At 66.7% G+C, this 227768-nt stretch carries 204 protein-coding genes (2 of these 204 cut by a window edge); 81 read left to right on the top strand and 123 right to left on the bottom strand.

Going from position 1 to position 227768, the window contains the following annotated elements:
- A protein-coding gene (leuB, locus tag R1H25_RS01780; protein WP_317222454.1) for a 3-isopropylmalate dehydrogenase crosses the window boundary here: on the top strand, window positions 1-163 show its end. It extends 899 nt beyond the left edge of the window; 163 of the gene's 1062 nt are visible here — the last part of the coding sequence; its start codon lies beyond the left edge, outside the window; it ends in the stop codon at window positions 161-163.
- An 81-nt stretch (window positions 164-244) separates the two neighbouring features.
- Here leuB and R1H25_RS01775 read toward each other — a convergent pair whose 3' ends face one another.
- Window positions 245-1300 carry a hypothetical protein gene (locus tag R1H25_RS01775; protein WP_317222452.1) on the bottom strand — a complete coding sequence of 352 codons (1056 nt, stop codon included), beginning with the start codon at window positions 1298-1300 and terminating at the stop codon, window positions 245-247.
- Window positions 1301-1441: 141 nt separating this feature from the next.
- Window positions 1442-2215, bottom strand: a complete 774-nt coding sequence (locus R1H25_RS01770) for an SDR family oxidoreductase (RefSeq protein ID WP_317222451.1) — start codon at window positions 2213-2215, stop codon at window positions 1442-1444.
- A gap of 123 nt (window positions 2216-2338) precedes the next feature.
- Here R1H25_RS01770 and R1H25_RS01765 point away from each other — a divergent pair, with 123 nt between their 5' ends.
- Complete coding sequence (locus tag R1H25_RS01765; RefSeq protein ID WP_317222449.1) at window positions 2339-3244, top strand: LysR family transcriptional regulator; 906 nt, start codon at window positions 2339-2341, stop codon at window positions 3242-3244.
- A gap of 266 nt (window positions 3245-3510) precedes the next feature.
- Here R1H25_RS01765 and R1H25_RS01760 read toward each other — a convergent pair whose 3' ends face one another.
- Both R1H25_RS01760 and R1H25_RS01755 read right to left on the bottom strand, forming a co-directional pair.
- Complete coding sequence (locus R1H25_RS01760) at window positions 3511-6672, bottom strand: efflux RND transporter permease subunit (protein ID WP_317222448.1); 3162 nt, start codon at window positions 6670-6672, stop codon at window positions 3511-3513.
- A 4-nt stretch (window positions 6673-6676) separates the two neighbouring features.
- Window positions 6677-7807 carry an efflux RND transporter periplasmic adaptor subunit gene (locus tag R1H25_RS01755; protein ID WP_317222446.1) on the bottom strand — a complete coding sequence of 377 codons (1131 nt, stop codon included), beginning with the start codon at window positions 7805-7807 and terminating at the stop codon, window positions 6677-6679.
- 119 nt (window positions 7808-7926) lie between these two features.
- On the opposite strand from R1H25_RS01755, the gene R1H25_RS01750 reads away from it, so the two are divergent.
- The 3 genes from R1H25_RS01750 to R1H25_RS01740 all read left to right on the top strand — a co-directional run bounded on the left by R1H25_RS01750 (window position 7927) and on the right by R1H25_RS01740 (window position 10766).
- Complete coding sequence (locus R1H25_RS01750) at window positions 7927-8607, top strand: TetR/AcrR family transcriptional regulator (RefSeq protein ID WP_043400176.1); 681 nt, start codon at window positions 7927-7929, stop codon at window positions 8605-8607.
- Window positions 8608-8743: 136 nt separating this feature from the next.
- The gene (locus R1H25_RS01745) at window positions 8744-9391 is read left to right on the top strand and encodes a protein-L-isoaspartate O-methyltransferase (protein WP_057500343.1); all 648 of its coding nucleotides are present in this window, start codon (window positions 8744-8746) and stop codon (window positions 9389-9391) included.
- A gap of 16 nt (window positions 9392-9407) precedes the next feature.
- Complete coding sequence (locus tag R1H25_RS01740) at window positions 9408-10766, top strand: TolC family outer membrane protein (protein WP_317222445.1); 1359 nt, start codon at window positions 9408-9410, stop codon at window positions 10764-10766.
- A gap of 68 nt (window positions 10767-10834) precedes the next feature.
- Here the strand turns inward: R1H25_RS01740 and R1H25_RS01735 are convergent, their stop codons facing one another.
- Window positions 10835-12052 carry an amino acid transporter gene (locus tag R1H25_RS01735; RefSeq protein WP_317222444.1) on the bottom strand — a complete coding sequence of 406 codons (1218 nt, stop codon included), beginning with the start codon at window positions 12050-12052 and terminating at the stop codon, window positions 10835-10837.
- 215 nt (window positions 12053-12267) lie between these two features.
- Window positions 12268-13566 (bottom strand): lipid IV(A) 3-deoxy-D-manno-octulosonic acid transferase, encoded by a 1299-nt coding sequence (waaA, locus tag R1H25_RS01730; protein ID WP_317222443.1) that lies wholly within the window; start codon window positions 13564-13566, stop codon window positions 12268-12270.
- Between the two features lie 60 nt (window positions 13567-13626).
- On the opposite strand from waaA, the gene R1H25_RS01725 reads away from it, so the two are divergent.
- The gene (locus tag R1H25_RS01725; protein ID WP_049444013.1) at window positions 13627-14544 is read left to right on the top strand and encodes an LpxL/LpxP family Kdo(2)-lipid IV(A) lauroyl/palmitoleoyl acyltransferase; all 918 of its coding nucleotides are present in this window, start codon (window positions 13627-13629) and stop codon (window positions 14542-14544) included.
- A gap of 107 nt (window positions 14545-14651) precedes the next feature.
- On the opposite strand, the gene R1H25_RS01720 is transcribed toward R1H25_RS01725, so the two are convergent.
- The 4 genes from R1H25_RS01720 to R1H25_RS01705 all read right to left on the bottom strand — a co-directional run bounded on the left by R1H25_RS01720 (window position 14652) and on the right by R1H25_RS01705 (window position 17891).
- Window positions 14652-15101 (bottom strand): transposase, encoded by a 450-nt coding sequence (locus R1H25_RS01720; protein ID WP_088480519.1) that lies wholly within the window; start codon window positions 15099-15101, stop codon window positions 14652-14654.
- Window positions 15102-15250: 149 nt separating this feature from the next.
- Window positions 15251-16582, bottom strand: a complete 1332-nt coding sequence (locus tag R1H25_RS01715; protein WP_317222442.1) for an O-antigen ligase — start codon at window positions 16580-16582, stop codon at window positions 15251-15253.
- Window positions 16563-17678, bottom strand: coding sequence for a glycosyltransferase (locus tag R1H25_RS01710; RefSeq protein ID WP_088480517.1), 1116 nt, complete (start codon window positions 17676-17678; stop codon window positions 16563-16565). The genes R1H25_RS01715 and R1H25_RS01710 overlap by 20 nt, the downstream gene beginning before the upstream one ends.
- 15 nt (window positions 17679-17693) lie before the next feature.
- Window positions 17694-17891: a zinc-finger domain-containing protein gene (locus R1H25_RS01705; RefSeq protein WP_005410967.1), complete on the bottom strand. Its 198-nt coding sequence runs from the start codon at window positions 17889-17891 to the stop codon at window positions 17694-17696.
- 420 nt (window positions 17892-18311) lie between these two features.
- Here R1H25_RS01705 and R1H25_RS01700 point away from each other — a divergent pair, with 420 nt between their 5' ends.
- Both R1H25_RS01700 and R1H25_RS01695 read left to right on the top strand, forming a co-directional pair.
- A complete protein-coding gene (locus tag R1H25_RS01700) occupies window positions 18312-21656 on the top strand; it encodes a GH92 family glycosyl hydrolase (RefSeq protein WP_317222441.1) in 3345 nt (1114 codons plus the stop codon).
- Entirely contained in the window at window positions 21653-22396 is a 744-nt protein-coding gene (locus R1H25_RS01695) for a basic secretory protein-like protein (protein WP_317222440.1), read from the top strand. Before R1H25_RS01700 ends, R1H25_RS01695 begins: the two co-directional genes overlap by 4 nt.
- Window positions 22397-22918: 522 nt before the next feature.
- Here R1H25_RS01695 and R1H25_RS01690 read toward each other — a convergent pair.
- Window positions 22919-25210, bottom strand: coding sequence for an NADP-dependent malic enzyme (locus tag R1H25_RS01690; RefSeq protein ID WP_317222439.1), 2292 nt, complete (start codon window positions 25208-25210; stop codon window positions 22919-22921).
- 230 nt (window positions 25211-25440) lie between these two features.
- On the bottom strand, window positions 25441-26784 hold the full coding sequence (locus tag R1H25_RS01685; RefSeq protein ID WP_005410972.1) for a dicarboxylate/amino acid:cation symporter: 1344 nt from the start codon (window positions 26782-26784) through the stop codon (window positions 25441-25443).
- 332 nt (window positions 26785-27116) lie between these two features.
- Between R1H25_RS01685 and R1H25_RS01680 the strand changes: the two genes are divergently transcribed.
- Both R1H25_RS01680 and R1H25_RS01675 read left to right on the top strand, forming a co-directional pair.
- Entirely contained in the window at window positions 27117-28286 is a 1170-nt protein-coding gene (locus R1H25_RS01680; RefSeq protein WP_317222437.1) for a porin, read from the top strand.
- A gap of 66 nt (window positions 28287-28352) precedes the next feature.
- Complete coding sequence (locus R1H25_RS01675) at window positions 28353-30995, top strand: PAS-domain containing protein (protein WP_317222436.1); 2643 nt, start codon at window positions 28353-28355, stop codon at window positions 30993-30995.
- A 558-nt stretch (window positions 30996-31553) separates the two neighbouring features.
- Here R1H25_RS01675 and R1H25_RS01670 read toward each other — a convergent pair.
- From R1H25_RS01670 to R1H25_RS01655, 4 genes are read right to left on the bottom strand one after another with little or no spacing between them, the layout of a single operon-like run.
- The gene (locus tag R1H25_RS01670; protein ID WP_317222435.1) at window positions 31554-32204 is read right to left on the bottom strand and encodes a response regulator transcription factor; all 651 of its coding nucleotides are present in this window, start codon (window positions 32202-32204) and stop codon (window positions 31554-31556) included.
- 28 nt (window positions 32205-32232) lie between these two features.
- Window positions 32233-33288 carry an ABC transporter substrate-binding protein gene (locus R1H25_RS01665; protein WP_317222433.1) on the bottom strand — a complete coding sequence of 352 codons (1056 nt, stop codon included), beginning with the start codon at window positions 33286-33288 and terminating at the stop codon, window positions 32233-32235.
- Window positions 33285-34676, bottom strand: coding sequence for a sensor histidine kinase (locus tag R1H25_RS01660; protein WP_317222432.1), 1392 nt, complete (start codon window positions 34674-34676; stop codon window positions 33285-33287). Before R1H25_RS01660 ends, R1H25_RS01665 begins: the two co-directional genes overlap by 4 nt.
- On the bottom strand, window positions 34669-35358 hold the full coding sequence (locus R1H25_RS01655) for a response regulator transcription factor (protein ID WP_317222431.1): 690 nt from the start codon (window positions 35356-35358) through the stop codon (window positions 34669-34671). Before R1H25_RS01655 ends, R1H25_RS01660 begins: the two co-directional genes overlap by 8 nt.
- A 241-nt stretch (window positions 35359-35599) precedes the next feature.
- Between R1H25_RS01655 and R1H25_RS01650 the strand changes: the two genes are divergently transcribed.
- The 5 genes from R1H25_RS01650 to R1H25_RS01630 all read left to right on the top strand — a co-directional run bounded on the left by R1H25_RS01650 (window position 35600) and on the right by R1H25_RS01630 (window position 42097).
- Window positions 35600-36739 (top strand): OprO/OprP family phosphate-selective porin, encoded by a 1140-nt coding sequence (locus tag R1H25_RS01650; protein ID WP_208043015.1) that lies wholly within the window; start codon window positions 35600-35602, stop codon window positions 36737-36739.
- A 75-nt stretch (window positions 36740-36814) separates the two neighbouring features.
- Complete coding sequence (locus R1H25_RS01645; protein WP_057500562.1) at window positions 36815-38143, top strand: CitMHS family transporter; 1329 nt, start codon at window positions 36815-36817, stop codon at window positions 38141-38143.
- Window positions 38144-38167: 24 nt separating this feature from the next.
- On the top strand, window positions 38168-38908 hold the full coding sequence (gene phbB / locus R1H25_RS01640; protein WP_057500557.1) for an acetoacetyl-CoA reductase: 741 nt from the start codon (window positions 38168-38170) through the stop codon (window positions 38906-38908).
- 206 nt (window positions 38909-39114) lie between these two features.
- Entirely contained in the window at window positions 39115-39639 is a 525-nt protein-coding gene (locus tag R1H25_RS01635; protein WP_317222430.1) for a hypothetical protein, read from the top strand.
- 160 nt (window positions 39640-39799) lie between these two features.
- Window positions 39800-42097, top strand: a complete 2298-nt coding sequence (locus tag R1H25_RS01630) for a TonB-dependent receptor domain-containing protein (protein ID WP_317222429.1) — start codon at window positions 39800-39802, stop codon at window positions 42095-42097.
- Between the two features lie 438 nt (window positions 42098-42535).
- Here the strand turns inward: R1H25_RS01630 and R1H25_RS01625 are convergent, their stop codons facing one another.
- Window positions 42536-43789 (bottom strand): flavohemoglobin expression-modulating QEGLA motif protein, encoded by a 1254-nt coding sequence (locus R1H25_RS01625; protein WP_107380401.1) that lies wholly within the window; start codon window positions 43787-43789, stop codon window positions 42536-42538.
- Window positions 43790-43998: 209 nt separating this feature from the next.
- The gene (gene rsgA, locus R1H25_RS01620; RefSeq protein ID WP_049448338.1) at window positions 43999-45108 is read right to left on the bottom strand and encodes a ribosome small subunit-dependent GTPase A; all 1110 of its coding nucleotides are present in this window, start codon (window positions 45106-45108) and stop codon (window positions 43999-44001) included.
- A gap of 114 nt (window positions 45109-45222) precedes the next feature.
- Here rsgA and R1H25_RS01615 point away from each other — a divergent pair, with 114 nt between their 5' ends.
- From R1H25_RS01615 to R1H25_RS01605, 3 genes are read left to right on the top strand one after another with little or no spacing between them, the layout of a single operon-like run.
- The gene (locus R1H25_RS01615) at window positions 45223-46497 is read left to right on the top strand and encodes a pyridoxal phosphate-dependent aminotransferase (RefSeq protein WP_057500553.1); all 1275 of its coding nucleotides are present in this window, start codon (window positions 45223-45225) and stop codon (window positions 46495-46497) included.
- A 3-nt stretch (window positions 46498-46500) separates the two neighbouring features.
- Window positions 46501-47118 carry an SGNH/GDSL hydrolase family protein gene (locus R1H25_RS01610; RefSeq protein WP_241880970.1) on the top strand — a complete coding sequence of 206 codons (618 nt, stop codon included), beginning with the start codon at window positions 46501-46503 and terminating at the stop codon, window positions 47116-47118.
- Between the two features lie 4 nt (window positions 47119-47122).
- The gene (locus tag R1H25_RS01605; RefSeq protein WP_317222428.1) at window positions 47123-47842 is read left to right on the top strand and encodes a class I SAM-dependent methyltransferase; all 720 of its coding nucleotides are present in this window, start codon (window positions 47123-47125) and stop codon (window positions 47840-47842) included.
- A 44-nt stretch (window positions 47843-47886) separates the two neighbouring features.
- Here the strand turns inward: R1H25_RS01605 and R1H25_RS01600 are convergent, their stop codons facing one another.
- Window positions 47887-48666, bottom strand: coding sequence for a polysaccharide deacetylase family protein (locus R1H25_RS01600; RefSeq protein ID WP_317222427.1), 780 nt, complete (start codon window positions 48664-48666; stop codon window positions 47887-47889).
- Window positions 48667-48725: 59 nt separating this feature from the next.
- On the opposite strand from R1H25_RS01600, the gene grxD reads away from it, so the two are divergent.
- On the top strand, window positions 48726-49652 hold the full coding sequence (gene grxD / locus R1H25_RS01595) for a Grx4 family monothiol glutaredoxin (protein ID WP_032956577.1): 927 nt from the start codon (window positions 48726-48728) through the stop codon (window positions 49650-49652).
- Between the two features lie 77 nt (window positions 49653-49729).
- On the opposite strand, the gene R1H25_RS01590 is transcribed toward grxD, so the two are convergent.
- A complete protein-coding gene (locus tag R1H25_RS01590; RefSeq protein WP_049448828.1) occupies window positions 49730-50269 on the bottom strand; it encodes a DUF924 family protein in 540 nt (179 codons plus the stop codon).
- 43 nt (window positions 50270-50312) lie between these two features.
- Window positions 50313-51089, bottom strand: coding sequence for an AMP nucleosidase (locus tag R1H25_RS01585; RefSeq protein WP_049415280.1), 777 nt, complete (start codon window positions 51087-51089; stop codon window positions 50313-50315).
- Window positions 51090-51241: 152 nt separating this feature from the next.
- Here R1H25_RS01585 and R1H25_RS01580 point away from each other — a divergent pair, with 152 nt between their 5' ends.
- The 6 genes from R1H25_RS01580 (at window position 51242) to R1H25_RS01555 (ending at window position 56611) form a co-directional block, all read left to right on the top strand.
- Entirely contained in the window at window positions 51242-52651 is a 1410-nt protein-coding gene (locus tag R1H25_RS01580) for an amidohydrolase (RefSeq protein ID WP_317222425.1), read from the top strand.
- Complete coding sequence (locus tag R1H25_RS01575; RefSeq protein ID WP_317222424.1) at window positions 52651-53934, top strand: amidohydrolase family protein; 1284 nt, start codon at window positions 52651-52653, stop codon at window positions 53932-53934. Before R1H25_RS01580 ends, R1H25_RS01575 begins: the two co-directional genes overlap by 1 nt.
- Window positions 53935-53954: 20 nt before the next feature.
- On the top strand, window positions 53955-54587 hold the full coding sequence (locus R1H25_RS01570; RefSeq protein ID WP_317222423.1) for a 2-hydroxychromene-2-carboxylate isomerase: 633 nt from the start codon (window positions 53955-53957) through the stop codon (window positions 54585-54587).
- Window positions 54588-54682: 95 nt separating this feature from the next.
- Complete coding sequence (locus tag R1H25_RS01565) at window positions 54683-55624, top strand: DegV family protein (RefSeq protein ID WP_057500547.1); 942 nt, start codon at window positions 54683-54685, stop codon at window positions 55622-55624.
- Window positions 55625-55701: 77 nt separating this feature from the next.
- Entirely contained in the window at window positions 55702-56040 is a 339-nt protein-coding gene (locus tag R1H25_RS01560; protein WP_005414449.1) for a hypothetical protein, read from the top strand.
- A gap of 172 nt (window positions 56041-56212) precedes the next feature.
- Window positions 56213-56611, top strand: coding sequence for a hypothetical protein (locus R1H25_RS01555; RefSeq protein WP_049448836.1), 399 nt, complete (start codon window positions 56213-56215; stop codon window positions 56609-56611).
- Between the two features lie 186 nt (window positions 56612-56797).
- Here R1H25_RS01555 and R1H25_RS01550 read toward each other — a convergent pair whose 3' ends face one another.
- From R1H25_RS01550 to frmR, 5 genes are all read right to left on the bottom strand, one after another.
- A complete protein-coding gene (locus tag R1H25_RS01550) occupies window positions 56798-58243 on the bottom strand; it encodes a GGDEF domain-containing protein (RefSeq protein WP_317222422.1) in 1446 nt (481 codons plus the stop codon).
- A 188-nt stretch (window positions 58244-58431) separates the two neighbouring features.
- On the bottom strand, window positions 58432-59262 hold the full coding sequence (gene fghA, locus R1H25_RS01545; protein WP_317222421.1) for an S-formylglutathione hydrolase: 831 nt from the start codon (window positions 59260-59262) through the stop codon (window positions 58432-58434).
- A gap of 63 nt (window positions 59263-59325) precedes the next feature.
- Window positions 59326-59682 carry a YqcC family protein gene (locus tag R1H25_RS01540; RefSeq protein ID WP_088480497.1) on the bottom strand — a complete coding sequence of 119 codons (357 nt, stop codon included), beginning with the start codon at window positions 59680-59682 and terminating at the stop codon, window positions 59326-59328.
- Between the two features lie 8 nt (window positions 59683-59690).
- Window positions 59691-60800: an S-(hydroxymethyl)glutathione dehydrogenase/class III alcohol dehydrogenase gene (locus tag R1H25_RS01535; protein WP_049448843.1), complete on the bottom strand. Its 1110-nt coding sequence runs from the start codon at window positions 60798-60800 to the stop codon at window positions 59691-59693.
- 58 nt (window positions 60801-60858) lie between these two features.
- Window positions 60859-61134 carry a formaldehyde-responsive transcriptional repressor FrmR gene (gene frmR, locus R1H25_RS01530; RefSeq protein WP_005411009.1) on the bottom strand — a complete coding sequence of 92 codons (276 nt, stop codon included), beginning with the start codon at window positions 61132-61134 and terminating at the stop codon, window positions 60859-60861.
- 187 nt (window positions 61135-61321) lie between these two features.
- Here frmR and R1H25_RS01525 point away from each other — a divergent pair, with 187 nt between their 5' ends.
- Window positions 61322-61684 (top strand): Imm70 family immunity protein, encoded by a 363-nt coding sequence (locus tag R1H25_RS01525; RefSeq protein WP_317222420.1) that lies wholly within the window; start codon window positions 61322-61324, stop codon window positions 61682-61684.
- A 68-nt stretch (window positions 61685-61752) separates the two neighbouring features.
- Here the strand turns inward: R1H25_RS01525 and R1H25_RS01520 are convergent, their stop codons facing one another.
- Complete coding sequence (locus R1H25_RS01520) at window positions 61753-62658, bottom strand: LysR family transcriptional regulator (protein WP_317222419.1); 906 nt, start codon at window positions 62656-62658, stop codon at window positions 61753-61755.
- A gap of 129 nt (window positions 62659-62787) precedes the next feature.
- Here R1H25_RS01520 and R1H25_RS01515 point away from each other — a divergent pair, with 129 nt between their 5' ends.
- Window positions 62788-63891: an alkene reductase gene (locus R1H25_RS01515; protein ID WP_317222418.1), complete on the top strand. Its 1104-nt coding sequence runs from the start codon at window positions 62788-62790 to the stop codon at window positions 63889-63891.
- 115 nt (window positions 63892-64006) lie between these two features.
- On the opposite strand, the gene R1H25_RS01510 is transcribed toward R1H25_RS01515, so the two are convergent.
- Window positions 64007-64684 (bottom strand): SMI1/KNR4 family protein, encoded by a 678-nt coding sequence (locus tag R1H25_RS01510; RefSeq protein ID WP_317222417.1) that lies wholly within the window; start codon window positions 64682-64684, stop codon window positions 64007-64009.
- Window positions 64685-64798: 114 nt separating this feature from the next.
- On the opposite strand from R1H25_RS01510, the gene R1H25_RS01505 reads away from it, so the two are divergent.
- The gene (locus R1H25_RS01505) at window positions 64799-65215 is read left to right on the top strand and encodes a VOC family protein (RefSeq protein ID WP_014648391.1); all 417 of its coding nucleotides are present in this window, start codon (window positions 64799-64801) and stop codon (window positions 65213-65215) included.
- Window positions 65216-65227: 12 nt separating this feature from the next.
- Here the strand turns inward: R1H25_RS01505 and R1H25_RS01500 are convergent, their stop codons facing one another.
- Window positions 65228-65923: a DAPG hydrolase family protein gene (locus tag R1H25_RS01500; RefSeq protein ID WP_049440661.1), complete on the bottom strand. Its 696-nt coding sequence runs from the start codon at window positions 65921-65923 to the stop codon at window positions 65228-65230.
- Window positions 65924-65998: 75 nt separating this feature from the next.
- Here R1H25_RS01500 and R1H25_RS01495 point away from each other — a divergent pair, with 75 nt between their 5' ends.
- The gene (locus tag R1H25_RS01495) at window positions 65999-66661 is read left to right on the top strand and encodes a TetR/AcrR family transcriptional regulator (RefSeq protein ID WP_317222416.1); all 663 of its coding nucleotides are present in this window, start codon (window positions 65999-66001) and stop codon (window positions 66659-66661) included.
- Between the two features lie 109 nt (window positions 66662-66770).
- Here the strand turns inward: R1H25_RS01495 and R1H25_RS01490 are convergent, their stop codons facing one another.
- Window positions 66771-67655, bottom strand: coding sequence for a LysR family transcriptional regulator (locus R1H25_RS01490; RefSeq protein ID WP_057500530.1), 885 nt, complete (start codon window positions 67653-67655; stop codon window positions 66771-66773).
- A 107-nt stretch (window positions 67656-67762) separates the two neighbouring features.
- On the opposite strand from R1H25_RS01490, the gene R1H25_RS01485 reads away from it, so the two are divergent.
- Window positions 67763-68821 carry an NAD(P)-dependent alcohol dehydrogenase gene (locus tag R1H25_RS01485; RefSeq protein WP_049448859.1) on the top strand — a complete coding sequence of 353 codons (1059 nt, stop codon included), beginning with the start codon at window positions 67763-67765 and terminating at the stop codon, window positions 68819-68821.
- 122 nt (window positions 68822-68943) lie between these two features.
- Here the strand turns inward: R1H25_RS01485 and R1H25_RS01480 are convergent, their stop codons facing one another.
- Window positions 68944-70308: a glutamate--cysteine ligase gene (locus R1H25_RS01480; RefSeq protein ID WP_107380417.1), complete on the bottom strand. Its 1365-nt coding sequence runs from the start codon at window positions 70306-70308 to the stop codon at window positions 68944-68946.
- Window positions 70309-70460: 152 nt separating this feature from the next.
- On the opposite strand from R1H25_RS01480, the gene R1H25_RS01475 reads away from it, so the two are divergent.
- The 3 genes from R1H25_RS01475 to R1H25_RS01465 all read left to right on the top strand — a co-directional run bounded on the left by R1H25_RS01475 (window position 70461) and on the right by R1H25_RS01465 (window position 73794).
- On the top strand, window positions 70461-71165 hold the full coding sequence (locus R1H25_RS01475) for a VIT family protein (RefSeq protein WP_049448864.1): 705 nt from the start codon (window positions 70461-70463) through the stop codon (window positions 71163-71165).
- Window positions 71162-71986, top strand: coding sequence for a helix-turn-helix transcriptional regulator (locus R1H25_RS01470; protein ID WP_049448867.1), 825 nt, complete (start codon window positions 71162-71164; stop codon window positions 71984-71986). The genes R1H25_RS01475 and R1H25_RS01470 overlap by 4 nt, the downstream gene beginning before the upstream one ends.
- A gap of 833 nt (window positions 71987-72819) precedes the next feature.
- A complete protein-coding gene (locus R1H25_RS01465; RefSeq protein ID WP_317222415.1) occupies window positions 72820-73794 on the top strand; it encodes an MBL fold metallo-hydrolase in 975 nt (324 codons plus the stop codon).
- A 98-nt stretch (window positions 73795-73892) separates the two neighbouring features.
- On the opposite strand, the gene yihA is transcribed toward R1H25_RS01465, so the two are convergent.
- On the bottom strand, window positions 73893-74495 hold the full coding sequence (yihA, locus tag R1H25_RS01460; protein WP_005411022.1) for a ribosome biogenesis GTP-binding protein YihA/YsxC: 603 nt from the start codon (window positions 74493-74495) through the stop codon (window positions 73893-73895).
- Window positions 74496-74651: 156 nt separating this feature from the next.
- On the opposite strand from yihA, the gene R1H25_RS01455 reads away from it, so the two are divergent.
- From R1H25_RS01455 to R1H25_RS01440, 4 genes are all read left to right on the top strand, one after another.
- Window positions 74652-75452, top strand: a complete 801-nt coding sequence (locus R1H25_RS01455; protein ID WP_317222414.1) for a c-type cytochrome — start codon at window positions 74652-74654, stop codon at window positions 75450-75452.
- Window positions 75453-75558: 106 nt separating this feature from the next.
- The gene (locus R1H25_RS01450; RefSeq protein WP_317222413.1) at window positions 75559-76209 is read left to right on the top strand and encodes a thiol:disulfide interchange protein DsbA/DsbL; all 651 of its coding nucleotides are present in this window, start codon (window positions 75559-75561) and stop codon (window positions 76207-76209) included.
- Window positions 76210-76316: 107 nt separating this feature from the next.
- Window positions 76317-77150 (top strand): thiol:disulfide interchange protein DsbA/DsbL, encoded by an 834-nt coding sequence (locus tag R1H25_RS01445; protein WP_014648402.1) that lies wholly within the window; start codon window positions 76317-76319, stop codon window positions 77148-77150.
- A gap of 53 nt (window positions 77151-77203) precedes the next feature.
- Window positions 77204-77941 carry an endonuclease/exonuclease/phosphatase family protein gene (locus R1H25_RS01440; protein ID WP_373695544.1) on the top strand — a complete coding sequence of 246 codons (738 nt, stop codon included), beginning with the start codon at window positions 77204-77206 and terminating at the stop codon, window positions 77939-77941.
- 112 nt (window positions 77942-78053) lie between these two features.
- Here the strand turns inward: R1H25_RS01440 and R1H25_RS01435 are convergent, their stop codons facing one another.
- Window positions 78054-78923 (bottom strand): EamA family transporter, encoded by an 870-nt coding sequence (locus R1H25_RS01435; protein ID WP_317222411.1) that lies wholly within the window; start codon window positions 78921-78923, stop codon window positions 78054-78056.
- Between the two features lie 72 nt (window positions 78924-78995).
- Between R1H25_RS01435 and R1H25_RS01430 the strand changes: the two genes are divergently transcribed.
- From R1H25_RS01430 to fhuE, 3 genes are all read left to right on the top strand, one after another.
- Complete coding sequence (locus R1H25_RS01430) at window positions 78996-79478, top strand: Lrp/AsnC family transcriptional regulator (protein WP_317222410.1); 483 nt, start codon at window positions 78996-78998, stop codon at window positions 79476-79478.
- 77 nt (window positions 79479-79555) lie between these two features.
- Window positions 79556-80107, top strand: a complete 552-nt coding sequence (locus R1H25_RS01425) for a M23 family metallopeptidase (RefSeq protein ID WP_317222409.1) — start codon at window positions 79556-79558, stop codon at window positions 80105-80107.
- A 172-nt stretch (window positions 80108-80279) separates the two neighbouring features.
- Entirely contained in the window at window positions 80280-82442 is a 2163-nt protein-coding gene (fhuE, locus tag R1H25_RS01420) for a ferric-rhodotorulic acid/ferric-coprogen receptor FhuE (RefSeq protein WP_317222408.1), read from the top strand.
- A 130-nt stretch (window positions 82443-82572) separates the two neighbouring features.
- Here fhuE and R1H25_RS01415 read toward each other — a convergent pair whose 3' ends face one another.
- From R1H25_RS01415 to R1H25_RS01405, 3 genes are all read right to left on the bottom strand, one after another.
- Entirely contained in the window at window positions 82573-85434 is a 2862-nt protein-coding gene (locus tag R1H25_RS01415) for a TonB-dependent receptor (RefSeq protein WP_317222407.1), read from the bottom strand.
- Window positions 85435-85703: 269 nt separating this feature from the next.
- The gene (locus tag R1H25_RS01410) at window positions 85704-86078 is read right to left on the bottom strand and encodes a biopolymer transporter ExbD (protein WP_317222406.1); all 375 of its coding nucleotides are present in this window, start codon (window positions 86076-86078) and stop codon (window positions 85704-85706) included.
- Between the two features lie 104 nt (window positions 86079-86182).
- Window positions 86183-86590 (bottom strand): biopolymer transporter ExbD, encoded by a 408-nt coding sequence (locus R1H25_RS01405; protein WP_057499299.1) that lies wholly within the window; start codon window positions 86588-86590, stop codon window positions 86183-86185.
- A gap of 151 nt (window positions 86591-86741) precedes the next feature.
- Between R1H25_RS01405 and R1H25_RS01400 the strand changes: the two genes are divergently transcribed.
- The 3 genes from R1H25_RS01400 (at window position 86742) to R1H25_RS01390 (ending at window position 90365) form a co-directional block, all read left to right on the top strand.
- Entirely contained in the window at window positions 86742-88727 is a 1986-nt protein-coding gene (locus R1H25_RS01400; protein WP_317222405.1) for a transglycosylase SLT domain-containing protein, read from the top strand.
- Window positions 88728-88794: 67 nt separating this feature from the next.
- Window positions 88795-89031 (top strand): hypothetical protein, encoded by a 237-nt coding sequence (locus R1H25_RS01395; protein WP_317222404.1) that lies wholly within the window; start codon window positions 88795-88797, stop codon window positions 89029-89031.
- Window positions 89032-89144: 113 nt separating this feature from the next.
- Window positions 89145-90365, top strand: a complete 1221-nt coding sequence (locus R1H25_RS01390) for a multifunctional CCA addition/repair protein (RefSeq protein ID WP_317222403.1) — start codon at window positions 89145-89147, stop codon at window positions 90363-90365.
- Between the two features lie 47 nt (window positions 90366-90412).
- Here the strand turns inward: R1H25_RS01390 and R1H25_RS01385 are convergent, their stop codons facing one another.
- From R1H25_RS01385 to R1H25_RS01340, 10 genes are all read right to left on the bottom strand, one after another.
- The gene (locus R1H25_RS01385; protein ID WP_317222402.1) at window positions 90413-90610 is read right to left on the bottom strand and encodes a hypothetical protein; all 198 of its coding nucleotides are present in this window, start codon (window positions 90608-90610) and stop codon (window positions 90413-90415) included.
- A gap of 102 nt (window positions 90611-90712) precedes the next feature.
- Entirely contained in the window at window positions 90713-91147 is a 435-nt protein-coding gene (locus R1H25_RS01380; RefSeq protein WP_005419309.1) for an SseB family protein, read from the bottom strand.
- A 49-nt stretch (window positions 91148-91196) separates the two neighbouring features.
- Window positions 91197-91532 (bottom strand): hypothetical protein, encoded by a 336-nt coding sequence (locus R1H25_RS01375; RefSeq protein WP_312558146.1) that lies wholly within the window; start codon window positions 91530-91532, stop codon window positions 91197-91199.
- Between the two features lie 3 nt (window positions 91533-91535).
- Window positions 91536-92672, bottom strand: a complete 1137-nt coding sequence (locus R1H25_RS01370) for a S41 family peptidase (protein ID WP_317222401.1) — start codon at window positions 92670-92672, stop codon at window positions 91536-91538.
- 118 nt (window positions 92673-92790) lie between these two features.
- The gene (locus R1H25_RS01365) at window positions 92791-95817 is read right to left on the bottom strand and encodes an autotransporter outer membrane beta-barrel domain-containing protein (protein ID WP_317222400.1); all 3027 of its coding nucleotides are present in this window, start codon (window positions 95815-95817) and stop codon (window positions 92791-92793) included.
- A 267-nt stretch (window positions 95818-96084) separates the two neighbouring features.
- Window positions 96085-97152, bottom strand: coding sequence for a heparan-alpha-glucosaminide N-acetyltransferase domain-containing protein (locus R1H25_RS01360; protein ID WP_317222399.1), 1068 nt, complete (start codon window positions 97150-97152; stop codon window positions 96085-96087).
- Window positions 97152-98300: an N-acetylglucosamine-6-phosphate deacetylase gene (gene nagA / locus R1H25_RS01355; RefSeq protein ID WP_057499309.1), complete on the bottom strand. Its 1149-nt coding sequence runs from the start codon at window positions 98298-98300 to the stop codon at window positions 97152-97154. The genes R1H25_RS01360 and nagA overlap by 1 nt, the downstream gene beginning before the upstream one ends.
- Window positions 98300-99328 carry an SIS domain-containing protein gene (locus R1H25_RS01350; protein ID WP_317222398.1) on the bottom strand — a complete coding sequence of 343 codons (1029 nt, stop codon included), beginning with the start codon at window positions 99326-99328 and terminating at the stop codon, window positions 98300-98302. Before R1H25_RS01350 ends, nagA begins: the two co-directional genes overlap by 1 nt.
- A 7-nt stretch (window positions 99329-99335) precedes the next feature.
- Window positions 99336-100403, bottom strand: coding sequence for a LacI family DNA-binding transcriptional regulator (locus tag R1H25_RS01345; protein ID WP_005411045.1), 1068 nt, complete (start codon window positions 100401-100403; stop codon window positions 99336-99338).
- Window positions 100404-100442: 39 nt separating this feature from the next.
- The gene (locus R1H25_RS01340) at window positions 100443-101732 is read right to left on the bottom strand and encodes a sugar MFS transporter (protein ID WP_049434251.1); all 1290 of its coding nucleotides are present in this window, start codon (window positions 101730-101732) and stop codon (window positions 100443-100445) included.
- A 375-nt stretch (window positions 101733-102107) separates the two neighbouring features.
- On the opposite strand from R1H25_RS01340, the gene R1H25_RS01335 reads away from it, so the two are divergent.
- From R1H25_RS01335 to R1H25_RS01325, 3 genes are all read left to right on the top strand, one after another.
- Window positions 102108-103127, top strand: coding sequence for a glucokinase family protein (locus R1H25_RS01335; protein WP_317222397.1), 1020 nt, complete (start codon window positions 102108-102110; stop codon window positions 103125-103127).
- A 144-nt stretch (window positions 103128-103271) separates the two neighbouring features.
- Window positions 103272-105935, top strand: coding sequence for a TonB-dependent receptor (locus R1H25_RS01330; protein ID WP_317222396.1), 2664 nt, complete (start codon window positions 103272-103274; stop codon window positions 105933-105935).
- A 111-nt stretch (window positions 105936-106046) separates the two neighbouring features.
- Window positions 106047-108404 carry a family 20 glycosylhydrolase gene (locus tag R1H25_RS01325; protein ID WP_317222395.1) on the top strand — a complete coding sequence of 786 codons (2358 nt, stop codon included), beginning with the start codon at window positions 106047-106049 and terminating at the stop codon, window positions 108402-108404.
- Between the two features lie 117 nt (window positions 108405-108521).
- Here the strand turns inward: R1H25_RS01325 and R1H25_RS01320 are convergent, their stop codons facing one another.
- Together R1H25_RS01320 and R1H25_RS01315 are read right to left on the bottom strand one after the other, a co-directional pair.
- Window positions 108522-108914 (bottom strand): VanZ family protein, encoded by a 393-nt coding sequence (locus R1H25_RS01320; RefSeq protein ID WP_049447818.1) that lies wholly within the window; start codon window positions 108912-108914, stop codon window positions 108522-108524.
- Complete coding sequence (locus R1H25_RS01315; protein WP_049447819.1) at window positions 108911-110095, bottom strand: class I SAM-dependent methyltransferase; 1185 nt, start codon at window positions 110093-110095, stop codon at window positions 108911-108913. The genes R1H25_RS01320 and R1H25_RS01315 overlap by 4 nt, the downstream gene beginning before the upstream one ends.
- Window positions 110096-110154: 59 nt before the next feature.
- Here R1H25_RS01315 and R1H25_RS01310 point away from each other — a divergent pair, with 59 nt between their 5' ends.
- On the top strand, window positions 110155-110892 hold the full coding sequence (locus tag R1H25_RS01310; protein ID WP_008265570.1) for a pteridine reductase: 738 nt from the start codon (window positions 110155-110157) through the stop codon (window positions 110890-110892).
- A gap of 31 nt (window positions 110893-110923) precedes the next feature.
- On the opposite strand, the gene folK is transcribed toward R1H25_RS01310, so the two are convergent.
- A complete protein-coding gene (gene folK, locus R1H25_RS01305) occupies window positions 110924-111409 on the bottom strand; it encodes a 2-amino-4-hydroxy-6-hydroxymethyldihydropteridine diphosphokinase (RefSeq protein WP_049447821.1) in 486 nt (161 codons plus the stop codon).
- Between the two features lie 91 nt (window positions 111410-111500).
- Between folK and R1H25_RS01300 the strand changes: the two genes are divergently transcribed.
- Window positions 111501-112241: a 20S proteasome subunit A/B gene (locus R1H25_RS01300; RefSeq protein WP_164158801.1), complete on the top strand. Its 741-nt coding sequence runs from the start codon at window positions 111501-111503 to the stop codon at window positions 112239-112241.
- An 80-nt stretch (window positions 112242-112321) separates the two neighbouring features.
- Here the strand turns inward: R1H25_RS01300 and R1H25_RS01295 are convergent, their stop codons facing one another.
- From R1H25_RS01295 to R1H25_RS01280, 4 genes are all read right to left on the bottom strand, one after another.
- Window positions 112322-113833: an ATP-binding protein gene (locus tag R1H25_RS01295; RefSeq protein ID WP_057499318.1), complete on the bottom strand. Its 1512-nt coding sequence runs from the start codon at window positions 113831-113833 to the stop codon at window positions 112322-112324.
- Window positions 113834-113837: 4 nt separating this feature from the next.
- Window positions 113838-114278 carry a response regulator gene (locus R1H25_RS01290; RefSeq protein ID WP_005411057.1) on the bottom strand — a complete coding sequence of 147 codons (441 nt, stop codon included), beginning with the start codon at window positions 114276-114278 and terminating at the stop codon, window positions 113838-113840.
- Entirely contained in the window at window positions 114275-116092 is a 1818-nt protein-coding gene (locus R1H25_RS01285) for an ATP-binding protein (RefSeq protein WP_057499319.1), read from the bottom strand. The genes R1H25_RS01290 and R1H25_RS01285 overlap by 4 nt, the downstream gene beginning before the upstream one ends.
- Before the next feature lie 201 nt (window positions 116093-116293).
- A complete protein-coding gene (locus tag R1H25_RS01280) occupies window positions 116294-116677 on the bottom strand; it encodes a BON domain-containing protein (protein ID WP_317222393.1) in 384 nt (127 codons plus the stop codon).
- A gap of 170 nt (window positions 116678-116847) precedes the next feature.
- Here R1H25_RS01280 and R1H25_RS01275 point away from each other — a divergent pair, with 170 nt between their 5' ends.
- Complete coding sequence (locus R1H25_RS01275) at window positions 116848-117891, top strand: oxidoreductase (protein WP_317222391.1); 1044 nt, start codon at window positions 116848-116850, stop codon at window positions 117889-117891.
- Between the two features lie 184 nt (window positions 117892-118075).
- On the opposite strand, the gene gnd is transcribed toward R1H25_RS01275, so the two are convergent.
- From gnd to R1H25_RS01235, 8 genes are all read right to left on the bottom strand, one after another.
- Window positions 118076-118981: a phosphogluconate dehydrogenase (NAD(+)-dependent, decarboxylating) gene (gene gnd, locus R1H25_RS01270; RefSeq protein ID WP_317222390.1), complete on the bottom strand. Its 906-nt coding sequence runs from the start codon at window positions 118979-118981 to the stop codon at window positions 118076-118078.
- Window positions 118982-118991: 10 nt separating this feature from the next.
- Window positions 118992-120230, bottom strand: a complete 1239-nt coding sequence (locus R1H25_RS01265) for a hypothetical protein (protein WP_373695543.1) — start codon at window positions 120228-120230, stop codon at window positions 118992-118994.
- 17 nt (window positions 120231-120247) lie between these two features.
- Window positions 120248-120838 carry a DUF2242 domain-containing protein gene (locus R1H25_RS01260; RefSeq protein ID WP_317222388.1) on the bottom strand — a complete coding sequence of 197 codons (591 nt, stop codon included), beginning with the start codon at window positions 120836-120838 and terminating at the stop codon, window positions 120248-120250.
- Between the two features lie 242 nt (window positions 120839-121080).
- Window positions 121081-123258, bottom strand: a complete 2178-nt coding sequence (locus R1H25_RS01255; RefSeq protein ID WP_049447829.1) for a carboxy terminal-processing peptidase — start codon at window positions 123256-123258, stop codon at window positions 121081-121083.
- 256 nt (window positions 123259-123514) lie between these two features.
- On the bottom strand, window positions 123515-124525 hold the full coding sequence (gene lipA / locus R1H25_RS01250) for a lipoyl synthase (RefSeq protein WP_049447830.1): 1011 nt from the start codon (window positions 124523-124525) through the stop codon (window positions 123515-123517).
- Between the two features lie 18 nt (window positions 124526-124543).
- Complete coding sequence (lipB, locus tag R1H25_RS01245; RefSeq protein WP_049447831.1) at window positions 124544-125254, bottom strand: lipoyl(octanoyl) transferase LipB; 711 nt, start codon at window positions 125252-125254, stop codon at window positions 124544-124546.
- Window positions 125242-125520, bottom strand: a complete 279-nt coding sequence (locus R1H25_RS01240; protein WP_005411067.1) for a YbeD family protein — start codon at window positions 125518-125520, stop codon at window positions 125242-125244. Before R1H25_RS01240 ends, lipB begins: the two co-directional genes overlap by 13 nt.
- Window positions 125521-125689: 169 nt before the next feature.
- Window positions 125690-126682, bottom strand: a complete 993-nt coding sequence (locus R1H25_RS01235) for a CsgG/HfaB family protein (protein WP_049447832.1) — start codon at window positions 126680-126682, stop codon at window positions 125690-125692.
- 341 nt (window positions 126683-127023) lie between these two features.
- Between R1H25_RS01235 and R1H25_RS01230 the strand changes: the two genes are divergently transcribed.
- Window positions 127024-128097, top strand: coding sequence for a lipid A deacylase LpxR family protein (locus tag R1H25_RS01230; RefSeq protein WP_317222386.1), 1074 nt, complete (start codon window positions 127024-127026; stop codon window positions 128095-128097).
- A 124-nt stretch (window positions 128098-128221) separates the two neighbouring features.
- Here R1H25_RS01230 and R1H25_RS01225 read toward each other — a convergent pair whose 3' ends face one another.
- From R1H25_RS01225 to R1H25_RS01185, 9 genes are all read right to left on the bottom strand, one after another.
- Complete coding sequence (locus R1H25_RS01225; RefSeq protein WP_049447834.1) at window positions 128222-129442, bottom strand: D-alanyl-D-alanine carboxypeptidase family protein; 1221 nt, start codon at window positions 129440-129442, stop codon at window positions 128222-128224.
- A gap of 99 nt (window positions 129443-129541) precedes the next feature.
- Window positions 129542-130816 (bottom strand): septal ring lytic transglycosylase RlpA family protein, encoded by a 1275-nt coding sequence (locus R1H25_RS01220; RefSeq protein WP_049447835.1) that lies wholly within the window; start codon window positions 130814-130816, stop codon window positions 129542-129544.
- Window positions 130813-131958 carry a lytic murein transglycosylase B gene (gene mltB, locus R1H25_RS01215; protein ID WP_317222385.1) on the bottom strand — a complete coding sequence of 382 codons (1146 nt, stop codon included), beginning with the start codon at window positions 131956-131958 and terminating at the stop codon, window positions 130813-130815. Before mltB ends, R1H25_RS01220 begins: the two co-directional genes overlap by 4 nt.
- 991 nt (window positions 131959-132949) lie before the next feature.
- Window positions 132950-134029 (bottom strand): rod shape-determining protein RodA, encoded by a 1080-nt coding sequence (gene rodA, locus R1H25_RS01210; RefSeq protein WP_180835994.1) that lies wholly within the window; start codon window positions 134027-134029, stop codon window positions 132950-132952.
- Window positions 134030-134193: 164 nt separating this feature from the next.
- On the bottom strand, window positions 134194-135306 hold the full coding sequence (rodA, locus tag R1H25_RS01205) for a rod shape-determining protein RodA (protein WP_010481418.1): 1113 nt from the start codon (window positions 135304-135306) through the stop codon (window positions 134194-134196).
- Window positions 135303-137375 carry a penicillin-binding protein 2 gene (gene mrdA / locus R1H25_RS01200; RefSeq protein WP_057499478.1) on the bottom strand — a complete coding sequence of 691 codons (2073 nt, stop codon included), beginning with the start codon at window positions 137373-137375 and terminating at the stop codon, window positions 135303-135305. The genes rodA (R1H25_RS01205) and mrdA overlap by 4 nt, the downstream gene beginning before the upstream one ends.
- A gap of 3 nt (window positions 137376-137378) precedes the next feature.
- Entirely contained in the window at window positions 137379-137864 is a 486-nt protein-coding gene (mreD, locus tag R1H25_RS01195; RefSeq protein ID WP_049443989.1) for a rod shape-determining protein MreD, read from the bottom strand.
- Entirely contained in the window at window positions 137861-138943 is a 1083-nt protein-coding gene (mreC, locus tag R1H25_RS01190; RefSeq protein WP_049443987.1) for a rod shape-determining protein MreC, read from the bottom strand. The genes mreD and mreC overlap by 4 nt, the downstream gene beginning before the upstream one ends.
- A gap of 121 nt (window positions 138944-139064) precedes the next feature.
- Window positions 139065-140111 carry a rod shape-determining protein gene (locus R1H25_RS01185; RefSeq protein WP_005419402.1) on the bottom strand — a complete coding sequence of 349 codons (1047 nt, stop codon included), beginning with the start codon at window positions 140109-140111 and terminating at the stop codon, window positions 139065-139067.
- Between the two features lie 283 nt (window positions 140112-140394).
- On the opposite strand from R1H25_RS01185, the gene R1H25_RS01180 reads away from it, so the two are divergent.
- Entirely contained in the window at window positions 140395-141333 is a 939-nt protein-coding gene (locus R1H25_RS01180; RefSeq protein WP_049443985.1) for a carbohydrate kinase family protein, read from the top strand.
- Window positions 141334-141476: 143 nt separating this feature from the next.
- On the opposite strand, the gene R1H25_RS01175 is transcribed toward R1H25_RS01180, so the two are convergent.
- The 4 genes from R1H25_RS01175 to ubiE form a co-directional block, all read right to left on the bottom strand.
- The gene (locus R1H25_RS01175) at window positions 141477-142112 is read right to left on the bottom strand and encodes an HAD family hydrolase (protein ID WP_317222383.1); all 636 of its coding nucleotides are present in this window, start codon (window positions 142110-142112) and stop codon (window positions 141477-141479) included.
- Window positions 142100-142831, bottom strand: a complete 732-nt coding sequence (locus R1H25_RS01170; protein WP_049443981.1) for a hypothetical protein — start codon at window positions 142829-142831, stop codon at window positions 142100-142102. The genes R1H25_RS01175 and R1H25_RS01170 overlap by 13 nt, the downstream gene beginning before the upstream one ends.
- Window positions 142832-142955: 124 nt before the next feature.
- Complete coding sequence (locus R1H25_RS01165) at window positions 142956-144884, bottom strand: M1 family metallopeptidase (protein ID WP_317222381.1); 1929 nt, start codon at window positions 144882-144884, stop codon at window positions 142956-142958.
- 183 nt (window positions 144885-145067) lie between these two features.
- Window positions 145068-145829, bottom strand: a complete 762-nt coding sequence (gene ubiE, locus R1H25_RS01160; RefSeq protein ID WP_005411082.1) for a bifunctional demethylmenaquinone methyltransferase/2-methoxy-6-polyprenyl-1,4-benzoquinol methylase UbiE — start codon at window positions 145827-145829, stop codon at window positions 145068-145070.
- Between the two features lie 80 nt (window positions 145830-145909).
- On the opposite strand from ubiE, the gene R1H25_RS01155 reads away from it, so the two are divergent.
- From R1H25_RS01155 to R1H25_RS01140, 4 genes are all read left to right on the top strand, one after another.
- Complete coding sequence (locus R1H25_RS01155) at window positions 145910-146362, top strand: nucleoside deaminase (RefSeq protein WP_005411083.1); 453 nt, start codon at window positions 145910-145912, stop codon at window positions 146360-146362.
- A gap of 198 nt (window positions 146363-146560) precedes the next feature.
- Complete coding sequence (locus R1H25_RS01150) at window positions 146561-146821, top strand: hypothetical protein (RefSeq protein WP_049443978.1); 261 nt, start codon at window positions 146561-146563, stop codon at window positions 146819-146821.
- Window positions 146822-146896: 75 nt separating this feature from the next.
- On the top strand, window positions 146897-147232 hold the full coding sequence (locus R1H25_RS01145) for a hypothetical protein (RefSeq protein ID WP_005411085.1): 336 nt from the start codon (window positions 146897-146899) through the stop codon (window positions 147230-147232).
- A gap of 67 nt (window positions 147233-147299) precedes the next feature.
- Window positions 147300-147722 (top strand): low affinity iron permease family protein, encoded by a 423-nt coding sequence (locus R1H25_RS01140; RefSeq protein WP_005411086.1) that lies wholly within the window; start codon window positions 147300-147302, stop codon window positions 147720-147722.
- Window positions 147723-147867: 145 nt separating this feature from the next.
- On the opposite strand, the gene smeF is transcribed toward R1H25_RS01140, so the two are convergent.
- The 3 genes from smeF to smeD all read right to left on the bottom strand — a co-directional run bounded on the left by smeF (window position 147868) and on the right by smeD (window position 153698).
- Entirely contained in the window at window positions 147868-149268 is a 1401-nt protein-coding gene (gene smeF / locus R1H25_RS01135; RefSeq protein ID WP_317222379.1) for a multidrug efflux RND transporter outer membrane subunit SmeF, read from the bottom strand.
- A 110-nt stretch (window positions 149269-149378) separates the two neighbouring features.
- Window positions 149379-152501 carry a multidrug efflux RND transporter permease subunit SmeE gene (gene smeE, locus R1H25_RS01130; protein WP_317222377.1) on the bottom strand — a complete coding sequence of 1041 codons (3123 nt, stop codon included), beginning with the start codon at window positions 152499-152501 and terminating at the stop codon, window positions 149379-149381.
- A 12-nt stretch (window positions 152502-152513) separates the two neighbouring features.
- The gene (gene smeD, locus R1H25_RS01125; RefSeq protein ID WP_317222376.1) at window positions 152514-153698 is read right to left on the bottom strand and encodes a multidrug efflux RND transporter periplasmic adaptor subunit SmeD; all 1185 of its coding nucleotides are present in this window, start codon (window positions 153696-153698) and stop codon (window positions 152514-152516) included.
- 208 nt (window positions 153699-153906) lie between these two features.
- Between smeD and smeT the strand changes: the two genes are divergently transcribed.
- Both smeT and R1H25_RS01115 read left to right on the top strand, forming a co-directional pair.
- Window positions 153907-154566 (top strand): efflux transporter SmeDEF transcriptional repressor SmeT, encoded by a 660-nt coding sequence (gene smeT, locus R1H25_RS01120; RefSeq protein WP_005419430.1) that lies wholly within the window; start codon window positions 153907-153909, stop codon window positions 154564-154566.
- A gap of 45 nt (window positions 154567-154611) precedes the next feature.
- The gene (locus R1H25_RS01115) at window positions 154612-155604 is read left to right on the top strand and encodes a Gfo/Idh/MocA family oxidoreductase (RefSeq protein WP_317222375.1); all 993 of its coding nucleotides are present in this window, start codon (window positions 154612-154614) and stop codon (window positions 155602-155604) included.
- Window positions 155605-155699: 95 nt separating this feature from the next.
- Here R1H25_RS01115 and hslU read toward each other — a convergent pair whose 3' ends face one another.
- The 8 genes from hslU to R1H25_RS01075 form a co-directional block, all read right to left on the bottom strand.
- Window positions 155700-157073, bottom strand: a complete 1374-nt coding sequence (gene hslU, locus R1H25_RS01110; protein ID WP_049443969.1) for an ATP-dependent protease ATPase subunit HslU — start codon at window positions 157071-157073, stop codon at window positions 155700-155702.
- Window positions 157074-157167: 94 nt separating this feature from the next.
- The gene (hslV, locus tag R1H25_RS01105) at window positions 157168-157719 is read right to left on the bottom strand and encodes an ATP-dependent protease subunit HslV (RefSeq protein WP_005411093.1); all 552 of its coding nucleotides are present in this window, start codon (window positions 157717-157719) and stop codon (window positions 157168-157170) included.
- An 85-nt stretch (window positions 157720-157804) separates the two neighbouring features.
- Window positions 157805-158701, bottom strand: coding sequence for a tyrosine recombinase XerC (gene xerC, locus R1H25_RS01100; protein WP_317222374.1), 897 nt, complete (start codon window positions 158699-158701; stop codon window positions 157805-157807).
- Window positions 158702-158714: 13 nt separating this feature from the next.
- Window positions 158715-159389 (bottom strand): DUF484 family protein, encoded by a 675-nt coding sequence (locus tag R1H25_RS01095; protein ID WP_049443965.1) that lies wholly within the window; start codon window positions 159387-159389, stop codon window positions 158715-158717.
- Entirely contained in the window at window positions 159386-160237 is an 852-nt protein-coding gene (dapF, locus tag R1H25_RS01090; RefSeq protein ID WP_317222373.1) for a diaminopimelate epimerase, read from the bottom strand. Before dapF ends, R1H25_RS01095 begins: the two co-directional genes overlap by 4 nt.
- Window positions 160230-160502 (bottom strand): lipoprotein, encoded by a 273-nt coding sequence (locus tag R1H25_RS01085; protein WP_317222371.1) that lies wholly within the window; start codon window positions 160500-160502, stop codon window positions 160230-160232. Before R1H25_RS01085 ends, dapF begins: the two co-directional genes overlap by 8 nt.
- A 158-nt stretch (window positions 160503-160660) precedes the next feature.
- Entirely contained in the window at window positions 160661-161086 is a 426-nt protein-coding gene (locus R1H25_RS01080) for a YbaN family protein (protein ID WP_049443960.1), read from the bottom strand.
- 54 nt (window positions 161087-161140) lie between these two features.
- On the bottom strand, window positions 161141-163252 hold the full coding sequence (locus tag R1H25_RS01075) for a S9 family peptidase (RefSeq protein WP_317222367.1): 2112 nt from the start codon (window positions 163250-163252) through the stop codon (window positions 161141-161143).
- A gap of 145 nt (window positions 163253-163397) precedes the next feature.
- Between R1H25_RS01075 and R1H25_RS01070 the strand changes: the two genes are divergently transcribed.
- Complete coding sequence (locus tag R1H25_RS01070; RefSeq protein WP_317222366.1) at window positions 163398-164591, top strand: pyridoxal phosphate-dependent aminotransferase; 1194 nt, start codon at window positions 163398-163400, stop codon at window positions 164589-164591.
- Between the two features lie 118 nt (window positions 164592-164709).
- On the opposite strand, the gene R1H25_RS01065 is transcribed toward R1H25_RS01070, so the two are convergent.
- Both R1H25_RS01065 and R1H25_RS01060 read right to left on the bottom strand, forming a co-directional pair.
- The gene (locus R1H25_RS01065) at window positions 164710-166806 is read right to left on the bottom strand and encodes a prolyl oligopeptidase family serine peptidase (protein WP_317222365.1); all 2097 of its coding nucleotides are present in this window, start codon (window positions 166804-166806) and stop codon (window positions 164710-164712) included.
- A 69-nt stretch (window positions 166807-166875) separates the two neighbouring features.
- Window positions 166876-167202, bottom strand: a complete 327-nt coding sequence (locus tag R1H25_RS01060) for a hypothetical protein (RefSeq protein WP_317222364.1) — start codon at window positions 167200-167202, stop codon at window positions 166876-166878.
- Between the two features lie 128 nt (window positions 167203-167330).
- On the opposite strand from R1H25_RS01060, the gene R1H25_RS01055 reads away from it, so the two are divergent.
- Window positions 167331-167933 carry a lipocalin family protein gene (locus tag R1H25_RS01055; protein ID WP_317222363.1) on the top strand — a complete coding sequence of 201 codons (603 nt, stop codon included), beginning with the start codon at window positions 167331-167333 and terminating at the stop codon, window positions 167931-167933.
- Window positions 167934-167973: 40 nt separating this feature from the next.
- On the opposite strand, the gene R1H25_RS01050 is transcribed toward R1H25_RS01055, so the two are convergent.
- The 5 genes from R1H25_RS01050 to R1H25_RS01030 all read right to left on the bottom strand — a co-directional run bounded on the left by R1H25_RS01050 (window position 167974) and on the right by R1H25_RS01030 (window position 171587).
- Window positions 167974-168273, bottom strand: a complete 300-nt coding sequence (locus R1H25_RS01050) for a HigA family addiction module antitoxin (protein ID WP_049443949.1) — start codon at window positions 168271-168273, stop codon at window positions 167974-167976.
- 9 nt (window positions 168274-168282) lie between these two features.
- Window positions 168283-168561: a type II toxin-antitoxin system RelE/ParE family toxin gene (locus R1H25_RS01045; RefSeq protein WP_317222362.1), complete on the bottom strand. Its 279-nt coding sequence runs from the start codon at window positions 168559-168561 to the stop codon at window positions 168283-168285.
- Window positions 168562-168797: 236 nt separating this feature from the next.
- The gene (locus R1H25_RS01040) at window positions 168798-169487 is read right to left on the bottom strand and encodes a methionine ABC transporter permease (RefSeq protein ID WP_049399224.1); all 690 of its coding nucleotides are present in this window, start codon (window positions 169485-169487) and stop codon (window positions 168798-168800) included.
- Window positions 169484-170491, bottom strand: coding sequence for a methionine ABC transporter ATP-binding protein (locus R1H25_RS01035; protein ID WP_107380450.1), 1008 nt, complete (start codon window positions 170489-170491; stop codon window positions 169484-169486). Before R1H25_RS01035 ends, R1H25_RS01040 begins: the two co-directional genes overlap by 4 nt.
- 199 nt (window positions 170492-170690) lie before the next feature.
- Window positions 170691-171587: a DMT family transporter gene (locus R1H25_RS01030; RefSeq protein ID WP_049443945.1), complete on the bottom strand. Its 897-nt coding sequence runs from the start codon at window positions 171585-171587 to the stop codon at window positions 170691-170693.
- A 218-nt stretch (window positions 171588-171805) separates the two neighbouring features.
- Between R1H25_RS01030 and R1H25_RS01025 the strand changes: the two genes are divergently transcribed.
- Window positions 171806-172288 carry a YajQ family cyclic di-GMP-binding protein gene (locus R1H25_RS01025; protein WP_006471121.1) on the top strand — a complete coding sequence of 161 codons (483 nt, stop codon included), beginning with the start codon at window positions 171806-171808 and terminating at the stop codon, window positions 172286-172288.
- A 36-nt stretch (window positions 172289-172324) separates the two neighbouring features.
- On the opposite strand, the gene R1H25_RS01020 is transcribed toward R1H25_RS01025, so the two are convergent.
- From R1H25_RS01020 to R1H25_RS01010, 3 genes are all read right to left on the bottom strand, one after another.
- Entirely contained in the window at window positions 172325-173419 is a 1095-nt protein-coding gene (locus tag R1H25_RS01020) for a helix-turn-helix domain-containing protein (protein ID WP_317222361.1), read from the bottom strand.
- 163 nt (window positions 173420-173582) lie between these two features.
- Entirely contained in the window at window positions 173583-174710 is a 1128-nt protein-coding gene (locus R1H25_RS01015; protein ID WP_317222360.1) for an NAD(P)-dependent alcohol dehydrogenase, read from the bottom strand.
- Window positions 174711-174727: 17 nt separating this feature from the next.
- Entirely contained in the window at window positions 174728-176194 is a 1467-nt protein-coding gene (locus tag R1H25_RS01010; RefSeq protein ID WP_317222359.1) for a benzaldehyde dehydrogenase, read from the bottom strand.
- Between the two features lie 193 nt (window positions 176195-176387).
- Between R1H25_RS01010 and R1H25_RS01005 the strand changes: the two genes are divergently transcribed.
- Both R1H25_RS01005 and R1H25_RS01000 read left to right on the top strand, forming a co-directional pair.
- Window positions 176388-176954: a DUF1415 domain-containing protein gene (locus R1H25_RS01005; protein WP_049443995.1), complete on the top strand. Its 567-nt coding sequence runs from the start codon at window positions 176388-176390 to the stop codon at window positions 176952-176954.
- The gene (locus tag R1H25_RS01000) at window positions 176951-177754 is read left to right on the top strand and encodes an SDR family oxidoreductase (protein WP_317222358.1); all 804 of its coding nucleotides are present in this window, start codon (window positions 176951-176953) and stop codon (window positions 177752-177754) included. Before R1H25_RS01005 ends, R1H25_RS01000 begins: the two co-directional genes overlap by 4 nt.
- A 155-nt stretch (window positions 177755-177909) precedes the next feature.
- Here the strand turns inward: R1H25_RS01000 and R1H25_RS00995 are convergent, their stop codons facing one another.
- Window positions 177910-179940, bottom strand: a complete 2031-nt coding sequence (locus tag R1H25_RS00995) for a M3 family metallopeptidase (RefSeq protein WP_317222357.1) — start codon at window positions 179938-179940, stop codon at window positions 177910-177912.
- A gap of 170 nt (window positions 179941-180110) precedes the next feature.
- On the opposite strand from R1H25_RS00995, the gene R1H25_RS00990 reads away from it, so the two are divergent.
- Complete coding sequence (locus R1H25_RS00990) at window positions 180111-180515, top strand: hypothetical protein (protein WP_057500519.1); 405 nt, start codon at window positions 180111-180113, stop codon at window positions 180513-180515.
- A gap of 39 nt (window positions 180516-180554) precedes the next feature.
- On the opposite strand, the gene R1H25_RS00985 is transcribed toward R1H25_RS00990, so the two are convergent.
- Window positions 180555-181667 (bottom strand): PLP-dependent cysteine synthase family protein, encoded by a 1113-nt coding sequence (locus tag R1H25_RS00985; RefSeq protein ID WP_097048843.1) that lies wholly within the window; start codon window positions 181665-181667, stop codon window positions 180555-180557.
- 122 nt (window positions 181668-181789) lie between these two features.
- Between R1H25_RS00985 and gloA the strand changes: the two genes are divergently transcribed.
- Both gloA and R1H25_RS00975 read left to right on the top strand, forming a co-directional pair.
- Window positions 181790-182308 (top strand): lactoylglutathione lyase, encoded by a 519-nt coding sequence (gloA, locus tag R1H25_RS00980; protein WP_317222356.1) that lies wholly within the window; start codon window positions 181790-181792, stop codon window positions 182306-182308.
- 124 nt (window positions 182309-182432) lie between these two features.
- Window positions 182433-182861, top strand: coding sequence for a VOC family protein (locus tag R1H25_RS00975; protein WP_049404183.1), 429 nt, complete (start codon window positions 182433-182435; stop codon window positions 182859-182861).
- 67 nt (window positions 182862-182928) lie between these two features.
- On the opposite strand, the gene R1H25_RS00970 is transcribed toward R1H25_RS00975, so the two are convergent.
- Both R1H25_RS00970 and glmS read right to left on the bottom strand, forming a co-directional pair.
- Window positions 182929-183360, bottom strand: coding sequence for a CBS domain-containing protein (locus R1H25_RS00970; protein WP_005411115.1), 432 nt, complete (start codon window positions 183358-183360; stop codon window positions 182929-182931).
- A 449-nt stretch (window positions 183361-183809) separates the two neighbouring features.
- The gene (gene glmS / locus R1H25_RS00965; RefSeq protein WP_107380458.1) at window positions 183810-185648 is read right to left on the bottom strand and encodes a glutamine--fructose-6-phosphate transaminase (isomerizing); all 1839 of its coding nucleotides are present in this window, start codon (window positions 185646-185648) and stop codon (window positions 183810-183812) included.
- 203 nt (window positions 185649-185851) lie between these two features.
- Here glmS and R1H25_RS00960 point away from each other — a divergent pair, with 203 nt between their 5' ends.
- The 7 genes from R1H25_RS00960 to R1H25_RS00930 all read left to right on the top strand — a co-directional run bounded on the left by R1H25_RS00960 (window position 185852) and on the right by R1H25_RS00930 (window position 193624).
- Complete coding sequence (locus tag R1H25_RS00960; protein WP_317222355.1) at window positions 185852-187129, top strand: efflux RND transporter periplasmic adaptor subunit; 1278 nt, start codon at window positions 185852-185854, stop codon at window positions 187127-187129.
- A 35-nt stretch (window positions 187130-187164) separates the two neighbouring features.
- Entirely contained in the window at window positions 187165-187890 is a 726-nt protein-coding gene (locus R1H25_RS00955) for an ABC transporter ATP-binding protein (RefSeq protein ID WP_032129038.1), read from the top strand.
- Between the two features lie 10 nt (window positions 187891-187900).
- A complete protein-coding gene (locus R1H25_RS00950; RefSeq protein WP_049443921.1) occupies window positions 187901-189205 on the top strand; it encodes an ABC transporter permease in 1305 nt (434 codons plus the stop codon).
- A 21-nt stretch (window positions 189206-189226) separates the two neighbouring features.
- Window positions 189227-190429 (top strand): FtsX-like permease family protein, encoded by a 1203-nt coding sequence (locus tag R1H25_RS00945; RefSeq protein ID WP_317222354.1) that lies wholly within the window; start codon window positions 189227-189229, stop codon window positions 190427-190429.
- A 1-nt stretch (window position 190430) separates the two neighbouring features.
- Window positions 190431-190805, top strand: a complete 375-nt coding sequence (locus tag R1H25_RS00940) for a PDZ domain-containing protein (RefSeq protein WP_154349657.1) — start codon at window positions 190431-190433, stop codon at window positions 190803-190805.
- Window positions 190806-190928: 123 nt separating this feature from the next.
- Window positions 190929-192275 (top strand): sigma-54 dependent transcriptional regulator, encoded by a 1347-nt coding sequence (locus tag R1H25_RS00935; RefSeq protein WP_317222353.1) that lies wholly within the window; start codon window positions 190929-190931, stop codon window positions 192273-192275.
- The gene (locus tag R1H25_RS00930) at window positions 192272-193624 is read left to right on the top strand and encodes a PAS domain-containing sensor histidine kinase (RefSeq protein WP_049445065.1); all 1353 of its coding nucleotides are present in this window, start codon (window positions 192272-192274) and stop codon (window positions 193622-193624) included. Before R1H25_RS00935 ends, R1H25_RS00930 begins: the two co-directional genes overlap by 4 nt.
- A 55-nt stretch (window positions 193625-193679) precedes the next feature.
- On the opposite strand, the gene R1H25_RS00925 is transcribed toward R1H25_RS00930, so the two are convergent.
- Both R1H25_RS00925 and glmU read right to left on the bottom strand, forming a co-directional pair.
- On the bottom strand, window positions 193680-194213 hold the full coding sequence (locus tag R1H25_RS00925; RefSeq protein ID WP_317222352.1) for a GNAT family N-acetyltransferase: 534 nt from the start codon (window positions 194211-194213) through the stop codon (window positions 193680-193682).
- The gene (glmU, locus tag R1H25_RS00920; RefSeq protein ID WP_317222351.1) at window positions 194182-195549 is read right to left on the bottom strand and encodes a bifunctional UDP-N-acetylglucosamine diphosphorylase/glucosamine-1-phosphate N-acetyltransferase GlmU; all 1368 of its coding nucleotides are present in this window, start codon (window positions 195547-195549) and stop codon (window positions 194182-194184) included. Before glmU ends, R1H25_RS00925 begins: the two co-directional genes overlap by 32 nt.
- An 83-nt stretch (window positions 195550-195632) precedes the next feature.
- Here glmU and R1H25_RS00915 point away from each other — a divergent pair, with 83 nt between their 5' ends.
- A complete protein-coding gene (locus tag R1H25_RS00915) occupies window positions 195633-196016 on the top strand; it encodes a GtrA family protein (RefSeq protein ID WP_317222350.1) in 384 nt (127 codons plus the stop codon).
- Between the two features lie 211 nt (window positions 196017-196227).
- Here the strand turns inward: R1H25_RS00915 and R1H25_RS00910 are convergent, their stop codons facing one another.
- From R1H25_RS00910 to R1H25_RS00870, 9 genes are all read right to left on the bottom strand, one after another.
- Window positions 196228-196650: a F0F1 ATP synthase subunit epsilon gene (locus R1H25_RS00910; RefSeq protein ID WP_005419509.1), complete on the bottom strand. Its 423-nt coding sequence runs from the start codon at window positions 196648-196650 to the stop codon at window positions 196228-196230.
- 113 nt (window positions 196651-196763) lie between these two features.
- Complete coding sequence (atpD, locus tag R1H25_RS00905) at window positions 196764-198170, bottom strand: F0F1 ATP synthase subunit beta (protein ID WP_010481327.1); 1407 nt, start codon at window positions 198168-198170, stop codon at window positions 196764-196766.
- 38 nt (window positions 198171-198208) lie between these two features.
- Entirely contained in the window at window positions 198209-199072 is an 864-nt protein-coding gene (gene atpG, locus R1H25_RS00900; protein WP_049445058.1) for a F0F1 ATP synthase subunit gamma, read from the bottom strand.
- A gap of 97 nt (window positions 199073-199169) precedes the next feature.
- On the bottom strand, window positions 199170-200717 hold the full coding sequence (gene atpA / locus R1H25_RS00895; protein ID WP_014038567.1) for a F0F1 ATP synthase subunit alpha: 1548 nt from the start codon (window positions 200715-200717) through the stop codon (window positions 199170-199172).
- Between the two features lie 44 nt (window positions 200718-200761).
- On the bottom strand, window positions 200762-201289 hold the full coding sequence (locus R1H25_RS00890; RefSeq protein ID WP_049445057.1) for a F0F1 ATP synthase subunit delta: 528 nt from the start codon (window positions 201287-201289) through the stop codon (window positions 200762-200764).
- A 2-nt stretch (window positions 201290-201291) separates the two neighbouring features.
- Complete coding sequence (locus tag R1H25_RS00885; RefSeq protein ID WP_005419512.1) at window positions 201292-201762, bottom strand: F0F1 ATP synthase subunit B; 471 nt, start codon at window positions 201760-201762, stop codon at window positions 201292-201294.
- A gap of 106 nt (window positions 201763-201868) precedes the next feature.
- A complete protein-coding gene (gene atpE, locus R1H25_RS00880) occupies window positions 201869-202174 on the bottom strand; it encodes a F0F1 ATP synthase subunit C (protein WP_005411133.1) in 306 nt (101 codons plus the stop codon).
- 73 nt (window positions 202175-202247) lie between these two features.
- On the bottom strand, window positions 202248-203048 hold the full coding sequence (gene atpB, locus R1H25_RS00875; RefSeq protein ID WP_057500511.1) for a F0F1 ATP synthase subunit A: 801 nt from the start codon (window positions 203046-203048) through the stop codon (window positions 202248-202250).
- Between the two features lie 30 nt (window positions 203049-203078).
- A complete protein-coding gene (locus R1H25_RS00870) occupies window positions 203079-203444 on the bottom strand; it encodes a hypothetical protein (protein WP_006394654.1) in 366 nt (121 codons plus the stop codon).
- Between the two features lie 458 nt (window positions 203445-203902).
- Between R1H25_RS00870 and R1H25_RS00865 the strand changes: the two genes are divergently transcribed.
- Window positions 203903-204721 (top strand): hypothetical protein, encoded by an 819-nt coding sequence (locus tag R1H25_RS00865; RefSeq protein WP_049445053.1) that lies wholly within the window; start codon window positions 203903-203905, stop codon window positions 204719-204721.
- 81 nt (window positions 204722-204802) lie between these two features.
- Here the strand turns inward: R1H25_RS00865 and R1H25_RS00860 are convergent, their stop codons facing one another.
- The 4 genes from R1H25_RS00860 to R1H25_RS00845 all read right to left on the bottom strand — a co-directional run bounded on the left by R1H25_RS00860 (window position 204803) and on the right by R1H25_RS00845 (window position 210317).
- A complete protein-coding gene (locus R1H25_RS00860; protein ID WP_317222349.1) occupies window positions 204803-205621 on the bottom strand; it encodes a hypothetical protein in 819 nt (272 codons plus the stop codon).
- A 384-nt stretch (window positions 205622-206005) separates the two neighbouring features.
- On the bottom strand, window positions 206006-207814 hold the full coding sequence (gene lpdA / locus R1H25_RS00855) for a dihydrolipoyl dehydrogenase (protein WP_317222348.1): 1809 nt from the start codon (window positions 207812-207814) through the stop codon (window positions 206006-206008).
- A gap of 107 nt (window positions 207815-207921) precedes the next feature.
- Window positions 207922-209634 carry a dihydrolipoyllysine-residue acetyltransferase gene (aceF, locus tag R1H25_RS00850; RefSeq protein WP_317222347.1) on the bottom strand — a complete coding sequence of 571 codons (1713 nt, stop codon included), beginning with the start codon at window positions 209632-209634 and terminating at the stop codon, window positions 207922-207924.
- A gap of 167 nt (window positions 209635-209801) precedes the next feature.
- Entirely contained in the window at window positions 209802-210317 is a 516-nt protein-coding gene (locus tag R1H25_RS00845) for a DNA-deoxyinosine glycosylase (RefSeq protein ID WP_080354816.1), read from the bottom strand.
- A 186-nt stretch (window positions 210318-210503) separates the two neighbouring features.
- Here R1H25_RS00845 and R1H25_RS00840 point away from each other — a divergent pair, with 186 nt between their 5' ends.
- From R1H25_RS00840 to glpK, 3 genes are all read left to right on the top strand, one after another.
- Window positions 210504-211139: an OmpW family protein gene (locus R1H25_RS00840; RefSeq protein WP_057500508.1), complete on the top strand. Its 636-nt coding sequence runs from the start codon at window positions 210504-210506 to the stop codon at window positions 211137-211139.
- A gap of 188 nt (window positions 211140-211327) precedes the next feature.
- Window positions 211328-212809, top strand: coding sequence for a glycerol-3-phosphate dehydrogenase (glpD, locus tag R1H25_RS00835; protein WP_317222346.1), 1482 nt, complete (start codon window positions 211328-211330; stop codon window positions 212807-212809).
- Window positions 212810-212888: 79 nt separating this feature from the next.
- On the top strand, window positions 212889-214388 hold the full coding sequence (glpK, locus tag R1H25_RS00830) for a glycerol kinase GlpK (protein ID WP_049447996.1): 1500 nt from the start codon (window positions 212889-212891) through the stop codon (window positions 214386-214388).
- A gap of 135 nt (window positions 214389-214523) precedes the next feature.
- Here the strand turns inward: glpK and R1H25_RS00825 are convergent, their stop codons facing one another.
- Window positions 214524-215318, bottom strand: coding sequence for a MetQ/NlpA family ABC transporter substrate-binding protein (locus R1H25_RS00825; RefSeq protein WP_049447998.1), 795 nt, complete (start codon window positions 215316-215318; stop codon window positions 214524-214526).
- A gap of 25 nt (window positions 215319-215343) precedes the next feature.
- The gene (locus R1H25_RS00820) at window positions 215344-216315 is read right to left on the bottom strand and encodes a YafY family protein (protein WP_010481302.1); all 972 of its coding nucleotides are present in this window, start codon (window positions 216313-216315) and stop codon (window positions 215344-215346) included.
- Window positions 216316-216396: 81 nt separating this feature from the next.
- On the opposite strand from R1H25_RS00820, the gene R1H25_RS00815 reads away from it, so the two are divergent.
- Together R1H25_RS00815 and R1H25_RS00810 are read left to right on the top strand one after the other, a co-directional pair.
- The gene (locus tag R1H25_RS00815; RefSeq protein WP_317222345.1) at window positions 216397-216999 is read left to right on the top strand and encodes a hypothetical protein; all 603 of its coding nucleotides are present in this window, start codon (window positions 216397-216399) and stop codon (window positions 216997-216999) included.
- 106 nt (window positions 217000-217105) lie between these two features.
- Window positions 217106-217882, top strand: a complete 777-nt coding sequence (locus tag R1H25_RS00810; RefSeq protein ID WP_049448000.1) for a YdiY family protein — start codon at window positions 217106-217108, stop codon at window positions 217880-217882.
- Window positions 217883-218019: 137 nt separating this feature from the next.
- Here R1H25_RS00810 and hemC read toward each other — a convergent pair whose 3' ends face one another.
- From hemC to mdoH, 5 genes are all read right to left on the bottom strand, one after another.
- Window positions 218020-218931 (bottom strand): hydroxymethylbilane synthase, encoded by a 912-nt coding sequence (gene hemC, locus R1H25_RS00805; protein WP_317222344.1) that lies wholly within the window; start codon window positions 218929-218931, stop codon window positions 218020-218022.
- Window positions 218932-219560: 629 nt separating this feature from the next.
- Complete coding sequence (locus R1H25_RS00800; RefSeq protein WP_049449107.1) at window positions 219561-220292, bottom strand: LytTR family DNA-binding domain-containing protein; 732 nt, start codon at window positions 220290-220292, stop codon at window positions 219561-219563.
- A gap of 10 nt (window positions 220293-220302) precedes the next feature.
- The gene (locus R1H25_RS00795; protein ID WP_180839154.1) at window positions 220303-221346 is read right to left on the bottom strand and encodes a sensor histidine kinase; all 1044 of its coding nucleotides are present in this window, start codon (window positions 221344-221346) and stop codon (window positions 220303-220305) included.
- Between the two features lie 3 nt (window positions 221347-221349).
- Window positions 221350-222009, bottom strand: a complete 660-nt coding sequence (locus R1H25_RS00790; protein WP_208043709.1) for an alpha/beta hydrolase — start codon at window positions 222007-222009, stop codon at window positions 221350-221352.
- Window positions 222010-222059: 50 nt separating this feature from the next.
- The gene (gene mdoH, locus R1H25_RS00785) at window positions 222060-223985 is read right to left on the bottom strand and encodes a glucans biosynthesis glucosyltransferase MdoH (RefSeq protein ID WP_057499680.1); all 1926 of its coding nucleotides are present in this window, start codon (window positions 223983-223985) and stop codon (window positions 222060-222062) included.
- A gap of 490 nt (window positions 223986-224475) precedes the next feature.
- Between mdoH and R1H25_RS00780 the strand changes: the two genes are divergently transcribed.
- Entirely contained in the window at window positions 224476-226521 is a 2046-nt protein-coding gene (locus tag R1H25_RS00780; RefSeq protein WP_317222343.1) for a TonB-dependent receptor domain-containing protein, read from the top strand.
- A 60-nt stretch (window positions 226522-226581) separates the two neighbouring features.
- Here R1H25_RS00780 and R1H25_RS00775 read toward each other — a convergent pair whose 3' ends face one another.
- On the bottom strand, window positions 226582-226752 hold the full coding sequence (locus R1H25_RS00775; protein ID WP_162838397.1) for a hypothetical protein: 171 nt from the start codon (window positions 226750-226752) through the stop codon (window positions 226582-226584).
- A 213-nt stretch (window positions 226753-226965) separates the two neighbouring features.
- On the opposite strand from R1H25_RS00775, the gene R1H25_RS00770 reads away from it, so the two are divergent.
- A complete protein-coding gene (locus tag R1H25_RS00770; RefSeq protein WP_049436940.1) occupies window positions 226966-227352 on the top strand; it encodes a DUF2628 domain-containing protein in 387 nt (128 codons plus the stop codon).
- A 78-nt stretch (window positions 227353-227430) separates the two neighbouring features.
- Here the strand turns inward: R1H25_RS00770 and R1H25_RS00765 are convergent, their stop codons facing one another.
- Window positions 227431-227768, bottom strand: partial view of a methyl-accepting chemotaxis protein gene (locus R1H25_RS00765; protein WP_317222342.1) — the 3' portion only. 2194 nt of this gene lie beyond the right edge of the window; 338 of the gene's 2532 nt are visible here — the last part of the coding sequence; its start codon lies beyond the right edge, outside the window — the gene reads right to left on this strand; the stop codon is at window positions 227431-227433.

Below are 227768 nucleotides of genomic sequence, written 5' to 3'. Positions count from 1 at the left end.
GCTGCTGCGCCATTCGCTGGGGTTGGAAGCGGAAGCCGCGGCGGTGGAAGCGGCGGTCCACGCAGTGCTGGATGAAGGCATATTCACTGCCGATCTGGCCGCCAAGGGCTCGGCAGTGAGCACCGCGGTGGCCACCGACGCGGTGCTGACCAAGCTCGGCTGAGGCATGCGGGTGCCGGGCGGCGTCCGGCACCCGCTTTCTGCAGCTCCCGCCCTTTCGGGCTCGGCGCGGGAGCTGCGGGTTTCATGGATCACCCGCGGCGGTATGCATTTGCGAACTGCTGCATCCGCTGAGCACGCTGCCGTCGTCGGTCCGCGCCACCACGCGCTCACGGATGCGGACACTGCCCGACGGCAGAGGGCTGCGCGAGGCTTCGCGCTGCCAGACCTGCGCACCCGCTTGGGCGTCAACGGCCTCCAGGCCGGCGCCGCGCAGTACCGTGGCCACGGCTGTCCGCCCCAGATCCGCGGCGATCAGGCCCTCCGGGGCGGCCAGCAGGCGGTCGGCGGCGATGCCCTGCACCCGCAGCGGCGCCTCCAGCTCGATCTGGAAAACCGGCAGCACCGTGCCATTGATTGCATGCCTGGGCGCGGACACTGCACGCACGTCGGCCGGCCATTCGCTCTGCGGTTGCTCGATCACCTGCTGCAACAGGCGCCCGACACGGCCCAGGGCAGCCTCGTCGGCGTGGCATTGAAGGGCCGCGATGAGATCACGGGCATCGGCACGTGGCGCTCGCTGCGGTGGCGGTGTTGTCTGCGTTACAGCGGACGGTGCGGCGCACCGCAACCGATAGCCCTCGCCATCGCTGCTCACGCTGATGGACGGGGCCGACACGCTTCCACCGACCGGGCGTGCCGACCAGACCTGGAACGGCGCACGCAGTGTGCTGGACTGCAGGTGCAGGCCATGGTCGGCAACAATCAGCTCTCGCTCTGCGGCAACGAGAGGAATCGAGAATCCCTGGGCATCGGCGAACACGCGCTGGGTGGGTACGCCCTGCACGATCAGTGGTACCGGCATGTCGATGACCGTTGTTCCGGCATCGCCACTGTCGCCCGGCTGCTCGAAATGCCAGTCGCGCAGATGCAGCGGGCGGTCGCCGGGATCGCCGTAGCGGGCCGCGCGCAGTGTGCTGACCACGCGCTGGCCGGTGTCTGCACTCGCCCGGCATTCCAGCACGGCCTGTAGATCGCGCTGGAAGCGGGCGCCGTCGGAATCACCGACCGCCGCGCTCGCAGTGGCCGTGCTGGCCAGCGCCAGCAGCAGGAACGATGTGCGAGGGGACACGGGAAACATGGCAGACACTCCGGCACGGGAACAGCCGGTCATTGTGCCTGCATGGCGCAGCGCATATCTGCCCGCCGCTGCGCCGGCATGCGGGCTGATGACGCCGTGACATGCCCGGCCCGCGCATCAACCATCGGTGAGGCCTCGACGCTACTTGGTGGTATAGCCCCCGTTGACCAGAATCGTCTGCCCGGTCATCCACCAGCCATCGGTGACCAGGAAGCGGATCCACGGCACGATGTCGGCGATGTCGGTCAGGCCGGTGCGGGTGAAAGGCGACAGTGCCGCAGCCGTCTTGTGATACGCCTGCGCGTCGGCACTCTCGGCCGGATAGAAGAACGGCGTGTCCATTGGACCGGGGCCGATCGCGGTCACAGAGATGCCGCGCTCACCGAACTCCTTCGACGCCGCACGGGTGAAATGCTCGACCGGGGCCTTGGTGCCGGCGTAGCTGGAGTAGAACGGCGTGAACGCACCCAGCAGCGAGGTGACCAGGGTGCAGATCCGGCCGCCGTCGTTGACGTGACGTCCCGCCTCCTTGAGGAAGAAGAACGCGGCCTTGGCGTTGACTGCGCTCATCTCGTCGTACTCCGCTTCGCTGATGTCCAGCAGCGGCTTCTTCAATACCTTGCCGACCGTATTGATGGCGATGTCGGGACGCCCGACTGCGGCCACGGCATTGGCGAACAAGCGCTCCATCGCTGCGGCCGAGGTCAGGTCGCCCTGCAAGGCCACCGCCTTGCTGCCGGCGGCCTGCACGTCGGCGACGGTCGCCTCTGCATCAGCTTGGGTGGCGGCGCTGTTGTAGTGGATGACGATGGCTTTGGCGCCTTGGCTGGCGAAGTCGCGGGCGATCAGTCCGCCCAGGTTCTTGGCGCCACCGGCGATCAGCACGGTCTTGCCCTTGAGGGAATGGTCGGTCATGGCCTCGATCTCGGTCTCGGAAGGGGGCTGCCCGGGGTGGCAACCCTGCCCTGACGACGATATCGTGCAGAAAATGCGGATAAAGCCCGCCACATTGACTTAACTTTCCAGAGCCAGCGAACAATGGACCGGATCGATCGCTTCCGCATCTTCACCCGGGTCGTGGAGTGCGCCAGCTTCACCCGCGCCGCCGACCAGCTCGGCCTGCCCCGCTCCACCGTCTCGGCAGCCATTGCGGAGCTGGAGCAGCGGCTCGGCACCCGCCTGCTGCAGCGCTCGACCCGACGAGTGTCCACTACCCACGACGGCGACGTGTTCCATGCCCGCTGCCTGCGCCTGATCGCCGAGGTTGAGGACGCCGAAACGCTGTTCCGCCAGGACGACGCGCAGCCGATGGGCCTGCTGAAGATCGACGTGCCCAGCCGCATCGGCCGTCGCATCATCGCTCCGGCGCTGCCCGGGTTCTTCGCGCAGTATCCCCAGGTGGAAGTGGACCTGGGCATGACCGACCGCGCAGTGAACCTGATCGAAGACGGCTGCGATGCCGTGCTGCGGGTCGGCCAGCTGGGTGACTCCAGCCTGGTGGCGCGCACACTGGGCAAGCTCGACTTCGTCAACGTTGCCGCGCCGGCCTACCTGCGCGGGCACGGCGTGCCACAGCATCCCGCCGACCTGCAGCAGCACCGCGCAGTGAACTATGCGTCGCCGACCACGGCGCGGGTGGAACCGTGGGAGTGGCAGGACGGCGGCCAGCTGCGCACGCTGCCGATGCCCGGCTGGGTGCGGGTGAACAGCGCCGAGGCGTCGATCGCGTGCTGCGTGGCGGGGTTGGGGCTGCTGCAGATTCCGCGCTACGACGTGCAGGCCGAACTGCAATCAGGCGCATTGGTGGAGGTGATGCCGCAGTACGTGGCGCAGCCGTTGCCGGTGACCCTGCTGCAGCCGCATCGGCAACACCGCGCGCAACGTGTGCAGGTATTTCTGGAGTGGCTGCTGCCAGTGCTGCGAACGGGCCTGCAATTGCAGTAGATCCACGCCATGCGTGGATGGATGCATCCGTGCCAACCAAGGTTGGCACCCACCACATCGGCAGATCCGCGCCATGCGTGGATGCTTCTGTAGAGTCGAGCCATGCTCGACTCACTCCATCATCGTGCGAAGAGCAGCCGAGCATGGCTCGGCTCTACAGAAAGCAGGTCCCGCGAGCAGATCACTCCGCGCCATGCGTGGATGCAAAGCGCAGTGCCAACCAAGGTTGGCACCTGCCAGAGGCGGTGGCCGTAGAACCCGGGGCGTTATGCCCCGGATTCGTCCGGCTTGACCCGGAACCACGCCGCGTACAGCGCCGGCAGGAACACCAGGGTCAGCACCGTGCCCACGATCAGGCCGCCCATGATCGAGATCGCCATCGAGCCATAGAACGCGCTGCGCGACAGCGGAATCATCGCCAGCACCGCCGCCAGCGCGGTCAGCACGATCGGGCGGAATCGGCGCACCGTGGCATCGATGATCGAATGCCAGCGGTCATGCCCGGCATCGATGTCCTGCTGGATCTGGTCGATCAGGATCACCGAGTTGCGCATGATCATGCCAGCCAGCGCGATCGTACCCAGCAGTGCCACGAAGCCGAACGGCGCGCGGAACAGCAGCAGGAACAACGTCGCACCGATGATGCCCAGCGGCGCGGTCACCAGCACCATCGCCGCACGCGAGAAGCTGCGCAGCTGCAGCATCAGCAGCGTGGCCACCACCACCAGGAACAGCGGCATGCCGGCCTTGATCGAGTTCTGGCCACGGGCCGAATCCTCCACGGTACCGCCGGTTTCCAGCAGATAACCGTTCGGCAGCTCGGCACGGATGCCATCCAGCGTCGGCAGGATCTGATGCACCACGTCCAGCGGCTGCATGCCATCACTGATGTCGGCACGCACGGTCACCGTCGGCAACCGGTTGCGGTGCCAGATGATGCCGTCCTCGAAGCCATACTCCATCGTCGCCACCTGCGACAGCGTGATGCTGCCGCCGTTGGCGGTCGGCATCGACAGGCTGGACAGCAGCTCCAGCTGGTTGCGCTCATCGGCCGGTCCGCGCAGCAGCATCTCGATCTGGCGGTTGCCTTCGCGGTACACGCTCACCGACTGCCCGGCCAGCGAACTGGACAGGAACTGGCTGACCTGGGCACTGCTCACGCCCAGCGCGCGGGCGCGCTCCTGGTCGATCACCAGCCGCACTACCTTGCTCGGCTCGCTCCAGTCCAGGTTGACGTTCATCACGTGCGGGTTCTCGCGCACCTTTGCTTCGACCTGGCGCGCGATCGCCTGCACCTTCTCGATGTGCTCGCCGGAAATACGCATCTGCACCGGATAGCCGACCGGCGGACCGTTCTCCAGGCGGGTCACGCGCATCTGCACGTCCGGGAACTTCGGGATCACCTCGTGCAGCAGCCAGTCACGGGTGCTTTCGCGCGATTTGATGTCCTTGGCCAGCACCACGAACTGGGCGAAGTTGGTGGCCGGCAGCTGCTGGTCCAGCGGCAGGTAGAAGCGTGGAGAGCCGGTGCCCACGTAGGACACGTAGTTGGCGATGCCTTCGCGGCTGGACAACAGCTTTTCCAGCTTTTCGACCTGGGCCTGGGTCGAGCGCAGCGACGCGCCCTCGGCCAGCTCGATGTCCACCATCAGTTCCGGCCGGGTCGAATCCGGGAAGAACTGCTGCGGCACGAAGCGGAACATCACCAGCGAGAACACGAACAGGGCGATGGTCGCGGCGATCACCCACCAGCGGTGGCGCAGGCAGCCATCGAGGAAGCGACGGAAGCTGCGGTAGAACGGGCGCTGGTACGGGTCATGGTCGTGCCCGTGCTGCGGCGGCGCGATCAGGCTGGCCAGCGCCGGATAGCGGTCGGCCCACTGCTGGCGCTTGGCGTGCCAGCGCGCGGACAGGCTGCCCGGCTTCGGCGGCTGCGGATTGAACAGGTCCGGCAGCATCTTGTCGCCCAGGTACGGGATGAACAGCACCGCCGCGATCCATGACACCACCAGCGCGATGGTCACCACCTGGAACAGCGAGCGGGTGTACTCACCGGTGCTCGATGCCGCGGTAGCGATCGGCAGGAAGCCGGCCGCGGTGATCAGCGTACCGGTCAGCATCGGGAACGCGGTCGACTCCCAGGCGAAACTGGCCGCGCGCAGGCGGTCGTAACCCTGCTCCATCTTGGTGGCCATCATCTCCACCGCGATGATCGCATCGTCCACCAACAGGCCCAGCGCCAACACCAGTGCACCCAGCGAGATCTTGTGCAGGCCGATGTCGAAGTAGTGCATGACGAAGAAGGTCATCGCCAGCACCAGCGGGATGGTCACGCCCACCACCAGGCCGGTGCGCAGGCCGAGCGAGAAGAAGCTGACCAGCAGCACGATCACCACCGCTTCGGTCAGCACCTGCACGAACTCGCCGACCGACTCCTCCACCGACTGCGGCTGGTCGGACACTTTGCGCAGCTGCATGCCGGCCGGCAGGGTCTTCTGCAGGCGTTCGAACTCGGCATCGAGGTTGGCGCCGAGCTTGAGGATGTCACCGCCATCCTTCATCGCCACCGCCAGGCCGATTGCCTCTTCGCCCATGAAGCGCATCTTCGGCGACGCCGGATCGGCGAAGCCGCGCTTGACCTCGGCAATGTCGCCCAGGTGCACGGTGCGGTCGCCGGCGCGGATCGGGAACTGGCGGATCGCTTCGATATCGTTGAACTGGCCGGTCACGCGCAGCTGCACGCGGTCGGTGGCGGTTTCAAAGAAGCTGGTGCCGGTGATCGCATTCTGGTCGGCCAGCGCCTGCTGTACCTGCTGCATCGACACACCCAGCGTGGCAAGGCGGGTGTTGGACAGCTCGATCCACACCTTCTCGTCCTGCAGGCCGACCAGGTCGATCTTGCCGACGTCGGGCACGCGCTGCAGTTCCAGCTGGATCCGGTCGGCGTAGTCACGCATCACCGCGTAGTCGAAGCCCTTGCCGGTCAACGCATAGATGTTGCCGTAGGTATCGCCGAACTCGTCATTGAAGAACGGGCCGACGATTTCTCGCGGCAGCGTCGGCCGGATGTCACCCACACGCTTGCGTACCTGATACCAGAGGTCGGGGATCTGCTTGGAACGCAGGCTGTCGCGCGCCATGAAGATGATCTGCGACTCGCCCGGCCGCGAGTACGAGCGGATGAACTCGTACTCGCCGGTGTTCATCAACGCCTTCTCGAGCGGCTCGGTCACCTGCCGCGAGACCTGCTCGGCGGTTGCGCCCGGCCACAGCGTGCGCACCACCATCGCCTTGAAGGTGAACGGCGGGTCCTCGGATTGGCCCAGATGCTTGTACGACCAGGCGCCGATCAGCGCGAAGGCGAGCATCGCGAACAGCACCAGCGGGCGGTTGGACAGCGCCCACTCGGAAAGATTGAAGCGGCGCACCGGCTTACTCCTTGGCCTTGGCGGCAGCCGCCGGCGTGGCCGGCTTCAGCACCGGGCGGTTCTGACGATCCACCGCGATCACCGGCTGGCCGGCGCGCAGCAGGTGTCCGCCGGCAGCAACCACCCAGTCACCCGCGTTCACGCCTGACAGTACCGGTACCGTCTCGCTGCCAAACGCCCCAGTGGTGACCACTGCAGCCTTCAGCGTACTGTTGGCCGGATCGACCACCCACACGCTGGCGGCACCGTTGGCACCGCGCTGCAGCGCGCCGAGCGGCAGCTGCAGGGTGCCGTGGCGGCCGGCGCTGCTGTAGACGCGTGCGCTCTGGCCCAGTTCGACATCGGCTAGCGCATCGGCGGCCAGGCTGACGCGGGTGGCATAGGTGCGTGCCTGCGGATCGGCGGCGGCTGCGATCTCGCGGATCGTGCCCGGCAGGCGCTGGCCCGGGCGGTTCCACAACTCCACCTCGACCGGCTGGCCGACCGCATAGTCGCGGATGGTGGCCTCGGGCAGGTCGATCAGCACTTCGCGGCCACCGTCGGCGGCCAGGTTGAAGATGGTCTGGCCGGCCGACACCACCTGCCCGGCCTCGGCCTCGCGGCTGGCGATCACGCCGTCAGCCGGTGCGCGCAGCTGCGCGTAATCGGCCTGGTTGCGCAGCACATCGAGGTTGGCGCGCGCGGCGTTGGCCTGGCCCTGCGCCGCCTTGAAAGCGGCGGACTGCTGGTCCAGCTGCGAACGGCTGACCAGTTGCTGGTCGGCCAGCACCTGGTAGCGCTTGAGATCGTCGCGGGCGCGCACCAGATCGGCTTCAGCTGCGGCCAGTTGCGCCTGCGAAGCGCGCGCCTGCAATGCGAAGTCGGCTGCATCGAGCTCAGCCAGCACGTCGCCCTTCTTCACCCGCTGCCCGGCATCGACATGGCGCTTGACCAGGTTGCCACCGACACGGAACGACAGCGGGCTTTCCTGCCGGGCACGTACCGTGCCCGGGAACGCAGCCGGGGCCTGCCCGGCCTGTTCGCCTGGGTGAACCACCAGTACCGGCACGGCCGCCTGTGGCGCCTGTTCCTGTCCCGAACAGGCTGCCAGCGCAGCCACCCACACCATACCGCCCATCCAGCGCACGATCTTCATCGGTCAACGTCCTGAAAACGCAGGGTTGCAACTAAGGGGAGAGCCGCGACTGCCGGCCCAATTTAATAAACCGGCCGGTATAGTATAAATATCGAACCGCTTGGTCTAGTATTGTCGCGATGAGTTCTCCCACTTCCCGCAAGCCGTCGGCCAAGCCCGCTGCCAAGGCCGCCGGACCCGGGCGTCCCAAGGACCTCGGCAAGCGCGCGGCGATCCTTGAAGCAGCCAAGGCACTGTTCATCGAACAGGGCTATACCGGCGTGAGCATGGACACCATCGCTGCTCAGGCGGGCGTCTCGAAGCTGACTGTGTACAGCCACTTCGGCGACAAGGAGACCCTGTTCTCCGAGGCCGTGCAGTCAAAGTGCATTGAAATGCTGCCCGATGCCCTGTTCGTGGCCGACGCGGACGGCCCGCTGCGCGACCAGCTGATCGGTATCGGACTGGCCTTCTTCGAACTGATCACCTCCGACGCGGCGATCTCGATCCAGCGCATGATGATGGCGCCGGAGACCGACGAACGCCTGCGCGAGCTGTTCTGGAAGGCAGGCCCGGAGCGCACCTGCGAGGCCCTGGCTGACTTCCTGCGGGCACGCGCCGAGCGCGGCGAACTGGACATCACCGACTATTCGCTGGCTGGCGAGCAGTTCCTGACCCTGGTCAAGGGCGAAGTGCACATGCATATGATGTGCGGCATGCCACTGTCACCGGTGGAGTGCGACCCTCTTGCCCATGTGACCGCCAGCATCGACTTTTTCCTGCGCGCTTATGCGCCGCGAGGGGCCGGGACGGCAGAATAACCAAAACTGAACGAACCGGAGGTCGCGATGACTTCCGGCACTGCGACCCCGGCCACCCGGCAGCTGATGCTCTGGGCGCGCCGCCGGCCTCCGGCACCGGTAAAATGGCCGGCCCACTGCGCTGGATTTGAACCTCATGACGATTGATTACGCCCACGCCCGCGAACTGATGGTGGAACAGCAGATCCGTCCCTGGGACGTGCTGGACATCAAGGTGCTCGACGTCCTGGCCCGCCTGCCGCGCGAGGCCTTTGTCGCCGATGCACACCGGGCACTGGCCTACGCCGATGTCGAACTGCCGATCGGCCATGGCCAGAAGATGATGAAGCCGGTCATCGAGGGCCGTACCCTGCAGGCACTGGATCTGCAGCCTGGTGACGAAGTGCTGGAAGTCGGCACCGGCAGCGGCTTCCTGGCAGCCTGCATCGGCGCGCTGGCGCGCGACGTACTGAGCCTGGAGATCGACCCGGAGCTGGCCGCCGCCGCGCGTGCCCGCCTGGACGCTTCCGGCCTGGGCACCAACGTCCGCGTGGAAGTGGCTGACGCCCTGTCCTGGCAGACCGAACGCCGCTTTGACGTGATCTGTGTCACTGGTGCGGTCGACGTGGTGCCGTCACAGTTTGCCTCGTGGCTGCGTCCGGGTGGACGCCTGTTCGTGATCCACGGCCGCTCGCCGGCGATGGAGGCCCTGCTGATCAAGGCCGACGGCAGCACCGAGTCCCTGTTCGAGACCGATATTGATTACCTGCGCGGTGCCGCCCCGGCACCCCAGTTCCACCTCTGAGTCCAAGGAAGCCGCAATGATCCGCCGATCCCTCGCTGTTGCGCTGGCCACTGCCCTGCTGCCGTTGTCCGCCCATGCCGCCGACCTGCTGCAGGTCTACGAAATGGCCCGCAACGGCGATCCGCAGCTGTCCGCCGCCGAATCGACCCGGCTGGTCGACAAGGAAGGTGCCGTGCAGGCGCGCGCCGCCCTGCTGCCGCAGATCAACGGCCAGGCCACGCTGAACCGCACGCGCAGCGAGCCGAACGCCGAGGCCAACTCCGGCTCGTTCACCAACAAGCGCCGCACGTACACGATCGACGGCAGCCAGACGCTGTTCAACTGGACCCAGATCAACAACCTGCGTTCGCAGCGCGAGCTGAGCAAGGCGGCGGATTTCACCCTCGATTCGGCCAACGACAGCCTGATCGTTCGCACGTCGGCGGCCTACTTCAACGTGCTGGTGGCGATCGAATCGCTGAACGCCGCACAGACCAACGAAGCGGCCGCGAAAAAGCAGTTCGATTTCGCCGACAAGCGCCTGGAAGTGGGCCTGGCGCCGATCACCGACGTGCACGAAGCGCGCGCCCAGTACGACCAGGCGCGCGCCAACACCATCGTTGCGCAGAACACCCTGGCCGATAACTACCAGGCACTGACCGAGCTGACCGGCCAGCCGGTGGTCAACCTGCGCGGCCTGCCGGCCGACTTCCGCCCGGAAGTGCCGGCCAACCGCGGCAACATCGATGAGCTGGTGCACCAGGCCACCACCCAGAATCCGGCACTGAAGGCGCAGGAGCTGAAGGTCAGCGCCGCCGAGGCAGGGGTGCAGGCTGCCCGTGGCGGTCATTACCCGACCCTGTCGCTGGGCGGCAGCTGGGGCAAGAGTGCGACCTGGGGTGACAGCACCGGCGCGGGTTCGCTGTCGCCGGATGCGCGCACCAACAGCATCGGCCTGACCCTGAGCGTGCCGATCTTCGCCGGCGGTGCCACCCAGTCCGGCGTGCGTCAGGCGTTGGCCCAGCGTGACATCGCCCAGGACGGCTACGAGCAGCAGAAGCGTGCCCTGGACCGCAACACCCGCAATGCCTACCAGACCCTGGTGCAGGGCATCAGCGAAGTGGAAGCGCGCCGCCTGGCGGTAGTCTCGGCACAGAGCGCCTACGATGCTTCGCAGGTCGGGCTGGAAGTCGGTACCCGTACCGTGCTGGACGTGATCCAGAACCAGCGCATCCTGTTCTCGGCGCAGCTGGACTACGCCCAGGCCCGTTACACCTTCCTGCAGAACCGCCTGCTGCTGAGCCAGTCGCTGGGTGCGCTGGATGTGGCCGAGCTGCAGGACGTGAACCGCCTGCTGACCCAGGACGCGGGCAACCCGGCAACGACCACGCACTGAGTGGTCGCCGCGCCGGCAACGAAGAAGCCACCCGCGAGGGTGGCTTTTTTGTGGCCGTTGCACGGCGATCAGCCCGGCCAGACACGCATGCGCTCCACTGCGGCCAACACGCACAGTGCCGCAGCCACGGGCGCAAGCACCAACAAGACGCGTGAGGGTGGCGCCTGCACGCGAAGCACGGTCAGGCACAAGGCCGCCATCACCAGCAGGGTTGCCGGACCAGGCAGCACCGGCAGCGTACCAACGGGCAGCAGCAGCGCCAGCACCGCCGCCGACACCACCACCACGCACCACGCCAGTCGCGCCCGCAATCCTGCCACCGCATGGTTGGCCGCAGGCCACAGCTGCGCCGCCAGGCGCGCGGCAACCCTCATCACTACCAGCAGCAGCGCCGCCAGCCCTGCTGCACCGGCCAGTGGCAGCAACGGCATCATCCAGTGCAGCTGCGGGTGCTGCTGCAGCGCCACCGACAACGGTCGCGTACTGGCCAATGCAGGGAACTCCACCAGTCCTGCCTGCAACGCGGCCAGCACGATAAGCAGCAGCATCGCCAGCAGCAGCATCCCTGCCAGCAGCGGCATGGTCCGTGCCCTCTCCTGCCGGCCCATGCCGGGAAATCCCAGCGCAAGGCCAACGCTGGCGAACACACCGAGCAGCGGTACGCTCGCCGCCAGCACTCCACCCAGTCCGAAACGATAAGGCGCCGTTGCTTCCGGCAACCATGGAATCCAATATGCGTAGTGCACGTAACGCGCCGCCAGGGCCAGCAGGAGCAGGCCGATGCCGATCTTCATCGTGAGCAACGCACAGGCAGCCAATACCACACGACGTGGCGGCAGCAACCCGACCACGCCAAGCAGAAGCAGGCCGAAGACCGCCGCCAGCTGATCCGGCATGGCGTTGCCGGCATCGATGCCGCAGCGGAGCAGGAACACGCGCAGATGACTGGCCAGGGATTGCGCCGCGCCGGCACTGGTCGCCACCAGCTCCAGCAGCAACATGCCACCCAGCAGGCCGGCAGATGCCCTGCCCGATCCGGCGCGCAGCAGACCCAGCAGGCCATCAACGGGCAGTAGCGGGTTCAGGACGTGCAGACAGCACAGCAGGGGCAAGGTGCCCAGCGCGGCCAACAACAGGCTCAGCACGATGGCCGGTCCCGCCTGCGCGGCGGTGTGCTGGCCGACCAGAGCGATCACGCTGCCCCCCAGCAGCAGCGTCAGTGCCACCGTGGCGACGTGATCCCTGCCGAGGCGGGCATCCCGGTCGAGGCTGTTGTCGCTGTCCATCGCAAGTCCCCTTGATATCCGCCCAGGTGCGGTCGGCAGCAGGCTGGCAGCCTGCGCCAAGGGGCGGTATCAGAATCTGTACCGGGGGCTCCGCGATGTGATCACAGACACGATCAAAGGCCTATAACCGGTCCTGCTGCGACAGGATTCCGGTCGCTAAGCAGAATTGATGTAGTCGATCACGTCAGCCGACCGGCCTGCTGCCGGTAGGCGTCTCAGCTCCGCGGTGGCGGCAGATACGGCGCGACCAGCGCCAGCGTGCGCTGCAGGGCGCCCCGGCCATTGCTGACCAGCGTGCAGCCAGCGCGCGCCATGTCCTGGCGCGCCTGTACATCGTCGAGCAGGTGCTGCAACAGGTCGCCGACCGCCTGCACGTCCTCGCCGATCAGCAGTGCGCCGGCCTCACGCATGCGGCGCGAGATCTCAGCGAAGTTGTGCAGGTGCGGGCCGGTCACGGCAGCGGTGCCCATCGCCGCCGGCTCCAGCAGATTGTGGCCACCGATCGGCTGCAGGCTGCCGCCGACAAACGCCACCTGCGCGCAGGCATAGAAGGGCATCAGCTCGCCCAGAGTGTCGATGACGAACACGTCGGTGTCGGCCTCGGGCCACTGCTTCGCGCGCCGGGTGGCCACGTTCCAGCCCTGTTCGCGCGTCAGCGTCTCCACCTTCGGGAAGCGCTCGGGATGACGCGGCGCCCACAGCAGCAGCAGGTCGGGATGCTGCTGGCGCAGGCGACGGTGCAGGTCGACCACCGCCTGTTCTTCGCCATCGTGGGTACTGGCGGCGATCCACACCGGACGCCCGGCCGGCACGCGGGCGTGGAACTGCTCGACGAAGCTCTTCACGTCCGGCGTGGCGATGTCGAACTTCAGGTTGCCCAGCGCCTGGACCTGCTCCGGGGCAGCGCCCAGCTGGACGAAGCGGTCCGCGTCGTCCTGCGACTGCGCGGCCACGCAGGTGACCGTTCGCAGGGCGCGCCGGATCAGCGCCGCCAGCAGCCGGTAGCCGCGCAACGAGCGTGCAGACAGGCGCGCATTGAGGATGTAGACCGGAATGCCCCGGTCACGGCAGCCGAACAGCATGTTCGGCCATAGCTCGGTTTCCAGGATCAGCGCCAGGCTGGGCTGGAAGTGACCGAGGAAGCGGTTGACGCTGCCGGGCACGTCGTACGGCAGGTAGACGTGGTCCAGCGCATCGCCCCACAGCGCTCGCACGCGCTCCGAACCGGTCGGGGTGATGGTGGTGATGACCCAGCGGATGTCCGGGCGCTGCTCGCGCAGGGCGTTCACCAGCGGCGCGGCGGCATTGACCTCGCCCACCGACACCGCGTGCAGCCAGACCCGTGGCTGGCCGGTCGGCTGTGGATAGGAGGCGTAGCGCTCGTCCCAGCGCCGGAAGTACTCACGGACCCGGAAACCGCGCCAGACCAGGTGATACACGGTGATCGGCAGCAGGATGTAGAGCACGACCGAATACAGGCCGCGCAGGATCCATTCGACAGGGTCTTTACGCATGCGGCAAGGATACGGGAGCCCCCCGGGAAAGACACGCGGCCGCCTTGGTAGAATGGGGCAATGTCCGATGCCACCACCGCCGTCCGCCCGTCGCTGCGCGATCCGCGCAACTGGCCGATGTTCGCCGCCATGTTCGGCGCCTTCGCCATCGCCCGCCTGCCGTGGATGCTGCAGCGTGCGCTGGGCCGGGGCGTCGGCTGGATCACCTGGCGCCTGCTCGGCAGCCGCCGTCGCGCCGCCGAGGTCAACCTGCAACTGTGCTTCCCCGAAAAGGATGAAGCCTGGCGGCAACGCCTGGTACGCGACAGCTTCGATGCGCTGGGCGTGGGCGTGTTCGAGTGCATCCGTGCCTGGTGGGGCAGTATCGACCGCATCCGCCCTCAGGTGCAGATCGAAGGCCTGGAGCACCTGCGGCAGATGCAGGCCGAAGGCCGTGGCGTGCTGCTGGTTTCCGGCCACTTCATGACCCTGGAGATGTGCGGGCGCCTGCTGTGCGACTACGTCGACCTGTCCGGCATGTACCGCAAGCACAAGAACCCGGTGTACGAATGGGCGGTGAAGTTCGGCCGCCTGCGCTATGCCAAGGCGATGTTCGCCAACGAGGACATCCGCGCCACCGTGCGGCACCTGAAGAAGGGTGGCTTCCTCTGGTATGCACCGGACCAGGACATGCGTGGCAAGGACACCGTGTTCGTGCCGTTCTTCGGCCACACCGCGTCCACCATCACCGCCACCCACCAGCTGGCGCGGATGACCGGTTGTGCGGTGATCCCGTATTTCCACCGTCGCGAAGGCGGCAGGTACTTCCTGAAGATCGGTGCGCCGCTGGAGAATTTCCCCAGCGAGGACGTGGAAGCCGATACCACGCGGGTCAACCAGGCCATCGAAGAGATGGTGCGCGAAGCGCCCGACCAGTACTTGTGGATCCACCGTCGTTTCAAGCGCCAGCCGGGTGGCCGGAGCGATTTCTACAAGTAACGGTGGGAGGGATGGCTTCATCCACGCATGGCGTGGATTCAATGACGTGGGGCATTCTGAAGTAGATCCACGCCATGCGTGGATGCTCTTCGATTCCGTGCCGTGATTCACAACGGCCAGCGGCACCAGGCGTACGGGTACTCCCCCACCACGCACGCCAAGCCCGCGCGGACCGGATTGGCCAGGATGTACATCGCCTTCTCGTGAAGTGATTCGTCGGTCCGCACTGCATGGTCGTGATAGCCGTGCTGCCACAGCACACCCTGCCGCTCCAACCGCCGGTTCAGCAACCTGCTGCTGCGTGACTTCAGAAAGGACATGCACTCGGCCAAGGTTCCACTGCGCAGTTCCATCAGCCAGTGCAGATGGTCAGGCATCACCACCCAGGCGAGACTGTGGCTGAAGCCCCTACGCTCGACGAAGCGCAGGGTGTCGATCAGGATCGCCATGTCCGCCGCATCGGCGAATAACGGTTCACGGCCAAGGGTTGCCGTGGTCAATGAGTACACGTTGCCGGATCGGGAAAATCGACCGCAGCGGAGTCTTGGGCTGGCCATGCCTCGAGCGTGCGGTACGCATGGAAACACCGGTAGTGGTGGGTTACCTGTGTTTGCGTCGGGAAAGCTCCATCCACCCATGGCGTGGATCTACCACAGCAATCTCCGTTCGGTACGTGCAGTAGAGCCACGCCATGCTGGATGGACGATCACACCGCCGTCGGCATGTCGTCCGATTCGCGTGCCAGCAGGCTGCCGGCGAACAGCGCTGCCAACAGCACGGTCAGCCCCCCCCAGAACGCCGAATAGAACGCCAGGTGGGTGTTGAGCGGGAACACCGTGACCGCCAGCGCCAGCATTGCCGGCCGCGCACGCTCACGGGCAACGGCTGGCGCGTAGCGCCATGCCCGCCAGGCCTGGGCCACCGCCGCCAGCCACAGCAGCAGGCCCAGCACACCGGTTTCTGCCAGGATTTCCAGCACGATCTGATGGGCGTGCAACGCAGGGGCATTGCCCCACACCGCCGGCCCCTCATCGGCCACGCAGGCCGGATAGGCATCGCGGAAACCGCGCGCGCCGACCCCGTTGACCGGGTGCGCCTCAATCATGCAGACGGCCGCTTCCCAGATCCGCGCGCGACCGGACAGCGCTTCGTCGACCCCCCGTTCGCCTCCATCCCAGGCCATCGCCGTACGTGCAAAGCGTTCGCGCAGCTGCGGCACGCTGGCGGTCAGCACCCCTGCCCCGAGAACAGCGACCATCGCCAGCACCGCCAGCCGTTTCCAGCCGAACTGGCGTACGCCGCTGTAGCCCAGCACCAGTGCGAAGGTGATCCATGAGGCACGCGAGCCGGCCAGCAGCAGCACGCTGCCCAGCGCTGCCGCAGCCAGCAGCCAGCCCGTATTGCCAAAGCGCCGCGCGGCGGGCAGCAGCAGGAACGGCGACAGGCTGGCCAGCACCTGGCCGAACTTCAGGTTGCACGGCCCCAGTGCGCCACTGAGGCGGTCGGCCACTGCAGCCTGGTCGGCCGGGCACAATGCATGGCCGCTCACCGCCAGCTTCAGCTGCTCCAGTGACCAGAACCACGGGCTGGTACCCGCTAGCGCCTGCACCAGCGCATCCAGCGTCCACGCAGCGGTGATCAAGGCGAGGCCACCGAAGGTCAGCCGCCTCCGCTCCGGCGTGGCCACCGCGATCGCCACCAGCCACATGAAGGGCAGGTAGCGCAGGCCGGCGGCCGCCTTCGTCCACGACGCTGCCGGATCGATCGCATCAAACGCCGAGAATGCCTGCGGCAGCCAATAGCCGAGGAACAGGATCGAGGTCAGCGCCCAGGCTGCCGTGCTCAACAGGTGCGGGCGGCGCTGCAGGCGGCGCATGACCATGCGCGCGGCGGCGTAGACCGCGCCAAGACCGAGCACGGTTTCAGCGATGCCCGGCAACGGCCACAGCGCCACGTACGCCAGCACCCACCAGGGTGCCCAGCGCCCGGCGCGGTCGTCGCGCACGGTGACGGCGGGGTCAGCCGGCGAGGTCGGCATAGAGGCGGAGGGTATCGCGCTGCATGGCCTGCAGGGTAAACGGGATGCGGGTCGGCAAGGACGGCGGCTGCGCCAGCAGGGCCAGCGCACGTTCACCCAGCGCGCGTGCATCGCCCAGCGGCACCGCGCCAGTGGGCTGCAGCTGCCGAAGCAGTTCGCCAACGCCACCATGATCCCAGCCCAGCACCGGACGGCCGACCGACAGCGCCTCGACCACGGTGCGGCCGAATGCTTCGGGCTTGTCCGACAGCTGCAGCACAAGATCGCTGGCTGCATAGGCCTGGGCGATACGCGCGGTCGGCGTGCTGATCTGCACGGCGTCGGTCACGCCGAGCACGGCCGCCTGCCGGCGCAGGTCGGCCACGTAGGCTTCGCGGCCGGGTTCATCGGTGCCCAGCATCCACAGCTGTGCCGGCACACCGGCCGCGCGTACATCCGCCAGCAACTGCAGCGCATGAACATGTCCCTTCAGCCGGGTGCCCCGCCCCGGCAGCAGCAGCAGCGGGCCCTCAACCTGCGCCAGCCACGGGTAATCGGCTGCCAGCGCCAGTCGTGGCCGGCGGTCGGCGCGGGCCACGCGCGGAAACTGTGCGACATCGACGCCGCGCGGAATCACCTGCAGCTTCGCTTCGGGAACCGTCGGATAGTGCCGCTGCACGTAGTCGCGCACGCTGTTGGACACGCAGATCACGCGTTCACCGCTGGTCATCACCGCGCTGTAGCGACTGGGCGAATTCAACCCGTGCACGGTGGTCACCCAGTGCGGCCGCTGTGCGACGGGCATGGCACGGATCGCGTACAGGCCCAGCCAGGCCGGCAGCCGCGAACGGGCATGCACGATATCCGCACCCACTTCTGCGAACAGGCGGCGCAACGTCGGCAGGTGGCGCAGGGTCAGCAGCGACTTGCGGCCGATGTCGAGGGTGAGGTGCTCGGCACCGCTATCGAGCAGCGGCTGCACCAGGCGGCCACCGGCGGAGACCACCAGCGCACGATGGCCGGCGGCGACCAGCGCCGCAGCAATTTCCAGGGTCGAGCGCTCGACGCCGCCGGAGTGCAGCGCCGGCAGCAACTGCACCACGGTCAATCGGCGCATCGAAGGGGCAGCCGCTTAGTCGGCCAGCACGAACACGGAGCCGCAGTACGGGCACTGCGCTTCGCCATTGGGCTCGTCTTCGATCGGCAGGTACACGCGCGGATGCGAGTTCCACAGCGCCATTTCCGGGGTCGGGCAGCTCAGCGGCAGATCGCTGCGGTGCACGGTGTAGCGCTTCTCGGCGTTGGCGGGCGCGGTGGCGGTATGGCTCATGGCGGATGTCGATGAACGGGTTGCGAGGCCTGTGATTCTAGCATCCGGGCCGCCCCGACATTGCGCAACAACAGGCCTTTGCGTGTACCGGGCCGATTCCCTGCGACCTTGCATGCCACCTCGGGATGAGGGGCCGGCGGGAATTCCCGACCGATCCTGCAGGTTAACGGCGTGAAACCACCGACAACGATATTTCCCGCATTTGGATCGAACTAAATGGCACTTGTCAGGTTGCCACGTCTGTTGCAGGATCGGGCCAGGTCGTGAACCGGCCTGCCCAATCCGACCCGATCGCATGGCCCGCCCCCACCGGACCGGCATCGCCTCTTCCACTGCCACCCCGGCGGGCGGAGCGATGCTGTCCGTGGTGTCCGCCGATGCGGGTTCTGCCCGCCGCCTGCCCTTCCGGGAGACCCTTGCATGACCCTGTCCGATCCACGCCGCGCCCTGCTTCCGCTCGCTCTGGCCCTGGCCTGTGCGACTACTGCGATGCCGGTGCTGGCACAGGGACTGCAGACCTCGTTCGAGCCCGGCGAACCTGCCCCGTCGCAGGCCGCGGGTGCACTGCAGATCGCGATCGGCAACGGCCCTGCGGCGCCTTACGCCGCCAAGCGCAATGCGGGCTACAGCGGCCTGCATGCACTGCGCTACAGCAGCGAAGGCGGCAGCGCGCGGCGCGAGCTGTTCAAGACCGACCTGCCGATCGAGGCCGATACCACCCTGTCGTGGCTGGTGCTGCCGGAGATCGTCGGCAAGGACACCGTGGCCTCGACCTATGTGTCACTGGACCTGCTGCTGGACGATGGCAGCCGCGTTTCGGCCGGTGCGGCGCGTGACCAGCATGGGGTGGCGATCGGCGCACGCGCGCAGGGCGAGTCGAAGACGCTGTACCCGCAGCAGTGGGCGCGCAAGGCAGTGCGGCTGGGCGACGTACCCACGCTGAAGGGCCGCCGCGTGGTGGCGATCGAGCTGGAGGTGGCCAGTGCCGAGGGCGCGCCGGTGTCCGGCTGGATCGATGACGTGCGCCTGGACGCAATGCCGCGACAGCTGCCACAGCGCGTCTCCGACTGGGTGCTGACCACCCGTGGCACCCAGGCCAACGGTACCTTCTCGCGCGGCAACAATTTCCCGGCCACTGCGGTGCCACACGGCTTCAACTTCTGGACCCCGGTGACCGATGCCGGCGCACTGAACTGGCTGTACCGCTGGAACGAACAGAACGACGCACAGAACCGTCCGCAGCTGCAGGCGCTTGCGCTGAGCCATCAGCCCAGTCCGTGGATGGGCGACCGCCAGACCTTCCAGGTGATGCCCTCGGCGAGCCGTGGTGTGCCGGACGCCGACCGCCGCAAGCGCGCGCTGTCGTTCGATCGCAGCCATGAAAGCGCGCGCCCGTATCGCTACGACGTGCGCTTCGAAAACGGCATCGCTGCCGCCATCGCGCCGACCGATCATGCTGCGCTGTTCCGCTTCGACTTCCCCGAGGACGGCGACGCCAACCTGCTGTTCGACAACGTCGATGCACGCGGTGGCCTGACTCTGGACGCCGCCACGCAGACGCTGTCCGGCTACACCGACACGCGCAGCGGCCTGTCCAACGGCGCCAGCCGCATGTACGTGGTGGCCCGCTTCGACAAGCCGTGGCGCGGCAGTGGGCGCCTCGACACCGGGCGCCCGACCGGTTACATCAAGTTCGATGCCGGCAGCGACCGGCGGGTGACCATGCGCATCGCGACCTCGCTGATCTCGGTGGAGCAGGCGCGGCACAACCTGGCACTGGAAATCGCTGCGGCCGATACGCTGGAAAGCGTGGCCGGCCGCGCGCAGGATGCGTGGGACGCGCGCCTGGCACGCTTCGACATCGGCGATGCCAGCGACGACCAGAAGACCACGTTGTATTCCAGCCTGTACCGGCTGTTCCTGTACCCGAATTCCGGCCACGAGAACGTGGGCAGCGCCGCCGCACCGGAGTGGCGCTACGCCAACCAGGCCAGCGCCAGCGATGACAACACCGAAGGCAGCGCGACCCGCAGCTACGCCGCCGTGCGCGATGGCAAGGTGTTCGTCAACAACGGCTTCTGGGACACCTTCCGCACCACCTGGCCGGCCTACGCACTGTTCACGCCCGAAGATGCCGGGCAGATGGTGCAGGGCTTCATCGAGCAGTACCGCGCCGGTGGCTGGATCGCGCGCTGGTCGTCGCCGGGCTACGCCGACCTCATGGTCGGTACCAGCTCGGACGTGGCCTTCGCAGATGCGTGGCTGAAGGGCATCGGCGGCTTCGATCCGGCCGAGGCCTACGCCGCCGCGCTGAAGAACGCGACCGTGGTCCCGCCCGACCGCCATGTCGGCCGCAAGGGCATGGACCGCTCGACCTTCCGTGGCTATGCCAGCGCCGACGTGCACGAAGGCATGTCGTGGACGATGGAAGGCGCGCTCAACGATTTCGGCATCGCCAACATGGCCGATGCGCTGGCCAAGCGCGCGGCCACGCCGGCCGCACGCGAGCGCTACAGCACCGAGGCCGACTACTTCCGCCATCGCGCCGCCAGTTACGCGACGATGTTCGATCCGGCGGCCGGCTTCTTCCAGGGCCGCACCGCCGATGGTCGCTGGCGCGTGGACAGCAAGGACTACGACCCGCGCGTGTGGGGCCACGACTACACCGAATCCAATGGCTGGACCTTCGCTTTCACCGCCGCCCACGATGGCGAGGGCCTGGCGGCGCTGTACGGTGGCCGCGAGAAGCTGGCGGCGAAGCTGGATACCTTCTTCGCCACACCGGAGACCGCGGACCCGGCACTGGCCGGTTCCTATGGCGGCACCATCCATGAGATGACCGAAGCACGCGACGTGCGCATGGGCATGTATGCGCACAGCAACCAGCCGGCGCACCACATCCCGTGGATGTACCTGTACACCGGGCAGCCGTGGAAGACCCAGCAGCATGTGCGCGAGATCCTGTCGCGGCTGTACGTCGGCAGCGAGATCGGCCAGGGCTACCCGGGCGATGAGGACAACGGCGAGACCTCGGCATGGTACGTGCTCGCTTCGCTGGGCCTGTACCCGCTGCGCATGGGCGCCCCGGAGTACGTGATCGGCTCGCCGGCATTCGAACATGCGCGCGTGGAACTGCAGGGTGGTGCCGTGCTGACCGTGAACGCGGCCAACAACTCGCGTGAGAACGTCTACGTGCAGTCGCTGAAGATCAACGGCAAGCCGTGGACGAAGACCTGGGTGCCGCACGAGCTGATCGCCAAGGGCGCGACGCTCGACTTCGTGATGGGACCGCAGCCGTCGCGCTGGGGCAGTGGCGTGGATGACGTGCCGCGCTCGTTGACCACACGCGGGCAGCGCCCGCAGCTGCTGCACGACCTGCTGGGCAGTGGCGCGAAGGCGACGTCGGCCGATGGCCGTGCCCTGCCCGCGCTGGTCGATGACGATGTCGGCACGACGGTGGGCCTGGGCGGCGGCGCAACCATCGCGCTGACCGGCCTGGCCGAGGGCACCCCGACCATGTACACGCTGACCAGCGGTGACGGCCGCATCCTGGGCGGTGAGTGGACGCTGGAAGCACGCAACGGCAGCGGCAGCTGGGCAGTGCTCGACCAGCGCAGCGGCGAAGATTTCGAATCCGCCCGCCAGACCCGTCCGTTCCGCATCGCCAGACCCGGTCGCTACAGTGAGTACCGCCTGCGCCTGGCGGCACCGGCACGGCTGCCGCTGGCGGAGATCGAACTGTTGGCGGCCGGCACCGTACAATGAGCGGCATGCGCTTCCGTCTTCTGCCACTGGCCCTTGTTGCCCTGTCCTTCCCAAGTTTCGGCCAGACCCAGGCGTTCGATACGCAGCTGACCCGCGACGGTGTGACGCTGAACTACCAGGATGCCCGTGGCGCGCTGGCCGCGCCGCAGCGCAAGCGGGTGATCGATACGTTCTTCTTCGCCTACCTGCGCGAACGTGCGGACTTCCACCCGGCCGCGCCGTCGATGGTGCGCATCGTGATCGATCCGGCCTACACCGGCATCGCCTTCGTCGGTGACAAGGACCAGGCAGCGACGATCACCATCAATCCAGGCTGGCTGGCGCAACACCCGAACGACATCGACCTGGTCACCCATGAGGCGATGCACATCGTGCAGGGGTATCCCGGCTACGGCGATACACGGGTACCGGGCTGGCTGGTGGAAGGCATCGCCGACTACGCGCGCGACCGCTACGGCATGGACAATGCCGCCGCAGGCTGGGCACTGCCGGGCAAGGTCGAAAAGGGACAGAACTTCGACAGCGGCTACCGGGTGACCGGTGCGTTCCTGAAATGGGCCGACACCGAACACCCGGGCCTGGTGCTCGCACTGGACAAGGCCCTGCGCGACGGCCGCTATACGCCGGCGCTGTGGCAGAAGCACACCGGCAAGGCACTGCCGGCGCTGTGGACGCAGTACGCCAAGCCACGTTCGGATGCACCGCCGCCGGCGCCGGCGCGCCGCGGCAAGCGGCACTGACCGGCTAGAGTCGACTGGGTAGAGTCGACTGTTGGTCGACTGACTTTCGTACAGCCACCGAAAACCCCGCGCTTCGCGCGATAGTCGACCAACGGTCGACTCTACCCCGCTGGCTTCTACGCCTCAGCGCGACTGCACGAAACCGGCATACAGCGCGAACAGCTGCTGGAAGTACCGCCGCGTCACTCGATCGCGCATGACACCCTTGCCCATGGAAAGTTGGTCGGGCCCAGGGTGGGAAGGCCGGTCCGGTCCCTTCCCACGGCCAGGCCGCGTGGGCGTATTGGGCCGCAACGGCGTTGCAGGGAAATGACCGGGCGGCGTAGCGCATGTGGCAGCGATGGAACCGGCATCGGGACCGGTAGAGTCGACTGTTAGTCGACTATCGCGCGATCGCGCGGAATTTTCGGTGGTTGTACGAAAGGCAGTCGACTAACAGTCGACGCTACCCGATTCCGCTTTGCGGAAACAGAAACGCGCCCCGTGGGGCGCGTTTCTGCAGATCGAATCGGAAAGAAGGCCTCAGGCCTTCTTCTCCGCTTCGATCTGCTTGCGGATCTGCGCATCGACTGCGGCGATCGCGGTCATGTTCAGGATCCGGCGCGAGGTCGCGCTGGTGGTCAGGATGTGCACCGGCTTGTTCACGCCCATCAGGATCGGGCCGATCGCCACGCCGTCGGTGAACACACGCACCAGGTTGTAGGCGATGTTGGCCGCTTCCAGGTTCGGCAGCACGAACAGGTTGGCACGGCCCTGCAGGGTCGAGCCCGGCAGCAGCTTCTGGCGCAGCGCTTCATCCCATGCGGTGTCGCCCTGCATTTCGCCATCCACGTTCAGACGCGGGTTGCGCTTGAGCAGCAGCTCACGCACCTGGCGCATCTTCAGCGCGTCCTTCGAATCGTGGCTGCCGAAGTTGGAGTGCGACAGCAGCGCCACCTTCGGCTCGATGCCGAACAGCTTCATGCGGTAGGCCGCCTGCAGGGTCGCTTCGCACAGCTGCTCGGCGGTCGGGTCTTCCTGCACGTGGGTGTCGACGAAGAAGAACACGCCCTGCTGGTTGATCACGCCGGTCATCGCCGAGGTCGAGGTGACCTTCGGCTCCAGCGGCAGCACGCTGCGCACGTAGCCCAGCTTCTTGTGGAAGCGGCCAACGATGCCGGTCAGCATCGCATCGGCTTCGCCACGGGCGACCATTACCGCGGCGATCAGGGTCGGGCGCGAACGCATCAGGTTCTTCGCCGCGGCCACGGTCACGCCACGACGGCCGGTCAGGCCATGGTAGTACTGCCAGTACTCGTTGAAGCGCGGGTCGTCGTTGATGTTGGTGACTTCAACGTTCTCGCCGATCTTCAGGCGCAGGCCCAGGCGCTCGATGCGCGACTCGATCACTTCCGGGCGACCGATCAGGATCGGGTGCGCCAGGCCGTCATCGACCACGTTCTGCACCGCCTGCAGCACCACTTCCTCCTCGCCTTCGGCGTACACCACGCGCTGCTTGTCGCTGCGCGCGCGGTCGTAGACCGGCTTCATCATCAGGCTGGTGCGGTAGACGAACTGGGCCAGCTTGTCGCGGTAGGCGCCCATGTCATCGATCGGGCGCGAGGCCACGCCCGAGTCCATCGCGGCCTGGGCCACGGCGGCCGACAGCTCCACCAGCAGGCGGCGGTCGAACGGACGCGGAATCAGGTATTCACGGCCGAAGCTCGGGGTCTCGCCGCCGTAGGCCGAGCCCATGTCGGTGGCCGCACGACGGGCCAGCGCGGCGATGGCGCGCACGCAGGCGATCTTCATTTCCTCGTTGATCGCGGTCGCGCCCACGTCCAGCGCACCGCGGAACAGGTACGGGAAGCACAGCACGTTGTTGACCTGGTTCGGGTAGTCCGAACGGCCGGTGCCGATGATCGCGTCCGGACGCGCTGCACGCGCCAGTTCCGGCATGATTTCCGGGGTCGGGTTGGCCAGCGCGAAGATCACCGGATCCGGCGCCATGGTCTTGACCATCTCGGCGGTCAGGATGCCCGGAGCCGACAGGCCCAGGAAGATGTCCGCGCCGTCGACGATCTCGGCCAGGGTGCGCTTGTCGGTGTCACGCGCATAGCGCTGCTTTTCCGGGTCCAGGTCGGTACGACCGGTGTGGATCACGCCCTCGCGGTCGAAGGCCAGGATGTTTTCCGGCTTCAGGCCCAGCTGCACCAGCATGTTCACGCAGGAAATGCCGGCTGCGCCCATGCCCGTGGTCGCCAGCTTCACTTCCTCGATCTTCTTGCCGGTGATCGCCATCGCGTTGAGCACCGCCGCACCGACGATGATCGCCGTGCCGTGCTGGTCGTCATGGAACACCGGGATCTTCATGCGCTCGCGCAGCTTGCGCTCGACAACGAAGCATTCCGGCGCCTTGATGTCTTCCAGGTTGATGCCGCCGAAGGTCGGCTCCAGCGAGGCGATGATGTCGACCAGCTTGTCCGGGTCGGTCTCGTCCACTTCGATGTCGAACACATCGATGCCGGCGAACTTCTGGAACAGCACGCCCTTGCCTTCCATCACCGGCTTGCCGGCCAGCGCGCCGATGTTGCCCAGGCCCAGCACCGCGGTGCCGTTGGAGATCACCGCCACCAGGTTGCCGCGGGCGGTCAGCTCGCTGGCCTGCTGCGGGTCGGCCTTGATCGCTTCACAGGCGTACGCCACGCCCGGCGAATACGCCAGCGACAGGTCGCGCTGGGTCAGCATGGGCTTGGTAGCGGAAACCTTGATCTTTCCCGGCGGGGACATCCGGTGGTAATCGAGGGCGGCCTGTTTGAAATCTTCGTTGGACATCGATGTGGGTTACATGAATGGGCAGAAGGGACAGGGGATGATACCCCCGTTGGAGCGTTCGGACCTGTCGCTATCCTGTCGCAAGCATGCTGCGACCGCACAATTCCGTGCCGTATGCGACGGTGCCGCGACACCAGCTTCGGCGCTGCCCATGACAGCCATGGGACGCCATGAAACGCCGCGGGGCCGTACCACTGTCGTGACCGGCCCCGCGGTACCACACACCTGGATCAGCCCTTGGCCGGCAGCGCCTCGGGCAGTGCGTCCACCGGCGGTGGCAGCTCGCTTTCGCGGCCATCCAGCGCCAGCTGCAGGCGGTTGCGGTCCAGCGCGCCTTCCCAGCGCGAGACCACCACGGTGGCCACCGCATTGCCGATGAAGTTGGTCAGCGAGCGGCATTCGCTCATGAAGCGGTCCACGCCCAGGATCAGCGCCATGCCGGCCACCGGCACTTCCGGCACCACCGCCAGCGTCGCGGCCAGGGTGATGAAGCCGGCGCCGGTGACGCCCGCGGCGCCCTTGGAGCTGAGCATGGCGACCAGCAGCAGGGCGATCTGGTGGCCCAGGGTCAGTTCGGTGTTGGTGGCCTGGGCAATGAACAGTGCCGCCAGGGTCATGTAGATGTTGGTGCCGTCCAGGTTGAACGAGTAGCCGGTCGGGACCACCAGGCCCACCACCGACTTGCTGCAGCCGGCACGTTCCATTTTCTCCATCAGCGACGGCAGCGCCGACTCCGACGAGGAAGTGCCCAGCACCAGCAGCAGCTCAGCCTTCAGGTAGCGCGCCAGCTTGAACACCGAGAAGCCGCACAGTCGGCAGACCACACCGAGGATCACCGCCACGAACAGGAACGCGGTGAGGTAGAACGAGCCCACCAGCCACGCCAGGTTGACCAGCGAACCGACGCCGTACTTGCCGATGGTGAAGGCGATCGCGCCGAAGGCACCGATCGGGGCGGCCTTCATCAGGATGTGCACCAGCTTGAACACCGGGGCGACCAGCGCCTCCAGGAAGTTCAGGATCGGCTTGCCCTTCTCGCCCACCGATGCCAGCGCGATGCCGAACAGCACCGCGATGAACAGCACCTGCAGGATGTTGCCGTCGACGAAGGCGCTCACCAGCGTCTTCGGAATGATGTCCATCAGGAAGCCGACCAGGGTCAGGTCGTGCGACTTTTCGACGTAGCTGTGCACCGCGGTCTGGTCCAGCTCGGCCGGGTTGATGTTCATGCCGGCGCCGGGCTGCACCACGTGCGCCACGATCATGCCCACGATCAGTGCCAGCGTGGAGAAGAACAGGAAGTACGCCATCGCCTTGGCGAACACCCGGCCCACCGTACGCAGGTGGGTCATGCTGGCGATGCCGGTGACGATGGTGAGGAAGATCACCGGCGCGATGATCATCTTCACCAGGTTGATGAAGGCATCGCCGAGCGGCTTCATCTTCTCGCCGATCAGCGGTTCGTAGTGGCCGAGGATGGCGCCCAGGACGATCGCCACGATCACCTGGAAATACAGCTGGCGGTAGATCGGCAACGGCTTTGCAGGCGCCGGGGCTGCGGTCGGGATGTGCATGGCGGACTCCGGAAGGGGCGTTTTCAGGCACGTACGGCCCCGGGACAGCACGGGAACCGTTACCGTGGAAACTGATCGCAGGCCCTGTGCTGCACGCGCAGGAGGTGCGACCAATGGACGCCTTTGTACGCGCCGGGCACGCCGGCGCAGATAACCTATTGGTACTAGCCCCCCGGTTCAGGTGGCGGCGATGCCTACACTGGCGCCGCACCGCCCGATCCTGGGGAGGCCGGTGGCCCGTGCTGAACGGCCGGGCGCGTCCTTGCGAAAGTTTCGGCCCCTGCGGCCGTTGTTGTCCTGTCCACACGCAATCTGAGAGAGCCGCACCCAACATGCGCCCGATTCCCACCTTGCTGGCCCTGTCGCTGGCCGCGCTTCCCGCCTTCGCTTCGGCTGCCGATTTCGACAACTGGCCGACCAAGTACGCCTTCGGCGACGGCACCGAGTTGGCCGCTACCGCCAACATCGCCTACGACTACAACGATTTCTCCTCGGGCAGCGGCCTGGAGGACGACGACGCCGTGCGCCGCAAGGAGTTCGGTGCGACGCTGAAGAAGAAGGGCGTCTACGACGCAATGGTCTATTACGACTTCCAGTCCGATACCTGGCTGGACGTGTTCGTGCGCTTTGAAAGCAAGGCCCTCTTCGGCCGCGACATCGGCCGCTTCCGCTTCGGCTACATGAAGACCCCGGTCGGCCTGGATGCGAACACCTCTTCGCGCGCCGGCAGCTTCCTGGAAACCGCGCTGCCCGTGCAGGCCTTCTACGAAGGCCGCCGCACCGGCGTGGAATGGGTGCTGGAGCGCCCGCAGTACCTGCTGCAGGCCGGCGCCTATGGCGGCAAGGACCTGCAGGGTGACAACCCGGGCACCACCCAGGCCGTGCGTGCGGTGTGGACCCCGGTGAAGGCGCCGGGTGACGTAATCCACCTGGGCCTGGCCTACTCGCAGGAGAATCCGCGCGGCTACAGCGATGGCCGCGATGTACACCACGAAGCCAGCGCACGCCTGCGCGCACGCCCGGAAGCCGGCCTGACCGACATCCGCTATGTCGATTCCGGCGCGCTGGTCACCGCCGACCAGATCCGCCGCACCGGACTGGAAGGCATCTGGATCCGCGGCCCGTTCTCGCTGCAGGCCGAAGCCCTGCGCGCCACGGTCACCCGCCATGACGGCAAGCCCGACTACACCGGCAGCGGCCAGTACGCGATGGCCAGCTGGGTGCTGACCGGCGAGTCGCGCCCGTACAACGCAGGTGCCGTGGCCAACATCAAGCCGGCGCACGACTACGGCGCGGTGGAACTGGTGGCCCGTTACAGCCGCATGGACCTGGACGATGGCAGCATCCTTGGTGGCCGCCAGCACGACCTGACCCTGGGCGCGAACTGGTACCTGACCAGCCACTTCAAGTTCCAGGCCAACTACGTGAAGGTCGACGCCAGCCGTCGCGGTGTGCACAGCACGCCGGAGATCTTCGAACTGCGCGCGCAGATGCACTTCTGACCCCTTCCACGTCAGATCCCGGCGGGCGTGCACGGCACGCCCGCCGGCCCTGCGTAGACTGCCGCCATGTACTGGCTCAGCCGCCACCGGATGCTGTTGCTGACCCTCCTGGTGATGGTCGGTGGCACCGTGCTGTGCGCGGTCGCCGCCGGCCACTACGCCTGGCGGCGCGCCCTTGGTGAAGAAAGCAGCCAGGTGCAACGCCAGCTGCAGCTGTATGGCCAGGGCCTGCAGCAGCGCATCGACCGCTTCGGCACATTGCCGCAGGTACTGGCGCTGGATCCGGATCTTCTGCACGCCCTGCGTGTGCCGCCCTCGCCCACCGAACGGCAGCGGCTGAACCTCAAGCTGCAACGCGCCAATGAAGTCACCCGTGCCTCGACCCTGACCCTGGTTGGCTACGACGGCGTGGCAGTGGCGGCCAGCAACTGGGACCAGCCGACCACCAACGTCGGCGAGAACTACAGCTACCGCCCCTACTACCGGCAGGCACTGGCGCAGGGCCGCGGCCGCTTCTACGGCATCGGCATGACTACAGGCGTGCCCGGCTACTACCTGTCGCAGGCCATCGAGGAAGACGGCAAGCGGCTCGGCGTGGTGGTGATCAAGGTCGAGCTGTCGGCGCTGGAGCAGGAATGGTTGAGCAGCCCCGATGTGGTGCTGGCCAGCGACGACCACGACGTGGTGTTCCTGGCCAACCGTGACAGCTGGCGCTACCGCCTGCTGCGTCCGCTGGGCGCCGATGAGCGCCGCGAGATGCTGGACGCCCGCCAGTACGCCGACCGAGCCCTGCAGCCGCTGCGCGCGCGAACCGAAGACGTACTGGCCGATGGTGGCCGCATGGTGCGCCTGCTGGATCCGGCACTGCCGCAACCGATGCTGTGGCAAAGCCTGCCGCTGCCCGCCGAAGGCTGGAACCTGCATCTGCTGCACGATGCGGGTGCGGCCACCGCCGCCGGCCGTGCAGCCGCGCTTACCGGCGGTGCCGCGTGGTTGGCGCTGGGCTTCCTGGTGCTGTTCGTGCAGCAGCGCCGACGCTTGGCCAAACATCGCCTGCGCAGCCGCCGCGAACTGGAAACCCTGCTCAAGCAGCACGCACAGGAACTGCGTACCGCTCAGGACGGCCTGCTGCAGGCGGCCACCGACGCCGACAGCGGACTCAGCCGCAGCCTCGAACACCTGCCGCAGGGCGTGGTGGTGATCGACCGGGAGCTTCGCCTGGTCGCGTGGAATTCGCGCTATCTGGAACTGTTCCGGTTCCCGGCAGACCTGGTGCGCGTCGGTCGTCCGATCGAGGAGCTGTTCCGTTTCAATGCCCGTCGTGGGCTGCTCGGTCCCGGCCCGGTCGACGAGGCCATCGAGCGCCGGCTCAACCACCTGCGCAGTGGACGCCCGCACATGCGCGAGAGCGAGAAGGACGACGGCACGGTGCTGGAGATCCGCGGCAACCCGCTGCCCGACGGCGGCTTCGTCACCAGCTATGCCGACATCACCAGCTACAAGAATGCCGCGCGCGAACTGCGCTCGCTGGCCGATGCGCTGGAACACCGCATCGCCGAACGCACCCATGACCTGGAAGAAGCACGCCGCGAAGCCGAGCAGGCCAACCGCTACAAGACCCGTTTCGTCGCCTCGGCCGTGCACGACCTGCTGCAGCCCCTCAACGCGGCGCGCATGTTCGTCTCGGTGCTGCGCGGCAAGCTGAGTGACCCTGCGCAGCAACAGACCAGCGACCATATCGATGCAGCACTCGCCGCGCAGGACGCGATCCTCAACAGCCTGCTGGATATCGCGCGCCTGGAATCGGGCAGCCTGCCCACGCGCGTGCAGGCGTTCCGGCTCGGCCCGCTGCTGCAGACGCTGGCGCGCGAGTTCGGCATCGCCGCACAGTCGCGTGGACTGGTGGTCAACTGGGTCGATACCGCTGCGGTAGTGGTCAGCGATGAAGCCCTGCTGCGCCGCATCCTGCAGAACTTCCTGTCCAACGCGCTGCGCTACAGCGAACGCGGCCGCGTACTGCTCGGCTGCCGTCGCCGCGAAGGCCTGCTGTGGATCGAAGTGCACGACCAGGGTCCCGGTATTCCCGACGCGTTGCAGGGCGAGATCTTCGAGGAGTTCCGCCGCCTGCACGACGGCCAGCAGCGCGGCGCCGGCCTTGGCCTGGCGATCGTCGACCGCATCGGTCGCCTGCTTGGGCATCCGATCCGGCTGCGCTCGCAGCTGGGCCAGGGCAGCGTGTTCGCGGTGGGCGTGCCGTTCGGCGAGGCCAGCGCGATTCCCGCCGCCGCGCCCGCACCGGTGCTGGCGCAGGAACCGGCTGCGGACAATCCGCTGCGCGGGCGCCGGGTGTGGGTGATCGACGACGATCCGCACGTCTGCGCCGCCAGCCGCGCGCTGCTGGAGCGCTGGGGCTGCGAGGTGGCACTGGCCGATGGCCCACAGGCGGCGCTGCAGCTGGCCAGTACCGTAACGGTACCGGAGCTGGTGCTGCTGGATGTGCGCATGGGCGATCACCACGGGCCGGTGCTGTACGAGACATTGGCCGAACTGTGGCAGGCTCGCCCGCCGGTGGTGCTGGTCACTGCCGAGCGCGACGCGGGATTGCGTGAGATGGCCGCCGAACGCGGCTGGGGAATGATGGCCAAGCCGGTGAAGCCGCCGGCGCTGCGGGCGCTGATGAGTCAGTTGTTGATCCGGCATCGCGGGTAGTTTCCAGCCAACGGCGCAGCCCCTCGTGGGTGGTGTCTGGTTGGTCGTGGAAAGCAAAGGCCGTGGGTGGGCCGGTCGGGTTGGATGCGCGGGGGACGCCGTGAATCCGTCCCTGGAGGCTTGGCAGCCGCATCCATGCGGCTGACACCCCCGCGCACCCAACCCGACCGGCCTCCGACAGATTTCGGTGGCCTGCACCCACGGAGAAGAAAATAAGATCAAAAGCGGGTCGCGCGCTGCGCTTGCTCGTGTAGAGCCGAGCCCATGCTCGGCTTCACGGACCGGCCAGAAAGCAGCCGAGCGTGGGCTCGGCTCTACAAAAAGCGGCCTGTCAGGCTGCCTTTGCTTTTGATCTTCTTTTCTCTTCCGTGGGTGGACGTGCACGGAACCTGTCCGTGGCCGGGCAGGTGGGCTGCGCAGGGGCGTGAGCCGCATGGATGCGGCGACCGAGCTTACAGGGACGTACTTGCAGCGGCCCCTGCGCAGTCCACCTGCCCGGCCTCACCCATGAACTGCTCTACGTGTCCACCCACGAGGGGCGGCGCCGTTGGCTGGAAACTACAGTCCAGCGCCCGCGTCGCCTTCCGGCTCCAGCGCCTTCACCAGCACCGCTGCCTGCGTTCGGCTATGGCACTCGAGCTTTTTCAGGATCGCGGTGACATGCACCTTCACCGTGTTCTCGGCCAACCCCAGCGTATAGGCGATCTGCTTGTTGAGCAGGCCATCGGCCAGGCACAGCAGCACGCGGAACTGCTGCGGGGTCAGCTGCGCCAGTCGGCTGGCCAGCAGCGCGTCGGCCTCGGAGCGTTCGGCGGCCATCGCCGGGAACCACAGGCCACCATCGAGCACTGCCTGCACCGCCTCGCCGATGGTCTCGGCCGGGGCCGACTTCGGGATGAAACCGGCCGCGCCGAACTGCTGGGCACGGCGGATCACCCGCGGATGATCGTTGGACGAGAGGATCACCACCGGGATGTCCGGATGCGAGCCGCGCACGTGCAGCAGCGCGGAGAAACCGTGTGCACCGGGCATGGTCAGGTCGAGCAGCACCAGGTCCACGTCCGGGTGCGCGTCGAGTGCTTCGGCCAATGCCTCGCCGCTGGCGACCTCGCGCACCTGCGCCAGCGGCAGGCTCTGCCGCAATGACTGCACCACCGCCGAACGCAGCAGCGGGTGGTCATCGGCGATCAGGATGGTGTATTCGCTCATGCGGCCATTGTACGGGCAGGCCGGAGCCTCAGCGCCCTGCCGGCTCCACGCTGCTGCGCCAGGCATCGAGGAACTGGCGGCGCTTGAGTGCGTCCAGATACACCAGCAGGCCCGGGCCGAGCTGGATCGGACGGCGGCTGCGGCCGGGCGCATCGTCGCCACGTGCGTTGCCGCTCACGATCGGCATCAGCCGCGCCTCGCGCGACAGGACCTGCTGGCCTCGCGGGGACAGCAGGTAATCGAGGAAGCGTCGCGCTTCTTCCGGGTGTGGGCCGGTGCGCGGGATCACCGCGGTGCGCAGCACCACCAGTGTGTAGTCCTCGGGCTCCACAATCGCCAGCGGCGCACCCGCGTCGATGCGCGCCTGCGCGTAGGAGCCGAGCACGTTGTAGACCAGCGACAGCTGTCCGCTGGCGACCTTGTCCAGCAGAACACCGGTGCGCTCCTCGCGCACCACGTCGTTGTCGCCGAGCGCGCCCAGCAACGCGCCGGCAATGCTGCCGCGCTGCGCATCCTGGGTCGCCAACAGGTAGCCGACGCTGCTGCGCTCAATGTCATAGGTGCCGACCTTGCCGCGCAGGGGCGCCCCCTCCGCGCGCAGCCGGTCCAACAGCTGGCGGCGCGTGTGCGGCACCTTGGCCGAAGGCATCGCGCGGGTGTTGTAGACCATCACCACCGGCTCATAGCTGATGCCGAATGCCTCGTTGCGCCACTGCGCCCAGGCCGGCAGCGCGGCGGTCTGCGCCGAACGGTGTGGCAGCGCGTGACCGTCATTGACCAGTTTGGTCTGCAGGTCCATGCCGCTGGAGATCAGCAGGTCCGGCGATGCCGGTCCGCCGCGGTCGTGCAGGTAACGTGCGTACAGGTCCTGGGTGATGATGTCCTCGTACACCACTTCCGTGCCGGGGTGCAGCCGCTGGTAATCGGCAATCACCACCGCGAACACTTCGATGTCGGTGGTGCCGTGGATGCGCAGCTGCGCAGTGGCCTTTGCCTGGGCCGGGAAGCGGCGTACGTCGCCCGGTGCTGCAAGCACCGGCACGGCCAACAGCAAGGCAACGGCAGCAGCGAACAGGCGGATCATGGACTGCTCCGGGGCAGGTGGATGGTGGCGATCAACCCGCCCTGCGGGCGGTTGCTGAGGTCGATGCGGCCGCCATGGCTGTCGACCACGCGCTTGACGATGGCCAGGCCCAGCCCGGCGCCACCGGACGGCGCGCCTTCGCCACGGGCGAAGCGCTCGAATACGCGCTCGGCATCGGCGGCCGCGATGCCGGCGCCATGGTCGGCGATGGTCAGCACGGCCTGCCCGCCTTCCACGGTCAACGCGATCTGCAACGGGCCGTCACCGCCGTATTTGAGTGCGTTGTCGACCAGGTTCTTGATCGCCTCGCGCAGCAGCAGCGCGTCACCATGCACCTGCACCGGTTCGGCGGTCATCGCCAGTTGTACGCGCGGTGCCGGTCCGGCCTGCGGCAGGGCTTCATGCAGGGCCTGGTGCACGGTCTCGGCCAGGTCCACCGCTGTAAAGCGCTGCAGATGCGAGCGATGGATCACGCTGGCATCGCTGAGCAGCTGGTTCAACAACCGGCTCATATGCGTGGCATTGCGCTCGATCGCCTGCAGGCTGCGCCGCATGTCTTCGGGGTCGTCGTCATCCAGCGCCAGCTGTGCCTGCGCGCGCAGGGCAGCCAACGGCGTACGCATCTGGTGGGCGGCCTCGGCCATGAACGCGCGCAAGGTCTCGTTGCTGCTGGACAGTCGTTCCATGAAGCGGTTCAACGCCGCCACCATCTGGTCCATCTCGCGAGGCACGCGCGCATCCAGCGGTTTCAGATCGGACGGCTCGCGGCGCGACAGCTCGCGTTCCACCCGCACCAATGGCCGGAACGCGCGATGCACGCCAAAGGCCACCAACGCCAGCAGCAGCCCGGACAGCACGCCGATCGCCAGCAATGCACGGTTGACCATGTCCTGCGCGACCGCTTCTCGCGCTCGCCGGGTCTGGCCCACCTGCACCTGTACTTCGCCCTGCGCCGAGGCGGCGGCGAAACTGCGGCCGACCACCACGAAGCGCACGGTCTCGCCGCTGTACGCCGCATCAAACAGCTGCGGTTGCGTGCCGGGCCGGCGCGGCGGCGCCGGCAGGTCGCCATCGCCGGTGATCAGGTTGCCGCGGCTGTCTGCGACCCGATAGAACACACGGTCTTCCGGGGCCATCGCCAGCAGGTCCAGCGCGGCATAGGGCAGATCGACCTGCCACTGGCCATCGACCAAGGCCACCGAATCGGCAATGGACAACGCCGAGGACACCAGCAGGTGATCGTAGGAACGGTTGGCGGCGCGCTGGCCATAGCCGCGCGCGGCAAACAGCAGGGCCACCGCGAACACTGCCAGCAGCGCGCCGAGGTAGAGCAGCAGCGTGCGCCGCAACGAACCCGGTGCGGCGTTCGCAGCGCGTGCGTCAGCCATCGGTGTCGCTGCCGCCATCGCTGGCTTCCAGCAGGTAGCCGACGCCGCGCACTGTGGTGATGCGCAACGGCGCACTGGCCAGTTTTTTTCTCAAGCGACCGACATACAGCTCGATGGCGTTCGGGCCGGCTTCGTCGTCGAAGCCGAACAGGCCATTGCCGATCTCGTCCTTGCCGACCACCTGGCCGAGGCGGCCGACCAGGATCTCCAACAGTCGGTATTCGCGGTTGGGCAGTTCGATCGGTTCGCCGTCGAGGCTCACCCGGTGCGCCGCGTTGTCGAACTGGAAGCCTCCGATCTGCACCACTTCGCTGGCCTGGCCACGTGCACGCCGCAGCAGCACGCGGCAGCGCGCTTCGAACTCGCGGAAATCGAACGGTTTGCCCAGGTAGTCGTCGGCGCCGACATCCAGCGCCTGCACGCGGTCTTCAATGCCATCGCGCGCGGTCAGCATCAGTACCGGTGTGCCGTCGCCGCGCTCGCGCATGCCCGCCAGCACGCGCAGGCCATCGAGCTTGGGCAGGCCGATATCCAGCACCACCAGGTCGAAGCTCTGGTAACGGAGCACGCTGGCCGCCGCCAAGCCATCGGCCTGCCAGTCCACGGCGTGCCCACTGCGGCGCATGCGGCGGATGATCGCATCGGCCAGATCCGGGTTGTCTTCGACCAGCAGCAGGCGCATGGGCACGGGGGTGGGAGGGGAAACGAATGCTACCGCATGCCGCTGCCGCACTCGCCGCGCCCCGCCGGAGGCAGCAGCGGGTCGCTTTACGCTGCACCGCACAATCCGTTGACAGGACGATGACAGCTTGCCCGACCCAGACTGCGGCCGCGCACCGTCCGGTGCCCACGATTGCCGCGCGCCTGGCGCGCACCTGGGAGGGTTTGTGGAATTCACGTTTGCCTGGCGGCGTCCTGCCGCCATGATGGCGCTGGCTGCCCTGTCGGCGCCGGCCTTTGCCGCCGAAGACGACCGTCCGGTCACCGCCACCCTCGGTGGCCGCCTGCACCTGGACTTCGCCACCTTCGACAACGACAACCGCGGCACCCCGAACAAGGACGACACCGAAATCCGCCGTGCGTGGGTTGACGTGTCCGGCAAGTTCTTCGTGGTCGACTACAAGCTGGAAGCCGATTTCTCCGGCGACCGCGTCGAGGCGAAGGACGTGTACCTGGCACGCAGCTTCGGCAAGGCCGGCAAGCTGACCGTGGGCCAGTTCAAGCAGTACTTCTCGCTGGATGACCGCACCAGTTCCAACTACGGCAGCTTCCTGGAGCGCGGCAACGCCGGTACCACGCTGGCGCCGCTGTACCGCCTGGGTGCGTCATGGCAGGCCAACCCCGGTGACTTCACCTGGGCGGCCAGCCTCTACAGCCTGGAAAGCATCGACGCCTGGCAGGTGAAGGGGCGCGCTGCCGGTGGCCGCGTCACCTGGGCACCCTCGCCCAGCGACGGCGACGTGCTGCACCTGGGCCTGTCGCTGGCCCGCGAGGCCTACGACAACCCCGGCGCAAACGGCGTGCCCGGCCTGCGCATCCGCCCGCGCCCGGCCGGCCACCTGTCCGACGAGAGCCGCCTGACCCTGGTCGACTTCTCCGCCGGCCGCGATACCGACGTCAACAAGTGGTCGCTGGAGTACGCGCAGGTGCGCGGCCCGCTGTCGTGGCAGGGCGAGTTCAGTGGCGCCACCTTCGATGACGGCGCCCAGCGTGGCGATGTGATGGCCGCCTACGGCATGCTCAGCTGGTTCGTGACCGGCGAAAGCCGCGCCTACGACCGCAAGACCGGTCGCTTCGCGCGAGTGAAGGACATCCGCCACAAGGCCGGCGCCTTCGAACTGGCGCTGCGCTATGACCAGATGTGGGGCGCGCAGCATCTCGATGGCGCGCCGGACCTGCGCCGCGGCAGCACCGAAGCCTGGACGCTGGGTGGCAACTGGTACCTGCGCGACAACCTGCGCTTCATGCTCAACGTGATCGAAAGCCGCAACCGCGACCGCCTGGCCGGGGTGACGGTGGACCGCACGCGCGCGGTTACCGGACGCCTGCAGTACGACTTCTAAACCCGGATTCCCGGGCATGCCGCCCGGGCGCCTTCCACTCCCCCACGTCCTGTTTTCGCAAGGAGTCCGCAGATGATGCTGAGCATCCTCGGCTTTGGCATGGTCATTACGTTCATGTACTTGATCATGAGCAAGCGCCTGTCGCCGCTCGTCGCCCTGATCACCATCCCCATCCTGTTCGCGCTGATCGGTGGCTTCGGCGCCGGCATCGACGAGATGATGCTGGAGGGCATCAAGAAGATCGCGCCGACCGGCGTGATGCTGATGTTCGCCATCCTCTACTTCGGGGTGATGATCGATGCGGGCCTGTTCGATCCGCTGGTGCGGGTGATCCTGCGCTTCGTCAAGGGCGATCCGATGAAGATCGTGCTCGGCACCGCGGTGCTGGCGATGCTGATCTCGCTTGATGGTGATGGCTCGACCACCTACATGATCACCGTCTCGGCGATGCTGCCGCTGTACCAGCGGCTGGGCATGAACGCGCTGAACATGACCTGCGTGACCATCCTCGCCGGCGGCGTGATGAATCTGACCCCATGGGGTGGCCCGACCGCACGCGCGGCCACCGCGCTGCACGTGGACCCGGCCGACGTGTTCGTGCCGCTGATCCCGTCGATGGTGATCGCCTGTGCCGGCGTGCTGCTGCTGGCCTGGTACCTGGGCCTGAAGGAACGCCGCCGCCTGGGTGTGGTGACCTTGCCGCAGGGTGGCAGCTGGATGGACAACAGCGTGTCCGATGACAACAACGCGCTGCCGTCGGTGGAGGACGCCGAAGACATCAAGCGGCCGAAGCTGCTGTGGGTGAACCTTGCGCTGACCGTAGCGCTGATGACCGCGCTGATCATCGGCGTGCTGCCGATGCCGGTGCTGTTCATGGTCGGCTTCGCCATCGCCCTGGTGATCAACTACCCGAACCTGGCCGAGCAGCGCCGCCGCGTGGTCAACCACGCCGGAAACGTGCTGTCGGTGGTGTCACTGATCTTCGCCGCAGGCATCTTCACCGGCATCCTCAACAACACCGGCATGGTGGAGGCGATGTCGCACAGCTTCCTGGCCGTGATTCCGGAATCGTGGGGCCCGTACCTGGCGGTGATCACCGCCGTGGCATCGATGCCGTTCACCTTCTTCATGTCCAACGACGCGTTCTACTTCGGCGTGCTGCCGATCCTGTCCGAGGCGGCCAGCAACTACGGCATCACCCCGGTGGAGATGGCGCGCGCCTCGCTGGCCGGCCAGCCGGTGCACCTGCTCAGCCCGCTGGTGCCGTCCACCTACCTGCTGGTGGGCCTGGCCAAGGTCGAATTCGCCGACCACCAGAAGTTCACCCTGAAGTGGGCCATCGCCATCTCGATGCTGCTGATGATCGGCAGCCTGCTGTTCGGCCTGTATCCCCTCGCCGCCTGACCCTTTGCCAAGGAGACTTCTGCAATGACGCTTCGAATCGCTTACGTCACCAGTGGAATGGGCAGTGTCGGCACTGCCATCTGCCAGAGCCTGGCCCGCAGCGGCCACACCGTGGTTGCCGGCTGCGCGCCTAACTCGCCGCGCAAGGCCAACTGGCTGCGCGAGCAGCGCGAACAGGGCTTCGACTTCATCGCCTCCGAAGGCAACGCGACCGACTGGGCCTCGACCAGCGCCGCATTCGCCAAGGTCCGCGCTGAAGTCGGCGAGGTGGACGTGCTGGTCAACAACTCCGGTGGCAGCCGCGACCTGCTGTTCCGGCAGATGACGGTGGAGGACTGGAACGCGGTGATCGCCTCCAACCTCAATGCGCTGTTCAACCTGACCAAGCAGGTGGTCGATGGCATGGCCACTCGGGGCTGGGGGCGCATCATCAACATCGGCTCGGTCAGCGCCCACAAGGGTCAGATCGGGCAGGTGAACTACGCCACCGCCAAGGCCGCGATGCATGGCTTCAGCCGTGCGCTGGCGGCGGAAGTAGCCTCGCGCGGGGTCACCGTCAACACGCTGTCGCCGGGCTACATCGCCAGCCAGGCGATCAGCGGCTTCCCGCCGGATGTGCTGGACCGCCTGGCCGCCTCGGTGCCGGTGCGCCGCCTGGGACGCCCCGAGGAAGTGGCCGGCCTGTGCGCCTGGCTGGCCTCGGATGAAGCCTCGTACGTGACCGGCGCCGACTATCCGGTCAACGGTGGCCTGTACATGGGTTGAGCCCGTCTCCACGCAACGCGTGGACCGCCTCCCCCACGGAGTGCGCGGGGCCGGTGAACCTTCGCTTTCGAGGGGGATCCGGCCCCTTTTTGTTTCTGCATTTTCGGGACGTATTGCCCGACACATCGGCAGAACCGGTGCTATACCTCCAACGCTCGCCGAGCCCGATGGATGAACGGCCGGCATCGCGGATCAAGGAGGTTGGCATGCGTGCATTGCTGATTGCGCTTCTTGTGGTCGCCACCCCGCCACTGGCGGCCACCCCACCTGCTGCCACTGCGGATGAGGCGGATGCAACATGGCGGCTCGTGGAACGCTGGTCCTTGCAGCTGGCACGCTCTGACCTTGTCGCGCAGCTATCGCCACTGGCGCCGGCCGGCTCGCATTCGGAAGCAAGAAGGGGCCGGGGCGACAGCGCCACCATCGATCTGGCGCCCTTCGTGGTCGCCGGGAGGATCAAAGGGCCTTCTGGCCAGATCTACACCGATGCGTCGGGGCGAATCATCAAAGGCATTACGCTGCGGCTGGGCGGCGCCTGCATCTCGCGAAAGCAGATGGGTCGTCGCTACCCCGACTTCAACGTCCTTTCCGTCCCGTCAGGGCATAGTCTGGACGAGTCGACGGTGCTCGGCACGGTAGTGAACGGCATCCAGATCGGGTTCTCATTCTCCGAACATGACCGTGACTGCATGGACCATCTCAAATTCAGCTGGCCCGGTGAGCGCTTCTGATTCCCACCCGCATACCGCCATGACGAACATGTTGCAGGACACGCACGGCGGCCCTGCACCGTTCGTTGGTTTTTCGTAAAGAAGGTTTCATGTTCCGTTCGCATAGTGGCCATGCACCGCGCACGCGTGGCGGTGACCACCCCCAATGCAACGGACCACCATGCAGACCCGACACCTGACGATCGCCGTGGCGATCGCGCTCTCCGCCGCCGCCAGCGCCCATGCCGCCACCGCCGCCGATACCGGCGCCAGCACCGATGCCGCGCTGAGCGCGCAGACGCTGGATACCGTCTCCGTGATCGGCCAGGGCGAGACCCGCCAGGTGCAGCGCATCACCGCCGTCGACAAGCAGGTGCTGCCGCCGGGCACCAGCGGCCAGAAGATCCTCGACCGCCTGCCGGGCGTGTCGGTGCAGTCCAATGATGCCTTCGGTGCCAACGAGGAATCGCAGACCATCAGCCTGCGCGGCTTCGACAAGAGCCGCCTCGGTTACACGCTGGACGGCATTCCGCTGGGCGACAACAGCTACGGCAACTACAACGGCCTGAGCATCGCCCGCGCGATCATCGCCGAGAACCTGGCCGGTGCCGAGCTGTCGCAGGGCATCGGTTCGCTGGGCGTGGCCTCGACCAGCAATCTGGGCGGCACCATCCAGTACTTCTCGATGGACCCGTCCACCGAATTCGGTGGCCGCGCCAGCGTCACCGTTGGCGACGACAGCCAGCGCCGTGGCTACCTGCGCGTGGATACCGGCGACATCAACGGCTTCTCGGCCTACGTGTCCGGCGTGCACCAGGACCAGGACATGTGGGCCGCGCCATACCAGAACCAGACCACCCGCCAGTTCAACGCCAAGGCGGTGTGGAATGTCGGCGATCACCGCTTCGGTGCGTTCGTGGCCACCTCGCGCGCCAGCCAGGCCAACTACGCCTATCTGTCCAAGGACATGCTGGCCCGCGGCCTGGGCTGGGATTGGAACATCTACGCGCCGGACTGGGATCGCGCCGTCGCCGCTGCGTACTGCGCGCCGGGTACCTACAACAAGGCACGCTGCGCCTTCAGCGGCGGCGTCAACAGCATCGACGACGCGTACTACCAGAGCCGTGCGCTGCGCGACGACAACCTGTACTCGGTGGATGCGGACCTGCGCCTGGGCGAGCAGGGCCGCCTGAAGCTGCTGGCCTATCACCACGACAACCGTGGCCAGGGCCACTGGTGGGCACCGGGCCAGCCGTCCTACCCGGGCACCGACAAGATGCTGCCGATCTCGATCCGCAGTACCAACTACACGATCAACCGCGATGGCCTGACCGCCGCATTGTCGTGGACGGTCGGTATCCACGAGCTGGAAGCCGGCCTGTGGTACGAGCAGAACGACCATAACGTGTCGCGCAACTTCTACTACATCAGCGGCCCGTTCCTGGACGACCTGTACCTGAAGAACCCGGACCGCCTGCTGTTCAACCAGGACTTCGACATCCGCACGCGCCAGTTCTACGTGCAGGACCGCATGCGCTTCCTGGACCAGCGCCTGACCGTGGATGTGGGCATCAAGAGCCCGAACACCCGCATGCGCGCCGCCGCCCAGCCGGGCGTGGAAACCAGCATCGCCTCGGGCACGTTGACCGCCAAGGAATCGGTGCTGCCGCAGCTGGGCCTGGGCTTCAAGCTCAACGCCAACAACGAGCTGTTCGCTTCGTACGCCGAGAACATCGCCGCCTTCGTCGGCGGTGGCAGCGGCGGCCCGCTGCAGGTGTCGCCGGAATCGTTCGCGGCCAGCGCTGGCCTGGAGCCGGAGAAATCCAAGAGCCTTGAAGCCGGCTTCCGTACCTTCGGCGAGAAATACCAGGCGTCGATCGCGGCCTACAACGTCAAGTTCGACAACCGCCTGCTGTCGCTGAACCCGTGCTCGAGCATCGAGGTCGGCACGCGCCCGGAGTGCGTGACGCGCTTCATCAACGTCGGCTCGGTGAAGAGCCACGGTGCGGAGCTGACCTTCATCCTCAAGCCGATCGACGGCCTGCAGTGGTACAACGCGCTGTCCTGGAACAAGACCACCTACGAGGATGACTACACCTCGGGCGGCGCCATCGTACCGGTGGCCGGCAAGATCACGGTGGATACGCCGCAGCGCATGGCCTCCAGTGAAATCAGCTGGAACCGCGATGGCTTCTTCGCCAGCCTGCGTGCCAAGTACACCGGCAAGCGCTACTACACCTACACCAACGACCAGTCGGTGCCGGGCGTGACCACCTTCGACGCCGGTGCGGGCTACGACTTCGGCCCGGGCCTGGGCCTGCGCAACGTGCGGGTGTCGTTGAACGCGACCAACCTGACCAACAAGCGCTACGCCGGCCAGCTGAGCTCGTTCGCGCCGACCGATCCGAAGGGCACGCGCTATGCGATCCATGCGAGCGCGCCGCGGCAGTTGTTCATGACGGTGGCGGCGGAGTTCTAAGTCAGAAGCGGGCACTGCGGAGCATTGAATGTTCCTGCATGGCGCGGGTAGGCAGGCCCATGCAGGACACGCCGTAAACCCGTCCTTGGGGGCTCGATGGCGCCATCCATGGCGCCAACGGTCCTGCCTCGGCCCGTCCCACCTCGCTCGACAATCCCCTGCGCCGGCGCGGAGGCAATGGAAAGCAAGAGCAAAAGCAAAGAGCCGGGCATTGCCCGGCTCTTTGCTTTTCAAGCTCTTCAAGCGCAATTCCTCTGGTGGATTGCTGGCCGTCTCGCAGGAAATTGTCTGGAGCGGGGGGCTTGCGCTGGCCAGGACCGTCCACGGCATGGATGCCGTGGCCGAGCCTACAGGGACGTACTTGCGGCGTGTCCTGGCCAGCGCAAGCCCCCCGCTCTCTCCGATATCAATCAAGACGCCACAAGCCGCCAACGCATTTCATTCCGGCGCCAGCTGGTCCATTCGTATCCGGTTGGCAAACAGCGAGAACGCCAGCATGCCGGCCAGGCCGTTCGCCCGGCTCATCCAGTGCGGCAGCCAGCGAGGCGGCTTCAGCACCCCCGACTCGAACAGCGGCGCGAACGCGATCGCATCGGTCAGGCTCATCTTGCCCGCGAACAACCAGCGGCAGACCTGCAGGCGGTCCTCGGCCAGCATGTGGCGGAAGAAGGTGTGCACCGATACCAGTCCGCGCAGGTACACCGTGTCCTTGGTGAAGGCGAGGCCGCCACTCGGCGGTACCCCACGGAACACGCGCTGCGCCGAGGCGAAACTCTCTTCCGGGTTCTGTCCGGCATCGCAGAAGTAGCGGAATACCTCGATGAAATCGGCGCCTTCGCGCGCCATGGCGATCGCTTCGGTACGCAGGCTGATGCGCTTCAGGCGCTCGATGTCGATGCTGCCGGTGATCTGTTCGGCGAAGGTGGCCAGCCCTTCCTGGGTGGCCGTTACCCGCGGCGACGACAATGCCAGGCTGGGCAACACGGGTTGTTCGCGGCCATTCAATGCGGTCAGCGAATGTACCAGCGCTTCGTGGTGGAACAGCTGCGCGCGGTCGTAGGCGCTGAAGCGCGCACTGGTGCGCAGCCGGATGCGGGTCGGGCCGGCAGCGGCCTTGGACACCAGTTCCGGGTCGAGCTGCACCTGGATGATGCGCGATTCGAAGAACGCATCCAGATCATTCTGCAGCTGCAGCTGCAGGGCGATGGCCGAGACCGGCACCTGCTCTTCCGGCGCCAGCAGTTCGTGGTCCAGTTCGGCCGCAATCTGGATGAAGTGGCGCGCCGCTTCGCGCGTGCTCGGGCCATTGCCCGGCAGCGGCTGCTCGGGGGCGCCGAACAGCTGCACCGAACAGGTATCAACGGCGGCGGTGCCCAGCCCTTCCAGCAGCTGCGCGGCCAGGTCCCAGCTCTGCGCTGACTGCCGCACGTAGTGGCCCAGCGGATGAGTGTCGTCGCAGTCGGCGGCGATCGAGCCCAGCGCGCGACGTTCTTCGCTGAAGTCCAGCCGTGGGTAATCCACCTTCGGCAGCACCGGCTGGCCACGTGCCACGCTGTCCAGGAACGGTGCCTGCACCGTTGCCGGCCAGCTGGTCAGGCCCAGCAGGCGGATGCCTCCCACGGCCTCGACCAGGCGCGCATCGAGCGCTGCATGGTGGGCCACGTCACGGTCCAGCGTCGCAGTCGGTTCCATGCGCGGACTATAGCGCCCTGCCCTTGCTTTGGTAGGTGCCAACGTTGGTTGGCATCCGCCGACGGCGAGCTTCGGACACACCCGTGCCAACCAAGGTTGGCACCTACCAGGAGCCGGCAGTTGGCACCCGCCCGAAGCAGGCAGAGGCGGGTTCATTGCAGGGGTCAGCGCCCATTGCGGCGCAATGGGATCCGACCCCGCGGTACCGATCAGCGCCTACGCGGCTTGCCTGCCGGGCGGAACTGCTGGCCCTTGCCCTTCTTGCCGCCACGCTCCTGCGCGGTCTCGGCCTGGCGCACCGCCAGCTTGGCGGCGGCGGCGGCCACTTCTTCCTTCAGCTTGAAGTAGTTGAGCAGCCGGCTCTCTTCGATCTCGCCCGCGTCGATCGCTGCGCGTACGGCACAACCCGGTTCCTGCTGGTGCTTGCAGTCGTTGAAACGGCACTGCGCGGCCAGCGCTTCGATATCGGCGAAGCCACCTTCGGACAGCGTCTCTTCACCGGTCGGCTTCAGCTCGCGCATGCCGGGGGTGTCGATCAGGCAGGCGCCCATCGGCAGCGGCATCAGCGCGCGATGGGTGGTGGTGTGGCGGCCGCGCGAATCGTTGGCGCGCACCGCGTTGGTCTTCATCCGCTGCTCGCCGAGCAGGGTGTTGGTCAGCGTGGACTTGCCGGCACCTGAGGAACCGACCAGCACCACCGTGCGGCCCGGGCCCAGCCAAGGTTGCAGCACCGCCACGCTGTCGGCATCCAGGCCGTTGATCGCATGCAGGGCGATACCCTGCATCTCCAGCTCTTCCAGCACTGCCAGTGCGTCCTCGCTGTATTCGGTCTGGTCGGCCTTGGTCAGCACCACCACCGGTTCGGCACCGCCACCGCCGACCAGCAGCAGGTAGCGCTCGATGCGGCGCGGATTGAAGTCGGCATCCAGGCCGCAGACGATGAACACCGTGTCGATGTTGGCCGCGATCACCTGCTGGTGGTAGTGCTCACCTGCGGCGCCTCGCTTGATCGCGGTGCGGCGTGGCAGCAGCGCGACGATGCGGATGCCATCGAGCAGCACCCAGTCGCCCACCGCCGGCCGTTCATGGCTGGGGAAGCGCGGGCGCTGCCATTCCGGCAGCGACTCGGCCTTGATCGACGCATCCGGGCCATCGGCCACCACGTAGTGGGTGCGGTGCTGTTCGATCACCCGCGCCGGGCGGGCCTGCGGATGTGCGGCCATCGCGGCCTGCCAGTCGGCCTGCTGCGCCGGGCCCGGCCAGGGCCAGCCAATGGTCTGCAGGGCGATGAAATCGGGGGTCTGGGTCATCGCCGCCATTCTACCTGTGCCGGCGCCCTGCCAGCCCAGCAATGACGGGCCCGGCGCCCTTGCCATGCATTGCAGCAATTCCGGTAGGATGGAAGCCCCATGCCTTTTGACGGCCCAGCTCCCATGTCCACCAACTCGCCCAAGCCCCTGGCCATCCGCGAGCGCCTTTCCGAAGTGCGCTACGAAATCCGCGGAGAACTGGCGCGGCGAGCCCGGGAGCTGGAGGCGCAGGGCCGCAAGCTGATCAAGCTCAACATCGGCAATCCGGGCGCTTTCGGTTTCCGCGCGCCGGAGCACCTGCAGCGTGCGATCGCCGACGACATGGGCCGCACCGACCCGTACACCCATCAGCAGGGCCTGCCGGTGGCGCGCGAGGCCATCGCCGGTTACTACGCCCGTCGTGGCGCACCGGATGCGCACCCGGACCGCGTGTTCGTCGGCAATGGCGTCAGCGAGCTGATCGACCTGTCGCTGCGCGCGCTGCTCAACCCGGGCGATGAAGTGCTGGTGCCCTCGCCGGACTACCCGCTGTGGTCGGCCTCGACCATCCTCAACGATGGCCGCCCGGTGTACTACCGCTGCGCTGCCGAGAACGGCTTCCAGCCGGACCCGAGCGAAATCGAGACGCTGGTGTCGTCGCGCACCCGCGCCATCGTGCTGATCAATCCGAACAACCCCAGCGGCGCCAGCTACCCGCGCGAACTGCTGGAGCGCGTGGTCGAGATCGCACGACGCCACAACCTGCTGTTGCTGGTCGATGAGATCTACGACCAGATCCTGTACGACGACGCGGTGTTCCAGCCGGTCGCGCCGCTGGCCGGTGATCATCCGTGCCTGACCTTCAGCGGCCTGAGCAAGGTGCACCGCGCCTGCGGCTGGCGCGTGGGCTGGGCCCACCTCAGCGGCGACGACGCGCGCCTGGGCGACTTCCGCGCCGCGCTGGACCTGCTCGGCGCGCTGCGCCTGTGCGCCAACGTGCCGGGCCAGTACGCCATCGAAGCCGCGGTGAACGGCCCGGATACCATTTCCGAACTGTGCACGCCGGGCGGCCGCCTGTATGAAACCCGCCGCGCGGTGATCGAGGCCTGCGAAGCCAGCGAACACCTGTCGCTGGTCGCGCCGGCCGGCGCGCTGTACGCGTTCCCGGCTGTGGTCGGCGCCGCCGCCAAGGGCTTCGACGACCACAACTTCGCGCTGGACCTGATGAACAACGAAGGCGTGCTGGTGGTACCGGGTTCCAGCTTCAACGTGCCCTACCGCCATCATTTCCGCGTGACCCTGCTGCCGGAAGCCTCGGTGATGCGCGATGTGTTCGCGCGCATCGACCGCGTGCTGGCCCGCCGTGCCGAGGACGCAACCAAGGTCGTGCCGCTGAAGCCACGCCGTTCGGTAGCGTGAGCCGTGGCGCTGTCCTATCTGGCGCTGGGTGATTCGTACACCATCGGTGAAGCGGTTGCGGTCGAAGGCCGCTGGCCGCACCAGCTGGCCGCCGCGCTGCGTACGCAGGGCATCGACCTGTCCGACCCGCAGACCATTGCGACCACCGGCTGGACCACCGACGAGCTTGACGCCGGTATCGACGTAGCTGCACCGCAGGGCCCGTTCGACTTCGTCAGTCTGCTGATCGGCGTCAACAACCAGTACCGCGGGCGCCCGCTGGACGAATACCGCAGCCAGTTCCAGGCGCTTCTGCAGCGGGCGATCGGCTTCGCGGGCGGTGATGCTGGCCGCGTGCTGGTGCTGTCCTTCCCCGATTGGGGTGCGACCCCGTTCGGCGCCGGCAGCGGCCGCGACCTGGCCGCGATCGAGATCGAGACCGACGAGTTCAATGCCGCCGCCGAGGTGATCAGTACCCGGCACGGTGTGGCCTTCGTCGACATCACCGACATCAGCCGCGCACAGGGCGAAGACCCGACGATGATCGCCGAGGATGGCCTGCACCCTTCGGCGCGGATGTACGCGCTGTGGAGCAAGCGGGCGTTGCCGGTGGCCGCGCACCTGCTCGGCGCAGCGGACTGAGACGATGGGCGGCTTGCCACGGACTGGCACGCCGCTGCCCTGCACTGCACTGACGAACGCACAGGCGCGTTCCATTGCCGAGGCATTCCGCCCGGTACGGGTCTGGGGCAACCGCAGCGATTACTTCTATACCCGCAGCAAGCTCGGCAGCGATCCCCTGTACGGCGGCGCGCTGCAGCAGCTTCCCGATGACGGGCAGCCGGTATTGGACCTGGGCTGCGGGCTGGGGTTGTTTGCCCACGTGCTGCGCCAGCGCGGCGACACCCGGCGCTACCTCGGTGTGGACCTGGATGCCGCCAAGATCGCACGCGCCCGGCGTGCTGCCACCCAGCTTGACGATGTGCACTTCGATTGTCTGGACCTGCAGGCGCCGCTGCCGGCCCGGGCCGGGCACGTATTGCTGCTGGATGTGCTGCAGTACCTGGAAGCGGGTGCGCAGCAGGCGCTGCTGCGCGCCGCCAGTGCGCGTGTTGCCCGCGGTGGGCGCCTGCTGCTGCGTACGCCCCTCGCCACCGGCGATGGCCGCGACCGCACCACGCGGGTGGCCGACCGGCTGGCCTGGCTGGTCGGCTGGATGGACACGCGACCCTGCCACTACCCCGAGCCGAACGTGCTGCAGGCGACGCTGACCGAAGCCGGATTGCAGGTGACGGCACCGCGCCCTCTGCATGGACGCACGCCGTTCAACAGCTGGTTGCTGGTGGCCGAACGCCCCGCGATGTAGAGCCGAGCCCATGCTCGGCTGCTCCAAGCGACCAGAACCCGGGGCTACAGGGTCGGCAGCTGCGCCTTCAATCCACGCTCGTCCAGCGCCTGCAGCACGCGCTCGATGATCTCCAGGTTGTGGCCGTGTGCGGCCCCCTCATGCAGCAGCACGATGGCGCCCGGACGCAGGTCCGGCAGCAGGCGGTCGAGCACGCCCTGCGTGGTGCAGCCGACCCCGTCGTAGCCGCGCGCGCTCCAGCCCACCCGGACCAGGCCCAACCGCTGCAGCACCGGTGCCACGAACGGGTTGGTCATGCCCACCACCGAGCGGTACCAGCGCACCGGTTGGCCCCCCAAGGCCTGCAGCGCGTGCTGGCAACCTTCGATCTCGGCGCGCATCGCGGCTGGGCCCAGCCGCCAGAAACGCGCCTGCGGGTGGCTGTGGCTGTGGTTGCCCAGGTCGTGGCCGCGGTGCAGGATCTCGGCCACCAGTTCCGGCTGCGCCAGCGCACGTTCCCCCACCAGGAAGAAGGTGGCACGGGCCTGGTGGCGGTCCAACAGGTCGAGCACGGCGCGGGTTTCCGGGCTGGGGCCGTCATCGATGGTCAACCAGACGCTGTTGCCGGCATCCGGCACCCGGCTCAGCACCGGTGCATAGAAACGGCTGTTGGGCAGGAATACCGGCACCACGAACAGCGCATGGCTGGCCACCAGCAGCGGCAGGCCCCACTGCCAGCCGGCCAGCGCCCAGGCCAGGATCACGGCCAGCTGCGACGCCACCAGCCAGGGCAGCCAGCGCCAGGGGCGTGCCGGGATGCGATGCAATGTTCCTGCGCTGCTCATCCCCCATGATGCCATGGGGGTTAGAATTGATGATTCGAATTCCCGGAACCCCGACGTCCATGTCCCTCGATCCCGCCCTGCGTTCGCGCATCGAATCCATCCTCAACGCCAACCGCGTCGTGCTGTTCATGAAGGGCCAGCCGTCGATGCCGCAGTGTGGTTTCTCGGCCAAGGCCGTGGGCGCCCTGCAGGACCTCGGCGTCGAGTTCGCCCACGTCAACGTGCTGGCCGATCAGGAAATCCGTGAAGGCATCAAGGCCTACGGCGACTGGCCGACCATCCCGCAGCTGTACATCGACGGCGAACTGGTCGGCGGCAGCGACATCGTGCTGCAGATGGCGGCCAGCGGCGAGCTGAGCAGCGTGCTGGGCCTGGCCGCACCGGACCGCACCCCGCCGAGCATCACCGTGACCCCGGCCGCCGTGGAAATGCTCAAGGGCGCGCTGGCCGACGCCCCGGGCGCCGCCCTGCAGCTGAGCATCGACGCCGGCTTCCAGCCGAACTTCCAGCTGGCCCCGCACGATGAAGGCGCCATCGCCGCCGAGTCCAACGGCCTGCGCGTGCAGTTCGACCTGGCCAGCGCCCGTCGCGCCAACGGCATCACCATCGACTGGGTGGACGACATCCGCGGCAAGGGCCTGGCCATCGACAACCCGAATGCGCCCAAGCCGGTGCAGGAAATCAGCGTGCGTGATGCCGACGACCTGGTGCGTGCCGGCAACATCACCCTGGTGGACGTGCGCCCGGCCGACGAGCGTGAGATCGCCGCAGTGGGCGTGCCGTTCAAGACCTTCGACGGCAACGGCCGTGCCGCGCTGGAAGCCCTGCCGAAGGACACCGCGCTGGCCTTCATGTGCCATCACGGTGGCCGCAGCGCGCAGGCCGCCGAGCAGTTCCGCGCCCTGGGCTTCACCAAGGTGTTCAACGTCACCGGCGGCATCAATGCCTGGTCGGAAGACGTGGACAACGGCGTGCCGAAGTACTGATCGGCACTGAAAAAGGGGACGGAGGGGATTAAGTCGTTTATGGCACAAACGACTTAATCCCCTCCGTCCCCTTTTTCTTAGCCGGCAAATCCGCCTTCGGCCAGGTAATCGAGTTCTTCCGGCGAGGGAATGCGGCCGAGCACGGCATTGCGATGCGGGAAACGGCCGAAGCGACGGATGATGTCGCGGTGCAGTTCGGCGTACTGCAGGTATTCCTTGTCACCCAGCACATCGAACATCGCCACCGAACGGTCCTGGTCCAGCGGATCCTCGGAGTGCTCAAACGGCAGGTAGATGAAGGCACGCAGCTTCGGTACCAGCTGCAGGTCCAGCCCTTCCTCGATCGCGCGCATGGCGTAATGCCGCGCCAGGCCATCGGTGGCATAGGAGTGGGCGGTACCGCGGAAGCAGTTGCGCGGGAACTGGTCCAGCAGCAGCATCAACGCCAGCGCGCCTTCGGCACTGCCCAGCCAATGCTCGCGCGCGCGCGACGCCGCAGCGTAATGTTCATCCAGGAACAATCCGCGGAACTGCGCGTCGAAGGCATCGTCGCGGGTGAACCACTTCGCAGGGCCCGCTTCCTTCCAGAAATCCACCACTTGCGCGGCAACGTCCATCACCTACTCCCCAGGGCCGGCGCGCCGCGCCAGGCCATCATCATCATTCGTCGAAGCGCAGGTGGCGGACCGACTTGCCGTTGCGCCGGATAAGCTTAAGCGCCTCGATACCGATCTGGATATGGTTTTCCACGAACTGGGAGCTGACCTTGGCGTCGGAGGCCTCGGTCTTGACCCCGTCGGGGATCATCGGCTGGTCCGAGACCAGCAGCAGCGCGCCGCTGGGAATGTGGTTGGCGAAGCCGGCGGCGAACACGGTGGCCGTTTCCATGTCGATGGCCATGCAGCGCATCGCCCGCAGCCGTTCCTTGAAGGCCTCGTCGTGTTCCCAGACCCGGCGGTTGGTGGTGTAGACGGTGCCGGTCCAGTAGTCGTGGCCGAGATCGCGGATCATGGTCGAGACCGCACGCTGCAGTGCGAACGCCGGCAGCGCCGGCACTTCCGGCGGCAGGTAGTCACCCGAGGTGCCCTCGCCCCGGATCGCAGCGATCGGCAGCACCAGGTCGCCCAGCTGGTTCTTGCGCTTGAGGCCACCGCACTTGCCCAGGAACAGCACTGCCTTGGGCATCACTGCCGACAGCAGGTCCATGATGATCGCGGCATTGGGGCTGCCCATGCCGAAGTTGATCATGGTGATGCCATCGATGGTGGCGCTGGCCATCGGCCGGTCCAGGCCGATGATGGGCGCCCCGGTCAGCTCGGAAAAGGTATGCAGGTAGCCGCCGAAGTTGGTCAGCAGGATGTGCTGGCCGAACTGGTCCAGGGGCACGCCTGTGTAGCGCGGCAGCCAGTTGTCGACGATTTCCTGCTTGCTCTTCATGGCCAGTCCGGTACGGCGGGGGACCGGCTATTTTCAGGCACCCGGCCGGTGCCGTCGAGCCACCGTCGGCAGGCCTGTGAAGAAGGTCACTTGGCAAGCCCGCCGCCTCCGGGCTAGCGTCGAAGATTGGACCGGACTGCAAGGGGAACTGCATGGCATCGACGTTGTTGCGCGCCGGGGTAGCCCTGGCACTGCTCTCATTGAGCACGGCTCCGGCGGTGGGCGCCTCGCGCTTCGTCGCCGATCCCTACCCCAGCACCTACCAGGCGCATCCCGATGCGCCGGTACTGATCCAGAACGCCACTGTGCTGACCGGCACCGGCCAGCGCCTGGACAATGCCGACGTGCTGCTGCGCGAGGGCCGTATCGTTGCCGTCGGGCCCCAGCTGCAGGCCGACGACGGCGTCACCCGCATCGATGCACAGGGCAAGTGGGTCACCCCCGGGCTGATCGACGTGCACTCGCACCTGGGCGTGTACCCCAGCCCCGGCGTCGGCGCGCACAGCGACGGCAACGAGATGACCGCGCCGGTCACCGCCAACGTCTGGGCCGAACACTCGGTGTGGCCGCAGGACCCCGGCTTCGCCACCGCACTGGCCGGCGGTGTGACCAGCATGCAGGTGCTGCCCGGCTCGGCCAACCTGGTGGGTGGCCGCGGCGTGACCCTGAAGAACGTCCCGGCCGTCACCTACCAGGCGATGAAGTTCCCCGGGGCACCCTGGGGCCTGAAAATGGCCTGCGGCGAGAACCCCAAGCGGGTCTATGGCGAAGGCAAGGGCGTGACCCCGGCCACGCGCATGGGCAACGTGGCCGGCTATCGTGCCGCCTTCATCGATGCCGCCGACTACATCGCCAAGAACAAGCCGAAGCCGGCCAAGCGCAAGGGCTGGTTCGGCAGCGACAAGGGCGACAGCGCCGGTGATGCCGGCGGCAAGCGCGATCTCAAGCTGGACACGCTGGCCGGCGCGATCGAAGGCGACATCCGCGTGCACATCCACTGCTACCGCGCCGACGAGATGGCCACCATGCTCGATCTGGCCAAGGAATTCGGCTTCAAGGTAGCCGCCTTCCACCACGGCGTGGAGGCCTACAAGCTGGCCGACCGGCTGGCCGCCGACGGCGTCTGCGGTGCGCTGTGGGCTGACTGGTGGGGCTTCAAGATGGAAGCCTTCGATGGCATTCCGGAGAACATCGCGCTGGTCGACCGGCCGAAGAACAGCTGCGCCATCGTCCATTCCGATTCACCCGAAGGCATCCAGCGCCTGAACCAGGAAGCGGCCAAGGTGATGGCGTCCGCGCGACGCGCGCGCATGCCGGAGATCACGCCCGAGCACGCCATCACCTGGATGACCGCCAACGCCGCCAAGGCGCTGGGCATCGAAGGGCAGACCGGCACCCTGGAAGCCGGCAAGATGGCCGATGTGGTGGTCTGGAACGGCAACCCGTTCAGTTCGTATGCACTGGCCGAGCAGGTCTTCATTGATGGCCGCAGGTTGTACGACCGCAGCGCACTGGCGGCGACGCCGCGTTCCGATTTCCAGCTTGGCCAGGAGGTGCGCTGATGGCGGCGCTCAAGCAGTTGGTGCAGTCTGCCGCGAAGGGCAGCCGGGCATGGCTCGGTTCTACGGTCATGGCGTTGTCTTGCATCTGCGCATCCGCGCAGGCGCAGGACCTGCTGGTGCGCAACGCCACGGTGCATACCGCCAGCGCGCGCGGCAGCCTGCAGAACGCCGATGTACTCGTGCAGGGCGGCATCATCCGCGCGGTGGGCAGCGGGCTGTCGGCACCGGCTGGCGCAACCGTGGTGGAGGCCAATGGCCGCCCGCTGACACCGGCGCTGTTCGGTGGCATCACCGAGACCGGGATCGAGGAGGTCCTGGTTGAAACCAGTACCGTCGACAGCTCGCTGAAAATCAGCGATCAGCCATTGCGACCCGAGTTCGACGTGACCCTGGCCTACAACCCGGCCTCGGTACTGATTCCGGTGACGCGCCTGGAAGGCATCGGCTTCACCGCCCTCGGCGCGACCCCGGGCGGTGGCTTCGTCGCCGGCCAGGGCGGTGTGATGCGACTCGATGGCAGCATCGACCCGATCGGCCCGCGCGCCCTGTTCCTGCGCATCGGCGCGGCAGCCTCCGAACTGACCGGGCATTCACGCGCCGCGCAATGGATGCTGTTGCAGCAGATGATCGACGAAGCACGCGGACAGGTGGCTGCGGACTCGCCGCACGCACTGCTGACGCCGGCCGGGCGTCGCGCACTCAGCCGCTACCTGGCCGGCCAGGGCCGCATCGTGGTGGAGGTGGATCGCGCCGCCGACATCCGCCAACTGCTGCGCTGGGCCACCCGCGAAAAGGTGAAGATCGCCATCGCTGGTGCCAGCGAAGCGTGGCAGGTGGCGCCGAAGTTGGCCGCTGCGCACGTGCCGGTGTTCGTCGACGTGCTGGCCAACCTGCCGGCCAGCTTCGACCAGCTCGGTGCCACCCTGGAAAACGCCGCGCGCCTGCAGCGTGCCGGCGTGGCGGTTTCCTTCGTGCAGCGCGGCGACGCCACCCACAACGCGCGCAAGATGCGCCAGCTGGCCGGCAACGCGGTGGCCAACGGTTTGCCGTGGGCCGACGGCCTGGCCGGGCTGACCCGGGTCCCGGCGCAGGCCTTCGGCGTGGCCGACCAGATCGGCAGCATCGAGCCGGGCAAGCGTGCCGACCTGGTGCTGTGGGAAGGCGACCCGCTGGATGTGGCGCACTACGCCGAACAGGTCTGGCTGGGCGGCCGTGCGATGCCGATGCGCTCGCGCCAGACCGAACTGCGCGACCGCTACCTGCAGCGCAACGCGCAGCCCTGACCGCACACGAGGACACACCGATGGCGACATTGCGCTGGTACTTCGACTTCGTCTCGCCCTATTCCTACCTGCACTGGCAGAAGCTGAAGCAGTTGCCACAGTTCGGGCAGATCCAGACCGTGCCGATCGTCTTCGGTGCGGTACTGCATCACCTGGGCAACCTGGGCCCGGCCGAGATTCCGGCCAAGCGTCGTTTCATGTACCGCCAGCTGCTATGGAACGCACAGGCCGAGGGCACGCCGCTGCACTTCCCGCCGGGCCACCCATTCAACCCGCTGTCCGCCCTGCGCCTGTGCCTGGCCGCCGGCGCCGGCACGCAAGCGGTGGACGTGCTGTTCGACTGGATCTGGCGCGAAGGCCACGCGGGCGACAGCCCTGAGGCCCTGCGCGAACCGGCCGCGCGGCTGGGTATCGAGGATGTCGCCAGTGCCACCGCCGACCCGGCGGTGAAGGAGCAGCTGCGGCGCAACACCGAGGCCGCAATTGGCACCGGGGTGTTCGGTGTGCCGACCCTGGCGATCGACGGGGAACTGTTCTGGGGCAACGATGCGCATCCGCTGATGGCCGCGGTACTGGCCGATCCGGGCCTGCTGCAGCAACCTGAATGGCAGCGCCTGGCCAGCCTGCCGGTGGCAGTCCAACGCAGTCGCTGAACGGGGCGTGGCGCGTTTCCCTCGCGCGCCACGGCAGATTTTGAGATAGATTTCACGTTTCCGAACCTACAACCGCCCTGGAGGGGGAGCCGCGGATGCGCATCGGAATCGTCGTCGACTCGGCCTGCGACCTACCGCAGGCCTTCATTGCCGAGCACAACATCGTGCTGCTGCCGATCACCGTACGGATCGGCGAAGCCGTGCTGGCCGATCATCGCGATGAGCAGGCCACCCTGAGTTTCCTGCACGCGCATGTGGCCGAACATGGCGCCGAGGCGGAGACCATCCCCTTCAGCGTCAACCAGATCCGCGACCTGTTCCTGCAGCAGCTGGTGATCGATTACGACCACGTGTTCTGCATGACCATCACCAAGACCCGCAGCCCGATCCACGACAACGCGCTGCAGGCCAGCTTCGCCATCCTCAACGACTACAAACCGGTGCGTCAGGCAGCGGGCTACAACTCGCCGTTCGCGCTGCGCGTGCTCGACACCCAGAACCTGTTCGCTGCCCAGGCGGTAACGGCGGTGGAAGCGGTGCGCCTGCGTGACAGCAACGCCAGCGTGCAGCAGATCCGCGAACGATTGGAGGAACTGGCGGGCAACGTGCATGGCTACATGGTTACCCGCGACCTGTACTACATGCGCGCACGTGCGAGGCACAAGGGTGACCGCAGTGTCGGCCTGCTCAGTGCAGCGCTGGGAAGCGCACTGGACATCAAGCCGGTGCTGCATGGCTACCGCGGCGAGACCGGGCCGGTGGCCAAGATCAAGGGCTTCGACAACGCCGTGCAGAAGCTGTTCGCGGTGGTCGGCCAACGTGTGCGTGCCGGGCTGATGACACCGACGGTGTGCGTCAGCTACGGCGGCGAACTGGACGAGCTGCGCACCCTGCCCGGCTATGCACAGATGAAGGAGGTCTGCGCCGGCCACGGCGTGACCGTGTACGAATCGGTGATGAGCCTGACCGGCATGGTCAACGTCGGCAAGGGCGCGGTCACCGTGGGCTTCGCCGATGGGCCACATCGGTTCGAATGAGCGCCGGCCACGGCCGGATTCTGCACATCGATTCCACCGCGGTTGTGCCAGTCTTGCCGCACTTCAAGGAGAACTCCATGCCTGCGCAGTACCACATCAGCCTGCCCGACCCGTCCAAGGCACGCGGCAACGATCCTGACCTGTCCTTCCATTCGCAGGGCGCCGCCGGTTTCGCCGAAGAGCTGCAGGACGCCCTGCGCAGCGGTACGCTGTTCGAGCGCTGGAAGGCCAAGCAGCCCGACCCGGATGCGGTGGAACCGCAGTGGGGCGTGACCGACCCGGATGCCACCGTGACCGGCGAGCAGAAGGACCTGCGCATCAACCTCGTCGCCACCACCCGCATCGACAGTGACGTGTTCAAGCAGCGCCTGCGCCTGCTGGCCGGCAGCCACTGGGAACTGCGCGACGTGCGTTGAGGCTTGGATCTGGTAGTTGCCAACCTTGGTTGGCGCTTCTCGTTCGGCGCTACCGCGATCCATGCAACATCCGGTGGCGCCGGGCCATGCCCGGGGGCCGTCGCACAAGCTCGACGGTACCTGGCACACGCTGCTATCGTGCCGCCGCCAACAGCGGATGCACGGATTGCACATGGACCCCAAGCTGAAAGCCCTCATCGGGCAGACCAACCTGTCCGACCTGCTGCCTCAGGCACCGCAGGAAGTGGATCTTCAGCAACCGGTGGCCCCACCTGAACCGGCCAAGCCGCAGCCTGCTCGCTCGACCAGCGATGCGCTGCAGGTGCATTTCGGCGGCACCGACATGGTTGGCAAGCTGGCCAACGCTCCCACAAGCAGGCGAGTGAAGATCTTCGCGATGATCCTGCTGGGTGGCCCGACGATCGTGTTCGGCCTGCTCCTGCTCTCGATGGTCTGGACAGACCCGGCGAAGCCGGTTTTCGCACGTGTCTGCGGCACGCTGATATCGGCGATGTTGATCGGTATCTGGCCCTATCTACTATTCCGCAAACGGGAAAGATCCCAGGCCTGAGCAGCAGGCATCCCCCCCCGGATCGGGCGGCGTTTCAACCACCTCCAGCCACTACCCAGCGCGACCTCACGGTCCAGCGTGATGCGCTGGGTGATCGGAACTTCCAGCAGGTCGATTCTGCGCGACCACGGCGTGATGCAGTCCGGCGGCAATGCGCCCTCAGCGCGCGTTACGGACAGATCCGGATCAGCAATCCATCCTGCCGTGCGCGCTGCCTTCGTCGTCGAGCACGTGCGCATGCAGGATCACCTGGTTGCGACCGGCCCGCTTGGCGGCATACAGGCCTGCATCGGCATCCGCCAGCAACTGATCGGCGCTGGCCAGAGCCGGCGGGTGCAGGTAGCCCACGCCGATGCTGATACTGACCGACCCCTGCGGCAACGGCAGCGCTTCCACTGCCTCACGCAGCCGCTCGGCCAGCGCCAGCACGCCCGACAACGGGCTTCCGGGCACGATGACGGCGAATTCCTCACCGCCATAACGCGCAACGCTGTCACCACCGCGACCGGCTATGGCTTTCAGCACCCCGGCCACCGCCTGCAGGCAACGATCACCGGCCGGATGGCCGTACTGGTCGTTGAAGGCCTTGAAGTGGTCGATATCCACCAGCAGCAGACCCAGTTCAGTGCCGCTGCGTCGCGCACGATTCCACTCGGCCATCAGCCGCGCATCGAATTCACGGCGGTTGGCCACACCCGTCAGACCGTCCTGCCGCGCCAATTGATCCAGCGCCGCTTGGCGCTCCAGCAGATCCGCCTGGAGCAGGACGCTGCGCAGGCCGAAACCCAAGGTAGCTACGACGAAGCCCGCCACCGCCAACGGCCGCGCATGATCAACCACCAGCGTGCCGACCACCAGCAGCAGCAAGGGCAGGATGATCGGACCGGCGGCCTGCACCGTCCGCGCCAGCCGCGGGTGCGGCGTTGTGCCTGCGTCCGGCGCCGTGTCCAGCGCCAGGCAGGCGATCAGCAGGAAAGGCATGTCGATCACCAGATCGTTGAACGCACCGAATGCATCGTCGGATGTGTAATGGTTGATGTAGTAGGCCACCAGCAGATAGGCCAGCGCGTACAGCGCCAGTGCGCGGAAGAACCTGCGCCGTTCTGGCACGTCGCCGGCCAGCCAGCGCACCACGGCGAACCCGGCAATACACAGGTTCTGGATATCGAACATGCGTTGCATGTTGGACAATGCGTGGTCGTCGATGTCCACGCGGGCGGCGAACGACTGCGCATGCACGAAGAACAGCACGCCAAGCAGCGCCGCCATCGCCGCATCGATCAGGCTGATGCTGACCCGCTCCCGGCGCGCCCGGGCCAGGATGAACACCAGCGGCACACCGTACAGCACGTACAGGAACAGGCTTGCCCGTGGAGTGAAATCGGCGCGGCCGGCGCCCAGCGCGTCGATCATGTTGAACGCCATGCCGCCGGCCCACAGCAGCAGCGCCAACGCCGTGGCCCGCCAGCCCAGCGCCGCCCGGTCGCGGCGGGCCCGCCACAGGCAGGCGACCGCAGCCAGCAGCGGCGCGCCGGTCAGGAAAACGAAGGAGCCTACCCCGGCGGGGCCAGACCACAGGGCCAGCACCAGGCCATGGCACAGCACATACAGCAGCGCCAGCACTACCGGCATGCATACCCCCGATCCGCAAGGCCGTCTGCGCGCACGATAGCGCGCCGGCACGCCACAGCGGCGTGATCCACTGCGGCAAAACGACACTCCGAATGCACCGCGATGGTAGTGCCGGCCGCTGGCCGGCAAACCCGGGGAATCACAGGACCGCAGGTTGCCGGCCCGCGGCCGGCGCTACCGGAACGCCCTCAGCCCTGCAGGGCGCGGGCGTGGTGAGCGATGTGCTCGCCAATGAAGCTGGCGATGAAGTAGTAGCTGTGGTCGTAACCGGGCTGCAGGCGCAGGGTCAGTGGATGGCCGGCGGCATCACAGGCCTGCTGCAGGCGCTGCGGCTGCAGCTGGGTCTGCAGGAATTCGTCCGCCTCGCCCTGGTCGACCAGCAACGGCAGCCGCTCGCTGGCCGCCGCAATCAGTTCGCAGGCGTCCCATTGCGCCCAGTCGGCCAGGTTGTCACCCAGATAGGCAGTGAATGCCTTCTGGCCCCACGGCACGTGGCTGGGTGCAACGATCGGCGAGAACGACGACACGCTGCGGTAGCGCCCCGGGTTGCGCAGCGCGATCACCAGCGCACCATGGCCGCCCATCGAATGGCCGCTGATGCCACGCGCATCGGTGGCCGGGAAACTCGCCTCGATCAGCGCCGGCAGTTCCTGCGCCACATAGTCGTGCATGCGGTAGTGCTTCGCCCACGGTGCACGGGTGGCATTGAGGTAGAACCCGGCACCCTTGCCGATGTCGTAGCCTTCGGCATCGGACACGTCATCACCGCGCGGGCTGGTATCAGGCGCAACGATGATCACACCGTGTTCGGCGGCGTAGCGCTGTGCGCCGGCCTTGGTGATGAAGTTCTGCTCGGTGCAGGTCAGGCCGCTCAGCCAGTACAGCACCGGCAGCTTCTGTGTTTCCGCCTGCGGTGGCAGGTACACGGCGAACTGCATGTCGCAGCCCAGCGTGGTGGAATGATGGCGGTAAACGTCCTGCCAGCCGCCAAAACATGCGCGGTGTTCAATGCGTTCCATGGTGCTCTCCTGCGCGGCGCGTCAGCGCACGCGTGCTTCTGGTAGATGCCGACCTTGGTCGGCTTATCCACGCCCGGCGTGGATGCCTTGGTTGATCCGTTCATCCAGCTGCGCCAACAGGCGCAGCAAGGGTTCGACACCGGGCTGGCCGTCCAGGTTGCGGTACGCCGCCACCGCCACGTCACTGCGCGGTGGCCATTGGCCATCAGCGCGGGCTTCGTGCAGACGCGGCAGGAACACCTGCGCCAGCCAGTGTTCGAACGGCATTTCATCGATGCCGAAGGGTGAGTCCACCGCGCGCGGCGGACCCACGTCGCCCTCGACCCAGCCCAGTGCACGCAGGGCCTGCTCGATCGGATCGACCAAAGCCGCGCGAGGATCGTCCGCACGCGGCCCGCGCAGGGCATCGAACCAGCTCACGCCGCGCCTCAGTAATGGACCACCGAACGGATCGACTTGCCTTCGTGCATCAGGTCGAAGGCGTCGTTGATCTTGTCCAGGTCCATGGTGTGGGTGACGAACGGGGCCAGTTCGATATCGCCCTTCATCGCGTCCTCGACCATGCCCGGCAACTGGCTGCGGCCCTTCACGCCACCGAAGGCCGTGCCCATCCACTTGCGGCCGGTCACCAGCTGGAACGGACGGGTGGAGATCTCCTGGCCCGAACCGGCCACGCCGATCACCACGCTCTGGCCCCAACCACGGTGCGCGCATTCCAGCGCCGCGCGCATCACGTTGACGTTGCCGATGCACTCGAAGCTGTGGTCCACGCCCCAGGTGGTCATTTCAACGATGACCTGCTGGATCGGCTTGTCGAAGTCTTTCGGGTTGATGCAGTCGGTGGCGCCGAATTCGCGCGCCAGCTCGAACTTGGACGGGTTGGTATCCACCGCGATGATGCGGCCGGCCTTGGCCTGGCGCGCACCCTGGATCACCGCCAGGCCGATGCCACCGAGGCCGAACACCGCCACGCTGTCACCTTCCTGCACCTTGGCGGTGTTGTGCACCGCGCCGATGCCGGTGGTGACGCCGCAGCCGAGCAGGCAGACGTGTTCCGGGTTGGCGTCCGGGTTGATCTTGGCCAGCGAGACCTCGGCAACGACGGTGTACTCGCTGAAGGTCGAGCAGCCCATGTAGTGGTACAGCGGCTCACCGTTGTAGCTGAAGCGGCTGGTGCCATCCGGCATCACGCCCTTGCCCTGGGTAGCGCGCACCGAAACGCACAGGTTGGTCTTGCCGCTCTTGCAGAACAGGCACTCACCGCACTCGGCGGTGTACAGCGGAATCACGTGGTCGCCGGGCTTGACGCTGGTCACGCCCTCGCCGACCTCCACCACGACGCCGGCGCCTTCATGGCCCAGCACCACCGGGAACAGGCCTTCCGGATCATCGCCGGACAGGGTGAACGCATCGGTGTGGCAGACACCGGTGTGGGTGATCTTGACCAGCACTTCGCCCTTCTTCGGCGGGGCGACGTCGATCTCGACGATCTTCAGCGGCTGGCCGGGACCAAAGGCGACGGCGGCACGGGACTTCATGGTGATTTCTCCAAAGACAGGCAATGACAGGATGGGCGGCGCCATGTTGCGCCATCGTTTATTTCAGGTACGAGCGGATCAACGCGCTCATGTCGCGCACGCGTTCGGCGCGTTGTTCATCGGAGGCCGCAGGCTGGCCGAACTCCTCGCGCAGATGGGCCTCCATCACCTCGGACATCAGGCCGTTGACCGCGCCACGGATGGCGGCGATCTGCTGCAGCACCGGCCCGCAGTCGGCACCGGCTTCCAGCGCGCGGTCCAGCGCATCGCACTGGCCGCGGATGCGGCGCACGCGGGCCAGGACCTTCTTCTTCTCTTCGGGGGAGTGCGGCATGGCGAGGCCACCTCGGAACTATACTGGGGGATAGTATATATAGAAGCCGTTGGTTTGACGCAAATGGCGTCCTGAATCTCCGCGACGGCAGCTTTTACGCAAGCCAAATCAAATACTTGCGGCAACACGGCAGCCATCAAAGCTGTGTAAGGCAAGCTCTGGTGTCTGCAACACCTGGGATCAAACAATGGGCATTGGCGTCCAACTCGGTCGCATCACCGATGAGATCGGCAGCAGCGAATTTCTGTATGCGTTCTTCTCAACGATCACCGGCAACCTGGAACCGGATGGATGGGGAAGCCGCTTCCCGGTCATCATGAAGCAGCTCTACGCTGGCTGGCTGCAGAAATCAGATGCGGCCATCGCACTTTCAGAGATGCACGTCATCCGCTGTGAACTGGCCGAACTGCCGCCAGCCTGTGCCATCTGGTCGCACGAGGATCGAACCCAGCATCCACCGTGGGGAGACGATATCGCTCCCGACATCGACAGCCTTGGCGACCTGCTTCGTCACCTCACATGGACGCGATCTGATTGCGCTCCTGGCTGAGGTGTTTGAAGCACTTCAGGAAGGCGAAGACACGTCCGCCCGGATCGTCAGCTACTGATGCCCTACGCTCAATCAAACACACCCTCACCCGCCAACCGGGTCAGTTCATCCACCACGTAGCGCACCTTGGGCCGCAGGTGGCGCGTCGGCGGCCACAGCGCATGGATATCGATATGCCGTTGCATGTGCGTGTCCAGCACCGACTGCAGCGCGCCGGATTCCAGGTGGCGGCGTACCAGTGAAACCGGCATCTGGCAGATACCAAGCCCGGCGATGGCCGCTTCAATTACCGCGTCGCCGTCATTGAGTTGATACGGCGCATTCGGGATGAATGTCCCTTCGTCCTCCTCGCTGCCGATCCGCCACCACACCGGTTGCCCATGGCGGAAGCCGACGATGCTGCGGTGCTGCGCGAGTTCCTCCACCGTGCGCGGCACGCCATGTGCCTGCAGGTACTCCGGCGATGCGCAGGTAACCAGGCGCTGGTGCCCCAGCCGCCGCGCCACCAGATGCTCGGCCTGGTGCAGCCCGCCGAAGCGGATCAGCAGGTCGATGCCTTCCTCGACGGGATCGACGAAGTGATCGGTGAAGGTCATGGTCAACTGCAGGTCCGGGTACTGTCGGCAAAGCCGCAACAGCACCGGTAGTATCACCAGCCGCCCGAACGAGGACGGCATGTCGATGCGCAGCCGTCCGCTGGGCAGGCCGGCCGATCCCAGGCAGGCCTCGGCGGCAGAGATTTCTTCCAGCGCCGCCGCACACGACGCGTAGTACGCCTCGCCGTCGGTGGTCAGCGCAATACGCCGCGTGGTGCGGTGGAACAGGCGGACCCCCAGCCGTGTTTCCAGCCGGGCGATGGCCTTGCCCACCGCCGAGCGCGAGATGCCCAGCGCGTCGGCGGCTTCGGTGAAGCTGCCCGAGCGGGCCGTGGTGACGAACGTGACCAGGCCATTCAACGATTCCAGCGGCAGCATCCATCGCGCTCCATTGGGGACAAATAGTCCCGCACCCGGGGAGATCGAAGCGCTTTATGCGCCTGCATGTCAACTCCATCCTGTGTGCATCGCGCCGCTGGCGCCTTCCCCCGCACCGAGATGACCGACATGACCGCCGCGCTGTTCCGCCCCTTCGACCTTGCAGGCACCGCCCTGCGCAACCGCATCGCGATGGCGCCGATGACCCGTGCCCGCAACCCCGGAGCGGTCGCCAACGAACTCACCGCACAGTACTACCGGCAGCGCGCCAGCGCCGGCCTGATCATCAGCGAAGGCACGCCGGTTTCGCCGCAGGGACAGGGCTACATCGACGTGCCCGGCATCTGGTCTGCCGAGCAGGTGGCTGGGTGGAGGCTCGTCACCGAGGCGGTGCATGCCGCTCAGGGCACGATCTTTGCCCAGCTCTGGCACGTCGGCCGCATGTCGCATTCCTCGCTGCAGCCCGACGGTAGGCAACCGGTCAGCGCCGGTACCCGCCCGGTAGCCAGCGCACCGAAGAACACCTCGTTCGTCTACCTGGACGATGGCAGCCGCGGCCACGCCGATCCCACCCCGGCACGTGCACTGGAGACCGCAGAGATCCCCGGCATCGTCGACGACTTCGTGCGCGGCGCAGAGAACGCCATCGCCGCCGGCTTCGACGGCATCGAACTGCATGCCGCCAACGGCTACCTGTTCGAACAGTTCCTCAACCCGGTCATCAACCAGCGCGAAGATCACTACGGCGGCTCGCTGCCCAACCGCGCGCGCTTGATCCTGGACACCGTCGATGCGATGGCCCAGCGCATCGGTGCGCAGCGCATCGGCGTGCGCCTGGCACCGAACAATCTCACCTTCGACATGCCGTTCTACCCCGACAACGAGGCCACCTATCTGTACCTGGCCGAGGAACTGGGCAAGCGCGGCCTGGCCTATGTGCATCTCAACGACAACCAGCAGGCGGGCCAGTCGGTGCTGGGCGAGGCCTTCCTGCAGCAGTTCAAGCAGGCCTACGGTGGCACCGTGATCCTGGCCGGCGGCATGACCCGCGAACGCGCCCTGCAGCTGGTCGAGGCCGGCACCATCGACCTTGCCGCGTTCGGCCAGCCGTTCATCGCCAACCCGGATCTGGTCGAACGCCTGCAGCGCAACATCGCGTTGGCCACGCCCGACCGCAGCACCTATTACGGGGGCGGCGAGGCGGGCTATCTCGATTACCCGGCCGCAGGCTGATCCCGCACGGGGTCGGATCCCTTTCCAACGGAAAGGGCTCTGACCCCTGCTCGGCGAACAAGGAGTCAGAGCCACGCTGCGCCCGGATCCGACCCCGGCCTTCCGACCCCGGCCTTCAGGCGTCCTCGCGCACGTAGGCGAACGACTCGTCCAGCCGCTCGAAGCCGATCACTTCAGCGACGATGGCCTGTGCCTCGTCTTCGCTGAAGTTCCCTTCTTCAATATCGTCAACGCGGGCGAACAGCCGCTGCAATGCCGCGTACTGGTCGCCGCGCAGGAAGGAATGGTGAGTCTGCAGCCAGCGCTGCAGATTCCCGGCCAGCTCGCCGCGCGACAGCAGCGTGTACGGCCGCTGGTAGTCGGCAACCGCTTCGACCATCTTGCGGAACACGAAATCCTGGTAGCTGGCGGCCAGCACGTCGGCACGGTCGTCGTCATGCCACACCATCACCACCGGCGGTTCGCTGAAACCGGGCGCGTTGCTCCAGAAACAGTAACTGTCACCCGCGCCGGTCCGCGCAAAGGGCAGCAACTGCAGGTCAGTGCGCAGGGGATTGTAATGATCCTCCGCGGTCAGCTCCTGCCACGCCTCGAGCAGTTCATCGTCCTCCAACGGCTCATAGTCCTGGGCGTACAGCAGCACCGGCGGTTCTGCCTGCAGCGCCGGGAATACCACCTCGGACCATTCCGGATGGGGAGCACCCCAGCTCAACCGACCCGCTGCATGCAACTGCTTGAACAGGGGCGGGAAGGTCTGGCCCGTGGCCTGTTCGATGCCGGATAGCGCGCTCATGGATGTCCTTGTCGATGGAGACCGCCCAGCTTGCCCGAATTCGCGCAGGAGATGAACCGGCGGCACCACGCGGCAGGACTAGACTGCGACCACCGGATGCCGCCCATCGCTACCATGAACGCCACTGCCCACAGCTTCATCGTCAACATGGACGTGCCCGACCTGGCCGCCGCCGAAGACTTCTACATCCGGGCCTTCGGCCTGCGCATCGGCCGCCGTCTCGGCCCGGGCGCCGTGGAGCTGCTCGGTGGGCCAACGCCGCTCTACCTGCTGCACAACGACGCCGGCAGCGCCGCCACGGAAGACGGCGACGTGCGCGACTACGAGCGTCATTGGACGCCGCTGCACCTGGACTGGGTGGTGGATGACATTGAAGCCGCGCTGGCACGTGCAGTTGCGGCCGGGGCGACACTCGAGCAGTCCGTGCGCGAGCGTCGCTGGGGACGCATCGCCGTACTGGCCGATCCGTTCGGGCATGGCTTCTGCCTGATCCAGTTCAGTGGCGAAGGCTACGATGCGCTGGTTGAATGACCGGCGCGCCGTTCACCACGGCAACGGCACTGCTTCGCCGTTGGCGCGCTCGCCGTAGTACAGCGAAGGCAGCAGCCGCGACAGGAAACTGAACTCCGTATAGCAGTGCCTGAGCAGGCCCAGGCCGACCGCGTCGCCGGCATCGCGACGCGGATCGGCGCTATCCAGGCCGAGCACGAAGCGGCTGCGCAGCACGCAGCCAAACGGCGTATCGCGCGCCACATGCAGCATCTGCCCATCGCAGGGATCGCCCTGTACATCCAGACGCACGTGATCACCGAAGCCGATGCGCGCGGCGATCACCGCCGATACATGGCCTGCATCCTGTGCCGCCTGCAGGCGTTCGGGCACCAGCAAGGTGCGCGGGTCATGGAACTTCAGGCGCGCCGCCACCGGCGGAATGTCAGCGAGCGATTCCACCGCATGGATGCTGGCGCCGTGGTAGCTGCGCCCGCGCTGCCAGGCCGCGTCCCAGCCGCGATGCTCGACATGATCGACCGGATGCCACCAGCGGATGTGCTGGGTGGTCTCGAAGAAGGTGAACCACCAGTCCAGCATGCGGCCCTTGCAGCCGTGCAGATCGGTGCGCACCGCCACCAGCAGCGTGCCGTCTTCGCGGCGCTGGATGCCGGTTTCCAGATGCATCGGCGCCGGGTCCAGCAGATCGTGGTGGTCCAGCCAGGGGCGAGCGTTCACAGCGGTATCCATCGGGGTGTCCTACGGGTTGGGAGACCTGACAATACGGAAACGCACACCGTTTCGCAATTTGATGGGTGCGGTAAGATGGGCGCAATGAACAGCACCACCCTGCCCGAACCCACATCACCGACCCGCCGTCGCGGCCGCCCTGCCCGACCGGAAGCCGAAGTCCGCCACGCCGTGCTGCAGGCCACGCTGGAGCTGCTGCTGGCGCAGGGTTACGAGGCCACCACCGTCGAAGCGGTGGCGGCGCATGCCGGGGTGGCGAAGAAGACCGTCTATCGGCATGCCAGCAACCGCGAGGAACTGGTCGGGTTGGCGGTGCGTGAGTGGACGGACGGCTTCGCGCCACAACTGCAGCGCGATGCGCGCAATGCCGACGAGGTGCTGCCGTTGCTGCAGGACATCCTGCACGCGGTGTGCGCACAGGCGCTGTCGGCGCAGGCGGTGCAGGTGTTCCGCCTGCTGGCCACCGATTTCCCCGGCAAGGACGCGCTGCTGCAGGCCTACCTGGACAACGGCATTGAACGCGGCCGAGCGCTGCTGGCTGACTGGCTGGCGCGACAGCAACAACGCGGGCTGCTGCGCGAGGGAGATCCTGTTCGCATGGCGCGATTGCTGCTCGCGATGGCCGTAGCCGAGCCGCTGCGCGAACGCGTGATCGGCGTGGTGGCCGAGGATGCGCCAGTGGACGCGCACCTGCGTGAGTGCCTGGCGTTGTTGGGGCCGGTGTTGCAGGGGGCGTAGGGTTGCTCCATCCACGCATGGCGTGGATCTACCGGCCGATCCCGATTCGTTGGTCGGCAATTGCCTGCCCCGGTGGGTGCCGACCGTTGGTCGGCACGTCTGCAGCACCTCACTCGCGCAGCATGTCCACGAACGCGCGCAGCGCACCCGGCATCTGCCGCTGCTTCGGGTAGTACAGCGCGAAACCGGCGAACGGCTCGCTCCAGTCTTCCAGCACCGCCACCATCTGCCCCGATTCAATGTACGGTCGCGCGGTGTCTTCCAGCACGTAGGCCAGTCCGATGCCATCGAGTACCGCTCTGACCACGGTGCCCTGCTCGCACAGGGTCAGCCGCCCGGGTACATCGATCTCCAGCGCCTGCCCACCACGCTCGAACTGCCACTTGTACAGATGCCCGCTGGCGAAGCGGAAGCGGATGCATTCGTGCGCGGCGAGATCACGCGGATGCTGTGGCGCCGGGTGCCGACGCAGGTAGTCCGGCGAGCCGACAATCAGCCCGCGCAGCGGCGGCCCCATCGGCACCGCCACCATGTCCTCGGGCACGAACTCGTGCAGGCGCACGCCGGCGTCATAGCCCTCGGCAACGATGTCGACCAGGCCATCGTTCTCGGTCAGTTCCACCCGCACGTCGGGATGGGCGCGCAGGAAGCGCGCCAGCCGTGGCCCCAGCTGGGTCGGCACCGCGGCGCGGGTGGCGTTGATGCGCAACAGCCCGGCCGGTGCGGCGCGGAACTGGTTCATCTCCTCCAGCGCGTCATGCACCTGCCCCAGTGCCGGTTGCAGGCGCTCGAGCAGGCGCTGCCCGGCCTCGGTCAGGGCCACGCTGCGGGTGGTGCGATGGAACAGGCCTACGCCCAGGCGTTCTTCCAGCGCGCGGATCGCATAGCTCACCGCCGAGGTCGACAGCGCCAGCTCGGCGCCGGCGCGGCGGAAGCTGCGGTGGCGGGCGACCGCCGCGAACGCGGCCAGGTGGGAGAGGTTGTCAGTGGCCATGATTGTGCAGTTTCACTTGATGAATCATGCCGATATCCGGGCTTCTTGCCGCTGGTTACGGGGCGTATTGTAAAACGCCTTTCGACAAACCCTGCCAAGGATTCCCCATGTCCCTCGCCCGTGGTTACGCCGCCCATTCACATACCGACCCGCTGATCCCGTACGAGTTCGAACGCCGCGCGGTCGGCCCGGACGATGTGCGTATCGAGATCCTCTACAGCGGCATCTGCCACTCCGACCTGCACCAGGCCCGCGACGACTGGGGTGGCTCGATCTACCCGATGGTGCCGGGCCACGAGATCATCGGCCGCGTCACCGAGGTCGGCAGCAACGTCACCCGCTTCAAGGTGGGCGACCACGCCGGTGTCGGCTGCATGGTCGATTCCTGCCGCCACTGCGACGCCTGCCAGCACGACCTGGAGCAGTACTGCGCCGAAGGCGCGACCTGGACCTACAACGGCCGTGAACGCGAAAGCGGCGCGCCGACCTACGGCGGCTATTCCGACCACGTGGTGGTCGAACAGCGCTTCGTGGTGAAGGTGTCCGACACCCTCGACCTGAAGGCGGCCGCGCCGCTGCTGTGCGCCGGCATCACCACCTGGTCGCCGCTGCGCCACTGGAAGGTCGGCCCGGGCCAGAAGGTCGGCGTGATCGGCCTCGGTGGCCTTGGCCACATGGGCGTGAAGTTCGCCAAGGCGCTCGGCGCGCACGTGGTGATGATCACCACCACGCCGGAAAAGGGTGCCGACGCCAAGCGCCTGGGCGCCGACGAAGTGCTGGTCTCGCGCGATGCCGCGCAGATGAAGGCGCACGCCGGCAGCTTCGACTTCCTGCTCAACACCATCCCGGTCGGCCATGACACCAACCCGTACATGGGCCTGCTCAAGCGCGAGGCCACCATGTGCCTGGTCGGCGTGCTGACCGAGCTGGACCCGCCGCTGACCGGCGGCAGCGTGATCTTCGGCCGCAAGCACCTGACCGGCTCGGCGATCGGCGGCATGGCCGAAACCCAGGAAATGATGGACTTCTGTGCCGAGCACGGCATCGTCAGCGATGTCGAGATGATCGACATCAAGAACGTCAACGAAGCCTGGGAACGCATGGCGAAGAACGATGTGCGCTACCGCTTCGTAATCGACATGGCGACGATGAAGAACGCCGCCTGATCCAGGGCGGGTGTGGAAACGAAAAAAACCCCGGCAATGCCGGGGTTTTTTTCTGGTAGTGCCGGCCGTGGCCGGCGACCCTGCCAGGCTGCCGGCCAGCGGCCGGCACTACCGCAATCCACTCAGTACGCGAACTCGCGGAACACCGGATCCACATCGCCGTGCCAGCGGCCATGGAACAGCGCCAGCTTGCGTTCGGCCGGGGTCAGGCCGGACTCGACGATCTCCTGCAGCACATCCAGGAACTTGCTTTCATCCTGGCCATCGGCATTGCGCGCCGCACGGCGCTTGAGGCCTTCCACGGAAATCTTCACTGCTTCGCGGGCCAGGTCGCGCACGGTGCCATTGCGGAACGGCAGGTTCATCGCATGCTTCGGCACGCCGTCGCGCAGTGCATGGCGCTCGGCCAGGGTGAAGTCGCGGACCAGGTCCCAGGCGGCATCCAGTGCGGTGTCGTCGTACAGCAGGCCCACCCAGAACGCCGGCAGCGCACACAGGCGGCTCCACGGGCCACCATCGGCGCCGCGCATTTCCAGGTACTTCTTCAGGCGCACTTCCGGGAACGCGGTGGTCATGTGGTCCGACCAGTCGCGCAGGGTGGGCAGCGCGCCCGGCAGCACCGGCAGCCTGGCCTGCATGAAATCGCGGAAGCTCTGTCCGCTGGCGTCGTGGTAGATGCCATCGCGGTAGGAGAAATACATCGGCACGTCGAGCAGGTAATCGACATAGCGTTCGTAACCGAACCCATCCTCGAACACGAAGTCGAGCATGCCGGTGCGGTCGGCATCGGTGTCGGTCCAGATGTGCGAGCGGTAGCTCAGGTAGCCGTTCGGCTTGCCTTCGGTGAACGGCGAATCGGCGAACAACGCGGTGGCGATCGGCTGCAGCGCCAGCGACACGCGGAACTTCTTCACCATGTCCGCTTCGGTGGCGTAGTCCAGGTTCACCTGCACCGTGCAGGTGCGGGTCATCATGTCCAGGCCGAGCGAGCCGACCTTGGGCATGTACGCGCGCATGATCTTGTAGCGGCCCTTCGGCATCCACGGCATCTCATCGCGCTTCCACTTCGGCTGGAAGCCCATGCCGAGGAAACCCAGCTGCAGTTCGCCGGCCACCTGCGCCACTTCATTGAGGTGGGTGCCGGTCTCCACGCAGGTCTGGTGGATGGTTTCCAGCGCCGCGCCGGACAGTTCCAACTGGCCGGCCGGTTCCAGCGTCACCGAGGCGCCATCGCGCAGCAGGGCGATCGTGTTGCCGTTTTCCTGCACCGGCTCCCAGCCGAAGCGGACCAGACCGTTGAGCAGGGCTTCGATGCCGCGCTCACCTTCGAAGGTCGGCGGGCGGAGGTCATCCAGGCGGAACCCGAACTTCTCGTGCTCGGTGCCGATGCGCCACTGCGCGCGGGGCTTCTCGCCGGAGGCGAGCACCTCCACCAGCTGCGAGCGGTCGGTAATGGGTGTATCGGCGACGTGGCTGGGGCTCGACAAGGGGAGGGCTCGCTGGACGGTGGCGGGGGATGTGGGGCCCGGGGCCTTCCATCGCAAGGGCGCACTATAGCGTGGCGACCGGTTGCGTCATGCGACGGTGACGGGTTTCAGCATCCTACCGACGCCCTCTTGACCCTCGTACACTCAAGGCCATGAGCCGCCATTCACGACACCCCGAACTGCACCGCTCCGAGCGTGTCGGCTGGCTGCGTGCCGCCGTGCTGGGCGCCAACGATGGCATCGTCTCGGTGGCCGGCCTGGTGGTCGGCGTGGCCGCCAGCGGCGCCTCGGCTGCGACCATCCTGGCCACCGGCGTGGCCGGCACCGTGGCCGGCGCGATGTCGATGGCCGCCGGCGAGTATGTCTCGGTGCAGACCCAGGCCGACACCGAAGACGCCGACCTGGCGATGGAAAAGCGCGAACTTCACGAAGACCCGCACAGCGAGCTGGAAGAGCTGGCCGCGATCTACCGCCACCGCGGCCTGGAGCCTGCGCTGGCACGGCAGGTGGCCGAACAGCTTACCGCCCACGATGCGCTGGGCGCCCACGCACGCGACGAGCTGGGCATCACCGATACCCTGCGCGCGCGCCCGCTGCAGGCGGCACTGGCCTCGGCCGGAGCCTTTACCTGCGGCGCGGCACTGCCGGTGCTGACCGCCCTGCTCGCGCCGGTGGACAAGGTTGCGATGATGACCACGGCCAGCACCCTGCTCGGCCTGTGCCTGACCGGCGCGATGGCGGCTCGGGCCGGCGGCGCACCGCCGGTACGCGGCGCGATCCGGGTGATGTTCTGGGGCGCCCTGGCGATGGCCGCGGCCGCCGGCGTCGGTCGCCTGCTCGGCGCGCACGTGACATGACCGCCATGCTGCCCCCGGCCACCGCACTGCTGGCCGAGATGGCCAGCCTGGCTGGCTGCGCACGCGCCGAAGGTTATGCCTGCATCACCGCACGTCGCGAACATGGCGCCAGCTCGGTGGAGATTCCGCAACCGCAGTTCGCGATCCTGCTGGAAGGCCGCAAGCAGGTGCGTACCGCACACCAGTCGCTGGAGTTCGTTCCCGGCGACATCCTGCTGCTGACCCAGCGTTGCCGCATCGATGTGGTCAACAGCCCCGATCCACGCACTGGCCGCTATCTCAGTGCCATCGTGCCACTGTGTGCCGAGGTGCTGGCAGCCGCACGCACGCTGTGGAGCGAGGAACTTCCCGCGCCGGGCCAGTCGATGGCGCGGTTGCCGTTGATCGAACACGCTACGGTGCTGCGCCAGTGGCGGCAATCGCTGCAGGACGGCCGCTACAGTGAAGCACGATTGGCCCTGGCCTCACTGGTGCTGACGCTGTGCCGGCAGGGCCATGGCAACCTGCTGCTGCCGCAGGCACCGAGCCTAGGCGAACAGATCCGCGACCGCATCGCCGCCGAACCGGCACGCGACTGGCAATCGCGCGACGTGGAAGAGCAGTTCGCGCTGAGCGGCGCCACCCTGCGCCGTCGACTCGCCGCCGAGGACACCAGCCTGCGTCAGCTGCTCACCGAGGCACGGTTGGCGCATGGCATGCAGCTGCTCTATACCACCGACCTGCCGTTGAAGACCGTCGCCGCACGCGCGGGCTACCGGTCTGCGGCGAGTTTCAGCAAGCGCTTCGCCGAGCAGTACGGACTGGCTCCCACAGACATTTGAGGGGGTTCGGCAGGGCTTGCAGCCCTGCACCTGCCGAAGCGAGTGCAAGAGGCGGAGCAACAGCAACAGCAACAGCGTGCATTCCGTGGGATGGCGGGGCACTGTGGGTTTGCGGGGACGCCGTAAACCCACAGGCCGGCCCAGCCGCTGGCGGCTGTGCGTTCGGGCGCTTGCGAAGCAGTGCTTCGCAAGCAAAGCGCCCTCACCCATGGGGGCTTGGTCGCCGCATCCATGCGGCTCACACCCCGCAAACCCACAGTGCCCCGCCTTCGACAGATTCCGGCGGCTGTTGGTAGGTGTCGACCTTGGTCGACACATCTGTCAGATATCAAATGAGTCATCCACGCATGGCGTGGATCTACTGTGTCGACCAAGGTCGACACCCACCAGGGCAATACGTCGTTCCGACAGATCGCGGAAAACTGTCGAAGGCGGGGTGGGTCCGGTTGCGGGAGTGTCCGCGGCATGGGCCCGAGGTATACCTCGGGCGGGTTGGGCAGGATGCCCCGCCCCGGTCTTGCCGTGTGCGCAGGACAGCGCACACGAGCAAGCCGCGGCTAAGCCCCCATGGAGGGGTTTACGGCGTCTCCCGCAACCGGACCCACCCCGCCATCCCACGGATAGCCCGCTGTCGCTGTTGCTTCGGCTGTTGCTTCGGCTGTTGCTTCGGCTGTTGCTTCGGCAGTTGTCGTTGCCTCTGCGGGTGCAGGGCGCAGCCCTGCAGACAACACCCCTTCCCTGAGCATTCCGCGTAGTGGTTTGAGCGCCGCGCACACGTCGGCCACGGCACGCTATGCAGCAACGGAATCGTCCGTCGTCCACCGAGAACCGCCATGACCCTGCGTCACCTGCCGCTGCACGGCGCCCTGCTGTTGGCCCTGTCGTCCCTGCCACTGGCCGCGTTGGCCGAAGCCACCTCGCCCGCCCCCACCCAGCAGGTGCCCGGCGTCTACCACCAGCGCATCGGTGCGCTGCAGGTCACCGCCCTGTTCGACGGCGTGGTCGCGCTGGGTCGGCAGGAAGTGGTGGACGTGCCGCCGACGCTGGTCAGCCGCCTGCTCGAAGGCCGCTATGTACCTGAGGACAAGAAAGGCCTGCAGACCGCGATCAACGCCTTCCTGGTGCGCCAGGGCAACCACCTGACCCTGGTCGACACCGGCACCGCGCAGTGCTTTGGCCCCGGCCTGGGCCAAGTGCCGGGCAACCTGCGCGCCTCCGGCGTCGACCCGACCGAGGTGGATGAGGTGCTGCTGACCCACGCCCATCCGGACCACCTGTGTGGCGTGCTCGATGCACAGGGCAAGCCGGCCTATCCCAATGCCACGGTGTGGCTGTCCAAGGCCGATGCCGATTACTGGCTCAACCCTGCCAGCGAGGCCACCGCGCCGAAGGGTGTGCGCTTCGCCTTCCCGCTGGCACGCAACGCGGTGGCGCCGTATCAGGCCAGCGGCCACCTGCGCACCTTCAGCCCCGGCGATGCCCTGCCCGGCGGCGCGGTGGCGATGGACACCCATGGCCACACCCCCGGCCATGTCTCCTACCGGTTCGACAGCCAGGGCCAGTCGCTGCTGGTGTGGGGCGATGTGCTGCACTTCCACGCCGTGCAGTTCGCGCATCCGGAAGCGGCATTCGAGGCGGATTCGGACCGCAAGGCGGCCATCGCCAGCCGGCGGGGGCTGTTGCAGCAGGCCACCGCCAATGGTTGGTGGGTGGCCGGTGCGCACCTGCCGTTCCCCGGCCTGGGCCATGTGCGTGGCGAGGGCAAGGCCTATGCGTGGGTGCCGGCGGAGTATTCGCCGTTGAAATGAGGTGCCCACCACGGTCGGTGAGGTTGCCGGCCAGCGGCCGGCACTACCAGGAAGTCGATCGGTGGCGCCCGGCTGCCAGCCGGGCGACCGGCAATGCCTTATTCCAGCCCCAGCCAACCACCGATCACGCCGCGGGCTTCGTCCACGCCGGTGCGGTCTTCGCCGGAGAACACCTGCACGCTGACGCTGTCGCCGTAGGCCGATTGCAGTTCCTTGCGCACCTTCTGCAGGGACTGCATCTGCTGGCTGCGACTGAGCTTGTCGGCCTTGGTCAGCAGGGCATGCGCCGGCAGGCCGCGCTGCACGGCGTAGGACAGCATCTGCCGGTCGTAGTCCTTCAGCGGATGGCGGATGTCCATCACCACCACCAGGCCCTTCAGCGCCTCGCGGGTGCGGAAGTACTTGTCGATGAAGGCCTGCCAGTGCGCCTGCAGGTCCAGCGGTACCTTGGCGTAGCCGTAACCGGGCAGGTCGACCAGATGCGCTTCCGGGGTGACCTGGAAGAACACCAGCTGCTGGGTCCGGCCGGGGGTCTTGGAGACACGGGCCAAGGCGTTCTGGCGGGTCAGCGCGTTGAGCGCACTGGACTTGCCGGCGTTGGAGCGGCCGGCGAAGGCCACTTCGGCCCCTTCGTCGGGCGGCAGCTGCCGCACGTTGTGGGCCGAAAGGTGGTAACGGGCGCGTTCGATGAGCAATGACATGTGCCTAGGATCGCATGTTGCGGCGCCGCGCGCCCGTGCCGGCGGCCTTTGCGGGCATTTTGCTGCACTGCTGCGTTGACCGTGTGCGGAAACGGCGTTGATAATCCGGGCGATGCCGGCGGCCACCGCCCGGCCCGGTCCATACGGAGCTTCAGCATGCGCCACGCTCGCGTTCTTGCCGTATCCGCCCTTGCCACTGCTGTAGTCGTTGCCGCTGCTGCGTTCGCGCAGACCACGTTGACCCCGCTGCCCGACAACGGGCCGATCAACACCGCCTCGCTGGAGGTGGATTTCAGCAAGACCCACTGGGGCGATGCCAAGGCCGGCCAGACCAAGGCCTCGGCCTGCGCGGCCTGCCATGGCGCCGATGGCAACTCCACGGTGGAGATGTACCCGTCCATCGCCGGCCAGAGCGAACGCTACGTGGCCCAGCAGATGGCCCTGATCGCCAATGGGCAGCGCAGCTCCGGTGCGGCGGTGGCGATGGTGCCGTTCGTGCAGAACCTCACCCCGCAGGACATGCGCGACATCGGTGCGTTCTTCGCCACGCAGAAGGGCACCGCCGGCATCGCCGATGACACGGCGGTCACTGACGGCCCCTACAAGGGCATGAAGTTCTACGAGATCGGCCAGCAGCTGTACCGCGGCGGCGATGCCAAGCGTGGCTTGCCGGCCTGCATGGCCTGCCACGGCCCCAGCGGTGCCGGCAATCCCGGCCCGGCCTATCCGCACCTCGGTGGGCAGCACGCCAGCTATGTCGCGCGCCGCCTGCAGGAATACCAGGCCGGCCAGACCAACGAGACCGACAAGACGCACTTCCAGATCATGGCCACGGTCGCGCAGAAGCTCAGCGAGCAGGAGGTGCAGGCGCTGTCGAGCTACCTGCAGGGCCTGCACAACAAGGCCGACGACGTGGCCGTGGCGACCACGCCGGTACAACCGGCTGCCGCGCCCTGACCACCGCTGGTCGGCCCGGGCCGCCACCGCGGCCCTCGCCTGCGGTATGTTTCCTTCACGCCGGCGACCGCGCCGGCGTTGCTTTTTTCAACGGAGATGCGTGTCGATGAGGTTGATTTCCCGCCTGATGTTGTCCGTGCTGGTGCTGCTGCCCCTGGTGGCCTGCGCCGCAACCCCCGCCAATGCCCCGCTGGTCGAGGGCAAAGACTACGAACGCATCGCCCAGCCGGGCCCGTTCCAGCCGCTGGCCGGCAAGATCGAGGTGGTCGAGGTCTTCGGCTATACCTGCCCGCACTGCGCCCATTTCGAACCGCAGCTGGAAGCCTGGGCGGCCAAGCTGCCGGCCGACGTGCGTTTCACCCCGGTGCCGGCGGCCTTCGGTGGCGCCTGGGATGCCTGGGCACTGGCCTACTACGCCGCCGACGAAGTCGGCGTGGCCAAGCGCAGCCACGCTGCCGTGTTCAAGGCCCTGCACGAGCAGGGATCGCTGCCGATGCAGAACGTCTCGGCCGATGAGCTCGCCACGTTCTACAAGGCCTACGGCGTGACCCCGGACCGCTACCTCCAGGCCCTGCGCGGCGATGCCGTGCAGAAGAAGGTCGAGGCCGCGCGCGCGTTCGCCCAGCGCACCAAGATCCCGGGCACCCCGGCCATCATCATCAACGGCCAGTACCTGGTGCGGGGCAACAGCTTCGACGACCAGCTGCGCATCGCCTCGGCGCTGATCGCCCAGGCCCGCGCCGCCCGCGGCCGCTGAACCAACGCCCACCCTCGACACGGCGCTGTCGCCGCCGCATGTCATCATTTCCCCCTGGCTGGCGCCTGGCGCCGGCCCCCACCTTTCCAGATGCTGGAGACGTTTCCATGAAGATCCGTTACGCCCTCGCCCTCGCAGCGCTGCTGCCGATCCTGGCTGCCTGCAAGGCTGATGACGGCAGCACCAACACCACCGCGGCCCCGGCCGCACCGGCAGCCGCCCCGGCCACCGCCGAACCGGCCGCTGCGCCGGCCACGGGCAGCGAAGGCACCGCTCCGGCTGCCGCCGAAGGCGAAAAGGCCCCGGCCGAAGCCGCCCCCGCCGCGGCGCCGGCCCCGACCACCGCCGCGCTGACCGGCCCGGCCCCGGTGGAAGGCGCCGATTACCAGGTGATCCCGAACGGCCAGCCGTTCCAGCCGGCTGCCGGCAAGATCGAAGTGACCGAGATCTTCGGCTACGTCTGCCCGGCCTGCGCCGCATTCCAGCCGCTGGTCGGCCCGTGGAAGGCCGGCCTGCCCAGCGACGTGAACTTCGTCTACGTGCCGGCCATGTTCGGCGGCACCTGGGATGACTACGCCCGTGCCTTCTACGCCGCGCAGACCCTGGGCGTGCAGGAAAAGACCCACGAAGCGCTGTACGCCGCCATCCACTCGCAGAAGACCCTGAAGGGCGAGCGCGGCCGTGACTCGGTGGAAGACATCGCCAAGTTCTACGCCGCCTATGGCGTGGATCCGAAGCAGTTCGCCGCCACCATGGGCAGCTTCGCGGTGAACGCCAAGACCAACTCGGCCAAGCAGTTCGCCCAGCGCAGCCAGATCAGCGGCACCCCGTCGATCATCGTCAACGGCAAGTACCTGGTGAAGGGCAAGAGCTTCCCGGACATGCTGCGCATCGCCGACCACCTGATCGCCCGCGAACGCGGTGCGGCCCAGGCTCACTGATCCAAGAGAAGCATTTCCCGGCCGTGAATTCCCCCCGTACACGGACCCTGCGCTTGCTGACGGCCAACATCCAGGCCGGCTCAAGTACCCGCCGCTACAGCGACTATGTGACCCGCAGCTGGTCACATGCGCTGCCGGCGGGGCGCAAGCGCAGCAGCCTGGACGCGATCGCCACCCTGGCGCGCGACCATGACATCGTCGGCCTGCAGGAGGCCGACCCGGGCAGCCTGCGCTCGGGCTTCACCAACCAGACCCACTACCTGGCCCAGCGCGCCGGCTTCAACTACTGGAGCCACCAGCCGAACCGGCGCATGGGCGGCGTGGCATCCAGTGCCAATGGCCTGCTGAGCAAGCTGGAACCGGTGGAAGTGCAGGACCATGCCCTGCCCGGCCGCATCGGCGGGCGCGGCGTGCTGCTGGCCAAGTTCGGCGAGGGTACCGATGGCCTGGCGGTGGCGGTGGCGCATCTGTCATTGGGCGCGGGCTCGCGGATGTCGCAGCTGGGCTTCATCGCCGAGCTGCTGTCCGACCACCCCAACGCGGTGCTGATGGGCGACTTCAACTGCCTGGCCGAACGCCCGGAAATGCAGGTGCTGTACCAGAAGACCCGGCTGCAGCCCCCGGGCTGCATCGTGCCGACCTTCCCCAGCTGGCGCCCCGACCGCGCCATCGACCACATCCTGGTCAGCAGTGGCCTGCAGACTCGTACCGTGGAAGCCGTACCAGCCGCGTTCTCCGATCACCTCGCCCTGGCGATGCAGATCGACGTCCCGGCCGACGCCCTGCGCTGACTCGCCCTTACGGTAGGTGCGGACCGTTGGTCCGCACGCTCTGCGCCGGCCGCCGCCCGGCGCCCCCCCTAAATCGGGGCATAAACGACTTAATCCCCTCCGTCCCCTTTTTTCAGGCGGTGACGGGTGCCTTCAGGCGCCGCGCGGTCGTCGTGCTGCCCACCGAGGCCAGCACCGTGCAGCCGATCGCCAGCCACTGCAGCCCATGCAGGTGCTCGTGCAGCAGCAGCATGGCCCACAGTGCGGCCACCGCCGGTTCCATGCTGATCAGGATGCCGAAGGTCTCCTTCGGCAGGCGCTTGAGCGCCATCATTTCCAGCGACATCGGGATCGCGCTGGAGACCAGCGCCACCAGCAGGCCGGCCGCCAGGATCTTCGGGTCCAGCAGCGCGGCGCCGGCATGCACCACGCCCACCGGTACCACCACCAGCGACGCTGCCAGCAGCCCCAGCGACACCGAATGCCCGGCGTGCAGGTGGCCGGCACGCTTGCCGAACACAATGTACAGGCCCCAGCACGCCGCTGCGCCCATCGCATACAGCACGCCGGCCGGGTCCAGCGCCGGGCCACCGCCCAGCGGCAACAGCAGCAGCAACCCCACCACCGCGCAGCCCACCCAGACGAAGTCGATGGGGCGTCGTGATGACAGCATCGCCACCGTCAGCGGCCCGGTGAATTCGATGGCCACCGCGATGCCGAAGGGAATCGTGCGCAGGGCCATGTAGAACAGCAGGTTCATCAGGCCCAGGGTGAGCCCGTAGCGCAGGATGGTGATCGCATCCACGCGGCTGGTCTTCCAGCGCCACGGCCGCCAGAACAGCAGCAGCAACAGCGCCGAGAAGCCCACGCGCAGCGCGCTGGTGCCCTGGGCGCCGATCAGCGGGAACAGGTGTTTTGCGTAGGAGGTGCCGATGGCCAGCGAGGTGACCGAGCCAAGCACCGCCAGCGCCGGCAACATCGGCGCGAGTCGTGAGGTCTGCATGGGCAAAGTCTATTGCGCCGGCGCCGAGCACTTGGCTCAATTGACAGCCCGTTCGTGCAACTTCTGCTCGCCATGGCCACCGCCCCCGTGCTCGACAGCTATGATCGCGCCATCCTCGACCTGCTGCAGCGGGACAACACCCTGCCGCAGCGCGAAATCGCCGAGACCGTGCACCTGTCCACGCCGGCCGTGCAGCGCCGCATCAAGCGCCTGCAGGACAGCGGCGTGATCGCGGCCAATGTGGCGGTGGTCGCTGCAGCCAAGGTCGGGCGACCGCTGACCATCATCGTGGAGGTGCGCGTGGTCAGCGAGCAGCGCGAACGCGTGGCGCCGTTCAAGCGCCGCGTGCAGGACGACCCGGCCGTGCAGCAGTGCTACTCGATCACCGGCGATGGCGATTTCCTGCTGCTGCTTTCGGCGGCGTCGATGGAAGAGTACGAGGCGATCACCGAGCGCCTGTTCGGTGGCGATGACAACATCGAGCGCTTCCGCACCTCGGTGGCACTGGGCACGTTGAAGCGGAGTTTCGAAGTCCCGCTGACACCGGCTCTGTAGCGTCGAGCCAGCCTCGACTGCCTTTTGACCGCAAAGCTGAAGCAGTCGGGCGTGGCTCGACTCTACACTTCGATACCATGAGTACACCGCCCTCCTCTGCCCACCGCCTTCGCCGCTGGTTGCTGCGCGGCCTGTGGCTGGCCATCGCCCTCGTCGCCGCGATGGCGCTGTGGAACAGCCCATGGGCCGCTGCACCGAAACTGCTGTGGACACTCTCTCGTATGCCGCCGGCCACGCAACTGCCGGTGCCGGTGGACGGCGTGCGGCCACGCCAGATCGCCGATACCTTCGGTGCGCCACGTGGCCGCGACCGCTCCCACGCCGGCATCGACATCTTCGCCAAGCGCGGCACGCCAGTGCGCAGCGCCACGGCCGGTGTCGTTGCGGATGTCAGCGAGCGCGGACTCGGCGGCCGCCAGGTGTGGGTGATCGGGCCCGGGCGCGAGCGCTACTACTACGCGCATCTGGAGGACTGGGCCGAGGGTCTGTCGCGCGGCCAGGTGGTGCAGGCAGGAGACCTTCTCGGTCATGTTGGCGACAGCGGCAATGCCAAGGGCACGCCCCCGCACCTGCACTGGGGCATCTACGGCTCGAACGGCCCCCGCGATCCGCTGCCATTGCTGCACTGACCGCCACCGCGTACCCGCGGACCGATCTGTTCATGATTTGTAAATAGGAATAGTTCGTATTACCATTTCTTTCGTTTCCGGTGGTGCCAGGACGGCCTGCCCGCCCTTCCCCTACCCGTAGCGCATCGCCTCCTGGATGACGGCCGAACGCGCGTGCTCGTCCAGGACCCCCATGACCCGTCCCGCCTTCCGTACCCTGCAGCCGCAGCGGCTGTCCGTTGCCGTGCTCGCCGTTCTCTGCGCCGTGGCCCCGGCCGCCTTCGCCGACACCGCCGCCGACCCGACCACGCTCGACAAGGTGGTGGTCAAGGGCGAGCGCGCCGAAGGCTATTCGGTGCGCCGCACCTCGGCCGGTACCCGCTTCGACCTGGCGCCGCGCGAAATCCCGCAGTCGGTCAGCATCATCAGCCACCAGCGCATCGAAGATCAGAAGCTGGACGACATCATCGACGTGCTGGCCAATACCACCGGCGTGACCAGCACCCAGTCCGACAGCGAGCGCACCGAGTTCTACGCGCGCGGCTTCTACATCGATGCCTACCAGTTCGATGGCCTGCCGACGCAGATGGTGCAGAACTGGAGCTACGGCGATTCCGGCCTGGACCTGGCGCTGTATGACCGCGTGGAAGTGGTGCGTGGTGCCACCGGCCTGCTCAGCGGTGCTGGCAATCCGTCCGCGTCGGTGAACCTGGTGCGCAAGCATGCCGACAGCGCCGAGCTGGCCGGCAGCGTGTCGGTGAACGTCGGCAGCTGGGGCCGTACCCGCACCACCGTTGACGTGGGTAGCGCGCTCAACGCCAGCGGCACCGTGCGCGGCCGCGTGATCGGCAGCTACTTGGACACCGACGGCCAGATGGACCGTTACAACCAGCGCAAGACGCTGGGCTATGCGGTCATCGACGCCGACCTGACCCCGGACACGCAGCTGAGCGTGGGCTACGACTACCAGCAGAAGCGCGCCAACGGCGCGACCTGGGGCGGCTTCCCGATGCTGTACTCCGATGGCTCGCGCACGGGCTACGACGAATCTTTCAACGCCAGCCCGAACTGGACCTACTGGGATACCACCAGCAAGCGCGCCTTCGCCACCCTGCAGCATGCCTTCAGCAATGGCTGGAAGTTCAAGGTCGGCGCCACCCACGATGAGACCAAGGCCGACGACAAGCTGTTCTACCCGGCGTACAACGACTGGACCAGCGGCGCGTCGTACTTCGACAAGACCACCGGCGCGGGCATCTCGCCCTCGGCGGGCTTCTACAACACCGAGCGCAAGGTCACCGGCGTGGACGGCTATGTCGACGGTCCGTTCCAGCTGTTCGGCCGCGAACATCAGTTCATGGCCGGCCTGAGCTACAACAAGCGCGAGTACGCCAACTACGGCGACTACCAGGTCGGTGGCGCGGGCCAGACCTGGGACCCGTTCGCCAGCTATCTGAACTGGACTGGCAACATCAGCGAGCCGAACTGGAACCCGCTGGCACTGGCCAGCGAAGGCACAATCACCCAGAAGGCCGGTTACGCCGCCGCACGCCTGTCGCTGGCCGATCCGCTGAAGCTGATCATCGGCGCCCGCTACACCGACTGGAAGAGCGAAGGCGAAGGCGCCGACCGCGCGCACAAGGTCACCACGCCGTATGCCGGCCTGGTGTTCGACATCAACGACACCTACTCGACCTACGCCAGCTACACCGAAATCTTCCAGCCGCAGACGCTGAAGGACCGCAACGGCAGCTACCTGGAACCGGTCGATGGCAAGAGCTACGAAGTGGGCGTCAAGGGTGCCTGGTTCGACAACCGCCTGAACGCCTCGCTGGCAGTGTTCCGCATCGAACAGGACAACGTCGGCCAGTCCACCGGTGAGCCGGTCATCGGCGGTACCGGCGGCGAAACCGCCTACCGCGCCGCGCGTGGCACGGTCAGCCGTGGCTTCGAGTTCGAGCTGAACGGTGAACTGGCCCCGGGCTGGAATGCCACCTTCGGTGCGTCGCGCTACGTGGCCAAGGACATCAACGGTGCCGACATCAATACCAACCTGCCGCAGACCGCGCTGAAGCTGTTCACCAGCTACGCCCCGCAGTCGCTGCAGGCACTGACCGTCGGTGGCGGTGCCAACTGGCAGAACCGCATCTACTATCCGGTGCCGGCCTACGGCCGCATCGAGCAGAGCGGCTATGCACTGGTCAGCGCCTTCGTGCGCTACCGCATCTCGCCGGAGTTCAGCGTGCAGGCCAACCTCAACAACCTGCTGGACAAGAAGTACCTGTCGCAGATCAACGGCTACGGCGCGTTCGGTGATGGCCGCAACGGCTCGCTGACGTTCACCTGGGCGTTCTGAGCAGGCGCGGGGCACGATCGCCCCGCACCTGTAGAGCCGAGCCCATGCTCGGCTCAGAGAATCAGCCGAGCGCGGGCTCGGCTCTACACCAGCAAGGCGGCGCCGGGCCGAGCCCGGCGCCGCACCTTCATCAGAAGCGCAGATCCGCGCGCAGGTACCAGTAGCGGCCACGCGGGATGTCGTAGGTCGAGGCGTCGTAGCCGTTCAACGAGCACGACAGGCAGATCGGCGGATCCTTGTCGAACACGTTGTTCAGGCCAGCTGTCAGCTGCAGCCCCTTCATCCAGTCGATCTTGTAGCCCACCTGCATGTCGTGGAAGGTGGTGGCCGACAGTGTGTTGGTGCCTGCGGCCTGGTCGCTGCACACCGGGAAGGCAGCAGCGTCACCGCAGTTTTCGGTCAGCTCAGAGATGTGCCGTACGGTCCAGTTGGCACTCCAGCGGTCCAACGTCCAGCCGATGCTGGCATTGCTGGTCCATTCCGGAATCGAACTGTCAGCCACTTCCACACCCGGCTTCTGCGGCTGCTTCTGCCCGGCCGCGCCGGTGGCCTCGTAACGCCCGACGAAGGTGTTTTTCCAACCCAGCTTGAACTGGCCGATGGAGGTCTGCGGCAGGGTCCAGAACAGGTCCACGTCCCAGCCATCGGTCTTGATCGACCCCAGGTTGGTCAGGCGGTTGTTGAAACTGCTGACCGCACCGGTGCTGGCACGGGTGATGCCATTGCAGTAGATCGGATCCAGCGTATCCACGCACAGGTCCAGCTGGGTCTGCGCGTTGATCGCCTGGATCGCACCGTCGATGGCATGGCGGTAGAAGGTCACCTCCACATCGAAGCGCTCCGACCACGAGGCGTTGTTGCCGAACCACGGGCTCCACACGAAACCGGCACTGAAGCTGCGCGAGCGTTCCGGCTCCAGCTCGCGGTTGCCGCCGGTGGTCACCGAGATCTGCGAGTTGGCCTGCTGGAAGCCGGCCGGCACGCCCAGCGTGGCACAGTTGGCCGCGCTGCCACGCGGCGGCGTGCCGCCCAGGCCCACCGAGCACGGGTCGAACAGCTGCAGGTCGGCACGCGCCGCCGAGCCGTACAGTTCACCGATCGACGGTGCGCGGAAGCCCTCGGCGTAGGTGGTGCGCAGCACGAAGTCATCGGTCACCTGCCAGCGCAGGCCGTACTTGGGCGTGAACTCGCCACCGAAGGTGGAGTAGTCCGAATAACGACCAGCCAGGCTCAGGTCCAGTTTCTTGCCGAACGAGGAATCGGCGAAGATCGGCACGCTCAACTCCAGGTAGGCCTCGTTGACGTCGTAGGAACCGGAGGTCGGCTGTGACGGCACGCCGTTGTAGTGGCCGATCACCGTCAGCGGATCCGGCTGGTAGGAGCCCTTGTACTTGCGGTACTCGAAGCCGGTGGCGAAGGACACCGGACCGGCCGGCAGCGAGAACAGCTCGCTGGACAGGTTGGCGGTGAACAGGCTCAGCTCGTTCTGGCTGCGATCGCGCACCACCGGCTGGATCCACTTCAGCATGTCCGGGGTGATCGAACCGACGCCGCCGAAGATGTTCAGCGGCACGCAGCCCGGCGTGGCCGCGCACACCCCCGGATCGCCCAGCGCCATGTTCACCTTGTAGATGTCATAGCTGCCGTAGTTGGTCTGTTCGGCCTTGTTCTTGCTGTACATGCCGTTGACGTCCCAGTACCAGCTGCGGTCGGCGGCATGGAAGTCACCGACCAGGCCGGTGGCGAAGTAAGTGGTGTCCACCTTCTGCTTGAACACGCGCGCACCGCCTTCCACCGGACGCCGGCCGATCAGGCTCATGTTGTCGCCGGAAACCAGATCGAAGCCGAACGGGTTGTACGGGTTGAGTGCTGACACGGTGATGTTGTCGGCCAGCGGATTGCCGGTGGCGCCATCGGGACCGAAGAACAGCGGCTCCGGACCGGCCTGGTTGGTCGACTCGCGGCGGTTGCCCAGGGCCTTGACGTACCACTGCACGTTGTCGGTGATGTCGAAGCGGAACTGGCCGAACAGGCCCTTACGCTCCGAGGGTGTCAGCACCATGTTGTATTCGGCGAAATTGAACCGATCAGCGCTGGTGAAGCAGTGATAGTCATCGGTGCGCGTGCAGCCGGCACTGCCGTCGTAACGCGGGTTGCTCACGCCGGTATTGGGCACGATGTTCTGCACCGCCCCGGTGTTCGGATCGGTGAACATGAAACGGCCCTGTGGAATGCCGCCGCTGCCGAAGGCCAGGCCGGTGCCTGGAATCGGGAAGCGCGACTGCTCGCGGTCCTTGGCGAACACCGGGTCCTGCTTGGTCCAGCTGGCACCCAGGAACAGACTGTAGCGGTCACCGCTCTTGCCCCAGGCCAGGTCCACGCCCTTCTGCGTGCCGTCGCCCTTGCTGTATTCACCGTAGTTCAGCGTTACCTGGCCGCCATCGAAATCGCGACGGGTGATGATGTTGACCACACCGGCAATGGCATCGGAGCCGTACAGCGACGACGCGCCATCTTCCAGCACTTCGATGCGTTCGACGATGGCCAGCGGAATGGTATTGAGATCGGTGGCCGAGCCCACACCGGACGCCGACGATTCATTGACCCAGCGGATGCCATCGACCAGCACCAGCACGCGTTTGGCCCCCAGATGGCGTAGGTCCACCTGCGCCGAGCCGGCGCCCACACCGCTGCCATCCGGTGGGAAGCCGAAGTTGCCCGACGAGTTGAACTTGGCGTTGAGCGCGGAACCGGACCCGGTGAGCTGTTGGAGGACTTCGCCGATCGAGGTCAGGCCGGTGCGTTCGATATCACCGCGGGTCAGCGTCTGGATCGGCACCTGGCCTTCGACTTCAGCGCGCTTGATGCGGGTACCGGTGACTTCCACCGCATCCAGGTTGGTGGTGGATTGTGCAGCGGCACCCAACGGTGCCAGGGTCATCACGCACAGCGCGACGGCAACCGCCAACGGGCGGTGGTGCAGGTGATTCATTCGCTCTCTCTCCAAAGGAATGTCGGGACATGGACTGCCGCGCCCCCCTGCATGGCGGCAGCGTCTCCTTTGTAAACAAGTGGTAAAAATCCCGGCGTGACGATCGACACTCTTTCACGCGGAATTGACGCAAATGGCAGGCGATTGCGTCAGATAGTTGCAGGTTATGACCGGACGATACTGTTCACAGCGTGCAGCCTTGATGCCGGCTGCGACAGCGCTCGCCGAGATCCGGCACAGCTCATCAAGGGGACTTGTCGGTGCAGGTGCTAGGGGCCGGGCGCGTCGACGCGCAGCCCATGCTGGGTTACGGCCAGCAGCACGCGTGCCATGTCTCCGTAGTCGGTGTCGTCGGCGGTCGCCAGGTGCACCCAGGGGCGATGCTGCTGCGGCATCTGCTGCGCCTGCATCAGGTGCCGCTGCAACGCAGCAGCGTCCAGCGGCTGGCCATTCCAGAACACCGCCCCCGCTGCATCGATGCGCAAATTGATCGGCTGGGGTGAGGACGCCGGCCAGGGTGGGCACGAGGTGCGCTGCTGGAACGCCAGGAGGCCGGTCGCCTGCGCCATCGGCAGCGTGGTGATCACCAGCGCCAGCAGCACCAGCAACACATCCACCAGCGGTGCCAGATTGGGGATGACCATCAGTGGGGCCGCGCGCTGTGTCCCGTATCGCATGCCACGTTCCCTCGCAGTAGGAGCGGCCTGCCATCGGCAGGCCGCCCGTTGCCGGACTCACCGCACGAAACTCACTGCACGAAGGCGATGCGCTCCATGCCGGTGGCCTCGGCGGCAGCCAGGATCCGCGCCATGCCTTCGTACTCGGCTGACGGATCGGTGGCGATGCGCAGCTCCGGCAGGTTGCCGGCATGTTCGCCCGCCTGTGCCTGCAGGCGCGCCTGCAGATCGCCGATGGCCATCGGCTGGCCATCCCAACTCAGCTGGTTCGATGCGTCCAGGCGCAGCTCGATCGGCGGGGGCGGTTCGGGACGGTCGACCACGCGATCGGTGGCCTGTGGCAACTGCACGGCAATCGGCCGGGCCACGATCGGCGCGGTCACGATGAAGATGATCAACAGCACCAGCATCACATCCACCAGTGGCGTGACATTGATGTCCGCCAGCGGGCCGCTTCTTCCTGCGCTACTGAACGCCATGTGCCGCTCCCTGCAGCCGGGCCGTTCGCCCGAGGTCGACACTACGGTGCCTGCGGACCTGCAAGGCAGTGCCCAGCGCTGTGGCATTCAGCTGCCGTTGCCGACCCATCGCGTGCACGCAATGCGAAACTGAATTCAGCCATCGCCCGCTATGCTCAGCGCCATGACCCGACGCACTTCAACTGCCCTGTCCCTGCTGCCCTTGGCCACCACGCTGCTGATCGGCTGCGCCAATGCCCAGTCCCTCGACGCCCAGAACGCGCAGCTGAAGGCTGCGATCGCAGCTGCCGAACGCGGCCAGTTCGACCCCGGCCAGGCCGCTGCGCTCAGCCGCCATCCGGCCTATGGCTGGCTGGAATACGCCAACCTGCGACGCAACATCGACACCGTCGATTCCGCGCAGGCGCAAGCCTTCCTCAAGCGCTATGACGGCCAGGCCGTGGCCAACACGTTCCGCAGTGTGTGGCTGCCCTCGGTCGCACGCCGCCAGGACTGGCCCACCCTGCTCGCCAACTGGGTTCCCACCGACAACGCCGGCCTGCGCTGTGCGCAGCTGACCGCACGGCAGGTGACCGGCAAGGTCGATCCGCAGTGGATAAGTGAAGCGCAGGACCTGTGGCGCAAGAACGGCAAGTCGCTGCCAGACGGCTGTGACGCCGTTTTCGCCGTACTGCAGGCACAGGGCGGACTGAGTGACGCATTGCGCTGGGAACGCATCGATGCCGCCGCCGACGCCCAGCAGCCGGCCGTGATGCGCAGCGCCGCACGTGGCCTGCCTGCCACCGACCTGGCGCTGGCCAACAATTACGCCGCCTTTGTCGACAAGCCCAATGCCAGCGCATTGAACTGGCCGCGCAACGAGCGCAGCCGGCGCATCGCCACCGATGGCCTGGCCAAGCTGGCCAAGGCCGACCCGGGCGCCACCGAACAGCAGCTGCCGCAGTACGCGCAGGCGCTGGGCCTGAGTGCCGAGCAGCAGGGCCAGGTGCTGTACCAGATCGCGCTGTGGACGGTGGCTTCCTACCTGCCCGATTCGGCACGCCGCCTCAACGCGGTGCCGGAATCGGCGTATGACGAACGCCTGCACGAATGGCGCGTGCGCGAAGCGATGTCGCGCGGCGACTGGCCGGCAGCGCTGACCGCGATCCGCAAGATGGGCAGCAAGCAGCGCAGCGACCCGCGCTGGCGCTACTTCGAAGGCCGCATGCTGGAAAAGACCGGCCAGGCCCAGCAGGCCCAGCCGCTGTTCCGCGATGCGGCACGTGCACCGACCTTCCACGGGTTCCTGGCCGCCGACAAGCTGCAGCAGGGCTATACCCTGTGCCCCTGGAAGCCGAACGACAGCGCACAGGCGCAGGCGGTGATCGCGCGCGACCCGGCCATCCAGCGCGCAATGGCGCTGTACCAGATCGACCGTGCCGGCTGGGCCGTGGCCGAATGGAACAGTGCGCTGTCGCGCTTCGATGACACCCAGCGTCGCCTCGCCGTGCGCGTCGCGCAGGACAACGGCTGGTTCGACCGCGCCGTGTTCGCGCTCGGCAAGCAGCCGCAGGAGCAGCGCCTGTACGACCTGCGCTTCCCGCTGCACCACGACGCCACCATCCGCCGCGAATCGGCGCGCAACGCAATCGACCCGGCCTGGGTGGCGGCGGAGATCCGCGCCGAGAGCACCTTCACCCCCCGTGCGCGCTCGCCTGCCAACGCCATGGGCCTGATGCAGGTGCTGCCAGCCACCGGTGCCGGCGTGGCCAAGTCGATCGGCCTGACCGGCTACGGCGGTGCCGACAGCCTGTACGACCCGGACACCAACATCGCCATCGGCACCGCCTACCTGCGCCAGCTGATGAACAAGTACGACGGCCTGCCGTACGTGACCATCGCCGCCTACAACGCCGGCCCGACCCCGACCGCACGCTGGCAGAGCCAGCGCCCAGGCTTCGATCCGGACCTGTGGATCGAGACCATCAGCTACAAGGAAACCCGCGAGTACGTCGCCCGTGTTCTGGCCTTCAGCGTGATCTACGACTGGCGCCTCAACGGTGATGCACTGCCGCTGAGCGACCGCCTGATGGGCCGCCTGGTGGACAAGCGCAAGCGCTTCAGCTGCGCCGCAAACGCCGACCAGGGCGGCGATTGATCGCACTGCGGTGGCGCCGGCCGCTGGCCGGCACCACCCGGTATCCATTCCCGGGGAGGGGGAAACAATGAGCCTGCTGGCCTGGATCGGGATATTCACCGCCTGGAGCCTGTTCGCCACCTGGGTGCTGCGCTGGGGTGGCGCGGCCTGGATGGAAGGCTGGAAGTCGCTGGCCTTCGTCGACAGCTGGGGCAGCCTGTGGGACGAAGCGCAGATCAAGCTGTACTTCCTCTGCCTGTGGATCGTCTACGGCCTGTGGTTCCTGGCCGGCCTGTTCGTGCCGGAGTGGCGCGGCCTGCCGTAACGCCGTTGCGTCGGTAGTGCCGGCCGCTGGCCGGCAGCTTCGGGATGGCTGCGATTGCCGGCCAGCGGCCGCCACTACCGGAACATCTGCACCGGCCATGCGATCATCCCCCCATGAAGATCTATCTTGTCGGCGGCGCCGTACGCGACCGCCTGCTGCAGCGCCCTGCCGGCGACCGCGACTGGGTGGTGGTTGGCGCCACGCCCGCGCAGATGGAAGCGCAGGGCTACACCGCCGTCGGCCGCGATTTCCCGGTATTCCTGCACCCGAAGACCGGCGAGGAATACGCACTGGCGCGCACCGAGCGCAAATCCGGCCGTGGCTATCGCGGCTTCGTGGTCGATGCCGATCCCGCAGTGACGCTGGAAGAAGACCTGCAGCGCCGCGACTTCACCATCAATGCGATCGCCTGCGATGAGGAGACCGGCATGCTGGTCGATCCTTACGGCGGCGTTCGCGATATCGAGCAACGCGTGCTGCGTCATGTCGGTCCGGCCTTTGTCGAGGATCCGCTGCGCGTGCTGCGCGCGGCACGCTTCATGGCGCGCTTCGCGCCACTGGGCTTTACCGTCGCCGAAGAGACCATGGCGCTGATGCGCGAGGTCGCCGCCAGTGGCGAGCTGGACGCACTGGTGCCGGAGCGCGTCTGGCAGGAACTGCGCAAAGCACTGGTCAGTGCCCAACCCTCCGCCTTCCTGCGCACGCTGCACGATGCGCAGGCACTGGGCCCGATCCTGCCCGAGCTGGAAGCACTGTATGGCGTGCCGCAGCGTGCCGAATTCCACCCGGAAGTCGACACCGGCATCCACCAGGAAATGGTCAGCGACATGGCCGCGAAACTGGCACCGGGTGATGACCTGGTCGGCTTCGCTGCCCTCACCCACGATCTCGGAAAGGGCCTGACACCGCCGGAGGAATGGCCGCGCCACATCATGCACGAACAGCGTGGCATCAAGCCGCTGAAGGCATTGTGCGCGCGGTTGAAGATTCCCGCCGAGCACCAGCAGCTGGCTGAAGCGGTGTGCCGCGAGCACTTGAACGTGCACCGCATCGACGAACTGCGCGATGCCACCGTGCTGGAACTGCTGGGCCGCTGTGATGCGCTGCGCCGACCGGAACGGGTGGCGCGCATCGCACTGTGCTGCGAGGCCGACAAGCGAGGCCGGCTCGGCTTCGAGGACGCCGACTACCCGCAGGGCGAAACGCTCAAGCGCCTGCACCAGGCGGCGCTGTCAGTGCAGGCGCGGGACCTGGATACCACCCATCTGAAGGGCCCGGCCATCGGTGAAGCGCTTGCCAAGGCGCGCGTGAAAGCCATCGCCGCCGCACGCTGAAGCACCGGGTAGTGCCGGTCGCTGGCCGGCACCTTCACATCACCCGTCTATCGACGGCGCTTGCGCGAGAAGTAGTCGACAGCATGAGCTCCCAACAAGATGGGTTGCATCAAGAGGAACAGCCATCCACCCAACCGGAGCGTCTCCACCGGATTGAACCGGGTGATGAACGCAGCTGCCAGTGCCAAACCCGCAAGAAGGCCGATTTCATGGACCCATAGCGATCGGTTGGAACGCTTGCCCACGATGCTCCTCTCCATTGAACAGGACGCGCTTGCAAGCCATCGCCGCCGTCCGGCACAACGGGTAGTGCCGGCCGCTGGCCGGCAACCAGACAATCACTGGATTCAGTGCGCCATCCCACGGGTGATCGCCGCCGCACGCTGCTTCAGCTGGGCCACGGCATCGGGAATCATCTCCATGCCCACGTCCAGGCCCGGGTTCAGCACCAGGCCGACGCCGTCGCCGATACCGGCCAGCAGCGCGTGCACCGCGATCGGCATGGCATGCGCGAACTGCGGCAGCTGCTCGTGCCACAGGCCGGCGCGCTCGGGGGCGGTGAACACCGCGAACATCGGCTCGCCGCTCTCGCTGGTCAGCACCAGCGGCGAGATGCTTTCGTCCCAGGCGCCATCCTCACCAATGGCCTTGTCCAGCAGCACGAACGCCGTCGAAGTCAGCAGGCCGTCGAGGAACTGCGCTGCGGTCAGCGTGCCGTCCTGGGCCTGCAGCAGGCGCACCTCGAGGTCGTTGAGGGGTTCGAACGGGGTGTCGTGGTCCATGGTCGGTTCCGGTACGTGGTTGCAGGGCAGACTTTAACAGGCCCGGTCCTCAACCGAGGAATCCGTGCCGCCACAGCCAGCCCAACGCCGCCAGGCCGGCCACCCCCACCAGCATCAACGGCAGGCCGAAGCGGTGCCGCCACGGGATCGGCACCCCGCCCAGCTGCTGGTCCATGGTCTCGGTATCGAGCACCCAGCCGTGCTCGCACCGGGTGCAGGCCAGTTCGTAGCGGCGCTGGTAGGTGAACCCGAACAGCAGGTCGATGCGCGCCATCTTGTAGCGCAGCTGCGGCGCGAACTCGGTTTCCGTCTGGCAGCGCAGGCAGTGGTGCGCTTCGGTGGGGCCGACGATCAGCACCCGTTCCTGTTGGCCGATCAGGATCATGGATCAGCGGCCTTGGCAGGCGGGCTGGGCCAGCAGCCAGGCTTGGGCGGCGGCAAGGGTGGCCTGTCCGCTGGCCGTAGCCTGATCCGGCTGCATTCTGCCACCGTCGCCTTGGCCGTTACGATCGGTCATCACATTGTGGGTCAACAACAAGGTGGTGCCGTCCACTAGCGTCGTGGGTCGATTGCCAGTAGAGAAGCCTGCGCTGGGCTGACCGAAACTGCGACTTCCCCGTTGCCCTCGAAACGCGAGTGCCACTGCTTCGCCGGAGCTCGCCGTGCCGGCCCCCATCACTACCGCCACCGGTGCCGTCCCCGCAAGCAACCGATACGCGCCCTGCCGCGAACGCAGCATCGAGGCATTGCCTTGCACGACTTCACCTTCCCTCTGCCGCCACCACAGCAATCCATCGGCACTACGGAAGGCGCCGATCAACGCCCCCTGCGCATCCGGCGTTCCATGCAGCAATGGCAACAAACCGAACAACATCGGCCACATGTTGCCGCCACCATTACTGCTTACATCCACTACCCAGCCGCACCGCGTGCCGTCATCCAGGCCGGCGATACGCTCCTGCAACGCCAGCGCGTAGGACTTGCGTGCTTCATAGCGTTCCGGTTCGCTGCGTTGCAGATCTTCCACGAAGGGGCTCACCCGCAGAACACCGATGCGGGCGCTGGCTTGTGCCGGTGCAGCGAGGGCGGTCGCCTGAGCGGCATTCAAGCGCTGGGCACGTTCGGAACGCTGACGCTGCTCGCTCGGCGAGAACCAGCGGCCGTGGCCTCCGCTGCTGCGTGCTGTGGCCTCATCCAGAACACGGCGCTGTTGCGCGCGGTCATCGCCTGCGGCGGTCAGGCGCGCGCGCACGTCATTCCAATCTACGCGGTCGCGGTACAGGGACTGGGCTTCCAGCAGCTGCAGCATCTGTTCACGTGCTTCGGGCGACGGTAGCTCCACTGCTTCCTCTGCAACAGCGGCCGAAGATGAAAGCAGCAACGTGGCGAGCATGGCGGCACGAACATTCCTTAGGTCCAGCAACGACGGCTCCGTGTCATGTATCGAAGCCGTAGAATAGCCATGGCGGGATCGATTTCGCCACGCGCCAGTGTGCTGTAGAGCCGAGTCTGTGCTCGGCTCCATAGGGTCACGGCAGCAGAGGGATTCGTGTCGACCAAGGTCGACACCTACCAGAGCAGGTCAATGGCGTCGGTTCGGGGTGTGTACCGACCTTGGTCGGCACACGCCAGAACACAAGCCGTCACCAGTCCGCGCGCAGGCCGATGTTGCCTTCGATGATGCGGCGCTTCTCGTTGCGGTCGCCACCCAGCTCGCGCGTGTAGTCGGCCACGGCATAGGCGCTGATGGTGCGGTTGAAACGCCCGACCACACCCACGCCGGCTTCCAGCGCGCGCGAGCGCTGCGAATTGACGATCACGTCGTCGTCGAAGCGAATGCGGTCCTCGCCGGAACGGCCATGCCAGTAATTGAGCTTGAAATACGGCTGCCAGCCGTTGTCGGCCAATTGATAATCGCCGGCCAGACGCAGGCCGACGCGGCCGGTCCAGGCGTTGTCGTTGTCGAAGCGTACGCTCGATACTTCATCGCGTCGGTCATCCAGCGAGGTGCGTTGCCAGATCACCTGTACCTGTGGCTCCAACCACCAAGCCGATTGCCCAAACCGCAGCAGCGGCTTGCCGGCCTCCACCGACACGCTGGTGCCATCGCCCTTGATCCCGAAGCCGAGCCCACGCGAGGAACGCACGCGGCCGTCGTAGCGGCTCTGCATCGCCACGGCATCGATGTAGCCGCCACTGCTGTCGGTGAAGGTCCAGTACAGGCCCACGTGCTTGTCGTCCAGGCGGTTCTGGCCTACCTGTACGTTCTCCCAGCCCAGTGCCAGGCCGGTGGTCTTGCCCTGCGCGCGGGTGCGGCCGACGAACACGCCGATCTGGTTGCGGTGGTTGTCAGACGCCGCAGCCCACACGTCGAGACCAGCCTGCAGGCCCATCACATCGCCATCGAAGCCGGGCTGCGCATCGCCCTTCCAGTGGATCTCGCTGCTCTGGCCCACCAAGCGGCCCCAGGCGGTACGGAATGTGCCCTGGTTGTACAGCAGGCGCTGCTCGCCCTGGCGCTCGTGGAAGGTACCCAGGCTGGCCAGCGAAGTCTCACGCAGCAGCGGCGGCACCACGGCATAGGTCGCAGTCTCCACGCGGTACAGCGGTACCACTGCGCCCTCGGCGGGGCGTGCGCCCGGCGTCGGCGGCGTACCGGTTCCGGGCAGCGCACCACCGGCCACCGGCACGTCCGGCACGGCCGGATCGCTGGGCGGCGCCACCGGCGCCGGTTCCGGTGGCGGTGGTGGCGGCGCGGTCTCGCCTGCGGTCAGGTCCGGGTCGGTGGCGCCTTCGGGCGGCGGCGGCGGCGCCGGGGCGATCGGCGGCGGTGGTGCCACCGGCGGCGTCAGTGGTGGTGGTATGGCAGTACCGCCGCCATTGGGTGCCGGCGTCGGCCCGCTGACCAGCGTGGAGCGCAGGTACCAGTTCTCGCCGGTACCGGCACTGACACCGCCCTTGAACAGGAAATACTCGTAGGCACCGGCCGCGACCGGTGCGAACAGCGAGAACGCGCCCAGCGCGGTGCGGCCACCATTCAAGGCCTGCACCACCAGGATGCCGTCGGCCAGCGTGGCGGCGCCGCTGCCGCCGGCATTGAGCACGCCGATGCCGGTGGTGCCGGTGGCGGAACCGCCATCGATCACCAGACGGTCGCTGGTGGAATTGTCCGCGCCCAGCACGGTGCGCAGGTACAGGCCACCGCCATCACCGCGATAATTGCCACGCACGGTGAACACGTCGCCGGCACCGGTACCGGTCAGGTCGATGCGCCCGGCATTGACCATTTCCACCAGTGCGGCGCTGTTGAACGGACGGATGGCATGGCCGCCACTGCCCGCATACACGGTACTGGTGTCATCCACGGTGAGCGTGCCGGTGCCGGTTGCGCTGTCGCCCAGCACCAGATCGCCATCGAAGGACAGCTCGGTGCTGTTGGCCAGGCTGATCGTCTCCCAGTTCTGGAAGCGGCCTACACCCGTGGTCTTGACGTTGTTGAAGCTGAGCCTGTCGTTGCCCGCGCCACCGTCGAACAGCGGCACCGCACCGAGATTGCCCTGGTTGAGGTTGCTGAGGTTGGCCACGTCGTCGTCCGGCCCCAGGTCGATCGCGCCGTAGACGATGCCGCCGCCATTCCAGTTGAAGGTGTCATTACCGGTACTGAGCAGTACCTGCCCACGCACGGTGCCATCGGTGATGGTCACGCTGTCATTGCCGCCGCTGACGCTGATGTTGCCGCCGATGTAGGCCGTACCCGAGATGATGATGGTGTCGGTGTCGAAGCCGGTCACCACATTGCCATCCACGGTGCCGCCGGACTGGTCCCACAGGTTCTTGTCCAGCTTCATGTTGACGCGGCCGATGCGGCCAGCGGTCATCCAGGCCTGGTCGCCATCCTCGAACGCGCCGATGATGCGGCCACCGCTCATGCGGAAGGTATCGATGTTGTCGCCCTGCTGCAGCGCGCCGATCGTGCCGCCGCTCATGACGAAATCATCGCGGCCACTGCCCTGCGCCACCAGGCCGGTGACGGTGCCGCCGGTGACGGTCATCTGGTCATCGCCGTTGCCCTGGTCGACGCTGTCGACCGTGCCATTGCCCAGCAGCAGCACGTCGTTGCCATCGCCCTGCAGGACCCCGCCGCTGATGCTGCCGGCCTGCATCTCCAGGCGATCATTGCCGGCACCGAACTGCACCCCGCTGCGCCCGCTGATCGTTCCGCGGTTGACCAGCACGCTGTCGCCCGCACCGACGAACTGCAGGGCGGTGTTGTTGCCGGTGCTGATGCTGCCCGCATTTTCGACACGGCTGCCGCCACCGAGCTGGACCGCCACACCGCCGACCGAACTGATCGTGCCCAGGTTGGACAACAGATGCCCGCCTGCGCCGACCAGCGAGATGGCGCTTGCACCGCCGCTCTGTTGCAGCTGTGCGCCGCTGGCGACATTGACGGTGATGCCGGCCGCGCCATTGGCGGTGATGGGAACGGTCTGCGGGTTCGGCGCGTTGGCGTCGCAGGTGACCGTCTGGCCTGCGGCCGGGGTGGCGTTGTCACAGCCCGCCCAGGCGGCGCCGGCACTCAGCAGCATGACGGACGGGACGGCCAGGGCCTGCAGTACGGAAGCGGTGAGGCGGCGCATACGCGTTGCGCGCGGGATGGCACGGGACATACGGCACTCCTGGACAAGGGATCAGGAACTGCGGATATGCGGTACTGCGCAGGCAGTCTGCCGTGTGGTGAACTGTTCCGATAGGTGAAATTGCGTGCCAGCTATCACAGTTCAGATGCGAACTTGATCAGGCATCACCTCACCGCTACGTGGCTGAAACTGTTCATCTTTGCGGCTGTCACGCGCCGCGCGGGGAGCATCCACGCATGGTGCGGATCTACTGCCCCTCATGGTGGATCCACCCACGCCATGCGTGGATGAGCGCCATCAGATCTTCAGATAGATCTTCCGCCGGTCCAGCCACCACGCCACGCCCCACCAAAGCGCGACGAACGCCAGCGCCTGCAGCATCGATGCCAGCTCGAGCGCCTGCGGCATGACGGCGGCCAGCTGCTGCCAGATCCAGCCCCAGGCACCAGTCGCCATCAAGGCCACCGACATCACCGATGCCCCCAGATACGCAGTGATCGCGTTGACGCCGAAGCGACGGCCCAGCGCCGGCCAGCCCTTCTGGTCGATCAGCACATGGCCCAGCCACAGCGCCAGCGCCGCCAGACCGCCGGTCCACAGCACGTAGCTGGGCGTCCACAACTGCTTGTTCAACGGCAGCACCACGGCCAGCAACAGACCCAGCACGGCGGTCACTGTACCCAGCCCTGCCAGCGCCGCAGTACGTCCGCTGCGCAGCAGGCCTCCGGCCAACAGACCGAGCACGGTACTGGCCAGCGCACCCAGCGTGCTCAGCAAGCCTTCCGGGTCGTGGCCCAGCCCGGTATCGGCGTGCCATTGATAGATCCACGGGGCGAACAGCGTGGTATCCAGGCGGCTGGCCGGGTTGGTCCATGGCGCCAGATCACCGATGCCCAGCAGCAGCGCGGTATAGCCCACCAGCAACGTGACCAGCGCACCGGCCTGCACGCGCGGCCGCGCATACACCGCCAGCACACCCACCAGCGCAGCACACACGGCGATCCGTTGCAGCACGCCCCAGATGCGGAAGTGATGGGTATGCAGCGCCCACCAGATCAGCAGGTGCAGCAGCGCACCGGCCAGCAGGATGCGCAATGCGCGCTCCAGCACGCCGCGCGCCAATGCCGGCCGTGCCGCCGCATCCCGCGCGCGCGGTGCCACGCTGAAGGCCATCGACACGCCGACCAGGAACAGGAAGAACGGGAACACCAGATCGGTCGGCGTGCAGCCATGCCATTCCGAATGACGCAGCGGTGCGAACACCGCACTCCAGTCGCCCGGGTTGTTGACCAGCAGCATCGCCGCCACGGTGATGCCGCGCAGGGCATCGATCGAGCCCAGACGGCGTGGCTGCGTATTGCTCATCAGGCGGCCTCGTACTGTCCGGCAATCCAGGTGCCACGCACCTGCAGGGCATCATCCAGCAGCACCAGGTCGGCCTGGTAACCCTCGGCGATATGGCCCAGGCGGTCGTCGACATTGAGGAACTGTGCCGGATAGGTCGAGGCCATCCGCGCCGCTTCGGCCAGCGGCTGGCCGAGCAGCTGCACGGTGTTGCGCACGGCGGTGGCCATGTCCAGCGCCGAACCAGCCAGCGAACCGGCGGCATTGCGCACCACACCATCGATGGCGGTGATGGTTTCGCCATACAGCACGTAGCTGGGGTCGTCGGCGCCGACCGGTGGCATCGCGTCGGTCACCAGCAGCAGGCGACCGCGCGGCTTGGCCGCCAGCGCCACGCGCAGGCTGGCCGGGTGCACATGCACGCCATCGACGATGATGCCGATCCAGCTGTCGCGGTCTTCCAACGCAGCGCCTACCGCGCCGGGCTCACGGCCCTGCAGCGGCGACATCGCGTTGTACAGGTGGGTGAAGCCGCGTACGCCGGCATCCAGACCGGCGCGGATCTCCTCGTAGGTGCCTGCAGTGTGGCCAGCGGCAACGATCACGCCACGCTCGACCAGCGCGCGGATGGTTTCCAGCGGCACGCGTTCCGGTGCCAGTGTCAGCAGGGTCACGCCGTTGTCCAGCGACGCGGCCAGCGCAATCTCCGCTTCGTCCGGCACGCGGAACTTGCTGGCATCGTGCGTGCCCTTGCGTGCCGGCGCGATGTACGGCCCCTCCAGATGGATGCCGATCACGCCCGGCACGCCCTGCGCGATCGCCTCGCGCATTGCGGCGATCGCTTCGCGCATCACGCCCACATCGTCGCTGATCAGCGTTGGCAGCATCGCGGTGGTGCCGAAGCGCCGGTGTGCCTGCGCGATGGTACGCAGTGCCGCCACGTCCGGCGTGTTGTTGAACAGCGCACCGCCGCCGCCATTGACCTGCACATCGATGAAGCCGGGCAGCAGCCAGCCGCCGCCCAGGTCCACCTGCTCGGCGGCGTGGCCGAGCTGCGGCGCTGCATCGGGCAGCAGCGCGCTGATACGACCCTCCTCGATCACCACTGCCAGATCATCGCGGAATTCGTCGCCGGCGAGGATGCGGGCGTTGCGCAGGACCGTTGCCATCACACCGTCTCCGTAACCTTGTTCAGGTGCGGTGGCAGATCCGGGTTGAAGCCACGACGCAGCGCCAGCGCGTTGATCGCGCGGTAGAAACTCTGCACGGTCAGCAGCGGTGCGCACAGCGGGTGCGGCGCGGCGGCAACCGGCAGGTTGCCACCAGCACCGGCCATCCACACCTGCGCGCCACGCGAAGTAAATTCTTCGACCACCGCACGGGTGCCGGCGCCGGTCTCGTCCGGCTGGGCAAAGGCCAGCACCGGGAAACCGCGGCCAACCAGCGCCATCGGGCCATGCTTGACCTCGGCCGAGCTGTAGGCCTCGGCGTGCAGGCTGCAGGTTTCCTTGAATTTCAGCGCCGCTTCCTGCGCTGCGCCCAGGCCCAGACCGCGGCCGAGCACGAACAGGTTGGTCGCCTCGACCAGACCCTCGGTCACCGGCGTCCAGTCGCACTGCCAGGCCTCACGCATCGCATCCGGCAGCAGGTCCAGCGCGGCGCGCAGGCTGCTGTCCTGCTTCCAGTACGCGGCCAGCTGCAGCAGTGCGGCCAGCGACGCCAGGTAACTCTTGGTCGCCGCCACGCTCTTTTCGGCACCGGCATGCAGCGGAATCACTGTATCGGCCAGCTGCGCCAGCGGCGAATCCTCGACGTTGACCAGCGCGATCACGCGCGCACCGGCTGCTTTGGCAGCTTCCGCGTTGCGCAGCAGGTCCGGGCTCTTGCCCGACTGCGAAATGACGATGAACAGGGCACCGCGAAGCTGCAGCGGTGCGGCATAGACCGACCCCACCGACGGCGAGGCGGAGGCGACCACCAGGCCCAGCTGGGTCTCCAGCAGGTACTTGCCATAGGTGGCGGCATGGTCGGAGCTGCCACGTGCACAGGTGACCACGAACGGCGGCGGCGAGGCGCGCAGGCTGGCGGCCAGGGTTTCCATGGTGGCGTGGTTGCGCGAGAACTGGCGCGCGACCACGTCGGCCGCTTCAGCGGCCTCGGCGAACATCAGGGTGGACGTGGGGTCTGACAGCGACATGGCAGGCTCAGGCAGGATCGGAAGGAAGGGGGCGTGCGCCGGCCGGGCGCATCGGCGCGGTCGAGCCGCGCACCACCAGCTGCGGCACAAAGCCCTGGTTATGCAGCGGTGCCGGCGCATCGTCATAGGCGTCGCTGCGCAGCTGCGCGATCAGCAGGCGCGCGGCATGGCGGGCGATGTCTTCGGTGGCTTGCTTGGCGGTGGTCAGCGGCGGCCACGACTGACGCGAGAACGGGCTGTCCTCGAAACCGGCGATGGACAGGTCGTAGGGCACGTTCATGCCGGCCGACTTCGCTGCTGCCAGTACACCAGCGGCGATTTCGTCGTTGGAACCGAAGATGGCAGTGGGCGGTTCGCGCAGCGCCAGCAGGCGGCGCGCGCCGCGGAAACCGTCGTCGAAGGTGTAGTCGCCCTGCACCACCAGGTGCTTGTCCACGGTCATGCCGTAGTCCTTCAGCGCGGCTTCGTAACCGGCATAGCGTTCGCCCGAGGAGCGGTGCGAGCTGCCGCCCCAGAGGAAGCCGATGCGCTGGTGGCCCAGCTGGATCAGATGCTCGGTGATCTCGTAGGCGGCCTCGCGGTCGTCGACGAACACGCAGGCACCGTCGGCCGGGTCTTCGGTGGCGGCAATGATGCGCACCAGCTTGATGCCGCGTGCGGTGAGCGCCTGGATCAGGTCGCGGCGCTCGGACATCGGCGCGGTCAGCACCAGCCCGGCCAGGCGCGAACGCTGCACCCAATCGGCCAGTTCATCGGCCAGCAGCGGCGAGCTGGAATCGCAGGGATGGATCTGCAGCCCGAACCCGGTCTCGCGGCAGGCGGCGAGCACGCCGTTCTGCACGCCGATGATGTGGTACGGGTTCGGGTTGTCGTAGACCAGCCCGATCACGAAGGTGGTGCCGCTGCGCAGGTTGCGCGCGGACGGATCGGGTTCGTAGTCGAGCTCGGCGATGGCACGCAGCACCCGCGCGCGGGTGGCCTGCATCACCGAGGGCTCGTTGTTGATCACGCGCGAGACCGTCTTCAGCGAGACCTTGGCTTTCTCCGCAACGTCCTTGATGGTCGCTCTGCGCATGGGTTTTCCCTGGGGTTGGCTGCCGTCCATCATCGCCGATCAGGCCTTGTCCTGCGGCAGGCCAGCGCGATGCCCGATCACCGAGTAGAACAGGATGTACAGGTAGCACGGCACCATCAGCAGCACGAACACCAGCTGGAAGTCGATGTGCTGCTTGAGCACGGCGAACAGCTGCGGAATGATCGCGCCACCGGCAATGCCCATCACCAGCAGTGCCGAGCCGGTCTCGGTGAAGCGGCCCAGGCCGCGGATCGCCAGCGGGAAGATCGCCGGCCACATCATGGCATTGGCGAAGCCCAGCAGGGCCACGAAGGCCACCGATACGTAGCCGTGGGTGGCCCAGGCACCCAGGCAGAACACCACGCCCAGCACCGCCGAAATGGTCAGGTAGCGCGACTGCGAAACCACCTTGGGGATCAGCAGCAGGCCGACCACATAGCCGACCAGCATCGCGCCGAGGGTGAGCGAGGTGAACATCTTGGTCTGGTCCAGCGGCAGGTCGAAACCATGGCCGTAGGTACCGATCGCATCACCGGCCATCACCTCCACGCCCACGTAGACGAACAGGCACAACACGCCCAGCCACAGGTGCGGGAACTGGAAGATGCTGCGCCGTTCGGCGGCACCGGCCGCAACCGGCGTGGCGTTGGCTTCGGACGACTTGATTTCCGGCAGCGGCGAGAACAGCACGGCCACCGCCAGCAGCACCAGCAGGCCCGCCATGGCCAGGTACGGTGCATGGATCTTGGCGGCGAATTCGTTGAGCAGCTGCGCCTTGGTCGCTTCATCGGCAGCGGCTACCGTGGCCGACAGATCACCGATGCCATGCAGCACCACGGTACCGATCAGCACCGGGGCGAGCATGCCGGCGATCTTGTTGCAGATGCCCATCAGCGCGATGCGGCGTGCCGCCGTCTCGATCGGGCCGAGGATGGAAATGTAGGGGTTGATCGCGGTCTGCAGCAGGGCCAGGCCGCTGCCGATCACGAACAGGCCGCCGAGCGCGCCCGGGTACCAGCGCTGGGTGGCGAATTCGCCGAACAACGCGGCACCACCGGCCATCACCAGCAGGCTCAGGCTCAGGCCCTTCTTCATGCCGGTGCGGCGCAGGATCCACGACGCCGGCAGGGCCAGGAAGAAGTAGGACAGGTAGAACACCATCAGCACCAGGAAGGCGCCGACCTCGCTGAGTTCGAAGGCCAACTTGACGAAGGTGATCAGTGGGCCGTTGAGCCAGGTGAAGAAGCCGATCAGGAAGAACAACACGCCAACGATGGCGATGGAGGTGGCCACGTTCGGGCGCGCGCTTGCAGCGGGGACGGCGGACATCAGGAGGGCTCCTGCGGCGACGGCCGCAGAACGCGGCGTCGGAGAGTGGCTGGGAACAACGTTGTCACATTCTTTCGATGGACAGCTGCGGTTTGTCAACTTCCATGCGCAGCCCTGTGAACCTCGTGCTGCACTGCGCAACCTGATCACAGCGCGTTTTGCTGAATGCGCTTGAGCCCTTGAGCCCCGTGCAGCAAAGGTTCCCGCGTGAAACCCATGCTCACGCCGTGTAAACGTTTACTGCATCCCGCATTCGTTGCGGCGCAGCAACGAAAGTGTCACGAACTCGTTGACATCGTTGTCAGCGGGGTTACAGACTCCGCCCAATCGCCGCCCCCTTTCCCGGGTCCGGCCCCACCTGCAGCAGGAGCCCGCGTGACCGCCAGCCACCCCGCCCCGGCCCATGTCCTGTCCCGAATCGCGCCCTCGTTCCTGGCCGCCGACGTCGGTGGCACCCATGTGCGTGTGGCCCGGGTCCAGGCCAGCGGTGATGCCGCCCACCCGGTGCAGGTGCTGGAGTACCGCAAGTACCGCAACGCCGACCACGGCGGCCTCAGCGCGATCCTGTCCGACTTCCTGGGTGAAGGCCCGCGGCCCACGCATTGCGTGGTCGCCAGCGCTGGCTACGCCCGCGAGGACGGCACGGTAATCACCGCCAACCTGCCGTGGCCGCTGTCGGCGCGCCAGGTGGAAGCCGACGTCGGCCTGCAGCGGGTCTACATCGTCAACGACTTCGAAGCGGTGGCCTATGCCGCCGCGCAGGTGGACGCCAGCGGCGTGCTGCACCTGTGCGGGCCGGACACCGCCGCACGTGGCCCGACCCTGGTGGTCGGCCCCGGCACCGGCCTCGGTGCGGCACTGTGGATTCCCACTGCGCACGGCCCGGTGGTGCTTCCCACCGAAGCCGGCCAGCCGACCCTGGCCGCCAGCACGGAACTTGAAATGGCCATCGTCCGCCACATGCAGCGCGACCGCGCCCATGTGTCGATCGAACATGCGATCTCCGGCCCGGGCCTGATGAACCTCTACCGCGCGGTGTGCGCGCTGCAGGGGCAGGCACCGACGTTGGCCAGTCCCGATGCGGTCACTGCCGCCGCCATGGCCGATACCGATGCGCACGCGCGCCAGGCGCTGGATGTGTTCTGCGGCCTGCTCGGCAGCACCATCGGCGACATGGCCCTGTTCTACGGTGCCCACGGTGGCGTCTACCTGGCCGGCGGCATCCTGCCGCAGATCCGCGAATACCTGCATGCCAGTACCTTCGTCGAACGCTACCTGCAGAAGGGGCCGATGGGCGAAGCGCTGGCACGCATACCGGTGAAGGTCGTCGAACACGGCCAGTTGGGCGTGGTCGGCGCTGCCAGCTGGTACCTGCAGCAGCAGTCCGCCGCCTGACACCGCAACAGGCTTCAACGCAATCGCAGCACGCAGTACGTGGCACGCCAACGCACGGGACTTCGCCGCCGCCCCGCGCATGTCATCGCAACCCGTAATCGAACACCGCCGCCGGCATCCAATCGAGTGATGAGGAGAGACATCATGAATACCCGCAAGACCCTGCTTTCGGCCGCCATCGTCAGCTGCATCGCCTTCAGTGCACACGCGCAGCATGCCGCCCAGACCGCCACCGATCTGGACACCGTGACTGTCACGGGCATCCGTGGTTCGATGGAAAAGTCGCTGGACACCAAGCGCGAAGCCAATGCGCGCGTGGAAGTGGTCACCGCCGAAGACGTGGGCAAGCTGCCGGCGCACAACGTCGCCGACACCCTGCAGCGCCTGCCGGGCGTCAACATCAGCTCGTCCAGCGCCGACGAAGGTGGCTTCGATGAAGCCGACCGTGTCAGCCTGCGCGGCACCAGCCCGAGCCTGACCCAGACCCTGATCAACGGCCACACCGTCGGCTCGGCCGACTGGTTCGTGCTCAGCCAGGGCAACAATGTCGGCCGCAGCGTCAGCTACTCGCTGCTGCCGTCGGAACTGGTCAGCTCGGTGGAAGTGAACAAGTCCTCGCAGGCCAAGCTGCAGGACGGCGGCACCACCGGTACCGTCAACATCATCACCCGCAAGCCGCTGGAGTTCTCCAAGCAGTTCACCGCTGAAGGCTCGATCGGCATGGTGCGTTCGGACCAGGCCAAGTCGAACGACCCGCAGTATTCGGCACTGTTCAACTACAAGAACGACGAAGGTACCTTCGGCGTGATGGTGCAGGGCTTCAGCCAGAAACGCGAGCTGCGCCGTGAAGCGCAGGAAATCCCGGGCGGCTTCTTCAAGATCGGCGCAGGCGATCCGGTCGCCAAGACCAATCCGGACCTGGTCGGCGTCAACGTTCCGGGCCTGCTGGGTTCGACCCTGTTCGAACAGACCCGCGAGCGCAAGGGCGGCCTGGTCTCGCTGCAGTTCAAGCCAAGCGACAACCTCACCCTCGGTCTGAACGGTTTCAGCTCCGAACTGAAGGCGAACAACTACAACCGCAACTTCATGATGTTCGGCAACAGCTTCGCCAAGTCGCAGGCGCCGGATCCGGGCTATGTGGTCAAGGACGGCGTGCTGACCAACGCCACCTACAAGGGCGTGCCGGGCACCGACTATGCGGTGTACGACATGATCTACCGCGAGTCGAAGGCCAAGTCGAGCTATGTCACCTTCGATGCCGACTGGCAGATCAACGACAGCCTGACCGCCAAGTTCCAGGCCGGCAGCACCAAGGGCACCGGCGAGACGCCGCGCCAGTACATCGCCGAGGTCACCCTGGCCAACGGCGGCGGCGCCAGCTGGGCCACCCACGGCAATGGCTCGCCGATCGACTGGAATGTCGGCGGCGACATCTCGCCCAATGGCGTGACCAGCTTCGGCACCTGGGGCAACCAGCAGGTCACCGCCGAAGACAAGGAGAAGTGGGCCACGCTCGACTTCAACCAGTACTTCAATGATGGCGGCGTGCTGAGCTCGATCGACTTCGGCCTGCGTTTCGCCGACCACAAGCGCGAAGCGCTGTCGCCGGAAGGTGCAACCCCGGGTGACATCTGGAGCGCGCTGAAGAACGGTGCGACGGCCAACTACCCCAGCGGCTTTGCCGGTGACATCGGCGGCACCTTCCCGCGCAACCTCTGGTACTTCACCCCGGGCGCGCTGAAGGACGCGGTGACGAACAACTCCACCTGGCTGGCCGGCAATGATGGCCCGACCGGTCGCCACAACTATGGCGCCGAGTGGAAGGTGAAGGAAAAGAACTTCGCCGGCTACGTGCAGGCCAACTTCCGCGGCGACTGGTGGAGCGGTAACGTCGGCCTGCGCTACGTCAACATCAAGCAGGACATCGACACCTACAACGCGGTCAGCAAGGCCGCCGATGCCGATGTCAGCAGCCTGTTCGGCATGTGGGAGCGCCTGGCCTTCCAGAACAAGCGCAACCGTGTGCTGCCCAGCGCCAACATCAAGTTCGACCTGGACGACTCGCTGGTGCTGCGCGTCGCCGCCTCGCAGACCCAGACCCTGCCGGACTACTCGGCACTGGGCGCTTCCTCGTACGGCTCGGATCTGAACCGCACCGGCGGCGGCGGCAATCCGAACCTCAAGCCGACCCTGTCGACCAATCTGGATGCCAACCTGGAGTGGTACTTCATGCCGCGCGGCCTGCTGTCGGTGGGCGCGTACCACATGAACCTGAAGGACTACATCGCCTTCGACGTGGTCTCGCGCCAGCTGTACAGCGAACTGACCAACCAGCTTGAGACCTACCAGATCTCCACCCCGATCAATGCCGACGGCAAGGTCACCGGCGTGGAAGTGGCCTACGAGCAGCCGATCGGCGAGTACTTCGGCATCAATGCCAACTACACCTATGCCAACGGCACCACCTCGCACACCTGGTCGGATGGCTCGCACAACCTGCTGGGCACCTCGAAGAACACCTACAACGTGGGTGCCTACTTCGAGAACGAGCGCTTTGGTGCCCGCGTCAGCTATACCCGCCGCTCCTCGTTCCTGATCAGCCTGTCGGGCACCAACCCGTACTACCAGGATGACTTCGGCACGCTGTCGGCATCGCTGAGCTACAAGGCCACCGACTGGCTGAGCATCAGCCTGGATGGCCTGAACCTCAACAACCCGACCTACAAGTACTACCAGACCGCGGCCATCCCGACCTCGTTCTACAGCAACGGTCGCCAGTACTACCTCAACTTCCGCTTCAAGTACTGATCCAGCGGCGGCAACATCGCCGAGTCGTGCACGCACGCCGGGCCTGGGTCATTCCGGGCCCGGCGTTTTTCATGTATAGCGTTCATCGCACCGTTCCAAGGAGTCGTCCCGATGGTCAAGCCTTCCCGCGCCCGGATGCGCAGCGCAGTGCTGCTGGGCAGCCTGCTCGCCCTGTTGCCGGCCCTGCCGGCACTCGCTGCCGATCCCACGCCGGCCGCTGAAGCACCCGGTCCGCAACTGCGCGCCGGCAGCCTGATGCTGATTCCCGCCCCGGCTACCGTGCAGCCCGGCCAGGGCAGCGGCATCACCGTGCGCGCCGATACCGTGCTGCACGCCGAAGGCGAGGCCGCACAGCGGGTCGCCACCCAGTTCGGCGATCTGTTGGCCCGCAGCGGCGGACCGCACCTTGCACTGGCCAAGGGCAAGATCGCCGCCCACAGTGGCGGCATCCGTTTCCAGATCGTGCCGACCTTCCGCGACAGTGGTGAGGGCTACACGCTGGAAAGCACCGCGCAGGGCGTGCTGGTGCAGGCCGGCAACGAGACCGGCCTGTTCTATGGCGCAACCACCCTCGCCCAGCTGGCCACCGGCGGCAGCAACGGCGTGCTGCCGGCGGTGCAGATCCAGGATGCGCCGCGCTTCAGCTGGCGCGGTTTCATGCTCGATTCCGCACGTCACTTCCAGAGCCTGGACGAGATCAAGCGCGTGCTCGACGCGATGGCCGCGCACAAGCTCAACACCTTCCATTGGCACCTGACCGACGACCAGGGCTGGCGCATGGAGATCAAGCGCTACCCGAAGCTGACCGAGGTCGGCAGCTGCCGCCTGCCAGCCGGTGACGGTGGCACCGATCCGGTCAGCGGCCAGGAACATCCGTACTGTGGCTTCTATACGCAGGATCAGATCCGCGAAGTCATCGCCTATGCGGCCAAGCTGCATATCCAGGTCATTCCGGAAATCGACGTACCCGGCCATGCCACCGCTGCGATCGCCGCTTACCCGGAACTGGGCTCGGTCAACACCCCGCTGAAGCCGATCAGCGAATGGGGTGTGTTCCCGAACCTGTTCAACGTGGAAGACAGCACTGTCACCTTCCTCGAGAACGTGCTGGAAGAAGTGATCGCGCTGTTCCCGGCGAAGTACGTGCACGTCGGTGGCGACGAGGCAGTGAAAGACCAGTGGAAAGCCTCCAGGCAGGTGCAGCAGCGCATGCGTGCGCTGGGCATCAAGGATGAGATGGCCATGCAGAGCCACATCATCAAGCGACTGGAGACCTTCCTGGAGGAGCACGACCGGCGCCTGATCGGCTGGGATGAAATCCTTGAAGGCGGCCTGCCGCCGCAGGCCACGGTGATGTCGTGGCAGGGCACCGAAGGCGGCCTGGCCGCCGCCAGCGCCGGCCATGACGTGATCATGTCGCCGGTCGGTTACCTCTATCTGGATTACCTGCAGACGGCCTCGCCGAACGAGCCCCCGGGCCGCCCGACCCAGGTCAACCTCGGCAAGCTGTACAACTTTGAACCGGTTCCGGCCGAGCTGGCCGCCGACAAGCGCGGGCACATCCTCGGCCTGCAGGCCAACATGTTCACCGAGCACACGCGCAGCTATGCACGCCTGCAGCACAACCTGTTCCCGCGCCTGGCCGCCGTGGCCGAGACCGGCTGGAGCACGCCGGAACATCGCGATTTCCGCGATTTCCTCGCGCGCCTGCCCGCGCAGCTGCAACGCTACCGCGCCTGGGGCTTGGCCTACGCGCAGACCCCGTTCGAAGTGGGCGTGGACTACACCGATGATCGCGCGAAGAACACCGTGACCGTGTCGCTGGCCAATCCGCTGGGGTATGAGGTGCGCTACAGCACCGACGGCCAGCCGGTGACCGCGCAGTCGCCGTTGTACCAGCAGCCGCTGACCGCGACGCTGCCTGCTACGGTACAGGCGGGCGCGTTCTACCAGGGCCAGATGCTGGCGGCGAAGCCGACGGTGGCGGCGTTCAGCGCACAATCGCTGCTCAGCCGCCGCAGCGATGAACTGCTCAGCTGCGTGGGCAAGAAGGGGCTGGTGCTGCGCCTGGAAGACGATGGCCCGCGCGAGGGAACACGTGCGGTGTTCAACGTGGACATCTTCCAGCCGTGCTGGCGTTGGCCGCAGGCGCAGCTGGACGGTGTTGGCAGCGTGGAAGTGCGTGCCGGTCGCATTCCGTACTACTTCCAGCTGGCCCACGACGAACCCAAGCGTCGCTTCGAGAAGGCCAGGCGCGCGCACGGCGAGATGCAGGTGCGTCGCGGCGACTGCAGCGGCAAGGTGCTCGCCGAAGCAGCGCTGCCGGCCAAGCCCGATGCCGATGGCTTCGTCACGCTGCGTGCAGCACTACCGACGGGTACACAGGGCATCGCTGACCTGTGCATCAACTTCACCGGCGATACGCGCCCGGCGATGTGGGTGCTGGATGAGGTGACGCTGGGGAATTGACCCCAGGCCTGTCCTGGTGCAATCGATCCACGCATGGCGTGGATCTACTGTAGAGCCGAGCCCATGCTCGGCTTCCTCCCAAAGGCAGCCGAGCATGGGCTCGGCTCTACAGGAACCTTACCCGCGCCAGCGCAGCAGCAGATCGCGCAGCGGGGTCAGTGCGGTGGCCATGCCGGCAAGCACACCGATCGTGTTGGCGATGGCATCCATCGGGTCGGCAGTACGGTTGCTGGTCAACGCGCCCTGGGCGAACTCGATGCCGATGCCCATCAACACCAGTCCCACGCCCACCCACAGCAGCGGACGCCCGCGGCGGAACAGCTGCACCGCGCTGCCAGCCAGGATGAAGTAGGCGAGGAAGTGCTCGCCCTTGTCGCTGTTTTCCGGCAACGGAATCGGCGGCGGTGGAATCAGGCAGACCACGATCACCAGCAGTACCGCGGTCGCCCACAACGTGGCCCACAACCGCGGCCGCCGCAGCGGCTTGATCACCGGCAACACCTCGCTCACAGGCGCCAGCTCAGGTCACCCAGCTCGAAGGCCGGTTCGAAGTCGACACCACGCTGCAGGCCGATGGCCTGGAAGCGCTCGCCCATCTCCGTCGGCAGGGTCAGCTTCTTCACCTGGTCGCGCAGCTGGATGCGGCCGACCTCGTCGGTACGCTCCTCGGCCAGCAGCAGCACCTGGTCCAGGCCGTTACCGAGCAGGAAGCTGGCCTGGCTGCAGTAGCCGGCCAGCTCGAAACCGCCGTGCATGCCGGCCTCGGCCATCGCGGTGAAATCCACCGACGCGGTGATGTCCTGCAGGCCCGGCCAGCGGTGCACGTCGTTGTGCACGTGATGGCGGTAGAACGCACGCACGGTGCCATCGTCACGGTCGTGCTGGTAGAACTCGCTGCGGCTGTAACCGTAGTCGACGAACAGCATCGCGCCGCGCTGCAGGCCGCCCGCCACCGCCTGCAGCCAGTACGGCAGCTGCGGCAGCACCTCGGACCGGTAGCCCTCGGCGAAAGGCTTTTCCAGGTAGCGCTCGATATGGCGCACCGCACCGTTGAGCAGGATGTCGGCCGGCTGCGCGCCACGGATGAAATTGCCTTCGCCATCAAGCTCGACGGTTTCCTCGTAGACCTCGCCATCCCGGATCAGGAAGCGCGGGGTCGGCAGCGCGTCGATCACCTCGTTGGCGAACACCACGCCTTCCCAGTCCTCCTCGAACGGGCGGTCGACCCAGTCCACGCGCGCGGCCAGCTCGGCCGGCAGGTTCTGCTGCAGGCGCTGCTGCTGGCGCTCGCGCAGATCGGCACTGGGTTCGAGGATGGCGTAGCGCGACGGCAGCGCATCCAGCTCGGCCAGGCGCAGCAGCACCGCCTCGGCAAAGGCGCCGGTACCGCCGCCCAGTTCCAGCATGCGCGCCTGCGCACCCAGCTGGGCGAACACCGGTGCCAGCGCATTGGCTACGCTGCCGGCAAACAGGCTGCCGAGCTCGGGCGCGGTGGTGAAGTCACCGCTGCCACCGAACTTGCTCGCGCCGGCGCTGTAATAGCCCCAGCCGGGGGTGTACAGGCACAGCTCCATGAAGCGCGAGAACGGCATCGCCCCGCCCTGGGCAAGGATTTCGGCGCGCAGGGCGGCCGCCAGCTGGTCGCTGTGGGCCAGGGCATCGGCTTCGGGCAGGGGGAAGGTGGGCTGCATGGCGTCTTCGAATGCGGTGACAATGGTGCACAGGATAGCCGAGCCTTGGAGGACCCTCGATGAGCGATACCCACCCCGTGGTCCTGATCACCGGCAGCGCGCGCCGGATCGGTGCGGCCATCGCCCGCCAGTTCCACGCCTGTGGCTGGTCGGTGGTGCTGCATGCCAACACCTCCAGCGCCGAGCTGCAGCAGGCCGCGTTCGATTTCGACAACGTGCGCCCCGGCAGCGTGCTGGCCCTGCAGGCCGACCTGCGTGACGCCGACGCCTTGCCCGACCTGGTGGAACAGGCCGTCACCCACTTCGGGCGGCTGGATGCGCTGGTCAACAACGCCTCCAACTTCTTCCCCACCCCGCTCGGCCAGGTCACCGCCGAAGCAATGGACGAGTTGTATGCGGTCAATGCGCGCGCGCCGCTGCTGCTGTCACAGGCGGCGGCGCCCTACCTGCGCCGCCAGCAGGGCTGCATCGTCAACCTGACCGATCTGCACGGCACCGACCCGATGCGCGACCACATCGCCTACACCATGGCCAAGGCCGCGCTGGAGATGGCCACCCGCTCGCTGGCGCTGGAGCTGGCGCCGAAGGTGCGGGTCAATGCAGTCGCGCCGGGTGCGATCCTGTGGCCGGAACAGGGCAAGGATGATTTCGCCCGCGAAGCGCTGCTGGCACGCACGCCGCTGGCACGGATCGGCACGGTCGAGGAGATCGCCGAGGCAGTCTACTGGCTGGTGGCCGAAGCCAGCTTCGTCACCGGCCACACCCTGCGCGTGGATGGTGGGCGCACAGTAAGTTGAGGTAGTGCCGGCCGCTGGCCGGCCACCTCCCTCATTCCAGGTCCACCACCTCGAACGCTTCGCCAAACTGCGCGTGCGCACGCCACAGCGTAGCCAGGTCCTGGCAACTGACCGGATCGATGAAGTCCGGCGCGATGTCGGCCAGCGGCTTCAGCACGAAGGCATGCTTCAGCTCCGGGCGCGGAATGCGCAGGTGGCCGGGCCCTTCCACCACCAGGTCGCCATAGAACACCACGTCGATGTCCAGGGTCCGGTCGGAGAAGCGCGGCCCGCTGCGGTCGCGGCCATGCGCGTCTTCCAGCGCATGCAGCCAGTCGTCCAGTTCCTGCAGGGGCAGGTCGGTCTCGATCGCCACCGCATTGTTGAGGAAGGCCGGACCATCGAAGCCGACCGCGGCAGTGCGGTAGGCGGGCGACACCTGCAGTGCGCCGAAGCGCTCGCGCAGGGCCGTCACCGCGGCGTGGAGGTAGCGGCGGGGCTGGACGTTGCTGCCCAGGCTCAGGAGCACGGTGGTCATGCGGTTCAGGTGACGGCACTTGGGGGGCGTGGACATGCCGTCGTCACGGCGGCCTGCCTACAATCCGGGACGCACATGATAGGGCACCGACATGACCTATTGCGTTGGAATCGAGGTGGACGAGGGCCTGGTCTTCGCTGCCGACACCCGGACCAATGCCTCGCTGGACGATGTGCGCGTGCATCGCAAGCTGCACGTGTTCGAGTACCCCGGCCAGGCAGCCTACGTGCTGATGGCGGCTGGCAACCTGGCCACCACCCAGCTGCTGGTGTCGCGCCTGGGGCGCGACGCTGGTGAACGGCGCACGCCCAACCTGCGCGACATGACCCATCTGTTCGAAGCTGCCGAGTACGTCGGCCAGCTGCTGGTGGACAGCCAGGTGCACAGCAGCCACAGCGAACACGGCCATGACGGGGTCAACACCCAGGCCACGCTGATCTTCGGCGGCCAGATCGCCGGCGAGCGGCCTGGGCTGTACATGATCTACCCGCTCGGCAACGCCATCGCCGCTTCGCCGGAAACGCCCTACCTGCAGATCGGTGAGTCCAAGTACGGCAAGCCGATCCTCGACCGCATCCTCAGCCCGGCCACGCGCCTGGAGGATGCCGCGCGCACGGCAATCGTCTCGCTGGACTCCACCATCCGTTCCAATCTGTCGGTGGGCCTGCCGATCGACCTCGCTCTGCTGCGCGACGGCGAGCTGCGCATCGGCCAGCAGCTGCGCCTGGGCGCGGATTCGGCGTTGTATGCCGACATCCACCAGAACTGGTCGCGGCGGCTGGAACAGGCGGTGGACGCCCTGCCGCGATTCCCCTGGGAAACCGTGCTGTAGAGCCGAGCCCATGCTCGGCTGTCGAGGTCGATGCGAACAGCAGCCGAGCATGGGCTCGGCTCTACAGAACCCCAGCGGTATCAGCCCAGCGCTTCGGCCACCGCGCGGAACACCTGCTGCATCTGCAGCGGCTTGCGCAGCACGTGCACCTGCACGCCAGCGGGGAATGCATCGGCCGCCACCTCCACCGCTGCGTCTTCCAGCACCAGCGCCGGGCCGCGATAGCCCAGTGCTGCCATCTCGCCCAGCAACTGGCTGGCCGGCAGCAGCTTGGAGCCGGCGTCGGCGATCACAAGTGCCGGCAACGCCTCCTGCTGCATCCAGCGCAGCGCGGCCGGGCCGTCGGACGCCAGCTGCAGCTGGTAACCCTGGCTGGACAGCGCATTGCCCAGCAGCGAAAGGCGGGTGGCCTCACCATCGACCACCAGGATCGACTGGCCGCTGCCCAGCGCTACCAGCTGCTCGATCGGCTCGCTGCCATCAATGGCGTCGTGCATCGGGAGCCGCAGTTCGAAGCAGGTGCCCTGCCCCGGCTGGCTGCTGACGTGGATGCTGCCGCCGGCGCCTTCAACAATGCGCTTGCAGGAGATCAGGCCCAGGCCGGTGCCATCGGCCTTGGTGGTGAAGAACGGATTGAACAGATGCGACAGTGTGTCCGCATCCATGCCGATCCCTTCGTCGGCCACCCGGATGTGCATCCAGTCCACGCCATCGCGCTGGCCGGCATGGCTGGCAGTGAGGCTCAAGCGGCCCCCGTTCGGCATCGCCTGGATCGCATTGAGCGCCAGGTTCAACATCACCTGCTGCAGTTCGGTGTAGTTGGCGTCGACCACCAGGCCCTCGTCCTGCACCTGCAGTTCCAACCGCACCGCATCGGGCACATTGCTGCGCAACAGCAACGCCACCGCATCGAACAGGCCATCGATCTCGATGCGCTCGCTCGGCTTGCGCGAGCCGCGCACGAACGACAACATCGATTCGGCCATCTCGTGCCCACGTCGGCCGCACTCGGCGATGACATCGGCCAGGTGGTGCAGCTGCGGATCTTCGGTACGCGCCTTCAGCAGGTCCGGCATGATCAGCAGCGGCTGCAGGATGTTACGCAGGTCGTGGCTGAGGCCGGCGGCGAGCAGCGACAGGCTTTCCAGACGCTGCGCGCGCATCAGTTCGGTTTCCACCCGTGCGCGCTCTATGGCGCTGCGGGCATCGCGGATCGCACGCGCCACCGCCGACGGCAGGCGCGCCGGCAGGTGCTTGATGATGTAATCGTTGGCGCCCTTCTGCAGCGCCGCCACCGCGTTCTCCTCACCCATGGTGCCGGAGACGAAGATGAAGGGCACTTCCGGTGAGGTCTCGCGTACGATGCGCAGCGCGTCGTCACCGGAGAACCCCGGCATGCTCAGGTCGGACAGCACGATGTCCGGCTGGAACGCGGCCAGTGCCTGGCGTAGTTCAGCCTCGCTCTCGACCCGCTCGAAGCGGGCGTCCAGCCCCGCATCGAGCATCTGTTCGGACATCAGCTCGGCATCTTCCGGTGAGTCCTCCACCAGCAGGATGCGCAGCGCCCCCAGGGCGGGACCGGTCAAGGGCATGGGCTCACTCGAGTTCCGGTGCCTGGTTGATCAACGCCCAGAACTTGCCCAGGGTCTGCACCGCGCCGAAGAACTGGTCCACATCCACGGGCTTCACCACATAGGCGTTCACGCCCATGTCCCAGCTGCGGGCCAGGTCGCTTTCCTCGCGCGAGGACGACAGGATCACCACCGGCAGGCGCTTGAGCTCTTCATGCTCGCGGATCTGCCGCAGCACTTCCAGGCCATCCATGCGCGGCATCTTGATGTCCAGCAGCAGCACCGCCGGCAGGCCTTCCTCGCGGTTGGCGAAGGCACCGCGGCGCAACAGGTAGTCCATCACTTCCACGCCATCCTCGACGTGCACGATGGGGTTGGCCAGACGCGCCTCTTCCAGGGCGTCGATCGCCATTTCGGCATCAGCCGGGCTGTCTTCGGCAAGAAGAATGGTGCGCAGAGTCGTCATGCAGAGGGACCTTGTTTGTCCGCGTCGATCGCGGGAGGCAGGTAGAAGTGGAAGGTGGCGCCGACGTCCGGTTCGGCCTCGGCCCAGATACGGCCGCCATGGCGGGTCAGCACGCGGCGCACGCTGGCCAGGCCGATGCCGGTACCCGGATAGTCGCTGGCCTTGTGCAGGCGCTGGAAGACACCAAACAGCTTGCCGGCGTAGGCCATGTCAAAGCCTGCACCATTGTCGCTGACCGTGAACTGATGACCGCCGTCAGGCTGCGGCTGGTAGTCCACGCGGATCTTTGCCGGTTCGCGGTTGCCCGAGTACTTCACCGCGTTGCCCAGCAGGTTCAGCCAGACCTGGCGGATCATGTTCTCATCGCCCACCACGATCGGCAGCGGCGCGATGCTCCACTCCACATGGTGCGCATGGCCGCTGCTCTCGGCCTCGGCCTGCAGGTTGGAATCGAGCATGGCGCGGGTATCGGCCACCAGCGACTGCATGTCCACCGTCTGCTGGCGCATTGCCGCGCGGCCCAGCCGCGAATAGACCAGCAGGTCATCAATCAGTGTCGCCATGCGCCGCGCCGAACTGGAGATCACCTCCAGGTAATGGCGGCTCTTGTCATCGGCGGCGTCGCCCAGATGGCGTGACAGCTTGTCGGAGAATCCAGCAACGTGGCGCAGCGGCGCGCGCAGATCGTGCGAGACCGAATAGCTGAAGGCTTCCAGCTCCCTGTTGACCTCGGAGACCTGCGCAACCTTGCCTTCCAGCTGGCGGTTCAGTTCCTCCACCCGCAGTTGCACGGCACGCTGCACGGTGACGTCGCTGACAGTGAGCAGCACCACTTCGTCGTCGGTGTCCGGCAGCGGCATGCGCCGCGCGTTGAGCAGCATGTAGCGCACCATGCCATCGGCAGCGCGCTGTTCATGCTCGAAGTCCCACAGTTCGCGGCCGCGCAGCAGCACATCGGACAATCGCTGGCGCATCACCGGGTCTTTCCACGCGCCATCGCCGACGGTGTCCAGCAACAGGCCATCGGCGCGCTCATCCTGCAGTCCATACAGCTCGGCGAAAGCCGGATTGTGCAGCTGCACGCGCAGGTCGCGGTCAAGCAGCACAATGGGTTCGCGCACGGTCTGCAGCACCGAGGCTGCACGTGCGGCCGAACGCAGCGACTGCCGTTCGGCATGCAGGCGGCGGCCGATCTGTCGTTGCAGCAGCCACAGCACGAGGCCAAGCAGGGCCAACTGCACCACCAGCGAACTCCACGACACCAGCTCGGTCTGCCTGCGCTGGCGAGCGGCCTGCTCGGCGCGCTGTGTCAGCAGTTTCTGTTCGCTGGCCTGCAGCTCCTCCACCAGGCCACGGATCGGATAACGCGTGCTCAGGTCCTGCACCAGCTCGCGCTGGTCACTGTTGGGCTCGGACTTTGCCAGTTCGCGGGCAAGCGCCATGCGCCCTTCCAGCATCGACTCGATGCGGCCGATGCGGATCAACTGCTCGGGATTGTCGCGGGTCATCCGTCCCAGTTCGGCCAGGCGACCGGGGAGCTCATTGGCCTTGGCCATGCGTTCGCGCAGGCCCGGCGCGTCCACACCCTTGGACAGGGTCAGCGCAGCCGATTCGACATCGCGCACATCGGCCTGCAGCTGCTGCAGGGCCACACCGACGGCCTGGGTATGGTTGACCCAGGCCATCGCGTCTTCACTGTCCTGCTGCAGGTGGCGCAGGGTCAACCACGGCACCACGATGATCGCGGCAGCGGCCAGCGCCAAAGCCGGCAACCGCCAGCGGTCCCAGATGTCGTCACTGAAAACCAGCGCCATAGTTCCTCGTCAGCACAGCCGCAAAGCGTCTGCCGTTACCGGCCCCCACTGCGGCGGAACCGGCAATATAGCGCAGGCGGTCACAACTCTGGAATTTCCAGCGTGGCTGGCTGAACGGGTTCGAAATCGGGCGCTGGAGCGCCGAGCCCGGGCTCGGCCCCAGGCAACAGCGGGCGCCCCATGCCGGGGCGCCCACCGGGGTCAGCGCTTGGCAGCAGCGCTGACCTTCAATGCAGCGGCATCGACGCGGGTCACGCCCTTGATGCCCTTGGCGGTGGTCACCGCCTTCTCCTTCTCGGCCTGGCTCGCCACGGCGCCACTGAGGCTGACCACGCCATTCACGGTTTCCACCTTGATTTCGGTGCCCGGAACGTTGCTGCTGGCCAGCAGATCGGCCTTCACCTTGGTGGTGATCCAGGTATCGGTTACCGGCTCGTTGGAGTCATGGCGATCGGCATGGGTCGCCGGATGGGTGCTGGTCGGCGGGCTCTTCGCGGCCGGATCCTTGGCGAATGCGGCGGAGGAAGACAGCGCCAGGCCCAGAGTCAGGGCGGAAGCAATCAGCGTACGGGTGGTATTGCTCATCGTGTCGTACTCCTTTGGTGTGTGCTGCCAGTCTGGACAAGCGCACGTGGAGCAGGCGTGGCGTTGCGGTCATGCCGCCGTGAATCGAAACGTTTCCAACGGCAACGGTTCAGTTTTGGCCTGCCACGGCCCGTCGTTTACCCTGCCCTTCCCACTGCCGGAACTCTGCCATGCGCCCCGACCTGCAACTGGCCCTGATCGGTTATGGCCTTGCCGGCCGCGCCTTCCATGCACCGCTGATCCAGCACACGCCGGGCCTGGTGCTGCACAGCATTGTCAGTTCGCAACGCGGCACCCTGCTGCGCGCGTTCAGCGACGTACACGTGCGCGCTACGCCGCAAGAGGTGTTCGACGATCCAGCAGTGGATGCGGTGGTGATCGCCACACCGAACCAACAGCACGCCCCGCTTGCGGTCGCAGCGTTGGCCGCCGGCAAGCACGTGCTGGTCGACAAGCCATTCGCGCTCGATGTCGCGGAAGCCGAAACGGTGCTGGCTGCCGCACGCGATGCCGGACGCATCGCCACCGTGTTCCAGAACCGGCGCTTCGATGCGGATTTCCTCACCCTGCAGGCGCTGCTGGCCGAAGGCACGCTCGGCGACGTGGCCGAATGCCACGCCCACTTCGACCGTTACCGCCCGCAGGTGCGCGAGCGCTGGCGCGAACAGGACGGCCCGGGAAGCGGCCTGTGGTACGACCTTGGCCCGCACCTGCTGGACCAGATGCTGGTGCTGTTCGGCTGGCCCGAGGCGGTCGATGCCGATCTGGCCGTGCAGCGCGAAGGTGGTACCGGCATCGACTACTTCCACGCAGTACTGCACTACCCGCGGCATCGCGCGATCATCCATTCCGGTTCGCTGGTTGCAGCGCAGACGCCGCACTTCAGCGTGCATGGCAGCAAGGCCAGCTGGATCAAGCACGGTCTGGACGTGCAGGAGGCGCAGCTACGCCGAGGTGTGGCACCCGGTGCGCCGGGCTGGGGGATCGACCCGCGGCATGGTGAGCTGGTGCGCTGCGACGCCGAGGACAATGTGCAGCGCAGTACCGTGGACAACCGGCCGGGCGACTACCGGCGGTTGTATGCGCAGTTCGCGGCGGCGATGCATGGCGATGGCGAGCCAACGGTGAGCGCGGTACAGGCGCTGCAGCTGATGCGGTTGCTGCAGGCCGGCATGGACAGCGCGCGTGAAGGCCGACGGGTCGCGTTGGACTGACCAGTAGATCCACGCCATGCGTGGATGACGTGGCAATGATCGGAGAGGGCTTTTGTAGCGTCGAGCCATGCTCGACTGGCTGCATGGGGTCAGAGCCTTTTCCTTCAGAAAAGGATCCGACCCCGATCTGCCTGGGGTCGGATCCCTTCGGCAACGCCGAAGGGCTCTGACCCCACCGCGGTGCTTACGACTTCTTGATGGCGTGGCCGCCGAATTCGTTGCGCATCGCCGACAGCAGGCGGTCGGTGAACGAATTGGATTCGCGCGAGCGCAGGCGTTCCAGCAGCGACAAGGTGATCACCGGTGCCGGCACGTCGAGTGCGATCGCTTCGGCCACGGTCCAGCGACCTTCGCCGGAATCCTCCACGTACGGGGCGATGCCATCCAGCGACGGATTGCGCTTGAGCGCTTCGGTGCTCAGGTCCAGCAGCCAGGAACGCACCACGCTGCCGTGGCGCCAGACTTCGGCCACCTGGGCCAGGTCCAGCTCCATCTCCTGCTTGCGCTCCATCAGCGCGAAGCCTTCGGCATAGGCCTGCATCATTCCGTACTCGATGCCGTTGTGGACCATCTTGGTGAAGTGGCCAGCACCGGACGGGCCGACACGGCCCCAGCCACGGTCTTCGGCCGGTGCCAGCGTGCGCAGCAGCGGTGCGATCTGCTCCACCACCGCCGCTTCGCCACCGACCATCAGGCTGTAGCCTTCCTGCAGCCCCCACACGCCACCGCTGGTGCCGCAGTCAACATAGCCCAGGTCGTCCTCGGCCAGCGCCTTGGCACGGCGGATCGAGTCCTGGTAGTTGGAGTTGCCGCCGTCGATGACGATGTCACCCTCGGCCAGGTGCGGGGTCAGCTGGCCCAGCGTCTGGTCGACGGTCTCGCCGGCCGGCACCATCAGCCACACCACGCGCGGTACCGGCAGCGCAGCCACGGCAGCTGCCAGCGAATCCACCACGTCCAGGCCGGCCTCGGCGGCGCGCTGGCGGGCGCCTTCGCCCGGGTCGTAGCCAACGACGCGGTGGCCGTCGCGATGCAGGCGCTGGGCCATGTTGGCGCCCATGCGGCCGAGGCCGATCATTGCAATGTCCATTGTTTCACCTTCATTTGGGGTCTAGGGTCAGGCTGCCTGGCCTGCCGGTAGCCGCGCAGTGGCGCAGCTGCGCCTCGCGCCAACGCCGGTAGAGCGTGGTATGCAGATTGTGCACCGCCAGGTCGATCGAAAACGGCGTTCGTGGGTTGCGATCAAGCAGGCGGGCGACGTGGTAGCCGATGGGACGTATACCGCGTGGGTGCACATAGATCACGAACTGCTGGTAGAACGGATCGTCCAGCAGCTGGTCCATGCGTGCCAGCGTGGCGTGGTAGCGCGGTTCCAGCCGTGCACGAAGGTCCGCATCGCGCTCGAACAGCAGGCGCTCGAAGTAGCGCTGGCCGATGCGCGGGATGTCCTGCGCGAGTTTCCAGAGTTCGGCATTGCGCTGGTCGTACCAGGCCAGCCCACCGTGCATCGCCAGTGCCTGCGCAGCGTCTGCCCCCACATCGACCACCACGAAGTTCTCGGCCTGGTTGCTCAGGTCGTCCAGCATGCCCTTGTCGTACACATGCTCGATGAAACCAGGCACACCGACGAACGCCTGGCGCCCCATCGCCGAGGTACGCACTGCCTTGCCATCGGCAAAGAAATCGCCGGCATGCGCGCCAAGCAGGATGCTGTCGGTCCCATGCAGGGCGAGGAAGGTGCCGATCGACAGCTCATCCGCAGCGAACTCCGTATCGAATGCTGCATCGCCATACAGCTCGCGTTGGGTGGCCAGCTGCGCGACCTGGCGACCGACACCACATTCGGCACGCACAGCACCAGTGTAGAAGGCCTGCAGCGCCTGACTGTTGCCTGCGCTGGGCACGAAGCCGCGACCGAAACTGCGCGTGCGCTGCCAGCCTTGCGCGCGCGGCCCCTGCAGGCCGAAGCCGATCCAGCCCAGCTGCGGGCCGGAGAAGCGGAAGGTGGGGTTGGCCTGCAATGCCGAGGCTGCACGGTGCGTGGCTGCGCCCAACTGGAAGGCATAGGCACAGACCGTCGCAGGGTCATCCAGCAGTTCCTGCAGCACTGCCTGGCGGGCCGCAGCGGGCATTCCGGCCGGCCACTGCACGCGCAGATCGCCCGCCGCCTGTGCTTCAGCCAGCGACGCGCGCGTGCATACCGGACCGCCATGCACCTGGGGTGCACTGACCATGGCCTCGTCGAAGCGCCATCCAAGCCGCTGCAGCAGGCCTTGCCTGCAGTCCGGCGCCATGGCCGCGCTGCCCAGCGCAGGCGCCAGCAGCAGAACCACGCCGATCAAACTGGCGCGCACCCTCAACCCTGGTCCGTGCTGGCCGGTGCAGGTTGCGGTAGCGCGGCCGGTGGTGGTGCGGGCGTGCCTGCAGTCGCCGGCAGGTACTGCTGCAGGCGCTGGAAGAAGCGCTGATAGAACCCGGCATCGGTGACCGTGCTGCTGGCCACTTTCACCAGCGAGTCGTCATTGCTGCCGAACGGCAGCGACACCGAGCCCAGCGCACCGACGCCGACACTGGCTGACGTTGGGCTCTTCTTCAGCGCATAGCGGTCCTGTACCGCGCTGACGAATACCAGCGTCTGGCTGCCACGCGGCGCGCAGGAAATGCGCAGCACCAGCTGCTCGTGGTCGTCTTCGCGCGGCTGGAAGTTCTTGTTGCCCTCCACCTGCGCTTCGTCGGAACGGGCGATGGCGTAGCCCTGGCTGAGCAGGGTGCGCCGCGCTGCTTCGCAGGCGTCGCCGGGACGACCGTCGACCGTACGCGAGAACGTGTCGCCGGAATCGAAGGATTCGCGCAGCAACGTGCTGTCGGCGGCGCGGCCACCACAGGCCGACAGGACCAGGGCGCTGCCAAGCGCCACAACAGCACTGGAAAGACGGGAGGCCCGCATGGGTACTCCTGCGAGGACGTTACCGCCAAGGGTAGTCCCGCGGCCGTGTGCGGCAGGTCGAAGCCGGCATGACCGGGTCACCCCGTTGCTGCCGGTTCATGCACGTAAAAGGGGACGGAGGGGATTAAGTCGTTTCCGGCACATGGATCGCCGGGCATGGCCCGGCGCTGACGGGACGGAGGCGCCCAAACGAAAAGGGGCCGGCAATGCCGGCCCCTCGAATACACACGCGTCCTGCCGGCTCAGTCGGCCCAGCGACCGGCGCCGGTGGACTGCGGCAGCACCTGTGCCGACAGCGGGCGGTCATTGGCCAGCAGGTTCACGGCGTCGGCCAGGATCGAGGCCGACTCGCGCAGCAGCGGGTCCGGACGCTTCTCGGCAGCCTTCTCGCGCGCGGCATCCTTGACGATGTCACGCTCGTTGCCGGTCAGGCCGTCATCGCTGCTGTCATCGGCCAGCGGGTCCAGGGCCAGGCCCAGTTCCTTGCGCTGCACCTGGCGCTCCTTGCGCTGGGTGTCCTGGCGCTCACGCTCGGCGCGGCGGGTGGCCTCGTTGAGCGAGATGTACTTCTTCGCGGCCTCGGTGCGGAACTGCTGCACGTCTTCGTTCCACCACTGGAACTCCTTGTCAGTGGCGATGCGGGTGTCGTGGCGGGTTTCCAGCTTCGGCAGCAGCGGCGCGAAGTTGCCGTACTGGGTGTGAGGCACGGCGGCGATGCGGGTCCACGGCAACGCGTTGTCGTAGGTGCTCTCGCCGAATTCGGTGGCATCGACACTGGCCGGGAAGGCCAGGTCCGGCACCACACCCTTGTGCTGGGTGCTGCTGCCGCTGATGCGGAAGAACTGGGCAATGGTCAGCTTGACCTGGCCGAAGCGCTGGGTCTCGCCGCTCGGCCAACGGTCGAGGTCGACGATGTTCTGCACGGTGCCCTTGCCGAAGCTGGTCTCACCGATCACCAGGCCACGGCCGTAGTCCTGGATGGCGCCGGCGAAGATCTCCGACGCCGAGGCCGAACCGCGGTTGATCAGCACTGCCAGCGGGCCATCCCACGCCACGCCCTGGTTGCGGTCGCTGTTGACGGTGACGCGGCCACCGGACTCACGCACCTGCACCACCGGGCCCTGCTCGATGAACAGGCCGGTCAGTTCGATGGCTTCATCCAGCGAACCACCGCCGTTGTTGCGCAGGTCCAGCACCACGCCATCCAGCTTGTCGTTCTTGAAACCGGCCAGCAGCTTGGCCACGTCGCGGGTGGCCGAGGCGTAGTCGGCCGCATTGCGGCGACGGCCTTCGAAGTCCTGGTAGAAGGTCGGCAGCTTGATCACGCCGATCTTGCGTGCCGGCTCACCGTTGGCGGCCGGGATGGTCATGGTCTCGCCCTTGGCAGCCTGTTCGGCCAGGCGCACCTTCTGGCGGGTCAGCACCAGGGTGTGGTGCTTGCCGTCGGCACCTTCGGCAGCCGGAATGAATTCCAGCTTGACCTGGGTGTCCTTGGCGCCACGGATCTTGGCCACGACATCGTCGATGCGCCAGCCGATCACGTCCTCGACCAGACCGGACTTGCCCTGGCCAACGCCAACGATGCGGTCACCCGGCTTCAGCGTGCCGTCCACTGCGGCCGGACCACCGGCAATGATCTCGCGGATCACCACCACATCGTCCTGGCGCTGCAGCTGCGCACCGATGCCTTCCAGCGACAGCGACATCGCCTGGTTGAAGTTCTCGGCGGTGCGCGGAGTGAAGTAATCGGTATGCGGATCAACCGCGCTGGTGTACGAATTCATGAAGAACTGGAAGACGTCTTCGCCCTTCAGCTCGTTGACCGACTTCTCCAGCGTCGCGTAGCGCTTGTCCAGCGTCTTGCGGATGTCGTCCGGCTTCTTGCCGGCCAGCTTCAGGCGCAGCCAGTCGTTCTTGACCGATTTGCGCCACAGCTCATCCAGTTCGGCGCTGCTGGCCGCCCACGGCACCTTCTTGCGGTCGTATTCGAAGCGCTCGTCGGTGGTGAAATCCGGCTCCTGCTTGAGCAGCTTGCGCGCATAGGCCACGCGCTCGCCGACCCGCTGCTTGTAGACCGCGAACACCTGGAACGCCGGCTCCAGCTCGCCGCCACGGATGGCCGAGGAGATGTTGGCTTCGAACGGCGCGAAGCGCGCCACGTCGGCCTGGGTGAAGTATTGCTTGCCGCCGTCCAGCGTCTCCAGGTAGCGCTTGAACACGTCCTTGGAGGTGGCCTCGTCCAGCGCGCGCGGGCGGTAGGCGTAACGGCTGTCGGACAGCAGGCCGTACACCAGCTTGGAGGTGGTCACCTGATCGGCGGTGGCCGCCGCGGGCAATGCGGGCGAGTCGGCCTTGGCCGCCAACGCCAGCGGCGCAACCAGCGCCAGGGCCATCAGGAATGCGGGGGCTTTGAATTTCATTGACGTGCTCGAAGGCGCCTTGCCAAGGGGGAGACTGCGGGGTGTTAGGACACCACGACAGTGCCGAAAGTTGCCGGGTTTGTCACCCGGCCGCGCTCGGTGGAAAACCAGCCTAGCCGGGCCGGTGTAGCAAATTGTGAATGCAGGCGAAGGCGTGCGGACCAACGGTCCGCAGCCACCAGGATGGTGGTGACACCCATTGGCAGCGCCGGGCCATGGCTGGCGAAGGCGTACGGACCAACGGTCCGCACCCATCTCAGGAAATGCCGGCGCCCTTGGCCTGTACGTCGGCGTGGTACGAAGAGCGCACCATCGGGCCGGAGGCCACGTGGCTGAAGCCCAGCTCGTAGCCGTAGTCTTCCAGCGCCTTGTAGTCCTCGGGGGTCCAGTACTTCAGCACCGGGTGGTGGTGCGCGGTCGGCTGCAGGTACTGGCCGATGGTGATCATGTCCACGTCATGCGCGCGCAGGTCGCGCATGGTGGCCTTGATCTGTTCGAACTCCTCGCCCAGGCCCAGCATGATGCCGCTCTTGGTCGGCACCTCCGGATGCTGCGCCTTGAAGTTCTTCAGCAGGTTCAGCGACCACTGGTAGTCCGCGCCCGGACGCACGTTGCGGTACAGGTCCGGCACGGTTTCGATGTTGTGGTTGAACACATCCGGCGGGTTCTGCGCCAGGATCTCCAGCGCGCGCTCCATGCGGCCCTTGCCACGGAAGTCCGGGGTCAGCACTTCGATGCGGGTGCCCGGCGACTTCTCGCGGATGGCGGTGATGCAGTCGACGAAGTGCTGGGCACCGCCGTCGCGCAGGTCATCGCGGTCGACGCTGGTCACCACCACGTACTTCAGGCCCATGTCGGCCACGGTCTGGCCGAGGCTGGCCGGTTCGTTGGCATCCGGCGGCTTCGGGCGGCCGTGGGCCACGTCGCAGAACGAGCAGCGGCGGGTGCAGACCTCGCCCAGGATCATGAAGGTGGCGGTGCCGTGGCCGAAGCACTCGTGGATGTTCGGGCAGCTGGCTTCCTCGCACACGGTCACCAGACGGTTCTCGCGCAGCTTGGCCTTCAGGTTCTGCACGGCATTGCCCGAGGGAATGCGCACGCGGATCCAGGACGGCTTGCGCAGCACCGGCGCGTCGGCGAACTGCACCGGCGAACGGTTGATCTTGTCACCGCCCAGCTGCTTGACCCCGGCCTGCAACGGCGCGGCGGACGGAGAGTCGCCCTGCACGATCTGCAGGGGAATGGAACGGGCGGTGGTTTCAGTCATGGCAGTTCCGGGGGGCGGTCAGGCGGCCGCAGAAAGATCAGGCAGTTCCGGCGTGTGCTGCAGCAGCAGGCCGAACTGGCGGGCCAGGTGGTCCAGCAGCACCGGCTTGACGGCATTCATCCCGGAGGGGCCGCCCAAGTCTACCACCGAGGTCACCTGCAACCCCTGATAGCCACAGGGGTTGATACGGTGGAAAGGTTCCAGGTCCATGGACACGTTGAACGCCAGGCCATGGAAGGTGCAGCCGCGGCGCACGCGGATGCCAAGCGCGGCAATCTTGGCGCCACCGACGTAGACGCCCGGAGCGCCCTCGCGGCGTTCGGCGCCGATGTTCCACTCGGCCAGGGTGTCGATGATGGCCTGCTCGATGCGGCACACGTAATCGCGCACACCGATGCCCAGCCGCGGCAGGCGCAGCAACGGATAGACCACGATCTGGCCGGGGCCGTGATAGGTCACCTGTCCGCCGCGGTCCACGTGCAGCACCGGGATCTCGCCCGGCGCCAGCACGTGCTCGTCCTTACCGGCCTGGCCCAGGGTGAACACCGGGTCGTGCTCGACCACCCACAGCTCGTCGGCGTCGGCATCGCTGCGCTGGTCGGTGAAGCGCTGCATGGCCCGCCACACCGGCTCATAGGCCTGGCGGCCGAGGTCGCGGACCAGGGCCGGACGCGGCGCGCGGTCCTCGGGGGCGGCTTGGGCCGGGCAGTTGTCGGCTACAGCGTCCACTTCACTTCCGGGTGGTCACGCAGTGCCTGGTGCGCCAGGTCGTACTGTTCGCGGCTCTCGGCCTTGAACACGATGCGGACGGACACGTACTTGCCGTTGGACGAATGCTTCCAGCTGATGCGCTCATTGACGACATCAATGCCGGCAGCCAGCAGCAGGCGGGGAAGCTCGTGCTCCAGGCCGCGGTTGGCCGGGCCCATTGCGCTGAGCTCGAACTGGCCGGGGAACTGGAAGCCGTGGTCGGGGTTGTCGGACTTGATTTCCATGGACCCATTATCGGGCCGCAGGGCAACAAACCCAAGAGTATTCATCAAAGTCAAAAGCGGCATCGGCGAGCCGCTGCGTTGCAGACGGCCTCCGCACTTGACGGAGCCGGCCCTTGCAGGCCGGTCCGGCAGGCGACGCGTGCCGGCACGGAACCGGCACGCGGGCGGCTTACTTGGCCGTTTCCATCAGGGTGGAATTGACCCAGCCCTTGTTGCCCATTTCGTCTTCCACTTCCCACATGGTGCCTTCCTTGACGCCGGTGGGGTACAGCAGCATGCCCGGCTCCAGCGAGCGCACCGGAGCGCCGGTGCCCTTGGCATTGGCCAGCAGGCGGCCGGCCTTGAGCATGGTCACGGCCTGGCCGGCGTTGGCCGCCGATGCATTGGCCGGCAGACCACCCAGCTCGGCCACCATGTTGGTGTAGGCCTGCAGGTAGGCCAGGGTGATCACCTGGCCGATTTCGGTGTTGGCATAGCCACCCACGCCCATTGCGCCGATGCCGCCACCGCCGAACAGGCCGCCACCGGCGCCCCAGCCCAGATCGGTCTTCTTGGAGTTGCCCTCGACGATGGCCACCTGCTCGGAAGAGCGTACGTCGGTCAAGGTCAGGGTCACATCCGCGGTCTTGCTGCGGAAGTTCAGGCCGCCGACCACGGCGCCGGCCTTGCCGCCGATCAGGCCGCCCAGCAGGCCACCAATGGCGTTGCCGCTGGCATTGCTGTTCTGCGAGATCAGGTCCGGCACCAGCACGTAGTCGGCGGCGCGGATCTGGCCCTTGCCGATGTTGGAACGACCACGCAGCTGGCCTTCGCTGGCCAGCGCGCGCTCGGCCTGGGCTGCGGCCATGCCGACGCCACGGTCCACCAGCGTGAAGCACTTGGATTTGTTGACGAAGACCTTGATGAGCTTCGAAGGCGCCGGCAACTGCTGGCCGGTCCACCAGTTCACCACGTCTTCCGGCTCGATCACCGAGATGGAACCCAGCGGCTTGGTGCAGACCGGAATCTCGGCCTGGCCCTTCTTGCTCTGTTCCTGGGCCGAGGTGCGGCTGTTGGCGAAGCTGTCGCGCAGACCCGCCGACGCCGGGGCACTGACGGCCACCAGACCGGCACCCAGCAGCGCGCAGGCCAGCACATGGGCGAGCGAATTCGATTTGTTCATATGAGTCATCCAGCACTTCGCCGACGGCGAAGCACAATCCATGGGTTGAGAAAGGGTCTGGGACCTGAATCCTTTGGCGACGCCCCCCAGGCGTCGGCGCAGAGAATAGGGCATGGACGGCCCCAACCACAACCGCAGCTGACTGAAGATGCTGGTGCCGACACGCGTGGTCCGATCCCGCCACTCAACACCGCGCGATCCCGACCCACCTCATGTATCGCATTGTGTCAGGTGGACAATGTTGTTTTCGGAACAGACAAGTGACCGCCGTGTAGTCGTTTCAACCGCCGCCTGGGGGTACCGTGTCGCGGCATAAAACGACAAAAGAATCCGCCCCACCCATGAGCCCCCCTTCCCAACGCCGCCTCACGGCCCTCGGGCTGTCCGGCCTGCTCGCTGCCGCCCTCCCGCTTGCCGCCCAGGCCGCCGAACAATGTGGTCCGGACGCAATGCGCGACCACCCACCGCAGATCAACTTCCGCGTCGACAACGACCTGTTCGGTGGCCGCCACCAGGACCAGGGGTACACCAACGGCGCGCAGCTGACCCTGGTCTCGCCGAACCTGGTCGACTACACCGACGACCCGTGCCTGCCGCGCATGGCACGCTGGGTGAACCAGTATCTGGAAGGCCTGCACCCCGGCAGGTTCGAACAGCAGAACATGATCTTCAGCATCGGCCAGGGCATCTTCACCCCGACCGATCCGGCCCGCCGCGATCTGATCAAGGATGACCGCCCCTATGCCGGTGTACTGATCGCCAGCTTCGGCTTCAACGCGCGCAGCGGCGACCGCCTGCAGACCACCCAGCTGACGCTGGGCGTGGTCGGCCCGTGGGCCCAGGGCAAGCAGGTGCAGGACGCGGTGCACAACATCCTGGGCGACAAGAAGTTCGAGGGCTGGGACAACCAGCTGCGCAACGAGCCGCTGTTCATGCTGACGCACGAGCGCATGCGCCGCTGGCCGGCCGATGCCAGCATCAATGCCGGCGGCTGGGGTTGGGATGCGATCAGCCACTACGGTGGTGCGATCGGCAACCTGGAAACCAAGGCCAATGCCGGTGGCGAAGTGCGTTTCGGCTGGAAGCTGCCCGATGATTTCGGCAGCACGCCGTTGCGTCCGGCCGGTGAGAACACGGCGCCGACGCGTGGCGGTCGCCCCAATGGCTGGTCATGGCACATGTTCGTGACCACCGACGCGGCGTGGATGATCCGCGACATCACCCTGGACGGCAACACGTTCCGCAGCAGCCACAGCGTGGACAAGCGCCACGTGGTGGCCCAGGGTGGCTACGGCATGGCGCTGATGTACGGCCGCTGGAAGTTCGCGGTAGCGCGCTACCACAGCACCCGCGAGTTCTACGGCCAGCGCGAAGCCCCCGTGTTCGGCAGCTTCACCATCAGCCGCTCGCTGTAAGCGCCATTTGTAGAGTCGAGCCATGCTCGACTGCATTCAACCTCAGTCGAGCATGGCGCGACTCTGCAAAACGGAAAAGGCCGGCATTCGCCGGCCTTTTCCGTTCACCACGCCAGGGCGTGGATCATTCCGATTCCCACCACATCCAGAAGCTGTCCCACAGGCGCTTGAAGAAGCCAGCCTGTTCGACGGCGGCCACGGCCACCAGCGGTGCCTCAGCGATGACCTTGCCATCCAGGGTGACCTTCACGGTGCCGATCTGCTGGCCGGCGGTGAACGGTGCTTCCAGGGTCTTGGGCACGTCGATGCTCGGCTTCAGGTCGTTGTAGCGGCCGCGCGGCACGCTCACCAGCATCGGCTGGGCCACGCCCAGCTGCACCTTGTCGGTGGTGCCCTTCCAGACCTTGTGCTCGGCCACGGCCTTGCCCGGCTCGTACAGGCGGTGGGTCTCGAAGAAGCGGAAGCCCCAGTTCAACAGCGCAAGGCTGTCATCGGCACGCTGCTTCTCCGACGCACCGCCCAGCACAACGGCAATCAGGCGCTGGTCGCCACGCTGGGCCGAGCTCATCAGGCAGTAGCCGGCTTCGGAGGTGTGGCCGGTCTTGATGCCATCGACGCTGCCATCGCGCCACAGCAGCAGGTTGCGGTTCGGCTGCTTGATGTTGCCGACCTGGAATTCCTTGATCTTGTTGTACGCGTAGGTTTCCGGGTAATCACGCACCATCGCGCGGCCCAGCAGCGCCAGGTCGTAGGCGGTGCTGTGGTGGCCCTGCGCGGTCAGGCCGTGGGCGTTGACGAAGTGCGAGTCCTTCATGCCGATCTTGGCGGCGTAGCTGTTCATCAGCGACGCAAAGGCTTCTTCGCTGCCGGCCACGTGCTCGGCCAGGGCAATCGCGGCGTCATTGCCGGACTGGATCGCCATGCCCTTTTCCATGTCTTCCAGGCGTGCAGTCTGGTTGACCGGGAATCCGCTGTAGCTGCCGTCGGTGCCGGCGCCACCTTCGCGCCAGGCGCGCTCGCTCATCATTACCTGGTCATCCGCACGGACCTTGCCGTTCTTGACCTCGGCGGCGATCACGTAGGACGTCATCACCTTGGTGATGCTGGCTGGAGCCAGCTGCTCGTGGACGTTCTCGCCAGCCAGTACCTGGCCGGTGGCGTAATCCATCAGGACCCAGGCCTTGGACACGCTCGGCGCCGGGGCCGGCGGAGTGGCGACGGTAGCCGGGGCGGCAGCGGCGGCGGCAGGCGCCGGCGTGGCCGGGGTCGGCAGCGGGGTCTGGGCGGAAGCCAGGCCCACCACCAGGGTGGCGGCCAGGGCGGTGGCGGCGGAACGGAAATTCATTGGACAGCAGGCTCCAGGGGACGGCCGGGAATGGAGGGTGGAACGTAACGGCCATTGTAGGCCGGGGGAGCATGGGCCGGCAGCACCGGCCCGGGCGGATCAATCCTTCACGATCTGCGGCGAACCCAGGCCCAGACCGGCGATGCGGCCGGCAAGTTCCGCGGCACTGGCATGGTCGCTGGCGGGAACGCGCAGGCGGAACAGGGTACGGCCACCGGCGGCGATGTCGCTGATGGTAGCGCCGACAATGCCGGCGGCGTTGAGCTGGCCCATCGCACGGTTGGCGTTGTCGCGGTTGGAGAAGCTGGCCACCTGCACCATCACCGCGCCTACCACCTGCTGCGACAGGCTGGGGGTGGCCGGTGCGGTGCGGACGGGCGCCGGCGCAGCGGCGCGCGGCGTGGTGCTGGCAACAGCCGCCGGAGCCGGCGCATACGGCGCGCTGCGCACCGGCGGTGCACTCGGCGGCAGGCTGCTGACCGCCACATCCGGCACGGTGCTGGCCACGCCCTGGGTGGTGGCCGGCTGGCCACGCGCCGGGGCGCCATCGGTGGGCAGGCGGTTGACCAGGCGATCGATATCGCTGTCGGCGGAAGCACGCGGGGCCGCAGCCGGCCGCGCGCTGGCCACGGCGGTGGTTGCCGCCGCTTCGGCAGCACGACGCTCGCGACGCGACGGCTTCTGCGCCATCAGGTTGCTCTCGCCCGGCTGCAGCGCGCGCACTTCGACGTTGCCGGTGCCGCGCTGGGTGATGCCCAGGCGCACGGCGGCGGCATAGCTGAGATCAACCACGCGGCCATCGTGGAACGGGCCGCGGTCGTTGACGCGCACGATCACCGATTCGCCGTTGTCCAGGTTGGTCACACGGGCAAAGCTGGGCAGCGGCAGCGTCTTGTGCGCGGCAGTGAACTGGTACATGTCGTAGACCTCACGATTGGAGGTCAGGCGGCCGTGGAACTTGGCCCCGTAGTACGACGCGGTGCCGCGTTCGACATAGTTGCGGGTGTCGTCGAGCACCTTGTAGGACTTGCCCAGCACCACGTACGGGGTCTTGTTGCCGATCGCCGAGCGCTCTTCCGCGGTCACTTCCGGTTCGGGGATGCAGGCCACGTTCGGAATGTAGTCCGGCGTGCTGTCACGCACGCCCGGCTTGTAAAGGCCACCGGCGGTGTAGTTGCCGCGGGTGCTCAGGTCTTCCTTGGCCGCCGCATACGGCGAACCTTCCGGGCAGTGCGCCGGGCGCGAACCACGGCCCTGCACCAGCGTGCCACTGGACTTGCCACCATGGCCGGCCGTGGCCGGCTTCTTCGGCGCGCTGCTGCAGGCAGCCAGCGCGAGGACGATCAAGCCTGGGACCAGCCATCTGATGTTCATGCCGGGGGCAGCTCCTGTCCGGCGATGGCCTGGGACAACTGGAACACGGCCATCGCGTACATCTTCGAGAGGTTGTAGCGGGTGATCGCGTAGTAGTTCTGGAAGCCCAGCCAGTACTGCTTGCCGGTGCTGCCTTCCAGGGTGATCGGGGTGGCGGTGGCGCCCGGCTGCACCGGCGCGCTCGGCTGGTAGCCGCGCTGCGCCAGGTCGGCCAGCGACCAGGTCGGCATCCATTCGGTCGGATTGAACTCCTCGAGGCCCGGCGCCAGCGTGGCCGGCACGGCCACCTGCCCGCCACGCACCCAACCACCCTTCTTCACGAAGTAGTTGGCGATGGACGAGAACACGTCGTCGTAACTGGTGAACAGGTCGCGGCGGCCATCACCGTTTCCGTCCACGGCGTAATCGAGATAGCTGGACGGCATGAACTGGCCCATGCCCATCGCACCGGCATAGCTGCCCTTGAGCGTGGTGATGTCCAGGTTTTCTTCGCGGCCCAGCTCGAACAGCTTGGCCAGTTCATCGCGGAAGAACAGCTCGCGGCGTACTTCGCGCTCCAGCTTGGCCGGGTCGCCGCTGCGCGGGTAATAGAACGCCAACGTGTACAGCGCATCAAGCACGCGATGGCTGCCGGCATTCTTGCCGTAGCTGGTTTCCACGCCGATGATCGCCACGATCACTTCGGCCGGCACGCCGGTGCGCTGCTGCACGCGATCCAGTTCGGCGCGGTGCTGGGCCAGGAACGCACGGCCGCCATCGATGCGTGCCTTGCTGATGAACATCGGTCGATATTCATTCCACGGCTTGACCCGTTCGGCCGGGCGCGACATCGCGGCAATGATCGGCTGGCGCACCTGCGCCTGGTCGAGCACGCTGCTGATCTGCTCCGGCTTCAAACCATAGCGCTTGGCGGTATCGGCAATGAAGCGGGCCCGCGCGACCTCGAACGGCACCGGGGTGAGATCGACCGGCGGTGCGGTGGCAGCGGCGGCTTCGGGCGCGGCCTCGGCCGGGCCATGAGCCCTGGCGGCGGGTTGGCGTGGCGTACTGCTGGCCTGGGGCGAAGACGGTGGGGACTTCGGCTGGGTCGCGCAGGCGACCAGGCCGAGGGTAAGCATGCAGGCCAGAGTGCGTCGAATCATCGTCGCAGGTTAGCAGGTCATGGATGAATTAAAACCCCTAACACCATGAATCACAACGATTTGCCCGCGTTCAGCGGGAAATGTGAAGACGTCGTGATCAGGCTTCCCCATTCAGATAGAGGCTGCCGGTTGCGTCCCCATCCCCGCAGACGCAACCGGCGACCGGATCCGGTCGGTACCTGCGCGGCTGCCGCTCCCCAGTGGCAGTACCCCGCGCTCCCTGTACCCGTTGGATCAGTACTGCTTCCCGCCCGGCGCCCCCTGCGCTGCATCGATTGACGGCGCCCGTGCCGAACGGGCCGCCATTGTGCAGGCCGATTACGACAAGTCCATTGATCAAGATCAACGCGCTGTAAAAGTGTGAACCAGCTAACATTTTTTGCGGACTTTGGTCAGCGGGTGTGCTGCCGTGCATCGTTGTGAGAACGCTTCCACAACGGACGTTGCGCAGAGTCAGGAAGTTTCCGGCCAACGGCGCAGCCCCTCGTGGGTGGAGTTGGTCGCTGAAAGCAAAAGCCGCGGGTGGGCCGGTCGGGTTGGGTACGCGGGGGACGCCGTGAATCCGTCCCTGGAGGCTTGTCAGCCGCATCCATGCGGCTGACACCGCCGCGTACCCAACCCGACCGGCCTCTGACAGATTTCGGAGGTCTGCCACCCACGGAGAAGAAAAAGAAGATCAAAAGCGGATCGCGACGCTACGCTTGCTCGTGAGCCGAGCATGGCTCGGCTCTACAGGAAGCAATGAAGCGGGCGGCCAAGCTGCTTTTGCTTTTGATCTTCTTTTTCTTCTCCGTGGGTGGACGAACACGGAATCTGCCAGCGGCCGGGTGGGTGGGCAGTGCGGGGTGTCCGCGGCATGGATGCCGCGGCCAAGCCCCCATGGATGGGTTCACGGCGTCCCCGCACTGCCCACCCACCCGGCCAGCCCTCAGCAATCCGGCTTTCAGCGACCAACTCCACCCACGAGGGGCTGCGCCGTTGGCTGGAAACCCTATCCCCCGTGCACGGGCCGGTGCCCACGCACCGCCATTACCAGTCCGATGCCGGCCAACAGCGAGACCGCCGATGTCCCGCCATAGCTGATCAACGGCATCGGAATGCCCACCACCGGCAGCAGGCCGGAAATCATGCCACCGTTCACCAGTACGTAAACGAAGAACGCCAGCCCCAGGCTGCCGGCCAGCAACCGTGCATGCGTGTCGCGCGCATGCACTGCGATCCACAGGCAGCGTCCGACCACGAACAGGTACAGCGCGAACAGCGTCGCCACACCGATCCAGCCGAATTCCTCGGCCAGCACCGAAAACGCGAAGTCGGTCGTGTACTCGGGCAGGAAATCCAGCGTGGCCTGGGTGCCCTGCCCCCAGCCACGCCCCTGCCAGCCACCAGAACCGATTGCGATGCGTGACTGCAGGATGTTCCAGCCGGTGCCGAGCGGATCTGCCGCCGGATCGAGGAAGGTCAGCACGCGATCTTTCTGGTACTGACGCAACAGACCGAACCACGCCAGTGGTGCGGCCACCGCCAGCCCCGCCGCGCCGATGGCCACCCAGCCCCAGTGCAGGCCCGCGAGCAACAATGCGAATACGCCACTGGCAGTGACCAGGGTGGCAGTGCCGAGGTTCGGCTGCATCAGGATCAGCACCGCCGGCACGCCGATCAGCGCTGCGGCGGCCAGCACCGTGCGTGGCGACGGCGGCAACGGCTGCCGGTGCAGGTACCAGGCCATCATCAACGGCAGGCTGAGCTTGAGCAGCTCCGACGGTTGCAGGTAGAACACGCCGAGGTTGAGCCAGCGCTGCCCATATTTGCCGGTGCCGATGACGTACACCGCCATCAGCGGCAGCATCGACAGCGTGTACAACGCCGGAGTCCACGCGCGCAGGCGCAGCAACGAAACACGCGACAGCAGCCACATCGCCACCAGGCCACCGGCAAAGCGCGCCGCCTGCCCGCCCACCGGGCCGGACACGCTGTGCAGCACCGCCAGTCCCGCGGCCATCAGGATCAACAACGCGACCAGCAACGGCAGGTCGATCGTGCGCACCGCCTCACGGCTGCCGCCAAGCATTCGTTTCCATTCCACGTCCGCCACGGTAGCAACGGGCGCTTGCGTGAAGCTGTCATGGTGCTTCTGCGTTTGTAGCGTCGAGCCATGCTCGGCTTGGGGCCGGCACGCGCTGTACGGAAGGCAGTCGAGCATGGCTCGACTCTACAAAGGCTGCGGAGCCGGGCTCAGCCGTAGCCGCCGTGTACGGGGTTGTGGCTACGCACGGCCATCACCAATCCGAAGCCAGCCAGCAGTGACACCGCCGAGGTACCGCCGTAGCTGATCAGCGGCATCGGCACGCCCACCACCGGCAGCAAGCCGGAAATCATCCCGCCGTTCACCAGCACATAGACGAAGAACGCCAGGCCGGTAGCGCCGGCCAGCAGGCGCGAATAGGAATCCCGCGACTGGCTGGCGATCCACAGGCAGCGCCCGATCACCACCAGATACAGTGCCAGCACGGTAGCCACGCCGATCCAGCCGAATTCCTCGCTCAGCACCGAGAACGCGAAGTCGGTGGTCTGTTCGGGAATGAAGTTCAGGTGTGACTGCGAGCCTTCGCCCCACCCCTTGCCATCGAAGCCGCCGGAACCGATCGCGATCTTCGACTGGATGATGTTCCAGCCAGCACCCAGCGCATCCATCTCCGGGTCGAGGAACATCATGATGCGGTCCTTCTGGTAGGGCCGCAGCAGCCAGAACCAGGCCACCGGCGCGACCGCGGCCACGCCGCCCACACCCAGGCCGACCCACCACCACGGCAGGCCGGCCAACAACAGCACGAACACGCCACTGGCGGCGATCAGCACACCGGTACCGAAGTCCGGCTGCAACATCACCAGGCCGGTGGGCACGCCGATGATGACCAGGGCCACGAGCACGGTGTTGAAGCGCGGCGGCAGCGGCATCTTGTGCAGGTACCAGGCCACCATCATCGGCAGACTGACCTTCAGCAGCTCGGCCGGCTGCAGGTAGAAGAACTTCAGGTCCAGCCACTGCCGGCCATATTTGCCGGTGCCCAGCACGAACACCGCCAGCAACGGGATCATCGAGATCGCATAGATCATCGGCGTGGCCGAGCGGATGCGCAGGATCGGCACCCGCGAGATGCCCCACAGCGCGGCCATGCCCACTGCGAAGCGCGCGCCCTGGGCCATTACCAGGCCGTCGCCACCGGCACTCTTCAGCGTGGCCAGGCCGATCACCATCAGCGCGCCCAAGGCCAGGCACAGCACCCAGTCCAGCGTGCTGAAGAAGCGGCGCAGCATGTCGCCGGCCCAACGCAGGAACACTCTCATCGTGCGGGCTCCGCGGTGGTCGGGCGCGGCGTGGCAGGCAGCGCGGCGGCCTGCGAACCCGGCTGCGGCGCAGGCGCCGGTTCCGGTGCGGGTACACCGATCAGCACCGGATGTTCTCCAACCTGTGCAGCGGCAAGGTCGCCGGCCTGGCGCGCACCCGCGTCTTCGTTGTCGAACGCGGTGGCGCCGATGGCGGTGGTACCGCGCTCACTGTCCAGCGGCTCCATGCCCTCCGGCATCTTGCCCAGCAGATACGCATCGAACACCTTGCGGGCGATCGGCGCGGCGGCCGAGCCACCATAGCCACCGCCTTCCACCGCCACCGCAATCGCGATTACCGGGTTGTCCGCCGGCGCGAAGCCGACGAACAGCGCGCGGTGGCGCAGATGCATCGGCAGGCTCTTCGGATTCACTGCGGCGGTGCCCTTGCGGCTGATGACCTGTGCAGTACCGGTCTTGCCGGCCATCACGTACGGCGCACCGACCGCCACGCGCCAGCCACTGCCGCCGGGCCGCATGGTGGCCATCATGCCTTCGCGCACGGCCTGCAGGTTGTTGGGGTTGGGGCTGACCGGCTTGGTCTCGCCAGGCGACGTCGCCGCCCAGTCGCTGTCGAAACCTTCGCGCTGCTGGATCACCAGGTGCGGGGTGCGCAGCTGGCCGTCGGCCAGCGCGCTGACGCCGCGCGCCAGCTGCAGCGGGGTGACCTTCCAGTCGCCCTGGCCGATGCTGATGTTGACCGTATCGCCGGGGTACCAGGCTTCCTTGCGGCTCTTCCGCTTGTAGGCGGGCGACGGCAGGATGCCGCCGATCTCGCCGGTGAGGTCGATGCCGGTCGGCTGGCCGAACCCGTAGTACTCCATGTAGTGGTCGAAGCGCTCGATGCCCAGGTCCAGCGCCAGCTTGTAGTAATAGGTGTTGACCGATTCGGCGATCGACTTGCGCAGGTCGGTCCAACCATGGCCGCCACGGTGGGCGTCACCCCAGCCGCGCGAGGTGCCCGGCAGGTAGAACATGCCGGTGGACAGCACCTTGTCTTCCGGGCGACGCACGCCGGAGTCCAGGCCGGCCAGGCCGATCAGCGGCTTGAGCGTGGAACCGGGGGCGACACCACCAAGTACCAGGCGGTTGAACTGCGGCCGCGACGGGTTTTCGTTCAATGCCTTGAAGTCGGCATGGGAAATGCCGTTGACGAACAGGTTGGGGTCGTAGGACGGCAGGCTGACCATCGCCAGCACTTCGCCGGTGCGCGGGTCCATCGCCACCGCCGAGCCTTCCTGGTCACCGAAGGCGGCCACCATGGCGCGCTGCAGGTCGGCGTCGATCGACAGCCGCAGGTCGGCACCGGACTGCGCGGCGACGCGGCCGATGGTGCGGATCGCACGGCCCTGCACGTTGGTCTCTACCTGTTCGTAACCGACCTTGCCGCGCAGTTGCTGCTCGTAATAGCGCTCCAACCCCGACTTGCCGATGTGGGTCAGTGCTGCGTTGCCCTCGCCGAGGATCTCCAGATCCTTGTCATCGACGCGGCCGACGTAGCCGATGATGTGCGCGAACAGGTCACCGTAGGGGTAGCGCCGGGTCAGGTAGGGTTCCAGCTCGACACCGGGGAACCGCCAGCGGTCGACGGCGAAGCGCGCCATTTCCTCGTCGCTCATGCGCAGCTTCAGCGTGACCGGCAGGAACTTGCGCCGCGCCTTGCGCGACTTGTTGAACGCTTCCAGCTCTTCCGGGCTGATGCTGATGATCTTTGCCAGCCCTTCGAGGGTGGCGTCCATGTCCTTGACCTTGTCCGGGGTCACGTCCAGGCGGAAGGCCGGCACGTTCTCGGCCAGCAGGCGGCCGTTGCGGTCGTAGATCATGCCGCGCCCGGGCACCACCGGCCGTGGCTTGATGCGGTTGGCTTCCGAGCGCGTGGCGTAGACGTCGTGGTCCAGCACCTGCAGCTTGAAGTACCAGCCGCCCAGGCCCAGCAGGCAGACCAGCACGCCCAGGAAGCCCAGCGCCGCGCGGCGGCGGAACTGTTCGGCTTCGGCGTGCGGATTCTTGACCTGGCGACGCGGGATCATGGCTCAGCGCCCACGCTTGCCGAAGCGCACCGCATCCAGCAGCACGAACACCAGCGGCCACAGGCCCATGCCCAGCAGCGGTGCCCACCAGTACGACCACGGCAGGGTGGGTTCACCGACCAGGATGTGCACCAGCGCGCTGACGATGCGGTCGTTGAACAGCAGGCCGCCGATGGCCAGCATCTGCTGCGACATCGGGAAGAAGCGGATGCGGGCGCGGAAGCGCTGCAGGATGAAGGCCAGCATCACCAGCCGCAGTGCCTGTTCGCCGAGCACGCCGCCGTACAGCAGGTCGGCGATGACGCCACTGGTGAAAGCGACGCCCAGGCCGACGCGCTCGGGCGCTTCGATCACCCAATAAGCCAGCACCAGCGCCAGCCAGTACGGGCGCAGCGGCTGCAGCAGCGCCGGCAACGGCAGCAGACCCAGCAGCAGCGCCACCACCAGGCTGGCCGGCAGCACCCACGGGTTGTCGCGCAGGCGGCTCATCGCTGGGCCTCCGCAGCGGGCGGGGGCGGTTCAGTCGCTTGCGGCACGGTCGACGCGGCTTTGGCTGGCGATGGGGCAGCCGGCGTTGCCGTCGCAGGCGCAGGCGTTGCCGCCACCGAAGCCGGGCCCGCGGCAGGCGAAGTGGCAGGCGGCGCTGTCGGCGCCGGTACAGCGGCACCGGTGGCCGGGCCACCCGGGGCGGTTTCTTCCAGCTGCAGGCGCAGGTTCGGCGGAATACGGATCGCAGCGCCGGGGCGCAGCAGCAGCACATCGCGGCCGCGGTCCAGCTGGGCGGCCGGCTTCAGTTCGCCAACCAGGAAGGCATGGGTGTCGTCCGGGCGCAGGCCGGTGATGGTGCCGACCGGGAAGCCAGCCGGGAAACGGCCACCGAGGCCGGAGGTGACGATCTCATCGCCCACTTCCACGCCGGCGCTGAGCGGAATGTCGCGCAGTTCCAGCTTGTCGCCGCGGCCGTAGACGATCAGGCGCACGCCGTTGCGGGCCACGGTCACCGGCACCGCGTGGTCGGGGTCGGTCAGCAGCAGCACGGTGGAGGTACCGCCAGTGACGCTGATCACCTGGCCCATCAGGCCGCCGGCATCGATCACCGCCTGGCCGACGTGCACGCCTTCGCGGCTGCCGGCGTCGAGTACCAGGCGCTGCTTCACCGGGTCCAGGTCGATGTCCAGGATCGGCGCCAGCTGCACGTCCAGGCCACTGCGCTCGGCCACGTTCAGCAGTTCGCGCAGCTGGGCGTTGTCCAGCGCGGCGGTCTGCAGGCGGGTCAGGCGCGCGTTGGCCAGCAGCAGCTGGTTGCGCAGTTCACGGTTCTCGTTGACCAGCTGGCCGTGGCTGGCCGCCGAATCCTTGACCTGGTTGCCGAGCTTGCCCGGCAGGCCCGCCAGTGCCCATACCGGCTGCACCAGGCTGTTGGCCTGCCCGCGCAGCTGAGCGAGCCAGCCGGCCTGGTCGTCAAGCACGATCAGGGTGATGGCCAGTGCGAGATAAGCCAGCAGACGCAGCGGGCTGGCGGCATCACCGGATCGGGAAGCAACGGGAGGTCCGGCGTAGGGCGGCACGGCAACGATTCAACTGGCAGAAGGCGGAAGGGAAACACGCGGGCGCCCCGCCGGTGCCGGCCCACCTTCGAGGTGGGCCGCACCCCGGAGGGGCGCTGCGGGCGCAGGCAGCCGGGACGGCTTATTCCGGCGCAAAGAACTCGTTGCCGTGCATGTCGACCAGCTCCAGCGCACGGCCACCGCCGCGGGCCACGCAGGTCAGCGGATCGTCCGCCACCTGCACGTGCAGGCCGGTTTCCTCGGAAATCAGGCGGTCCAGGTCACGCAGCAGGGCGCCACCACCGGTCAGCACGATGCCGCGCTCGGCGACGTCGGCGCACAGTTCCGGCGGGGTCTGCTCCAGCGCCAGCTTGACCGCGCTGACGATGCCCGACAGCGGCTCGTGCAGGGCTTCAAGCACCTCGTTGGAGCTGATCTTGATCATCTTCGGCACGCCCTCGGCAAGGTTGCGACCGGAGATTTCCATCTCGATCACTTCCGCCTGCGGGTAGGCGCAGCCCAGCTCCACCTTGATGCGTTCGGCGGTGGCTTCACCGATCAGCATGCCGTGGTTGCGGCGCACGTAGTTGGTGATCGACTCGTCGAAGCGGTCGCCACCGATGCGCACCGACGCCGAGTAGACGATGCCGTTGAGCGAGATCACCGCCACTTCGGTGGTGCCGCCGCCGATGTCGATGACCATCGAGCCACGCGCTTCGGTAACCGGCATGCCGGCGCCGATCGCAGCGGCCATCGGTTCTTCGATCAGGAACACATCACGGGCACCGGCTTCCTCGGCCGATTCCTTGATCGCGCGGCGCTCGACCTGGGTCGAACCGGCCGGCACGCAGACCAGCACGCGCGGGCTCGGGCGCAGCACGCGCGACTTGTGCACCTTCTTGATGAAGTGCTTGAGCATCGCCTCGGTATAGGTGAAGTCGGCGATGACGCCGTCCTTCATCGGGCGGATGGTGGTGATGTGGCCCGGGGTACGGCCAAGCATCTGCTTGGCTTCGGCGCCTACGGCTGCCACCGAGCGGGTGCCACCGATGGCACGGTCCTGACGCACGGCCACGACCGATGGCTCGTTCAGCACGATCCCCTGCCCGCGCACGTAGATGAGGGTGTTGGCCGTGCCCAGGTCGATGGACAGGTCGTTGGAGAACATGCCACGGAGTTTCTTGAACATCTGAGGAAGGAGTCCTGAGGGGTGTCGTGCCCGCCGCGGGATGGCGAAAAAATGGGCAGAAATCGAGGCCGACAAGCCTAGCAACCCGCCTGCCGCCGAGCAAGGAAAAAACTAGCTGAACCCGCGTCTTCACAGGCTTTCGGCCTGATCGGGTCTCACCCGCTTCTGGCCCTGAGCGGCACCAGCGGGTAACCTTTGCGCCGTCGGGCGCCCAAGGGCGCCGTTTGCTTGCCCGCCGAACCGGGCCGGCCCACCCCAAAATTCACCGCATAGGCTTACATCGATGTCCGCTCTGATCTGTGGTTCTCTTGCCTTCGACACCATCATGGTGTTCCCGGACCAGTTCAAGAATCACATCCTGCCGGACAAGGTGCACATCCTGAACGTGTCCTTCCTGGTGCCGCGCATGCGCCGCGAGTTCGGCGGCTGCGCCGGCAACATCGCCTACAACCTGCACCTGCTGGGCGGCCAGCCGATCCCGATGGGCACCGTGGGTTCGGACTTCGGCCCGTACCGCGAGTACTTCGAAGGCCTGGGCATCGACCTGTCGCGCGTGCGCGTGATCGATGAGCTGTTCACCCCGCAGGCGTTCATCACCACCGACCACGACAACAACCAGATCACCGCCTTCCACCCGGGCGCGATGATGCGTTCCTACGAGAACCACGTGCGTGGCGTGCCGGGCGTGACCCTGGGCCTGGTCGGCCCGGACGGCCGCGAGGGCATGATCCAGAACGCGCAGGAATTCCACGAAGACGGCATCCCGTTCATCTTCGACCCGGGCCAGGCCATGCCGCTTTTCAACGGCCCGGAACTGCGCGAGTTCATCGAGCAGGCCGACTACGTGGTGGTGAATGACTACGAGTCGAACCTGCTGCAGGAACGCACCGGCTGGGACGAGAAGGAGATCGTCAGCCGGGTCAAGGCCTACATCACCACCCGCGGCCCGAAGGGCGCGGTCATCCACACCCCGGAAAAGAGCTACGACATCCCGCCGGCGCACGAGCGCCGCGTGGTCGACCCGACCGGCTGTGGCGACGCGTTCCGTGCGGGCCTGATCTACGGCATCCAGAAGGGCTACGACTGGCTGACCATCGGCCGCATGGGCAACCTGATGGGCGCACTGAAGGTCGAGCACCCGGGCACGCAGAACCAGCGCTTCACCTTCGACGAGTTCAACGAGCAGTTCAAGCAGCAGTTCGGTTACGCGTTGAACGCGTAAACGAACTGCCCACGCATCCCACCTTGTCCCCGCGCCTTCGGCGCGCCCCCTTGAACAACAAGGGGGCTTTCCACCCGATGTGCTGCTGGGAATGCTGTTGGTAGGTGTCGACCTTGGTCGACACTGCCGGCCAGCGGCCGGCACTACCCCTTCTGCTGCCAGGCCGCCAGCAAGGCGCGGCAATCGGCGAAATGCCAGTCGGCGCTGCCGGGCCACGGGTTCTCCGGCAGGTTGACCAGCACGGTATGTGCGCCCGCGGCACGGCCGCACTCCAGGTCGTAGGCGTGGTCACCGACCATCACCGCCTGCGCAGCCCCGATGCCCCAGCGACGAAGATGCTGCTGCAGGCCATCCGGCGAGGGCTTGGGCACCGCTTCATCGCGGCCGATGATGTCGGCGTCGTCGAACAACGCCCCGACCCCGATCGCCTCCAGCGTCAGCTTTGCCAGCGCATGATCGTTGCGGGTCAGGATGCCCAGCCGGCAGCCTGCCGCGGACAGCGCGCGCAGCAGCTTCACCGCACCCGGCGCCGGCAGCGCCTCCTCGGCCAGCGCACGTTCGTGATCCAACAGCCACTCGCGCTTGGCCTGCGCCGGCGCATCCGGCAGCGCTGCGATATGGTCGAGGATGTCTTCCTCTGCGGCGATCTCCAGCGCGCGGCGGATTGCGGCGAAATCATGCACGGCCACAGTCAGCGTGCCATCCATGTCGAACACCCAGTGCCGGATCGCGGACAAGGCGTGCACTGCGATGCCCGCCGCAACCTTCACTGCCACCACTGCGGCATGCGGCTGGCGTCGACGCCACCGGTTTCGAAAACGGCGGTGCGGGTACCACCGGCCTTGACCGGGAACTCGATGCTGATCGACTTGCCCTTGCGCGCCAGCTTCCACAGCGCCTTCTGGTCGGTGATGAACAGGGCAATGGCTTCATCGGTCTTCGGGCGCCACGCCGCCATGGAAATCGGCTTGCCGTCGTCCACGGTCACTTTCACCGTGCACTGCGGGCAACGGAAATCGCCGGCCTGCAGCACCAGATACGCATGCCGCTTCCACTCCGGGTGATCGCGGAACACCAGCTGCACCGGCTTGGCGCCGCTGCCATCCACGTCCACCCGTTCCTTGCTGTAGATCTGCGCCGAAACCTGGTTGCCCTTGTTGCCCACCGGAATCTGGTTGTACTGCCATAGCGCCTGCATGCGGCGCAGGTCGCGCGCGGCATCACCCTTGGCTTTGACCTCATCGAAGCCTGCGGCGATGCGCTCGGCGGCGGCGGTGTCCTTGTACTGGTCCAGCAGCGAGGCGCCATGCAGGCGCGCACGCTCCCAGTCCTGCGCGGCCACGGCCATGTCGTACTGCTTGGCCACGTCTTCGGCCTTGGCCTCCTTCTGCGCCTGCACGGCGGCCGCGGCGGCTTCCTGCGCCTTGCGCTCTTCCTCGGGGTTGCTGCAGGCGGCCAGGGCCAACGTACAGGCGGTGAGCAGGATCAGTCGATTCATGGTGGAGGTCCTTCGTGTATTCGCGATTCTGTAGAGTCGAGCCATGCTCGACTGCTGTTGAAGAGCCAGTCGAGCATGGCTCGACTCTACAAAAAAAGCGCCGGGGGATGCCCGGCGCGTTTTCTTACTTGGCTTCGGCCTTGGCCAGCATGTCCTGGACCGAGGCGGTGGTGATCGGGTGGTACCCCGGCTTGGCCTTTTCGAAGGCCTGCTTGGCCAGTTCCAGCCCCTTCGGAGTCTTCACCAGTTCGGCGTAGATCGGCAGGATCAGCTTGCGACGGCCGACGCGCTCGATGAACGCAGCCGCGCCTTCATTGGCCTGCTCGTAGCCGCTGCGGATCGCCAGCGGGTACCAGCGCATGGCGATCTCGCCATTCGGGGTGCCGGTGAAGTGGAAGGCCTTGTCCAGCGTGGCCAGCTTGTCCAGCGGCTGGGTCGCGCCCAGGCCGTCGATGAAGCGCACCCATTCCTGCGTGCTCCAGTCGGCGATGACCTGGCTGCTCGGCACGGTGCCGGCGCTGGCGAAGGCGATGCGCGCGGTATCGACGCTGCTGAAGTTGCGCGACTGCGCCTTGGCCGCGAACGCCGGAATGCCCGGCTCGTCCAGCCATGCCTTCAGCTCGGCCTCGGTCACTGCCGACGGCTTCTTCGGCAGCAGGTTCTTCTTCATGTACGCGACGAACTGGTCGGTGTTCGCGCTCTGGAAGGCGTGGTCATCGAACCAGCCACGCAGGAACGGATCGAAGGTCTCGCGGCCGAAGCGCTGTTCCAGGAATTCCAGGAACCATGCACCCTTGACGTAGGCCACCTGGCTGAGGGCTTCGTCGGGGTCGCGCTCGTTCAGCGGCGGCAGCGCCAGCGCCTGGTCGGCCGGGCTCATGTCCTTCACTTCGGCCAGCAGGTCGGTCTGGTCGATCTGCTTCTCCATCTCGGCCATCTCCTTGCCATACAGCGCTTCGGTGATGCGGCCCTGGACGTAGGTCGTGAAGCCTTCATTGAGCCAGATGTCCTTCCAGCTGGCGTTGGTCACCAGGTTGCCCGACCAGCTGTGCGCCAGTTCGTGGGCGACCAGCGAGACCAGCGACTTGTCGCCGACAATCACGGTCGGGGTGGCGAAGGTCAGGCGCGGGTTTTCCATGCCGCCGAACGGGAACGACGGCGGCAGCACCAGCATGTCGTAGCGGCCCCAGCGGTATTCGCCGTACAGCTTCTCGGCGGCACCGATCATCTTCTCGGTGTCTTCGAATTCCTTGGCGGCCTTGTTGACCATGGTCGGCTCGGCCCAGACGCCGGAGCGGCCGGAGATCGGCTCGAACACCAGGTCGCCGGCGGCGATGGCCAGCAGGTAGGACGGAATCGGCTGCGGCATCTTGAAGGTGTAGTCACCATCACGCGCGGCCTTCGGATCGTTGTCGGCGCTCATCAGGACCATTACGTCCGGGCGCGAGACCACGTGCGCGCTGTAGGTGAAGCGCACGCTCGGGGTGTCCTGCAGCGGCACCCAGGAACGGGCATGGATGGCCTGCGACTGGCTGAACATGAAGGGCAGCTTCTTGCCTTCGGTCATCGACGGCGCCAGCCACTGCAGGCCCGAGGCGGTCGGTGCGGTGTGGTAGGTCACCTCCACCTTGGCCGGCTGTTCCGGGGTCTCGATCGTCAGCTTGCTGCCGAACACCTTGTCGACCGGGGCCAGCGCGAACTGCAGCGGGCTGCGCGCGCCATCGGCACCGACGGCCTCGACCTTGGACACGGTCAGCTCGCGGATGTCGAGCACCAGCTGCTTGGCGTCCTTCTGCTTCCATTCCAGGGTGTAGGTGGCGGTGCCGCCGATCTGCTTCTGGTCGAAATCCAGCTTCAGGTCCAGCGCGATGTCCTTGATGACGACCTTGTCCGGCTCGGCGTACGAGCTTTCGTCGTGGCTGCGGTTCTCGGCGTTCACGGGGGCGGCGGGGGCCTTTGCGGCAGTCGGGGCGGCGGCGGGCGCGGCCGCCTCCTGGGAGCAGCCGGCGGCCAGGGCCACGGCCAGCGGAAGGAGCATCAGCGGATTACGCATGAATCGGGACCGTTACGGGGATCAAACCCCAATGGTACCTCCCTCCGGCCCCGCAGGCGTTGCGCGGTGCGGGGTAATGGCGGACACAGCGCCGGTAGTGGCGGCCGCTGGCCGGCAACCCCGTCGCCCGGTGATTGGCCGCGCAGATGCCGGCCAGCGGCCGGCACTACCGGAACAACGGGCTTACAGCTTGTAGCCGGAGTGGATCGAAACGATGCCGCCGGTCAGGTTCTTGTAGTGGCAGCGCTCGAACCCGGCCTGCCCCATCATCGCCTTCAGTTCATCCTGCGGCGGGTGCTTGCGGATGCTCTCGGCCAGGTACTGGTAGCTGTCCGAGTCATTGGCGAACAGCTTGCCCAGCTTCGGCAGGATCTTGAACGAGTGGAAGTCGTAGATCGGCTTGAACCAGTCTGCGGTGACTTCGGAGAACTCCAGCACGCGGGCCTGGCCGCCGACCTTCAGCACGCGGTACATCTCGCGCAGGCCGGCGTCCTTGTCGGTCACGTTGCGCAGGCCGAAGGCGATGGTGACCAGGTCGAAGCTGTTGTCCGGGAACGGCAGGGCCTCGGCGTTGCACTGCACGTAGTCCAGGCCGAGCACCAGGCCGCGGTTGGTCAGGCGGTCACGGCCGACCGACAGCATGCCGGCGTTGATGTCGCCCAGCACCACCGAGCCCTCGGCGCCAACGCGCTCCTTCAGCAGGGCGGCGATGTCGCCGGTGCCTCCCGCCAGATCGAGCACGCGGTCGCCCGGCTTCACCTGCGCGGTGGCCACGTAGTAGCGCTTCCACGCCCGGTGCACGCCCAGGCTCATCAGGTCGTTCATCAGGTCGTAGTTGCGCGCGACCGAGGTGAACACCTGGCCGACCAGCTTCTGCTTGTCCTTGGCGGCGACGTCGCGGAACCCGAAATGGGTGGTACCGGCTTTGTAGGGGGATTCGCTCATGACCCCGATTATCGCACCGCCGGGGGCCAGCGGCACCCCCTGCCCGTATCATGGCGGGCCACGACTTACCGGAGCCCCGCATGATCACCACGCCCGACTACCAGGCCCTGCTGCAGACCGCCATCGCCGAAGCCCGCCAGGGCTTGGCCGAGGGCGGCGTGCCGATCGGCGCGGCGCTGTACCACAACGACGGCCGCCTGCTCGGCTGCGGCCACAACCGCCGCGTGCAGGAAGGCGACCCGTCCGTGCACGGCGAAACCGATGCGTTCCGCAAGGCCGGCCGCCAGCGCCGTTACCAGGACACGATCATGGTCACCACCCTGGCACCGTGCTGGTACTGCTCGGGCCTGGTGCGCCAGTTCAACATCGGCACCGTGGTGGTGGGCGAATCGCGCACCTTCCAGGGCGGCATCGACTGGTTGCGGGAAAACGGCGTCAACGTGATCGACCTGGACAGCCAGGAATGCGTGGACCTGCTGGGCGGCTTCATTGCGCAGCACCCGGAGATCTGGAATGAAGACATCGGTGAATGATCACCACGCAGTGTCCTGTTGAACCCGTTTAATGAACGCTTCAGTGCCGGCACGCCCTAGTGCCGGCAGCGTTTGCGGCCGTTGCCGTGAACCCGTGCACAGTCAGCTGCGCAGCGTGCACACGCTGCGGTAACACCCCGCCCGGCTGCCGCGCCTAGGGTGGGGTTACCGGGACTTCTTTCCCCGGCGGAGCCAGCCATGTGCGCGCACGCCGTACGACCCACGCCAGACTCGATCCTCGATCCGATCCGCGAACGCCTGCAGCGGCAATATGCACTGCACCGGCGCGGCGCCTTGTTCTGGACCGCCTACCAGCGCATGCAGCTGGAGCTGGTCCATCACCATCCGCTCGACCACGAGCGTCTGTGCAACGCGATGGCCAACCTGGCCGAAGATCTCGGTGCCGTCGAGCATGCGCAGTTGATCGGCCATGCCAACGCCAGCTCCACATCCCGCTGACGCGGCATGCACCGCCACATACGCCACACTCCGATGAACCCCCACTCCCTTTCCACTCAACCGAACTGGATTGTCATGCACGCTGAAGTCCCCACCATTCCTCCGGTCATCAACGTTGACGCCGAGCTGGATCACTGGCGCCGCCAACATGCCGAAGGCGCACTGCCGCACAACTCGTTCGGCTCGTACGTGCCGTGGATCAAGTTCGCCTGCGATTCGCTGATCACCCAGCCGCGCGCCAGCGAGGCCGAACGTGACGAGATGTTCCAGACCCAGTACGCCCTGCAGATCATGCCGCGGCTGAGCGAAGCCCAAGCCCGCGAGTTCGTCGACCGTTGCTGGCAGCACGTCTACCAGAGCAGTCCGGTGCGCAGCCTGCAGGCACCGCGGCTGCAGCGCATGCGGGCCTGACCGCCGCTGCACGGCGCCTGCACGGGCCACTGCCGATCATCCTCGTCACCTGAGTGGGACGACGACGATGAAAGTACGAAACCTGTTCAATACGATCGCCAAGAAGGCCGCGGCCGCCACCGGCTCGCCGTGGACCTTCCTGGCTGCAGTAGCGATCGTGGTGATCTGGGGCATCAGTGGCCCGGTGTTCGGCTTCAACGACACCTGGCAGCTGGTGATCAACACCGGCACCACCATCATCACCTTCCTGATGGTGTTCCTGATCCAGCACACGCAGAACGCGGACACCGCCGCGATGCAGATCAAGCTGGACGAGCTGATCCGGGCGACCGCCGAAGCCAACAACGAACTGTTGGATCTGGAAGAACTGGACGAAGCGCGCCTGGAAGAGATCCGCGCCGAGTACGAGCAGATGGCGCGCGAAGCCGGCGATGCGCTGGCGCGCGTTCGCGCCTGCCACGCCGCGCGGCGCGACGATGAAGCGGTGTAGCGGGCCCCGGAATGACAATGCCGGCCAGCGGCCGGCACTACCATCGATCTTCAGGCAGGTGCCAACCCTGGTTGGCACGGATGCGTCAGCGCAGGCGCCTGGCCCTGTGCCAACCAAGGTTGGCACCTACCAGAAGAAGCGCGGACTAGCCGCGCTCGTGCCAGCCGCCGCCCAGCACCTTGTACAGGGTGATGCGGTTGGACTGCTGGGCCAGCTGCGCCTGCAGCTGGGTCTGCTGCGCGTTGTAGGCGGTACGCCGCGCATCGAGCAGGGTGACGAAGCTGTCCAGCCCCGCGTCGTAGCGGGCCTGTGACAGGCGGTTGGCCTGTTCGGCCGCTTCCACCAGGCGCTGCTGTGAACTCACCTGCTCGTCCAGGCTGACGTTCAATGCCAACGCATCGGCGGTTTCGCGGAAGCCCACCTGGATCGACTTCTCGTACTGCGCCAGTGCGATATCACGATCGGCGTTGGCGATGGCCAGGTTGGCGCGCAGCTTGCCGCCCTGGAAGATCGGAAGGGTGATCTTCGGCAGGAAACTCCACACCCGCGTTCCACTGTCGAACAGGTTGGACAGTTCACTCGAGCCACTGCCGATGCTGCCAGTCAGCGAGATGCTCGGGAAGAACGCTGCGCGTGCCGCACCGATGTTGGCGTTGGCGGCCAGCAGCTGGTGTTCGGCGGCCATGATGTCCGGGCGCTGCAGCAGCACGTCGCTGGGCAGGCCAGCCGGCGGCGGTGCCAGCGCCAGCAGCTGCGGTTCGATGCTGTCCGGCAGCAGTGCCGGATCCAGCTGGCCACCCGCCAGCAGCGCCAGCGCGTTGCGGTCCTGGGCCAACTGGCCCCGCAGGCGTGCCGCATCCGTCCGTGCGGTCTCGACCAGGGTACGGGTCTGGGTGAGTTCCAGCGCCGAACTGCCACCACGCTCGTGGCGGGCCTCGGCCAGGCGCAGCGAATCCTCGTAGGTCTTCAGCGTTGCATCGGCGATCTTCAGCCGCTGCGCGTCGGCACCATAGGTCAACCACGCCGTCGCGGTCTCGGCCACCAGGCTCAACTGCGCGTTGCGGCGGTTGGCGGCCACGGCGAAGTACTGCTGCAGCGCCGCTTCACTTAGATTGCGCACGCGGCCGAACAGATCCAGCTCGAACTCGGCCACGCCGACACCGGCGGTGAACTGCTCGGTGACACCGGCGTCGGTACCACGGCGGTCCATCTGGCCGGTGACGGCCACGCCGGGTACGCGATCGGCGCGCTGCACGCGGTACTGGCCGCGCGCGCGTTCAACATTGAGCACGGCCACACGCAGGTCGCGGTTGTTCTGCAGCGACTGGTCGATCACCTGCTGCAGGCGCGCATCGGTGAAGAAATCGCGCCAGCCGACGGCGGCGACATCGGCCACCTCGCCCTGCGCGGCCTCGGCCGGCCACTGCGCCGGAATCGCCGGAGCGACAGCGGTGTTCTTCGGCACCAGGGTGGAGCAGCCGGCGAGCACGAGCGCTGCGGTAATGGAAAGGAACAGGGATGTACTTTTCATGGGGATGACTTCCATCGGTACTGCCGGATGGCAGGAGGTAGTGCCGGCCGCTGGCCGGCAACCTCGTTAGACTCACATCAAGCGAGCAGTAGGTGCCGGCCAGCGGCCGGCACTACCGTTTCAGGTCACGTCGCGGATTTGCGCTTGAACACGCGCTGCACCACCACGAAGAACAGCGGCACGAAGAACACGCCGAGCAGGGTGCCGACGATCATGCCGCCGAGCACGCCGGTGCCGATCGCCTGCTTGGCGCCGGAGCCCGCACCGGTGGAGATCGCCAGCGGTACCACACCCATGCCGAAGGCCAGCGAGGTCATCACGATCGGGCGCAGGCGGTCGCGCACGGCGTGCATGATCGATTCGATCAGGCTGGCGCCCTTCTCCAGGTTTTCCTTGGCGAACTCGACGATCAGGATCGCGTTCTTGCTGGTCAGGCCCACCGTGGTCAGCATCGCCACCTGGAAGTAGATGTCGCGTTCCAGGCCCTTGAAGGTATTGGCCAGCACCGCGCCGAGGATGCCCAGCGGGGCCGCCAGCAGCACTGCGGTCGGCACGCTCCAGCTTTCATACATCGCGGCCAGGCACAGGAACACGATCATCAGCGACAGCGTGTACAGCAGTGGCGTCTGCGAGCCGGCCTGGCGCTCCTGGTACGACATCGCCGTCCACTCGATGCCGAAGCCCGCCGGCAGCTGCTTGGCCAGCTGTTCGATCTCGGCCATGGCATCACCAGAGGCGACACCCGGGGCCGGCTCGCCCTGGATTTCCATGGCCGACACACCGTTGTAGCGCTCCAGCCGTGGCGAACCGTAATCCCAGTGCTTGGTGGCGAAGGCGCTGAACGGCACCATTTCGCCCTTGTCGTTCTTCACGGACCAGAGGTCGAAGTCCTCCGGCACCATGCGGAACGGCTGGTCGGCCTGCACGAACACGCGCTTGACGCGGCCACGATCGACGAAGTCGTCGATGTACGAGCTGCCCCAAGCGGCAGCCAGCGTGCCGTTGATCTGGTCGATCGACAGCCCCAGCGAGGTCGCCTTGGCCGCGTCGATGTCGATGCGGAACTGCGGCGTGTCTTCCTGGCCGTTCGGGCGCACGTTGGCCAGCTTCTTGCTGCCGGCAGCGAGGCCCAGCAACTGGTTGCGTGCAGCCACCAGTGCCTCGTGGCCCTGGCCGCTGTTGTCCTTCAGGAAGAAGGTGTAGCCCGACGCGGTACCCAGCTCCGGAATGGCCGGCGGCGGGAAGGCGAAGATGAAGGCATCCTTGATCTGGCCCAGCGCTGCCATGGCGCGGCCAGTGATCGGCATCACGCCATTGTCGGCGTCACGCTCGCTCCAGTCCTTCAGCTTGACGAACGCCATGCCGGCGTTCTGGCCCATGCCGGCGAAGCTGAAGCCCTGCACCGAGAACACCGAGTCCACCGCATCCTTTTCGTTCTGCAGGAAGTGGTTTTCCAGTGCTGCGATCGATTCCAGCGTACGTTCCTGGGTGGCACCGACCGGGGCCTGCACCAGCGCCATCAGCACGCCCTGGTCTTCGTTGGGCAGGAACGAGCTGGGCAGGCGCACGAACAGCACGCCCATCAGCACGAACAGCGCTGCCACGATGCCCATGAAGCGCCACGGACGGTGGATGATGCCGCGCACGCCACGCTGGTAGCTTTCGCTGGTGCGGTCGAAGCCACGATTGAAACCGTTGAAGAAGCGACCGGCCAGGCCGCGGTGGGCGACGTGGTGCTCGCCCTTCTTCAGCGGCTTGAGCATGGTCGCGCACAGCGCCGGGGTCAGCACGATCGCGACCAGCACCGACAGCGCCATCGCCGAAACGATCGTGGCCGAGAACTGGCGATAGATCACGCCGGTGGAACCGCTCATGAAGGCCATCGGCACGAACACGGCCGACAGCACCAGGCCGATACCCACCAGCGCGCCGGTGATCTGGCCCATCGACTTGCGGGTTGCTTCAAGCGGCGACAGCCCCTCCTCGGACATGATGCGCTCGACGTTTTCCACCACCACGATGGCATCGTCCACCAGCAGGCCGATCGCCAGCACCATCGCGAACATGGTCAGCATGTTCACCGAGAAGCCCAGCATCGACAGCACGCCGAAGGTACCCAGCAGCACCACCGGCACGGCGATGGTCGGGATCAGGGTGGCGCGGAAGTTCTGCAGGAACAGGTACATCACCACGAACACCAGCACGATCGCTTCGATCAGGGTCTGCACCACACCCTTGATCGACACGCGCACGAACGGAGTGGTGTCGTACGGGACCTCGGCCTTCAGCCCGGCCGGGAAGAAGCTCTTCATGTCCTCCAGCGCGGCATTCACGCCAGCGGCGGTATCCAGCGCGTTGGCGCCGGTGGCCAGGGTGACCGCCAGGCCGCTGGCCGGCTGGCCGTTGTAGCGGGTGACGAAGTCGTACGATTCCGCACCCAGTTCGACGCGGGCGACATCACCCAGGCGCAGCTCGGCACCGTCCTGCGCACCGCGCACGATGATGTTGCGGAACTGTTCCGGGGTCTGCAGGCGCGACTGCGCGTTGATGGTGGCGTTGAGCTGCTGGCCCTTGATCGACGGCGCACCGCCGAGCTGGCCGATGGCGACCTGGGCGTTCTGTGCCTTGACCGCTGCGGTCACTTCCGCAACCGACAGGCCATAGGTATGCAGCTTGTTCGGGTCCAGCCAGATACGCATGGCGTACTTGCCACCGAACACCTGGATGTTGCCCACGCCCGGCACGCGGCTCAGACGGTCGACGACATTGGATCCGACGTAGTCGGCGATGTCGTTGGCGTCCATGCTGCCGTTCTCGGACACGAACGCGATGACGTTCAGGAAGCCCGAGCTGGACTTGGCCACGTTGATGCCCTGCCGCTGCACTTCCTGCGGCAGCAGCGGCATGGCCAGCTGCAGCTTGTTCTGCACCTGCACCTGGGCGATGTCCGGGTTGGTGCCGCTCTCGAAGGTCAGGGTGATGGTGGCCTGACCGTTGGACGAGCTGTTGGAGGAGAAGTAGATCAGGCCATCAAGGCCCTTCATGTTCTGCTCGATGATCTGCGTCACCGAGTCCTCGACCACCTTGGCCGATGCACCCGGGTAGGTGGCGCTGATTTCCACCGCCGGCGGTGCGACGTTGGGGTACATCGAGACCGGCAGCTTGAACAGGGCCAGGCCGCCGGCGAGCATGATGATGATGGCGATGACCCATGCAAAGATGGGTCGATCGATGAAAAAGCGTGCCATGGGGTTCTCCGCTTACTTCGCGCCGCCGGCCGGGGCCGCAGGCTGGGCGGCCGCCGCCGGCTTGGCCGGAGCAGCGCCCTTCTCGGTGGCCTTGACCGGCATGCCGGGGCCGATCTTCTGCAGGCCTTCGACGATGACCTTGTCGCCGGCCTTCAGACCGTCCTCGACCAGCCACTTGTCACCGACCGTGCGGCTGACCTTGACCGGGCGCACCTCAACCTTGTTGTCCTTGCCGACCACCATCGCGGTGGTGTCGCCCTTCGGATCGCGGGCGATGCCCTGCATCGGCACCAGCACTGCATCGCTGCGCACGCCGCCGCCGATCACCGCGCGCACGTAGGTGCCCGGCATCAGCAGGCCATCCGGGTTGTCCACCTTCACGCGCAGGCCGAAGCTGCCGGTGGCCGGATCGACGCTGACTTCGGAGAACTCCAGCGTGCCCTTGTGCTCGAAGGTGCTGCCGTCTTCCATCAGGATGCTGACCGGCAGCGTCTGGTTATCCTGCAGGCGGCCAGCGGCCAGCTCACGGCGCAGCTGCAGCAGCTCGGCCGAGGACTGGGTCAGGTCGACGTAGATCGGGTCCAGCTGCTGCACGGTGGCCAGTGCATTGGCCTGGCCGGCGCTGACCAGCGCACCCTGGGTAACGCTGGACTTGCCGATGCGGCCACTGATCGGCGCGGTGATGCGGGCGTAGCCCAGGGTCACGTTGGCCGCATCCAGCGAGGCCTTGGCGGCACCGACGTCAGCCTCGGCCTGCTTCTGCGCGGCCACGGCGTTTTCCAGATCCTGCTGGCTGACCGCGTCGACCTTGGCCAGTTCGGTGATGCGCTTTGCACTCAGGCGGGCGGCGTTGGCCGTGGCTTCGGCGCGGGCCAACTGCGCGCGAGCGCTGTTGGCCTGGGCACGGTAGCTGGCGTCCTCGATCTGGTACAGCGGCTCGCCGGCCTTGACCATGCCGCCTTCGGTGAACAGGCGCTTGGCGACGATGCCATTGACCTGCGGGCGCACTTCGGCAACCAGGAAGGCATTGGTGCGGCCCGGCAGTTCGCGGGTCAGGCCCACGGTCTCGGACTTCAGCGTGACCACGGTGACGTCACCCGGGCCCTGTTCGGGGGCCTGGGGTTGGCCGCCACAGGCAGCCACGGTCGCGGCGATGGCCAGCGACAGCGCGATGGGTCGGATTCGGCTCAGCAACATGACGGAAAGGCTCTTAGGGGAAGGAATCTCAAAACGCTCTGATACAGGCTGAAAGCGCCAGCAGGCAACGCTCACCGGCGGGGAGCAGCAGCCGGCGACGGCCTGCCACGCACGCGGCGGGAATGATGGGACGGAAATATACATACATGCGTGTTTGTTTGTAAACCGGTACAATTCAGCCACGTTTCACCCGCACTCGTACCCATCCATGGCCCGCAAGACCAAAGAGGACACCCAGGCAACCCGGGAAGGCATCCTTGACGCCGCCGAAGCCTGTTTCCATGAACACGGCGTGGCCCGTACCACGCTGGAGATGATCGGCGCCCGCGCCGGCTATACCCGTGGCGCGGTGTACTGGCACTTCAAGAACAAGAGCGAGGTGCTGGCCGCGATCGTCGAGCGCGTGCACCTGCCCTTCATGCAGGAACTGGAGCGCACCTCCACCGACCAGCGCGACACCCCGGTGCACGACCTGCGCGCGGTGATGATCCACTCGTTCATCGAGCTGTCCGAGGACGAGCGCCTGCGCAAGACCATGGAGATCATGCTGCGCAGCGATGCGTCGGCTGACACCAAGGTGCTGACCGAGATGCAGCAGGCTGGTTTCCGCGATGCGCTGGACCGGATGGAGCGCGCCCTGCGCCGTGCCCGCGATCTGGGCCAGCTGCGCGAAGGCGCCGACCCCAAGATCGCCGCGCGCATGCTGCACGCCACCGTGCTGGGCGTGCTGCACGGGGCGATGGTCGAACCGGAACTGATGGACCTCAAGCGCGACGGCATGCTCGCACTGGACATGACCCTGGCCGCCTACGTGAAGGACGGCGTGTTCGTGCCCGGCACCGTGCCCGAGCCGCTGCCCGAAGCGTGAGTGGCGCTGCCGCCGCCACCCTGGCACCCATGTGAGGACAGCCCCATGATCCTGGACAACGTGGTGTGGGGCTTCATCGGTTGCGGCAGTGTCACCGAGAAGAAGAGCGGACCCGCCCTGGCCAGTACACCCGGCTCACGGGTGGCAGCGGTCATGCGCCGCAATGCGGCGTTGGCCGAAGATTACGCAAGGCGCCATGCCATTCCCCGGTGGTACGCGGAAGCCGATGCGCTCATCGCCGATCCGGAAGTGAACGCGGTGTACGTCGCAACGCCGCCCTCGACGCACATGCAGTACGCGCTGCAGGCGATCGCCGCGGGCAAGCCGGTCTACATCGAAAAGCCCATGGCCATGGATCACGCGGAATGCGAACGCGTGCTGGAGGCCAGCGCACGCCGTGGCGTGCCCGTGTTCGTGGCCTATTACCGCCGCGCCCTGCCTCGCTTCGCACAGGTGAAGCAGCTGCTGGACAGCGGTGCGATCGGCACGCCGCGCAGCGTGCGCGCGTCCCTGCATCGGCCGCATTCGGCGAATGCCGCATCGCCGGACTTCTGGCGGACCAACCCGGCGATCGCCGGCGGCGGGCTGTTCGTCGATCTGGGCTCGCATACCCTGGACCTGCTCGACCATCTAATGGGCCCGCTGAGCGATGTGCGTGGCCTGGCCAGCTCGTTGACCGGCGCCTACGCCGCCGAGGACAGCGTTTCGATGTGCTTCCGCACTGGAATGGGCGCGCACGGTATCGCGCACTGGAGTTTCTGCGCGTTCCGCCGCCAGGATGAGGTCGAGATCACCGGCGACCGCGGGCAGCTGCGCTTTGCCATCTTCGAGGATGTTCCAGTCGTTCTGGAGACCGAAGCGGGCGTGCAGGTGTTCGATATCCCGAACCCGCCATCGGTGCAGCAGCCGTTGATCGCCTCCCTCGTCGAAGAACTGCGTGGCAACGGCCGTTCACCTTCGACCGGCCTCAGTGCCGCCCGCACCAGTGCAGTGATAGATCAGGTGCTGCAGGACTATCGCACCCGGCACCCGCACTGACCGCCAACAAAAAAGGCCGCCTTTCGGCGGCCTCTTCTGTTGCAGTGGGCGGGGCAGAGTCATCGCCAGGGCGAGGGATCCGACCCCAACGGGCATTACAGGATGTAGCGGCTCAGGTCCGGGTCCTGCACCAGCTCGCCCAGGTGCTTGTCAACGTAGGCGCTGTCGATGGCCAGGCTTTCACCATCGCGGTCCGGCGCCTCGTAGCTGAGCGAATCCAGCAGGCGTTCCAGCACGGTGTGCAGGCGGCGGGCACCGATGTTCTCCTGGCGCTCGTTCACCTGGAAGGCGATCTCGGCCAGACGATCAATGGCGTCGGCGGTAAAGCTGACCTTGACGCCCTCGGTGGCCAACAACGCTTCGTACTGCTTGGTCAGCGCGGCCTTCGGCTCGGTCAGGATCCGTACGAAATCACCCTTGCTCAGCGCGCCCAGTTCCACGCGGATCGGGAAGCGGCCCTGCAGTTCCGGAATCAGATCGCTGGGCTTGGCCAAATGGAACGCGCCCGAGGCGATGAACAGGATGTGGTCGGTCTTGATCGTGCCGTACTTGGTGGACACGTTGGAGCCTTCCACCAGCGGCAGCAGGTCGCGCTGCACGCCTTCGCGGGAGACATCGCCGCCACCGACGTTATCGCCACGCTTGGCGACCTTGTCGATCTCGTCGATGAAGACGATGCCGTGCTGCTCGCAGGCCTCGATCGCCGCGGTGCGGATGTCGTCCTCGTTGACCAGCTTGCCGGCTTCTTCCTCGATCAGCAGCGGACGCGCAGCCTTGATGGTCAGCGTGCGCTTGTGCGCCTTGGCCCCACCGCCGAGGTTGGCGAACATCGACTTCAGCTGCTGGCCCATTTCCTCCATGCCCGGCGGGGTCATGATGTCCATGCTGACGTTGGCGGCCAGGTCGAGTTCGATCTCGCGTTCGTCCAGCTCACCATTGCGCAGCATCTTGCGGAACTTGATGCGGGTCTCGTTGTCCTGCGCCGACGGCTCATTGCGCGCGACTTCCGGATCGAAACCGATGCCGCCACTACGGCGCGGCAGCAGTGCGTCGAGGATGCGGTCTTCGGCGCGCTCTTCGGCCTGTGTACGCACGCGCACCTTGGCCTGTTCGCGATAGAGCTTGACAGCGGTATCTGCCAGGTCGCGGATGATCTGCTCGACGTCTTTGCCGACGTAGCCGACTTCGGTGAAGCGGGTGGCTTCAACCTTCACGAACGGTGCGTTGGCCAACGTGGCCAGGCGGCGCGCGATCTCGGTCTTGCCGACGCCGGTCGGGCCGATCATCAGGATGTTCTTCGGCATCACTTCATTGCGCAGCTCAGGCACCAGCTGCATGCGGCGCCAGCGGTTGCGCAGGGCGATGGCCACGGCGCGCTTGGCGTCGTGCTGGCCCACGATATGCCGGTCCAGTTCCTGCACGATCTCGCGCGGGGTCATGGTGGCGGAGGAAACTTCGATCTTCGACATGGATGTGCTCACGAATTCAGATGCATGTAGAGCCGAGCCATGCTCGGCTGACGGGCAGCCCTGCCGAGCATGGCTCGGCACTACAGAAGAGCGATCACAGCTCCTCGACCACCACGTTGCGGTTGGTGTAGATGCAGATGTCGCCGGCGATGCCGATCGCTTCGCTGGCAATGGTGCGCGCATCCAGTTCGGTGTGCGCCATCAGCGCGCGTGCGGCCGACAGTGCATAGGAACCACCGGAGCCGATGGCGATGATGCCGTCCTCCGGTTCGATCACATCACCGGTGCCGCTGATGATCAGCGAGGTTTCCTTGTCGGCCACCGCCAACAGGGCCTCAAGCTTGCCGAGGCGACGCTCGGTGCGCCAGTCCTTGGCCAGCTCGACCGCCGCACGTTGCAGCTGGCCGTGCTTTTCCAGCTTGGCCTCGAACAGCTCGAACAGGGTGAACGCATCGGCGGCGGCACCGGCGAAGCCGGCCAGCACCTGGCCATCACGGCCAAGGCGGCGCACCTTGCGCGCATTGCCCTTCATCACGGTGTGGCCCAGCGTGACCTGGCCGTCGCCGGCAATGGCCACGTGCTCGCCGCGACGGACGCAGACGATGGTGGTGGCGTGGAAAACGTTGGGGTTCTGACTGGGGTCCATGATGCCTCCGGGGTGACAGAACCAGAGGTGGGGACTGCCCTGCGCCCTTCAAGACACCCGCGACCGGCTGCCGCAGGGGCAACGTTCAGCTTTCTCCGCTGCCCTTGTTGCCGCTTCGACGCTTCGCGCGCGGATGCGCGGCGTCGTAGACCTTGGCCAGGTGCTGGAAATCCAGGTGGGTATAGATCTGCGTGGTAGCGATGTCGGCATGGCCCAGCAACTCCTGCACGCCACGCAGATCACCGGACGATTCCAGGATATGGCTGGCGAAACTGTGCCGCAGCATGTGCGGGTGCACGTGCTTGAACAGGCCCTGGCGCTGCGCCAGCTGGCGGATGCGGATCTGCACCGCGCGTTGGCTGATCGGGCCGTTGCGGCCGGGAAATACCGGCGAGGCCGGTCCACCACCACTTTCCGCGCGCCACGCCTGCAGTGCTTCGCGCGCTGGCCTGCCGAACGGCACGCGGCGCTGGCGATTGCCCTTGCCCAGTACGTTGACCAGGCCGCTGGCGAAATCCAGATCACGCCAGGTCAGTGCGCAGACTTCGCTCAGGCGCAGGCCGGAGGAATAGAACAGTTCCAGCAGCGCGCGGTCACGGCGGCCAAGCTCGCCTTCCGGCTCCAGCTCGACCAGCTGCACGGCTTCGTCGGCGTCAAGCACCTGCGGCAACCGGCGCGGCGCACGCGGCGCCTTCAGCGTCGCCGCCGGACTGACCTCGATGCGCCCGTGCTTGAGCAGCCAGGCATAGAAGCTGCGGCAGGCGGACAAGCGGCGCTGCAGGCTCTTGGCCGACAGGCCGCGGCGATGCTCATCGGCGACGAACTGGCGCACCGCATCAGCATCAAGCGCCTCCACCGCTGCACCACGTGGCTCCGCCCAGACCGACAGCGCGTCCAGGTCGCGGCGGTAGGCATCGAGCGTATGCGCCGACATCCGCCGCTCTACCTGCAGGTGCTGCAGGAAGGCCTGTACCGCGCTCATCGTCGTGTCCTGCTCAGCCCGGGAAGCGCTTCAGGCCGGCGACCAACGCCTCGCCCATCATGCGCAGGAACAGCGTCCCCATGCCCGGATAGAAGCGGTTCGGATCGTGGCTGCCGACCGCAATCAGGCCCACGCCCGGCAACGGCAGCAGTGCGGTGGTCTGCACTTCCTCGCTGCGCACGCCATACAGCACGGCATTCTTTTCCGGCTGCAGGCGGCCGCAGATCGGCTCGCCGTCCTTCAGGCAGTCGCGGAACGGGCCCAGCTGAGGGTCATCGGCGGCGATCACCTGCAGCCAGTCGGCCTGTTCCAACCCGGCCACCGGCGTGTGCACCACCAACCGTACCAGGTCGCCGGCGAAATCTTCCTGCAGCGATGCGGCCATCGCGCGCAGGGTGTCGGCGGCATTGTCCTGCTTCATCAGCGCCAGGGTCAGCTGGTGCGTGCGCACCGCCAGGCGTTCATTGACCTGGGCGGTGGCGCCCAGATCGGCCAACCGTCGTGCCAGCTCGCGGTTCTTCTCGCGCAGCACTTCCAGCTGGTAGCTGGCCAGCGACGCGGTCGGGCCGTCATCGCGCGGCACCACCAGGGTCAGGGCCAGGTCCGGGAACTGCTTGAGGAAGCCCGGATGACGCCGCAACCAGGCAGCGACTTCATGGGCCCCGAGCTTGTCGACGGTTTCGGTCATGCCATCCACTCCCCTTCGAAGACGAATGCGGTCGGGCCGGCCATCACCACCGGCTGGCCATCGCCCGGCCACTGGATGCGCAGGTCCCCCCCGGGCAGGCTGATGCGCGCATCGCGCTGCAGGCGGCCACGCTGCATCAGGGTCACCGCAGCGGCACAGGCACCGCTGCCGCAGGCCAGGGTTTCACCGACACCGCGCTCGAACACGCGCAGGCGCGCATGCGCCGGGCCCATCACCTGGGCGAAGCCCACGTTCACCGAGCGTGGGAACGACGCGTGCTGCTGCAGCAGCGAACCCACGCGTTCGACCGGTGCGGCATCGATCAGGCCCACTTCGATCACCGCATGCGGGTTGCCCATCGACACCGCGGCGAAGCGAACACTCTCACCCTGCAGTGGCAGAAGGTATTCCTCGCGCGCGTGGGCAAAGCCCACCAGCGGCACGTTGGCCGGCTCGAATGCGGGCACGCCCATGGTCACCGCGAACTGGCCATCGCCCAGCACCTCCACGTCATGGCTTGCCAACGGACTGTCGATGACGAAACGGTCGCCCTGCGCACTGCCGTCGCGCACCAGCCAGGCGGCGATGCAGCGCGCGCCATTGCCGCACTGCTCGGAGTTGGAACCATCGGCATTCCAGATGCGGTACGACGCCACCGAGCCTTCCGCGCGCGGCGCTTCGATGGTCAGGATCTGATCGCAGCCGACGCCGGTGTGGCGGTCGGCCAGCTGCGCGGCCAGTTCAGGCGTGGGCGGCGCGGTGCCGTCACGCAGGTCGATCACTACGAAATCATTGCCCGCGCCATGCATCTTGCTGAAGCGCAGGGCCCTGGAACCGGCCTTACTCATTCCCGCTGCCCACCTTCTTCGCAGGCGAAGGCGCCGGTTGCGTGGTCGGTGCAGCCGGGTCCACGGTCGTGGCCGGGGTGCCGCTGCCTTCGGTCTGCGCCGGGGTCGCTTCGGTAGCGGGTTCGGCAACCGGCTCGACGGTTTCTTCCACCGGCACCGGCTTCTGCGGCAGTACCAGCGGGCCCTTGTTGCCGCAGGCGGCGAGGAGCAGCAGCGAGGCCGCTGCCAGCGGAATCAGGAGGGTGTTTCGATGGGGGATGTTCATGCCCCGAGTATAGCCATTGGCGGCTGAGCGGTTGGTAGAGTCGACTGTCAGTCGACTACCGCGCGCAGCGCGGGGTTTCGCGGCCGTTGGAAGAGCAGTCCAGTAACAGTCGGCGCTCCCCCTGACCGCCCCTACGGGCCGCCCAGGGCGGGCCATGTTCAGCCTTCCGGCGGTGGCAACGGACGGGTCCACAGCCAGATCGCCACCACGGTCATGCTGCCGATCGAGAACCACTTCACCCAGGCAATCGGCACGCACCACAGCATGATGCCAGCGCATGCCGCCATGGTGATCGTGGCCATCCACTTGCCGTAGCGGCTGACAGCACCGTGCGCCTGCCAGTTGGCGATGGCCGGGCCGAAGCGCGGGTGCTGCAGCAGCCAGGTGTGCAGGCGCTCGGAACCGCGCGAGGCGGCCCAGGCCGAAATCAGGATGAATACGGTGGTCGGCAGGCCCGGCACGAAGATGCCGACGATGCCGGTGCCGAGGCTGGCATACGCCAGCAGCCACCATGCCCAGCGGAAACGCACCACGCGCGGTGGCGTGGCGCTATCGCGCGGTGCAGATGGTTCGGGCAGGCTCATGGCCGCAAGGATACCGGTTCGGGGTGCCAGGCTACGCCCGGCACCCCTGTGCCATTACGGCTGGGCGATGCCCAGCTGCTGCAGCACGAACGCGTACGACTCGGACAGCTCGCGGTAGCGCTGGAAGCGCCCGGACTTGCCGCCGTGGCCGGCTTCCATGTTGGTGCGGAACAGGATCGGGTAGTGGCCGGTGTTGTCGTCACGCAGCTTGGCCACCCACTTGGCCGGCTCCCAGTACTGCACCTGCGAATCCCACAGGCCGGTGCCCACGAACAGCGCCGGGTACGCCTGCTGCTTCACGTTGTCATAGGGCGAGTAGGACAGCATGTAGTCGTAATACGGCTTCTGCTCCGGATTGCCCCACTCGTCGTACTCGTTGGTGGTCAGCGGGATGGTCGGGTCGAGCATGGTGGTGACCACATCGACGAACGGCACCTGCGCCACCATCACGCGGTAATCCTGCGGCGCCTGGTTGGCCACCGCGCCCATCAGCAGGCCACCGGCGCTGCCGCCGGAGGCGGCCACGCGATCCTTCGCCGCCCAGCCCTGCGCCACCAGGCCACGGGTGACGTCGATGAAGTCGTTGAAAGTGTTCTGCTTGTGCAGCAGTTTGCCGTTCTCGTACCAGTCGCGGCCCATCTCCTGGCCACCACGGATGTGGGCGATGGCATACACCACGCCTCGGTCGAGCAGGCTCACCGCGGTCTGGTTGAAGTACGGATCCATCGACATGCCGTAGCTGCCATACGCGTACTGGAACAGCGCGCCCTTGCCGTCCTTCTGGTAGCCCTTGCGGTAGACCAGCGACACCGGCACCTTCACGCCATCGCGCGCGGTGATCCAGACGCGGTCGGTTTCGTACTTCGAGGCGTCATAGCCGATCACCGGCTGCACCTTCAGCTGGCGGCGCTCACCGGTGGCGGTGTTCAGTTCGAACACGGTGGTCGGGGTCGTCATCGAGGTGTAGACGTAGCGCAGCCACGGCGTACCGGCCTCGGTGTTGTCGCCCAGGCCCATCGAATAGGCCGGCTCATCAGCCTTCACGTAGTCGCTGCGGCCATCCTTGAACAGCAGGCGGATGCGCTCCAGGCCTTCGGAACGTTCGGCGATGGCGGTGTACGCATCGAACAGCTCGAAGCCTTCGATGAACACCGCATCGTCGTGCGCGATCCAGTCCTTCCACTGCGCACGCGAGGTGGCATCGGTCGGTGCGGTGACCAGCTTGAAGTTCTTCGCACCATCGTTGGTGCGGATCACCCAGCGGCCATCGTAGTGGTCGGCGTCGTACTCCACATCGCGCTGGCGCGGCGCCAGCACGGTGAACGTGGTCGGGTCGCTGGCCGGCGCGTAACGCTCTTCCGAGGACACGGTGCTGTGCACGCCGATGGTGATGAAGCGATCGTCGCGGGTGCGGCCGATGCCCATGTAGAAGCTGTCGTCCTTCTCTTCGTAGACGACGGTGTCGGCGCTGGCCGGGGTGCCCAGCACGTGCTTCTTCACGCGCACGGTCAGCAGCGTTTCCGGATCGTTCTCGACGTACAGCACCGTGCGGTTGTCGTCAGCCCAGACCAGGTCGCCGGAGCTGCCGGTGATCACGTCGGGCAGCACCTGGCCGGTGCGCAGGTCCTTGAAGCGGATCGTGTACTGGCGGCGGCCCACATCATCATCGGCCCAGGCCAGCAGCTGGTTGTCCTGGCTCACTTCCATCGAGCCGACGCTGAAGTAGCCCTTGCCGGCAGCCATCGTGTTGACGTCCAGCAGGATCTCTTCGGCCGCGTCCATGCTGCCCTTGCGGCGCGCGTGGATCGGGTAGTCCTGGCCGGTCTCGAAGCGGCTGTAGTACCAGTAGCCGCGCTCGCGCGCCGGCACGCTGGAATCGTCCTGCTTGATGCGGCCGACGATCTCCTTGTACAGGGTGTCTTCCAGCGGCTTGAGCGGCGCCAGCAGCTGGTCGGCATAGGCATTCTCGGCCTGCAGGTAGGCCAGCATGTCCTTGTTCTCGCGCTTGTCGTCGCGCAGCCAGTAATAGTCGTCGTTGCGGGTGGCGCCGAACGGCGCCTTGACCACGTGCGGGTGCTTGGCGGCATCCGGCGGAACGGGCGGGATGGCGGCGGTAACGGTGCTGGTCATCAGGCTGGCAAGCAACAGGCAGAGGGTGGATTTCATGAGATAAGGGTCCTGGTGCGGTTACGCAATGGCGTCCGTGGCGTAGGTAGAGTCGAGCTTGCTCGACTGACCGCAACTGCAGTCGAGCAAGCTCGACTCTACCACCGCTGCGGCGCACCCTTGCTGCCCGGCGTACCATGGACACATGAGTACCCTGCCCCACACGCCGGGCTACAGCCGGCGCAGCCATGAAATCGCTCCGTTCCACGTGATGTCCCTGCTGGCCCGCGCGCAGGCGCTGGAACAGGCCGGCCATGATGTGATCCACTTGGAAATCGGTGAGCCGGACTTCACCACGGCAGAACCGGTCGTGCGTGCCGGCCAGGCCGCATTGGCCGCCGGCCATACCCGCTACACCGCCGCACGTGGCCTGCCAGCCCTGCGCCAGGCGATCAGCGGCTTCTATCGCAGCCACTATGGGCTGGACATCGACCCCGAACGCATCCTGGTCACCCCCGGTGGCTCCGGTGCGCTGCTGCTGGCCAGCAGCCTGCTGGTCGACCCGGGCCGCCACTGGCTGCTGGCCGACCCCGGCTATCCCTGCAACCGCCACTTCCTGCGCCTGGTGGAAGGCGGCGCGCAGCTGGTGCCGGTGGGGCCTGACACGGCCTATCAGCTCACCCCCTTGCTGGTGCAGCAGCACTGGAACGCCGACAGCGTCGGCGCGCTGGTGGCATCACCGGCCAATCCGACCGGCACCGTGCTGTCGGCCGACGAACTGGCGGCGCTGTCCAAGACGCTGCACGCCCGCGGCGGCCACCTGGTGGTGGACGAGATCTACCACGGCCTGACCTATGGCCTGGATGCGCCCAGCGTCCTGCAGGTGGATGACAGCGCCTTCGTGCTGAACAGCTTCTCCAAGTACTTCGGCATGACCGGTTGGCGGCTCGGCTGGCTGGTGGCACCGCCGGCGGCCGTGCCTGATCTGGAGAAGCTGGCGCAGAACCTGTACATCAGCGCGTCAAGCATTGCCCAGCACGCCGCACTGGCCTGCTTCAGCGAGGCGTCCATGGCGATCTTCGAGCAACGCCGCGAAGCGTTCCGCCAGCGCCGCGACTTCCTGTTGCCCGCGCTGCGCGAGCTGGGTTTCCGCATCGAAATCGAGCCGCAGGGTGCGTTCTACCTGTACGCCGATGTCAGCGCATTCACCGACGACGCGCAGGCATTCTGCGCGCACTTCCTGGAAACCGAGCACGTGGCATTCACCCCCGGGCTGGATTTCGGCTTCCATCGCGCCAACCAGCATGTGCGGCTGGCGTACACGCAAGAAGTGCCGCGGCTGCAGGAGGCGGTGGCGCGGATCGCGCGGGGATTGAAGAGCTGGCAGGGATCACGCTGACGGTAGTGCCGGCCGCTGGCCGGAAGCCCGGGAATGCGTGAATGATGCAGTTGCGGGCCAGCGGCCGGCACTACCGGTAAAGAAAAACGCCGCCCTGGGGCGGCGTTTTCCGTTCTGCTTACTTGCCGCCCAACCGCTCCCACAGGAAGCTGTAGGCCAGCGCCGACATGTGCGCGGCCTGCGCGTTGTTGGCTGCGCCGCCGTGGCCACCTTCGATGTTCTCGTAGTAGGTCACGTCCTTGCCGGCGTCGATCATCTTCGCCGCCATCTTGCGGGCATGGCCCGGATGCACGCGGTCATCGCGGGTAGAGGTGGTGAACAGCACCGGCGGGTAGTTCTTCTTCGCGTCGAACAGGTGGTACGGCGAGAAGGTCTTGATGAAGTCCCAGTCGCTGGTGTCCGGGTTGCCGTACTCGGCCATCCACGACGCACCGGCCAGCAGGTGGCTGTAGCGCTTCATGTCCAGCAGCGGCACCTGCACGACCACTGCGCCGAACAGTTCCGGGTACTGGGTCAGCATGTTGCCGGTCAGCAGGCCACCGTTGCTGCCGCCCTGCACGCCCAGGTGCTTGGCGGTGGTGATCTTGCGCTTGACCAGATCGCGTGCCACTGCGGCCATGTCTTCATAGGCCTTGTGACGGTTCTGCTTCAGCGCCGCCTGGTGCCAGCGCGGGCCGTACTCGCCGCCACCACGGATGTTGGCGACCACGTACACACCGCCCTTCTCCAGCCAGGCGCGGCCCATGCCACCGGAATAGTTCGGCGTCAGCGAGATCTCGAAACCACCGTAGCCGTACAGCAGGGTCGGATTGGAGCCGTCCAGCTTCATCGCCTTGTCGTGCACCACGAAGTACGGCACGCGGGTACCGTCCTTGCTGGTGGCGAAGTGCTGCTCGATCACCTTGCCCTTGGCATCGAAGAAGGCCGGCATGGTCTTCAGCGTTTCCGGCGCCTGGCCGATTTCGGCCAGCGCCAGCGTGGTCGGGGTCAGGTAGTCGGTGGCGGTCAGCCACACCGCGTCGCTGTCGTTGCTGTCCACCGCGGCCACGCCCAGCGTGCCGAAGGCAGGCGCGCCGACGAAGCGGCTGGTCTGCCAACCATCGGCGCCCGGGGTCAGCACCGACAGCCGGTTCTTGACGTCGTCCAGCACGTTCAGCACCAGATGGCTCTTGGTCCAGGTGGCGCTGGCCAGCGAGGTGGTCGCGGTCGGGGTGAACAGCACCTCGAAGTCGCGCTTGCCGGCCAGGAAATCATCCAGCTTGGTGGCCAGCAGCGAACCGGAGGAATAGGTCTTGCCGCCCACGGTCCACGGGTCGCGCAGTTCCAGGGTCAGCCACTGCTTGTGCAGGCCCTTCTCGGCCGAGTTCGGCGCATCGATCTTGGTCAGCGTGCCATCGTCGCCACGCAGGTAGATCTCGTTGTTGTAGAAGGCCAGGGTGCGGCTGACCAGGTTGCGCTCGAAGCCCGGGGTGTCATCGTGCATCGCCGCGATGTACATGTCTTCCGGCTTGCCTTCATACACCACGGTGGCCGAGGTCATCGGCGTGCCACGCTTCCACAGCTTGGCCACGCGCGGGTAGCCCGACGTGGTCATCGAGCCGGCACCGAAGTCGGTGTAGACAAACACGGTATCGCGGTCGACCCAGTTCAGGCCGCCCTTGGACTCGGGACGGAAGAAGCCATCCTTGATCCAGGTCTTGTTGGACAGATCGAATTCGCGGGTGACGTCAGCATCCGCACCGCCACGCGACAGTGCGATCAGGCAGCGGCTGTAGTCCGGGCGCAGGCAGTCGGCACCGTGCCAGACCCAGTTCTCACCCTCGGCCTTGTTCAGTGCATCCAGATCGAGCACGGTCTCCCACTGCGGCGAGGCCTTGCGGTACTCGGCCAGCGTGGTGCGCCGCCACAGGCCGCGCTCGTGCTGCTGGTCCTTCCAGAAGTTGTAGTAGTAGTCGCCGATCTTCTGCACGGCGGGAATCTTGGCATCGGAGTCGAGCACCTCGCGGATGCTGGCCTCCATCTGCTTGAAGGCCGGGCTCTGCGCCAGGCGCGCCTCGGACTTGGCGTTCTGTTCCTTGACCCAGGTCAGCGGCTTGTCGCCGGTGACGTCTTCGAGCCAGGCATAACGGTCGGTGTCTTCAGCGGCCACGGCGGTCCCCACCGAGGCAGCGGTCATCATGCCAGCCAGCAGGCAGGCGGAAGCGAGTCGTGACATTGCAGCTCCAGGCAGTCATAAGCCGTGGAACGCTAGCATGGATCGTTGCGGCCGCCCCCGTGTCGAAGGTCAGGCCGTGGTGGGCGAGCCGCGACGGCCACGCACCGCCCCACCGTTGCGGCGGCGGGCCTGTCCACCGGTACGACGCGCCAGTCGCAGCCACGACAGGCGCGGCAACGGGAAGCGCAGCAGCGCCCACCAGGCCACCAGCGGCATGCCCACCAGCCACATCGGCAACCAGCCCAGCCAGGCGTTGCTGCCGCGCGCGGCTGGCCAGACCAGGACCAGCGCCACACCGGCCAGGGCCAGCTGCTGCACGGTGCGCAGCAGGTGCGGGTCGGCACGTTCGACGCTGACGCGTTCAGCTGCAGGGCGACGGACGGAACGTATGTTCATGGGGCTTCTCCGGTGGACAATGCAACGCAGCTTGGACAAGGCCCTTCTCACAGGTTGCGACACCATTGACGGATCGCGCACGCTCAGTCGACCATGCTCAGGCAAAGCCCTCCTGAGCCCGCTCCCGCATGACTTCGATCCGCCCGCTCTGCGCCGTGCTGTTGGCCCTGTCCCTGGCGGCCCCCGCCGTGGCCGCCAGTGAGCCGCCATCGCCCCGTGCCAGCGCCCTGCGCGCGGCCGACCCGGACGCGTCGATCGACCTGAAGCGTTTCATGGGTACCTGGTATGTGATCGGCCGCGTGCCGAACTTCATCGAACGTGGCCATGTAGCCAGCGTCAACGAGTACGAACTCCGCGACGAGCACAAGGTCGGCATCACCTACCGCTATCGCGATGGCTTCGGCGAACCGCTGCAGGAAGTCCGCGCGCGCGCCAGCGTCGATCCGGACAGCGGCAACCACGGCTGGCGCACCTGGTTCTACCGCGTCGTGCCTACGCACTCGAGAGTGCTGGAAGTGGCGCCGGACTACTCGTGGGCGCTGATCGGCTACCCGGGCCGCGAAATGGCCTGGATCTTCTCGCGTACGCCGGACATGGACAAAGCCCTGTACAAGGAGCTGGCCGAGCGCCTGCGTGACGAGTACGGGGTGAACACCGACAAGCTCAAGCGCGTGCCGCAGCACCCGGAGCAGGTCGGCAAGCTGGGCTACGAAGTACCGAACGTGCGTTGACTGGGCCTGCGCGCGCCGATTGGATCCACACGGCCGGTGTTCACGCTGCCCGCGGCTGCACTCGTCGCTCGATCTCGTTGCGCGTTGGTAATGTCTTGAGATCGTAAGCCGCCTGCATCGCAAGCCAGGATGCGGCATCCCCACCGAAATGCCGCGCCAGCCGCGCGGCCGTGTCCGCCGAGATGCCGCGTTCGCCATGCACGATGGCGTGCAGCCGCGTTGCGGGAACGTCCAAGGCCCTTGCAAGCGCGTTCACGCTCAACGCAAGCGGCAGCAGGAACTCTTCGCGCAGGATCTCGCCAGGATGAATGGCGCGCATGCCGTTGTGGGGATGCTTCATGGCGGCACCTCAGTGGTAGTCAACAATTTCCACGGCATCGGCGCCGTTGTCGGTCCAGGTAAAGCAGAGTCGCCACTGATCGTTGATTCGAAGGCTGTACTGCCCCTTCCGGTCACCTGACAGTGCTTCGAGCCGGTTTCCGGGCGGGCCGCGCAGGAACGCCAACGTCTGCGCCGAGTCGAGCAGTTGGAGTTTTCGTTCGGCAGCGCGTCGTATCGGGCGCCAGGCGCGAGCGCAGGTTCCTTCAAACAGGGCACGGGTCTGCTTGCAGCGGAATGAACGAATCATTCCGCTCAGCGTATTACGCCAAACGGAACATACCAAGTAATGGGACGTGCTGCCAGTCCCAGTCTGGCGATATTGATTCCTGATCGGCCTGAGCGGTTCCAAAGGCGAACGCTATTGGGCCGCCGGGTGAACATCCCGATGGTGCCGGCCGCTGGCCGGCAAACCCACCACATCCGGGCGCATCGCGAGTCTGCCGGCCATGGGCCGGCCCTACGTGATGCGCCCGGGGCGCCTCGTCATTTGCGGCTGTAATGCGCGACCAGGCGGTCGCCGAGCATCTGCAGCAGCTGCACCAGGATCAACAGCAGGACCACGGTGACCAGGGCCACGTCGGTGTGCGAGCGCTGGTAGCCGTCGCGGAAGGCCAGGTCGCCAAGGCCACCGGAGCCGATCGCACCACCCATCGCGGTGAAGCCGATCAGCGCCACGGTGGTGACCGTTGCACCGGCGATCAGGCCCGGACGCGCCTCTGGCAGCAGCACGCGGGTGACCAGCTGCCAGGTAGTGGCACCCATCGACTGGGTCGCTTCGATCACGCCACGGTCCACTTCGCGCAGCGCGGTCTCGACCAGGCGCGCGTAGAACGGCGCGGCACCGATCACCAGCGGCACGATCGCGCCGCGCACACCCAGCGACGTCCCCATCAGGAACAGCGTGACCGGGATCAGCACGATCATCAGGATGATGAAAGGCACCGAGCGCAGCAGGTTTACCACCAGTGCCAGCACGCCATAGGCGAACGGCCGGCGCTTCATCTGCGGTGCGCCGAACAGGTACAGCAGCACGCCCAGGGGCAGGCCGATGGCCAGCGTCAGCGGCAGCGAACCGAGCAGCATCAGCAGGGTGTCGATGGTGGCTTGGCCGATGTCGGCCCACTTGCCCGCATCCAGGTGGCGGAAGAAGCCGCCGGCAGTGGCGATGATCATCGACGCAGCTCCTCAACATGCACGCCGGCGGCCACGAACGCGGCCTGCGCAGCGGACTGGTCACCGCCCACCAGGGCGACCACCAGCTGGCCATACGGGGTGTCCTTGATCCGGTCGATACGGCCGGACAGGATGTTGTAGTCGACCCCGGTCTGCCGCGCGACGCTTCCGAGCAGGGGTTCGTAGGTGTCTCCGCCAAGGAAGGTCAGCCGCACGATGCGGCCACCGACGGCATCGAAATCGCGGTGCAGCGCACCTTCGTCCACCTGCTCCGATTCACTCACGAAACGGCGCGTGGTCGGGTGCTGCGGGTGCAGGAACACGCGGGTGACCGGTCCGGTCTCGACCATCTGGCCAGCATCCAGGACGGCCACGCGATCGCAGACACGGCGGATCACGTCCATCTCGTGGGTGATCAGCACGATGGTGAGGCCCAGCTCGCGGTTGATCTTCGACAGCAGTGACAACACCGAGGCGGTGGTCTGCGGGTCGAGCGCACTGGTGGCCTCGTCGCACAGCAGGATCTGCGGGCGGGTGGCCAGCGCGCGGGCGATGCCGACGCGCTGTTTCTGGCCACCGGACAGCTGTGCCGGGTACTTCTGCGCATGCGCCTCCAGGCCCACGGTCTGCAGCAGCTCGGCCACGCGCGCGTCGATCTCCGCCTTCGGCATGCCAGCCAGTTCCAGCGGGAAGGCGACGTTGCCGGCCACCGTGCGCGACGACAGCAGATTGAAGTGCTGGAAGATCATGCCGATGCGCCGGCGCAATGTGCGCAGGCCGTCCGCGTCCAGTGCGGTGACATCCTCGCCACCGATCAGCAGGCGACCACCGCTGGGTTCTTCCAGGCGGTTGATCATGCGGATCAGAGTCGACTTGCCGGCACCGGAATGGCCGATGATGCCGAATACCTCACCGGCCTCGATGGTCAGGTCCAGCGGTTGCAGCGCGCTGACTGCGCGGCCGGCAACGGCATAGGATTTGTGCAGGCGCTGGAACTCGATCACGGGCGTGGCTCACCGGCTGGGTGACGGAAGGGGGCGTGCAGCCTACCAGCGCAGGCGGTCGCGCGCCCGCGCCATGGGCCAGAATGTTATTCCTTTTGGTTCTAAGCCGCTTTCCCCGGTAGTGCTGACCGCTGGCCTGCACCTACAGCGGTCCCTCCGGCGCAAGGGGTTGCCGGCCAGCAGCCCGCACTCCCCCGGCTCAGGGATGGTCCAGCGGCTTCGGCGGTTCCTGCCGGTTCACCCGCTCACGGTGCAGCAGGTACAGGCCCGAGGCGACGATGATCGCCGCACCCACCCAGGTATAGCTGTCCGGCAGCTGGCCCCAGAACGCCAGATCCCAGCCGATCACCCAGACCAGGCCGCTGTACTCCAGCGGTGCGATCATCGAGGCCTCGCCCAGCTGGAAGGCCTTGGTCAGGGCGATCTGGCCCAGCGCCCCGGCCAGGCCCATGCCGGCGATAAGCGGCGCATGCGCCAATTGCAGAGGTACCCAGCCGGGAATGGCCAGCAGACCGGCGCCGATGGCCATGATGACCAGGAACCAGACCACCATCGACTGCGAGGTATCGGTGCGGGTCAGCAGGCTGACCGTGATCGCAGCCACGGCATAGGCCGTTGCCGCCGCCAGCACCATCAGGCCGGGCACCGAAATGAAGCCGTCCACACCCGGCCGCAGCACCACCAGCACGCCCACCAGACCGATGCCGATGGCGACCCAGCGCCGCGGCCCGACGCGCTCGCCCAGCAACGGCACCGAGAGCGCGGCGATCAGCAGCGGGGCAACGAAATAGATGGTGTAGGCAGTGGACAGCGGCAGGTCGCGCAGGGCGAACACGAAGCAGCCGATCATCGCCATGCCCAGCCCACCGCGCAGCAAGTGTAGGCCCCAGCGGCGCGGCACCAGCGAACGCGGCCCGGCACTGACCAGCACCCAGACCAGCACGAACGGCAACGAGGCCGCACCACGCAGGAAGGTCACTTCCAGCGTGGGATAGCTGGCCGACAGCTGCTTCATGCCGGCGTCCATCAGCGAGAAGCAGGCGACCGCAGCGACCATCCAGGCCACCGCACGCGAAGGGGAGCGTTGCAGGTTCATGGCCCATTATCGCCGACCGCACCGGATTGTAGAGTCGGGCCATGCTCGACTGGCCGTCTTGTAGAGTCGAGCCATGCTCGACTGCTCTTCACAAAGCAGCCGAGCATGGCTCGGCTCTACAGAAGGGCGGCAGCCGAGCATGGCTCGACTCCACGCAAAGCGGGCATGCGGGCCGGCGCGATAGAATGGCCACCACTGAATTCTGCGGAGCCTCGCCCATGCCTTCCTTCGACGTCGTGTCCGAAGTCGACACCCACGAGCTGACCAACGCCATCGACCAGGCCAACCGCGAACTGGCCACCCGTTTCGACTTCAAGGGCGTGGACGCCAAGTTCGAGCGCGATGGCGATGTCATCAACCAGACTGCGCCGACCGAGTTCCAGCTCAAGCAGATGAACGACATCCTGCGTGCACGCCTGGCCGCGCGCGGCATCGACGTGCTCAGCCTGGAGTTCGGCGACATCGAGACCAACCTGGCCCAGGCCCGGCAGAAGATCACCGTCAAGCAGGGCATCGAGCAGAAAATCGCCAAGAAGATCGCGGCGGCACTGAAGGACGCCAAGCTGAAGGTGGAAAGCCAGATCAACGGCGACAAGCTGCGCGTGCAGGGCAAGAAGCGCGACGACCTGCAGGACGCCATCGCCGTACTCAAGGCCGGCAAGTTCGAGCTGCCGCTGCAGTTCAACAACTTCCGCGACTGATGGATTCCGCCGGGCCATGCCCGGCGGACTACGCGGTCAATCGCGCAGCAGCTTGTACAGCGTGGTGCGCGAGATCCCCAACTGGCGCGCGGCCAGGCTGAGGTTGCCGTCAGCGGCCTGGGCCGCGCGGCGCGCGGCCTCACGCTGCTGGTCACGCAGCAGCGGCGCGACCGGATCTGCCGGGGTGCTCCGCTGAGCAGACCGACGCGCCCCGCCCCGCGGCCCATGCAAACGCTGCAGGTAGACCGCGCTGCCCTCGCCCAACCGGACCCGATGCGCTGCGCCCGGTTGCAGCAGGCGACGCCGTTGCGCCGCACTGGCGCCAGCAAACAGCGCCTCCAGATCCAGCAGCGGCAACGGCCCCCGCCGTGTCAGGCCCAGCAGGCGCCGTGCAACGCGGTTGGCTGCACGCAGCTGGCCATCCTCCTGCACCGCCAGCAGTCCCTGCAGCGGTGACGCCAGCCAGCGCGGATCATGTTGCACGGCCAGCAGGTGGACGTCGGTGAGACTGTGGAACAAGCGATTTTCGCTGGCCAGCGCAGCCTGCCGGAAATAGCCCTGCAGCAGGGCCGGATCGCGCTCGCCAAGACCGGTGATGTCGATCACCCCGCAGACCCGGCCGTCGAGATCGTGCAGTGGCTCGCTCAGGCAGAACACCGGCGCGAACCGCTGCAGGTAGTGTTCGTTGCCGCGCACCAGTGCCGGCACGTCGTCAGCCAGGCTGACCGCCGGCGCGGTGGTGCCGATCTCGGTCTCGCCCAGCTGTCGCCCGACCTGGATCGGCCGCAGCAGGGGCGCATCTTCCAGGCCGTGGGCCTGCTGCGCGATCACCATGCCGTCGCGGTTGGCGCAGAACATCGTCCAGCCACGCCCACCGAAGGCCGCCCAGAGCTGTTCCAGCTCCGGCTGCACGCAACGTGCCAGGCGCCGGTCATCGGGATGCGGGAGACGCTGTCCGCGCCCCAGCAGCGGTCGATAGTCCGGCTCCTGCCCCGGTTGCAGGCCCGCCGCGCGCGAACGCAGCCATGACTGCTGCAGCGGCAGCGGCAACACGCCCAATGAGCGCGCATCGCCCTCGGCGAAAGCGGCACGTGCCGCCACCAGTTGTTGCTGCCCGACTGTCGTGGCCATCATGAATGCAGCGTACACCCGCCAGCGGCAACGCCATGTTACGTCTCCACAACGGAGCGTTTCCGTTTCAAGACGCGTTCAAACAAGGGGTCGGAGCCGCCTTCTCCTGCAAAACGGATCCGACCCCATGCCGGCCAGCGGCCGGCGCTACCGACGGTGGACGTTACGCTGCGATGCGCAGCACCGGCTTCAGGGTGATGCCGCGGGTGCTGTCTTCGGCCGCCTGGTTGATCTGTTCCAGCGGATAGAACTTCACCAGCCTGTCGAACGGAAAGCGCCCCTGCTGGAACAGGGTCACCAGCTGCGGAATGAACACCTGCGGCACGCTGTCACCCTCGACGATGCCGCGGATGCTGCGTCCGCCGAGCAGCAGGTTGTTCACATCGAAACTGGCGGTGGTGCCCAGCTTCGGCGCACCGACCACGCCCATCATGCCCAGCCCCCCCAGCGCCTCGATGCCGGCGGACAGCACGTCCGGACGACCCGTCGATTCCAGCGCGAAGTCAGCACCACCACCGGTGATCGCGCGCACCGCCTCGATCACATCGGTCTCCCGGCTGTTGACCACGTGGGTAGCCCCCAGCTCCAGGGCAAGCTCCAGGCGCGAGGGCACCACGTCGATGGCGATGATGGTGGTGGCGCCAGCCACCTTGGCCGCCATCACCGCACTCAGGCCCACCGCGCCGGCACCATAGCTTGCAAAGCTGCTGCCCGACCGCACCTGCAGCGAGTTGAGCACCGCACCGGCACCGGTCTGGATACCGCACCCCAGCGGGCCCAGCAGTTCCAGTGGTGCGTCATCAGGCACCTTGATCGCATTGATCTCGCGGGCAAGCGCGAAGGTGGCAAACGAAGACTGCGCGAAGAAGTGGTCGTGCAGCGGCTGGCCCTGTGAATCGGTGATCGCGGTATGTCCGTGGCCATCATCGCCACCGAAGTTCAGTGCGAAGAAATCCCTGCAATAGGCACCGTGGCCGCCCCGGCACGGATTGCAGTGGCCACAGGCACCATAGGTCAGCACCACATGGTCGCCCACCTTGAGGTCGCGTACGTTGGGGCCAACCGCTTCCACGATGCCGGCACCTTCGTGGCCGAGCACCGCGGGCAAGGGCACCGGGTAGTACTGATCGCGCACGATCAGGTCGGTATGGCACAGGCCGGTAGCCACCACCTTCACCCGCACCTCATCGTCCTGCGGGCCGCGCAGCGTCGCCTGCTCGATGACGAAGGGCTGCTCCTTGCCGCGTACCACGGCGGCGGTGATCTCACGCGTTGCGTTGTTGTCGTTCATCGTGATGGTTCCTTCGATCAGATCGGGTAAGCGGGCGCTTCGCCCTTGACGGTCAACCACTGCCACTGGGTGAACTCCTCGCCGTTGGCCGGGCCACCGATGCTGGTGCCGTTGCCGGACGCGCCGACGCCGCCGAAGGGGTTGATCACCTCGTCATTCACGGTCTGGTCGTTGATGTGCAGCAGGCCGGTACGCAGGCGCTCGCCGATCTTCAGCGCGCGGCCGACATTGCTGGACACGATCGCCATCGACAGCCCGTACTCGCTGTCGTTGGCCAGGCGCACGGCTTCGTCGTCATCGTCGAACGGCACCACGACCGCTACCGGCGCAAAGATCTCCTCGTTGAAGGCCGGATTGTCGGCCGCAACATTGCCGAGCACGGTCGGCGCGAAGAACAGGTCCCGATGCGTGCCTCCCGCTTCCAGCGTGGCACCGGCCTGCACGGCCTGCTCGACCACGCGTGCGGCATGGTCGCGCTGGCCGGCATTGATCAGCGGGCCGATGGCCACGTCCTCACGTGCCGGGTCGCCCACCTTCAGCGCGTTGGCCTTGGTCACCAGTTTCTGCAGGAACGTGTCGTGGATCTTCCGGTGCACCAGCACGCGGCCGGTCGCCATGCAGATCTGGCCCTGGTGCAGGTAGACGCCCCACGCGGTGTTGGCCACCGCCAGGTCCAGGTCTGCATCATCAAGGATGATCAACGAATTCTTGCCGCCCAGTTCCAGCGAGACCTTCTTCAGATGCCGGCCGGCCGCCTCTCCGACCTTGCGGCCAGCGGCGGTGGAACCGGTGAACTGGATCATCGCCACGTGCGGGTCACTGGTCAGTGCGGCCCCGGCCGCGCCATCGCCGGGCAGCATGTGCAGCACGCCTGCCGGCAGGCCCGCCTGCTCAAACACGCGTGCGATCACCGCGCCGCCACATACCGCCGTACGCGGGTCCGGCTTGAGGACCACAGCGTTGCCCAGCGCAATCGCCGGGGCCACCGCGCGCATCGCCAGGTAGAGCGGAAAATTGAACGGCGAGATGACCCCGACCACGCCCAGCGGACGTCGGCGCGCCAGGTTCAGCTTGCCCGGTTCGGACGGCAGGATCTCACCCGTGCTGCGCGACGGCAGCGCCGCAGCTTCATGCAGTGCCTTGATGGTCACCTTGGCTTCGAAGCCCGCCTTCAGGCGGGTCGAGCCGCTTTCGCGCACCAGCCACTCGACCAGGGTCTCGATGTTTTCTTCGGCCAGACGCGCGGCCTTGCGCAGCACCTCGGCACGCTGTTCGTAGGGTGCCGCCGCCCACGCCTGCTGCGCCTGTGCAGCGGCGGCCGCCGAACGCGCGACCTGGGCCGGGTCGGCCAGACCGATCTCGCCGAGCTGCTGGCCGGTGGCCGGTTCAATCACCGGATGCCGTTGTGGGGCAGCCTGCCAGTGGCCATCAAAGAGGGCGCCGGCCCAGAGGGCGTCCGGCAGCCACGGGAAAGATGCAGTCATGGGTGTCCTCCTGTGTCGTGCATCCATTCCACGCCTGTCGCCCCGGGCTGGCAATCGGCCATCCATCGGTAGCGCGCAACGGATTGAATCATCAGGAGTTTCCCGCTTCGACACTGTCCAGTTCCTGCACAGTGGACAGCGCAGCACTGGCACACTGCCTACAATGGCGGCCCCGCCAGCCGACGTGCCCGCCATGACTGATTCCCACCTGCCCACCGATGACCCGATCGCCGCCACCCGCCTGTGGCTGGAGCGCATCGTCATCGGCCTGAACCTGTGCCCGTTCGCCAAGGCGGTGTACGTGAAGGACCAGGTCCGCATCGTGCTCAGCGATGCGACCACGCCGGAAGCGCTGGTTGAACAGCTGGCCGAGGAGCTGGTGCTGCTGCGCGACACGCCGGCCGAGCAGATCGACACCACGCTGATCGTGCATCCGCAGGTGCTGACCGACTTCCTCGACTACAACGACTTCCTCGACAACGCCGATGCGGCCATCGAAGCGCTGGATCTGCAGGGCATCCTGCAAGTGGCCAGCTTCCACCCGGACTACCAGTTCGACGGCGTGGCCGCAGACGACGCCAGCAATTACACCAACCGCGCGCCCTTCCCCACCCTGCACCTGCTGCGCGAAGACAGCGTGGCGCGCGCGGTGGATGTCTATCCGGACCCGGACGTGATCGTCGAGCGCAACATCCAGACCCTGGACCGCATCGGTGTGGACGGCTGGCATCGTCGCCTGCGTGGGGACGACCTGTCATGAGCCGCGTGCCGCCGATTGCCGCATGGCCGGCCGCGCCGCTGTCGGGCAAGGTGGTGCTGATCACCGGGGGTGCCAACGGCATCGGCCGCGGTATCGCCCAGGCCGTGCTCGGTGCCGGTGGCCGCGTGCTGATCGGCGATCTGGATACGGAAGCCGGCCACGCCTGCCTGGCCGAATGGCAGCGCGATGACGATGCGGCGTTCCAGCCCCTGGACATCACCGACGAAGCCAGCGTGCGCGCGTTCATCGCCGAGGCGCTGCGTCGCTTCGGCCGCATCGACGGGCTGGTCAACAATGCCGGCATCGCCGGGCCACACGGCACACGGCTGCACGACATGGACTGGGACGAGTGGCAGCGTCGTCTGTCGTCGCTGCATGGTGCGTTCCTGTGCAGCAAGCACGCGTTGCCAGCGCTGACCGCCAGCGCCGGGGGCACGATCATCAACATCGCCTCCACCCGCGCCTGGCAATCCGAAGCGCACAGCGAGGCCTATGCCGCGGCCAAGGGTGGGCTGGTGGCCTTTACCCATGCGCTGGCGATCAGCAGCGGCCCGGCGGTGCGGGTGAACAGCATCAGCCCCGGCTGGATCGGCACCACGGCGTGGCAGGCACCCTCACGGCGCCACGCGCCCGATTACTCGGCCACCGACCACGCCCAGCATCCGGTCGGCCGGGTCGGCCGCCCTGAAGATATCGGTGCACTGGCGGTATATCTGCTGTCATCGCTGTCCGGTTTCACCACCGGCCAGGACTTCATCGTGGACGGCGGCATGACCCGGAAGATGATCTACGCCGAATGACCCGTCTTCGGTAGTGCCGGCCGCTGGCCGGCATGTGCGTGGATGGGGGCGACGTGCCAACCAAGGTTGGCACCTACCAGGGCATGTTCCAGTAGATCCACGCCATGCGTGGATGGCGGTGAAGTGCCAACCAAGGTTGGCACCCACCAAACGGGTTACGCCATGCCCGAGTGACGCAGCAGCGCATCGATCTGCGGTGCGCGCCCACGGAAGGCCTTGAAGTTTTCCGCCGCCGGACGGCTGCCACCGCGCGACAGGATCTCATCGCGGAAGCGTGCACCGGTTTCAGCCAGTGCCTGCGGCGCTTCCTCGAACGCGGCGTATGCATCGGCACTGAGCACTTCAGCCCACTTGTAGCTGTAGTAACCGGCCGCGTAGCCGCCGGCGAAGATATGGCTGAACTGGTGCGGGAAACGGTTCCAGACCGGCGGGTGGTTCACCGCCACCTCCGCACGCACGCGATCCAGCAGCGCCAGCACGCTGTCCTGCGCCGGATCGAACTGGCTATGCAGCAGCATGTCGAACAGGCCGAACTCCAGCTGGCGCACGGTCGCCATGCCGCTGTGGAAGTTGCGTGCCGCCAGCATGCGCTCGTACAGCGCGCGTGGCAGCGGCTCGCCACTGTCCACGTGCGCGGTCATGCCCTGCAGGTGGTCCCATTCCCAGCAGAAGTTCTCCATGAACTGGCTGGGCAGCTCCACCGCATCCCACTCCACGCCGTTGATGCCAGCCACGCCCAGCTCACCGATGCGGGTCAGCAGCTGGTGCAGGCCGTGGCCCATCTCATGGAACAGGGTGGTCACCTCGTTGTGACTGAAGGTGGCCGGCTTGCCGTTGGCACCGCGGCCGAAGTTGCACACCAGGTAGACCAGCGGCGTCTGGATGCTGCCATCGGCACGCTCGCGGCGGTTGCGGCAATCATCCATCCACGCACCACCACGCTTGCCCTCGCGCGCATACAGATCCAGATAGAACTGGCCGACCAGCGCGCCCTGCGCATCGACCAGACGGAAGAAGCGCACATCCTCGTGCCATACCGGCGCGCTGTCCTCCTGCACGCGCAGGCCGTACAGCTGCTCGATCACCGAGAACAGGCCGCCCAGCACCTTCGGTTCGGTGAAATACTGCTTCACTTCCTGCTCGGAATAGCTGTAGCGCGCCTGCTTGAGGCGGTCGGCGGCGAACGCCAGGTCCCAGGCCTGCAGGCTGTCGATGCCGAGCTGTTCGCGTGCGAACTGCTCCAGCTCGGCCCGATCCTTGGCGGCGAACGGCTTGGCGCGCGAGGCCAGGTCACGCAGGAAACCGAGCACCTCGGCCGGGTCCTGCGCCATCTTGGTCGCCACCGAATAATCGCCATACGAACCGAAGCCGAGCAGCGCCGCCAGTTCCGCGCGCAGGGCCAGGATGCGGTCGATGTTGCCGCTGTTGTCCAGCGCGTCGTCGCCGAATTCGGATGCACGCTGTGCACTGGCGCGGTACAGGATCTCGCGCAGGTCGCGGTCCTCGCCCCAGGTCTGCACCGGCAGGTAGCACGGCATCTGCAGGGTCAGTTTCCAGCCGGCCTTGCCGTCCTTCTGTGCTGCGGCATGTGCAGCGGCCTTCACGTCTTCCGGCACGCCCTTCAGTCGCGCTTCGTCCTCGATGATCAGCGACCACGCGTCGGTAGCGTCGAGCACGTTCTGCGAGAACTTCGCCGACAGCGCCGACAGCTCCTCCTTGATCGCCGCAAAGCGCTGCTGCGCCTCTGGCGCCAGCTCGGCACCACCGAGGCGGAAATCGCGCAGGGTGTTGTCCAGCACCTTGCGCTGGGCGTCGTCGAACGTCGCGGCCTCCGCGCTGGCAGCCAGTGCCTGGTACTGACGGTACAGCGCCAGGTTCTGGCCCAGCGCGCTGGCAAAGCGGGTCACCCGCGGCAGGTTGCTGTTGTAGGCCTCGCGCAGTTCCGGGGTGTTGACCACGCCCTGCAGGTGGCCGACCAGACCCCAGGCGCGCCACAGGCGCTCGGTGGCATCGTCAAGCGGGGCCACGAAGGTCTGCCAGCGCACCGGCTGCACTTGCTCGGCCGTGCTGACGGCGGCCTCGGCCTCGGCCAGCAGCACGTCCAGCGCCGGCGCCACGTGCTCGGGGCGGATGGCCTCGAAGCGCGGCAGGCCGGAAAAATCGAGCAGGGGGTTGGCAACGGTCACGGCAGATCTCCAGGGTACGGGCCCGGCAGGCGGGCAGCATGCAGGATATGGCGCTGGCAGGCGGGGCTGACAAGGGGGCACGGCCCGGCATTCACGTCGGCCTTACGGTCGCGCACCGAAGCTCTGGCTGCGGGGGAGTCCGCAGCGATACGCACCAAACGAGGCCCTACATGGAAGGTCTGGCTGCAGTTGCATCCGCCTCACCGGCCCGGTCACTGGCATTGTCCGCCAGCCCGGCCGAACTGACCTGGATCGCCGCATTGTGCGATGCCGGCGACGACGCCCCACGTCACCTGCATCAGCTGCAGGCAGTGCTACAGCAGGGCGGCACGTTCAACGATGCCCAGGAGTGGTATCCCTTCGAAGTGGTCGAACGCGGCGCCAGCCAGCTGCGGCTGGGCCATGAGCGCGAGTTCGTGATCTGCGTGCTGCTGTGGCTGCAGGCGCTGGCCCAGGGACGCACCAGCATCCTGGACCCGAGCCTGCATCTGGATGATCGCGCGATGGACATCGAGGCATTGCCCGATGCGCTGCGCGATGCCGTGCTGGACGCGTTCACCGCAGCGGGATATTGAGACGCCCCGCCGATGCACATCCGGCCGTGCGTTGCCGTGCTACAGCGCTTCCAGGCTGCACCACGGCAGTTCCGGCAGCCCCTGCCCGGCCACCGCTGCGGCCAGCTGTGCATCGGCACCGTCGACATCGATGCCCTGGCGCGCGTACCACGCCGGGTCGTAGTAGCTCTGCGCATAGCGCTCGCCGCTGTCGCACAGGATGCTGACGATGCTGCCCTGGTGGCCGGCCTCACGCATCCACTGCGCGGCCTGCAGCACGCCGATGAAATTGGTGCCGGTGGATCCGCCGACACGACGGCCGAGCTGGCGGCTGACATGGCGCATGGCGGCCAGGCTCAGCGCGTCGGGTACCTTCACCATCGCATCCACACTGGTCGGAATGAAGCTCGGCTCCACCCGCGGGCGGCCGATGCCTTCCACACGCGAACCACCACTGCAGGTCAGGCCACGCCAGTCCTGCTCACCGGCCACGGCGGCCTGGTAACCGTCGAAGAACACCGACACTTCCGGGTCCGCGCACAGGATGCGGGTGTCGTGCCGGCGGTAGCTGACATAGCGGCCCAGCGTCGCTGCCGTACCGCCGGTACCGGGGCTGCACACGATCCATTCCGGAACCGGGCTGGGCTCCTCGGCCATCTGCTTGAAGATGGACTCGGCGATGTTGTTGTTGGCACGCCAGTCGGTGGCGCGCTCGGCATAGGTGAACTGGTCCATGAAGTGGCCGCCGGTTTCACGGGCCAGCTTTTCCGAATCACAGTTGAGGTCGCAGGCGCGCTCGACCAGGTGGCAGCGGCCCCCGTGGAACTCGATGGCGGCAATCTTCTCCGGCGAGGTCGTGGCCGGGATCACCGCAATGAACGGCAGACCGAGCAGCCGCGCGAAGTAAGCTTCGGACACCGCGGTCGAGCCACTGGACGCCTCGATCACCGGCCGTCCTTCGCGCAACCAGCCGTTGGTCAACGCGTACAGGAACAGCGAGCGTGCCAGCCGGTGCTTGAGGCTGCCGGTGGGATGGCTCGACTCATCCTTCAGGTACACATCGATGCCCTCGAACCCGGGCAGCGCCAGCGGGATCAGATGGGTATCGGCGGAACGGTTGAAATCGGCTTCGATCTTGCGGATGGCGGCGGCCACCCATTCACGCTGCGACATGGCGGGCAATGCTCAGAACGGAACGGTGCGATCCGGCCATTGTACGTCGCGGTGCCGTCAGGTGACGGCCGGTAGAATGACCCCATCCGGCCAGCAACGGCCCTGTCTGAAGGACCTCCCCCATGACCATTCCTGCCCTGCGCGATGTCCCCGGCGTCGCCGCCCAGGCCCCTGCCGAAACCACCGGCTTCGTGTTCAACCACACCATGCTGCGGGTGAAGGACATCACCGCCTCGCTGGACTTCTACACCCGCGTGCTCGGCTACCAGCTGATCGACAAGCGCGACTTCCCCGAGGCCCAGTTCAGCCTGTACTTCCTGGCCTACGTACCGGCCGGCGCGGTGGTGCCGGAAGACGACGCCCAGCGCCGCGTGTGGATGGCCGGCCTGCCGGGCGTGCTGGAACTGACCCACAACCATGGCACCGAAACCCAGGACGGCGCGGTCTACCACGACGGCAACAGCGACCCGCGCGGCTTTGGCCACATCTGCGTGTCGGTGCCGGACATCGAGGCCGCCTGCCAGCGCTTCGAGGACCTCGGCGTGATCTTCCAGAAGCGCCTGACCGACGGCCGCATGAAGAACCTGGCCTTCATCAAGGACCCGGACGGCTATTGGGTCGAGATCATCGCCAACGCCTGACCCAGAAAGGGGCACAATTCCGGTAGCGCCGGGCCATGCCCGGCGGCCTTGAGTAGGCCGCGCTGCGCGCTCGCCGGGCACGGCCCGGCGCTACCGACTCCGTCCCCTTTTTTGCGAGGTTCGTATGGAAACGATGGAACTGCACCGTGGCCGCCTGATCGACCACATCCAGCTGGTGGTGCGTGACCTGGCGGCCAGCCGCCGCTTCTATCAGGCGGTGTTCGATACGATCGGCATCCCGATCGCCGGCGAAGGCGATGATTATTTCTGGGCAGATGAGCTGTTCATTTCCAGCGCCAGCAGCGAGGCCGCCGCCGGCCAGCTGACCGGCCGCCACCACCTGGCGTTCCAGGCGCGCGACAGCGCCACTGTCGATGCTTTCCACACTGCGGCCATCGCCGCCGGCGGCACCGACAACGGTGCACCGGGCGAACGCCCCTACCATCCAGGCTACTACGGCGCCTTCGTGCTCGATCCGGATGGCAACAACATCGAGGTGGTCTACCACGGCCCGGCAAACTACAGTGCCGATTCGGTGAAGGTCACTTTCTGATATCACCGAAGCCGTGAACGAAGAAGCCGGGCAATGCCCGGCTTCTCTGCATCCAGGGATCCAGCCCTCAGTGGGCGGCCATGTAGATGTCCTGCAGCACGGCCTTTTCCAGTTCCAGCTCGCCCAGCAGGTTCTTCACGATGTCGCCCAGGCTGAGGATGCCAACCAGTCGGGTGCCTTCAGTGACCATCAGGTGACGGCGCCGCGAGTACGTCATCAACGACATGGCCTGCTTCAGGGTCGCTTCCGGCGCAATGCCTTCCAGGCCGGTGGACGGCAGGCTGGAGATCACCCGGCGGCCGGCCTGCGGGCCGTCGTCGGCCAGGGTACGCACGATGTCCTTCTCGGAAATGATGCCGACCGGGGCATCGTCCTTCATCACCACCAGCGCAGCGATCCTGTTCGCGCTCATCTTGTGGGCGGCGGCACCGATGGTGTCTTCGGCGTCGATGGTGATGACAGCTTCTTTCTTGGATTGCAGGAGTTCGCGGACGTTCATTCTTGTTTCCTGGTGCAGGTCACTGAAGTCAAAAAAGTGTGCTCTTCCGATACGCCCCCTCCCCGGGAACAGACCTTTCAGCGCACGTCTGGCGCACCCGGCGGCCGCTTGGAATGGATCGGCAGACGATGTGCTGCAACGCGAACGAGGTGGGCTCAACGGCTCAACCCGGACCTCGGTCAACTCGATTCTACGACTGCGACCATCGGTCACTACCGGCATCGATAGGACAGTTCGTCGTGGGAACCAACTGACGATCCAGAGAATGGCACCGCGGCTGAAACCGCCGCTGAATACAAGCGCTGTTGCGCACTAAAGATTGATTGCCTGCTGCCGGCGGCGGACAGAACGCCCGGCGGCTGTCCCACTTGCCACCGCTACCGACGCAAACGAAAGGGGCCCACGTGGGGGCCCCTTCGCATGCAGCATCCAACAGATCCGTGAATGCCTTACTCCACCGTCACGCTCTTGGCCAGGTTGCGCGGCTTGTCCACGTCGGTGCCCCGTGCCAGCGCGGTGTGGTAGGCCAGCAGCTGCACCGGAATGGTGTGCACGATCGGGCTCAGCACCCCGGCATGGCGCGGCGTGCGGATCACGTGCACGCCGTCGGACTCATTGAAGTTGCTGTCCTGGTCGGCGAACACGAACAGCTCGCCACCACGGGCGCGCACTTCCTGCATGTTCGACTTCACCTTCTCCAGCAGGCTGTCGTTGGGCGCGATCACCACCACCGGCATGTCCTCGTCCACCAGCGCCAGCGGGCCGTGCTTCAGCTCGCCTGCCGGGTAGGCCTCGGCATGGATGTAGGAGATTTCCTTGAGCTTGAGCGAGCCTTCGAGCGCGATCGGGTAATGCAGGCCACGCCCCAGGAACAGCGCATTGGACTTGCGCGCGAAGCGCTCGGCCCAGGCGGCGATCTGCGGTTCCAGGTTCAGTGCGTGCTGCACGCTGCCCGGCAGAAAGCGCAACTGCTCCAGGTAATCCGCTTCCTGCGCTGCGTCGATACGGCCATGCAGCTTGCCCAGCACCACGGTCAGCTGGAACAGTGCGGCCAGCTGGGTGGTGAAGGCCTTGGTCGAGGCCACGCCGATCTCGGCGCCGGCCCGGGTGTAGCAGACCAGCTCGCTGGCGCGCGGAATCGCGCTTTCCGGCACGTTGCAGATCGACAGCGTGTGCTTGTGGCCGAGCGACTTGGCGTACTTCAGCGCCTCCATCGTATCCAGCGTTTCGCCGGACTGGGAGATGGTGACGACCAGGTGCTTCGGGTTCGCATAAGCGGCGCGATAACGGTACTCGCTGGCGATCTCCACGCTGCACGGCAGGCCGGCGATGGCTTCGATCCAGTAGCGCGCGGTCAGGCCGGCGTAGTAGCTGGTGCCGCAGGCAATGATCTGCACGCCCTCGATGCCCGACAGCACCGCTTCGGCGTTCTTGCCGAACAGCTCGGCCGGGAAACCACCGGCGTCGATCGCCGCCTCGATGGTGTCGCCCAGCGCGCGCGGCTGCTCGTGGATTTCCTTCTGCATGAAGTGGCGGTACGGACCCAGCTCCAGCGAAGCCAGCGACACATCGGACAGATGCACATCGCGTTCGACCGGCTGGTCATGCTCGTCGAAGATGCGCACGCCGTCGCGGCGGATCTCGGCGGTGTCGCCCTCTTCCAGGAAGATGACCTTGCGGGTGGCCGAGATCACCGCCGAAACGTCGGAGGCAACGAAGTTCTCGCCCTCGCCCAGGCCGACCAGCAGCGGGCAGCCCATCCGCGCGCAGACGAAGCGTTCCGGCTCGGCGCGGCTGACCACGGCCAGCGCATAGGCACCGGTCAGCTCTTTCACCGTGTGCTGCAACGCCACCAGCAGGTCGTCGCCGTCCTTCAGGTGATGGTGGATCAGGTGCGCGATCACTTCGGTATCGGTCTGCGACTCGAAGGTGTAGCCCAGCGCACGCAGCTTCTCGCGCTGCTCTTCGTGGTTCTCGATGATGCCGTTGTGCACCAGCGCGACACCGTGGCTGATATGCGGATGCGCGTTGGCCTCGGTGACGCCCCCATGGGTGGCCCAGCGGGTGTGGCCGATGCCCAGCACCGCATTGAAACCCTCGGCTTCGGCCGCGGTGGCCATTTCCGACACGCGACCCGTGCGACGGACACGGCGTACTTCGGGACGCGCGGCGTGGTCGATCACCGCGATGCCGGAGGAGTCGTAACCACGGTACTCAAGCCGCTTCAGGCCCTCGATCAGTACCGGCACCACATCGCGATCGGCGATTGCACCCACGATTCCACACATGTCACGCGTTTCCTTGAAGACGATCGGCGCATTCTAGCCCGCGTGTCCGGCTTCCCCCTCCTGTCCGCTTAATGAAAGTGTCCGGAAAGGTGTCCGCGGACACCCGGACACTTCAGCATGCCGCCCAACCCATTGACCTGAAAGGAAATAAAGTTGGCACGCTACGTGCTTGATATCGGCTACCACCGTCAGGCACGCACCCGATGATCCGCGACACTTCCGCACAGGACCAGATCGTTTCCTCCGCCCCGGCCGGCACCCCCCGCGCCAACTGGCAGCGCTATCGCTGGCCGGCACTGGGCGCCATCGTGCTGCTGGCCGGCATCGGCTGGGCCGTGCACGCCTGGTCCAATGCCAGCCGCTCCTTCGACAGCAGCCGCGTGCGCATCGCCGAAGTGAAGCGCGGCGACCTGGTCCGCGACATTGCCGCCGACGGCCGCGTGATCGCCGCCAATAGTCCGATCCTGTACGCCATCTCGGCCGGCACCGTGGACCTGAAGGTGGTCGCCGGCGACGTGGTCAAGAAAGGCCAGGAGCTGGCGATCATCGACAGCCCGGAACTGCGCAGCAAGCTGGCCCAGGAACAGGCCACCCTGGCCGGCCTGGAGGCAGAGGCCAGCCGCGCCGCGCTGGATGCCACCCTGGCCCGCGCCAAGTCGCGCAAGGAAACCGACCAGGCCACCATCGAACGGCAGGCCGCCGACCGCGACCTGCAGCGCTACCAGCGCGGTTACGACGGCGGCGCAGTACCGCAGATCGATCTGGCCAAGGCCAAGGACTCGTTGAAGAAGGCCGACATCACCCTGGCCAATGCCACCACCGATGCCCGCCTGCAGAGCCAGGGCGCTGACCTGGATGCCCGCAACAAGCGCCTGCTGGCCGACCGCCAGAAGGCCGTGGTGGCTGAAGTGCAGCGCCAGGTCGATGCACTGACCCTGCGCGCACCGTTCGATGGCCAGGTCGGCCAGGTGCAGGCCGTCCAGTCCACCAACCTGGCTGCCAATGCGCCGGTGCTGGGCGTGGTCGATCTGTCCAAGTTCGAAGTCGAGATCAAGGTGCCGGAAAGCTTCGCCCGCGACCTGGCCATCGGCATGCCGGCGCAGCTGACCGGCGGCAACGGCAAGCCCTTCCCGGGCGAGATCAGCGCGGTGTCACCGGAAGTGGTCAACGGCGAAGTCAATGCCCGCGTGCGCTTCGCCAACGCACAGCCGGAAGGCCTGCGCCAGAGCCAGCGGATGTCGGTGCGCGTGCTGCTCGACACCCGCAAGGACGTGCTGAAGGTCGAGCGCGGCCCGTTCGTCGAACAGGGCAATGGCGTGGCCTACGTGATGGATGGCCGCACCGCGGTGCGGCGTCCGGTGGAACTGGGCGTCAGCAGCCTGGGCGAAGTGGAAATCAAGTCGGGTGTGCAGCCGGGCGACCGCATCGTGGTCTCCGGCAGCGACCTGTTCAAGGACGCCGAACGCGTCTCCGTCAACTGATACCTGATACCTGAATCCTGGAGAGAGGACACGCCATGTACATGCTCGAAATGCGTTCGGTCGCCAAAGTCTTCCGCACCGAACAAGTGGAAACCCACGCACTGCGCTCGCTGGAACTGCAGGTCAAGGAAGGTGAGTTCGTCGCCGTCACCGGCCCGTCAGGCTCTGGCAAAACCACCTTCCTCAACATCGCCGGCCTGCTGGAAACCTTCACCAGCGGCACCTACATGCTCGACGGCCAGGACGTGAGCACGCTGGGCGACGACGCCCGCAGCCGCCTGCGCAACCAGAAGATCGGCTTCATCTTCCAGGGCTTCAACCTGATCCCCGACCTGAACCTGTTCGACAACGTGGACGTGCCGCTGCGCTATCGGAAGATGAGCGCCAACGAGCGCCGCGAACGTATCGAGAAGGCGCTGAGCCAGGTCGGCCTCGGCTCACGCATGAAGCACTACCCGAATGAACTGTCCGGTGGCCAGCAGCAGCGCGCGGCCATCGCGCGTGCCCTGGCCGGCAGCCCGCGCCTGCTGCTGGCCGACGAACCGACCGGCAACCTGGACACGCAGATGGCCCGCGGCGTGATGGAACTGCTGGAGGAGATCAACGCCGCCGGCACCACCATCGTGATGGTCACCCACGACCCGGAACTGGCCGCGCGCGCGCAGCGCAACGTGCACATCGTCGATGGCCAGGTGACCGACCTGGTGCGCGAGCCGGTGCTGGCCACCCCGCCGCGCCACATCGTCGCCGTCAACGAGTGAGGGCACGACCATGTTCGCCTACTACGCTCGACTGGCGGTGCGCAGCTTCCGCCGCAACAAGGTCCTGACCGCGCTGATGGTGGTAGCCATCGCGCTCGGCATCGGTGCCTCGATGACCACCCTGACCGTGTTCCACGTCCTGTCCGGCAACCCCATTCCGGACAAGAGCGAGCGCCTGTTCTACGCGCAGATCGACCCGCGGCCCCGCAACGGCTTCGGCCTTGAGGAGGAACCGGAAGAGCAGATGACGCGCTATGACGCCGAAGCCCTGCTGCGCGAAGCGAAAGCCGAGCGCCAGGTGATGATGACTGCCGGTGATGCAACGATCGAACCGGACAACAGTACGCTCAAGCCGTTCTCCATCGACACCCGCTGGACCTCGGCCGACTTCTTCCCGATGTTCAACGTGCCCATGCAGTACGGGCGGCCGTGGACCCGCGAGGACGACAACGGGCGGGCCCGCGTGGCCGTCATCTCCAAGGCGCTCAACGAGAAGCTGTTCCAGGGCGCGAACAGCGTCGGTCGCGAAATCCGGCTTGAGGGCAATGCGCTGCGCATCGTCGGCGTCATGAAGGCCTGGAACCCGGAGCCGCACTTCTTCGACCTCACCACCGGCGCGTTCGGCAAGGAGGAGGATCTGCTGGCGCCGATCTCCACCTCGTTCGATCTCCAGCTGGGCAGCAATGGCAACATGAACTGCTTCGGCGAAAATCCCGACGGCGCCAACAGCTACTCCGTCAACGCGCCCTGCGCCTACCTGCAGTACTGGGCAGAGATGGATCCGTCCAAGGCCGGCGACTACCGGCGCTATCTGGAGAACTACTCCAGCCTGCAGCGCCAGGCCGGCCGCTTCGAACGCCCGGTCAACGTGCGCCTGCGCAACGTGATGGAGTGGCTGGACTTCAAGGGCGCGGTACCCAGCGACGTGCGGCTGCAGCTGTGGCTGGCCCTGGGCTTCCTGGGGGTCTGCCTGGTCAACACGGTCGGCCTGCTGCTGGCCAAGTTCCTGCGCCGCAGCGGCGAGATCGGTGTGCGCCGCGCGCTGGGCGCCAGCCGCGGCCAGATATTCCTGCAGTGCCTGGTCGAAGCCGGTGCCGTGGGTGTGGTCGGCGGCGTGCTCGGCATCGGACTGGCCCTGCTGGGGCTGTACGCGGTCCGCCAGCAGCCCGTCAGCTACGCACAGCTGGCCCACCTGGATGGCAGCATGCTGCTGCTTGCGCTGGGCCTGACCCTGCTCGCCAGCCTCGCCGCCGGCTTCCTGCCCGCCTGGCGCGCGATGCAGGTCACTCCCGCCATCCAGCTCAAGTCGCAGTAAGCACGAGAACGAGGACCTCCCATGGACATCCGCCCCATCCTCAGCACCCTGCGCCGGCATAAGACCGCTGCCGCGCTGATCGTGCTTGAAATCGCCCTGACCTGCGCCATCGTCTGCAATGCCCTGTTCCTGGTCAGCCAGCGCGTGGAGCGCATCAGCCGGACCAGCGGCATGGTCGAGAACGAGCTGGTCCTGGTCCGCGTGACCGGCGTCGGCAAGCAGACCGATGCCGCCGCCCGCACCCGCGAAGACCTGGCTTCGCTGCGCGCCATCCCCGGGGTCACCGCAGTCAGCGTGATCAACCAGGTGCCGTTCCGCAACAGTTCGTCCAACACCAGCATCTCGCGCGAAATGAACCAGGAACGGCCGACGGCCAGCGTCGGCATGTACACGTTCTCCGAAGACGCATTGCGCACGCTGGGCCTCAACCTGGTTGCCGGCCGCGACTTCCAGCCGGCCGAGTACTTCGACTTCGACAACCTGAGCAAGGCCAACGGCACGCCGGTGATCCTCAGCCAGGCCGCCGCGCACAAGATGGCGCCGGACGGCAATGCGCTGGGCAAGACGTACTACATGGGCAAGCAGACGGTGAACGTGATCGGCATCGTCGATACGCTGGCCACGCCCAATGGCTGGGGCAACAACTGGGATGACACCATGATCATGCCGGTGCGCCGCGTCTTCGGCGATGGCATCTACATGCTGCGCACCGATCCTGCGCGCCGCGATGAGGTGCTCAAGGCCGCACTGTCCGCTCTGGACCGCAACGATCCCAACCGCCTGATCCGCGAGAAGCAGTCGTTCACCGACCAGCGCGAGGACTTCTTCAAGAACGACCGTGCAATGGTCGGCCTGCTGATCACCGTCTGCGTGGCGCTGCTGGTAGTCACTGCGCTCGGCATCGTCGGGCTGGCCAGCTTCTGGGTGCAGCAGCGCAGCAAGCAGATCGGCATCCGCCGCGCACTCGGTGCCACCCGTGGCCAGATCCTGCGCTACTTCCAGACCGAGAACTTCCTGCTGGCAACGCTGGGCATCGTGCTGGGCATGCTGGCCGCCTACGCGATCAACCTGGCACTGATGAACCTGTACGAGCTGCCGCGCATGCCGCTGCTGTACCTGCCGCTGGGCGCCCTGCTGCTGTGGACGCTGGGCCAGGTCGCGGTGTTCGGCCCGGCGCGCCGCGCTGCGGCGGTCCCCCCCGCAGTCGCCACGCGCGGAGCCTGAGATGCGCGCACGGCTGATGACTCTGCTGATGCTCCTGCCACTGCCGGCACTTGCCGGCGGTGGCAGCGCAAGCAGCCTGCAGTGGCAGCAGGGCGATGCCCGGCTGGCGCTGCACTCGACCGAAGGGCAGATCCAGGTGGAGGCCGCGCGCCCGGAGGGCCGATTCGGTGTCCGCCGCGGGGACCGCATCCTGCGGGTGGATGACACGCCCGTGTACCAGATCGACCACCTGTCCCGGGCCCTGATCGATTCCCCCGCCGCGCGGGCCTACCTGCTGCTGCGGCGGGAGCGACGGCTGGTGAGCGTGGCGGTGGATGCGGACGCCTGGCGCCAGGCGCTGGATGCTCCGCCGCCGCCTCCTCCGCCCCGCCCCTGAGAAGCGGCAACGCCTGCATGGCCACGGCTTTGGCTATGCTTGATGGGTGGCGCCGGGCTCTCCCGGTACGTGGACACGAACGGCTCCATCGGCGCCGCCCATCCCTTTCTGCAGAACCATGTGATGCCTGCAATCCTGATCATCGACGACAACGCCAGTGTGGGCACCGCACTGGACGTGCTGTTCTCCCTGCACGACATCGACACCCTGCAGGCGCAGAGTCCGTCCGAAGGGCTGGCCCTGCTCGAGTCGCAGCCGGTCGACCTGGTGATCCAGGACATGAACTTCAGCGAAGACACCACCTCCGGTGAGGAAGGCGAGGCCCTGTTCGCGCAGATCCGCGCGCGCCATCCCGATTTGCCGGTGATCCTGCTGACGGCCTGGACCCACCTCAGCAGCGCGGTGGATCTGGTCAAGGCCGGCGCGGCCGACTACCTGGCCAAGCCGTGGGACGATCGCAAGCTGATGACCACGGTCAACAACCTGCTGGAACTGTCCGAGGCGCGCCGCGAACTGGACCGGCGCCGCAGCCGTGAACTACGCCAGCGCAACGCGCTGGAAGAGAAGTACAACCTGTGCGGCGCGGTTTTCGCCGACGCCGCCAGCGAGCGCGTGATCGCACTCGCCTGCCAGGTCGCACGCTCGGAACTGCCGGTACTGATCACCGGCCCCAATGGTGCCGGCAAGGAAAAGATCGCGCAGATCATCCAGGCCAACTCGCTGGTGGCAAAGGGTCCGTTCATCACGGTCAACTGCGGTGCACTGCCGTCGGAGCTGATCGAAGCCGAACTGTTCGGTGCCGAGGCCGGTGCGTACACCGGCGCCAACAAGGCGCGCGAAGGCAAGTTCGAGGCCGCCGATGGTGGCACCCTGTTCCTGGATGAGATCGGCAACCTGTCGCTGGGCGGGCAGATGAAACTGCTGCGCGTGTTGGAAACCGGCCGCTTTGAGCGCCTGGGTTCCAACCGCGAGCGCCAGGTCAAGGTGCGCGTGGTCAGCGCGACCAACGCTGACCTGCCGGCCATGATCCGCGACGGCACTTTCCGCGAAGACCTCTATTACCGCCTCAACACGGTGGAACTGGTGCTGCCGCCGCTGGCCGAACGTCCGGGTGACATCGTGCCGCTGGCCGAGCGCTTCCTGACCGCGGGCAAGCCCCTGTCCAGCGCCGCCACCGCGGCCCTGCAACGGCACCCCTGGCCGGGTAACGTGCGGGAGCTGCGCAACGTGATCCAGCGCGCCGAGCTGCTGGCCACCGGCAACCGCATCGAAGTGGCCGATCTCAACCTGCCGCGCGCAGCCGTCGCACCACGACCGGCACCCAGCGCAGGCAATGACCCCGACCGCGCACGCATCGAGGATGTACTGGCGCGCAACCATGGCGTCATCGCCCTGGCTGCCGCCGAGCTCGGCCTGAGCCGCCAGGCGCTGTACCGGCGTATGGACCGCCACGGTATTCCACGCGAATGAAGCGGCGCTCCTTCACTTTCCGCCTGTTCCTGCGCCTGCTGCCGGTGCTGGCACTGGCTGCGGCACTGCCGTGGCTGCTGGCCTACTGGATGGACCATGGTTGGGTGGTGACCACGGTATCGGCGCTGATCCTGCTGTCACTGATGTGGTGGACCCTGCGTCGGGCTACCGCCCCGGTGCGGTCACTGATGCGGGCCCTGGCGGGCACCACCAGCAGCTATCGCGACGGCGAATACAACTTCGGCGTGCACTGGCCCGGCAATGACGAGCTCGGCGACCTGGTGCAGGCACACCGCGAACTGGGTGATGTACTGCGTGAGCAGCGGCAGGGCCTGGTGCAACGTGAGCTGCTGCTGGACACCATGGTGCAGAATACGCCGGTTGCGATGCTGTTGATCGCCTCCGGCGGTGATGGCATCGCCCGCGTGGTGTTCTCCAACCTGGCTGCGCGCAAGCTCCTGCACGGCGGCTGGAAGCTGGAAGGCCAGCGCCTGGAAGACGTGCTGGAACAGGTGCCGGTGGAACTGCGCGATGCCATTGCCCGGGGCGGTGACAGCCTGTTCGCGGTGCATGCGGAAGGCGAAGACGGCGATGAGGATGACGAGCAGGTCTACCACCTGTCGCGCCGCGCGTTCCAGCTCAATGGCCGCCCGCACGACCTGCTGCTGGTGCGCCTGCTGACCGCCGAACTGCGCCGCCAGGAAGTGCAGACCTGGAAGAAGGTGATCCGGGTGATCAGCCACGAGCTCAACAATTCGCTGGCACCGATCGCATCACTGGCGCATTCCGGTGGCGTGCTGGTGCAGCGCGAGCGCTTCGACAGGCTGCCGGAGATATTCACCACCATTGAAGACCGCGCGCGCCATCTGGAAGGCTTCATCCGCGGCTATGCGCGCTTTGCCAAGCTGCCGCAGCCGCAGCTGCAGACGGTGCACTGGGCACCGTTCCTGTCCAGCCTGCGCCAGCAGATCCCGTTCACCATGGATCGCGAACCGGACGAGGAGCTGAGCAGCCGCATCGACATCGCGCAGTTCGGGCAGGCGCTGTTGAATCTTCTGAAGAACGCGCATGAAGCCTGCGCCGACGCTGATCCGCCCAACGATGACGTACAGGTGCACCTCACGCGGCTGCCGCAGTGGCTGCGCCTGGACGTACTTGACCGCGGCAAGGGCATGAACGAGCAGGTGCTGCAGAACGCACTGATGCCGTTCTATTCGACCAAGCGCAATGGCACTGGATTGGGTTTGGCGCTGACCCGCGAGATCGTGGAAGCGCACGGTGGGCGGGTGTCGCTGCAGAACCGCGGCGATGGCGGGTTGTGCGTGTCGATCCTGCTGCCGGTGGGTTGAGCGGGCCCAGCGAATGGATCCACCGATGCGTGAATGTGCCGACCAAGGTCGGCACCTACCAGACCTGCCGCATCGCCACGCGCAGATGCATTGGAAATCCCAGCGCGGCTTCTTCTGCCATCACCGCGCGCAGGCCATCGCTCCACTGCGCCTCGGGCAGTACCTCGAACCCTTCGCTGGCATAGAAGGCCGCATTCCACGGCACGTCGGACAACGTGGTCAGCACAGCCGAGCGATAGCCTTCCGCCCGGGCCTGTTCCAATGCATGGCGCAACAACATGCGCCCATGACCTTGCCGCGCGTGAGCAGGATCCACATCCATCTGCAGCACGTGGAACTCACCTGCCAGTTCGCCGGCAAGCAGATAGCCGGCAATGCCACCGTCAGCCGCATCCACCACCCACAACTGGCCACGCTGAAGGCCGTCCTGCAGCGTCGGCAGGTCCAGGCCATGGCCGGCGAACACCGGGTAGGCTTCGTGGCCCTTCAGCAGGTCACCGGCACGCCGTTCGATCGCCGGCAGCACGCCGAGCTCGTCGGCGCACGGGAGACGGGGCTCAGGACTTCCTGACCGGGCGCTTCCAGCCATCGATGGTTTCCTGTCGTGCGCGTGCCAGTGTCAACTTGCCGTCCGGTGCGGTTCGGGTGATGACCGAGCCGGCGGCGATGGTCGCACCTTCGCCGATCGTCAGCGGCGCCACCAGCGAGCTGTTGGAGCCGATGAACGCGTTGTCGCCGATGGTGGTGGTCGACTTGTTCACACCGTCGTAGTTGCAGGTAATGGTGCCGGCACCGATGTTCACCTTGCTGCCGATCACGGCATCGCCGAGATAGGTCAGGTGATTGGCCTTGCTGCCCACGCCCAGCGTGACCTTCTTGGTCTCGACGAAGTTGCCGACATGCACGCCATCGGCGAGCACGGTACCCGGGCGCAGCCGCGCGAACGGGCCGATCTGCGCCGCGCCTTCGGTGACCACGCCTTCCAGATCGCAGTGCGCGCGCACTTCGGTGCCAGGACCAAGATTGACGTCCTTCAGGCGGTTGAACGGACCAACGGTCACGCCATCGCCGAGCACGACGTTGCCTTCCAGCACCACGTCGACGTCGATCAGCACGTCGCTGCCCACGGTGACAACGCCTCGGATGTCCAGCCGTGCCGGGTCGCGCACGCGCGCGCCCTGTGCGCACAGCGCACGCACCGCCCGGCGCTGCCAGGCACGCTCCAGCTGCGACAGCTGCCACGGATCATTCGCTCCCTCAGCCTCCTGTGCATCAGCCACCAGCGCCATTTCGGCCGGAGTGTACTCATGCGCGGCAAACGCGAACACGTCGGTCAGGTAGTACTCGCCCTGTGCATTGCTGTTGGACAGCTGCGACAGCCAGCGCCGCAGCGCGGTCGACTCGGCGGCGATGATGCCGGTGTTGATCGTGCGTACGCGCAGCTGGTCGTCGGTGGCGTCCTTCTGCTCGACGATCGAACCCACCCTGCCCTCTGCATCGCGCAGTACGCGGCCGTAGCCGGTCGGGTCATCGACGTCGGCGACCAGCACCGCCAACCGTCCCGGCTGCGCCAGCAGGTCGCGCAGGGTCTGCGCGCGGATCAGCGGCACATCGCCGTACAGCACCAGTACCTGTGCGGCATCCGGCACCTGCGGCATCGCCTGGGCCACCGCGTGGCCGGTACCGAGCTGCTGCGCCTGTTCAGCCCATTGCAGATCGGGCTGGTCGGCGAAGTACTGACGCACCACCTCGCCACCATGGCCGTAGACCACGTGGATAGCAGCCGGCTGCAGATCGCGGGCCGTATCGATCACGTGCGCGAGCATCGGTTGGCCGGCAATCGGCTGCATCACCTTCGGCAGCACCGACTTCATGCGCTTGCCAGCGCCGGCGGCGAGGATGATGACGTGCAGGGCTTGGGTCATGGGAACGGCAGTCCGTGGTTCGTTGCCGATGATTCTAGAGCGTGGGCCGTTAACATGGGCATCCCTCTTCTTTCACCATGCCGATGAGCCTCGTCCGCCAGGGAAGCGCCTACCTCGTGATCGGGCTCGTGCAGCTGCTGGTCGATTGGCTGGTGTTCGTGGTCGCCACCGCGCTGGGCATGCCGGTAGCGCCGGGCAACATCGCCGGTCGCCTGGCCGGCATGCTGCTGGGCTTCTGGCTCAACGGCCGTTACACCTTTGCCGAGGCCGGCACCCGCAAGCTGGGATGGAAGCGCTTTGCACGCTTCTTCGGGCTGTGGCTGCTGCTGACCGCGGCGAGCACATTGCTGGTCAGTCTGCTCGACCAGGCGCTGGGCCTGCAGTACACGTGGCTGGCCAAGCCGCTGGTGGAGGGCGGGCTGGCCTGCGTGTCGTTCCTGTTGATGCGCTACGTGGTGTATCGCTGACACGGCACCAGGATCGGGATTGGGGATCGGGGATCGGGACTGGGGATCGGTAGAGTCGACTGTTAGTCGACTAACGCGCGCAGCGCGGGATTTTCGCGGCCTGAGCGTAGAGCAGTCGACTAACAGTCGACTCTACCCGATCGACTCTACCCAGCCATCCAAACAAAAACGCCGGCACGGGGCCGGCGTTCTCGTGGGTGCAGCGCGAACCTCAGTGCTTGAGGTTCTTGCGCAGGCGCTCCAGCGCCTGCAGCTGGACGACGGCTTCGGCCAGCTTCTGCTGGGCTTCGGCCACTTCCATCGCTTCGCCGCGGTTGGCCAGGATGCGCTCGGCTTCTTCCTTGGCCTTGCGGACCGAGGCTTCGTCGATGTCCTGCGCGCGGATCGCGGTGTCGGCCAGCACGGTCACCACCTGCGGCTGCACTTCCAGGATGCCGCCGGAAATGGCGAAATCCAGCTGCTCGCCGTTCGGCGTGGTCACCACCACCTTGCCCGGCTTCAGGCGGGTGATCAGCGGCGCGTGCTTGGGCGCGATGCCCAGTTCGCCCAGCTCACCGGTGGCCACGACCAGGGTCGCTTCGCCACGGAAGATTTCCTGCTCGGCGCTGACGATGTCGCAACGGATCGTGCTCATGCAAATCTCTTCGCTGTTCGCGGCGGCGCAATGCCACCGTGGGGGTCCACCGGCGCGGGCGGTTGCCCGGCACCGGCGTCAGGTCGGGCAGGATCGCTCCCGCCCGTCCCGGATCAGGCCTTCTCGGCCATCTTCTTGGCCTTCTCGACCGCTTCTTCGATGCCGCCGACCATGTAGAACGCCTGCTCCGGCAGGTGGTCGTACTCGCCATCGACGATGGCCTTGAAGCCACGGATGGTGTCCTTCAGCGGCACGTACTTGCCCGGCGAACCGGTGAACACTTCAGCCACGTGGAACGGCTGGCTGAAGAAGCGCTCGATCTTACGGGCGCGCGACACGGCCTGCTTGTCCTCTTCGGACAGCTCGTCCATGCCCAGGATCGCGATGATGTCCTTCAGTTCCTTGTACTTCTGCAGGGTCTGCTGGACGCGCTGGGCGGTGTCGTAGTGCTCGTGGCCGATGACCAGCGGGTCCATCTGGCGGCTGGTGGAGTCCAGCGGATCGACGGCCGGGTAGATACCCAGCGAGGCGATCGAACGCGACAGGGTGACGGTCGAGTCCAGATGGGCGAAGGTGGTCGCCGGCGACGGGTCGGTCAGGTCGTCCGCGGGAACGTAGACGGCCTGGATCGAGGTGATCGAACCGTTCTTGGTCGAGGTGATGCGCTCCTGCAGGACGCCCATTTCCTCGGCCAGGGTCGGCTGGTAACCCACGGCGGACGGCATACGGCCCAGCAGTGCCGACACTTCGGTACCGGCCAGGGTGTAGCGGTAGATGTTGTCGACGAACAGCAGGACGTCCTTACCCTTGCCGTTTTCGTCCTTCTCGTCGCGGAAGTACTCGGCCATGGTCAGGCCGGTCAGGGCGACGCGCAGACGGTTGCCCGGCGGCTCGTTCATCTGGCCGTACACCATCGCCACCTTGTCGAGGACGTTGGAGTCCTTCATTTCGTGGTAGAAGTCGTTGCCCTCACGGGTACGCTCACCCACGCCGGCGAACACGGACAGACCGCTGTGCGCCTTGGCGATGTTGTTGATCAGTTCCATCATGTTGACGGTCTTGCCGACGCCGGCGCCGCCGAACAGGCCGACCTTGCCGCCCTTGGCGAACGGGCACATCAGGTCGATGACCTTGATGCCGGTTTCCAGCAGCTCGGTGGCCGGGGACTGGTCTTCGTACGACGGGGCCGCACGGTGGATTTCCCAGCTGTCGCTGGCGGCCACCGGGCCGGCTTCGTCGATCGGACGGCCGAGCACGTCCATGATGCGGCCCAGGGTGCCAGCGCCGACCGGCACGGAGATGCCGCGGTTGGTGTTGGTGGCAACCAGGTTGCGCTTCAGGCCGTCGGTGGAACCGAGGGCGATGGTGCGCACCACGCCGTCGCCCAGCTGCTGCTGGACTTCGAGCGTGATTTCGGTGTTGTCGACCTTCAGTGCGTCGTACACCTTCGGTACCGACTCACGCGGGAATTCGACGTCGACGACCGCGCCGATGATCTGAACGATCTTGCCCTGACTCATTGCTGCATCCTCTAAATGTGTGCTTTGAACGAACGCGGTCAGACTGCTGCCGCGCCGCCGACGATTTCGGAGATTTCCTGGGTGATCGCTGCCTGGCGCGCCTTGTTGTAGACGAGCTGCAGTTCGCCGATCAGCTTGTTGGCGTTGTCGCTCGCCGCCTTCATCGCGACCATGCGTGCGGCATGCTCGGAGGCGACGTTTTCCAGCAGTGCCTGGTACACCAGCGACTCGATGTAACGCGTCATCACGTGCTCGAGCACGGTCGCGGCATCGGGTTCGTACAGGTAATCCCAGTCGTGGTGAGCGACCTGCTTCTCAGCCGGCGGCAGCGGCAGCAGCTGATCGAAGCTGGCCTTCTGCGTCATGGTGTTCACGAAGCGGTTGTAGACCAGGTACACGCGGTCGACCTTGCCTTCGGTGAAGGCGTCGAGCATGACCTTGATCACACCGATCAGCGATTCCAGCTTCGGCACGTCGCCGATGTGGGTCACGCTGCCGACCATGTTGACCTTCACGCGGCGGAAGAAGGTCGATGCCTTCTGGCCGATGGTCACCAGGTCCACTTCCGCACCCTTGTCCTGCCATGTCTTGGCTTCGCCCAGCATCCGGCGGAACAGGTTGTTGTTCAGGCCGCCGGCCAGGCCGCGATCGGAGGAGATCACGATGAAGCCGACCCGCTTGACCTGCTCACGCTCGACCAGGAACGGATGCTGGTAGTCGGTGCTGGCCTGGGCCAGGTGACCGATCACCTGCTTCATCGCCTGCGCGTACGGACGCGAGGTCTTCATCCGATCCTGCGCCTTGCGGATCTTGGAGGCCGAGACCATTTCCAGGGCGCGCGTCACCTTGCGGGTGTTCTGCACGCTCTTGATCTTGGTTTTGATTTCGCGTCCGCTTGCCATCTCTTGTTTCCCGTGGCGCGGGGCTGATGCCCCGCGTTGTTCAACCGTTTGTCATCTGGTCCAGCGGAGCCAGCGGCTCCGCTCTACAGGACCGCGATTACCAGCTGCCGGTGGTCTTGAACTCGGCGATGCCCTTCTTGAAGGCACCTTCGATGTCGTTGTCCCAACCGCCGGTGGCGTTGACCTTGCTGATCAGCTCGCCCTGGGTGTTGGCGAAGTGGGCGTGCAGGCCTTCTTCAAACGCCAGCAGCTTGTTGACCGGCACGTCGTCGAGGTAACCCTCGTTGACGGCGTAGATCGACAGCGCCTGGTTGGCGATCGACATCGGCGCGTACTGCTTCTGCTTCATCAGCTCGGTGACGCGCTGGCCACGCTCCAGCTGCTTGCGGGTCGCTTCGTCCAGGTCCGAGGCGAACTGCGCGAACGCAGCCAGCTCGCGGTACTGGGCCAGCGAGATACGGATGCCGCCGGACAGCTTCTTGATGATCTTGGTCTGGGCCGAGCCACCGACGCGCGACACCGAGATACCGGCGTTGACGGCCGGGCGGATGCCGGCGTTGAACAGGTCGGTTTCCAGGAAGATCTGGCCGTCGGTGATCGAGATCACGTTGGTCGGAACGAAGGCGGACACGTCGCCGGCCTGGGTTTCGATGATCGGCAGCGCGGTCAGCGAACCGGTCTTGCCGGTGACCTTGCCTTCGGTGAACTTCTCGACGTATTCCTCGGACACGCGGGCAGCGCGCTCAAGCAGACGGGAGTGCAGGTAGAACACGTCACCCGGGTAGGCTTCGCGGCCCGGCGGGCGCTTCAGCAGCAGCGAGATCTGGCGGTAGGCAACGGCCTGCTTGGACAGATCGTCGTACACGATCAGCGCGTCTTCGCCGCGGTCCATGAAGTACTCACCCATGGTGCAGCCCGAGTAGGCGCTGATGTACTGCATGGCTGCCGATTCGGAAGCGGTCGCGGCCACCACGATGGTGTGGGCCAGCGCGCCGTTCTCTTCCAGCTTGCGCACGATGTTGGCGATGGTCGAAGCCTTCTGGCCGATCGCAACGTACACGCACTTGATGCCGGTGCCCTTCTGGTTGATCACCGCATCGATCGCCATCGCGGTCTTGCCGGTCTGGCGGTCACCGATGATCAGCTCGCGCTGGCCACGGCCGATCGGGATCATCGAGTCGACCGACTTGTAACCGGTCTGCACCGGCTGGTCGACCGACTTGCGCCAGATCACGCCCGGAGCAACGCGCTCCACCGGAGCGGTCAGGTCGGTACCCAGCGGGCCCTTGCCGTCGATCGGCTCGCCCAGTGCGTTCACGACGCGGCCCAGCAGTTCCGGACCGACCGGCACTTCCAGGATGCGGCCGGTGGTCTTGGCGACGTCGCCTTCGCGCAGGTTCTCGTAGTCACCCAGGACCACGGCGCCGACCGAGTCGCGCTCCAGGTTCAGGGCCAGGGCGAAGGTGTTGTTCGGCAGTTCGATCATTTCGCCCTGCATCACGTCGGCCAGACCGAAGATTCGCACGATGCCGTCGGACACGCTGGTCACGGTGCCTTCGTTGCGCGATTCCGCGGCCAGCTTGACCTTCTCGATGCGGTTCTTGATCAGTTCGCTGATTTCGGAGGGGTTGAGCGTGGTTGCCATCGTCAAGTCCTAGTGCCGGCAGCGGGGCCGGACGTTAAATGAATTCAGTTAGCGAGCGCGGTCTGCAGACGGGCCAGCTTGCCCTTCAGCGAACCATCGATGACCACGTCGCCGGCGTCGATCACGGCGCCGCCGATCAGCGAAGCATCGACCGCGGTGGTCACTTCGACCTCGCGGTTGAAGCGCTTGCGCAGCGCAACCTTGATCGCGTCCAGCTCTCCGGCCGACAACTCGGAAGCCGAGGTCACCGTGGCCTTGACCACGTGCTCGGCTTCGGCGCGCAGGGCGTCGAACATGCCGGAGATTTCCGGCAGCAGCGGCAGACGATGCGATTCGGCCAGGATGGCCAGGAAGCGCGAGTAGGTCTCGCCGTGGGACACCGGCGCCAGCAGGGCGACGGCGTCGTCACGGCCCAGCTCCGGGTTGGCGAGCAGGGCCGCCACGCGCGGATCGGCGGCGACGTGGGCGGAGAACGCCAGGGCGTCCGACCACGGCGCGAACGCGCCTTCGTCGCGCGCGGTCGCGAACGCGGCGCGGGCGTACGGGCGGGCAAGCGTGAGGGCCTGGCTCATCCTTAGATCTCCGAGGCCAGCTCGTCGAGCAGCGCCTTGTGGGCGTTGGCGTCGATTTCGCGCTTGAGCAGCTTTTCGGCACCGGTCACGGCCAGCGCGGACACCTGCTTGCGCAGATCTTCACGGGCACGGTTGGCGGCGGCGTCGATTTCAGCCTGGGCCAGTTCCTTCTGACGGGTGGCTTCGGTGATCGCTTCGTTGCGTGCAGCATCGACAATCTGGTTGGCGCGCGCGTGGGCCTGATCGATGATCTCGTTGGCCTTGGTGCGTGCTTCCTTCAACGCTTCGTTGACCTTCTCCTGCGCCTGGGCCAGATCTTTCTGGCTGCGGTCGGCAGCAGCGAGGCCTTCAGCAATCTTCTGCTGGCGCTCTTCGATCGCGTTCATCAGCGGCGGCCAGATCTTGGTCGCGATGATCCAGATCAGACCAGCGAAGGCGAGCGCCTGCGCAAGAAGGGTGAAATTGATATTCATGGTTAGCTCGATCGCTGGTTTCGGGGTGGACGTGCCGCCGAAGCGGCACATCCGGCCTTCATCCGAAACCGGGTGCATCAGCACCCGGTCGTCTCAAACCGCTGTATCAGCCGGCCAGAGCCTTGGTGACGGCGCCAGCAAAGGCAGCCGACAGCGGGTTGGCGAAGGCCAGCAGCAGGCCGACAGCGACCGAGATGATGAACGCGGCGTCGATCAGGCCAGCGGTGATGAACATGCGGACCTGCAGGACCGGGATCAGTTCCGGCTGGCGGGCGGCCGACTCCAGGAACTTACCAGCCATGATGGCCAGACCCAGACCGGCGCCCAGCGCGGCCAGGCCGATCATGATGCCGACGGCAAGGGCGGTGGAGCTCTGAATCTGCGCGAAGTTGGTCAGGACGGCGAAGTACATGGTTATCTCCAGGAACTTAAGTTGCTAAGGGTGATGAAACGGATGAAGGTTGAAACGCGTTGAAGCTTGAAACTCAGTGAGCGTCTTCCGACAGGCTCAGGTACACGATCGACAGCATCATGAAGATGAAGGCCTGCAGCGGGATCACCAGCAGGTGGAACAGCATCCAGCCGAGGCCGAACACACCACCGGCAATGGCACCGAAGAAACCGGCACCACCCAGCACCCAGATCAGCAGGAACACGATTTCGCCGCCGAACATGTTGCCGAACAGTCGCATCGCCAGCGAGATCGGCTTGCTCAGCCACTCGACGATGTTGAGGATCAGGTTGAACGGCATCATCCACTTGCCGAACGGCGCCGTCAGGAATTCCTTGATGAAGCCGCCCAGGCCCTTGGACTTGAGCGCGAAGAACAGCATCAGGAAGAACACGCTGATGGCCATGCCCAGGGTGGCATTGACGTCAGCGGTAGGCACCGGCTTCCAGTAGTGCACGCCCGCCCATTCCAGCGGCTTGGCGATGAAGTCGGCCGGGATCATCTTCAGCAGATTCATCAACAGAATCCAGAAGAAGATGGTGATGGCGATCGGCGTGACCAGCTTGCTCTTGCCGTGGTAGGTGTCCTTGGCCTGGCGGTCAACGAACTCCAGGCAGATTTCCACGAAGGCCTGCCACTTGCCCGGCACACCGGCGGTGGCCTTGCGGGTGCCCAGCCAGAAGGCGACCACGATCACCAGGCCCATCAGGACCGCGGTGAGGAAGGTATCGACGTGGATATGCCAGAACATACCCTCGCCCTTGCCGACCGGAGCGGTCAGGTTCTGCAAGTGATGCTGGATGTAGCTGGTAGGGGTTAGAGCCTCGCCCGCCATGTGTCCGGAACCTTAGTTAATTGAATTCTGTCAACGCCTGGCCATGGCCAGGACCTGGAACATCAAGCCGACGGCGATACCGGCCAACAGCGCCAACGCAGGCAGCTTGAAGACCAGGAACCCCACCAGCAGGACGCCGAAAACCACGACCCACTTGGCCACGATCGCAATGATCAGGCGAGCCATCGCCGATCCTGCGGCCAGTGCCCCACCGCCCAGTGCCATCCGCGCCGCCACCCAGCCACCGGCCGAAATGGCCACACCGGACGCCAGCGCGCCGAGGGCATACTTCGGACCTACCAGCAGGAAGGCCAGGGCCAGGACAGCCACCGCGGCCAGCGGGTAGACCGCGGCGCGCAGCATCAGTCGCCGACCCGCATCAACGGAGTTCAGCACAGGACGTCCCGCGTGGTTGCAAGTGGAGGGCTGAGGCGGCTACAGCAGGGGGGCCTCATCGAGCCGCCAAATTATAGCAATGGGACAATTTGCGAGACAACCGCTCCCTGTTCATCCCTGGAAGCCGCAAGTTGCGGTAACGGTTACATTTTTGCGTGCCACCCGGGGGACAATGACGTCCGCGTGATGCTGCACCGCAGTATTGAACTTTGGTCGCAGGCGCGGAACTTTCGCCGACTGCGCCGGTCCGATCTTTCGACCTGCCTGCAGCAACCTCGTCGACGCTCCGCCCCGCAGGTCCCACGATGGCCCCGAAGCCCGGCTCCGGGGCCATCTTTTTGCGCGGTCACGACAGCGCTGAACCGTGCACACTCCGTGGACCATACGTTCACGGATGGTGGACGGCGGCGTCCGGCACAGTGGTCTTCATTCTGATGAACCACTGCAAGGACTCTTCGATGCGCCCCGTACCCACCCTGCTCGCCCTTTCCCTGCTCGCTGCCGGCGCCTCGTTCGCCAATGCCGCCCACGCCGCCGAAGGCGACGACCGCTTTGCCATCCGTCTGGGTGCGATGAACATCGATTCGGACAACACCCTCCGCGGCAGCACCACTGTGGCCGGCCAGGACATCTCCCTGAACCAGGACTTCAAGCTGGGTGGCAAGGAATGGGAGCCGCGCATTGACGGCATGTTCCGCATCAGCAACCGTCAGCGCCTGCTGTTCAACTACTTCAAGTACGACAAGGACCGTCGCGAGACGCTCGACCAGGGCATTTCCTTCGGCGGTGAGAACGTGCCGGCCGGCAGCTTCGTGAAGGGCGAGCTGAAGTATCAGGTGGCGAGCCTGGTCTACGACTATTCGGTCGTCGATACCGACACCTTTGACCTGGGTCTGCAGATCGGTGGCGAGTACGCCAAGGTCAGCACCAAGGGCTATGCCGACCTGGGCACGGTGTACGAAGGCCAGTTCCTCAACGAGAAGGCCGATGGCGTGGCACCTGTGGTGGGTGCGCGCATGACCTTCACTCCGTCCGAGCGCTGGATGATCACGCTGCAGGGCCAGTACCTGAACACGCGCTGGGGCAGCTTCGATGACTACAAGGGCGACCTGAGCCGCGCCAATGCCATCGTCGATTACCGCTTCACCAAGAACTTCGGTGTGTTCGCCGGCTACGACTGGTTCAAGCTGGACGTGGACAAGAAGGGCAGCGACGGTACTGTCGGCCTCAAGCAGGAATTCAAGGGCCCCGTGGCCGGTATCAGCTTCGTGTTCTGAACCCCTGCCCCTTCCACGGCACTCTCTCTCCTGGCGCGGCCTCCGGAACATCGGGGCCGCGCTTTCTTGTTGCCCGCTCAGTCAGGCGCGATTTTCATCTCGAAGGATCCAAGCCAACGTTTCCAGGAAGAGATCCAGACTGAAGATCCCACTCGCTATCGTGGAAAGCGCCACGGCACCTGATGCATCCTTGATCGTGATGCGCTCGCTCCACTGGTTGATATCGACCTGGGCCAGCGCTGCGGCTGGAATGCGGCGCCCACCCACCTCGATATGGGTGCGGGTCAGCAGGATGGGCTGGGTTGTGACGTCAAGGTATTTCCCCAGGATTCGCTTTTTCCAGACCTGTGCGCTGGAGACGTAGTTGAAGGTAACCACAGCGTCTGATCTCAATTCCGAGATCATCACCGGGAGGCGCTCCCGCACATGCAGCTGGCAGACGAGCTGCATGAATTCGAAATGCCGCCGAAGATGCTGGTTTGCCCAGTGGAAGGCGGTCGTTGGTGCGAGGCGGTAGGCGACATCGGTGAGAACCCCCGCCACTCCCAGCTTGCCGGTACCAAACAAGTAGAGGTCCTGCATCTCAGCGAACGCGATGTAGGTGCGCTTCCTGCCGACAACCTCTGTGATCCCGCGCTCATAGACTTCATACCGGGCCTTGCGCAGCGTTCCCTGCCATACCGTCAGACCCAGAACGGCCAGTCCACACCCCAGCACAAGTGCTACGCCCATGTGGATGGTCCTGTAGCCATCGACCGGTACGTGGTTCTTCAGTACGAGCAGGAATGCAGCTGCCAGAAAGAATATCCCTGCCAATGCGTACATCAGTACAAGTGGCCACTTGCGGTATGTGAAGGTTTCGATCAGCTCCCCGGTCTGAGGAGATTGCAGCTGCGTCATGGTTGGGGTCGCGCCTGTTGGCTGATGTTGGGGCTGGGGAAGATAGTTGCTGATTTCCGGCCACATCAAATACCGACTATTCACCGCGATGACGTTCGCCGCTCCATCAAACCTGCACAGGCGATGCCGAGACGCGCTCGAGGCCGTTCACGATATTCACCGCCGCAATTGGCCGCGCGATGCCCCCTATCTGCGCATTGAGCGCCACGGACTGGCTCCCGATGAAATTCACTCCCGCACGCCGGGCGCGAGGAGCGCCATGGGTCGCAACAGGCCAAATACGACAGAATTGGCGTGATCAGACGGCAACGGCCGGCAACAAAAAACCCGGCTTCCGCCGGGTTTTTCGTGCCGCACGAAGTGCCCGCCGGGCGCGGCCCGGCGCTACTTCTTCTTCGGCATGTACAGATCGGTGATCGTGCCGTCGTAGATTTCCGAGGCCATCGCCACTGATTCGCTCAGCGTCGGGTGCGCATGGATGGTGTGGCCGATGTCCTCGGCTTCCGCACCCATCTCGATCGCCAGGCCGATCTCGGCCAGCAGGTCACCCGCGTGCACGCCGACGATGGCACCACCGATGATGCGGTGGGTCTCTTCGTCGAAAATCAGCTTGGTGAAGCCCTCGGTACGGCCAATGCCGATCGCGCGGCCGCTCGCCGCCCACGGGAACTTGGCCACGCCGACCTTCAGGCCCTTGGCCTTGGCTTCGGTCTCGGTCACGCCGACCCAGGCGATTTCCGGGTTGGTGTAGGCCACCGACGGGATCACGCGCGCAACCCATTCCTTCTTGTGGCCGGCGGCCACCTCAGCGGCCAGCTTGCCCTCGTGCGTGGCCTTGTGGGCCAGCATCGGGTTGCCGACGATGTCGCCGATGGCAAAGATGTGCGGCACGTTGGTGCGCATCTGGCGATCGACCGGGATGAACCCGCGGTCGGTCACCTGCACGCCAGCCTTCTCGGCATCGATCTTCTTGCCGTTCGGCGAGCGACCCACGGCCACCAGCACGCGGTCGAAGGTGCCCTGCGCCAGCGCAGGCGCCTGGCCTTCCTCGGCGGCTTCGAAGGTCACGGTGATGCCCTTGGCATCGGCGGTCACGCCGGAGGCCTTGGTCTTCAGGTGCACTTCGATGCCCTGCTTCTTCAGGCGGTCGGCCAGCGGCTTGACCAGGTCCTTGTCGGCGCCCGGCATCAGCTGGTCCATGAACTCGACCACGGTGACCTTGCTGCCCAGCGCACCATAAACGGTGGCCATTTCCAGGCCGATGATGCCGCCGCCGACGACCAGCAGCGAGCCCGGTACTTCGGCCAGTTCCAGCGCGTCGGTGGAGTCCATCACGCGCTTGTCGTCCCACGGGAAGTTCGGCAGCTTCACTGCCTGCGAACCGGCGGCGATGATGCACTTCTGGAAGCGCAGCAGCTGGGTGCTGCCGTCAGCAGCAGTGATTTCCAGCTCGTTGGCCGAAACGAATTTGCCGACGCCCTGCACGCTGCGGACCTTGCGCTGCTTGGCCATGCCAGCCAGGCCCTTGGTCAGCTGGTTGACGACCTTTTCCTTGTACTGGCGCAGCTTGTCCAGGGTGATGGTCGGCTTGCCGAACTCGACGCCGAAATCACCGGCATGGGCCACTTCGTCGATGACCGCTGCAGCATGCAGCAGTGCCTTGGACGGAATGCAGCCCACGTTGAGGCAGACGCCACCGAGGCTGGCGTAGCGCTCGACCAGCACCGTATCCAGGCCGACGTCGGCGGCGCGGAAGGCGGCGGTGTAGCCGCCCGGGCCCGAGCCCAGCACGACCATTTCGCATTCGATGTCGGCCGGCTTGCCACTGGACAGCGCCGGCTTCGGTGCAGCCGGTTCAGCCGGGGCGCGGTGCGACGGGGTCACCGGCGGCTTGCTGGCCGGAGCGGCCGCAGCCGGGGCCGGCGCAGCGGCCTTGGCCGGCGCTTCGGCGGCGCCTTCGGACTCCAGCAGCACGACCACGGCGCCTTCGGACAGGGTATCGCCCAGCTTGACCTTGATTTCCTTGACCACGCCGGCGGCCGAGGACGGCACTTCCAGGGTCGCCTTGTCCGATTCCAGGGTCACCAGACCCTGATCCTTCTTCACCGTGTCGCCGACGGCGACCAACACTTCGATCACCGGCACATCGCTGTAATCGCCGATGTCGGGAACCTTGACTTCAATCGTGGCCATGGTGGGTTTTCCTCGTGCCCGCGCGGCGGTGCCGGCGGGCTGTCACTGCATCTGTTCACGCGGCCGCGCCAGGGGCAGCGGCCGCACGGTGGGGGCGAAGCGGTGCCTTACAGCAGCACGCGGCGCATGTCGGCCAGTACCTGCGACAGGTACGTGGTGAAGCGTGCGGCCAGGGCGCCGTCGATGACGCGGTGGTCGTAGCTCAGCGACAGCGGCAGCATCAGCTTCGGTGCGAATTCCTTGCCGTTCCAGACCGGCTGGATGGACGACTTGGAGACGCCGAGGATGGCCACTTCCGGTGCATTGACGATCGGGGTGAACGCGGTGCCGCCGATGCCGCCCAGCGAGCTGATCGAGAAGCAGCCGCCGCTCATGTCGGCCGGACCCAGCTTGCCGTCGCGCGCCTTCTTGGCCAGTTCGCCGGTTTCCTGCGCGATCTGCACCACGCCCTTCTTGTCCACGTCGCGGATGACCGGCACGACCAGACCGTTCGGCGTGTCGGCGGCGAAGCCGATGTGGAAGTACTTCTTCAAGGTCAGGTTTTCACCGCTGGCATCGAGCGAAGCGTTGAATTCCGGGAACTTCTTCAGCGCCGCGGCGCTGGCCTTGATCAGGAAGGCGAGCATGGTCAGCTTGATGCCGGCTTTCTCGTTCTCCTTGTTCAGTGCCACGCGCAGGCCTTCCAGGTCGGTGATGTCGGCCTGCTCGAACTGGGTGACGTGCGGGATCATGGCCCAGTTGCGGGCCAGGTTCGCACCGGAGATCTTCTTGATGCGCGACAGCGGCTGGACTTCGGTCTCGCCGAACTTGCTGAAATCGACCTTCGGCCACGGCAGCAGGTTCAGGCCACCACCGGCAGCGACTGCAGCACCGCCGGCCGCCGGCACGCCACCGCTGAGCGCGGCCTTGACGAACTTCTGCACGTCACCCTTGGTGATGCGGCCACCCTTCTCGGTGCCGTTGATCTGCAGCAGGTCCACGCCCAGTTCGCGGGCGAACACACGCACCGCCGGGGTGGCATACGGCACCTTGGCCGGCAGCACGCCATCGGCGTTGAACTGCACCGGCGGGCTGGACGGGGTACCGGCCGAGGCGATCTCGCGGGCCGCCAGCTTGTCCGGCTGCGCCGGCACAGCGACCGGCTCGACCTTGGTGGCGGTCTCGGCGGCAGCCGGAGCGGCAGCAGCGGCAGCCTTGGTCGGCGCCGGCGCGGCAGCGCCCTCGGCTTCGATGATGGCGACCACATTGCCCTGCGACAGCGTGTCACCGACCTTGACCTTGATCTCCTTGACCACACCGGCCACCGACGACGGCACTTCCATGGTGGCCTTGTCGCTTTCCAGCGTGACCAGGCCCTGGTCCTTCTTGACCGTGTCGCCGACGGCGACCAGCACTTCAATGACCGGAATGCCGGCGTAGTCGCCGATATCCGGCACCCGCGCTTCCACCGCACCACCGCTGGCAGCCGGAGCGGCCGGCGCAGCTGCGGCCGGGGCCGGCGCGCTCTGGGTGGCGGCAGCCGGGGCAGCCGCCTTGGCCGGTGCCGGCGCAGCCGCCGCCGGCTTGGCGGCTTCGCCTTCGGCCACTTCGATCAGGGCCACGACCTTGCCCTCGGACAGGCTGTCGCCGACCTTGACCTTGAGTTCCTTGACCACGCCAGCCACCGAGGACGGCACTTCCATGGTCGCCTTGTCGCTTTCCAGCGTCACCAGGCCCTGGTCCTTCTTGACCGTGTCGCCGACGGCGACAAGCACCTCGATTACCGGGATATCGCTGTAGTCACCGATATCGGGGACAAGTGCTTCCTTGATTTCGGCCATGGGGATAACTCCGGCAATCTGGTGTAGGGAAACGTCTATTGTGCGGCCAGCGGGGGCCAGCGCCAACCGTTACAGGTGTTTTCAGTACGCACGCAGCCGGGACACGCTGTTGTCCATGGGTTGTGGCTGCATCCAGTCGGTAGCGTATTGTCCGGACGATGTCCGCTTCATGTCGCCAGTACGTCGGCTACCGGCTGCCAGGCCTGGCGCAGCCGTGGCAGCGACCAGGCCGCATTGGCCGGGCTGGTGGACGGCAGTGCCAGCAGCCTTGGCGGGGCCTCCAGGCAGGGCAGCACCCAACGCTGGAATGCCTTCAGCGATGCGGCGCCGTTGCAGCCGATCAGCTCCAGCTCAGGAAGCGAAGCGATCAATGCCGGCAGCGCATTGGGCACTTCCGTGCCGCGCACGATATCCGCATCGAGGCTGCCGCGCCGCTCGCACCGGCCGATCACGTCCCACAGGCCAACACCTGCCGCCTGTAGTGCCTGCAGTCGCTGCGCATGGGGCAGACCCGCGTCGAATCCGCAGATATCCGCCAGCAGCGGCCAGAAACGATTGCGCGGATGCGCGTAGTAACGCTGCTCCTGCAGCGACGCCACGCCGGGCATCGAGCCCAGCAGCAGCACCCTGCAATCCACGTTCACCTGCGCTTGCAGGCCAATGCACATCGTTGCCGCGCTCACATCTTCTCCAACTGAATGAATGCCGCCGATGACCGGAAACCCCATCAATACAGGCTTTTCGCGCTGATCGCTGAACAAGGACAACTATTTTTTAACGCGCGTCGGATTCGATTCATGTTGAGGCGACTACGGTGTGCTCGCCCCGCAACCGGGGGCCCAAAACAAGAAACATTAGGAGATACCCCCATGCGCTCCATCCGTATCCTGAGTCTCGCCCTGCTGACCTCCGCCGCGTTCGCGCCGGCCGCTTTCGCCCAGGACAGCAGCAGCACCGACACCGCTTCGGGCAAGCATTTTGCCGTTGTTGGCGGCATCTCGCTGCTGGAACCGAAGAACGACCCGATCACCGGCGTGAAGAAGACCGATGGCGGCCCGGCGCCGACCGTCAGCTTCAGCTACTACATCAACGACAACTGGGCCGTTGAACTGTGGGGCGCTGCCGACAAGTTCGACAACACCTTCAAGGGCCCGAACAACGCCCGCGTTGGCTCGGTTGAGCAGCAGCCGGTCGCCCTGAGCGGCCAGTACCACTTCGGCCAGGCCGACAACGTGTTCCGTCCGTTCGTGGGCGTGGGCTACTACCAGTCGACCTTCAGCAACGAGAAGCTGGGCAACGGCGCTGACACCGACATCCGCTTCAAGGATGCCAAGGGCGTGATCGGCACCGTCGGCGTCGACATGAACATCAACTCCACCTGGTTCGCCCGTGCCGACGCCCGCTACATGCGCGCCCGCCCGGACATCAAGGTCGGCGGCGAGAAGATCGGCGAAGCCAAGATGGATCCGTGGACCGTCGGCTTCGGCATCGGCGCCCGCTTCTGATCCAGGCTGCACCTGCTTCACTGATGTAACGCGACGGGCCCTTCGGGGCCCGTCGTCGTTTCCGTCACCTGCTGTCTGTAGAGTCGACTGTCAGTCGACTGTCCTTTCAAAAGTCGAGCATGGCTCGACTCTACAAAAGGCAGTCGACTGACGGTCGACTCTACGCACACACAGAATGCGGAGGCGCGATGCACGAAATCGACCTGCTGGTGATCGGTGGCGGCATCAACGGTGCCGGCATCGCCCGTGATGCGGCCGGCCGGGGCCTGCGGGTGATGCTGTGCGAGCAGCACGATCTGGCTGCGCACACCTCCAGTGCGAGCAGCAAACTGATCCACGGCGGCCTGCGCTACCTGGAACAGGGCGAGCTGGGCCTGGTGCGCAAGGCGCTGGGCGAACGCGAGGTGGTCCGCCGGCAGGCACCCCATCTAGTCCATCCATTGCGCTTCGTACTGCCGTGGGAACCGCACCTGCGCCCGCGCTGGATGCTGCGCGTGGGACTGTGGCTGTACGACCACCTGGGCCAGCGCAGCCCGGCGTTTCCCGCATCGCGCGCTCTGGACCTTCAGCGTGATCCGCTCGGCCCCTGGCTCGCCCCGGATCTGCGGCAGGCCTTCAGCTACGCCGACGCGCAGGTCGATGACGCGCGCCTGGTGCTGCTCAACGCCCTGGACGCTGCCCAGCGTGGCGCACAGGTGCATGTGCGCAGCCGCTGCATCGAACTGCGCCCTGTGCAGGGCCGTTGGCAGGCCGTACTGGAATCCGCCGATGGCCAGCAGCATGTGACCGCGCATGCCGTCGCCAACGCGGCCGGCCCATGGGCCGGTGGCCTGCTGGAGCAGATGGAGGCACGCAGCGGCGGCGGTCCCGCGCTGCGACTGGTGCAGGGCAGCCACATCGTGCTGCGCTGCCCCTGGCCCGATGACAGTGCCTGCCTGCTGCAGCAACCCGATGGCCGCGTGGTGTTCCTGCTGCCGTTTGCCCACGATCATCTGCTGGTCGGCACCACCGACACCGACTACCGCGGCGATCCGGCACGCTGCAGCGTGCTGCCCTCCGAGGTCGCCTACCTGTGCGAAGCGGTCAATCGCTACCTGCGCGAACCGATCAGTGCAGATGATGTGGTCTGGCAGTTCGCCGGTGTACGCCCGCTGCTGGCCGACCCGGACCCACGTGCGGCAAAGCTGAGCCGTGACTACCGGCTGCAGCTGCAGTCCAACCCGGCACCTGCACTGCATGTGCTGGGCGGCAAGCTGACCACCTACAGGGTGCTGGCCGAGGAAGCGCTGGACCTGCTGCGACCGGCCCTGCCGCAGATGGGCCCGGCCTGGACAGCACGCGGACACCCCCTGCCTGGCAGCGACTGGGGTGACGCTGCACAGGCATGCGCTCGCCTGCGAGCACTGGCACCGTGGCTCCCTGCGGATATGGCACGACGCTGGGCGGGCGCCTACGGCAGCCGTAGTGCGGAGCTGCTGCATGGCCTGCAGGGTCTGAGCGATCTTGGCGAGGACTTTGGCGGCGGCCTGCATGCGCGCGAAGTGGCTTTCCTGCGCGACCACGAATGGGCCTGGGACGCCGGGGACGTGCTGTGGCGGCGGAGCAAACTGGGGTTGCGGCTGGATGCTGCGCAGGTGGCCCGGCTGCAGGCGTGGATGGATAGACGGTAGAGTCGAGCTTGCTCGACTGACATGAAAAGCAGTCGAGCAAGCTCGACTCTACCAACACCATCGCCACCGGAGACGCTGCATGACGCCCCGCTACGTGCTGGCCATCGACCAGGGCACCACCAGTTCGCGCGCGATCCTGTTCGACCGTGCCGGCGACATCGTTGGCAGTGCGCAGCGCGAGTTCGCGCAGATCTTCCCGCAGCCCGGCTGGGTCGAGCATGACCCGCGCGAGATCCTTACCAGCGTCTATGCCACGCTGACCGAACTGTTCAGCCGTGCCCAGGTCGACCCGCGCCATATCGCCGCACTGGGCATCACCAACCAGCGCGAAACCACCGTGGTCTGGGACCGTGCCACCGGCCAGCCGATCCACAACGCCATCGTCTGGCAGTCGCGGCAGAGCCACGCCATCTGTGAGCGGCTGAAATCCGAAGGGCACGAGGCGCTGGTCCGCGAGCGCACCGGTCTACTGATCGACGCCTATTTCTCCGCCACCAAGGTGCGCTGGATTCTTGACCACGTGGAGGGCGCGCAGCAGCGCGCCGAGCGCGGCGAACTGCTGTTCGGCACCATCGACAGCTGGCTGGTGTGGAACCTCAGTGGTGGCCAGGCGCACGTGACCGACTACAGCAACGCCGCGCGCACACTGCTGTTCAACATCCACACGCTGGACTGGGATGACGACCTGCTGGCGCTGCTGGACATCCCGCGCGCGATGCTGCCGCAGGTGCGCGACTCCAGCGCGGTGTACGCACACACGCGGCCGCAGTTCTTCTTCGATCATCCGATCCCGATCGCCGGCATCGCCGGAGACCAGCAGGCGGCGCTGTTCGGCCAGGCCTGCTTCCAGCCGGGCATGGTCAAGAACACCTATGGCACCGGCTGCTTCATGCTGATGCACACCGGTACGCAGGCGGTGCGTTCGCGCAACGGACTGCTGACCACCATCGCCTGGGGCCTGGACGGGCGCGTGGAATATGCACTCGAAGGCTCGATCTTCATCGCCGGCTCGGTGGTGCAGTGGCTGCGCGATGGGCTGCGCATGATCGAGCGCGCCAGCGACAGCCAGGCACTGGCCGCGCAGGTGCCCGACAGCGGCGGCGCTTACCTGGTGCCGGCGTTTGTCGGCCTCGGTGCACCCTATTGGCGCAGTGATGTGCGTGGCGCGATGTTCGGATTGACCCGTGGCACGCGCAAGGCGCACTTCGTGCGCGCCGCGCTGGAAGCAATGGCCTACCAGACCCGCGACGTACTCGATGCAATGCAGTCCGATGCCGGTATCGCGCTGACCGAGCTGCGCGCCGACGGCGGTGCGATCGGCAACGACTTCCTGGCCGGGTTCCAGGCCGACATCCTCGGTGTGCCGCTGCTGCGGCCGCGACTGACCGAAACCACCGCGCTGGGTGCGGCCTACCTGGCCGGCCTGGCAGTGGGGTTCTGGTCCAGCCGCGAACAGATCGCCGCGCAGTGGGGCCTGGACCGGCGCTTCGAGCCACAGATGGACGTGGCCCGGCGCGAGAAACTGTATGCAGGATGGCAGCAGGCCGTGGCGGCCACCCTCGCCTTCCACGTCGATTGAAACTTCAATGCCCGCCCGGCTGCGGCACGTGGAGTGACACTGTAGAGCCGAGCCATGCTCGGCTGCCGCTGGCGGGATACCGCAAAAAGCAGAGCCGAGCATAGGCTCGGCTCTACAGGGGAATGGGCGCTGGCGTCAGAACGCCGGCAGCACCGCGCCCTTGTACTTGGTCTCGATGAAGGCCTTCACCTGCGGGCTGGTCAGCGCCTTGGCCAGCTTCTGCACGCGGGCGTCGTCCTTGTTGTCCGGGCGTGCGACCAGGAAGTTCACATACGGCGAGTCCTTGCTCTCGATCGCCAGGGCATCCTTGGTCGGGTTGAGGCCGGCGTCCAGCGCGTAGTTGGTGTTGATCAGGGCCAGGTCGACCTGGTCCAGCACGCGCGGCAGCATCGCCGAGTCCAGCTCGCGGAACTTCAGGTTCTTCGGATTGGCGGTGATGTCACGCAGGGTCGACAGCGCGTTGGTCGGATCCTTCAGCTCGATCACGCCGGCCTTGTGCAGCAGGATCAGCGCGCGGCTGTTGTTGCTCGGATCGTTCGGGATCACCACGTCGGCCCCTTCGCGCAGCTCGGCCAGCGACTTGATCTTGCGCGAGTACGCACCGAACGGTTCGATGTGCACGCCGATCACCTTCACCAGATCGGTCTTGCGATCGCGGTTGTAGGCGTCCAGGTACGGCTCGGTCTGGAAGTAGTTGGCGTCCACCTGCTTCTGCACCAGCTGATCGTTGGGCTGCACGTAGTCGTTGAACACGCGCACGTCCAGGTCCACGCCTTCCTGCTTCAGGATCGGCTTGACCACTTCAAGGATCTCGGCATGCGGCACAGCCGTGGCGGCCACCACCAGCTTCTGCGAGGGTTCGCCGGACTTGCCGCAGGCAGTCAGGGCCAGCGCAGCGGCAAGCAGGGGCAGCAACAGGGTCTTCTTCATGGGCGGAAGGCTTCTCGGGGGGAGGTCAGGAGTTGTCGTAATTGCTCAGGGCGAGCTCAAGCAGCGCCTTGGCCTGCTCGCGCAGCATCACCGGCTCGACGATCTCGGCATCCGAGCCGTAGTGCAGCACGTCCATCAGCAGCTCGCGCGAAACGCTGTACGGCACCTTCAGTTCATAGCGGCCATCGGCCAGGAAGCGGCCCTGCTGCTTGGAATGCCAGTGCTCGTCGGCCACCCAGCGCGCGGCCTTGGCGCTGAACAGAATGGTCGCCCAGCCCTTCGGCGCGCCGGAGAAGATGCCATAGCTGGCCCCCAGCTGCTCGTCCAGCTCGCTGTCGGCCACATCGCGGGCGGTGCTGTCGATCACCCGCGCCTTGTGGATGCGATCCACGGCAAAGCTGCGCAGCGCCTCGCGGTCATGGTCCCAGGCATCCAGGTACCAGTTGTCGCGATAGTGGGTCAGGCGCTGCGGCGAAACGGTGCGCTTGGTCGGCTCGTCGGTGGAACGGGCGCGGTACTCGAACGCCAGCTGGCGGCGCTCCAGCACGGCTGAAGCCACGCTGCGGAAGCTGCCTTCATCGAACTTGCGACCGCGGTGCGGAATCACCCGCACACGGTCCACCGGCCAGCTGGAGACGCCGGCCTGGGCGGCCAGCAGGCTCTCGATGCGCTGCTGCAGCGGTGCCAGCACCGAGGACAGCACACCGCCGCCGGTCCGCGCCAGCAGATGCTGCGAGGCCAGCAGGGCATGCAGTTCCTCCGAGCTCAACCACAGGCCGGGCAGCTCGAAGCGGTCGCTCTCGTCGGCCTGGTAGCGGAAGCCCGCCTCGCCGTCGCCTTCGATCGGTGCCATCAGCGCATCGCGCAGGAAGGCCAGGTCGCGGTAGACGGTGGCACGGGAACAACCGAGCTTGTCCTGCAGGGTCGCCACCGTCACCGGATAGCGTGCGGACTTGAGCAGACGATGCAGGGCGGTGATGCGTTCGTATCGGTCCATACCCCCGATTATGTCCGAGTCGCGGGTCTTGTGTGGGACGTTTGGGCTATCGTGGTCGCCCCCACCCCTCTGGAACACCCGATGCGCCGGTTGCCTGCCCTGTCCCTGCTGGCCTGCCTGCTGCTGGCCGCCTGTGATCGCGCGCCCGCGCCGGCCAGCACCGAAGCGCCCGTGCCGGCTGCGGATCCGGCGCAGGCAGTGCTGGGCGCCAGCCAGCGCTTCTCGGCCCTGCGCAGCTTCCACGCCGAACTGGAGGTGCTGGGTGCGCCGCAGCCGGTGCGCAGCGCCATGGACTTCGTCGCCCCCGACCGTTTCCGGGTGCAGACCCCGGCCGGGCCGCAGACCATCGTCGGCGACACCATGTTCCTGCAGGCCGAGGGTGCGGTCCGCCAGGTGCCAACCCCGCCGGGCCTGCTGGAGCAGTGGCGCAATCCGCTGCCGGCCGATGCCCTGCCCGCCGACCTGCAGGCCGAAGACCTGGGCAGCCAGTCGCTGGATGGCGTCGAAACCCGTCACTACCGGCTGCGTGGCGCCCAGCCCGGCGAACGCCTGGAATACTGGGTGGACGCCCAGGGCCTGCCACGCCAGATCGTGCGCAGCGGCAGCAGCAATGGCCGCAGCTTCCAGCTGCGCCTGCGCTATTCGCGCTTCAACGACCCGGCATTGCGCGTCGATCTGCCCTGAATAGGCGATCGCGGCAACGTTCGCTGAAGCGCGCATTGGATCGATTCGGACCGCCATCACGCTTCCAGTATCATCACCGGCTGTCAATCGCTTCGGAGAAGCCCCGATGTCCCTGCGCGTGTCCCTGCTGATCCCCCTGCTGCTGTGCGCACCGCTCGCATATGCGCAGGATGCCTCCGAACTGGCGGCGATGTCCTCGCCGTGGAGCGGCAGTGGCGGCGAGCTCGGTTTCGCTTCGGCACGTGGCAACAGCAGCACCGAGAGCTTCAACGGCCGCCTGCGCCTGCGCTACACCGACGGCGACTGGGTGCACAGCATGGATCTGTTCGGCCTGCGCTCCAGCTCCAAGGTGACCGAGACCAACGACGACGGCACGACCACCCGCCGCAACAACACCACCGCCAACCGCTACACCGGCAGTGCCGGCAGCGCGCTGCAGCTGGGCGAGCACCGCCAGCTGACCGCGACGGTGCGTACCGAACGCGACGACTTCGCCACCTACGACCGCCAGAGCTCGTTCGGTCTGGGTTACGGCACCCGCCTGTGGAACACCGAGCGCTTCTCGTTCGACGCGCAGATCGGCCCCGGTGTGCGCCGCACCCACAGCACCGAGGACGACCGCACCCGCACCGGCATGATCGGCCGCGGCCTGTTCGACATGAAGTACTCGTTGACCGACAACACCGACCTGGTCAACACCCTGCTGGTCGAATCGGGTTCCTACAACACCTTTGGCCAGAACGACTTCGGTGTTTCGGTGAGCATGAACGAGCATCTGGCGCTGAAGGCCGGCTGGCAGGCGCGTTACAACAGTGACGTGGCCGAGGACAAGCGCAAGACCGATACGCTGACCACGATGAACGTGGTCTACAAGTTCAAATAAGCAGAACGGGCGCGAGGGCGCCCGTTCTTCCTTTTGTAGGGTCGAGCCATGCTCGACTGCTGTTGGCCGGCCCGTCGAGCAGGCCCGCCTCTGCGAAAAGAGCAGTCGAGCATGGCTCGACTCTACAGATGCGTGGCTCAGACGTTCAGCAGTTCGCCTGCACCGGCATCCAGCAACAGCTTCGCCACGCGCTGGCCCAGCGCTTCCGGGTCACTGGCCGGACCCACCGCCGCAGCACGCACCGCACGGCCATCGCTGGCGCTGCCAACCAGGCCCTGCAGGTGCAGGTCGTCGCCCTGCCACTGCGCGATGGCCGCCACCGGCACATGGCAGCTGCCATGCAACGCACGGTTCATCGCCCGCTCGGCCTCCACGCAGGCACGCGTGGCCGCGTCATCAAGCTGGGCGAACAGCGCCATCAGGCGCGCATTGCCACCATCGCACTCCACTGCCACCGCGCCCTGCGCCGGGGCCGGCAGCCACTGCGGCGGCTGCAGGCGCGCGACGATGCGCTCGCCCAGGCCCAGCCGCTCCAGGCCGGCCACGGCCAGCACGATGGCGTCGTAGCCACCGTTGTCGAGCTTGGCCAAGCGGGTATTGACGTTGCCGCGCAGGTCCAGCAGCTCCAGGTCCGGGCGCAGCGCGCGCAGCTGGGCCTGGCGACGCAGCGACGAGGTCCCGACGCGCGCGCCGATCGGAAGCGCGTCCAGCGAGGCGTACAGATTGGAAACGAAGCCATCGGCGGGATCGTGGCGGGTCAGCATGGCCGGCAACGCGAACGGTGTGTCCAGTTCCATCGGCACGTCCTTGAGCGAATGCACGGCGCAGTCGGCCTCGCCACGCAGCATGGCCAGCTCCAGTTCCTTCAGGAACAGGCCCTTGCCACCGATGGCGGCCAGCGAACGGTCGAGCACCTCGTCACCGCGGGTGCTCATCGGCACCAGTTCCACATGCAGGCCGGGATGGGCCTGGCGCAGGCGGTCGGCGACGTGTTCGCTCTGCCAGAGGGCGAGCGGGCTCTTGCGGGTGGCGATGCGGACGGTTTCCATCCGGTCATTATCGCGCCTTCGGCGCGGATACGGCCAACGGCGGAGCCCCTCGTGGCTGGCTGGGGGGCGTGAAAGCAACAGCCGTGCTTGGCCGGGCGGGATGGACTGCGCAGGGGCCGCTGCAAGTACGTCCATGTAAGCTCCGGTCGCCGCATCCATGCGGCTCACGCCCCTGCGCAGTCCATCCCGCCCGACCTCTGACAGTTTCCGTGCGCGCCAGCCACGGAAGATCAAAAGAAAAGCAGAGCAACAGCGGGTCGCTTCGCTCTAAGTCGAGCATGGCTCGACTCAACATTTCTCCACTCCGATAACAACAATGCCTTTGCCGTCCGTCACCGGGAAATTCGCGAGGGTGAGGCGGGATGGGCGGGCGGGACCGTTGGCGCCATGGGCCCGAGGCATGCCTCGGGCGGGTTGGGCAGGACGCCCAACCCCGGTCTTGCCGTGTGCGCAGGACAGCGCACACGAGCAAGGCGCCATCGAGCTTACAGGGATGTACTTGCAACGTGTCCCGCCACCCCACCCCGGCCCGACCCAGTACGTAGCACCAACGAGCCGACCAACCCGCCGTTGCTGTTGCTGTTGCTGTTGATTTCACAGCAGTCGCGGCCGCAGGCCGCGCGGAACACTCACAGATGCCGCAGTTCCTGCTTCAGCGTCGCCACGCAGCGGCGGCTGACTTCCAGCGGTTGCTTGCCATGACGCAGCATCGCCTGCACCTGGCCGCCCGTGCCACGACGCAGCTCCACCAGCTCATGGCGTGCCACCAGGCAGTTGCGATGGATGCGGATGAAGCGGCTGGCGAACTCTTCTTCCAGCGACTTCAGCGATTCCTCGATCAGGTCCTCGCCGCGCGCGTGGTGTACTACCACGTACTTCTCTTCGGCCTGCAGGTAGTGGATGTCGTCCAGCGGGATCAGGCGCAGGCTGCCACGCAGGCGCGCGCACAGCATGCTGCGGGCCTGCTGCCCGCTGTGTTCCTGCGGCTGGCCGTCGCGGCCGGCCAGGAACGTGCGTGCACGCGCAATCGCCGCTGCCAGGCGTTCGGCGCGCACCGGCTTCATCAGGTAGTCGATCGCTGCGGCCTCGAACGCCGACAGTGCATGCGCGTCGTAGGCAGTGCAGAACACCACCGCCGGGCGCGGCTCGAAGCTGGCCAGGTGGCGGGCGGCTTCCAGGCCATCCAGCCCAGGCATGGCGATATCCAGCAGGACCAGGTCCGGCTGCAGCTCCGCGCACGCGTGCAGGGCCTGCTCGCCATTGCCGGCCTCGGCCACCACATCCACGCCGTCCTGCGCGGCCAACAGGCTGCGCAGGCGCTCACGCGCCAGCGGTTCGTCATCGGCGATGACTACCCTCACGATCGTCCCCTCACTGGATCGGCACTGTCACCTGGCAGGCATAGTAGCCCTCGCTCCAGCCAGCCGTCATCCGGGCGGCGCTGCCGAAGCGCCAGGCCAGCCGATGGCCGATGCTGTGCTGGGCATGGCCGGCACCGCGCGCCAGGGCCAGCCCGGGTGCCTGCGGGTCTGGCGCCGGATTGCGCACGCGGATCTGCAGCTCATTGCCCTCGCGCGCCAGCTGCAGCTCGATGGTGCCGCCTTCGGGCAGGCGCGAGATGCCGTGCAGCACGGCGTTCTCCACCAGCGGCTGCAGCACCAGCCTCGGCAATGGCAGGTCCCACGGCAGCGGCTCGTCGCGCTGCCAGCGCACCTGCAGGCGCTCGCCCAGGCGCAGTGATTCGATCGACAGGTAGCGCTCGGCCAGCTCGCACTCGTCACGCAGGGTGGAATCGCCCTCGCCGGCACCCAGCGCGGCACGGAACAGATCGGACAGATCGAGCACCGCACGTTCGGCTACAGCCGGGTCGCGATGCAGCAGGCTGGCGATCAGGTTCATGCTGTTGAACAGGAAATGCGGACGGATCCGCGCCTGCAGCGCGTCGGCCTGGGCACGGGCATTGGCCTGCACCTGCGCGGCCCAGCGGTCGCTCACGTAGAAATAGCGCAGGGCCAGCGCGGTGATCAGCGCGGTGGTGGCCGCGCTGCCGAGCGTGAAGCGCCAGAAGCTGATTCCCCGAGCAAAGTTGTCCCCCAGCACCGCGTACAGCGCATGCACGATGCCGGCGCAGACCACCGCGATCAGGGTCGCCAGCGTGATCGCCGCGACGGCCCCCAGCAGCTGCGGCAACCTCGACAGCGCCTGCCGCAGCAGGCACAGGCTGGCGGTCACCGCCAGCGCAAGCCACAACGCGAAGCCGCTGGCCGACAACAGTTCGCCGAAGGTCCAGTGACGGCTGCCATCGGGCGCCAGCGCCAGCACTACCACCACCAGCTCGGCCAGGCCGAGCATCGCCGCCAGCCGCGGCAGGCGGCACAGTTCCGGCATCCACGGCGGCGTGCTGGCCGGGGGCATGGCTCAGGCGACGCCCAGCCGTTCCTGCAGCCAGTCACCCAGCGCCTGGATCTCTTCGGCGCAGACCTGGTGGGCCATCGGGTAGCTGTGCCATTCCACATCCAGGCCCAGCGCCTGCAACGCCTGCGCGCTGTGTACGGCCACCGCCTGTGGAATCACCGGGTCGCTGCTGCCATGGGCCATGAATACCGGCACCTGCACGGCACCATCAACGCGCTTGGCGCCTTCAGCTTCGGGCAGGTAGGTGGACAACGCAATCAGACCGGCCAGCGGCGCAGTGCGCGACAGCGCGGCGGTCAGGATGATCGCGCCGCCCTGCGAAAAACCTGCCAGGAAGATCCTTTCCGGCGCGATGCCACGCTCGATCTCGCGGGCGATCAGTGCATCCAGCTGCACCACCGATTCCTGCACGCCGGCCATGTCGGCACGCGAACGGAAATCCATGCCGACGATGTCGTACCAGCCACGCATCGGCACGCCGTTGTTGATCGTGATCGGCCGCACCGGTGCATGCGGGAACACGAAGCGCAGCGCCGGCCAGTGCGGGCGCACCAGTTCCGGCACGATCGGCGCGAAGTCATGGCCGTCGGCACCGAGGCCGTGCAGCCAGATCACCGACCACTGCGGCGAGGCGCCGGTTTCCTGTTCCACCGTTTGCAGCATGATGCGGCTCCTTCAAGTTCGAGCCGCATTATGCCGCTGGCGCAGGCGGATCAGTACAGCGGCGGTTGCTCGGCGGCTTCCCGGCGCAGTTGTGCCGCACGCACCAGCACCGGCGGCGGGATGTTCTCCTCGGGGATATCGAGCAGCCCAAGACGGTGCAGGAAGGCACCCGGGCCGCGCGAGGAGGTCAGCGCCACCACCGGCACCGCCAGCACCATGCCGATCACCACCGGTGCCATCCAGGCTGCCAGCGACGGCGACACCGCCCAGGCCAGCACGCCCATGAACGCACCAAACACGCCGAGGCCGCCGTAGCCACGGATCAGTGCCATCCATGAAATGCCGCCGTCGTCACGCTGCTGCGCATCCCAGCCGGAATCGCGGCCGGACAACACTTCAGCGACGCCGCGCGACTGCACGTACATCACCACCGGTGCCATCAGCGCGGCCAGTACGGTTTCCACCAGCATCGAGACGAACGCGCGGATCGCGCCACCGCAGCCACGGCGGTCGACCGGGTCCAGCAGCATCGCCAGGTAGCCCAGCACCTTGGGCAGCAGCAGCACCGCCATGGTCGCCGCGAACAGGCGGACCACCTGCTCCTCATCCTGGGCGCGCCAGTACACGCTCGGTGACAGGTGCAGCAGGGCATTGAAATCGATGCCCTCCTGGAACAGCGGAATGGCGATGCCGATCAACATCAGCATCGCCCACATCGGTGCGGTGAAGTAATGGCCGATGCCGATCAGCATGTGGGTACGGCTGATCCAGTGCAGGCCACGGCTGCCGACCACCTTGCCATGCTGCAGGTTGCCCTGGCACCAGCGGCGGTCGCGCACCAGCAGGTCGGTCAAGGTCGGCGGCCCTTCCTCGTAGCTGCCGCCGAGGTACGGCACCATGTGCGCGGCCCAGCCGCCGCGGCGCATCAGTGCCGCTTCGACGAAATCATGGCTGAGCACGTGGCCGCCGAACGGCTTGCGCCCCGGCAGCGCCGGCAGGCCGGCGTGGTCGGCAAAGGCACGGGTGCGGATGATCGCGTTGTGACCCCAGTAGTTGCTCTCGGCGCCATGCCACCAGGCCACGCCACGGGCGATCACCGGGCCGTACACGCGGCCGCCGAACTGCTGCATGCGGGCGAACAGGGTGCGGCCACCAATCACCGACGGCAGGGTCTGGATCAGGCCCACATCGGCGTTGTGTTCCATGCCGGCCACCAGGCGCACGATGCTGTCGCCGGTCATCAGGCTGTCGGCGTCGAGGATCAGCATCTGCGGGTAGGCCCCACCGAAGCGGCGCACCCAGTCGGCGATGTTGCCGGCCTTGCGCCCGCTGTTGTCGCCACGGCGGCGATAGAACAGCCGCGCCCGGCCGTCCGGTACGCGATCGCGCAGCTCGGCGAACACCTGTTCCTCGGCGCGCGCGATGTCCTCGCGGCGTGTGTCGCTGAGCACGAAGAAGTCGAAGCGCTCCAGCTGGCCGGTGGCGGCCACTGATTCGTAGATGGCCTGCAGGCCGGCCAACAGGCGACGCGGGTCTTCGTTGTAGGTCGGCATCAGTAGCGCGGTGCGGCTGTGCACGGTTGGCAGCGGCTTGTCCGGGTCGATGCCGAGGCGGTAGCCACGATCGAACACGGCGGTCAGGAAGCCGGCCAGGGCGCTGGCGAAAGACAGCGCGATCCAGGCGAACAGGCCGACAAACAGGACCAGCAGGCAGGCTTCGAGCACGCTGATGCCATTGGCCGACAGCACCCGCCACATCATCCGGGTGGCGATGGCGGTCATCGCCAGCGTGCCGCCGAAGATATAGAACCGGCGCAGGCCGATCAGCCGCGGCGAGGTGCGGTGACGGCGGACCTTCAGTTCGCCTGCGCGCAGGGTCTGCTCGGGCATCTGCAGCGGCGACTCGGCCGGCAGCAGCGCCCACCCGGCGTCGAGCCCGGGTGCCTCCGCGCCTGCGTGGATGGTTTGCCCCCCCATCACCGCTTACTCCCCACGATCGGCACGGCCGGCCGTCCCGGCCGGGCTGCATGCACGAAGGTTCCCGGCGCGCCTTCCCGGCGCCCGCACTTGTCCTGGCTGTGTCGGCGCTGGGCCACACAGTCGATGTCTGTCACTACCGGAACCCACACGATCTCCAACGGGGCGGAATCGAAAATGCGGCCCAGTCTAGGGCGCCGGATGTAAGCCGCGTGCGAAGGTCTACGCCGGGATTTATCCCCATTCAGCAAACAGCAGGCGTGCCGTGGCGGCGCAGGAGGTTGTCACTTCGTCACCGGGGGTACTGGATCGTAACAAACGCGAACGGTTATCATTTCATTAACCAGGCAGGTCACCGTCTTCCGCACGGCACAGACCCACCCAGCTGCGCCGTACACACCGCGCGCCGACGACCCAGGGAAGGGGCTGCCTGCTGTCCGCTGCACCTGCTGCTTCCACCGGGTCCCTTCTCTCTCCCATGGAAGCCGTCATGTCCCTGCCGTACCCTTTCCGCTCCGCGCGCCTGCCGCGTACCCGCCTGGCCACTGCCCTGGCCACTGCTTGCCTGCTGGCCCTGCCCGGGCTGGCTGCCGCTGAGGCCAGCGCCGATGCCTCCACCAAGGATCTGGATACCGTGGTGGTCACCGCCTCGGGCACCCAGCAATGGATCAAGGATGCGCCGGCCAGCATCAGCGTGATCAGCCGCGAGGACATCGAGCGCCAGCCGGTGCACGACCTGGCCACTCTGCTCAGCCGCGTGCCGGGCGTGACCGGCGGCCTCAGCGCCGCGGGCGAACAGTCCAAGATCAAGCTGCGCGGCATGCCCTCCAATTACACGCTGGTGCTGGTGGACGGCAAGCGCATGGGCAGTTCTGCCTCCACCAACTACCGTCCCGACCTGGGCCGCCAGGACCTGAACTGGATCTCTCCCGACCAGATCGAACGCATCGAGGTAGTGCGCGGCCCGATGTCGTCGCTGTATGGCTCTGACGCGATGGGCGGCGTGATCAACATCATCACCAAGCGCATCGGCGATGACTGGAACGGCAGCGCCACCCACAGCTACACCCGCCCGGGCGACGGCAAGCGCGGGGATACCCAGCAGATCGGCGCGACGTTCTCCGGCCCGCTCGGCGAGAGCTTCGGGCTGCGCATCGGCGCCAACAGCATGCGCCGCGACTCGGACCGCTCCAACGGCGGTGTCTACGGCAACGCCTACGCCGGCGAGAAGGACCGCAATGTCGACGCGCTGCTGCAGTGGAGGCTCAGCGATACGCAGGAACTGTCGCTGGAGGCCGGCCACGGCGTGCAGCAGGCCTTCATCGATGCATCGCTGGAGAGGCAGGACGAAGGCGCCTGGGGTGCCAGTGAACTCAAGCGCAGCTCGCTGGCACTCAGCCACGATGGCAAGTGGCGTTTCGGCAACTCGAAGCTCAGCGCCTACTGGACCGAGTACAGGAACGACATCGGTGCCACCGGCCGTTCCGAGGCCACCGATACGATCATCGAAGGCAGCCTGACCACGCCCTTCACCCTTGGCGTTGAACACCAGTTCGCCGTGGGCGGCCAGTGGAAGCGTCAGGAGCTGACCAACACCGACACCATCGGCCGCGCGCCGATCGACTACGCCGGCAACGCGGTCAGTGGCTCGGACCTGGAGGTCGATACCTGGGCGCTGTTCGTCGAGGACGAACTGAAGCTGCACCGCACCCTGGCGCTGACGCTGGGCGCACGCCTGGACCACCATGAGACGTTCGGCGGCCACGTCAGCCCGCGAGCCTACCTGGTCTGGCATCCGGCCGAGCAGTGGACGATCCGCGGTGGCGTTTCCAAAGGCTTCCGCGCGCCCAGCCTGACCGAGAATTCGCCCAGCGCGGCCACCCAGTCCGGCGGCCGCGGCTGCACTTCGCTGATCCCGTTCGGCTATACCCGCGGCGGCTGCTACATGGCCGGCAACCCGGACCTGGACCCGGAAACCAGCACCAACCGCGAGATCGGCATCAGCTTCGACAACGACCTGGTCGATGCGGGCCTGACCTACTTCCATACCGACTTCAGGAACAAGATCGAGTACGCGCCGCTGGGCCGGTTCAACGGCATCTGGTGGACGCGCATGAGCAACGTGCAGCGCGCCCGTACCAGCGGCATGGAAGGCAACCTCAACTTCCGTTTCGGCGAGCACTGGCGCTGGCGCACTTCGGCCACCTGGATGAAGGAGGCCAAGAACCTGACCACCGGCAGGAACCTGATCGATACGCCGGAATTCTCCGGCTACTCGTCGCTGGACTGGGCGCCCAACACGGTGTTTTCCAGCAGCCTGTCGGCGCAGTACACCGGCAAGCAGACCGGCACCGCCACGACGTTCCTCAAGGCCTACACCCTGTATGACCTGACCGCGGCATGGAACGTCAACGAGGTGCTGACCCTGCGCGGCGGCGTCAGCAACCTGGCCGACAAGAAGCTGTATGCCGAAGGCTCCACCGACTACTTCGTGGCCGGACGCAGCTATTTCCTGAGCATGACCGCGCGGTTCTGACCGCCGGCGCGCGCCGTGATCGCGCTGGCGGCTGGCCAGCGCGATCGGCGGTGTTGCGGATTACTCGCTCTGCAGCGCGGCCGGTGCCGCATCCTGCGTGGCGGCCGTGCGCGCACGGTCCATCGCCACCGCCAGTTGCTGGCGAGCGAGCAGTTGTTGTGCCTGCACCACTTCAGGTGTCGGCAGGAGCACCGGTCCCGGTGCGTTTTCCGGTGTAGCAGGTGTGGTCATGCAACCTCCATGGACATCCCGCTGCCACCCAGATCCAGCAGGGGCGGCAACGGAACTGCGCACCCTATCCTAAAAACAAGGCGGATGGGTGACGGTGCGGCGCCCCGCCACACCACGTGGAACACGGCAGGCGTCACATTTTTGACGCCGAAGCTTGGATCCTGAATAGGACTTGCCCTATCATGAAAACGTTTTCCAACAGGGATGTTTCCCATGAATACCACTGACCTGTCCCAGTTCAGCCCGAAGTGGCAGTTCCGCTTCAACTTCTTCCGCCAGCACGGCGCCCCCAAGAATCCCGGCTTCAAGCAGGCCTGGAAGGCGCTGTCCTTCGGTGACCGCCTGAAGATCAACCTGAACTTCTTTGCGTTGTTCTTCGGCGCCATCTACCTGTTGATCCTGGGCATGTGGCGCAAGGCACTGGTGCTGATCGGCATCAACATCGTGCTGGCCATCGTCTCCATGTTCCTTCCGGACGTCGTGGGGCGGATGCTGTTCATCGCCATGAACCTGCTGGTCGCCTCCAGCACCAACTACAGCTATTACCTGGAGAAGGTGGAAGGACGCGCCAGCTGGAACCCGTTTGAAGGCATGTTCTGAGCCCTCAGAACTGCGCAGGGATGCGCGGCAAGGATGCAATCGACGCCCGGCCCCCGCCGGGCGTCTTCGTTTGCGGGGTCAGGCCGCGCGGCGTGCCACGGCAGCCGGTTCGGCGTGCAGACGGAAGCGCGAGACCGCCACCGCCAGCTGCTCGGCCTGTTCTTCCATCGCCCGCGCGGCGGCACTGGCTTCCTCCACCAGCGCGGCGTTCTGCTGGGTGGTTTCGTCCATCTGCACCACGGTCTGGTTGACCTGCTCGATGCCGGCCGACTGCTCGCGTGATGCGGCCGAGATCTCGGCCATGATCTCGTTGACCCGACCGACCTGACCCACGATCTCCTGCATGGTGCGGCCCGCGCCGTGCACCAGCTGCGCACCGGCACCGACCTGCGCCACCGAGGCGTCGATCAGCGCCT

Source organism: Stenotrophomonas veracruzanensis (genome assembly GCF_032911525.1).
In the GTDB taxonomy this organism is placed as follows: domain Bacteria; phylum Pseudomonadota; class Gammaproteobacteria; order Xanthomonadales; family Xanthomonadaceae; genus Stenotrophomonas; species Stenotrophomonas africana.
The sequence above is the reverse complement of the archived record's forward strand: the minus strand, read 5'-3'. Positions and strand labels throughout refer to the sequence as shown.

Bases quoted from the DNA above. Each gene is read 5' to 3' on its own strand.
- R1H25_RS01775 (WP_317222452.1), bottom strand. From the start codon at position 1,300: ATGTTTCCCGTGTCCCCTCGCACATCGTTCCTGCTGCTGGCGCTGGCC.
- R1H25_RS01770 (WP_317222451.1), bottom strand. From the start codon at position 2,215: ATGACCGACCATTCCCTCAAGGGCAAGACCGTGCTGATCGCCGGTGGC.
- R1H25_RS01765 (WP_317222449.1), top strand. From the start codon at position 2,339: ATGGACCGGATCGATCGCTTCCGCATCTTCACCCGGGTCGTGGAGTGC.
- R1H25_RS01755 (WP_317222446.1), bottom strand. From the start codon at position 7,807: ATGAAGATCGTGCGCTGGATGGGCGGTATGGTGTGGGTGGCTGCGCTG.
- R1H25_RS01750 (WP_043400176.1), top strand. From the start codon at position 7,927: ATGAGTTCTCCCACTTCCCGCAAGCCGTCGGCCAAGCCCGCTGCCAAG.
- R1H25_RS01745 (WP_057500343.1), top strand. From the start codon at position 8,744: ATGACGATTGATTACGCCCACGCCCGCGAACTGATGGTGGAACAGCAG.
- R1H25_RS01740 (WP_317222445.1), top strand. From the start codon at position 9,408: ATGATCCGCCGATCCCTCGCTGTTGCGCTGGCCACTGCCCTGCTGCCG.
- R1H25_RS01735 (WP_317222444.1), bottom strand. From the start codon at position 12,052: ATGGACAGCGACAACAGCCTCGACCGGGATGCCCGCCTCGGCAGGGAT.
- waaA (WP_317222443.1), bottom strand. From the start codon at position 13,566: ATGCGTAAAGACCCTGTCGAATGGATCCTGCGCGGCCTGTATTCGGTC.
- R1H25_RS01725 (WP_049444013.1), top strand. From the start codon at position 13,627: ATGTCCGATGCCACCACCGCCGTCCGCCCGTCGCTGCGCGATCCGCGC.
- R1H25_RS01720 (WP_088480519.1), bottom strand. From the start codon at position 15,101: ATGGCCAGCCCAAGACTCCGCTGCGGTCGATTTTCCCGATCCGGCAAC.
- R1H25_RS01715 (WP_317222442.1), bottom strand. From the start codon at position 16,582: ATGCCGACCTCGCCGGCTGACCCCGCCGTCACCGTGCGCGACGACCGC.
- R1H25_RS01710 (WP_088480517.1), bottom strand. From the start codon at position 17,678: ATGCGCCGATTGACCGTGGTGCAGTTGCTGCCGGCGCTGCACTCCGGC.
- R1H25_RS01705 (WP_005410967.1), bottom strand. From the start codon at position 17,891: ATGAGCCATACCGCCACCGCGCCCGCCAACGCCGAGAAGCGCTACACC.
- R1H25_RS01700 (WP_317222441.1), top strand. From the start codon at position 18,312: ATGACCCTGTCCGATCCACGCCGCGCCCTGCTTCCGCTCGCTCTGGCC.
- R1H25_RS01695 (WP_317222440.1), top strand. From the start codon at position 21,653: ATGAGCGGCATGCGCTTCCGTCTTCTGCCACTGGCCCTTGTTGCCCTG.
- R1H25_RS01690 (WP_317222439.1), bottom strand. From the start codon at position 25,210: ATGTCCAACGAAGATTTCAAACAGGCCGCCCTCGATTACCACCGGATG.
- R1H25_RS01685 (WP_005410972.1), bottom strand. From the start codon at position 26,784: ATGCACATCCCGACCGCAGCCCCGGCGCCTGCAAAGCCGTTGCCGATC.
- R1H25_RS01680 (WP_317222437.1), top strand. From the start codon at position 27,117: ATGCGCCCGATTCCCACCTTGCTGGCCCTGTCGCTGGCCGCGCTTCCC.
- R1H25_RS01675 (WP_317222436.1), top strand. From the start codon at position 28,353: ATGTACTGGCTCAGCCGCCACCGGATGCTGTTGCTGACCCTCCTGGTG.
- R1H25_RS01670 (WP_317222435.1), bottom strand. From the start codon at position 32,204: ATGAGCGAATACACCATCCTGATCGCCGATGACCACCCGCTGCTGCGT.
- R1H25_RS01665 (WP_317222433.1), bottom strand. From the start codon at position 33,288: ATGATCCGCCTGTTCGCTGCTGCCGTTGCCTTGCTGTTGGCCGTGCCG.
- R1H25_RS01660 (WP_317222432.1), bottom strand. From the start codon at position 34,676: ATGGCTGACGCACGCGCTGCGAACGCCGCACCGGGTTCGTTGCGGCGC.
- R1H25_RS01655 (WP_317222431.1), bottom strand. From the start codon at position 35,358: ATGCGCCTGCTGCTGGTCGAAGACAACCCGGATCTGGCCGATGCGATC.
- R1H25_RS01650 (WP_208043015.1), top strand. From the start codon at position 35,600: ATGATGGCGCTGGCTGCCCTGTCGGCGCCGGCCTTTGCCGCCGAAGAC.
- R1H25_RS01645 (WP_057500562.1), top strand. From the start codon at position 36,815: ATGCTGAGCATCCTCGGCTTTGGCATGGTCATTACGTTCATGTACTTG.
- phbB (WP_057500557.1), top strand. From the start codon at position 38,168: ATGACGCTTCGAATCGCTTACGTCACCAGTGGAATGGGCAGTGTCGGC.
- R1H25_RS01635 (WP_317222430.1), top strand. From the start codon at position 39,115: ATGCGTGCATTGCTGATTGCGCTTCTTGTGGTCGCCACCCCGCCACTG.
- R1H25_RS01630 (WP_317222429.1), top strand. From the start codon at position 39,800: ATGCAGACCCGACACCTGACGATCGCCGTGGCGATCGCGCTCTCCGCC.
- R1H25_RS01625 (WP_107380401.1), bottom strand. From the start codon at position 43,789: ATGGAACCGACTGCGACGCTGGACCGTGACGTGGCCCACCATGCAGCG.
- rsgA (WP_049448338.1), bottom strand. From the start codon at position 45,108: ATGGCGGCGATGACCCAGACCCCCGATTTCATCGCCCTGCAGACCATT.
- R1H25_RS01615 (WP_057500553.1), top strand. From the start codon at position 45,223: ATGTCCACCAACTCGCCCAAGCCCCTGGCCATCCGCGAGCGCCTTTCC.
- R1H25_RS01605 (WP_317222428.1), top strand. From the start codon at position 47,123: ATGGGCGGCTTGCCACGGACTGGCACGCCGCTGCCCTGCACTGCACTG.
- R1H25_RS01600 (WP_317222427.1), bottom strand. From the start codon at position 48,666: ATGAGCAGCGCAGGAACATTGCATCGCATCCCGGCACGCCCCTGGCGC.
- grxD (WP_032956577.1), top strand. From the start codon at position 48,726: ATGTCCCTCGATCCCGCCCTGCGTTCGCGCATCGAATCCATCCTCAAC.
- R1H25_RS01590 (WP_049448828.1), bottom strand. From the start codon at position 50,269: ATGGACGTTGCCGCGCAAGTGGTGGATTTCTGGAAGGAAGCGGGCCCT.
- R1H25_RS01585 (WP_049415280.1), bottom strand. From the start codon at position 51,089: ATGAAGAGCAAGCAGGAAATCGTCGACAACTGGCTGCCGCGCTACACA.
- R1H25_RS01580 (WP_317222425.1), top strand. From the start codon at position 51,242: ATGGCATCGACGTTGTTGCGCGCCGGGGTAGCCCTGGCACTGCTCTCA.
- R1H25_RS01575 (WP_317222424.1), top strand. From the start codon at position 52,651: ATGGCGGCGCTCAAGCAGTTGGTGCAGTCTGCCGCGAAGGGCAGCCGG.
- R1H25_RS01570 (WP_317222423.1), top strand. From the start codon at position 53,955: ATGGCGACATTGCGCTGGTACTTCGACTTCGTCTCGCCCTATTCCTAC.
- R1H25_RS01565 (WP_057500547.1), top strand. From the start codon at position 54,683: ATGCGCATCGGAATCGTCGTCGACTCGGCCTGCGACCTACCGCAGGCC.
- R1H25_RS01560 (WP_005414449.1), top strand. From the start codon at position 55,702: ATGCCTGCGCAGTACCACATCAGCCTGCCCGACCCGTCCAAGGCACGC.
- R1H25_RS01555 (WP_049448836.1), top strand. From the start codon at position 56,213: ATGGACCCCAAGCTGAAAGCCCTCATCGGGCAGACCAACCTGTCCGAC.
- R1H25_RS01550 (WP_317222422.1), bottom strand. From the start codon at position 58,243: ATGCCGGTAGTGCTGGCGCTGCTGTATGTGCTGTGCCATGGCCTGGTG.
- fghA (WP_317222421.1), bottom strand. From the start codon at position 59,262: ATGGAACGCATTGAACACCGCGCATGTTTTGGCGGCTGGCAGGACGTT.
- R1H25_RS01535 (WP_049448843.1), bottom strand. From the start codon at position 60,800: ATGAAGTCCCGTGCCGCCGTCGCCTTTGGTCCCGGCCAGCCGCTGAAG.
- frmR (WP_005411009.1), bottom strand. From the start codon at position 61,134: ATGCCGCACTCCCCCGAAGAGAAGAAGAAGGTCCTGGCCCGCGTGCGC.
- R1H25_RS01525 (WP_317222420.1), top strand. From the start codon at position 61,322: ATGGGCATTGGCGTCCAACTCGGTCGCATCACCGATGAGATCGGCAGC.
- R1H25_RS01520 (WP_317222419.1), bottom strand. From the start codon at position 62,658: ATGCTGCCGCTGGAATCGTTGAATGGCCTGGTCACGTTCGTCACCACG.
- R1H25_RS01515 (WP_317222418.1), top strand. From the start codon at position 62,788: ATGACCGCCGCGCTGTTCCGCCCCTTCGACCTTGCAGGCACCGCCCTG.
- R1H25_RS01510 (WP_317222417.1), bottom strand. From the start codon at position 64,684: ATGAGCGCGCTATCCGGCATCGAACAGGCCACGGGCCAGACCTTCCCG.
- R1H25_RS01505 (WP_014648391.1), top strand. From the start codon at position 64,799: ATGAACGCCACTGCCCACAGCTTCATCGTCAACATGGACGTGCCCGAC.
- R1H25_RS01500 (WP_049440661.1), bottom strand. From the start codon at position 65,923: ATGGATACCGCTGTGAACGCTCGCCCCTGGCTGGACCACCACGATCTG.
- R1H25_RS01495 (WP_317222416.1), top strand. From the start codon at position 65,999: ATGGGCGCAATGAACAGCACCACCCTGCCCGAACCCACATCACCGACC.
- R1H25_RS01490 (WP_057500530.1), bottom strand. From the start codon at position 67,655: ATGGCCACTGACAACCTCTCCCACCTGGCCGCGTTCGCGGCGGTCGCC.
- R1H25_RS01485 (WP_049448859.1), top strand. From the start codon at position 67,763: ATGTCCCTCGCCCGTGGTTACGCCGCCCATTCACATACCGACCCGCTG.
- R1H25_RS01475 (WP_049448864.1), top strand. From the start codon at position 70,461: ATGAGCCGCCATTCACGACACCCCGAACTGCACCGCTCCGAGCGTGTC.
- R1H25_RS01470 (WP_049448867.1), top strand. From the start codon at position 71,162: ATGACCGCCATGCTGCCCCCGGCCACCGCACTGCTGGCCGAGATGGCC.
- R1H25_RS01465 (WP_317222415.1), top strand. From the start codon at position 72,820: ATGACCCTGCGTCACCTGCCGCTGCACGGCGCCCTGCTGTTGGCCCTG.
- yihA (WP_005411022.1), bottom strand. From the start codon at position 74,495: ATGTCATTGCTCATCGAACGCGCCCGTTACCACCTTTCGGCCCACAAC.
- R1H25_RS01455 (WP_317222414.1), top strand. From the start codon at position 74,652: ATGCGCCACGCTCGCGTTCTTGCCGTATCCGCCCTTGCCACTGCTGTA.
- R1H25_RS01450 (WP_317222413.1), top strand. From the start codon at position 75,559: ATGAGGTTGATTTCCCGCCTGATGTTGTCCGTGCTGGTGCTGCTGCCC.
- R1H25_RS01445 (WP_014648402.1), top strand. From the start codon at position 76,317: ATGAAGATCCGTTACGCCCTCGCCCTCGCAGCGCTGCTGCCGATCCTG.
- R1H25_RS01435 (WP_317222411.1), bottom strand. From the start codon at position 78,923: ATGCAGACCTCACGACTCGCGCCGATGTTGCCGGCGCTGGCGGTGCTT.
- R1H25_RS01430 (WP_317222410.1), top strand. From the start codon at position 78,996: ATGGCCACCGCCCCCGTGCTCGACAGCTATGATCGCGCCATCCTCGAC.
- R1H25_RS01425 (WP_317222409.1), top strand. From the start codon at position 79,556: ATGAGTACACCGCCCTCCTCTGCCCACCGCCTTCGCCGCTGGTTGCTG.
- fhuE (WP_317222408.1), top strand. From the start codon at position 80,280: ATGACCCGTCCCGCCTTCCGTACCCTGCAGCCGCAGCGGCTGTCCGTT.
- R1H25_RS01415 (WP_317222407.1), bottom strand. From the start codon at position 85,434: ATGAATCACCTGCACCACCGCCCGTTGGCGGTTGCCGTCGCGCTGTGC.
- R1H25_RS01410 (WP_317222406.1), bottom strand. From the start codon at position 86,078: ATGGTCATCCCCAATCTGGCACCGCTGGTGGATGTGTTGCTGGTGCTG.
- R1H25_RS01405 (WP_057499299.1), bottom strand. From the start codon at position 86,590: ATGGCGTTCAGTAGCGCAGGAAGAAGCGGCCCGCTGGCGGACATCAAT.
- R1H25_RS01400 (WP_317222405.1), top strand. From the start codon at position 86,742: ATGCTCAGCGCCATGACCCGACGCACTTCAACTGCCCTGTCCCTGCTG.
- R1H25_RS01395 (WP_317222404.1), top strand. From the start codon at position 88,795: ATGAGCCTGCTGGCCTGGATCGGGATATTCACCGCCTGGAGCCTGTTC.
- R1H25_RS01390 (WP_317222403.1), top strand. From the start codon at position 89,145: ATGAAGATCTATCTTGTCGGCGGCGCCGTACGCGACCGCCTGCTGCAG.
- R1H25_RS01380 (WP_005419309.1), bottom strand. From the start codon at position 91,147: ATGGACCACGACACCCCGTTCGAACCCCTCAACGACCTCGAGGTGCGC.
- R1H25_RS01375 (WP_312558146.1), bottom strand. From the start codon at position 91,532: ATGATCCTGATCGGCCAACAGGAACGGGTGCTGATCGTCGGCCCCACC.
- R1H25_RS01370 (WP_317222401.1), bottom strand. From the start codon at position 92,672: ATGGAGCCGAGCACAGACTCGGCTCTACAGCACACTGGCGCGTGGCGA.
- R1H25_RS01365 (WP_317222400.1), bottom strand. From the start codon at position 95,817: ATGTCCCGTGCCATCCCGCGCGCAACGCGTATGCGCCGCCTCACCGCT.
- R1H25_RS01360 (WP_317222399.1), bottom strand. From the start codon at position 97,152: ATGAGCAATACGCAGCCACGCCGTCTGGGCTCGATCGATGCCCTGCGC.
- nagA (WP_057499309.1), bottom strand. From the start codon at position 98,300: ATGGCAACGGTCCTGCGCAACGCCCGCATCCTCGCCGGCGACGAATTC.
- R1H25_RS01350 (WP_317222398.1), bottom strand. From the start codon at position 99,328: ATGTCGCTGTCAGACCCCACGTCCACCCTGATGTTCGCCGAGGCCGCT.
- R1H25_RS01345 (WP_005411045.1), bottom strand. From the start codon at position 100,403: ATGCGCAGAGCGACCATCAAGGACGTTGCGGAGAAAGCCAAGGTCTCG.
- R1H25_RS01340 (WP_049434251.1), bottom strand. From the start codon at position 101,732: ATGTCCGCCGTCCCCGCTGCAAGCGCGCGCCCGAACGTGGCCACCTCC.
- R1H25_RS01330 (WP_317222396.1), top strand. From the start codon at position 103,272: ATGAATACCCGCAAGACCCTGCTTTCGGCCGCCATCGTCAGCTGCATC.
- R1H25_RS01325 (WP_317222395.1), top strand. From the start codon at position 106,047: ATGGTCAAGCCTTCCCGCGCCCGGATGCGCAGCGCAGTGCTGCTGGGC.
- R1H25_RS01315 (WP_049447819.1), bottom strand. From the start codon at position 110,095: ATGCAGCCCACCTTCCCCCTGCCCGAAGCCGATGCCCTGGCCCACAGC.
- R1H25_RS01310 (WP_008265570.1), top strand. From the start codon at position 110,155: ATGAGCGATACCCACCCCGTGGTCCTGATCACCGGCAGCGCGCGCCGG.
- folK (WP_049447821.1), bottom strand. From the start codon at position 111,409: ATGACCACCGTGCTCCTGAGCCTGGGCAGCAACGTCCAGCCCCGCCGC.
- R1H25_RS01300 (WP_164158801.1), top strand. From the start codon at position 111,501: ATGACCTATTGCGTTGGAATCGAGGTGGACGAGGGCCTGGTCTTCGCT.
- R1H25_RS01295 (WP_057499318.1), bottom strand. From the start codon at position 113,833: ATGCCCTTGACCGGTCCCGCCCTGGGGGCGCTGCGCATCCTGCTGGTG.
- R1H25_RS01290 (WP_005411057.1), bottom strand. From the start codon at position 114,278: ATGACGACTCTGCGCACCATTCTTCTTGCCGAAGACAGCCCGGCTGAT.
- R1H25_RS01285 (WP_057499319.1), bottom strand. From the start codon at position 116,092: ATGGCGCTGGTTTTCAGTGACGACATCTGGGACCGCTGGCGGTTGCCG.
- R1H25_RS01280 (WP_317222393.1), bottom strand. From the start codon at position 116,677: ATGAGCAATACCACCCGTACGCTGATTGCTTCCGCCCTGACTCTGGGC.
- R1H25_RS01275 (WP_317222391.1), top strand. From the start codon at position 116,848: ATGCGCCCCGACCTGCAACTGGCCCTGATCGGTTATGGCCTTGCCGGC.
- gnd (WP_317222390.1), bottom strand. From the start codon at position 118,981: ATGGACATTGCAATGATCGGCCTCGGCCGCATGGGCGCCAACATGGCC.
- R1H25_RS01260 (WP_317222388.1), bottom strand. From the start codon at position 120,838: ATGCGGGCCTCCCGTCTTTCCAGTGCTGTTGTGGCGCTTGGCAGCGCC.
- R1H25_RS01255 (WP_049447829.1), bottom strand. From the start codon at position 123,258: ATGAAATTCAAAGCCCCCGCATTCCTGATGGCCCTGGCGCTGGTTGCG.
- lipA (WP_049447830.1), bottom strand. From the start codon at position 124,525: ATGACTGAAACCACCGCCCGTTCCATTCCCCTGCAGATCGTGCAGGGC.
- R1H25_RS01240 (WP_005411067.1), bottom strand. From the start codon at position 125,520: ATGGAAATCAAGTCCGACAACCCCGACCACGGCTTCCAGTTCCCCGGC.
- R1H25_RS01235 (WP_049447832.1), bottom strand. From the start codon at position 126,682: ATGAACAAATCGAATTCGCTCGCCCATGTGCTGGCCTGCGCGCTGCTG.
- R1H25_RS01230 (WP_317222386.1), top strand. From the start codon at position 127,024: ATGAGCCCCCCTTCCCAACGCCGCCTCACGGCCCTCGGGCTGTCCGGC.
- R1H25_RS01225 (WP_049447834.1), bottom strand. From the start codon at position 129,442: ATGAATTTCCGTTCCGCCGCCACCGCCCTGGCCGCCACCCTGGTGGTG.
- R1H25_RS01220 (WP_049447835.1), bottom strand. From the start codon at position 130,816: ATGAACATCAGATGGCTGGTCCCAGGCTTGATCGTCCTCGCGCTGGCT.
- mltB (WP_317222385.1), bottom strand. From the start codon at position 131,958: ATGATTCGACGCACTCTGGCCTGCATGCTTACCCTCGGCCTGGTCGCC.
- rodA (WP_180835994.1), bottom strand. From the start codon at position 134,029: ATGCTTGGCGGCAGCCGTGAGGCGGTGCGCACGATCGACCTGCCGTTG.
- rodA (WP_010481418.1), bottom strand. From the start codon at position 135,306: ATGAGAGTGTTCCTGCGTTGGGCCGGCGACATGCTGCGCCGCTTCTTC.
- mrdA (WP_057499478.1), bottom strand. From the start codon at position 137,375: ATGATCCCGCGTCGCCAGGTCAAGAATCCGCACGCCGAAGCCGAACAG.
- mreD (WP_049443989.1), bottom strand. From the start codon at position 137,864: ATGAGCCGCCTGCGCGACAACCCGTGGGTGCTGCCGGCCAGCCTGGTG.
- R1H25_RS01185 (WP_005419402.1), bottom strand. From the start codon at position 140,111: ATGTTCAAGAAACTCCGTGGCATGTTCTCCAACGACCTGTCCATCGAC.
- R1H25_RS01180 (WP_049443985.1), top strand. From the start codon at position 140,395: ATGTCCGCTCTGATCTGTGGTTCTCTTGCCTTCGACACCATCATGGTG.
- R1H25_RS01170 (WP_049443981.1), bottom strand. From the start codon at position 142,831: ATGAATCGACTGATCCTGCTCACCGCCTGTACGTTGGCCCTGGCCGCC.
- R1H25_RS01165 (WP_317222381.1), bottom strand. From the start codon at position 144,884: ATGCGTAATCCGCTGATGCTCCTTCCGCTGGCCGTGGCCCTGGCCGCC.
- ubiE (WP_005411082.1), bottom strand. From the start codon at position 145,829: ATGAGCGAATCCCCCTACAAAGCCGGTACCACCCATTTCGGGTTCCGC.
- R1H25_RS01155 (WP_005411083.1), top strand. From the start codon at position 145,910: ATGATCACCACGCCCGACTACCAGGCCCTGCTGCAGACCGCCATCGCC.
- R1H25_RS01150 (WP_049443978.1), top strand. From the start codon at position 146,561: ATGTGCGCGCACGCCGTACGACCCACGCCAGACTCGATCCTCGATCCG.
- R1H25_RS01145 (WP_005411085.1), top strand. From the start codon at position 146,897: ATGCACGCTGAAGTCCCCACCATTCCTCCGGTCATCAACGTTGACGCC.
- R1H25_RS01140 (WP_005411086.1), top strand. From the start codon at position 147,300: ATGAAAGTACGAAACCTGTTCAATACGATCGCCAAGAAGGCCGCGGCC.
- smeF (WP_317222379.1), bottom strand. From the start codon at position 149,268: ATGGAAGTCATCCCCATGAAAAGTACATCCCTGTTCCTTTCCATTACC.
- smeE (WP_317222377.1), bottom strand. From the start codon at position 152,501: ATGGCACGCTTTTTCATCGATCGACCCATCTTTGCATGGGTCATCGCC.
- smeD (WP_317222376.1), bottom strand. From the start codon at position 153,698: ATGTTGCTGAGCCGAATCCGACCCATCGCGCTGTCGCTGGCCATCGCC.
- smeT (WP_005419430.1), top strand. From the start codon at position 153,907: ATGGCCCGCAAGACCAAAGAGGACACCCAGGCAACCCGGGAAGGCATC.
- R1H25_RS01115 (WP_317222375.1), top strand. From the start codon at position 154,612: ATGATCCTGGACAACGTGGTGTGGGGCTTCATCGGTTGCGGCAGTGTC.
- hslU (WP_049443969.1), bottom strand. From the start codon at position 157,073: ATGTCGAAGATCGAAGTTTCCTCCGCCACCATGACCCCGCGCGAGATC.
- hslV (WP_005411093.1), bottom strand. From the start codon at position 157,719: ATGGACCCCAGTCAGAACCCCAACGTTTTCCACGCCACCACCATCGTC.
- xerC (WP_317222374.1), bottom strand. From the start codon at position 158,701: ATGAGCGCGGTACAGGCCTTCCTGCAGCACCTGCAGGTAGAGCGGCGG.
- R1H25_RS01095 (WP_049443965.1), bottom strand. From the start codon at position 159,389: ATGACCGAAACCGTCGACAAGCTCGGGGCCCATGAAGTCGCTGCCTGG.
- dapF (WP_317222373.1), bottom strand. From the start codon at position 160,237: ATGAGTAAGGCCGGTTCCAGGGCCCTGCGCTTCAGCAAGATGCATGGC.
- R1H25_RS01085 (WP_317222371.1), bottom strand. From the start codon at position 160,502: ATGAACATCCCCCATCGAAACACCCTCCTGATTCCGCTGGCAGCGGCC.
- R1H25_RS01080 (WP_049443960.1), bottom strand. From the start codon at position 161,086: ATGAGCCTGCCCGAACCATCTGCACCGCGCGATAGCGCCACGCCACCG.
- R1H25_RS01075 (WP_317222367.1), bottom strand. From the start codon at position 163,252: ATGAAATCCACCCTCTGCCTGTTGCTTGCCAGCCTGATGACCAGCACC.
- R1H25_RS01070 (WP_317222366.1), top strand. From the start codon at position 163,398: ATGAGTACCCTGCCCCACACGCCGGGCTACAGCCGGCGCAGCCATGAA.
- R1H25_RS01065 (WP_317222365.1), bottom strand. From the start codon at position 166,806: ATGTCACGACTCGCTTCCGCCTGCCTGCTGGCTGGCATGATGACCGCT.
- R1H25_RS01060 (WP_317222364.1), bottom strand. From the start codon at position 167,202: ATGAACATACGTTCCGTCCGTCGCCCTGCAGCTGAACGCGTCAGCGTC.
- R1H25_RS01055 (WP_317222363.1), top strand. From the start codon at position 167,331: ATGACTTCGATCCGCCCGCTCTGCGCCGTGCTGTTGGCCCTGTCCCTG.
- R1H25_RS01050 (WP_049443949.1), bottom strand. From the start codon at position 168,273: ATGAAGCATCCCCACAACGGCATGCGCGCCATTCATCCTGGCGAGATC.
- R1H25_RS01045 (WP_317222362.1), bottom strand. From the start codon at position 168,561: ATGATTCGTTCATTCCGCTGCAAGCAGACCCGTGCCCTGTTTGAAGGA.
- R1H25_RS01040 (WP_049399224.1), bottom strand. From the start codon at position 169,487: ATGATCATCGCCACTGCCGGCGGCTTCTTCCGCCACCTGGATGCGGGC.
- R1H25_RS01030 (WP_049443945.1), bottom strand. From the start codon at position 171,587: ATGAACCTGCAACGCTCCCCTTCGCGTGCGGTGGCCTGGATGGTCGCT.
- R1H25_RS01025 (WP_006471121.1), top strand. From the start codon at position 171,806: ATGCCTTCCTTCGACGTCGTGTCCGAAGTCGACACCCACGAGCTGACC.
- R1H25_RS01020 (WP_317222361.1), bottom strand. From the start codon at position 173,419: ATGGCCACGACAGTCGGGCAGCAACAACTGGTGGCGGCACGTGCCGCT.
- R1H25_RS01015 (WP_317222360.1), bottom strand. From the start codon at position 174,710: ATGAACGACAACAACGCAACGCGTGAGATCACCGCCGCCGTGGTACGC.
- R1H25_RS01010 (WP_317222359.1), bottom strand. From the start codon at position 176,194: ATGACTGCATCTTTCCCGTGGCTGCCGGACGCCCTCTGGGCCGGCGCC.
- R1H25_RS01005 (WP_049443995.1), top strand. From the start codon at position 176,388: ATGACTGATTCCCACCTGCCCACCGATGACCCGATCGCCGCCACCCGC.
- R1H25_RS01000 (WP_317222358.1), top strand. From the start codon at position 176,951: ATGAGCCGCGTGCCGCCGATTGCCGCATGGCCGGCCGCGCCGCTGTCG.
- R1H25_RS00990 (WP_057500519.1), top strand. From the start codon at position 180,111: ATGGAAGGTCTGGCTGCAGTTGCATCCGCCTCACCGGCCCGGTCACTG.
- R1H25_RS00985 (WP_097048843.1), bottom strand. From the start codon at position 181,667: ATGTCGCAGCGTGAATGGGTGGCCGCCGCCATCCGCAAGATCGAAGCC.
- gloA (WP_317222356.1), top strand. From the start codon at position 181,790: ATGACCATTCCTGCCCTGCGCGATGTCCCCGGCGTCGCCGCCCAGGCC.
- R1H25_RS00975 (WP_049404183.1), top strand. From the start codon at position 182,433: ATGGAAACGATGGAACTGCACCGTGGCCGCCTGATCGACCACATCCAG.
- R1H25_RS00970 (WP_005411115.1), bottom strand. From the start codon at position 183,360: ATGAACGTCCGCGAACTCCTGCAATCCAAGAAAGAAGCTGTCATCACC.
- glmS (WP_107380458.1), bottom strand. From the start codon at position 185,648: ATGTGTGGAATCGTGGGTGCAATCGCCGATCGCGATGTGGTGCCGGTA.
- R1H25_RS00960 (WP_317222355.1), top strand. From the start codon at position 185,852: ATGATCCGCGACACTTCCGCACAGGACCAGATCGTTTCCTCCGCCCCG.
- R1H25_RS00955 (WP_032129038.1), top strand. From the start codon at position 187,165: ATGTACATGCTCGAAATGCGTTCGGTCGCCAAAGTCTTCCGCACCGAA.
- R1H25_RS00950 (WP_049443921.1), top strand. From the start codon at position 187,901: ATGTTCGCCTACTACGCTCGACTGGCGGTGCGCAGCTTCCGCCGCAAC.
- R1H25_RS00945 (WP_317222354.1), top strand. From the start codon at position 189,227: ATGGACATCCGCCCCATCCTCAGCACCCTGCGCCGGCATAAGACCGCT.
- R1H25_RS00940 (WP_154349657.1), top strand. From the start codon at position 190,431: ATGCGCGCACGGCTGATGACTCTGCTGATGCTCCTGCCACTGCCGGCA.
- R1H25_RS00935 (WP_317222353.1), top strand. From the start codon at position 190,929: ATGCCTGCAATCCTGATCATCGACGACAACGCCAGTGTGGGCACCGCA.
- R1H25_RS00930 (WP_049445065.1), top strand. From the start codon at position 192,272: ATGAAGCGGCGCTCCTTCACTTTCCGCCTGTTCCTGCGCCTGCTGCCG.
- R1H25_RS00925 (WP_317222352.1), bottom strand. From the start codon at position 194,213: ATGGCTGGAAGCGCCCGGTCAGGAAGTCCTGAGCCCCGTCTCCCGTGC.
- glmU (WP_317222351.1), bottom strand. From the start codon at position 195,549: ATGACCCAAGCCCTGCACGTCATCATCCTCGCCGCCGGCGCTGGCAAG.
- R1H25_RS00915 (WP_317222350.1), top strand. From the start codon at position 195,633: ATGAGCCTCGTCCGCCAGGGAAGCGCCTACCTCGTGATCGGGCTCGTG.
- R1H25_RS00910 (WP_005419509.1), bottom strand. From the start codon at position 196,650: ATGAGCACGATCCGTTGCGACATCGTCAGCGCCGAGCAGGAAATCTTC.
- atpD (WP_010481327.1), bottom strand. From the start codon at position 198,170: ATGAGTCAGGGCAAGATCGTTCAGATCATCGGCGCGGTCGTCGACGTC.
- atpG (WP_049445058.1), bottom strand. From the start codon at position 199,072: ATGGCAAGCGGACGCGAAATCAAAACCAAGATCAAGAGCGTGCAGAAC.
- atpA (WP_014038567.1), bottom strand. From the start codon at position 200,717: ATGGCAACCACGCTCAACCCCTCCGAAATCAGCGAACTGATCAAGAAC.
- R1H25_RS00890 (WP_049445057.1), bottom strand. From the start codon at position 201,289: ATGAGCCAGGCCCTCACGCTTGCCCGCCCGTACGCCCGCGCCGCGTTC.
- R1H25_RS00885 (WP_005419512.1), bottom strand. From the start codon at position 201,762: ATGAATATCAATTTCACCCTTCTTGCGCAGGCGCTCGCCTTCGCTGGT.
- atpE (WP_005411133.1), bottom strand. From the start codon at position 202,174: ATGTACTTCGCCGTCCTGACCAACTTCGCGCAGATTCAGAGCTCCACC.
- atpB (WP_057500511.1), bottom strand. From the start codon at position 203,048: ATGGCGGGCGAGGCTCTAACCCCTACCAGCTACATCCAGCATCACTTG.
- R1H25_RS00865 (WP_049445053.1), top strand. From the start codon at position 203,903: ATGCGCCCCGTACCCACCCTGCTCGCCCTTTCCCTGCTCGCTGCCGGC.
- R1H25_RS00860 (WP_317222349.1), bottom strand. From the start codon at position 205,621: ATGACGCAGCTGCAATCTCCTCAGACCGGGGAGCTGATCGAAACCTTC.
- lpdA (WP_317222348.1), bottom strand. From the start codon at position 207,814: ATGGCCACGATTGAAGTCAAGGTTCCCGACATCGGCGATTACAGCGAT.
- aceF (WP_317222347.1), bottom strand. From the start codon at position 209,634: ATGGCCGAAATCAAGGAAGCACTTGTCCCCGATATCGGTGACTACAGC.
- R1H25_RS00840 (WP_057500508.1), top strand. From the start codon at position 210,504: ATGCGCTCCATCCGTATCCTGAGTCTCGCCCTGCTGACCTCCGCCGCG.
- glpD (WP_317222346.1), top strand. From the start codon at position 211,328: ATGCACGAAATCGACCTGCTGGTGATCGGTGGCGGCATCAACGGTGCC.
- glpK (WP_049447996.1), top strand. From the start codon at position 212,889: ATGACGCCCCGCTACGTGCTGGCCATCGACCAGGGCACCACCAGTTCG.
- R1H25_RS00825 (WP_049447998.1), bottom strand. From the start codon at position 215,318: ATGAAGAAGACCCTGTTGCTGCCCCTGCTTGCCGCTGCGCTGGCCCTG.
- R1H25_RS00820 (WP_010481302.1), bottom strand. From the start codon at position 216,315: ATGGACCGATACGAACGCATCACCGCCCTGCATCGTCTGCTCAAGTCC.
- R1H25_RS00815 (WP_317222345.1), top strand. From the start codon at position 216,397: ATGCGCCGGTTGCCTGCCCTGTCCCTGCTGGCCTGCCTGCTGCTGGCC.
- R1H25_RS00810 (WP_049448000.1), top strand. From the start codon at position 217,106: ATGTCCCTGCGCGTGTCCCTGCTGATCCCCCTGCTGCTGTGCGCACCG.
- hemC (WP_317222344.1), bottom strand. From the start codon at position 218,931: ATGGAAACCGTCCGCATCGCCACCCGCAAGAGCCCGCTCGCCCTCTGG.
- R1H25_RS00795 (WP_180839154.1), bottom strand. From the start codon at position 221,346: ATGCCCCCGGCCAGCACGCCGCCGTGGATGCCGGAACTGTGCCGCCTG.
- R1H25_RS00790 (WP_208043709.1), bottom strand. From the start codon at position 222,009: ATGCTGCAAACGGTGGAACAGGAAACCGGCGCCTCGCCGCAGTGGTCG.
- mdoH (WP_057499680.1), bottom strand. From the start codon at position 223,985: ATGGGGGGGCAAACCATCCACGCAGGCGCGGAGGCACCCGGGCTCGAC.
- R1H25_RS00780 (WP_317222343.1), top strand. From the start codon at position 224,476: ATGTCCCTGCCGTACCCTTTCCGCTCCGCGCGCCTGCCGCGTACCCGC.
- R1H25_RS00775 (WP_162838397.1), bottom strand. From the start codon at position 226,752: ATGACCACACCTGCTACACCGGAAAACGCACCGGGACCGGTGCTCCTG.
- R1H25_RS00770 (WP_049436940.1), top strand. From the start codon at position 226,966: ATGAATACCACTGACCTGTCCCAGTTCAGCCCGAAGTGGCAGTTCCGC.